The organism is Nonomuraea roseoviolacea subsp. carminata, assembly GCF_024172185.1.
Taxonomy (GTDB): domain Bacteria; phylum Actinomycetota; class Actinomycetes; order Streptosporangiales; family Streptosporangiaceae; genus Nonomuraea; species Nonomuraea roseoviolacea.
Genome location: NZ_JAMZEC010000001.1, coordinates 3,563,512 through 3,788,963 on the forward strand (window position 1 = coordinate 3,563,512; position 225,452 = coordinate 3,788,963).

Annotated in this window: 220 protein-coding genes and 4 tRNA genes (2 of these 224 only partly in view); 103 read left to right on the plus strand and 121 right to left on the minus strand. The window is 71.7% G+C overall.

The features are described 5' to 3' along the window. Positions 1-867, plus strand: the 3' portion of a protein-coding gene (locus HD595_RS16620) for a hemolysin family protein (RefSeq protein WP_253770043.1). It extends 165 nt beyond the left edge of the window; 867 of the gene's 1,032 nt are visible here — the last part of the coding sequence; its start codon lies beyond the left edge, outside the window; the stop codon is at positions 865-867. Positions 868-1,156: 289 nt separating this feature from the next. On the opposite strand, the gene HD595_RS16625 is transcribed toward HD595_RS16620, so the two are convergent. Then, positions 1,157-1,242: transfer RNA gene (locus HD595_RS16625), tRNA-Leu, on the minus strand. Between the two features lie 199 nt (positions 1,243-1,441). On the opposite strand from HD595_RS16625, the gene HD595_RS16630 reads away from it, so the two are divergent. The 7 genes from HD595_RS16630 (at position 1,442) to pknB (ending at position 10,261) form a co-directional block, all read left to right on the plus strand. Then, complete coding sequence (locus HD595_RS16630) at positions 1,442-2,182, plus strand: FhaA domain-containing protein (protein WP_175594526.1); 741 nt, start codon at positions 1,442-1,444, stop codon at positions 2,180-2,182. Between the two features lie 17 nt (positions 2,183-2,199). Further along, positions 2,200-2,670 carry an FHA domain-containing protein FhaB/FipA gene (locus HD595_RS16635; protein ID WP_175594525.1) on the plus strand — a complete coding sequence of 157 codons (471 nt, stop codon included), beginning with the start codon at positions 2,200-2,202 and terminating at the stop codon, positions 2,668-2,670. Beyond that, a complete protein-coding gene (locus HD595_RS16640) occupies positions 2,667-4,001 on the plus strand; it encodes a Stp1/IreP family PP2C-type Ser/Thr phosphatase (RefSeq protein ID WP_253770045.1) in 1,335 nt (444 codons plus the stop codon). Before HD595_RS16635 ends, HD595_RS16640 begins: the two co-directional genes overlap by 4 nt. Continuing rightward, positions 4,002-5,390 (plus strand): FtsW/RodA/SpoVE family cell cycle protein, encoded by a 1,389-nt coding sequence (locus HD595_RS16645; RefSeq protein ID WP_253770047.1) that lies wholly within the window; start codon positions 4,002-4,004, stop codon positions 5,388-5,390. Continuing rightward, a complete protein-coding gene (locus HD595_RS16650; RefSeq protein ID WP_253770049.1) occupies positions 5,387-6,850 on the plus strand; it encodes a peptidoglycan D,D-transpeptidase FtsI family protein in 1,464 nt (487 codons plus the stop codon). Before HD595_RS16645 ends, HD595_RS16650 begins: the two co-directional genes overlap by 4 nt. 21 nt (positions 6,851-6,871) lie before the next feature. Next, entirely contained in the window at positions 6,872-8,320 is a 1,449-nt protein-coding gene (locus tag HD595_RS16655; protein WP_253770051.1) for a serine/threonine-protein kinase, read from the plus strand. An 84-nt stretch (positions 8,321-8,404) separates the two neighbouring features. Beyond that, positions 8,405-10,261, plus strand: a complete 1,857-nt coding sequence (gene pknB, locus HD595_RS16660; RefSeq protein ID WP_253770053.1) for a Stk1 family PASTA domain-containing Ser/Thr kinase — start codon at positions 8,405-8,407, stop codon at positions 10,259-10,261. 214 nt (positions 10,262-10,475) lie between these two features. Here pknB and HD595_RS16665 read toward each other — a convergent pair whose 3' ends face one another. Genes HD595_RS16665 through HD595_RS16675 form a run of 3 tightly spaced genes read right to left on the minus strand, consistent with a single transcriptional unit; the run spans position 10,476 to position 11,870 of the window. Continuing rightward, positions 10,476-11,069, minus strand: coding sequence for an anthranilate synthase component II (locus tag HD595_RS16665; protein WP_253770055.1), 594 nt, complete (start codon positions 11,067-11,069; stop codon positions 10,476-10,478). After that, entirely contained in the window at positions 11,066-11,224 is a 159-nt protein-coding gene (locus tag HD595_RS16670; protein ID WP_175603916.1) for a hypothetical protein, read from the minus strand. Before HD595_RS16670 ends, HD595_RS16665 begins: the two co-directional genes overlap by 4 nt. Before the next feature lie 4 nt (positions 11,225-11,228). Further along, complete coding sequence (locus HD595_RS16675; protein ID WP_253770057.1) at positions 11,229-11,870, minus strand: class E sortase; 642 nt, start codon at positions 11,868-11,870, stop codon at positions 11,229-11,231. Positions 11,871-12,013: 143 nt separating this feature from the next. On the opposite strand from HD595_RS16675, the gene HD595_RS16680 reads away from it, so the two are divergent. Next, positions 12,014-12,262 carry a cell division protein CrgA gene (locus tag HD595_RS16680; protein ID WP_253770059.1) on the plus strand — a complete coding sequence of 83 codons (249 nt, stop codon included), beginning with the start codon at positions 12,014-12,016 and terminating at the stop codon, positions 12,260-12,262. A 50-nt stretch (positions 12,263-12,312) separates the two neighbouring features. Here the strand turns inward: HD595_RS16680 and HD595_RS16685 are convergent, their stop codons facing one another. Continuing rightward, positions 12,313-13,173 (minus strand): rhomboid family intramembrane serine protease, encoded by an 861-nt coding sequence (locus HD595_RS16685; protein ID WP_253770061.1) that lies wholly within the window; start codon positions 13,171-13,173, stop codon positions 12,313-12,315. Positions 13,174-13,277: 104 nt separating this feature from the next. After that, a complete protein-coding gene (locus HD595_RS16690) occupies positions 13,278-13,814 on the minus strand; it encodes a peptidylprolyl isomerase (RefSeq protein WP_253770062.1) in 537 nt (178 codons plus the stop codon). A gap of 157 nt (positions 13,815-13,971) precedes the next feature. Here HD595_RS16690 and HD595_RS16695 point away from each other — a divergent pair, with 157 nt between their 5' ends. Together HD595_RS16695 and HD595_RS16700 are read left to right on the plus strand one after the other, a co-directional pair. Further along, positions 13,972-14,535: a hypothetical protein gene (locus HD595_RS16695; RefSeq protein ID WP_253770064.1), complete on the plus strand. Its 564-nt coding sequence runs from the start codon at positions 13,972-13,974 to the stop codon at positions 14,533-14,535. Positions 14,536-14,636: 101 nt separating this feature from the next. Beyond that, the gene (locus HD595_RS16700; protein WP_253770066.1) at positions 14,637-15,722 is read left to right on the plus strand and encodes an Rv3169 family protein; all 1,086 of its coding nucleotides are present in this window, start codon (positions 14,637-14,639) and stop codon (positions 15,720-15,722) included. Between the two features lie 16 nt (positions 15,723-15,738). Here HD595_RS16700 and HD595_RS16705 read toward each other — a convergent pair whose 3' ends face one another. Beyond that, positions 15,739-16,278, minus strand: coding sequence for a hypothetical protein (locus tag HD595_RS16705; protein WP_253770068.1), 540 nt, complete (start codon positions 16,276-16,278; stop codon positions 15,739-15,741). Between the two features lie 109 nt (positions 16,279-16,387). On the opposite strand from HD595_RS16705, the gene HD595_RS16710 reads away from it, so the two are divergent. Both HD595_RS16710 and HD595_RS16715 read left to right on the plus strand, forming a co-directional pair. Then, positions 16,388-17,083 carry a response regulator transcription factor gene (locus HD595_RS16710; RefSeq protein ID WP_425566602.1) on the plus strand — a complete coding sequence of 232 codons (696 nt, stop codon included), beginning with the start codon at positions 16,388-16,390 and terminating at the stop codon, positions 17,081-17,083. Next, positions 17,080-18,789: a sensor histidine kinase gene (locus HD595_RS16715; protein ID WP_253770070.1), complete on the plus strand. Its 1,710-nt coding sequence runs from the start codon at positions 17,080-17,082 to the stop codon at positions 18,787-18,789. The genes HD595_RS16710 and HD595_RS16715 overlap by 4 nt, the downstream gene beginning before the upstream one ends. 84 nt (positions 18,790-18,873) lie before the next feature. Here the strand turns inward: HD595_RS16715 and HD595_RS16720 are convergent, their stop codons facing one another. From HD595_RS16720 to HD595_RS16740, 5 genes are all read right to left on the minus strand, one after another. Beyond that, a complete protein-coding gene (locus HD595_RS16720; RefSeq protein WP_253770072.1) occupies positions 18,874-19,284 on the minus strand; it encodes a hypothetical protein in 411 nt (136 codons plus the stop codon). Next, the gene (locus HD595_RS16725; RefSeq protein WP_253770074.1) at positions 19,253-19,888 is read right to left on the minus strand and encodes a PadR family transcriptional regulator; all 636 of its coding nucleotides are present in this window, start codon (positions 19,886-19,888) and stop codon (positions 19,253-19,255) included. Before HD595_RS16725 ends, HD595_RS16720 begins: the two co-directional genes overlap by 32 nt. Before the next feature lie 77 nt (positions 19,889-19,965). Further along, positions 19,966-20,772, minus strand: a complete 807-nt coding sequence (locus HD595_RS16730; protein ID WP_253770076.1) for an MBL fold metallo-hydrolase — start codon at positions 20,770-20,772, stop codon at positions 19,966-19,968. 10 nt (positions 20,773-20,782) lie between these two features. Beyond that, positions 20,783-21,427, minus strand: coding sequence for a response regulator (locus tag HD595_RS16735; RefSeq protein ID WP_253770078.1), 645 nt, complete (start codon positions 21,425-21,427; stop codon positions 20,783-20,785). Next, positions 21,415-22,614: a sensor histidine kinase gene (locus HD595_RS16740; protein WP_253770080.1), complete on the minus strand. Its 1,200-nt coding sequence runs from the start codon at positions 22,612-22,614 to the stop codon at positions 21,415-21,417. The genes HD595_RS16735 and HD595_RS16740 overlap by 13 nt, the downstream gene beginning before the upstream one ends. Positions 22,615-22,747: 133 nt before the next feature. Here HD595_RS16740 and HD595_RS16745 point away from each other — a divergent pair, with 133 nt between their 5' ends. Next, positions 22,748-23,068: a hypothetical protein gene (locus HD595_RS16745; RefSeq protein WP_253770082.1), complete on the plus strand. Its 321-nt coding sequence runs from the start codon at positions 22,748-22,750 to the stop codon at positions 23,066-23,068. Positions 23,069-23,084: 16 nt separating this feature from the next. After that, the gene (locus HD595_RS16750; protein ID WP_253770084.1) at positions 23,085-24,320 is read left to right on the plus strand and encodes a hypothetical protein; all 1,236 of its coding nucleotides are present in this window, start codon (positions 23,085-23,087) and stop codon (positions 24,318-24,320) included. On the opposite strand, the gene HD595_RS16755 is transcribed toward HD595_RS16750, so the two are convergent. Then, the gene (locus HD595_RS16755; protein WP_253770086.1) at positions 24,310-24,597 is read right to left on the minus strand and encodes a hypothetical protein; all 288 of its coding nucleotides are present in this window, start codon (positions 24,595-24,597) and stop codon (positions 24,310-24,312) included. The genes HD595_RS16750 and HD595_RS16755 overlap by 11 nt on opposite strands. 207 nt (positions 24,598-24,804) lie before the next feature. Between HD595_RS16755 and HD595_RS16760 the strand changes: the two genes are divergently transcribed. Next, positions 24,805-25,281 (plus strand): hypothetical protein, encoded by a 477-nt coding sequence (locus tag HD595_RS16760; protein WP_253770088.1) that lies wholly within the window; start codon positions 24,805-24,807, stop codon positions 25,279-25,281. A 57-nt stretch (positions 25,282-25,338) separates the two neighbouring features. Here HD595_RS16760 and HD595_RS16765 read toward each other — a convergent pair whose 3' ends face one another. Beyond that, a complete protein-coding gene (locus HD595_RS16765) occupies positions 25,339-25,635 on the minus strand; it encodes a putative quinol monooxygenase (RefSeq protein WP_253770090.1) in 297 nt (98 codons plus the stop codon). A gap of 173 nt (positions 25,636-25,808) precedes the next feature. Between HD595_RS16765 and HD595_RS16770 the strand changes: the two genes are divergently transcribed. Continuing rightward, a complete protein-coding gene (locus HD595_RS16770) occupies positions 25,809-27,212 on the plus strand; it encodes an AlkA N-terminal domain-containing protein (RefSeq protein WP_253770092.1) in 1,404 nt (467 codons plus the stop codon). Between the two features lie 123 nt (positions 27,213-27,335). Here the strand turns inward: HD595_RS16770 and HD595_RS16775 are convergent, their stop codons facing one another. The 4 genes from HD595_RS16775 to HD595_RS16790 are packed head-to-tail and all read right to left on the minus strand — an operon-like array spanning position 27,336 to position 31,285. Then, entirely contained in the window at positions 27,336-28,559 is a 1,224-nt protein-coding gene (locus tag HD595_RS16775) for a cytochrome P450 (RefSeq protein ID WP_253770094.1), read from the minus strand. 46 nt (positions 28,560-28,605) lie between these two features. Next, the gene (locus HD595_RS16780; RefSeq protein ID WP_253770096.1) at positions 28,606-29,481 is read right to left on the minus strand and encodes a DUF72 domain-containing protein; all 876 of its coding nucleotides are present in this window, start codon (positions 29,479-29,481) and stop codon (positions 28,606-28,608) included. Positions 29,482-29,491: 10 nt separating this feature from the next. After that, positions 29,492-30,109: a DUF4291 domain-containing protein gene (locus tag HD595_RS16785; protein WP_253770098.1), complete on the minus strand. Its 618-nt coding sequence runs from the start codon at positions 30,107-30,109 to the stop codon at positions 29,492-29,494. Positions 30,110-30,151: 42 nt separating this feature from the next. Then, positions 30,152-31,285 (minus strand): FAD-dependent oxidoreductase, encoded by a 1,134-nt coding sequence (locus HD595_RS16790; RefSeq protein ID WP_253770100.1) that lies wholly within the window; start codon positions 31,283-31,285, stop codon positions 30,152-30,154. A gap of 111 nt (positions 31,286-31,396) precedes the next feature. Here HD595_RS16790 and HD595_RS16795 point away from each other — a divergent pair, with 111 nt between their 5' ends. Together HD595_RS16795 and HD595_RS16800 are read left to right on the plus strand one after the other, a co-directional pair. Beyond that, entirely contained in the window at positions 31,397-32,137 is a 741-nt protein-coding gene (locus HD595_RS16795) for a TetR/AcrR family transcriptional regulator (protein ID WP_253770102.1), read from the plus strand. Positions 32,138-32,178: 41 nt separating this feature from the next. After that, positions 32,179-32,673, plus strand: a complete 495-nt coding sequence (locus tag HD595_RS16800) for a hypothetical protein (RefSeq protein WP_253770104.1) — start codon at positions 32,179-32,181, stop codon at positions 32,671-32,673. On the opposite strand, the gene HD595_RS16805 is transcribed toward HD595_RS16800, so the two are convergent. The 3 genes from HD595_RS16805 to HD595_RS16815 form a co-directional block, all read right to left on the minus strand. Further along, positions 32,640-33,095 carry a hypothetical protein gene (locus tag HD595_RS16805; protein WP_253770106.1) on the minus strand — a complete coding sequence of 152 codons (456 nt, stop codon included), beginning with the start codon at positions 33,093-33,095 and terminating at the stop codon, positions 32,640-32,642. The two genes, HD595_RS16800 and HD595_RS16805, sit on opposite strands and share 34 nt — an antisense overlap. A 34-nt stretch (positions 33,096-33,129) precedes the next feature. Next, positions 33,130-33,795: an HNH endonuclease family protein gene (locus HD595_RS16810; RefSeq protein ID WP_253770108.1), complete on the minus strand. Its 666-nt coding sequence runs from the start codon at positions 33,793-33,795 to the stop codon at positions 33,130-33,132. Positions 33,796-33,914: 119 nt separating this feature from the next. Beyond that, on the minus strand, positions 33,915-34,430 hold the full coding sequence (locus HD595_RS16815) for an HAD domain-containing protein (protein ID WP_253770110.1): 516 nt from the start codon (positions 34,428-34,430) through the stop codon (positions 33,915-33,917). A 248-nt stretch (positions 34,431-34,678) separates the two neighbouring features. On the opposite strand from HD595_RS16815, the gene HD595_RS16820 reads away from it, so the two are divergent. From HD595_RS16820 to HD595_RS16835, 4 genes are all read left to right on the plus strand, one after another. Further along, positions 34,679-35,602, plus strand: a complete 924-nt coding sequence (locus tag HD595_RS16820) for a M23 family metallopeptidase (RefSeq protein ID WP_253770112.1) — start codon at positions 34,679-34,681, stop codon at positions 35,600-35,602. 161 nt (positions 35,603-35,763) lie between these two features. Beyond that, positions 35,764-36,273, plus strand: coding sequence for an RNA polymerase sigma factor (locus tag HD595_RS16825; RefSeq protein ID WP_253770114.1), 510 nt, complete (start codon positions 35,764-35,766; stop codon positions 36,271-36,273). Continuing rightward, a complete protein-coding gene (locus HD595_RS16830) occupies positions 36,266-37,378 on the plus strand; it encodes a hypothetical protein (protein ID WP_253770116.1) in 1,113 nt (370 codons plus the stop codon). The genes HD595_RS16825 and HD595_RS16830 overlap by 8 nt, the downstream gene beginning before the upstream one ends. Before the next feature lie 115 nt (positions 37,379-37,493). Next, a complete protein-coding gene (locus HD595_RS16835; protein ID WP_253770118.1) occupies positions 37,494-38,333 on the plus strand; it encodes a hypothetical protein in 840 nt (279 codons plus the stop codon). 7 nt (positions 38,334-38,340) lie between these two features. On the opposite strand, the gene HD595_RS16840 is transcribed toward HD595_RS16835, so the two are convergent. Next, a complete protein-coding gene (locus tag HD595_RS16840; RefSeq protein WP_253770120.1) occupies positions 38,341-39,372 on the minus strand; it encodes a DUF8094 domain-containing protein in 1,032 nt (343 codons plus the stop codon). Positions 39,373-39,449: 77 nt separating this feature from the next. After that, on the minus strand, positions 39,450-40,664 hold the full coding sequence (locus HD595_RS16845; RefSeq protein WP_253770129.1) for a cytochrome P450: 1,215 nt from the start codon (positions 40,662-40,664) through the stop codon (positions 39,450-39,452). Between the two features lie 224 nt (positions 40,665-40,888). Here HD595_RS16845 and HD595_RS16850 point away from each other — a divergent pair, with 224 nt between their 5' ends. Continuing rightward, on the plus strand, positions 40,889-42,130 hold the full coding sequence (locus tag HD595_RS16850; RefSeq protein ID WP_253770131.1) for a sensor histidine kinase: 1,242 nt from the start codon (positions 40,889-40,891) through the stop codon (positions 42,128-42,130). Continuing rightward, positions 42,115-42,771 carry a response regulator transcription factor gene (locus tag HD595_RS16855; RefSeq protein WP_253770133.1) on the plus strand — a complete coding sequence of 219 codons (657 nt, stop codon included), beginning with the start codon at positions 42,115-42,117 and terminating at the stop codon, positions 42,769-42,771. The genes HD595_RS16850 and HD595_RS16855 overlap by 16 nt, the downstream gene beginning before the upstream one ends. 14 nt (positions 42,772-42,785) lie before the next feature. On the opposite strand, the gene HD595_RS16860 is transcribed toward HD595_RS16855, so the two are convergent. Genes HD595_RS16860 through HD595_RS16875 form a run of 4 tightly spaced genes read right to left on the minus strand, consistent with a single transcriptional unit; the run spans position 42,786 to position 46,744 of the window. Further along, positions 42,786-43,385 carry a GTP-binding protein gene (locus HD595_RS16860; RefSeq protein ID WP_253770135.1) on the minus strand — a complete coding sequence of 200 codons (600 nt, stop codon included), beginning with the start codon at positions 43,383-43,385 and terminating at the stop codon, positions 42,786-42,788. After that, positions 43,366-43,764 carry a DUF742 domain-containing protein gene (locus HD595_RS16865; protein WP_253770136.1) on the minus strand — a complete coding sequence of 133 codons (399 nt, stop codon included), beginning with the start codon at positions 43,762-43,764 and terminating at the stop codon, positions 43,366-43,368. The genes HD595_RS16860 and HD595_RS16865 overlap by 20 nt, the downstream gene beginning before the upstream one ends. Beyond that, complete coding sequence (locus HD595_RS16870; protein ID WP_376768125.1) at positions 43,761-44,195, minus strand: roadblock/LC7 domain-containing protein; 435 nt, start codon at positions 44,193-44,195, stop codon at positions 43,761-43,763. The genes HD595_RS16865 and HD595_RS16870 overlap by 4 nt, the downstream gene beginning before the upstream one ends. Further along, on the minus strand, positions 44,192-46,744 hold the full coding sequence (locus HD595_RS16875; protein WP_253770138.1) for a sensor histidine kinase: 2,553 nt from the start codon (positions 46,742-46,744) through the stop codon (positions 44,192-44,194). The genes HD595_RS16870 and HD595_RS16875 overlap by 4 nt, the downstream gene beginning before the upstream one ends. A 171-nt stretch (positions 46,745-46,915) precedes the next feature. Between HD595_RS16875 and HD595_RS16880 the strand changes: the two genes are divergently transcribed. From HD595_RS16880 to HD595_RS16905, 6 genes are all read left to right on the plus strand, one after another. Then, complete coding sequence (locus HD595_RS16880; protein WP_253770140.1) at positions 46,916-47,908, plus strand: S66 family peptidase; 993 nt, start codon at positions 46,916-46,918, stop codon at positions 47,906-47,908. 35 nt (positions 47,909-47,943) lie between these two features. Further along, positions 47,944-48,336 carry a hypothetical protein gene (locus tag HD595_RS16885; RefSeq protein ID WP_253770142.1) on the plus strand — a complete coding sequence of 131 codons (393 nt, stop codon included), beginning with the start codon at positions 47,944-47,946 and terminating at the stop codon, positions 48,334-48,336. A gap of 152 nt (positions 48,337-48,488) precedes the next feature. Beyond that, positions 48,489-49,055: an RNA polymerase sigma factor gene (locus HD595_RS16890; protein WP_253770143.1), complete on the plus strand. Its 567-nt coding sequence runs from the start codon at positions 48,489-48,491 to the stop codon at positions 49,053-49,055. After that, positions 49,048-50,127 (plus strand): CU044_5270 family protein, encoded by a 1,080-nt coding sequence (locus HD595_RS16895; protein ID WP_253770145.1) that lies wholly within the window; start codon positions 49,048-49,050, stop codon positions 50,125-50,127. Before HD595_RS16890 ends, HD595_RS16895 begins: the two co-directional genes overlap by 8 nt. 75 nt (positions 50,128-50,202) lie before the next feature. After that, positions 50,203-51,045: a hypothetical protein gene (locus tag HD595_RS16900; protein ID WP_253770147.1), complete on the plus strand. Its 843-nt coding sequence runs from the start codon at positions 50,203-50,205 to the stop codon at positions 51,043-51,045. Positions 51,046-51,148: 103 nt separating this feature from the next. Then, positions 51,149-52,351, plus strand: a complete 1,203-nt coding sequence (locus tag HD595_RS16905) for an erythromycin esterase family protein (RefSeq protein ID WP_253770149.1) — start codon at positions 51,149-51,151, stop codon at positions 52,349-52,351. Here the strand turns inward: HD595_RS16905 and HD595_RS16910 are convergent. Next, positions 52,329-52,628: a putative antibiotic biosynthesis monooxygenase gene (locus tag HD595_RS16910; RefSeq protein ID WP_253770151.1), complete on the minus strand. Its 300-nt coding sequence runs from the start codon at positions 52,626-52,628 to the stop codon at positions 52,329-52,331. The genes HD595_RS16905 and HD595_RS16910 overlap by 23 nt on opposite strands. 127 nt (positions 52,629-52,755) lie before the next feature. Between HD595_RS16910 and HD595_RS16915 the strand changes: the two genes are divergently transcribed. Then, positions 52,756-53,346, plus strand: coding sequence for a TetR/AcrR family transcriptional regulator (locus HD595_RS16915; protein WP_253770153.1), 591 nt, complete (start codon positions 52,756-52,758; stop codon positions 53,344-53,346). 180 nt (positions 53,347-53,526) lie between these two features. Here the strand turns inward: HD595_RS16915 and lanL are convergent, their stop codons facing one another. Both lanL and HD595_RS16925 read right to left on the minus strand, forming a co-directional pair. Then, positions 53,527-56,091: a class IV lanthionine synthetase LanL gene (gene lanL, locus HD595_RS16920; protein WP_253770155.1), complete on the minus strand. Its 2,565-nt coding sequence runs from the start codon at positions 56,089-56,091 to the stop codon at positions 53,527-53,529. Positions 56,092-56,520: 429 nt separating this feature from the next. Next, positions 56,521-57,405, minus strand: coding sequence for a LysR family transcriptional regulator (locus HD595_RS16925; RefSeq protein WP_253770157.1), 885 nt, complete (start codon positions 57,403-57,405; stop codon positions 56,521-56,523). A gap of 72 nt (positions 57,406-57,477) precedes the next feature. Here HD595_RS16925 and HD595_RS16930 point away from each other — a divergent pair, with 72 nt between their 5' ends. Together HD595_RS16930 and HD595_RS16935 are read left to right on the plus strand one after the other, a co-directional pair. After that, on the plus strand, positions 57,478-58,746 hold the full coding sequence (locus HD595_RS16930) for an MFS transporter (RefSeq protein ID WP_253770159.1): 1,269 nt from the start codon (positions 57,478-57,480) through the stop codon (positions 58,744-58,746). Positions 58,747-58,778: 32 nt separating this feature from the next. After that, complete coding sequence (locus HD595_RS16935; RefSeq protein ID WP_253770161.1) at positions 58,779-59,483, plus strand: DUF6348 family protein; 705 nt, start codon at positions 58,779-58,781, stop codon at positions 59,481-59,483. Positions 59,484-59,510: 27 nt separating this feature from the next. On the opposite strand, the gene HD595_RS16940 is transcribed toward HD595_RS16935, so the two are convergent. From HD595_RS16940 to HD595_RS16970, 7 genes are all read right to left on the minus strand, one after another. Beyond that, positions 59,511-60,509, minus strand: a complete 999-nt coding sequence (locus HD595_RS16940) for an ABC transporter permease (protein WP_253770164.1) — start codon at positions 60,507-60,509, stop codon at positions 59,511-59,513. Then, the gene (locus HD595_RS16945) at positions 60,506-61,993 is read right to left on the minus strand and encodes a sugar ABC transporter ATP-binding protein (RefSeq protein ID WP_253770166.1); all 1,488 of its coding nucleotides are present in this window, start codon (positions 61,991-61,993) and stop codon (positions 60,506-60,508) included. The genes HD595_RS16940 and HD595_RS16945 overlap by 4 nt, the downstream gene beginning before the upstream one ends. Beyond that, entirely contained in the window at positions 61,990-62,958 is a 969-nt protein-coding gene (locus HD595_RS16950; protein ID WP_253770168.1) for a sugar ABC transporter substrate-binding protein, read from the minus strand. Before HD595_RS16950 ends, HD595_RS16945 begins: the two co-directional genes overlap by 4 nt. A 12-nt stretch (positions 62,959-62,970) precedes the next feature. Then, the gene (locus tag HD595_RS16955; RefSeq protein WP_253770170.1) at positions 62,971-63,339 is read right to left on the minus strand and encodes an RbsD/FucU domain-containing protein; all 369 of its coding nucleotides are present in this window, start codon (positions 63,337-63,339) and stop codon (positions 62,971-62,973) included. Beyond that, a complete protein-coding gene (locus HD595_RS16960; RefSeq protein WP_253770172.1) occupies positions 63,329-64,330 on the minus strand; it encodes a ribokinase in 1,002 nt (333 codons plus the stop codon). The genes HD595_RS16955 and HD595_RS16960 overlap by 11 nt, the downstream gene beginning before the upstream one ends. Next, positions 64,323-65,348 (minus strand): LacI family DNA-binding transcriptional regulator, encoded by a 1,026-nt coding sequence (locus tag HD595_RS16965; protein ID WP_253770174.1) that lies wholly within the window; start codon positions 65,346-65,348, stop codon positions 64,323-64,325. Before HD595_RS16965 ends, HD595_RS16960 begins: the two co-directional genes overlap by 8 nt. Before the next feature lie 263 nt (positions 65,349-65,611). After that, positions 65,612-65,953: a hypothetical protein gene (locus HD595_RS16970; protein WP_253770176.1), complete on the minus strand. Its 342-nt coding sequence runs from the start codon at positions 65,951-65,953 to the stop codon at positions 65,612-65,614. A 101-nt stretch (positions 65,954-66,054) separates the two neighbouring features. Between HD595_RS16970 and HD595_RS16975 the strand changes: the two genes are divergently transcribed. Beyond that, on the plus strand, positions 66,055-66,495 hold the full coding sequence (locus tag HD595_RS16975) for a hypothetical protein (protein WP_253770178.1): 441 nt from the start codon (positions 66,055-66,057) through the stop codon (positions 66,493-66,495). A gap of 367 nt (positions 66,496-66,862) precedes the next feature. Here HD595_RS16975 and HD595_RS16980 read toward each other — a convergent pair whose 3' ends face one another. Then, positions 66,863-67,396, minus strand: coding sequence for a flavoprotein (locus HD595_RS16980; protein WP_253770180.1), 534 nt, complete (start codon positions 67,394-67,396; stop codon positions 66,863-66,865). A gap of 16 nt (positions 67,397-67,412) precedes the next feature. Then, complete coding sequence (locus HD595_RS16985; RefSeq protein ID WP_253770182.1) at positions 67,413-68,354, minus strand: PhzF family phenazine biosynthesis protein; 942 nt, start codon at positions 68,352-68,354, stop codon at positions 67,413-67,415. A 71-nt stretch (positions 68,355-68,425) separates the two neighbouring features. Here HD595_RS16985 and HD595_RS16990 point away from each other — a divergent pair, with 71 nt between their 5' ends. After that, entirely contained in the window at positions 68,426-69,310 is an 885-nt protein-coding gene (locus HD595_RS16990) for a LysR family transcriptional regulator (protein WP_253770184.1), read from the plus strand. 22 nt (positions 69,311-69,332) lie between these two features. Here the strand turns inward: HD595_RS16990 and HD595_RS16995 are convergent, their stop codons facing one another. Next, positions 69,333-70,112: a L,D-transpeptidase gene (locus tag HD595_RS16995; RefSeq protein WP_253770186.1), complete on the minus strand. Its 780-nt coding sequence runs from the start codon at positions 70,110-70,112 to the stop codon at positions 69,333-69,335. A 190-nt stretch (positions 70,113-70,302) separates the two neighbouring features. On the opposite strand from HD595_RS16995, the gene HD595_RS17000 reads away from it, so the two are divergent. Continuing rightward, positions 70,303-71,049, plus strand: a complete 747-nt coding sequence (locus tag HD595_RS17000; RefSeq protein WP_253770188.1) for a hypothetical protein — start codon at positions 70,303-70,305, stop codon at positions 71,047-71,049. A gap of 71 nt (positions 71,050-71,120) precedes the next feature. Here the strand turns inward: HD595_RS17000 and HD595_RS17005 are convergent, their stop codons facing one another. Then, a complete protein-coding gene (locus HD595_RS17005) occupies positions 71,121-73,889 on the minus strand; it encodes a helix-turn-helix transcriptional regulator (protein WP_308211161.1) in 2,769 nt (922 codons plus the stop codon). Positions 73,890-73,985: 96 nt separating this feature from the next. Here HD595_RS17005 and HD595_RS17010 point away from each other — a divergent pair, with 96 nt between their 5' ends. Genes HD595_RS17010 through HD595_RS17025 form a run of 4 tightly spaced genes read left to right on the plus strand, consistent with a single transcriptional unit; the run spans position 73,986 to position 77,877 of the window. Further along, a complete protein-coding gene (locus HD595_RS17010) occupies positions 73,986-75,230 on the plus strand; it encodes a M24 family metallopeptidase (protein ID WP_253770192.1) in 1,245 nt (414 codons plus the stop codon). Next, positions 75,230-75,826: a hypothetical protein gene (locus tag HD595_RS17015; RefSeq protein ID WP_253770194.1), complete on the plus strand. Its 597-nt coding sequence runs from the start codon at positions 75,230-75,232 to the stop codon at positions 75,824-75,826. The genes HD595_RS17010 and HD595_RS17015 overlap by 1 nt, the downstream gene beginning before the upstream one ends. Positions 75,827-75,875: 49 nt before the next feature. Beyond that, on the plus strand, positions 75,876-76,868 hold the full coding sequence (locus tag HD595_RS17020) for an MBL fold metallo-hydrolase (protein WP_253770196.1): 993 nt from the start codon (positions 75,876-75,878) through the stop codon (positions 76,866-76,868). 49 nt (positions 76,869-76,917) lie between these two features. Then, complete coding sequence (locus tag HD595_RS17025) at positions 76,918-77,877, plus strand: ADP-ribosylglycohydrolase family protein (protein ID WP_253770198.1); 960 nt, start codon at positions 76,918-76,920, stop codon at positions 77,875-77,877. A 41-nt stretch (positions 77,878-77,918) separates the two neighbouring features. Here the strand turns inward: HD595_RS17025 and HD595_RS46760 are convergent, their stop codons facing one another. The 4 genes from HD595_RS46760 to HD595_RS17040 form a co-directional block, all read right to left on the minus strand. After that, positions 77,919-78,101 carry a hypothetical protein gene (locus HD595_RS46760; protein ID WP_308211164.1) on the minus strand — a complete coding sequence of 61 codons (183 nt, stop codon included), beginning with the start codon at positions 78,099-78,101 and terminating at the stop codon, positions 77,919-77,921. After that, positions 78,102-78,308 (minus strand): response regulator, encoded by a 207-nt coding sequence (locus HD595_RS46765; protein WP_308211165.1) that lies wholly within the window; start codon positions 78,306-78,308, stop codon positions 78,102-78,104. It lies immediately after the preceding gene. 35 nt (positions 78,309-78,343) lie between these two features. Further along, positions 78,344-79,333, minus strand: a complete 990-nt coding sequence (locus HD595_RS17035) for a hypothetical protein (RefSeq protein WP_253770200.1) — start codon at positions 79,331-79,333, stop codon at positions 78,344-78,346. A 156-nt stretch (positions 79,334-79,489) separates the two neighbouring features. Further along, positions 79,490-80,830, minus strand: coding sequence for an amidohydrolase family protein (locus tag HD595_RS17040; RefSeq protein WP_253770202.1), 1,341 nt, complete (start codon positions 80,828-80,830; stop codon positions 79,490-79,492). A 118-nt stretch (positions 80,831-80,948) separates the two neighbouring features. Here HD595_RS17040 and HD595_RS17045 point away from each other — a divergent pair, with 118 nt between their 5' ends. From HD595_RS17045 to HD595_RS17055, 3 genes are all read left to right on the plus strand, one after another. Next, positions 80,949-81,974: a LysR family transcriptional regulator gene (locus tag HD595_RS17045; RefSeq protein ID WP_253781200.1), complete on the plus strand. Its 1,026-nt coding sequence runs from the start codon at positions 80,949-80,951 to the stop codon at positions 81,972-81,974. Positions 81,975-82,173: 199 nt separating this feature from the next. Then, entirely contained in the window at positions 82,174-83,481 is a 1,308-nt protein-coding gene (locus HD595_RS17050) for an MFS transporter (protein WP_253770203.1), read from the plus strand. 762 nt (positions 83,482-84,243) lie between these two features. Then, positions 84,244-84,807, plus strand: a complete 564-nt coding sequence (locus HD595_RS17055; protein WP_253770205.1) for a dihydrofolate reductase family protein — start codon at positions 84,244-84,246, stop codon at positions 84,805-84,807. A 421-nt stretch (positions 84,808-85,228) separates the two neighbouring features. Here HD595_RS17055 and HD595_RS17060 read toward each other — a convergent pair whose 3' ends face one another. Further along, positions 85,229-85,702 (minus strand): hypothetical protein, encoded by a 474-nt coding sequence (locus HD595_RS17060; RefSeq protein ID WP_253770207.1) that lies wholly within the window; start codon positions 85,700-85,702, stop codon positions 85,229-85,231. A 1,470-nt stretch (positions 85,703-87,172) separates the two neighbouring features. Between HD595_RS17060 and HD595_RS17065 the strand changes: the two genes are divergently transcribed. Next, entirely contained in the window at positions 87,173-87,445 is a 273-nt protein-coding gene (locus HD595_RS17065; RefSeq protein ID WP_308211366.1) for a tyrosine-type recombinase/integrase, read from the plus strand. 56 nt (positions 87,446-87,501) lie between these two features. On the opposite strand, the gene HD595_RS17070 is transcribed toward HD595_RS17065, so the two are convergent. From HD595_RS17070 to HD595_RS17090, 5 genes are all read right to left on the minus strand, one after another. Continuing rightward, positions 87,502-87,574: transfer RNA gene (locus HD595_RS17070), tRNA-Ala, on the minus strand. A 15-nt stretch (positions 87,575-87,589) separates the two neighbouring features. Beyond that, complete coding sequence (locus HD595_RS17075) at positions 87,590-88,306, minus strand: HAD-IA family hydrolase (protein ID WP_253770209.1); 717 nt, start codon at positions 88,304-88,306, stop codon at positions 87,590-87,592. 16 nt (positions 88,307-88,322) lie between these two features. After that, complete coding sequence (locus HD595_RS17080; protein WP_253770211.1) at positions 88,323-88,442, minus strand: DLW-39 family protein; 120 nt, start codon at positions 88,440-88,442, stop codon at positions 88,323-88,325. Between the two features lie 365 nt (positions 88,443-88,807). Beyond that, positions 88,808-90,046, minus strand: coding sequence for an MFS transporter (locus tag HD595_RS17085; RefSeq protein ID WP_253770213.1), 1,239 nt, complete (start codon positions 90,044-90,046; stop codon positions 88,808-88,810). A 150-nt stretch (positions 90,047-90,196) separates the two neighbouring features. Beyond that, complete coding sequence (locus tag HD595_RS17090; RefSeq protein ID WP_253770214.1) at positions 90,197-90,646, minus strand: carboxymuconolactone decarboxylase family protein; 450 nt, start codon at positions 90,644-90,646, stop codon at positions 90,197-90,199. A gap of 70 nt (positions 90,647-90,716) precedes the next feature. Here HD595_RS17090 and pdxR point away from each other — a divergent pair, with 70 nt between their 5' ends. After that, the gene (gene pdxR / locus HD595_RS17095) at positions 90,717-92,099 is read left to right on the plus strand and encodes a MocR-like pyridoxine biosynthesis transcription factor PdxR (protein ID WP_253770215.1); all 1,383 of its coding nucleotides are present in this window, start codon (positions 90,717-90,719) and stop codon (positions 92,097-92,099) included. Here the strand turns inward: pdxR and HD595_RS17100 are convergent. Beyond that, the gene (locus HD595_RS17100; protein WP_253770216.1) at positions 92,096-92,644 is read right to left on the minus strand and encodes a universal stress protein; all 549 of its coding nucleotides are present in this window, start codon (positions 92,642-92,644) and stop codon (positions 92,096-92,098) included. The genes pdxR and HD595_RS17100 overlap by 4 nt on opposite strands. Positions 92,645-92,727: 83 nt before the next feature. Between HD595_RS17100 and HD595_RS46770 the strand changes: the two genes are divergently transcribed. The 3 genes from HD595_RS46770 (at position 92,728) to HD595_RS45865 (ending at position 99,027) form a co-directional block, all read left to right on the plus strand. Beyond that, a complete protein-coding gene (locus HD595_RS46770; protein WP_308211166.1) occupies positions 92,728-95,967 on the plus strand; it encodes an AfsR/SARP family transcriptional regulator in 3,240 nt (1,079 codons plus the stop codon). An 84-nt stretch (positions 95,968-96,051) separates the two neighbouring features. Next, entirely contained in the window at positions 96,052-96,213 is a 162-nt protein-coding gene (locus HD595_RS17110) for a hypothetical protein (protein WP_175594434.1), read from the plus strand. A gap of 48 nt (positions 96,214-96,261) precedes the next feature. After that, positions 96,262-99,027 carry a LuxR C-terminal-related transcriptional regulator gene (locus HD595_RS45865; RefSeq protein WP_301309526.1) on the plus strand — a complete coding sequence of 922 codons (2,766 nt, stop codon included), beginning with the start codon at positions 96,262-96,264 and terminating at the stop codon, positions 99,025-99,027. Between the two features lie 100 nt (positions 99,028-99,127). On the opposite strand, the gene HD595_RS17125 is transcribed toward HD595_RS45865, so the two are convergent. The 4 genes from HD595_RS17125 to HD595_RS17140 all read right to left on the minus strand — a co-directional run bounded on the left by HD595_RS17125 (position 99,128) and on the right by HD595_RS17140 (position 102,822). Next, positions 99,128-99,829 carry a hypothetical protein gene (locus HD595_RS17125; protein ID WP_253770217.1) on the minus strand — a complete coding sequence of 234 codons (702 nt, stop codon included), beginning with the start codon at positions 99,827-99,829 and terminating at the stop codon, positions 99,128-99,130. A 31-nt stretch (positions 99,830-99,860) separates the two neighbouring features. Further along, positions 99,861-100,541, minus strand: a complete 681-nt coding sequence (locus tag HD595_RS17130; RefSeq protein ID WP_253770218.1) for a restriction endonuclease subunit S — start codon at positions 100,539-100,541, stop codon at positions 99,861-99,863. Continuing rightward, the gene (locus HD595_RS46775; protein ID WP_253770219.1) at positions 100,535-102,112 is read right to left on the minus strand and encodes an N-6 DNA methylase; all 1,578 of its coding nucleotides are present in this window, start codon (positions 102,110-102,112) and stop codon (positions 100,535-100,537) included. The genes HD595_RS17130 and HD595_RS46775 overlap by 7 nt, the downstream gene beginning before the upstream one ends. Before the next feature lie 65 nt (positions 102,113-102,177). Beyond that, a complete protein-coding gene (locus HD595_RS17140; RefSeq protein ID WP_253770220.1) occupies positions 102,178-102,822 on the minus strand; it encodes a hypothetical protein in 645 nt (214 codons plus the stop codon). A gap of 283 nt (positions 102,823-103,105) precedes the next feature. Here HD595_RS17140 and HD595_RS17145 point away from each other — a divergent pair, with 283 nt between their 5' ends. From HD595_RS17145 to HD595_RS17160, 4 genes are all read left to right on the plus strand, one after another. After that, entirely contained in the window at positions 103,106-103,654 is a 549-nt protein-coding gene (locus HD595_RS17145) for an MFS transporter (protein ID WP_253770221.1), read from the plus strand. A 104-nt stretch (positions 103,655-103,758) separates the two neighbouring features. Then, entirely contained in the window at positions 103,759-104,277 is a 519-nt protein-coding gene (locus tag HD595_RS17150) for a copper chaperone PCu(A)C (protein ID WP_253770222.1), read from the plus strand. Then, the gene (locus HD595_RS17155) at positions 104,277-105,473 is read left to right on the plus strand and encodes a Dyp-type peroxidase (protein ID WP_253770223.1); all 1,197 of its coding nucleotides are present in this window, start codon (positions 104,277-104,279) and stop codon (positions 105,471-105,473) included. The genes HD595_RS17150 and HD595_RS17155 overlap by 1 nt, the downstream gene beginning before the upstream one ends. 49 nt (positions 105,474-105,522) lie before the next feature. Further along, the gene (locus HD595_RS17160) at positions 105,523-106,302 is read left to right on the plus strand and encodes a hypothetical protein (protein ID WP_253770224.1); all 780 of its coding nucleotides are present in this window, start codon (positions 105,523-105,525) and stop codon (positions 106,300-106,302) included. Here the strand turns inward: HD595_RS17160 and HD595_RS17165 are convergent. Continuing rightward, a complete protein-coding gene (locus tag HD595_RS17165) occupies positions 106,295-106,768 on the minus strand; it encodes a VOC family protein (RefSeq protein ID WP_253770225.1) in 474 nt (157 codons plus the stop codon). The genes HD595_RS17160 and HD595_RS17165 overlap by 8 nt on opposite strands. A 50-nt stretch (positions 106,769-106,818) precedes the next feature. Here HD595_RS17165 and HD595_RS17170 point away from each other — a divergent pair, with 50 nt between their 5' ends. Continuing rightward, entirely contained in the window at positions 106,819-107,517 is a 699-nt protein-coding gene (locus HD595_RS17170) for a TetR/AcrR family transcriptional regulator (RefSeq protein ID WP_253770226.1), read from the plus strand. Here HD595_RS17170 and HD595_RS17175 read toward each other — a convergent pair. The 7 genes from HD595_RS17175 to HD595_RS17205 form a co-directional block, all read right to left on the minus strand. Then, positions 107,457-107,951, minus strand: coding sequence for an MSMEG_6728 family protein (locus tag HD595_RS17175; RefSeq protein ID WP_253770227.1), 495 nt, complete (start codon positions 107,949-107,951; stop codon positions 107,457-107,459). The two genes, HD595_RS17170 and HD595_RS17175, sit on opposite strands and share 61 nt — an antisense overlap. A gap of 28 nt (positions 107,952-107,979) precedes the next feature. Continuing rightward, positions 107,980-110,781, minus strand: coding sequence for a DUF5682 family protein (locus HD595_RS17180; RefSeq protein ID WP_253770228.1), 2,802 nt, complete (start codon positions 110,779-110,781; stop codon positions 107,980-107,982). After that, positions 110,778-111,893, minus strand: coding sequence for an ATP-binding protein (locus HD595_RS17185; protein ID WP_253770229.1), 1,116 nt, complete (start codon positions 111,891-111,893; stop codon positions 110,778-110,780). The genes HD595_RS17180 and HD595_RS17185 overlap by 4 nt, the downstream gene beginning before the upstream one ends. 14 nt (positions 111,894-111,907) lie before the next feature. Then, on the minus strand, positions 111,908-113,257 hold the full coding sequence (locus HD595_RS17190; RefSeq protein ID WP_345022729.1) for a VWA domain-containing protein: 1,350 nt from the start codon (positions 113,255-113,257) through the stop codon (positions 111,908-111,910). Beyond that, positions 113,254-114,732: a hypothetical protein gene (locus HD595_RS17195; RefSeq protein ID WP_253770231.1), complete on the minus strand. Its 1,479-nt coding sequence runs from the start codon at positions 114,730-114,732 to the stop codon at positions 113,254-113,256. Before HD595_RS17195 ends, HD595_RS17190 begins: the two co-directional genes overlap by 4 nt. Continuing rightward, a complete protein-coding gene (locus HD595_RS17200; RefSeq protein WP_253770233.1) occupies positions 114,732-115,223 on the minus strand; it encodes a hypothetical protein in 492 nt (163 codons plus the stop codon). Before HD595_RS17200 ends, HD595_RS17195 begins: the two co-directional genes overlap by 1 nt. Before the next feature lie 163 nt (positions 115,224-115,386). Continuing rightward, positions 115,387-117,642, minus strand: a complete 2,256-nt coding sequence (locus tag HD595_RS17205) for a S9 family peptidase (protein WP_253770235.1) — start codon at positions 117,640-117,642, stop codon at positions 115,387-115,389. Between the two features lie 296 nt (positions 117,643-117,938). On the opposite strand from HD595_RS17205, the gene HD595_RS17210 reads away from it, so the two are divergent. Genes HD595_RS17210 through HD595_RS17220 form a run of 3 tightly spaced genes read left to right on the plus strand, consistent with a single transcriptional unit; the run spans position 117,939 to position 121,076 of the window. Then, the gene (locus HD595_RS17210) at positions 117,939-118,238 is read left to right on the plus strand and encodes a hypothetical protein (protein ID WP_253770237.1); all 300 of its coding nucleotides are present in this window, start codon (positions 117,939-117,941) and stop codon (positions 118,236-118,238) included. Then, a complete protein-coding gene (locus HD595_RS17215; protein ID WP_253770239.1) occupies positions 118,238-119,347 on the plus strand; it encodes a bifunctional WXG100 family type VII secretion target/C40 family peptidase in 1,110 nt (369 codons plus the stop codon). The genes HD595_RS17210 and HD595_RS17215 overlap by 1 nt, the downstream gene beginning before the upstream one ends. Positions 119,348-119,387: 40 nt before the next feature. After that, positions 119,388-121,076 carry a RecQ family ATP-dependent DNA helicase gene (locus HD595_RS17220; RefSeq protein ID WP_253770241.1) on the plus strand — a complete coding sequence of 563 codons (1,689 nt, stop codon included), beginning with the start codon at positions 119,388-119,390 and terminating at the stop codon, positions 121,074-121,076. 2 nt (positions 121,077-121,078) lie between these two features. Here the strand turns inward: HD595_RS17220 and HD595_RS17225 are convergent, their stop codons facing one another. The 4 genes from HD595_RS17225 to HD595_RS17240 form a co-directional block, all read right to left on the minus strand. Beyond that, complete coding sequence (locus HD595_RS17225) at positions 121,079-123,154, minus strand: prolyl oligopeptidase family serine peptidase (protein WP_253770243.1); 2,076 nt, start codon at positions 123,152-123,154, stop codon at positions 121,079-121,081. After that, positions 123,154-124,953, minus strand: coding sequence for an N-acetylglutaminylglutamine amidotransferase (locus tag HD595_RS17230; RefSeq protein WP_253770245.1), 1,800 nt, complete (start codon positions 124,951-124,953; stop codon positions 123,154-123,156). Before HD595_RS17230 ends, HD595_RS17225 begins: the two co-directional genes overlap by 1 nt. A gap of 99 nt (positions 124,954-125,052) precedes the next feature. Then, positions 125,053-126,189, minus strand: a complete 1,137-nt coding sequence (locus HD595_RS17235; protein WP_253770247.1) for a carboxylate-amine ligase — start codon at positions 126,187-126,189, stop codon at positions 125,053-125,055. Positions 126,190-126,300: 111 nt separating this feature from the next. Further along, entirely contained in the window at positions 126,301-127,056 is a 756-nt protein-coding gene (locus HD595_RS17240) for a ZIP family metal transporter (protein ID WP_253770249.1), read from the minus strand. 91 nt (positions 127,057-127,147) lie between these two features. Here HD595_RS17240 and HD595_RS17245 point away from each other — a divergent pair, with 91 nt between their 5' ends. Beyond that, on the plus strand, positions 127,148-127,891 hold the full coding sequence (locus HD595_RS17245) for a methyltransferase domain-containing protein (protein ID WP_253770251.1): 744 nt from the start codon (positions 127,148-127,150) through the stop codon (positions 127,889-127,891). Positions 127,892-128,101: 210 nt separating this feature from the next. On the opposite strand, the gene HD595_RS17250 is transcribed toward HD595_RS17245, so the two are convergent. Together HD595_RS17250 and HD595_RS17255 are read right to left on the minus strand one after the other, a co-directional pair. After that, entirely contained in the window at positions 128,102-130,417 is a 2,316-nt protein-coding gene (locus HD595_RS17250) for an FtsX-like permease family protein (RefSeq protein ID WP_253781209.1), read from the minus strand. Next, positions 130,417-131,175 (minus strand): ABC transporter ATP-binding protein, encoded by a 759-nt coding sequence (locus HD595_RS17255; RefSeq protein ID WP_253770253.1) that lies wholly within the window; start codon positions 131,173-131,175, stop codon positions 130,417-130,419. Before HD595_RS17255 ends, HD595_RS17250 begins: the two co-directional genes overlap by 1 nt. 91 nt (positions 131,176-131,266) lie before the next feature. On the opposite strand from HD595_RS17255, the gene HD595_RS17260 reads away from it, so the two are divergent. Further along, complete coding sequence (locus HD595_RS17260) at positions 131,267-131,875, plus strand: response regulator transcription factor (RefSeq protein ID WP_253770256.1); 609 nt, start codon at positions 131,267-131,269, stop codon at positions 131,873-131,875. Positions 131,876-131,901: 26 nt separating this feature from the next. Here the strand turns inward: HD595_RS17260 and HD595_RS46780 are convergent, their stop codons facing one another. The 4 genes from HD595_RS46780 to HD595_RS17280 all read right to left on the minus strand — a co-directional run bounded on the left by HD595_RS46780 (position 131,902) and on the right by HD595_RS17280 (position 136,992). Then, on the minus strand, positions 131,902-133,908 hold the full coding sequence (locus tag HD595_RS46780) for a sensor histidine kinase (RefSeq protein WP_253770257.1): 2,007 nt from the start codon (positions 133,906-133,908) through the stop codon (positions 131,902-131,904). A 22-nt stretch (positions 133,909-133,930) separates the two neighbouring features. Next, entirely contained in the window at positions 133,931-134,962 is a 1,032-nt protein-coding gene (locus tag HD595_RS17270; RefSeq protein ID WP_253770260.1) for a hypothetical protein, read from the minus strand. A gap of 89 nt (positions 134,963-135,051) precedes the next feature. Then, entirely contained in the window at positions 135,052-135,954 is a 903-nt protein-coding gene (locus HD595_RS17275; protein ID WP_253770262.1) for a LysR family transcriptional regulator, read from the minus strand. A 162-nt stretch (positions 135,955-136,116) separates the two neighbouring features. Further along, positions 136,117-136,992, minus strand: coding sequence for a helix-turn-helix transcriptional regulator (locus HD595_RS17280; protein ID WP_253770264.1), 876 nt, complete (start codon positions 136,990-136,992; stop codon positions 136,117-136,119). Positions 136,993-137,096: 104 nt separating this feature from the next. Here HD595_RS17280 and HD595_RS17285 point away from each other — a divergent pair, with 104 nt between their 5' ends. After that, positions 137,097-137,873 carry an alpha/beta fold hydrolase gene (locus tag HD595_RS17285; RefSeq protein WP_253770266.1) on the plus strand — a complete coding sequence of 259 codons (777 nt, stop codon included), beginning with the start codon at positions 137,097-137,099 and terminating at the stop codon, positions 137,871-137,873. A gap of 78 nt (positions 137,874-137,951) precedes the next feature. Here HD595_RS17285 and HD595_RS17290 read toward each other — a convergent pair whose 3' ends face one another. Together HD595_RS17290 and HD595_RS17295 are read right to left on the minus strand one after the other, a co-directional pair. Next, positions 137,952-138,161, minus strand: coding sequence for a DUF4287 domain-containing protein (locus HD595_RS17290; protein ID WP_253770268.1), 210 nt, complete (start codon positions 138,159-138,161; stop codon positions 137,952-137,954). 32 nt (positions 138,162-138,193) lie between these two features. Beyond that, positions 138,194-138,847: a DUF998 domain-containing protein gene (locus tag HD595_RS17295; RefSeq protein ID WP_253770270.1), complete on the minus strand. Its 654-nt coding sequence runs from the start codon at positions 138,845-138,847 to the stop codon at positions 138,194-138,196. Positions 138,848-138,969: 122 nt separating this feature from the next. On the opposite strand from HD595_RS17295, the gene HD595_RS17300 reads away from it, so the two are divergent. The 3 genes from HD595_RS17300 (at position 138,970) to HD595_RS17310 (ending at position 140,837) form a co-directional block, all read left to right on the plus strand. Then, positions 138,970-139,590, plus strand: coding sequence for a TetR/AcrR family transcriptional regulator (locus HD595_RS17300; RefSeq protein WP_253770272.1), 621 nt, complete (start codon positions 138,970-138,972; stop codon positions 139,588-139,590). Between the two features lie 84 nt (positions 139,591-139,674). Next, a complete protein-coding gene (locus HD595_RS17305; protein WP_253770274.1) occupies positions 139,675-140,274 on the plus strand; it encodes a TetR/AcrR family transcriptional regulator in 600 nt (199 codons plus the stop codon). Continuing rightward, positions 140,271-140,837: a carboxymuconolactone decarboxylase family protein gene (locus tag HD595_RS17310; RefSeq protein ID WP_253770276.1), complete on the plus strand. Its 567-nt coding sequence runs from the start codon at positions 140,271-140,273 to the stop codon at positions 140,835-140,837. Before HD595_RS17305 ends, HD595_RS17310 begins: the two co-directional genes overlap by 4 nt. 103 nt (positions 140,838-140,940) lie before the next feature. Here HD595_RS17310 and HD595_RS17315 read toward each other — a convergent pair. The 9 genes from HD595_RS17315 to dnaA form a co-directional block, all read right to left on the minus strand. Continuing rightward, a tRNA-Ile gene (locus HD595_RS17315) sits at positions 140,941-141,014 on the minus strand. Between the two features lie 125 nt (positions 141,015-141,139). After that, positions 141,140-141,844, minus strand: coding sequence for a DUF3566 domain-containing protein (locus HD595_RS17320; protein ID WP_253770278.1), 705 nt, complete (start codon positions 141,842-141,844; stop codon positions 141,140-141,142). 3 nt (positions 141,845-141,847) lie between these two features. Continuing rightward, entirely contained in the window at positions 141,848-144,364 is a 2,517-nt protein-coding gene (gyrA, locus tag HD595_RS17325; protein ID WP_308211167.1) for a DNA gyrase subunit A, read from the minus strand. A 21-nt stretch (positions 144,365-144,385) separates the two neighbouring features. After that, complete coding sequence (gyrB, locus tag HD595_RS17330) at positions 144,386-146,308, minus strand: DNA topoisomerase (ATP-hydrolyzing) subunit B (RefSeq protein WP_425566406.1); 1,923 nt, start codon at positions 146,306-146,308, stop codon at positions 144,386-144,388. A gap of 946 nt (positions 146,309-147,254) precedes the next feature. Beyond that, positions 147,255-147,965, minus strand: a complete 711-nt coding sequence (locus HD595_RS46785; protein ID WP_253770282.1) for a DciA family protein — start codon at positions 147,963-147,965, stop codon at positions 147,255-147,257. Next, the gene (gene recF / locus HD595_RS17340) at positions 147,955-149,184 is read right to left on the minus strand and encodes a DNA replication/repair protein RecF (RefSeq protein WP_253770284.1); all 1,230 of its coding nucleotides are present in this window, start codon (positions 149,182-149,184) and stop codon (positions 147,955-147,957) included. The genes HD595_RS46785 and recF overlap by 11 nt, the downstream gene beginning before the upstream one ends. Before the next feature lie 368 nt (positions 149,185-149,552). Next, positions 149,553-150,494 (minus strand): phosphogluconate dehydrogenase (NAD(+)-dependent, decarboxylating), encoded by a 942-nt coding sequence (gene gnd / locus HD595_RS17345; RefSeq protein WP_253770286.1) that lies wholly within the window; start codon positions 150,492-150,494, stop codon positions 149,553-149,555. Between the two features lie 45 nt (positions 150,495-150,539). Continuing rightward, positions 150,540-151,679, minus strand: a complete 1,140-nt coding sequence (gene dnaN, locus HD595_RS17350) for a DNA polymerase III subunit beta (RefSeq protein WP_253770288.1) — start codon at positions 151,677-151,679, stop codon at positions 150,540-150,542. Between the two features lie 524 nt (positions 151,680-152,203). Next, positions 152,204-153,784 carry a chromosomal replication initiator protein DnaA gene (dnaA, locus tag HD595_RS17355; RefSeq protein ID WP_253770290.1) on the minus strand — a complete coding sequence of 527 codons (1,581 nt, stop codon included), beginning with the start codon at positions 153,782-153,784 and terminating at the stop codon, positions 152,204-152,206. 490 nt (positions 153,785-154,274) lie between these two features. Here dnaA and rpmH point away from each other — a divergent pair, with 490 nt between their 5' ends. The 8 genes from rpmH (at position 154,275) to HD595_RS17395 (ending at position 160,344) form a co-directional block, all read left to right on the plus strand. Continuing rightward, entirely contained in the window at positions 154,275-154,412 is a 138-nt protein-coding gene (rpmH, locus tag HD595_RS17360; RefSeq protein ID WP_043614899.1) for a 50S ribosomal protein L34, read from the plus strand. A gap of 72 nt (positions 154,413-154,484) precedes the next feature. Then, entirely contained in the window at positions 154,485-154,847 is a 363-nt protein-coding gene (rnpA, locus tag HD595_RS17365) for a ribonuclease P protein component (protein WP_308211168.1), read from the plus strand. After that, positions 154,844-155,122: a membrane protein insertion efficiency factor YidD gene (gene yidD, locus HD595_RS17370; protein ID WP_253770292.1), complete on the plus strand. Its 279-nt coding sequence runs from the start codon at positions 154,844-154,846 to the stop codon at positions 155,120-155,122. Before rnpA ends, yidD begins: the two co-directional genes overlap by 4 nt. A 4-nt stretch (positions 155,123-155,126) precedes the next feature. Then, a complete protein-coding gene (yidC, locus tag HD595_RS17375; protein ID WP_253770294.1) occupies positions 155,127-156,077 on the plus strand; it encodes a membrane protein insertase YidC in 951 nt (316 codons plus the stop codon). A 20-nt stretch (positions 156,078-156,097) separates the two neighbouring features. Then, positions 156,098-156,586 (plus strand): Jag family protein, encoded by a 489-nt coding sequence (locus HD595_RS17380; RefSeq protein ID WP_253781212.1) that lies wholly within the window; start codon positions 156,098-156,100, stop codon positions 156,584-156,586. A gap of 542 nt (positions 156,587-157,128) precedes the next feature. Further along, positions 157,129-157,770 carry a 16S rRNA (guanine(527)-N(7))-methyltransferase RsmG gene (rsmG, locus tag HD595_RS17385; protein WP_253781214.1) on the plus strand — a complete coding sequence of 214 codons (642 nt, stop codon included), beginning with the start codon at positions 157,129-157,131 and terminating at the stop codon, positions 157,768-157,770. Between the two features lie 137 nt (positions 157,771-157,907). Next, positions 157,908-158,840 carry a ParA family protein gene (locus HD595_RS17390; RefSeq protein ID WP_253770296.1) on the plus strand — a complete coding sequence of 311 codons (933 nt, stop codon included), beginning with the start codon at positions 157,908-157,910 and terminating at the stop codon, positions 158,838-158,840. A gap of 532 nt (positions 158,841-159,372) precedes the next feature. Then, entirely contained in the window at positions 159,373-160,344 is a 972-nt protein-coding gene (locus HD595_RS17395; protein ID WP_253770298.1) for a ParB/RepB/Spo0J family partition protein, read from the plus strand. Positions 160,345-160,505: 161 nt separating this feature from the next. Here HD595_RS17395 and HD595_RS17400 read toward each other — a convergent pair whose 3' ends face one another. From HD595_RS17400 to HD595_RS17410, 3 genes are all read right to left on the minus strand, one after another. Continuing rightward, positions 160,506-161,552 (minus strand): threonine aldolase family protein, encoded by a 1,047-nt coding sequence (locus tag HD595_RS17400; protein ID WP_253770300.1) that lies wholly within the window; start codon positions 161,550-161,552, stop codon positions 160,506-160,508. A 409-nt stretch (positions 161,553-161,961) separates the two neighbouring features. After that, a complete protein-coding gene (locus tag HD595_RS17405) occupies positions 161,962-162,918 on the minus strand; it encodes a D-alanine--D-alanine ligase family protein (RefSeq protein WP_253770302.1) in 957 nt (318 codons plus the stop codon). Between the two features lie 306 nt (positions 162,919-163,224). Further along, positions 163,225-164,457, minus strand: coding sequence for an aminotransferase-like domain-containing protein (locus HD595_RS17410; protein ID WP_253781216.1), 1,233 nt, complete (start codon positions 164,455-164,457; stop codon positions 163,225-163,227). 267 nt (positions 164,458-164,724) lie between these two features. On the opposite strand from HD595_RS17410, the gene HD595_RS17415 reads away from it, so the two are divergent. Then, on the plus strand, positions 164,725-165,342 hold the full coding sequence (locus tag HD595_RS17415) for a GNAT family N-acetyltransferase (RefSeq protein WP_175590214.1): 618 nt from the start codon (positions 164,725-164,727) through the stop codon (positions 165,340-165,342). Positions 165,343-165,485: 143 nt separating this feature from the next. Here HD595_RS17415 and trxA read toward each other — a convergent pair whose 3' ends face one another. The 8 genes from trxA to HD595_RS17455 all read right to left on the minus strand — a co-directional run bounded on the left by trxA (position 165,486) and on the right by HD595_RS17455 (position 174,563). Beyond that, a complete protein-coding gene (gene trxA, locus HD595_RS17420) occupies positions 165,486-165,800 on the minus strand; it encodes a thioredoxin (RefSeq protein ID WP_175590213.1) in 315 nt (104 codons plus the stop codon). A gap of 11 nt (positions 165,801-165,811) precedes the next feature. Then, positions 165,812-166,744 carry a thioredoxin-disulfide reductase gene (gene trxB / locus HD595_RS17425; RefSeq protein ID WP_253770304.1) on the minus strand — a complete coding sequence of 311 codons (933 nt, stop codon included), beginning with the start codon at positions 166,742-166,744 and terminating at the stop codon, positions 165,812-165,814. Positions 166,745-166,887: 143 nt separating this feature from the next. Beyond that, positions 166,888-167,826: an anti-sigma factor gene (locus tag HD595_RS17430; RefSeq protein ID WP_253770306.1), complete on the minus strand. Its 939-nt coding sequence runs from the start codon at positions 167,824-167,826 to the stop codon at positions 166,888-166,890. Then, positions 167,816-168,451 (minus strand): RNA polymerase sigma factor SigM, encoded by a 636-nt coding sequence (gene sigM, locus HD595_RS17435; RefSeq protein WP_253770308.1) that lies wholly within the window; start codon positions 168,449-168,451, stop codon positions 167,816-167,818. Before sigM ends, HD595_RS17430 begins: the two co-directional genes overlap by 11 nt. Positions 168,452-168,466: 15 nt before the next feature. Next, positions 168,467-169,987, minus strand: coding sequence for a protein kinase family protein (locus tag HD595_RS17440; protein WP_253770310.1), 1,521 nt, complete (start codon positions 169,985-169,987; stop codon positions 168,467-168,469). Positions 169,988-170,152: 165 nt separating this feature from the next. Next, positions 170,153-171,760: a murein biosynthesis integral membrane protein MurJ gene (murJ, locus tag HD595_RS17445; RefSeq protein WP_253770312.1), complete on the minus strand. Its 1,608-nt coding sequence runs from the start codon at positions 171,758-171,760 to the stop codon at positions 170,153-170,155. After that, positions 171,757-173,994, minus strand: a complete 2,238-nt coding sequence (locus HD595_RS17450; protein WP_253770314.1) for a DUF6049 family protein — start codon at positions 173,992-173,994, stop codon at positions 171,757-171,759. The genes murJ and HD595_RS17450 overlap by 4 nt, the downstream gene beginning before the upstream one ends. 47 nt (positions 173,995-174,041) lie before the next feature. Then, positions 174,042-174,563, minus strand: coding sequence for a YbaK/EbsC family protein (locus HD595_RS17455; protein ID WP_253770317.1), 522 nt, complete (start codon positions 174,561-174,563; stop codon positions 174,042-174,044). A 145-nt stretch (positions 174,564-174,708) separates the two neighbouring features. Between HD595_RS17455 and HD595_RS17460 the strand changes: the two genes are divergently transcribed. After that, positions 174,709-176,112 (plus strand): CCA tRNA nucleotidyltransferase, encoded by a 1,404-nt coding sequence (locus tag HD595_RS17460; protein ID WP_253781217.1) that lies wholly within the window; start codon positions 174,709-174,711, stop codon positions 176,110-176,112. A gap of 6 nt (positions 176,113-176,118) precedes the next feature. Here the strand turns inward: HD595_RS17460 and HD595_RS17465 are convergent, their stop codons facing one another. Next, positions 176,119-177,408, minus strand: a complete 1,290-nt coding sequence (locus HD595_RS17465; protein WP_253770319.1) for an MFS transporter — start codon at positions 177,406-177,408, stop codon at positions 176,119-176,121. A gap of 105 nt (positions 177,409-177,513) precedes the next feature. Here HD595_RS17465 and idi point away from each other — a divergent pair, with 105 nt between their 5' ends. Then, positions 177,514-178,107 (plus strand): isopentenyl-diphosphate Delta-isomerase, encoded by a 594-nt coding sequence (gene idi / locus HD595_RS17470; protein WP_253770321.1) that lies wholly within the window; start codon positions 177,514-177,516, stop codon positions 178,105-178,107. A gap of 169 nt (positions 178,108-178,276) precedes the next feature. On the opposite strand, the gene HD595_RS17475 is transcribed toward idi, so the two are convergent. Continuing rightward, positions 178,277-179,356, minus strand: a complete 1,080-nt coding sequence (locus HD595_RS17475) for an inositol-3-phosphate synthase (protein WP_253770323.1) — start codon at positions 179,354-179,356, stop codon at positions 178,277-178,279. A gap of 13 nt (positions 179,357-179,369) precedes the next feature. After that, the gene (locus tag HD595_RS17480; protein ID WP_175604061.1) at positions 179,370-179,954 is read right to left on the minus strand and encodes a PadR family transcriptional regulator; all 585 of its coding nucleotides are present in this window, start codon (positions 179,952-179,954) and stop codon (positions 179,370-179,372) included. A 133-nt stretch (positions 179,955-180,087) separates the two neighbouring features. Here HD595_RS17480 and HD595_RS17485 point away from each other — a divergent pair, with 133 nt between their 5' ends. The 4 genes from HD595_RS17485 (at position 180,088) to HD595_RS17500 (ending at position 185,698) form a co-directional block, all read left to right on the plus strand. After that, the gene (locus HD595_RS17485; protein WP_253770326.1) at positions 180,088-180,462 is read left to right on the plus strand and encodes a DUF5318 family protein; all 375 of its coding nucleotides are present in this window, start codon (positions 180,088-180,090) and stop codon (positions 180,460-180,462) included. A 231-nt stretch (positions 180,463-180,693) separates the two neighbouring features. Continuing rightward, positions 180,694-183,240, plus strand: coding sequence for a transglycosylase domain-containing protein (locus HD595_RS17490; RefSeq protein WP_253770328.1), 2,547 nt, complete (start codon positions 180,694-180,696; stop codon positions 183,238-183,240). A gap of 41 nt (positions 183,241-183,281) precedes the next feature. Continuing rightward, complete coding sequence (locus HD595_RS17495) at positions 183,282-184,619, plus strand: glycosyltransferase family 87 protein (protein WP_253770329.1); 1,338 nt, start codon at positions 183,282-183,284, stop codon at positions 184,617-184,619. Beyond that, on the plus strand, positions 184,616-185,698 hold the full coding sequence (locus HD595_RS17500) for a mannosyltransferase family protein (RefSeq protein ID WP_253770331.1): 1,083 nt from the start codon (positions 184,616-184,618) through the stop codon (positions 185,696-185,698). The genes HD595_RS17495 and HD595_RS17500 overlap by 4 nt, the downstream gene beginning before the upstream one ends. A gap of 88 nt (positions 185,699-185,786) precedes the next feature. On the opposite strand, the gene HD595_RS17505 is transcribed toward HD595_RS17500, so the two are convergent. Further along, on the minus strand, positions 185,787-186,530 hold the full coding sequence (locus HD595_RS17505) for a deoxyribonuclease IV (protein WP_253770333.1): 744 nt from the start codon (positions 186,528-186,530) through the stop codon (positions 185,787-185,789). A 119-nt stretch (positions 186,531-186,649) separates the two neighbouring features. On the opposite strand from HD595_RS17505, the gene HD595_RS45885 reads away from it, so the two are divergent. After that, a complete protein-coding gene (locus tag HD595_RS45885; RefSeq protein ID WP_301309528.1) occupies positions 186,650-186,784 on the plus strand; it encodes a hypothetical protein in 135 nt (44 codons plus the stop codon). A 72-nt stretch (positions 186,785-186,856) separates the two neighbouring features. Here HD595_RS45885 and HD595_RS17510 read toward each other — a convergent pair whose 3' ends face one another. After that, a complete protein-coding gene (locus tag HD595_RS17510; protein WP_253770335.1) occupies positions 186,857-187,093 on the minus strand; it encodes a hypothetical protein in 237 nt (78 codons plus the stop codon). A gap of 263 nt (positions 187,094-187,356) precedes the next feature. Between HD595_RS17510 and rpsF the strand changes: the two genes are divergently transcribed. The 7 genes from rpsF (at position 187,357) to HD595_RS17545 (ending at position 191,768) form a co-directional block, all read left to right on the plus strand. Then, positions 187,357-187,647, plus strand: a complete 291-nt coding sequence (rpsF, locus tag HD595_RS17515) for a 30S ribosomal protein S6 (protein WP_026214314.1) — start codon at positions 187,357-187,359, stop codon at positions 187,645-187,647. Between the two features lie 89 nt (positions 187,648-187,736). Beyond that, positions 187,737-188,288 carry a single-stranded DNA-binding protein gene (locus HD595_RS17520; protein ID WP_253770337.1) on the plus strand — a complete coding sequence of 184 codons (552 nt, stop codon included), beginning with the start codon at positions 187,737-187,739 and terminating at the stop codon, positions 188,286-188,288. 63 nt (positions 188,289-188,351) lie between these two features. Further along, the gene (gene rpsR / locus HD595_RS17525; RefSeq protein WP_020543048.1) at positions 188,352-188,588 is read left to right on the plus strand and encodes a 30S ribosomal protein S18; all 237 of its coding nucleotides are present in this window, start codon (positions 188,352-188,354) and stop codon (positions 188,586-188,588) included. 14 nt (positions 188,589-188,602) lie between these two features. After that, complete coding sequence (rplI, locus tag HD595_RS17530; protein WP_175590197.1) at positions 188,603-189,049, plus strand: 50S ribosomal protein L9; 447 nt, start codon at positions 188,603-188,605, stop codon at positions 189,047-189,049. Positions 189,050-189,285: 236 nt separating this feature from the next. After that, complete coding sequence (locus HD595_RS17535; RefSeq protein ID WP_253770339.1) at positions 189,286-190,152, plus strand: ABC transporter substrate-binding protein; 867 nt, start codon at positions 189,286-189,288, stop codon at positions 190,150-190,152. A gap of 18 nt (positions 190,153-190,170) precedes the next feature. Next, on the plus strand, positions 190,171-191,028 hold the full coding sequence (locus HD595_RS17540; RefSeq protein ID WP_253770342.1) for an amino acid ABC transporter permease: 858 nt from the start codon (positions 190,171-190,173) through the stop codon (positions 191,026-191,028). Then, complete coding sequence (locus HD595_RS17545; RefSeq protein WP_253770344.1) at positions 191,025-191,768, plus strand: amino acid ABC transporter ATP-binding protein; 744 nt, start codon at positions 191,025-191,027, stop codon at positions 191,766-191,768. Before HD595_RS17540 ends, HD595_RS17545 begins: the two co-directional genes overlap by 4 nt. 29 nt (positions 191,769-191,797) lie before the next feature. On the opposite strand, the gene HD595_RS17550 is transcribed toward HD595_RS17545, so the two are convergent. Next, complete coding sequence (locus HD595_RS17550; protein ID WP_253770346.1) at positions 191,798-193,273, minus strand: APC family permease; 1,476 nt, start codon at positions 193,271-193,273, stop codon at positions 191,798-191,800. 68 nt (positions 193,274-193,341) lie between these two features. Continuing rightward, positions 193,342-194,643 (minus strand): MATE family efflux transporter, encoded by a 1,302-nt coding sequence (locus HD595_RS17555; RefSeq protein WP_253770347.1) that lies wholly within the window; start codon positions 194,641-194,643, stop codon positions 193,342-193,344. A 293-nt stretch (positions 194,644-194,936) separates the two neighbouring features. Here HD595_RS17555 and dnaB point away from each other — a divergent pair, with 293 nt between their 5' ends. Next, a complete protein-coding gene (gene dnaB / locus HD595_RS17560; protein WP_253770350.1) occupies positions 194,937-196,292 on the plus strand; it encodes a replicative DNA helicase in 1,356 nt (451 codons plus the stop codon). A 9-nt stretch (positions 196,293-196,301) separates the two neighbouring features. Continuing rightward, positions 196,302-197,207, plus strand: a complete 906-nt coding sequence (locus HD595_RS17565; protein ID WP_253770352.1) for a helix-turn-helix domain-containing protein — start codon at positions 196,302-196,304, stop codon at positions 197,205-197,207. Between the two features lie 117 nt (positions 197,208-197,324). Here the strand turns inward: HD595_RS17565 and HD595_RS17570 are convergent, their stop codons facing one another. Then, a complete protein-coding gene (locus HD595_RS17570; protein ID WP_253770354.1) occupies positions 197,325-199,910 on the minus strand; it encodes an ABC transporter permease in 2,586 nt (861 codons plus the stop codon). Positions 199,911-199,938: 28 nt separating this feature from the next. Then, entirely contained in the window at positions 199,939-200,661 is a 723-nt protein-coding gene (locus HD595_RS17575; protein WP_253781218.1) for an ABC transporter ATP-binding protein, read from the minus strand. 76 nt (positions 200,662-200,737) lie between these two features. On the opposite strand from HD595_RS17575, the gene HD595_RS17580 reads away from it, so the two are divergent. Together HD595_RS17580 and HD595_RS17585 are read left to right on the plus strand one after the other, a co-directional pair. Further along, a complete protein-coding gene (locus HD595_RS17580; RefSeq protein ID WP_253781219.1) occupies positions 200,738-203,416 on the plus strand; it encodes a helix-turn-helix transcriptional regulator in 2,679 nt (892 codons plus the stop codon). Positions 203,417-203,521: 105 nt separating this feature from the next. Next, a complete protein-coding gene (locus HD595_RS17585; protein ID WP_253770356.1) occupies positions 203,522-203,974 on the plus strand; it encodes a universal stress protein in 453 nt (150 codons plus the stop codon). A 16-nt stretch (positions 203,975-203,990) separates the two neighbouring features. On the opposite strand, the gene soxR is transcribed toward HD595_RS17585, so the two are convergent. Beyond that, entirely contained in the window at positions 203,991-204,485 is a 495-nt protein-coding gene (soxR, locus tag HD595_RS17590) for a redox-sensitive transcriptional activator SoxR (RefSeq protein ID WP_253770358.1), read from the minus strand. A 7-nt stretch (positions 204,486-204,492) separates the two neighbouring features. Further along, entirely contained in the window at positions 204,493-204,933 is a 441-nt protein-coding gene (locus HD595_RS17595; protein WP_253770360.1) for an Lrp/AsnC family transcriptional regulator, read from the minus strand. 65 nt (positions 204,934-204,998) lie between these two features. On the opposite strand from HD595_RS17595, the gene HD595_RS17600 reads away from it, so the two are divergent. Further along, a complete protein-coding gene (locus tag HD595_RS17600; RefSeq protein WP_253770362.1) occupies positions 204,999-205,907 on the plus strand; it encodes an SMP-30/gluconolactonase/LRE family protein in 909 nt (302 codons plus the stop codon). A gap of 19 nt (positions 205,908-205,926) precedes the next feature. On the opposite strand, the gene HD595_RS17605 is transcribed toward HD595_RS17600, so the two are convergent. Together HD595_RS17605 and HD595_RS17610 are read right to left on the minus strand one after the other, a co-directional pair. Beyond that, on the minus strand, positions 205,927-206,661 hold the full coding sequence (locus HD595_RS17605) for an ABC transporter permease (protein WP_253770364.1): 735 nt from the start codon (positions 206,659-206,661) through the stop codon (positions 205,927-205,929). Next, positions 206,658-207,563 carry an ABC transporter ATP-binding protein gene (locus HD595_RS17610; protein WP_253770366.1) on the minus strand — a complete coding sequence of 302 codons (906 nt, stop codon included), beginning with the start codon at positions 207,561-207,563 and terminating at the stop codon, positions 206,658-206,660. The genes HD595_RS17605 and HD595_RS17610 overlap by 4 nt, the downstream gene beginning before the upstream one ends. A 110-nt stretch (positions 207,564-207,673) precedes the next feature. Between HD595_RS17610 and HD595_RS17615 the strand changes: the two genes are divergently transcribed. The 3 genes from HD595_RS17615 to dnaN (HD595_RS17625) all read left to right on the plus strand — a co-directional run bounded on the left by HD595_RS17615 (position 207,674) and on the right by dnaN (HD595_RS17625) (position 210,946). Then, positions 207,674-209,110, plus strand: a complete 1,437-nt coding sequence (locus HD595_RS17615; protein WP_253770368.1) for a sensor histidine kinase — start codon at positions 207,674-207,676, stop codon at positions 209,108-209,110. After that, positions 209,110-209,763 (plus strand): response regulator, encoded by a 654-nt coding sequence (locus HD595_RS17620; RefSeq protein WP_253770370.1) that lies wholly within the window; start codon positions 209,110-209,112, stop codon positions 209,761-209,763. Before HD595_RS17615 ends, HD595_RS17620 begins: the two co-directional genes overlap by 1 nt. Before the next feature lie 82 nt (positions 209,764-209,845). Next, entirely contained in the window at positions 209,846-210,946 is a 1,101-nt protein-coding gene (gene dnaN, locus HD595_RS17625; protein ID WP_253770372.1) for a DNA polymerase III subunit beta, read from the plus strand. A 7-nt stretch (positions 210,947-210,953) separates the two neighbouring features. On the opposite strand, the gene HD595_RS17630 is transcribed toward dnaN (HD595_RS17625), so the two are convergent. Further along, positions 210,954-211,418 carry a MarR family winged helix-turn-helix transcriptional regulator gene (locus HD595_RS17630; RefSeq protein WP_253770374.1) on the minus strand — a complete coding sequence of 155 codons (465 nt, stop codon included), beginning with the start codon at positions 211,416-211,418 and terminating at the stop codon, positions 210,954-210,956. A 56-nt stretch (positions 211,419-211,474) separates the two neighbouring features. Between HD595_RS17630 and HD595_RS17635 the strand changes: the two genes are divergently transcribed. Further along, the gene (locus HD595_RS17635; protein ID WP_253770376.1) at positions 211,475-211,774 is read left to right on the plus strand and encodes an antibiotic biosynthesis monooxygenase; all 300 of its coding nucleotides are present in this window, start codon (positions 211,475-211,477) and stop codon (positions 211,772-211,774) included. A 2-nt stretch (positions 211,775-211,776) separates the two neighbouring features. Beyond that, positions 211,777-212,619: an SDR family oxidoreductase gene (locus HD595_RS17640; protein ID WP_253770378.1), complete on the plus strand. Its 843-nt coding sequence runs from the start codon at positions 211,777-211,779 to the stop codon at positions 212,617-212,619. 185 nt (positions 212,620-212,804) lie between these two features. Here HD595_RS17640 and HD595_RS17645 read toward each other — a convergent pair whose 3' ends face one another. From HD595_RS17645 to upp, 6 genes are all read right to left on the minus strand, one after another. Then, positions 212,805-213,479 carry a FadR/GntR family transcriptional regulator gene (locus tag HD595_RS17645; RefSeq protein ID WP_175590179.1) on the minus strand — a complete coding sequence of 225 codons (675 nt, stop codon included), beginning with the start codon at positions 213,477-213,479 and terminating at the stop codon, positions 212,805-212,807. 110 nt (positions 213,480-213,589) lie between these two features. Next, a complete protein-coding gene (locus HD595_RS17650; protein ID WP_253770380.1) occupies positions 213,590-214,933 on the minus strand; it encodes a helix-turn-helix domain-containing protein in 1,344 nt (447 codons plus the stop codon). Between the two features lie 96 nt (positions 214,934-215,029). Continuing rightward, entirely contained in the window at positions 215,030-215,560 is a 531-nt protein-coding gene (locus HD595_RS17655) for a PH domain-containing protein (protein ID WP_175590177.1), read from the minus strand. After that, positions 215,557-215,715, minus strand: coding sequence for a hypothetical protein (locus tag HD595_RS17660; protein WP_253770382.1), 159 nt, complete (start codon positions 215,713-215,715; stop codon positions 215,557-215,559). Before HD595_RS17660 ends, HD595_RS17655 begins: the two co-directional genes overlap by 4 nt. A 93-nt stretch (positions 215,716-215,808) precedes the next feature. Next, positions 215,809-216,054 carry a hypothetical protein gene (locus tag HD595_RS17665; protein ID WP_175590175.1) on the minus strand — a complete coding sequence of 82 codons (246 nt, stop codon included), beginning with the start codon at positions 216,052-216,054 and terminating at the stop codon, positions 215,809-215,811. Between the two features lie 169 nt (positions 216,055-216,223). Continuing rightward, positions 216,224-216,862: a uracil phosphoribosyltransferase gene (upp, locus tag HD595_RS17670; RefSeq protein WP_253770384.1), complete on the minus strand. Its 639-nt coding sequence runs from the start codon at positions 216,860-216,862 to the stop codon at positions 216,224-216,226. Positions 216,863-217,003: 141 nt separating this feature from the next. Between upp and HD595_RS17675 the strand changes: the two genes are divergently transcribed. From HD595_RS17675 to HD595_RS17690, 4 genes are all read left to right on the plus strand, one after another. After that, positions 217,004-217,513 (plus strand): tRNA adenosine deaminase-associated protein, encoded by a 510-nt coding sequence (locus HD595_RS17675; RefSeq protein ID WP_253770386.1) that lies wholly within the window; start codon positions 217,004-217,006, stop codon positions 217,511-217,513. A 48-nt stretch (positions 217,514-217,561) separates the two neighbouring features. Then, positions 217,562-218,035, plus strand: coding sequence for a tRNA adenosine deaminase-associated protein (locus HD595_RS17680; RefSeq protein ID WP_253770388.1), 474 nt, complete (start codon positions 217,562-217,564; stop codon positions 218,033-218,035). Positions 218,036-218,067: 32 nt separating this feature from the next. After that, positions 218,068-218,505, plus strand: a complete 438-nt coding sequence (locus HD595_RS17685; protein ID WP_253781220.1) for a nucleoside deaminase — start codon at positions 218,068-218,070, stop codon at positions 218,503-218,505. A 10-nt stretch (positions 218,506-218,515) separates the two neighbouring features. Next, positions 218,516-218,605, plus strand: a tRNA-Ser gene (locus HD595_RS17690). A gap of 50 nt (positions 218,606-218,655) precedes the next feature. On the opposite strand, the gene HD595_RS17695 is transcribed toward HD595_RS17690, so the two are convergent. Both HD595_RS17695 and ypfJ read right to left on the minus strand, forming a co-directional pair. After that, the gene (locus tag HD595_RS17695) at positions 218,656-218,952 is read right to left on the minus strand and encodes a type II toxin-antitoxin system VapB family antitoxin (protein WP_253770390.1); all 297 of its coding nucleotides are present in this window, start codon (positions 218,950-218,952) and stop codon (positions 218,656-218,658) included. A gap of 82 nt (positions 218,953-219,034) precedes the next feature. Next, positions 219,035-219,871 carry a KPN_02809 family neutral zinc metallopeptidase gene (ypfJ, locus tag HD595_RS17700; protein WP_253770393.1) on the minus strand — a complete coding sequence of 279 codons (837 nt, stop codon included), beginning with the start codon at positions 219,869-219,871 and terminating at the stop codon, positions 219,035-219,037. Positions 219,872-220,001: 130 nt separating this feature from the next. Here ypfJ and HD595_RS17705 point away from each other — a divergent pair, with 130 nt between their 5' ends. Beyond that, a complete protein-coding gene (locus HD595_RS17705; protein ID WP_253770395.1) occupies positions 220,002-220,643 on the plus strand; it encodes a LysE family translocator in 642 nt (213 codons plus the stop codon). A 27-nt stretch (positions 220,644-220,670) separates the two neighbouring features. Here HD595_RS17705 and HD595_RS17710 read toward each other — a convergent pair whose 3' ends face one another. From HD595_RS17710 to HD595_RS17720, 3 genes are all read right to left on the minus strand, one after another. Continuing rightward, complete coding sequence (locus tag HD595_RS17710) at positions 220,671-221,870, minus strand: MFS transporter (RefSeq protein ID WP_253770397.1); 1,200 nt, start codon at positions 221,868-221,870, stop codon at positions 220,671-220,673. Between the two features lie 75 nt (positions 221,871-221,945). Then, on the minus strand, positions 221,946-222,545 hold the full coding sequence (locus tag HD595_RS17715) for a TetR/AcrR family transcriptional regulator (protein ID WP_253770399.1): 600 nt from the start codon (positions 222,543-222,545) through the stop codon (positions 221,946-221,948). A gap of 17 nt (positions 222,546-222,562) precedes the next feature. After that, entirely contained in the window at positions 222,563-223,504 is a 942-nt protein-coding gene (locus tag HD595_RS17720) for a LysR family transcriptional regulator (protein ID WP_253770401.1), read from the minus strand. A gap of 121 nt (positions 223,505-223,625) precedes the next feature. On the opposite strand from HD595_RS17720, the gene HD595_RS17725 reads away from it, so the two are divergent. Together HD595_RS17725 and HD595_RS17730 are read left to right on the plus strand one after the other, a co-directional pair. Continuing rightward, complete coding sequence (locus tag HD595_RS17725) at positions 223,626-224,549, plus strand: zinc-binding dehydrogenase (protein ID WP_253770403.1); 924 nt, start codon at positions 223,626-223,628, stop codon at positions 224,547-224,549. Beyond that, positions 224,546-225,452: the 5' portion of an alpha/beta hydrolase family protein gene (locus tag HD595_RS17730; protein ID WP_253770405.1), read on the plus strand. 158 nt of this gene lie beyond the right edge of the window; 907 of the gene's 1,065 nt are visible here — the first part of the coding sequence; it begins with the start codon at positions 224,546-224,548; its stop codon lies beyond the right edge, outside the window. The genes HD595_RS17725 and HD595_RS17730 overlap by 4 nt, the downstream gene beginning before the upstream one ends.

The following is a 225,452-nucleotide window of genomic DNA, read 5'->3' on the forward strand; positions in this document are numbered from 1 at the left end:
CAGCTCTCGATGATGCTGGCGGGCGCCCAGCTCGGCATCACGCTCTGCACGCTGGGCCTCGGTCAGGTCACCGAGCCGGCGATCGAGCACTTCCTGGAGCCGGTCTTCGCGGCCGTCGGGGTTCCGGAGTCGCTGCGCATGCCGATCGCGCTGACCATCGCGCTGGCGCTGGTCACGTTCCTGCACATGGTCATCGGCGAGATGGCGCCCAAGTCGTGGGCGCTGACCGCGCCCGAGCGGGCCGCCATGCTGCTGACGGTGCCCTTCCGCGCGTTCGTGACCGTGACGCGGCCGCTGCTGTCGGCGCTGAACGGCCTGACGAACCTCATCCTGCGGGCCTTCGGCGTCAGCCCCCGCGACGAGCTGGCGACGACCCGCACCCCGCGCCAGCTCGCCATGCTGGTGGGCGAGTCGGGCCGGATGGGGCTGCTCGACAGGGACGAGCACGACCTGCTGACGCGGGCGCTGCGGCTGGAGGCCGAGGGCATCGAGCGGCTCATGGTGCCCATCGGCCGGGCCGTGACCGTGCCCCCGGAGGCGAGCGCCGAGGCCATCAGGCGGGCCGCCGGGGAGAGCGGCCACCTGCGGCTGCTGGTCGGCGTCCCCGGCGCGGTCATGGGCGTGCTGCACGCCCGTGAGGCGCTGCTGCAGCCGGACGCCACCGCCGGGAGCCTGGCGCGTCCGGCGCCGCGCCTGGCGTGCGTCACGCAGGTCCCCGAGGCCGTGACGGCGCTCCAGGAGGCCCGCGCGCACCTGGCGCTGGTCACGGGGCAGGGCGGCGAGGTCATCGGCATGGTGACGCTCTCGGACCTGATCGGGGAGCTGCTGGACACCCGCGCCGCCCTGACGGCCCCCGTGCCCGCCTGACGCGCCCGACCGCATCGGTCCGCTCGCGGCCGGTCCTTCCACGGGCCGGCCGCGGTGCGGCGCCGCGCCCCGGAACTCGCAGGAAAGTCGCAGCTCACCCATGAAATGTGAGCTAAATCACGCAAGCGATCCGAAAGTGATCTGCAAGCGGAGGCTTCTACCGTCGTCCCTCGGGGAGCACACGGAAGCGCGGACGCGCGCACCAGGTCCGGACAAAGAACAAGCCCCGGCTCTTGCGAACCGGGGCTGTCTTCGTCAAGGTGGGTCTGCCGATTCCATCGGCGAACCCTGGTGGGCGAGGAGGGATTTGAACCCTCACGTCCTTTCGGACACACGGACCTGAACCGTGCGCGTCTGCCGTTCCGCCACCCGCCCTTTGTTGGGTGCGGAGAAACAGTAGCACGGAACAGCCGGTGGTACTGAACCCGGATACGATCGCATAAGACACGGGAGCGGATGAGCTGGGCGCGACGGCTGACCAAGCGCCGGGATCGCCGTGACGTGGGACGAGCGGAGCCAGGCGTGCGAGCGCCTGGAGGCCGCGATCATATGCACGGAGGAAGGGAGGTACCCGGTGGGAGTCCTTCAGCGCTTCGAGCGAAGGCTCGAAGGCTTGGTTGAGGGGGCCTTTGCGCGGGCGTTCAAATCTGACCTTCAGCCGGTCGAGGTCGCCAGCGCGGTTCAGCGGGAGATGGACGAGCGTGCGGCGATCGTCGCACAGGGTCGCACACTCGTGCCCAACGACTTCGTGGTGGAGCTGTCCACGACCGACAGTGAGCGGCTCGAGGTCTACGCCGACAGCATCAGCCACGAGCTGGCCAACCTCGCCAGGGAGTACGCCAAGGAGCAGGGCTACTCCTTCGTGGGACCGGTCCGGGTGCGTTTCGAGACCGCGGCGGACCTGGCTGTGGGTCTGTTCCGCATCAGGTCGGGCGTCATCCGCGGCGCCACGGTGGAGCAGGACGAGATCCGCCAGCCCGCCAGCGACCTGCCCCCTTCCCGGCCCAACGCGTTCGGCGGGCGGCCCCGGCTGCTCGTCTCCACCCAGGACGACCCGCAGGGCGACCGCTCCTACGAGCTCACCACCCCGGTGACGCTGCTCGGCCGGGGCACCGACTGCGATCTCCGCCTGGTCGACCCCGGCGTCTCCCGCCACCACGCCGAGCTGCGCGTGGAAGGGCCCCAGGTGCACCTGGTGGACCTGGGATCGACCAACGGCACTTTCGTCAACGGCCAGCCGGTACGCAGAATCGAGCTCCAGAACGGCACGCGAGTGACGTTGGGGCGCACGACTCTGGTGTTCCGGCGCGATTAGGGGTAGACAAACGGTCCATGTCCGAGCTCACGCTGCTGCTGATCCGGCTCGCCTTCCTGGCGGTGCTGTGGTTCTTCGTCATTGCCGCAGTCGGCGTGATCCGGACTGACTTGTTCGGATCACGTACGGCTGCGGCGGGCCCACGGAAGAGCGCGAAACCCACCAAACCCGCTGCCAAGCCGAAGAGCAAGAAGGGCGAGCCACGCCAGCTCGTCGTGACCGGTGGCCCCTTGCAGGGCACCACCATTAACCTCACGGAGACGCCCATCACCATCGGCCGGGCGAACGACGCCACGCTGGTAGTCAGCGATGACTACGCTTCCAGCCGGCATGCCCGGCTCTTTCCTCAGGACGGTCAGTGGATCGTGGAAGATCTCGGTTCGACCAACGGCACGTATCTCGACCGCTCAAAAGTCACCCGTCCGACCCCGGTGCCGCTCGGTGTTCCGATCCGCGTCGGCAAGACAGTCATTGAATTGCGCAAATGACCATCGCACTCCGCTACGCCGCCCGCTCGGACGTCGGCCTCCTCCGCGAGGGGAACGAGGACTCGGCGTACGCCAGCGGCCGCCTGCTCGCCGTCGCCGACGGCATGGGCGGGCACGCACACGGCGAGGTGGCGAGCTCCGTCGCCATCGCCGCAATGGCCTCCCTGGAGGAGGCCCAGCAGGGCGGTGACCTGCTCAACGCCATCGAGGCAGCAGTACGCGACGCCAACCGCAGGCTGCACGAGATGGTGGGGCGGGACCCGAGCCTGAAGGGCATGGGCACCACGCTCACCGCCATGCTCTGGCACGGCACCCAGGTGGCCCTGGTGCACGTCGGCGACTCGCGCGCCTACCTGCTCAGACGCGGGGAGCTGTACCAGATCACGCACGACCACACGCTGGTGCAGCAACTGGTCGACGACGGGCGCATCACCCCCGAGGAGGCGGCGACGCACCCGCAGCGCTCGATCCTGCTGCGGGCGCTCGACGGGAGCGGCGAGGTCGATCCGGACCTCACGCTCCGCGAGGCCCAGGTGGGCGACCGCTACCTGCTGTGCTCCGACGGGCTGTCGGGCGTGGTGAGCGCGGAGACGCTGCACGCGACGCTGACCAACATCGACGACCCCGAAGAGGTCGTCCGGCAGCTCATCGACCTGGCCAACAGGGGCGGCGGGCCCGACAACATCACCTGCGTGCTGGCCGACGTGCTGGAGATCTCCGACGGCCAGCAGGTGCCCGTCGAGGCGGCGGTCGTCGGCGCGGCCGGCATGAACCGGCTGAGACCGGGCCCGCAGGAGACCTCCCCGGGGCGATCGAGCGCGGTGACCGCGCCCCAGCCGGTGATCACTGACGACGAGTTCGACGAGCCGGGCGCGCAGGCGTCCGGCCGGCCGGGCCGCCGCCGTCGGGTGTGGCCCGTGCTGGTCTCCGTGCTCGGCGTCGGGGCCGCGGTCGTCGGTGTCGGCGGCTATTTCGGCTGGCAGTGGACCCAGGACCAGTTCTTCGTCGGAGCCAGGGGCGACGAGGTGGTCGTTTTCCAGGGGATCCAGCAGGAGCTGGGCCCCCTCCAGCTCTTCTCGGTGGCCAAGCACACCGGCAAGCCCCTGTCCCAGCTCTCCCGTCTCGACCAGGAGCTGGTCAAGGACGGCATCGAGGTCGCCAGCCTCGACGAGGGCGTCAACCGCATCAAGGACCTGAAGTTCACCGACGGTCAGACCGATTCCAAGGACAAGGCGGCGCCGAACGCCAGCGCGTCGCCCTCACCCGACTCCGCCAAGGCGTCCCCCAGCGCCACGAAGGCATCTCCGAGCGCCACGAGGACGAAGCCCTAGATGAGCGAAATGGCCGCCACCCCCGTCCCCCTCCCGGCCAAGCGGCGAGGGGCGCAGCTTCTCATGCTGGCGCTCGCCGTCGGCATCACCATGTTCGCCTACGCCAACGTGGGCCTCGCCCTGAACGGCAAGGTCCCGGCGGGCATGCTGACGTACGGGCTGGGCCTGGGCGGCTTCATGCTGGCCGCCTACCTGGTGCTGGCCAAGTGGGCGCCGTGGGCCGACCCGCTGATCCTGCCGCTGGTCACGCTGGTCAACGGCATCGGCCTGGTGATGATCTACCGGATCGAGGAGTCGCACGCGATCGGGACCGGGGGAGCCTCGGCCACCAACCAGCTCATCATGACCGGCATCGGCGTGGTCCTGTTCGCCGTCACGCTGATCGTGCTGCGCGACCAGCGCGCCCTGCAGCGGCTGACCTACACCGCCGGATTCGTCGGCCTGTTCCTGCTGATCTCCCCGCTCATCCCGGGGCTGGGCAAGACCGTCAACGGCTCCCGCATCTGGATCGGCTTCGGCCCCGCCACCATCCAGCCCGCCGAGCTGGCCAAGATCGCACTGGTCGTCTTCTTCGCCGGCTACCTCGTGGCCAAGCGCGACGTGCTGGCCCTGGCCGGGCGGCGGCTGCTCTTCATCGACCTGCCCCGCGCCCGCGACCTCGGCCCGGTCCTCATCACCTGGGCGGTCAGCCTGGGCGTGCTCGTGCTGCAGAAGGACCTCGGCTCGTCGCTGCTGCTGTTCGGCACCTTCATCGCGATGCTCTACATCGCCACGCAGCGCACGTCCTGGGTGCTGATCGGCATCCTGCTCTTCGTCGGCGGCGCGTTCCTGGCCGGACAGATCTTCGACCACGTGCAGGCCCGCTTCGAGGTCTGGCTCGACCCGGGCCGGCAGGAGTTCTTCGACCGCCAGCTGGGCGGCAGCGCCCAGCTCATGCAGGGCCTGTTCGCGATGGGCGCGGGCGGCATCCTCGGCACCGGCCTCGGCCAGGGCCACCCCTACCTGGTGCCGCTGTCGTTCTCCGACTTCATCTTCTCCGCCACCGGCGAGGAGCTCGGCCTGACCGGCCTGATGGCCCTGCTGATGGTCTACGCGCTGATCGTCGAGCGCGGCCTGCGCACCTCGCTGGCGGCCCGCGACCCGTTCACCAAGCTGCTGGCCGGCGGGCTGTCGTTCCTGCTGGCCTGGCAGCTGTTCATCATCGTCGGCGGCGTGACCAACCTCATCCCGCTGACCGGTCTGGTCACCCCGTTCATGTCGCAGGGCGGTTCGGCCCTGCTCGCGAACTGGATCCTCATCGCCCTCCTGGTACGCACCTCTGACGCGGCGCGCCAACCGCCGCCCCAGGCGATCCAGAACGAAGGACTGACACAGGTGTTCCAGCGATGAACAACACCGTCAAGCGCATAGCCGTGGCCTGCCTGGCCATGTTCGCGCTGCTCATGGTCAACGTGAACTACGTCCAGGCGGTCAAGGCCGACAAGTACTCCGAGGACCAGCGCAACCTGCGCAACTTCTACGAGCGCTACGCGGTGCAGCGCGGACGCATCACCGCCGGCGGCAAGGAGATCCTCGCCCAGTCGCGCGACACCGGCAGCTCGGAGTTCCGCTTCGTCCGCCAGTACACCGACGGCAAGCTGTACGCGCACATCACGGGCTTCTTCTCGCCCGAGAGCGCGTCCGGCATCGAGGCGGCCGAGAACAAGCTGCTCGACGGCTCCAGCTCCGACCTGCTGCTGCGGCGCAGCATCGACCTGTTCACCGGCGAGCCCACCAAGGGCGCCAACGTCGACCTGACGATCAACCCGAGGGCGCAGAAGGCGGCCTACGACGCGCTGCGCGCGAGCGGCAAGCGGGGCGCCCTGGTCGCCCTCAACCCCAAGACCGGCGCGATCCTCGCGATGGTGTCGCTGCCCACGTACGACCCGGCCGAGCTGTCGGGCACCAGCAAGAAGCAGGTGTTCACCCGCTACGACGAGCTGGCCAAGGACAAGAGCCAGCCGCTGCTCAACCGCGCCATCGGCCAGACCTACCCGCCCGGCTCCACGTTCAAGGTGGTCACGGCCGCCGCGTACCTGGAGGACGACGACTCGCGCGGGCCGAACACGACCGTGCAGGCGCCGCAGCGGCTGCCCCTGCCCGGCACCACCATCAGCCTGCCCAACTACGGCGGCGCGGCCTGCGGCGCCGGCCAGGTCCCGCTGGTCTTCGCGCTGGAGAAGTCCTGCAACACGCCGTTCGGTTCCATCGGCATGGAGCTCGGCTACGCGAAGATGAAGGAGCAGACCGAGAAGTTCGGCATGGGAGAGCAGATCGGCGTCCCGATGTCGGTGACCCAGAGTGACTTCGGCCCCGAAGAGGACAAGGCGGCCCTGGCCATGGCCTCGATCGGCCAGCGCAGCAACCGGATGACGCCGCTGCAGATGGCGATGATCGCCGCGGGCATCGCCAACAAGGGCACGGTCATGAAGCCGTACCTCGTCAACAAGATCACCGACAGCAAGGGCGACTCGATCGAGGACGCCGACCCGCAGGAGCTCAGCGAGGCGGTCAGCCCCGAGACGGCCGGCAAGCTGCGCGAGATGATGGTCAGCGTCGTCAACAACGGCACCGCCAACCTCGCCCAGATCCCCGGCGTCCAGGTGGCCGGCAAGACCGGCACCGCCGAGACCTCCGACAACCGCCCCCCGCACGCCTGGTTCATCTCCTTCGCCCCGGCCGACGACCCGCAGATCGCGCTCGCGGTCATCGTCGAGTCGGGCGCCGCCAACGTGGGCGCCGAGGCGACGGGCGGCCACACCGCCGCGCCGATCGCCAAGCAGGTCATGGAGGCGGTGCTGAAGAATTGATCGACGGCAACGTGCCGGGCCATGCGGCTCGGTAACCGCTATCTCCTCCTCTCCCGGATCGCCGCGGGCGGCATGGGAGAGGTCTGGCGTGCCCGCGACGAGCTGCTGGGCCGCGAGGTGGCGGTCAAGGTGCTGCGCAGCCACATCCACGGCGACCCCACGTTCCGTGAGCGGTTCCGCAACGAGGCGCGCATCACCGCGGCGCTGTCCGACCCCGGCATCGCGCAGGTCTTCGACTACGGCGAGCAGGACGACCTGGCCTACCTCGTGATGGAGCTGGTCCACGGCGAGCCGCTGTCGGCCATCCTGGCCCGCAACGGCGCCCTGGGCCCCGAGGTGGCGCTGGACGTGCTGCACCAGACGGCCAAGGCGCTGCACGTCGCCCACGCCTCCGGGGTCGTCCACCGCGACGTCAAGCCGGGCAACCTGCTGGTGACGCCCGACGGCCACATCAAGGTGACCGACTTCGGCATCGCCCGGGCGCTGGAGGCCGCCCCGGTGACGCAGACCGGCACCGTGCTCGGCACCGCCCCGTACGTGAGCCCCGAGCAGGCGCAGGGCCTGCCGCTCACGCCCGCCACCGACCTGTACTCGCTCGGCATCGTGGTCTACGAGTGCCTGGCGGGCCGCACGCCGTTCCGGGGCGACACCCAGGTGGCGATCGCGCTCCAGCACCTCAACGAGCAGCCGCCGCCGCTCGGCGTCGACGTGCCGGCCCCGGTGCGCGACCTGGTCATGGCGCTGCTGGCCAAGGACCCGGCCGCGCGACCCGGGTCCGCGCGGGAGCTGGCCGACCGGGCGTACGTGCTGCGCGACTCGCTGGTCGGGCACGAGCGGGGCGTGGAGCTGAGCATGCTCACCGACCCCGACGGCTTCCGCGTCCACGGGCGCGACCCGTACGGGACGGGCGAGGGCACGGGCGGCACCATGCCGGCCGCGACCCCGGTGCGCCCGCACGACAAGGAGTCCACGTACGACCTGATGGGCGGCGCCGCGCCCGCCACGGTGTCGGCGTCCCCGTCGCGGCGCCGGCCCGGCGGGCCCGGACGGCGGCGCGGCCCGGGCGCGCGGGCGCTGGCGGTCGTGGCCACGGCCGGCTGCCTGGCCGCGGTGGGGCTCAGCGCCATGACGATCGTCCAGCAGCGCGACGTGCCCGCAAGGCCGCCGGACATCACGGACCCGTCGCGGGCCGGCTCGGCCACCCCGACGCCGGACAAGACCCGCCCCAAGCCCAAACGCACGCGCAGGCCGCCCGCGATTACGGCGAAGTCCACGCGGCCGGTACCCTCACGGTCGGCTACCGTTGACAAGTCGGCGACTCCTACCCAGAAGCCGACACCCCGACCCACCCCGACCACCCGAACCCCGACCCCCACACCGACCCCGAAGCCCACGACGACGCCAACAAGTCCGGCACAGAGCGCCTCACCTGACCCTGGGGAGACAAACCCGCCGAAGGAAGGGACGTGATGTGCCATGGGGGTCGATGATGGACACCGGCGGCTCCGCGCAGACCGCGGTACCCAAGATGAACGGTAAGGGACAGTGCAGGAAATGACTCAGCCTCGGCTACTCGGAGGTCGCTACGAGCTCGACGGTGTCGTCGGGCGCGGCGGCATGGCCGAGGTGTATCGTGCCCGAGACATCCGGCTGGACCGCATAGTCGCGATCAAGACCCTCCGGTCGGACCTGGCCCGCGATCACACCTTCCAGGCCCGTTTCCGCCGTGAGGCGCAGTCCGCGGCTTCGCTGAACCACCCGGCCGTCGTCGCGGTCTACGACACCGGCGAGGACGTCACCGACGGCACCCCCGTGCCCTACATCGTCATGGAGTACGTCGACGGCCGCACGCTGCGCGACCTGCTCCGCGCCGACCGGCGGCTGATGCCCGAGCGGGCGGCCGAGCTGGTCGACGGCATCCTGCGGGCGCTCGACTACAGCCACCGCGGCGGCATCGTGCACCGCGACATCAAGCCGGCCAACGTCATGATCACCCGGGCCGGCGACGTCAAGGTGATGGACTTCGGCATCGCCCGCGCGATGGCCGACTCGGCCGCGACGATGACGCAGACCGCGCAGGTGATAGGGACCGCCCAGTACCTCTCGCCCGAGCAGGCGCGCGGCGAGCGGGTCGACGCGCGCAGCGACATCTACTCCACCGGCTGCGTCCTGTACGAGCTGCTGACCGGCCAGCCGCCGTTCACCGGCGACTCCCCCGTCGCGATCGCCTACCAGCACGTGCGCGAGGAGCCGATCCCGCCGTCGCAGATCGACCCCGAGATCCCGCAGTGGGCCGACGCGATCGTGCTCAAGGCCATGGCCAAGGACCCGGCGCACCGCTACCAGAGCGCGAGCGAGATGCGCGCCGACATCCAGCGGGCGATGACCGGCATGCCGGTCGACGCGCAGACGATGGCCATGAACAACACCTACGCCCCGTCCACCCGCATGATGACCTCCACGCAGGCCGCCGCGGGTCCGGCCACGCAGCGCACCACCGCTGTCCCGCCGTACGAGTACGACGAGGGCGGCGCGGGCAGGGGCGGCGGCGGACGGCGCCGGGCCAACGGCGGCGGGGGCAACACCGCGCTGAAGACGGCCGCGTGGATCCTCGTGCCGCTGCTCGTCATCGGCGCGTTCATCGGCGTGGGCTACGCGTTCCTCAGCAACAACGAGGGGCCGAAGGCGGAGGCCATCAAGATCCCGTCGCTGCAGACGCAGACCGAGCAGGCCGCGGTGGCCGAGCTCACCGCTCTAGGTCTCAAGCCCGAGGTGGTCAAGGACTACAGCGACGAGTTCGACCCCAAGACCGTGATCAAGACCGATCCGGCCGAGGGCACGGAGGTCAAGAAGGGCGACACGGTCAAGGTCTTCGTCTCCAAGGGCAAGAAGAAGGTGAAGGTCCCCGAGGGGCTCGTCGGGGCCACCAAGGAGGAGGCCACCCAGATCCTCAAGGACGCCGGGCTGACCGCCACGGTCAAGACCAAGTCGTCCGCCAAGAAGCAGGGCACGGTCATCGCCACCGACCCGGTCGCCGGCACGGAGGTCGAGGACGGCGGCAGCGTCACGCTGTACGTCCCCAAGGAGCTGATCACGCTCCAGGACGTCACCGGCATGACGGCCGACGAGGCCAAGGCGGCGCTGGAGTCGGCCGGCTTCGTGGTCAGGATCTCCAAGCAGTTCAGCGACCAGCCCGAGGACACGGTCATCCAGCAGAACCCCGGGCCCAACGCCAAGCTGTCGCCCAACACGACCATCACGCTCGTGGTCTCCAAGGGGCCCGACCAGTCGCAGACGCAGCCGACCGACCAGCCGACGATCACGGACCAGCCCGACCCGACGCAGCCCACCGATGAGCCGACGGACGAGCAGACGACGATCGAGGAGCCCGGCGGCGACGACGGCTTCTGACGCGAAGAGCGTTCTGAGCGGCTGAGGGCCGCCTCCCGGCTCGGGGGGCGGCCCTCACGCTTCCCGGGGCGGCCGGGGACGCTCCGGGCGTCCAGGAACCCTCTGGACGCCCCGGCGGCTCTCCGGGGCCCTCCGGGACAACGAGAAGCGTCCCCGCCGCTCGGGGGCAACGGCGGGGACGCTCATCTGTGAGTCGTACGGGTGGGTCCGCGCGTTACACGATTCGCCGGGCTGTTTGCGGGAGAGTGCGGAGCCAGTTGGCCAGCAGCCGGTGGCCGTGCTCGGACAGCACCGACTCGGGATGGAACTGGATGCCCTCGACGGGGGCCGTGCGGTGGCGCAGGCCCATGATGACGCCGTCCGCGGTGCGGGCCGTCACCTCCAGCTCGTCCGGCACCGTGCCGGGGCGCACGGCGAGGGAGTGGTAGCGGGTCATCCGCACCGGCGAGGGCAGCGAGGCGAACACGCCCCGCCCGTCGTGGGAGATCGCGCTGGTGCGGCCGTGGACGATCTCGGGCGCGCGGTCGACGGTGGCGCCGTAGGCATGGGCGATGGCCTGGTGCCCGAGACAGACGCCGAGCAGCGGCCGGCGCTCCTCGGCGGCCCGCAGCACCAAAGGCACGCTGACGCCCGCGGCCTCGGGCGTGCCGGGCCCGGGACTGATGACGACGCCGTCGAAGCCGGCGGAGTCGGTCACGGCCACCTCGTCGCGCGGGCGCACGTCGCACGTGGCGCCCAGCTCGCGGAGGTACTGCACGATGGTGTGGACGAAACTGTCGTGGTTGTCCACCACCAGCACACGGGTCATTGCGTAACGGTCACCTCGTCCAGCGTCACCAGGGGTTCGAGCAGCGGGAACACCCGGTACCACAGTACGGCCACCACGATGCCGGCCAGCACGGCGGCCATGAGCGCCTTGGCCGGCTTGGGGCCGGGGAGCCTTCGCCAGATCCAGCCGTACACGTGATCAGACCTTCCTGAGCTCGACGCGGTCGAGCACCCCGTGCACGATGTAGCGCTGCGCGGCGGAGTACTCGGGATGACAGGTGGTGAGCGTGATGAACGCCTTGGAGGGCTTGCGGTCGGGTTTGCCGGGGACCGGGGCGATGACGTCCAGGTCGGTCGGCAGCACGACCTCGTGGTAGGTCACGCGGTAGGTGTAGCGGGCCTCGCGCGCGTCGACGACGATCTCGTCGCCCTTCTTCAGCTCGTCGATCTCGTTGAACGGCGCGCCGTAGGTGGTGCGGTGGCCGGAGACGACGAAGTTGCCCTTCTGGCCGGGCATGGCGGTGCCGGGGTAGTGGCCGGGCCCCTTGCGCAGGTGCTCGGTGGTCACGCCCTCGATCACCGCGTACTTGTAGTCGTTGCCCAGACGGGGGATGCGCAGCAGCGCCACCGCCTGGCCGAGCTTGATCTTCTTCAGCCGCTTCGGCCCGTCGTCGCCCTGCGGGCCCGGGTCCGCCTGCTCGCGCGCCAGCTCCTGCTCCAGCAGCGGCTGCTCGCGGTCGGTGTATGCGCCCGTCCCCCAGAGCAGGTAGGCGCAGAACAGCAGGAGTACGAGGCCGGCGGTGATGCACAGATCCCCCGCGGCCCGGAGCGTGGCCCTCACCTCATCAGCGTAAGCGCGCGGCCACCCTCCGTGAGGGATCGCCATCTTCCTCGCGTGGCGACTATCCTGGCCCAGTCTCAACTACGCTTATCGAAGAGCCTGTGGACGATCCGGAAGCCCAGGCGCTCAGCAGGAGTCATCCAGTGCCCAAGTCGAAGACGCGCAAGAAGGCGGTCTACACGCCGCCGCAGAAGTCCCAGCAGGTCAAGGTCAGCCCTCGCTGGCTGGCGCCGACGATGGTGGCATCGTGGATCATCGGCATCCTGTGGATCGCCACCTACTACGTCGCCCCGCAGCAGGCGCCGCTGATCAAGGATCTCCAGGCGTGGAACCTGCTGATCGGGTTCGTCTTCATCATCTTCGGTGTGGTGCTCTCCACCCGCTGGCGTTAGATCTTTCCACAGTCTTTTCCACACCCTGGGGACACCGGGTCACCGATCGTTCACCCCATGGTGCCGGTGAGGGCGGTGGTCCGCAGCGCGACGAGCGCCACCAGCACGACCAGTGCCCCCGCGAGCGCCAGCGCCTGCCACAGGAGCCGGTTGCTCCGGGGCGCGTAGGCGAGCGCGGCGGCGACGGCCGAGCCGGTGATCAGGCCGCCGATGTGGCCGGTCCAGCTGATGCCGGGCACCACGAAGGTGATCACCAGGTTGAGGCCGATGAGCATGGCGATGCCGCGCACGTCCGCGTTGAGCCTGCGGGCGAGCACGAACGTCGCGCCGAACAGGCCGTAGACGGCGCCTGACGCGCCGACCGAAGGCTGGTTCAGCGGGTCGAGCCAGTAGGCGAGCACCGAGCCGCCGAGCGCGCTGAGCAGGTAGAGGCCCAGGTAGCGGGAGTGGCCGAAGGCGCGCTCCAGTTGGGGGCCGACGACGTAGAGCGCCCAGCAGTTGAACAGGACGTGGAACACGCTGCCGTGCACGAACGCGGACGTGATCAGCCGGTGGTACTGGCCGAACTCCGCCACCCCGTGGGGCCACATCATGAGCTGACTGGTGATGCCGTCGCTCGTGAGCTGCTGGATGCCGAAGATCACGATGTTGAGCCCCAGCAGGATCCACGTCACGTACGGCGTGCCGACCACCGCGCCGCCGAACGTGGACCTCGCCTGCCGCAGCCCCTTGTTGCCCTCGGCCACGCACTCGGGGCACTGGAAGCCCACGGCGGCGTCGCGCATGCAGTCGGGGCAGATGGGCCGCTCGCAGCGCTGGCAGCGGACCCACGTCTCGCGCTCGGGGTGCCGGTAACAGGTGGGCACCGCCTCCGCGGGCTGCTCCGGGGGCAGGGGCGGCTGGCTGGTCATGCCCGCAGCCTACGGCCTCGCCGACCCTGCCGCGTGCGCCCGCCCGCCCCGCGGGGCGTGGCGGTGCGCGGCCCCAGCCGGCCCCTGCGTCCCGGGGCCGGGCCTCAGCCCTGGACGCGGTCGATCGTCACCGACTCCAGCACGACGTCCTCGACCGGGCGGTCGTTGCGGCCGGTGCGGGTCTTGGCGATCGCGTCGACGACCTCCTGGCCCTCCACGACCTCGCCGAAGATGGTGTGCCGGCCGTTCAGGTGCGGCGTCGGCACGACGGTGATGAAGAACTGCGAGCCGTTGGTGCCCTTGCCGAAGCGGACGCCGGCGTTGGCCATGGCGAGCAGGTACGGGCGGTTGAAGTAGAGGTCCGGGTGGATCTCGTCGTCGAACTCGTAGCCCGGGCCGCCGATGCCCTGGCCGAGCGGGTCACCGCCCTGGATCATGAAACCGGAGATCACCCGGTGGAAGATCGTGCCGTCGTAGTACTTGCCGGTGCTCTTCTCGCCGGTGCCCGGGTGGGTCCACTCGCGGCCGCCCTCGGCGAGCTCGACGAAGTTGCGGACGGTCTTGGGCGCCTGGTTCGGGAAGAGTTCGACCTTGATGGTGCCGTGATTGGTCTGCAGGTTTGCGATCAGCTTCTCAGCCACGAGACAGCTGCCCCCCTCTATACACAGGGTTGGTTCTGTGATCTTTTGTGGACTATGGCCGTTCGGCCTCCGGGCCATCCTCCCACGGCTCGTCATGATTGAGCCGCCTTCTACCGGGAAGGTCAGGCTCGGGGCCCCAACGACAGGGGAGGTTGTCGTGTCCCTGACACTGAGGAAGCGCCGCGTGGTCATAGAGGTTCCCGCCACGTGGATGGGCCGAGTGAAGGCCCGGGCCGTCCAGACCGGCCAGCGTGTTACACCGATGGCGGATCAGGCCAGGATGATGGCCGATCAGGCGAAGGTCATGGCCGACCAGGCCAGGACGACCGCCGCCCAGCGGATCGAGGACGCCCGTTACTGGGCGGCCCCGGTGCTGGAGGACGCCGCGCATCGGGTGGAGGACCAGCTCGCTCCCAAGGTCAGCTCGATGCTGACCGCGGCGGCCGAGAAGATCGACCCGACGCCCGCCAGATCGCGGCGTTGGCCGATCATGGTCCTGATCACCGGTCTCGCTGTGGGCGCGATGGGCTACATGGCCTATCGTCGCAACGCGCAGCAATGGACGGAGCAGATGAAGGACTCCGCGTCCGACGCGTCGCGTTGGGTGAGCGAGAAGGCGGACAGAACCGCTCAGACCGCGGAGAACGCCGCGTCCACCATCTCGGAGAAGGCGTCCGACGTCTCGGAGAAGGCGGACGAGGCAGCGCACAAGACGCAGTGAACCAGCGCGAAAGTGCGCCCCCGCTCCGAGGGGGGCGCACTTTCGCGTTTCCGGGCCGCTCCTCGTTGACTCTTAACCAAGCGCTTGTTAGAACGAGCGGCATGAGCCTGTCACCGCTCGACGACTACCCCGTCCACCAGGCCGCCCAGGTCATGCGGCACGTGACCACCTCCGACCGCAACTTCTACGACCGCTACTACTTCAACTGCCACGCCGGCACGGACGACCTGATGCTGATCGTCGGCCTGGGCCAGTACCCCAACCTCGGCGTCACCGACGCGTTCGCCTGCGTGCGCCGCCGCGGCGCCGGCGACGACCTGCACCGGGTGGTACGCGCCTCCCGCGAGCTCGGCGCCGACCGGATGGACACCGGGATCGGCCCGTTCCGGGTCGAGGTCATCGAAGGGCTCCAACGGCTCCGCGTGGTGCTGGAGCCGAACGAGCATGGCCTGTCCTTCGACCTGACCTGGACGGGCACGATCCCGGCGACGCTGGAGCCCCGGCACTTCCTGCGCTGGCAGGAGCGGGTCATGTTCGACTCCGTCCGGCTCGCGCAGACCGGGCGCTGGAGCGGGCACATCCGCGTCGGGTCCGAGGAGATCCCCGTCACCCCGGACCACTGGCTGGGCACCCGGGACCGGTCCTGGGGCATCAGGCCCGTCGGCGAGCCCGAGCCCCCGGGCGTCCAGGCGAAGAACCCCGGCACGTTCTACTGGCTGTACGCGCCGATGATGTTCGACGACCACGCCATCCTCTGCATCGTGCAGGAGGACGAGCGGGGCCGCCGGGTGCTGGAGGAGGCCACCCGGGTGTGGTCGGACGGCCGGGAGGAGGAGTATCTCGGCCGGCCCGAATACCGCCCCGTGTACGCGCCCGGCACCCGCGACGTGGTCGAGGCCACCATCACCTTCGCCCCGCCCGGGGGCAAGCCCTTCGACGTCCGCTGCACGCCGCTCCTGCCGGTCCACCTCATGGTCGGCACCGGGTACGGCCTGGAGCCGGACTGGAAGCACGGCATGTACCACGGCGCCGGGCCGGTCGTGCAAGGGGTCACCTACACGCTGCCGGCCGACGCCGCCCGCATGTGGGGCATGGTGGACGCCGTGGGCCGCTTCGAGTACGACGGCCTGGTGGGGCACGGCCTGTTCGAGTACTGGGCGCTCGGCCCGCACCCGTCGTTCGCCTGACCGGGCCCCCGGCCGGCTACTTGTCGCCGGCCTTGCAGGTCACGGTGGCGGCCGGGGCCGTCACGCCCTTGGGCGGCGCGCCGTCGGGGCCGTCGGCCGGGAGCGCGGGCACGGCCGGGACGGCGTCCACGGTCTCGCCCTCCTTGACCTGGCCGCCCACCTTGACCTTGGCTCCCTCCTCGATCCGCACGACGCCGGCCTCGTCGGCGGGCACGGCCCGCTTGACCTCGATCCTCGGCGCGCCCTCGGGGAGGGCCTTGGCCAGCTTCTCCTCCTCCTCGGGCGAGAGCGGCTTGCGCTCGACCCTGGTCAGCTTGCCCGGCTCCGCCGGCGCTCCCTGCTCGTCCGCGGAGATGGCGACCTTGCCGTCCTTCAGCGTCTCGACCTTGACGGCCCTGACGGTCGCGAAGCTCACCACCTGGCCGTCGCTCGTCCGGCAGACGATGGTGGCGTCCGGCGCCGGGGCCGGGGTCTCGTCGGCCAGGGCGGACCCGCTCAGGATCGACAGCGCGAGGACGCCCACCGCGCCCAGGATCCCGACACGCCTCTTGAACATGGATTCTCCCTCTCGTGGAAGCGATCGTGCGTTCCGACGGACCGACAGTGGCCTGTCGTACCTGAAGCGAGCCTGAACGCAGCCGAAATGATCTTCAGGTTGGCTTTAGGTGGTGTACGGCACGCTGGTCGGCGTGCGGGTCTTACTGGTGGAGGACGAGCGGCGGCTGGCCGGCCTCGTCCGGGACGGGCTGTCGGGCGAGGGGTTCGCGGTCGACGTGGCCCACGACGGCCGCGACGGGCTGTGGATGGCCACGGAGAACCCCTACGACGTGATCGTCCTGGACGTGATGCTGCCCCGGATGAACGGCTACACCGTGTGCGCGCGGCTGCGCGAGGCCGGGAACTGGACGCCGATCATGATGCTCACCGCCAAGGACGGCGTCTACGACGAGGCCGAGGCGCTCGACACCGGCGCCGACGACTACCTGTCCAAGCCGTTCTCGTACGTGGTGCTGCTGGCGAGGCTGCGGGCCCTGGTGCGGCGCGGCGGCAGGGAGCGGCCGGTGTCGATCACGGTGGGCGACCTCGTGCTCGACCCGGCGGGGCTGCGCTGCCGCAGGGGCGAGGTGGAGATCGCGCTGACGCCGAAGGAGTTCGCGGTGCTCCACGGGCTGGCGCGGCGGGCGGGCGAGGTGGTCTCCAAGAGCGAGCTGCTGGCCCAGGCGTGGGACTTCACCTACGACGGCGACCCGAACATCGTCGAGGTCTACATCAGCGCGCTCCGCCGCAAGATCGACCAGCCGTTCGGCCGGTCGTCGCTGATCACGGTGCGAGGCGCCGGTTACCGTCTGGAGGCGACATGAGCGGCGCCATGGGCCCCGAGGTGAGCGGGGACGCGGGGGCGGGGCGGGGGTTGTCGCCGGCCCGGCTGCGGGCGAGGATCCTCGCGGCGTTTCGAGGGCGCTTGCCGGCCGGGCTGCCCGCCCGACTGCCTGCCGGGCTGCCGGTGAGGCTGTCGGCCGGGTTGTCGTCGGTGCGGCTGCGGGCCACGGCGGCGGCGACGCTGGTGGTGGCGCTCGCCCTGGGCGCCGCCGCGGCCGTGCTCGTCGTCACGTTGCGCGGCAGCCTGGAGGCCAGCACCGACGCCGAGGCCGCGCGACGCGCGGTGGCGGCCGCGCCGATGCTGATCCAGTCGGTCGAGGGCACCCAGGCGGCGCCCACGACCGGCACCGCGCCCGACGGCGCGACGGGCACCTCTCGCACCACGCCCGACGGCATGACCGGCACCTCTCGCACCGCGCCCGACCCGACCGGCACAGGCCCCGAGGGCACCGCCCATACCGTGGTCGTGCCACCGGCCGCCACCGTGGTCGTGCCATCGGGCGACACCGCGGTCGTGCCACGGGCCGGTCAGGTCGCGCTCGTCGGCCGCATCCAAGGGACCCCGGCCGCCCCCGCTGACACGAGTGCCCTGACCCTCACCAGCAGCCACAAGGCCGCCCCGGCGAACGCCTCCGCCGTGCCCGGCACGGAGGTCAAGCCGGTCGGCGATCCCGACGTCGTCCTCGTCGACGCGGCGGGGAAGGCGGCCGTGGACCAGGGATGGGCGCAGCCCGACCTGTACGCGGTGGCGGCCCTGAAGGTGGACACCAAGCAGGGCACGTCCACGGTGTGGGCCAGGGCCTCCCGGGCGGGGGCCGACGAGGCGTTGCAGACCCTCGACAGCGCCCTGCTGCCCGGCGTGCCCGCGCTGCTGGCCGTGGTGGCCGCGATGACCTGGTTCTCGGTGAGCCGGGCGCTGAAGCCGGTCGCCGCGATCCGCGCCAAGATGGCCGACATCACCGCCCGGGACCTGCACCAGCGTGTGCCCGTGCCGCGCTCGCGCGACGAGATCGCGGCCCTGGCCACGACCGTCAACGGCACGCTCGACCGGCTGGAGACGGCCGTCGGGACCCATCAGCGGTTCGTCGCCGACGCCGCGCACGAGCTGCGCAGCCCGATCGCCACCCTGCGGGCCCGGCTGGAGCTGGCCCCGCCGAGCGAGCTGACCCGCGAGGCGCTGGCCGACGTGGAACGCCTCCAGGCCCTGGCCGGTGACCTGCTCATGCTGGCCAGGCTGGACGCGGGCGAGCCGGTGCGGACGACGTCGCTCGACCTCGGGCAGGTGGCCTTCGAGGAGTCGGTGCGCTACGGGCCGGGTGCGGAGCCGAAGGTCGTCGTGGACATCGAGCCGGACGTGGTGGTCCGGGGCTCGCGCGGCCACCTCGCCCGGCTGGTGACGAACCTGCTCGACAACGCGCGCCGGCACGCCGGGACGACGGTGACGGTCCGGGTGCGGCCGGGCGACGGCGTGGCGGTGCTGGAGGTGCTCGACGACGGACCGGGGATCCCGCCGGAGCACCGGGAGGCGGTGTTCGACCGGTTCACCCGGCTGGACGAGGCCCGCGCCAGGGACGACGGCGGCGCGGGGCTGGGGCTGCCGATCGCCCGGGACATCGCGGGTCTGCACGGGGGCACGCTGGTGGCGATCGACGGCGGCTTCCGCGCCACCCTCCCTGTGCCCCGCTGATCGTCTTCCCAGCACGCGGACGGGAACGCGGGCCGGGGCCAGGGGTTAGGGACCCAGCATGGGCGCGGCCGGGTGGGGATCCGGTTACGGGGTCAGGTGGACCGGGCAGCCGAGGTCGGCGCCGAGGCGGGTGAGGCCGGCCGCGAAGGAGTCGCGCGTGGTCCGGTCGTAGCCCAGGAAGAACCGGTTGGCCAACGGCACCCCCCAGCGCAGGCTCGTGGCCACGTTGTAGACCCGGTGGGTGAGCCGCGTGCCCTCGGCCACCGGAGCGAGCGTCCACTCGCCCCGGTACCACCAGCCGCCCTGCAGGGCGATCATCCGGTCGGTGATCTCGACGGTGCTCCTGTGCCCCGGGAAGTCCTCGACGGTGAAGCGGTCGCCATCGGGCATCAGTTCCGGCAACAGCGTCTTGCGCAGGGCCTCCCGCACCCGCTCCACGGGCGCCTCGACCACGCCCGACACCTCAGTGATCAGTTTCCTGCCCTTGTCGCTCATGCCCGTCTCCTCGGGAAGCCCGCTCCAGCAGTGACTGCTTGACCGCGTCCGGCCAGTCGAGCGCGCCGCTCTCCAGCCGGTCCAGCACCCCACGCACCCATGCCAGCTCGGCCGCCTGGGCGGCCCGCTGGTAGTCGAGCTTCAGCCCCAGCACCTCCGGCAGGCCGTTGTCCGCCATGCCCGCGAGGTGCGCGTCGAGGCCGGCGACCGCCGCCTCCAGCGCCGCGGCCCGGCTGCGCAGCGCGCGCCGCGCCTCGGGCACCGGCAGCGCGCCGATCAGCGAGATCCCCGCGACGAGCACGCGCTGGTCGGGGTCCGGCCGCTCCAGCAGGCGCCGCAGGCGCGTGGCCAGCTCCTCGCGTCCCTCCGCGGTGATCTCGTAGACGGTCCGCTCGGGCCGCCGTCCCTCACGCCCGGTGGCGGACGGGGTGATCAGCTCGTCGCGCGCCAGCCGTTCGACCGCGTGGTAGAGGCTCCTGGGCAGCCCGGTCACGTAGTCCTTGTGCGTGTCGACGACGAGGCGGTGCAGCTCGTACGGGTGACCGGCGCGTACCGAGAGCAGGGCGAGCACGGTCAGCCCGACCAGATCGTGGCGTTGCGCCATAGTGCCTCCTTCTATAGTGCACTTTGCACTATAGAAGGAGCCGCCGAGGCTGTCGAGGGTCCCCGGAGCGGGGTCCGTCAGGCGGGGCTGGCGTCGAGCTGCAGGAAGGCGCGCTCGATGATCTGGCGGCTGACGTCCTCGGGATACGGGAACTGCTTGATCAGGTCGCGCAGCCCCTCGACGTGCGCCCGCCTGGCCAGCTCCGCCACGGCGGCCAGCTCGGCGCCCTGCGCCTCGGCGAACGCGCGGTCCACCACCGCGCCGTGGCCGGGCACGATCACCTCGCCGGGCAGCTCGGCCAGCATGGCGGCCGTCGTCACCGGCCAGTCGAGCGGGTACGAGTCGCCGAACGCGGGCGGCGCCCCCTGCTCGACCAGGTCACCGGCGAACACCACACCGGCGTCGGGCACGTACGTCACGATGTCGTTGCTGCTGTGGCCCAGCCCGAAGTGGCGCAGGTGGACGATCCGCCCGCCGATGTCGAGCGACGCCGTGGTGGTGAACGTGTTGTCCGGCGGCACGATCACCACCTCCTCGAACTCCTCGCGCCGCTCCTCGGGAGACCGCCGGATGACGGCGGCGCGCTGCTCCTCACCGTCCCGCTCCATGTCCTCGACGCATCGCACGTGTCCCCAGATCTCGGCCGGGCGGAACAGCGCGTTGCCCCAGACGTGGTCGAAGTGCGCGTGGCTGTTGACGACCGTCCACGGGCTGCTCGTGATCCGCCGGACCGCGTCGATCAGGTCGGCGGCCTCGCGGTGCGAGGCCCTGGTGTCGAGCACCAGGCAGTGCCCGTCGCCCACGACGAGGCCGACGTTCATGTCGTACGACTTGTGGCGCCGGACGTAGACCCGGTCGCCGACCTCCCGCCATTGCTCCCTCATGGACGAAACCTTACTGACGGCGGAGATACGCGAGCACGGCCAGCACCCGCCGGTTGCCGTCGGCGGCGGGCGGCAGGTCGAGCTTGGTGAAGATGCCGGCGATGTGCTTGGCCACGGCCGCCTCCGTGACGAACAGCGCGCCGGCGATCGAGGCGTTGGAGCGGCCCTCGGCGATCAGCGCCAGCACCTCGCGTTCCCTGGGCGTGAGCCGCAGCAGCGGGTCGCGGGGGCGCCGCAGGAGCTGGCGCACCACCTCGGGGTCGACGACCGTGCCGCCCGCCGCGACCCTGCCGAGCGCGTCCACGAACTCGCGCACGTCGCCGACCCGGTCCTTCAGCAGGTAGCCGACCCCGGCGCCGCCGCCGGAGTCGAGCAGCTCGGCGGCGTACGTCTGCTCCACGTACTGGCTGAGCACGAGCACGGCCGGGGCCGGGCGCGCGCGGCGCAGCTCCAGGGCGGCGCGCAGGCCCTCGTCGGAGAAGCCGGGCGGCATGCGCACGTCGGTGACCACGACGTCGGGCCGGTGCTCCTCGACGGCCTCGACGAGCGACGGCGCGTCGCCGACGGCGGCGGCCACGGTGTGGCCGAAACGTTCGAGGAGACCGATCAGGCCCTCGCGGAGCAGGACGGCGTCCTCGGCGATCACGACGCGCACGGGATCTCCACACGCATCCGGGTCGGGCCGCCGGCCGGGCTCGACAGCGACAGCCTGCCGCCCACGACGGCCAGCCGGTCGGCCAGCCCGGTCAGGCCGGTGCCGCGCGCGGGGTCGGCCCCGCCCCGGCCGTCGTCGTGGATCTCCAGGACGAGCGCGCCGTCCGCCGCGCCGCCGGTGACGCGGGCCGCGCTCGCGCCGCTGTGCCGGGCGACGTTGGCGAGGGCCTCCGTCACGACGTAGTACGCGGTGACCTCGACGGCCGCCGGCAGCCGCTCGTCCAGCGCGAGGTCCACCGCCACCGGGACGGGCGAGCGGCCCGCGACGTCGCGCACCGCCGCGGGCAGGCCCCGGTCGGTGAGCACCTGCGAGTGGACGCCCCTGACGAGCGCGCGCAGCTCGGCCAGCGCCTGCTTGGCCTCGCCGTGCGCCCGCTCGACCGCCCGGGCCGCGGGGCTGTCGTCCGGCAGGTCCAGCCGCGCCATGCCGAGCGTCATCGTCAGCGCCACCAGCCGCTGCTGGGCGCCGTCGTGCAGGTCGCGCTCGATCCGGCGGCGTTCGGTCTCGAACGCGTCGACGAGCCGGGCGCGCGAGCGCAGCACCTCCGCCAGCTCGGCGGCCTGCGGGGCGAGGATCGCGCGGGTCATGGCGCCCCGGGCGCCCGCCCAGGCGGTCAGCGTGTAGGCGGCGACGGGCACCAGCAGCACCCCGGCGGCCGAGGCCGCGACGGCGGCGACCGGCTCGGCCTCGGGCTGCACGACCGGCGACAGGATCAGCAGCACGGGCCCCGCCGCGCCGGACGCGGCCATCACCAGGTCGATCCACCACAGCACGAGCAGCGCGAGCCCGCCGAGCGCCGCCACCCGGACCTCGCGTCCCCGTCGAGGCGGCTCACCGGTGTCCCCGCCCGGCTCCGGGGGCGTGTCGGGCAGCGGCACGCCGTCCACCAGCCGCAGCCGCCACCGCTCGTACCTCCCCGCCACGGGGGTGAGCAGCGCGGCCACCGCCACGCCGGCGACCAGGACGGCCGGTGAGGACGTCACCGCCACGGCGGCCACGACGCCGAGAACGGGCAGGCCCGGCACGGCCCCCGCCAGCAGATAGGCCAGCGAGCGCCACGGCCAGGCCGACCGCAGGAAGGGGATCGGCCGCTGGGCGAGCGCTTCCAGCGCGGTCCTGACGAGCACCCCGCGACACTATCCGCGCTCGGCGGCCCGGGTCAGTAGTGCCAGGTGGAGGTTCCCGCCGTCTCCCCGGACGGCTTCGCCGCGGCCGGGCGTGGAAGGATCTTTCCGCCGTACATGCTCAAAAGGGGGACGGATGGACGGGATCTTGCGCGTGGACCAGCGGTCGCTGCTGGACGCCCGCCTGGGCGCGGAGGACATGGAGGACCGGCTGGAGCGGGTCGCTCGGCGGGCGCTCACCGCGGTCTCCGCCCCGGAGCCGGCGGACCGCGAGCAGCCGGGGGCCGAGTTCGACGCCGCGTACGCCTCGTTCGTCCGCCACGCGGCGACCGCGTTCGACGCGACCCTGCGTGAGGTCAGGGAGCACGCCCGCAAGCTGCGCGAGACCGCGCACACCCACGCCTCGGCCTCGGGGGCCAACGAGGACCTGACTCGCCGCCTCGCCGACGGCCGGTGAAGGGGGCTGACCGGACATGGGATGGGAGCTGCCGGCCCAGCTCAGGCCGATCCACGAGCAGTTCAAGGACGACGCGCCGTGGCCTGACCCCGACGAGGACGACCGCCTGCTGCGCGTACGGGGCTGGCTGGACCTGGCCGACGAGCTGAGGGCCACGGCCGCCCAGCTCGACGCCGGCCACGACGCGGTCGTGCGGGCCAACGCGGGGCGCGACGTCGAGGCGTACAAGGAGAAGTGGGAGTCGGCGCAGGGAGTGCGGCAGCGCCTGCGGGACGGCGCGAAGGCGGCCGACCTGGCCGCGCTGGGGACGCTGATGACGGTGGTTCTCAGGGTCCTGTGGAAGGCGCTGGTCGTCTGGGCGCTCACCATGCTGCTCGCCGGGCTGGTGGGGGCGATCGTGACGACCCCCGCCGGCGGCTTCTGGGTGACCCTGCGGTTCTACCTCACACGGCGGCTCTTCCGTTCGATGCTCATCGAGATCAGGGGGAACATCGGCACGGTCATCGCCCGAACCCTCCGCGACGCCATGGAGTACCTCCTGTTCACCTCGGCCGTCCCCGCCGTGGTGGCCGGTATCGCGGCGTGGGACGCGAGCCGCAGGACCTCGGGCATGGCCTCGGACGACGGCGCGCGGCGCGAGGTGGAGCGGGTGCTCGGCGAGACCCCGATGGGGCGGGCCGCGCTGGCCTGGGCGCGCGAGCACCACGTGACGATCCTCTTCCAGCCTCCCGGGGAGAACGACGGCGGCCTCCTCGGCGTGTACCACGACGACTACAACGTCATCGAGATCTACCTGCGGGACGGTGACACCCCGGAGGCCCGCGCGGCCACGCTGATCCACGAGATCAACCACGCCCGGCACCGGAACACCCCCGACCCGACCGGGATGAGCCGTGAGGACTACGTCGAGGCGGCCATCCGCGAGGAGGCGCAGGGGAACATCCAGGCGTACCGGTTCACGGAGCAGCTGGAGGGGATCCGCGGCCGGGAGATCCAGGACCAGTACGAGGAGCTGTACGAAGGCACCTACAACGCGGCCATCCAGAACGCCCGCAACGAGCGGCGCGAGGCCGGCGGCCCGCCGCTCACCCAGACGGAGGAGCACCGGATCGGCGAGCGGGCCGCCGCGAAGGCGATGTACGACGCGCTGGCCGACCCGAAGCGCGGCAGCAGGTATCCCCAGGGCTACAGCGAGGACTGGGACTACAAGCGAACCCCGGTCCAGCGGGTGTGGCAGCACATCATCGACTGACCCCCGCGCCCAGCGCCGTCAGGACGGGCCTGGAGTCGTCGGGGGGCGGCGGCACCGGGTCCGGGCGGCGGTCCACGGCCTGGAGGGTGAGGGCGCCGGCGGCCAGGACGACCAGGCAGACCACCACGATCAGCACGCGCCGGCGCAGGCGGCTGCCCGGTGCGAAGGCGAGCCGCAGCCGCCAGCCCAGCCCCGGCGGCTTCAGGCGCACGCCGGCCGTCAGGCGGGCGAAGGCCGCGTCGACGTCCAGCTCGGGCTGGTCCTCAGGCGGGTTCACAAGACAGCGATCCTAAAACACGCCAAACGCCATCAACGAGTTTTGCGATCACATATTGGTCACGTCATCCGTTATGTCGCGCCGCACCGCTGATTTCGGCGCCGAATTCGGCGGTGAAGCGTTCATGACGGGATGTACGGCGTGGCGTCCTTTTCCGTGGTGAACGCTCGCCATAATGAGGTGATCAACCCCGGAGGGGAGGAATCCGTGCGTTCCGTGGCAGGAACGGTCGCCGTCGCCGTTCTCCTGGCGGGCCCGGCCACGCTCGCGGTCCTGCCGTGCCGGCCCGCGGCCGCGGCTGCCTCCCGCGGACCCCTGCCCAAGGACTGGAAGAAGCGCACGTCCCTGCGGATCCTGCCGCAGTGGCCGCGCCAGAACGACACCGTGCGCGTCTTCGTCCACTGCCCCACGAAGGCCAACCACGCGCTCATCGGGTCCACCGCGTTCACGCTGAAGGGCTCGTGGCGGATCTACCGCGAGGTGGGGCTGGGGCTGTCCGACCGGGGGCTCGGCCGGCGCGGCGTCGGGATCTCCTACTACGCCTTCCCGGGCGACCACCTGGCGCACCTCAAGTGCGTGAAGGTCACGATCAACGAGCACACGCGCATCAGGAAGGTACGCGTGATCAGCCGGTTCACCGTGCCCCTGGTGGTGCGCCCGTTCCGGCTCGGCCGGTTCTTCTGACCTGGTGCGCGGGGAGGCCCCGGCCGCGGGGGAGGTCACGGCCGGGCCCGCGCCCGGCTAGAGCGCGACCAGCAGCTCGTGGTCGATCTCCACGAACTCCACGACGAGCTCGCCGAACCGGCCGGCGATCAGCTCCTGGTACGCCGCCGAACCGGTGTGGGCGTCGTAGGCCGCCTGGTCCGCGAAGTGCTCCACGAACAGCAGGTGGTCGGGCTTGGCCGGGTCCCGGTACACCCGGAACGACAGCGTGCCGTCCTCGACCGCCGGGCCCTTCGGGGCGAACTCCCGCACGATCTCCTCGGCGGCGGACTGCGTGCCGTCCTTGAGCTTGATGGGGAACACCTTGGCGAGCACGGATCCTCCTGGTTGGTCGGGCGCCCTCGTCGCTCGGGGCGCTCTGGTCACACGACCGCCATGGTGGGCCCGGCGCCCCGCCGCGGTCCGGTCAGATCTGGACACGCCTGGCTCCTCGCGTCATGTCCGGATCTGTCTGGCGTCGGCGGGGACGCTGCCGTTACATCTGACTCATGACCACGTACTCCGCCGTCGTCACCACCGGCATCTACTGCCGGCCGGGGTGCGGCGCGAAGCCGCTGGCGCGGAACACCCGCACGTATGAGCTGGCCGCCGCGGCCGAGGCCGCCGGGTTCCGGGCCTGCCTGCGCTGCCGGCCGTACCGGGTGGCCGGTCCCGTCGCCGCCGACGCCCCCGAGCTGGTGTGCCGGGCGTGGCAGCTCGTCATCGACGGGATCCTGGACGAGGGCACGGAGGCGGCGCTCGCGGAGCGGGTCGGCCTGTCACCGCGCCACCTGCGGCGCCTGTTCCTCAAGCACCTGGGGGCGAGCCCCGACCAGCTCGCCCGCTCCCGCCGGGCGCACTTCGCGCGCCGGCTGCTCGACGACACCGACCTGACGGTGCTGGACATCGCGTTCGCGTCGGGGTTCGGCAGCCTGCGGCAGTTCAACCGGATCATGCGGGAGGTGTTCCGCGCCTCGCCGACCGACCTGCGCGACCGGCGGCACCGCGCGGACCGGCTCGTCGCCGACGGCGGCCTCGCGCTGCGGCTGCCGGTCCTGCCCGGCTACGACTGGGACGCGGTGCGGGACTTCCTCGCCGCGCGGGCGGTGCCCGGCGTCGAGGCCGTGGAGGGCCGCGCGTACCGGCGCACGATCACCGTGGACGGCGCGCCCGGCCTGCTGGAGGTGTCGCCCGGCGACGCCGCGGGCCACCTGCTGCTGGTGGCGCACCTGCCGTACTGGGAGGGGCTCATCCACGTGGTCGACCAGGTGGGCCGCCTGCTCGGCACGGAGACCGACCACACGGCCGGGGTCGCCGCGCTGTCCGCCGACCCGGTGCTCGGGCCGGTGGTGCGGAACCGGCCCGGGCTGCCCGTGCCGGGGGCGTGGAGCGCCTTGGAGGTGGGCGTCCGGGAGATCCTGGCACGGGGCCGGGAGCCGGAGGAGGCGGCCCGGAGGCTGAAAGCGCTGGTGGAGGCGCTCGGGACGCCCGTGCCGGGGCTGCCGGGCGGGCTCACCCACGCGTTCCCGCCGCCGGAGGCGCTGACCCGCGCCCGCCTCGCGGCCCTGGCCCCCGGCCAGGGGCTGCCCGCGGGCGACGTGGCGGCGATCGCGGCTCTGGCCGAAGGGGCGGGGGCGCTCGGGTACGGCACGAGTCCCGACGCGCTCGCGGCGGTGCCGTACCTGGACGACGACCTGCGCCAGATGCTCGGGCTGCGGCTGGGGCAGCGTGGGGCGTTCCCGCTGGCGGACCCCTCGCTGCGGGCGGCGCTGGAGGAGCTGGGCGTGCCCGCGCGGGGCGCGGACTCGTGGACGGCCGGCCGATGGCGTCCCTGGCGGTCCCTCGCGGCCACCCACCTCATGGCGTACGGGGACCGCCGGAGAAAAGCCGCCTTTTCCCTTTCCGCCGAATGAAACCGTTCAGAATTCTTTTATCCGGTGCGGAAGTCGGGCGCTCCCCTTCTTCCATGTCCCGGCTGAATGGCGCCGGCTCATCCGGGCGAATGCGTCACACGGGGGTCGGCTCCGGATTTCACGTCACCAGGTGAGGTGGAGAGACTCCGGGGCGCGGTGGATGAGGGTGGGGGCCATGGTGACGTCCGCGTGCTCCAGGCGCAGGCCCGGCAGCTCGCGGATGAGGATCTCCAGCGTGATCCGCACCTGCTCCCTGGCGAGCTGCGAGCCAGGGCAGCCGTGCGCGCCGTGGCCGAACGACAGGTGGCGCGCGGCCGGCCGGGTGACGTCGAAGGTGTCCGGGCGGGTGGTGGGGTCGGCGTCGCGGCCGGCCGAGGCGTACGAGACGAACACCACGTCGTCCCTGCGCAGCCGCGTGCCGGCGAGCGTCACCTCCTCGGTGACCGTGCGGCGGAAGCCCTGAATCGGCGCGTCGAACCTGACCGCCTCCTCGACCGCCGCCGGAACGAGCTCCGGCCGCTCGCGCAGCAGCTCCCACTGGCTCCGGTCGCGCAGCAGGTTGAGCATGATCGTGCCGAGCAGGGCCGTGGCGGTGAGGTGGCCGGCCAGCAGCAGGTTCTGGACGTTGGAGACGATCTCCCTGCGCTGGTCGTGCGTGAGCTCGCCGGAGCCGGGGGCGAGCGCGCGGACCATCTCCGTGATCAGGTCGTCGCGGGGCTCGGCCCTGCGCGCGCGGGCGTACCGGTCGAGGAGGTGGTGCAGGGCCACGACGTCCCGGGCGGCCTCGACCTGCTCGTCCTCCGTCAGCGGGGCGAACAGCAGCGCCTCGGCCTGGTGGCCGCCGTGGATCGCGCCGGGGGTGTCGGCCGGGTTCAGGCCCATGAGGTGGCCGATCACCTCGGCCGGCAGCGGCCTGGCGTAGGCGTCCATCCACTCGACCCGTCCGGCGCCGGCGAACCCGCCGATCAGCGCCTCGGCCCGCTCGGTGACGAACGGCAGGGCGGCGGCGACCCGCACCGGGGACAGGCCCCGGACGAGCGGCCTGCGCAGGCGCCGGTGCGCCTCGCCGTCGGCCGAGAGCACCGCCTGCGCCCCGCCGTACCCCTTGACCAGCTCGGACAGGGCCCGCCTGCCGGGCAGGACGTCGGGCCGCAGCGCGCCCGCCGACGAGAACAGGTCGGGCCGGCTCAGCACCTCGCGGACGTCCTCACGCCGGCTGACCAGCCAGGCGTCGAGCTCCGGGACGAACGTCAGGCCGCGCGCGCGACGGGCCTCGGCGTACACCGGGTACGGGTCCCGGTAGAACCGGTGCAGCCGCCGCAAGCGCTCTAAGGCGTCAGAGGTCACCCGCCCATCGTGACAGAGGGCGCCCGAGATGTCAGAGATCCGAAGGTCAGAAGAGCGTCAGCGGCTCGTCGTCGGAGGACGGGCCGTCGGACGGCGACACGGGCTCCGGCAGCGGCTCCAGCTCGGGCAGCAGGGCCCGCACGTCCTCGTGGAAGCGCCGGGCCAGCGGCAGGGCCTCGGCGTTGTCCGGGGTGTGCACGAACACCGTCGGGGAGCGGCCCTCGCGCAGCCACCCGGCGACCGTGGCGACCCACGGCCGCCAGCCCTCGACCGTGCGGGTGACGTCGTCGCGGCCGAGGTAGCGGACGATCGGGCGGTCGGTGAGCGCGGTGGCGCGACGCGGCACGCGCGGCTTCTTCAGCCACGCGTCGCGCTCGGCGTCGCTGGTGGGCGGGGTGTCGAAGAACGCGGTGGTGTCGAACGGGACCCACTCGGCCCCGGCCCGGCCGAGGACCCGCTCCAGCAGGCCGGTGGCCCGCGCGTCGGCGAAGAAGGCGCGGTGGCGCACCTCGACGGCGTACCGGTGGTGCGCGGGCAGCCGGTGCAGGAACGCGGCGAGCGCGCCGACGTCGTTCGGCCCGAACGAGGCCGGGAGCTGGATCCACAGGGCGTGGGCGCGCGGCCCGAGCGGCTCGATCGCGTCGAGGAACGCGCGCAGCTCCTCGCCGGCGCCGGCGAGGCGGCGCTCGTGCGTGATCGGCTTGGGCAGCTTGACCACGAACCGGAAGCCGGGGCCGGTCTGCTCCGCCCACGTCTCCACCGTGCTCCGCGACGGGGTCGCGTAGAACGTGGTGTTGCCCTCGACCGCGTCGCACCAGGTGGCGTAGGCTCTCAGGCGCTCGGACGGGGGAAGGGGGTGCGGCAGGTAACGCCCCTGCCACGGGGTGTGGGTCCACATGGCGCATCCGACGTGAAGCCGCATGCCCACGACGCTACACGCCCTCTTCTGCCGGGCGTGGAGCGTCCGGGGTGGCGCCGACGGTCCGGGCCAGTTCGGTGGGCAGTGGGTAGGGGCGCTTGCGCGGCAGCAGGTCCGTCACGTCCCGGCCGGCGCGCAGGGCCCGGTGGACGTCGTGGACCATGCCGGTCACGTCGGTGATCCCCGTGATCCACTCGTCGAGGTAGCGGGTGACGGCCGCGCCGGACAGGCCCACCTGGATCGACCGGTACGGCAGGGCGTGGTGGCGCGGGGTCCGCTCGGGATCCCACTGGACGCGCACCGGGCTGGCCCGCAGCCGCTGCCTCCACTCGGCGGCGTCGGTCCCGGGCTCGGGATGGCTCAGGCAGGAGTGCTCCAGCGCCCACGCGAACCCGGCGCGCGTGATGTCGACGGCCAGGACCCTCGTCTGCCCGGGCTTGGTGGCCCAGCCGCAGCGGTACATCATCCACAGGAAGGACGGCTTGATCCAGGTCATCCGCTCGCGCTTGAACGGCGGCACGAAGCGCCGCGCGGCGACGGCCGGCTCCGCGATGGCGGGGTCGTAGGCCTGGTAGACGGTGATGGTCGTGTCGGTGTAGGCGGCACGGATCTGCCGATAGGGGACGTTCATCCTGGTGAGGATGCGGAACCGGCGGCCCCTCCCGCAACCGGATTACCGGCCGGTGAAGAAGCGGAGCATGGCCTGCGCGCCGTCCGGGGCCGTCATCATCTCCGTGATCCGCAGGCACATCTCGGCGACGGGGGCGGTGCGCTCGAACATCTCCTTCTCGTGGCGCGCGACGGCCGCCGCCGGGTCGCCGGGGTCGGCGGCGAGGGCCAGGGCGAGTTCGAGGGCGTCGAGCATGGCCATGTTGACGCCCTCGCCGACCGGCGGCATCAGGTGGGCGGCGTCCCCGATCAGCGTGACACCCGGCGTGGCCGGCCAGGTCAGGCCGACGGGCAGCATGGTGAGCGGGCGCTGGATGACGGTGTCGTCGCACGCCCGGATCAGGGCTGTCACGTCCGGCGCCCAGCCGGCGAACAGCTCCGCCAGGGCGGGGCGGGCGCGTGCCGGGTCGTCGAAGGGGACGCCGCAGGTGGCGAACCAGTCCGCCGGCGTGTGGAAGCCGAGGTAGAGGCGGACACGGCCGTCGCCGTTGCGCTGCGCGGACAGGGACTGGCCCGGGCCCATGACCCAGTAGGTGCCGCGTCCCACGACGGTGGCCAGCTCCGGATGGGCGCGGTCGATGTCGGGGATGGCCATCTCGACGTAGTTGACGCCGTAGTGGAACGGCCGGGCGTCGGTCACGAGCGGGCGCACCCGGGAGTTGGCGCCGTCCGCGCCGACGAGCAGGTCGCAGACGGCGGTGGAGCCGTCGGCGAAGTGCAGGGTGTGGCCGCCCTCGGGCCGGGGGGTGGCGTTCCGGAACGCGCGCCCCCACACGACGGCGTCCTCCGGCAGCGAGTCGAGCAGGACGTCGCGCAGGTCGGCGCGGTCCACCTCGGGGCGGGCGAGCGGGGCGTCGTCGGGGGTGTCCTCCTGGAGCAGCAGGGCGCCGGTGTGGTCCAGCAGCCGCATGTCCTGGCCCTCGCGGCGGGCGATCGCGTGGAACTCCGCCTCCAGCCCGGCCTCGCGCAGGGCGCGCTGGCCGCTGTCCACATGCAGGTCCAGCATGCCGCCCTGCCCGCGCGCGGCACGGGACGGCTCGCGCTCGTACACGACGGCGTCGACGCCGTGGAGGCGCAGGACGCGGGCCAGGGTGAGGCCGCCGGGGCCGCCTCCGACGATGGCGATGCTCTTGCTCATGGGGTTCTCCCTCATCTCTCGATACGCCGTATCACACCGATACACTGTATCGCAGTGATGTGCCGTATTCTAAGCTCGTACGAAGGGCACCGCGCAAGGGGAGGCGGCACGATGGCGGCGCGACGAGAAGCCGGAGAGGGCGATCCCACGCTCATCTGGGAGCGGCCCGAGCCGCCGAGCCGGCCCGCCCCGAGCCCGCTGAGCAGGGAGCGGATCGTGCGGGCCGCGATCGAGCTGGCCGACGCCGACGGGCTGGAGGCGGTCTCGCTACGCAAGGTCGCCGCCGCGCTCGACGCCGGCCCGATGCGGCTGTACGGCTACCTGTCCACCAAGGAAGAGCTGCTGGACCTCATGGCCGACGCCGTGTACAGCGAGATCCCGCCGCCGGTGCGCGCCGGCGACGACTGGCGCGGCGCCCTCCGCTCCCTCGCCCACGGCACCAGGGATGCCGCGCTGCGGCACGAGTGGTTCGCCGACCTGCTCAGCGGCCGGCCCCATCTCGGCCCGAACGCGCTGGCCCGCGGGGAGGCGTCACTGGCCGCGCTCGACGGCGCGCCGGGGTTCGAGCACATCGACACGATCATGCTCGCCGTCAACACGGTGAACGTCTACGTGATCGGGGCGCTCCAGCGGCAGATCGCCGACCTGCGCGCCGCCCGGACCACCGGCATGGACGAGCGGGAGTGGCAGCACGCCTCCTACCCGTACCTCGCCCGGATGCTGGCCACGGGCCGCTACCCGACGCTGGCCAGGTTCGTCCGCGACGCCAGCCACGCCGACGCGGACAGCACGTTCGAGGCAGGCCTGGACTGCGTCCTCGACGGCATCGCCGCCCGCCTGCCCCGCCCGTGATGCCATCGCCTCGCGCCCTGGGGTGCGCGATCATGTGATGCATGTCGTCCCCCCAGGCCGGGCCGGAGGCCCCGCCGCCCAGAAGGCCCGGACGTTCGCGGATCGGCTGCCTGGCCTTGTCGCTGGTGCCGTTGGTGCCGTTCGTGCTGCTCGGACTGGTCGCCATGGCGCCCGTCTGGATCAGCGACCACCGGCTGGGGCTCATGGTGGACCGCCTGCGGAAGCACCCGCTGCCGGCCGGTGCGGAGTGGGAACCCTCCGACCCGCAGGTCAGCGTCAGCGGCGGCGACTCCGGCGACTGCTGGTACGACATCCGTTTCGAGCTCTCCACCGGCCGGTCCGTCCAGGAGGTGCTGGATCACTATCGCCGGGCGAAGATCGAGGACCCCGACGGAGAGCTCGGCGACTACGAGGTCATGGCCTGGACGATCTTCGACGAGCCCGGCGCCCCGGAGAGCGGGACACCCACGGCGACACCGCTGATCATCGACCTGGGCGGCACCTACAGCGGCGGGTTCGACATGCGCTGCTGGTGAGGCGGGGTGGACGCCTCGGCCCACCGGCAACCGGCCATCGCCATGCCGACGAGAGCGGTGACCGCGCCCGAGAACACGGCCAGCATTCCGACGACCACTTCGCCGTCCGGGTCGCCGATCCCGGGCGGGCGGCTCTCGGCCCAGCTCATCGTCGGCCATCCCTGGGTCACGACGACCAGCCCGAACAGGGTCGTGACGGCCGCCAGGACGTACCCGGGCGGACGCGTCCACGTCCGGGTGGCGACGAGCACGACCCCGGCCACCACCCCGAGCGGGACGGTGATGATCTGCGCCATTTCCATGAGCGTCAGGAAGTCGAGCCGCGCCCACGCGAAACCGTCCCTCCGCTGAGGATCCAGGAACGGGAGCGGCAGCAGACCGCCGCAGAGCAGGCTTATCGCCACAAGCCGGAGTAATGCCACATCCACCATGATCGCGGATGTGGATCTCCGCCGTTCACCCCCGGCAGGTGCGCAGCATGTTGAGCAGGGCCACCCTTTCCCGGCGGGTGACGGAGAGCCGGTAGTGGTGTTTCACCGTGATCCACGAGGTGGCGTAGCGGCACCAGTAGGCGCGGCGCGGCGGACGCCAGCTCTGCGGCCCCTGGCCGCCCTTGGCGATGTTGGCGGAGTGGCTGACCGTGATCAGCTCGGGCCGGGTGAGGTCGTTGGCGAAGGCGCGGCGCCGCGCCTGGCTCCACTTGCGGGCCCCGGAGCGCCAGGCGTACGCCAGCGGCACGACGTGGTCGACGTCCACCTGCTTCTCGCTCTTGAGCCATCTGCCGTCGTACGGGCTGTACCAGCGCCCCTTGACCGGATGGCAGGCGGCGTTCCTGCGCACGCGCCGCCCGTCGCGGGCCAGCACCACCTCGCGCGCGTCGCAGGCGCCCTTGTGGTGCGCCCACCTGGGCTGGAACCGCCGGTGGCTGTAGCCGCGGAGCGACAGGGGCCGGGCGACCTTGAGCTGGACCAGCATGCGCCGGGCCAGCGCCCCGGCCCCGGCCTCGACCTGTGATCGCTTGTGCGGGGTGGCCCCCGCCGGAGGGGCCGCGACGACGGCGGCGATGGGCAGGACCACGAGGGTGAGCACGGCGACTTGGACCGCCCGCCTCAAGAAGATCATGACTCCACCCTTACCAGGAAGTCAGGAGTGGTGGCGGCGACACTGCGCGCACCAAAGGGTGAGCCAAGGGTCCCCCGGTGTCGCCACATCAGGACGCCAACCGGCCCCGACCTGCGGCGTCACAACTCCGCCAGCCATCCGGCGATCACGGCGACGTCGGCTTCGGTGAGGCCGCGGCGGGGGTCGACGCGGTGCGACAGGGCCCGTCCCCGATGGTGTGCCGCCACCCACGCGCGGTCGGCGCCGGTGATCTCGTCATCGACCCACACGAACGGCCGCCCGGCGGCCCAGCCGACCAGGCCCGGGGTCTTCCAGTGCAGCGGCCCCTCCTGCCCGGAGGGGTCCGGCCAGTCCACCACGGGCAGCGCGGGCAGGCCGAGCAGCGGGCTGATGACCTCGTTCGCCTCGCCCATCCACGTCGTCGCCCACACCAGGTCGCACGGCAGCGCCGCCAGCCGCGGCCCGTGCCGGGGGTCGATGCGGGAAAGGAGGGGGTTCGAGCCGGGGGGCAGTGGCACGGCCGGGCGGGGCGCGGCCGCGTCAGGCGGTGTCCCGAACGGGAGGAGTGTCCCGTCCACGTCGAGGAACAGCAGCGGACGATCCGCGGAGCCGGCCGGGGAATCGGTCGGCGACAAAAGCCGGAAATTTTCGTTCAGAAATGATTGATGAAGAGAACTTTCGGCGATACCTTCACGATCAACCCGTCGTTCCCCCCAGGCGGTGAGATGTCGAGACGTTCCCTGACAGCGGCCCTCCCTTCCCGTCGAGTCCATCATCAGATCATCATGGCCGTCGACGCGTTCCCGTCGCCAGAGGGCTCATCGGCATCATCGAGGAACTGGGCGCCGTATCCCCCCATACGCACCTGTTCAGAGAGGTGAACATGCCCGCACCCAGCAGGCTGACCTGGCCGAAATCCCTCACTCTGGCGATCCCCACTCTCCTGGTGACCCTCGCCGCGGCGGTGCTCTCCCAGCCGGCACCCGCGTCCGCGACCGCCGGGGCGCACGACTCCGGGGTCCTCGCCGTGACCCACAAGAGCCCGTTCAACTGCGGAAAGACCTTCTACGCCAACAACTGGACAGGCGGTCACAACCCCGAGGGCTCCATCGACTGGCAGGACTACGGAGGCGACGACGTCAACGGCGAGACCGTGCGCGCCACCGCCGCCGGCACCGCGTACTTCTACGACGCCGGCAGCACGAGCTACGGCAAATGGGTGGAGATCCGCCACAGCGACGGCACCAGGACCCGCTACGCCCACATGTCCAGCATGGTGAAGTCGGCCGGCAGCACCCTGTCCGTCAGCCAGGGCACCGCGATCGGCACCGTCGGCTCGACGGGCAACTCCAGCGCGCCGCACCTGCACTACGAGCAGCGGACCTCCGGCGGCGGGATGGACACCAGCCCGACCGTCGAGGGCGTGACCGTGTCGCTGGGCCAGAAGAAAGCCATCACCAGCAGCAACGCCTGCGGCGGCGGCAGCAACCCGTACACCCCCGAGGGCGTCTGCGGCAGCGGCTACGCCGTCATCGACTCGGCCGCCCTGACCGGCGGTCGCACCTACCTGCTCTACAACTCCGGCAACGGCTACAACTGCGTCGTCACGCTGAAGACGTCGAACCTCGGCACGGCGTCGGCGGTGTCGGCCTTCCTGGAGCCGCAGAACGAGAGCAGGACGACCGACTCGGGTAGCTACGACTACTACGCGGGCCCGGTCAGGCGGGACGCGGCCGGGCAGTGCGTCCGGTGGGGCGGCTCGGTCGGCAGCAGCTCGTACACGAGCGGCTTCGAACACTGCGGCTGAGCCCGCGACTGACGTGACCTCAGAAGGCCGCCGCCCGGCTCCCGGGTGGCGGCCTTCTGCCGTGCCGGCACGCGCCGCGGCGGCGGCGTGAAAGCATTTCCGCCCAGCGGGAAAGAACGGGCGTGATAGGCCACAACACGCGCACCAGAGCCGGATCGGGATTGCCGCCCGACCTTTTCGACGCGCATTTCGCCGAAATCCACCGCTACATCGCGCGGCGGCTGTCCGAGGACGTGGCCGACGACCTGGCCGCCGAGGTTTTCGTGGCGGCCCTGCAGAGCGCCTACGACCCGGCGGTCGGCGCGGTCCGGCCCTGGCTGTACGGCATCGCCACCCACCTCGTCGCACGGCACCGGCGGGCCGAGGTCCGGCGCTGGAAGGCGATCAGCCGGGCGGCCGAGCGCGACAGCGGCGGACACGAGGACGAGGTGCTCGACCGGGTGACGGCCTCCCGCTTCACCGGCCCGCTCGCGGGGGCGCTGGCCGGTCTGAAGCGGCACGACCGGGACGTGGTGCTGCTGGTCGCGCTGGGCGGGCTCAGCCACGCCGAGGTGGGCCAGGCGCTCGGCATCCCGGCCGGCACCGTGGGGTCCCGGCTGAGCCGGGCGCGCAAGCAGCTTCGCCGGGCGCTCGGCGACGTCAACCCGCTGAAGGAGGACTCCGATGGATGAGCTGGACCTGCTCGACCGCGCCCTGCCCGACGCCCGGCCCCCGTCGCCCGAGGTCATCGCCCGGGCCAGGGCCCGCCTGGCCGGTCCGGGTCACTTCCCGGCGAGGCGCCGCACCTGGATGTGGATGGTGACGGCGGCCGCGGCCACGGCGGCGATCGTGACGCTGGTCGCCTCGCTGGTCGCGCAGCTCGCGCCGGCCCCTCCGGCGGCGGTCGCTCCGAAGCGCAACCAGGCGCTGTACGACCTGGCCGACCGGATCGAGAGGCTGCCCGCGACGAGCGGCGCCTACTGGCGGCAGGTCACGATCGACGGCGACTATCTGCGGGCCGACGGCTTCACCTTCCTGCAGACCGGCCGCCTGGAGGTCTGGCAGTCGCGCGATCCCGCCGATCCGATGCTCCTGATGTCGGGCTGGTCCGCCGCCCGTCCGGCCACGCCGGCGGACGAACGCGCCTGGCGGGCGCTCGGGAGCCCGCGCCGCGTCAAGCCGTGCGGGAAGAGCGAACGCTGCGGGTACGTCACGCTCACCGAGCAGCCGGAGCAGTGCACCTACACCTGGGACGCCGCGGCCGGGGGCACGCTCGCCGACCGCTCGGTCGGCCGCATCACGATGGCCGAGCTCGCCGCGTTCCCCACCGACCAGAACGCGTTGATGGCGAAACTCCGCACGTATCACCAGATCTGGTACAAGAACGGCTTCAAGCAGTCCTTCGAGGAGTTCCTGCCCACCGCCGCGAACCTCCTCGCCGAACCGCTCCGCCCGGACCAGCGCGCCGCGCTCATCCGCCTCCTGGCCGGACTGCCGGCCACCAAGGTCGTGGGCACCGTGACCGACCCCCTGCGCCGCCCGGCCCTGTCCGTCGACTTCGGCGGGCCCGGGTACACGGTTCTCAACGTCGGCCAGCGGACCGGGAAGCTTCGGATGGAGCCCAGGACACTTCTCGATCCTGGTACGGGCGCGATGCTCTCCACGGTCAACTACGCGGGCAACACGGTCGACTGGGCCACCAAGGGCGACCCCCTGAGCTTCCGCGCCACAGCTCCGGAGACCAGCTGGACCACACAGCGCCCCGCCCCTCCGAAGGGCTGCGCGAGGAGGAAATGAGGTGTTTGAGCCTGGAGTGACCACCGATGATGCCGAATAAGCCGGTTCGGCTTGACTAGCGATCTTAGATGCACAAGATTGATCGCGTCTTTCCGACCGTTCCCAGGGAAACCCCATGAATCGAGCCATCCTCGGCGCCGTCGCGATCGCAGGCGCGGTGCAGCTCATCGCCCTGCCCGCGCAGGCCGAGACAAAGATCGACCCGGTCAAGGCGCTCAAGGCCGAGCTGACCCGCGGCAAGGCCGTCAACGTCCAGGCCACGGCGACGATGACCTTCACCCCCGCCCTGGTCACCACCTCCAGCCTGGAGGGCACCATCGGGTTCGACCAGCGCGGCGCCGCCGCGTCGGACCTGGCGCAGACCGTGCGCTACAGCAAGGACCTGCTGCGCAGCATGACCAAGCTGGACCGCGCGGAGACCGAGGCCCTGCAGGAGGGCCCGGTCCAGATGATCTCCTCGCGGACCGCGAGCTACGTCGCCGGTCCGGTGGTGGGCAGGGCGTTGCAGACCCAGGGAGCGAGCTGGGTGCGGTACCGGAACACGGAGCTGCCGCCGAGCAACCTGATCCTGGAGGTCCTGGAGCCGGACACGCTCAAGACGCTCCTGGCCAAGCCCGCGTCGGTGCGGGACGGCGTGGTCAAGGGGTCCATCAGGACGAGCAAGCTGGCGGCGGTGTCGCCCGCCTTCGCCTCGCGCTTCGGGGCGCACTCCAAGAAGGGCCGCGACGGCAAGGTCTCCTACACCCTCTGGCTCGGCCCGACCGGCCTGGTGGAGCGGGTGTCGGCCAAGGCCGTCATCCCGTTCTACGACGTGTCCGTCCAGGTCGAGTCGAGCACCCGGTTCGGGGACTGGGGCCGCCAGGCCACCGTCCTGCTGCCCCTGGAGGGCGACGTGATCGACCAGGGGCAGGTCAAGGACTCCGTGCCGAAGGACGTGCCGGGGATCTGGAACTAACCCCTTCTCACCTGCCGCCGCCCGCGACCAGGCCGGAGTAGGACGCGATCACCTTGACCTGGTCCGGGTCGGCCTTCTTCGGGGGGATGCGGGCCACCACCTGGAACAGGTCGGTGATGGTCATGTACGTGTAGTACTTGCCGCGCAGGATGCCGCTGTCCTTCTGGAAGACGTAGTTGCGCTCCGGCCCCGGTCGCACGTCGTAGCGGATGGTGCGCTCGATCGTGGTGAAGGTCAGCGCCCCGCCGTCGGCGGTGCGCAGCGTGTACGACGGGTAGCGGCCGGCCGGGCGGGCGGTCACCGTGCTGTGCGCGTACTGGTTCATCCTGATGCGGGTCGACGCGGCCTGCGTGGTGATCCGGTCGGCGGCGAACAGGCTCCTGTCGGCGGCGCTGCCCTTGCCGGCCAGGTGCGCGGCGTACTTCCCGGCGAAGTCGGCGGGCGACATCAGCAGCCCGGTCGCGTCCGTGGGGGCGACCTCGGCGGCCAGGCCCGAGGCGTCCACGGCGATCTCGGGCAGCTCGCCGGCGGCGGTGCCGGCGAAGGTGTCGGGCGAGTACATCTGCCGCCAGCCGTCGCCCTGCCGCGCGAAGAGCAGGTACGTCGGCTCCTTGTCGGTCGTCGTCCCGCGCTGCCAGTGCGCCGTGGCCAGGAACCAGGGCCTCTGCCCGGCGGCAGGCACGTGGAAGACGGGCTTGGCGTAGCCGAACGGCTGGTAGGTGATGGTCTTGTGCAGCACCCGGCTCGACGCGTAGGACGCCTTGTCGATGGCGTAGCTGGAGCCGCCCTCGTAGCCGGCCAGGAGCTTCTCGCTGCGGGCCTTGTTGGCGGCGTTGTTGCGCTTGACGTAGTCGGCGAGGATCGCGGTGGCCTCCCGGTCGGAGACGGCGCGGACGGCCGCCGGCGTGCCGCTCCGGGCGGGGGTCGCCGTCGTGCTCGCCGGGGGGCTCGCCTTCCCGCCCAGGCCGGGCAGGGCCGAGCACCCCGCGAGCAGGCATCCCGCCATCACGCCGCCGATGGTCCAGCCGTACCGTCGCACTGTCCGTACCTCTGACTACTGAGGGACTAAAGTGCCTAAACGTAGCAGCAGCGGCGATGTCGGGCGCCAGGGACGTCTCACCCTCCCTTGACCGGGAGCCGGAGGGGGCGGTGGATCAGCCCGTCGCTGGTCCAGCGGAGCGACGCCAGGTCCTCCTGGGCGCGGAGCGTGGGCAGCCGCGTCACCAGGGCGCGGAAGGCCTCCTGGAGCTCCATCCGGGCGAGGTTCGCCCCGAGGCAGTAGTGCGGACCGTGACCGAACGCCAGGTGCGGGTTGACGGCCTTCCCGGCGAACCGGTGGATGTCGAACCGCAGCGGGTCGTCGAAGACCGACGGGTCGTGGTTGGCGCCCGAGGGGTTGGGCAGCACGACGCTGCCCTTCGGGATCACGCCGCTGGGCAGCTCGACGTCCTCGGTGATCCTCCGGAGCAGGCCGTTGCCCCCGGGGCCCTCGCAGCGCAGGATCTCCTCCACCGCCGGCTCCAGGAGATCGGGCCGGGCCACCAGCTCCGCGTACTGCTCGGGATGGCACAGCAGGCGGAACGCGCCCCGGATGATGATCGACGCGGTGGTCTCGTGACCGGCCATGATCAGCGTGAAGACCATGTGGGTCAGCTCGGCCTCGCTCAGCCTGTCGCCCTCGTCGCGCGCCTCGATGAGCAGGTCGATGAGGTCGCCGCCGCGCCGGCCCCGGTGCTCCGCGATCAGCTCGCCCGCGTACGCCATGAACGCCGCGAACCCCGCACCCCTCGCCTCGGCGCTGGCCTCCGACGTGGACAGGAACATCTCGGTCCACCCGCGGAACTGCTCGAACCGGTCCATCGGGACGCCGAGCATCTCGCAGATCACCCGCGCGGGCAGCCGCAGCGCGAAGTCGGCGACCAGGTCGAACTCCTGGCCGGCCGTCTCGATCAGCTCGGCGGCGATGGCCGCCGCGCGCGGCCGCCAGCGCTCGATGTGCCGGGGGGTGAACGTGCCCTGCATGATGCGGCGGTAGCGGGTGTGCTCGGGCGGGTCCTGGTTGATCAGCGCCGACGGGTCGTCCTCCAGCGCGGTGCCGCTGACCATCCGGGGAAGGCCGGGCGCGCGCAGGTCGCGGCTGCCGGCCGGCGAGGTGAGAACGGCACGGACGTCCTCGTACCGCACGATCATCGGCACCTGGTCGCCGCTCGGCATGACGGTCGGCTCCATCGGAGCCTCGGCGAGCCTGCGGACCAGTTCGGGAGAGGGGGTGCCGAGCGGACCGGGCGGGAGGTCCGGCCAGGGTGATGTGGTGCTGGACCGTGCTGTCATGATCGCCTCCTGGCGACGCCGGCCAACGAGTCCCCTGGAACGTACGGAACGGTCCGTAGCCGGTCAATGACTCATGGGCCACATCAGCGGGCCCCGCGAACGGGGCGCGAAGATGGGCCTGGACCTCCGGTTGCGTGGGGCTGGACCCACTCCGGCGCCGATCTGGCCGGAGTCGGGCTCCGGCTGCCGCACAGTGGAGACGTCCAGTCGTACCCGGAGGAAGAATGATGCGACAGTGGTGGGCGGACGCCCGCATGGGGTTCGCCCGCGCGTGCGTCGTGGCGGGCGTCGTCATGCTGGTCCCGGCGGTGTGGGCCGTCGCCGTGGCGCTGTGGCTGTGGTGGGGCGGCAGCCCGTGGACGTGGATCGCGCCGTTCGCGTGGGCGGCCATCGGCACGTTCGCCCTGTCGCGCCCGGTGTGCCGGATGACCCGCTCGCTCGTCGAGAAGTGGACGGGCGCCGTCATCCCCCCGGGCTACCGGCAGGCGGCGCCGATCACGCAGATGGCCACCGGCTACTGGTGGAACGGCTTCAGCTACGAGCGCACCAGGCGTGACGCCCTCATGGACCAGAGGATGCGGCTCCGGTGGCGCGATCCCGCCGTCTGGCGCGACCTGCGGTTCACGATGATCGCGCCGCTCACCGCGGGCGTGGCCGCCGCCGTGCCCCCGGCCGGACTCGTGGCGGCGGTCCTCGGGTTCGCCACGTCGTCCCCGCTCGTGGGGGTGCTCGGCCTGGTCGTGGCCGTCGTCGCCGCCCCGTACGCCTGGCGGCCCGCCGTGCCGGTGGCCGTCCGCCTCCTGCGCCCGACGCCCGCGATGGCCCTGGCCGACCGGGTGGACGAGCTGACGAGCCAGCGCGCGGACGCGACGGTCGCGCAGGCCGCCGAGATCCGCCGGATCGAACGGGACCTGCACGACGGGGCGCAGGCGCGCCTGGTCGCGCTCGGGCTCTCCCTGGCGACCGCGGAGAAACTGATGCAGACCGACCCCGACCGGGCCAGGGCGCTGCTGCGGGACGCGCGGGCCGGCGCCGCCACCTCGCTGAACGAGCTGCGCGAGCTGGTCAGGGGCATCAACCCGCCGGTGCTGACCGAGCGGGGGCTCGTCGACGCCGTCCGTGCCTTCGCCCTGGACAGCCCGCTCGAAACGACCGTCAGCGCCGACGGCCGGCTGCGCCTGGAGCCGCCGATCGAGTCCGCCGTGTACTTCGGCGTGGCCGAGCTGATGACCAACGCCGTCAAGCACGCCCACGCGACCCGGGCGCGGATCTCCATCGCCGGGGACGAGACCGGCGTCGTCGTCGAGGTCGAGGACGACGGCCGGGGCGGGGCCGGCGTGCGGGCCGGCGGCGGGCTCGACGGGCTGCGGCGCCGTCTCGCGGTCTTCGACGGCACTCTGGAGGTCACCAGTCCGGAGGGCGGCCCGACACGTGTGAGGATGGTCGTGCCATGCGAATCGTTGTAGCCGAAGACCTCTACCTCCTGCGCGACGGGCTGGTGCGCCTCGTCGAGGCGTACGGTCACGAGGTGGTGGCGACGGCGACCACCGGGCCCGAGACCGTCGAGGCGCTGCTGAAGTGGCGGCCGGACGTCGCCGTCGTCGACGTCCGCATGCCGCCCGGCCAGTCGGACGAGGGCCTGCGCGCGGCCCTGGACGCCCGTCGCGAGGTGCCCGGGCTGCCGGTCCTGATCCTCTCGCAGCACGTCGAGCAGCTCTACGCCCGCGAGCTGCTGGCCGACGGCACGGGCGGCGTCGGCTACCTCCTCAAGGAGAGCGTGTTCGACGCCGACCAGTTCATCGACGCCCTGGAACGCGTCGCCGCGGGCGGGACCGCCATGGACCCGGCCGTCATCGCGAAGCTGCTGTCCAGCGGCTCCTCGACCCGGCGGCTCGGCCGGCTCACCGAACGCGAGCACTCCGTGCTCCGGCTCATGGCCGAGGGACTGTCCAACCAGGCCATCGGCCGGCGGTTGTTCCTCAGCGAGAGCGCCATCAGCAAGTACACCACCTCGCTGTTCGGCAAGCTCGGCATCACCGACGACGACGACAGCAACCGGCGCGTCCTCGCCGTCCTGACCTACCTGAACGCGTCCTCCGCTCCCTAGATCCGGGGGGGCGCCTAGGAGACGGGGTGCGCGGCGGTGCGGGCGTGCGCGGCCATCAGGTGGTCGATGAGCGCCAGCAGGACGTCGCGCCCCGCCGCCCGGTCGCGGGCGTCGCAGAGCACCAGCGGCACCTGCGGGTCCAGGTCGAGCGCCCGGCGGATCTCCTCCTGCGTCCGGTCCCGTACGCCGTGGAAGCAGTTGACGCCGACGACGAAGGGGATGCCGCGGCTCTCGAAGAAGTCGATGGACGCGAAGCTCACCTCCAGCCGGCGGGTGTCGACCAGGACGACCGCGCCCATCGCCCCGTTGACGAGGTCGTTCCACATGAACCAGAAGCGTTCCTGCCCGGGGGTGCCGAACAGGTAGAGCACGAGCTCGCTGTTGATGGTGATGCGCCCGAAGTCCAGCGCCACCGTGGTGGTGGACTTGCCGCTGACGCCTTCGAGGTCGTCCACGCCGATGCTGGCGTGGGTCAGGTACTCCTCGGTACGCAGCGGGGCGACCTCGCTCACCGCTCCGACCAGGGTGGTCTTCCCGACGCCGAAGCCGCCCGCGACCAGGATCTTCACTGCCAGGGGAGCGCGTACCCCGGGCTCAGAGCTTGCGAAGCCCATCCCTCACCGCCTCAAGGATCGACATGCCAGGTAATCCGCCCGCCTGCGCGAAGGCCAGCGGCGGCCGGGAGCGCACGTGCCCGGCCTCGATGAGATCACCGATGAGGATCTTGGTCACCGACACCGGGAGGTTCAGCGCGGAGGCGATCTCGGCGACCGCGAGCGGCTGCTTGCACAGAGCGAGGATGGTGCGGTGCTCCGGTTGCAGCCTTCGCATGCCGGGCCCGTTGTCCGCGGGGGCCTCGGAGATCACCGTCACCAGGGTGATCAGCGTGAGGTCGTCCCGCTCCGGGGTGGTTCGCCCGCCGGTGATCGTGTAGGGACGGACAAGGGGCTCGTCGGCGTCGTCGTCGTCGAAGCCCTCCGTCCAGTGCTTCATCCGCGTCTCCCCGCCTCGTCGGCCGGCGGGGTCCGCGCGTCGGTGCCCAGCTTCTGGCCGACCTGCTGGATCAGGGTGTGCATCGCGACGCTCATCAGCTCGGCGTCGACCTCCTGGGACGCGACCACGGCCAGGTGGGTGCCGCGGCCCGCGGCCGTGATGAACAGCCACAGCTCGGCCATCTCGATGATGACCTGGTGCACCGGCCCGCCGCTGAACAGCTGCCCCACGCCGCGGGCCAGGCTCTGCTGGCCGGTGGCGATCGCGGCGAGGCGTTCGGCGTCCGAGCGTTCGATGGTCCGGGAGCGGCTGATCACCAGGCCGTCGTCGGACAGCACGATGGCGTGCCTGGTGCCCGCGACCTGATCGACCAGGCCGTCCAGGAGCCAGTCCAGGTCTGTGTCGGTGGCGGTGGTTCGCTGCGTCATCATCGATCTTCCGTCGTAGGGGAAGGGGGCTCGGCGGATCCGTCCGGCCCCGGCTGGAGGGCGTCGTCACCGGTCCGGCGCCTGCGGGACTGCCTCTGGAAGGCGCCGATCGTGGCGCTGGACCGGGTGGGCTGGTCGCGTACGGCCCAGAGATCCGGGTCGGTCCGCTCCTCCCGGTCCGCGGGGACCTTGAGCTCGGTGACCAGGTTGGCCTGACGCACCCGCTGGGGCAGCGGCCGGCTGCCGGGCGGCGCGGGCGCGTCGCCGCGGCCCGGTGATCCGGCGCCGGGCGCCGTGACGGAGGCCATCGCGCGGCCCCGGGAGCGGGTCGGCAGCTGCGTGCTGTCGCGCCGCTTCTCGTCGGGCCCCTCGTGGGGCCCGTCCTGGGGCCTCTCGTCGGGCCTCATGTCCGGCCTCTCGTCCGGCCTCGCGTCGGGCCTCTCCCGGGGCGGCCAGGTATCGGCCGCGCCTTCCTGCGGGTACGGGTGCGCGTGCGGGCCCGTGGACTCCTGGGGGACCTCCTCGGGACGCGCGGCGGGGCCGGGCACCACACGGGGACGGTCCACGACCAGCGAGTCCGGCAGCAGCACGATGACCCGGGTGCCGCCGAAGGCCGACTGCCGCAGCTCCACCTGCAGGCCGAGCCCCGCGGAGAGCCGGGCGACCACGTACAGGCCGAGCCGCACGTCGTCGGCCTGGGCCATCACATCGAGCTGCGGCGGCGTCCGCATCAGGGCGTTGAAGGCGGCGTACTGCTCGGGCTCCATGCCGAGACCGCGGTCCTCGATCTCCACGGCGATGCCCCGGCTGACCATGGCGGCCCGCACCTCGACGGGGGTCGGCGGCCGGGAGAAGGCGGTGGCGTTCTCCATGAGCTCCGCCAGGACGTGGACCAGCGCTCCCACCGCGCGCTCGGCGACCCACGGCTCGCCCTCGACGTCGATCGTGATGCGCCGGTAGTCCTGGACCTCGCCCTGCGCGGCGCGCAGCACGTCGAGCAGGCGCACGGGCTTGCGCCAGCGGCGCTGCGGCTGGCCGCCGCCGAGGATCACCAGGTTCTCCTCGTAGCGGCGCAGGCGGGCGGTGAGGTGGTCCAGGTCGAACAGCCCCTCCAGCACCTCGGGGTCCTCGTACCTGCGCTCCAGCTCGTCCAGCTTCTTCAACTGGAGGCCGATGAGGATCTGGGTGCGGCGGGCGATGCGCTGCAGCATGCGCTGGAAGCCGCGGTGCTGCTCGGCCTGCCGCACGGCGGTCGCGACGGCGCTGCGGCTGGCCATGTTGAGGGCCTGCCCGAGCTCGCCGAGCTCGTCGGGCGTGGGGTCGACCATGTGTACTTCCGCCTCCACGTCGACGTCCTCGCCGCGCTCCAGGCGGGTGACCACGTCGGGCAGCCGTTCCTGGAGTTCCAGGGCCTCCTGCCTGAGCTGGAGGATGCGCCGCCGGAGAACGGCGGTGAGACGCCAGCTCGTGATGATCACCAGGGCCAGGGCGAGCACTCCCACGCTGGTGATGCTGATGAAGATCACGAAGAGCTGTTTGGCGTGACTGTAGCCGATCTTGGCGACGTTTTCGAGCCGGAGGGCGAGCAGGTCCAGCAGCTGCGGGCTGATCGCGTCGACCGAGGAGCGCCACGTGGAGCCGACCGGGCGGAGCTTCACCTGGTTGTCGTCCACGCCACCGCCGGAGGTGACCAGCCGCTCCTCCAGAGCGGTCATGGCCTTCCACGGCTTGCCGGTCGTCAGCGTCCGGTAGCGGCTCTCGTTGCCGGTGAGCGTGGGCACCACGCGCGAGCGCATGAGGTGGTTCCTGGTGCCGGCGGCGTCGGTGACGAGCGCGTATTCGTCCCTGGTGAGACGCCCCGCCTTCCAGCCGCGGGCCAGGACGGCGTCCTCACGGCCGATCATGTCGACGACCCAGAAGAGGTCGACCAGCGTCTGCGCGCCGCTGCTGACCTCGCCGTGGTCGGTACGGCTGAGCACGGTCAGCAGGGCGAGGTCCGCCTCGATGACGCTGTTGAAGTAGTCGTAGGCGTTCTGGGCGCTGGACCAGCCGGCGTCCACCGCCCGGCGCTGCTGCTCCAACTGGCCGAGCGCGCGGTCGGTGCGCGCGATGGCGGCCGTGGTGCCCTCCGGCCCCTTGGAGGTGTCCAGGTTCACCACCGGGCGGAAGGCGGCCACGGCCTTGTTGGTCTCCGCGCGCTGCTTGGCGAGCTTGTCGGCGGCGGCCTCACCGGGGTCGGCCTGCGCCTCCGCGGTGAGCCTTCGCTCCAGGTCCACGTTGAAGAACAGGTTGGCCGCGGGCCGGCCCACGGAGAGGGCGGCCAGCTCAAGCTGGGCCACCTCCGCCTGCCACTGGCTGAAGAGCTGGTACATGCCCGAACCGAGCAGCGGCGCGAAGGTCAGGGTCGGCACGACCACGACGATGATCAGCACGGTGCGCAGGCGCAGCCGGCGGCGACCGGGCAGCCGCCGCGGCCCGGCCCCGGCGGACTCCGGTAAGCCGTCGCGGTCGGTTCCCGTTCGTCGTCGCCCGACCCTGCCCAAGCCAGCCACGTGCGGGACACTCTCCTCACCAGGTCGGTGCGTTCATCACGAATATCGCCAAAGTAGGCGATTGGTGCCCGATAGTAGCCACACCACACATGACCCGAAAGCCCCAGGTTCACCGGCGGCACCGTGAGCACCGCCGACGGGCACCGGCGTCGCTCGCGTTAGGCTTCGACGATGACGAACGTGGTCTTTCCTCCCAAGCTGAAGGCGGGCGACGTCGTACGGGTCGTGGCTCCGTCCAGGTCCCGCGCGATGGTCATGGAGCACGACCACACCGGCGTCATCGCGGCACGGTTCGCCGAGCTCGGCCTGACCCTCACCTACGGCGCCCATGTGAACGAGCGGGACGCGTTCGACTCCTCCAGCATCGCCTCCCGGGTCGCCGACCTGCACGACGCCTTCGCCGACCCGTCGGTGGCGGCGATCCTGACCGTCATCGGCGGCTACAACTCCAACGAGCTGCTGCCGTATCTCGACTGGGAGCTGATCCGCGCCAACCCGAAGATCCTGTGCGGGTACTCCGACATCTCCGCCCTGCAGAACGCCATCCTCGCGCGGACCGGGCTGGTCACCTACTCCGGCCCGCACTGGTCGACGTTCGGCATGCGGGACCACTTCGAGCAGACCCTGGGCTGGTTCACGTCGGTCATGTTCGACACCGCCCCGGTCGAGCTGACCCCGGCCGCGCACTGGAGCGACGACCTCTGGTTCCTCGACCAGGACAAGCGCGAGCTGACCCCCAACGACGGATGGTGGCCGATGCGGCCCGGCAGCGGCGAGGGCCGCATCGTCGGCGGCAACCTCTGCACGCTGAACCTGCTGCAGGGCACTCCGTACATGCCGTCGCTCGACGGCGCGCTGCTGATCGTCGAGGACGACCTGGAGTCGCACCCGGCGACGTTCGCCCGCGACCTGACCTCCCTGCTGCAGCTTCCCGGCGCGGCGGGCATCCGGGGGCTGGCGATCGGCCGCTTCCAGAACGCCAGCCGCATGTCCCGCCCGCTGCTGGAACAGATCATCGGCAACCAGCCGCTCCTGGCCCGCGTCCCCGTCCTGGCGAACGTCGACGTCGGCCACACCCACCCCCTGGCGACGTTCCCGATCGGCGGCCAGGGACGGCTCGTCGTCACGGACACCGAGGCGAGTCTGACCCTGTTGCGCCACTGACCTGCCGGGATCCATCCCACCTTTATGGTTGCGCGGTGAAGATCTGGACGGAGCACCCTGCCAAGATCGACGTCGAAGCGGTCGTCTGCCGCTACTTCAGCCTGCTCCGAGCTGGGAAGATCTCTGAGGCCGAACAGCTCGTCGATCAGTCATCGGTCCGACATGTGCTCAAGTCGCTCTGGGCGGGCTCGGTAGGAGCGAGCACCGATGCGGACAGGGCGAGTCGTGCCCTTGCTGCCGACGAGTGGGAGCAGGACCTGTCCTGGCTTCGCGAACTCGATCTCGAAGGCTTCAACTGGGGCCCCACAGGCAGTCACTTCTACGTCGAGGTGACCTACCGCGCGCGGATGATCGAGGTGTCGTTGGGCTTCTGGGTCAAACCTACCGACGCCGGCTGGGTCGTCGCGGGACCGTCCACCCTCTGGTGAGACCTTGACGGACGGCTTGCGTCTTCGGAAGGCGTCCGAGCGGAGCGAGGCCCGCCAGGGGTGGGCGTGAACTCTTCGGCGGAGCAGCGGTAAGTACAGGCGAATCTGCCGCTTGCCGCACCTCGGCACCGCATGAAGGAGCTGACCAGTCCATGGCCCCACCGGCGACAGCCGAGGCCTCCGACGCCGATCTGATCCGCCGGTCGTTCGAGGAGCCGGAGGCGTTCGCCGCCGTGTTCGACCGGCACGCGCCCGTCCTGCACCGCTACGCGGCCCGCAGGCTCGGGCACGACGCGGCCGAGGACGTGGTGTCCGAGACGTTCCTTGCGGCGTTCGAGCACCGCCACCGCTACCAGTCCGGCCAGGCGGACGCCCGGCCCTGGTTGTACGGCATCGCCTCGAACGTGATCGGCAAACGGCGGCGGCGCGAGGTGGCCCGCTACCGGGCGTACGTGCGCGGCGGCGTGGACCCGGCGGAGATCACCGGCGTGCCGGTGGAGGACGGTGTGGGCACGCTCGCGGTCAACAGGCCGCTGGTGGCCGCTCTGGCCGGGTTACGCACCGGCGACCGGGACGTCCTGCTGCTGGTGGCGTGGGCAGAGCTGACGTACGAGGAGGTGGCCGAGGCACTGGACGTCCCGGTCGGGACGGTGCGATCTCGGCTCAACCGGGCGCGCAAGAAGGTCCGCCAGGCGCTGGAAGGAGCGAACCATGGATGAGATGGCGGAGCTGGCTCGACTGTGGGCGGAGATCCCCGAGGCGAGCGAGCGTGACCTGGCGGGCTCCCGTGCCGTCCTGGCGTCCCGGTTCGACCGGCCGCGCCGCGGGTGGCGCGCCGCCCTCGCGTCGCGGATGGACCGTCCGCGCCCCGGGTGGCGTCACGCGTCGCCGGTGCGGCGCGTCGCGCTCGCCGGGGCCATGGCGGTGACGCTCACCGCCGGCGTCCTCGTCGCCGAGGTGGGTCTGGGCGGCTCCGACCCGCACAGCCCCGGAGCCCTGATCGGCGCGCCGCCGGCCGACGCCAAGGCGCTGCTCTCCCTGGCCGCGCGGGCCGCCGCCGACCAGCCCGACATGGTGCCGTCCCGCGGCCAGTACGTCCACACCAGGATGCTGGACCAGCGCAGCCTGTACACCCAGGACGAGGCGGGCAGGACGCAGTACACCAAAGTGCTGGTCAGCGAGGAGCGCTGGGAGAGCGCGGACGTGGGCAAGCCCTGGCTGAGCCGCGAGCAGGGTCTGTCGGCGACGGGACCGGCGCCCCGGTATCGCTGGGACGATGGCCGCGAGGACACCCTGTACGAGCCGGCGACCTGCCCCGGCCAGCCCGCGTACGCCCGGCTGGGCGCCTGGCCGACGGACCCCGCCCAGGTGCGCGCCAGGCTCGTGGCCGAGACGGGCGAGGAGCCGCTGCGCGTCTGGTCCTCGCTCAAGGGCCTGGTCGCCGAGTCGGTGGTACGTCCCAGCCTGAGCGCCGCGCTGTACCAGGTGGCCGCCGGGCTGGACGGCATCGTGCTGGTCCCCGACGCCGTGGACGCGGCCGGACGCCCCGGCCTGGCCGTCGCCATGGACGAGGGCGACGGCACCCGGTCCGAGCTCATCTTCGACCGGCGTACCTATCGCTACCTGGGCGAGCGCACGGTGTACGTCAGGGACAGGAAGGTGAGACTGCCCAACGGCGAGGTCACCGCGAGGAAGGGCGAGGCGACCGGCACCGCCGTGCTCGCCGTCGATCTCGTCCCGGCGCTGCCCGAACTGTCGCCGGACGCCTCCCGCATGAAGATCCCCTGCTGAGACTTCCCCCCGATCCGGCCTTTTCGGCCGGAGGTTCTGTTTCGCATGTCCATTTTCGACAGAAGGAGCACACCCATGTTCATCGCAGCGAAGGCCGTCGCGGTCACCCTGCTCGTCGGCTCGTTCGGCGCCCTCACCTCGCCGGAGACGCAAGCCGCGTACGAGAAGAAGGCCGCCGTCGAGGAGACGCGGGTGGCCTGCATGAAGGAGCAGGGCCTGACCTACCTGGCCCAGCCGGTGGTGAAGCGCACGTGGCAGCCCGGGGAGCGGGAACGGCTCACCGGTGGGTACGAGGCGTTGCGCGCGTACCGGGCCAAGTACGGCTTCGGTGTCTGGTCCCCGCTCGTCTATCCGCGCGACGCGGTGGTCAACCCGGTGTCCGGCGAGAACCCGAACAACGGCAACATGATGGCGATGTCGCAGGACGAGCTGAAGAAGTGGCGCGCGGCCGACGACCGCTGCTTCGCCAAGGCCGCCGAGCAGCACCTGGGCAAGACCGTCACCTCCTACGACGGCTACCTCACCCAGCTCGACGCGGCGCTGGACGCGTCCCTGGCCCCGCTCGACAGGGACGAGCAGCTCACCCGGCTCGGCCGGCGGTTCGCCAAGTGCCTGGGGGTCAGCCAGGCCAAGCCCTCGGTCCTCGCCGAACTCGGCAGGACGCGGTACACGAAGCAGGCCAGTGAGGTCGCCAGGAAGAACTGGAAGGGCGAGCTGCCGAAGGCCCCCGAGGGCCGCACCATCATCCTGAAGCCGCAGCTGAAGCCCGCGGAGGCCAAGCCGTACCTCGACAAGGAGATCACGTCGGCCCTGAAGGACCTGGAGTGCGGGAAGTCCTTCTACGCCGCCTACTCGCCCAAGGCGTGGGCGGCGAAGGAGCGCGTGTACCAGGAGTTCGCCGTGGACTTCGCGCTCTGACCTGAGCCGGGCCCGGTATCCGTAACTTTGAGGGTCATCCCTTCATGTCGCGGCCGGATCGGCGAAAAGCCTCAACAGTCGGTTCAGAGATACCGTTGAGGGCATGGCCATCAGCGTCAAGGACGCCACTTGTGCCGTCGACGCCGCCACCGTCCTGAGGCTGTTCCCGGCCCGGCCGCGCCTGCTCGCCCTGGGTGAGCCCACCCACGGCGAGGACGCCCTGCTGGACCTGCGCAACGAGCTCTTCCGGCAGCTCGTCGAGCAGGAGGGCTACCGGACGATCGGGATCGAGAGCGACTGCGTGAGGGGCCTGCTCGTGGACGACTACGTCACCTCGGGCACGGGCACCCTGGACGAGGTCATGGAGCGCGGCTTCAGCCACGGATGGGGCGCGTCGGCGGCCAACCGGGAGCTCGTGCGCTGGATGCGCGCGTACAACGACGGCCGGTCCCCGTCCGAGCGGCTGCGCTTCGCCGGTTGCGACGGCCCGCTGGAGATGACCCACGCCGCGAGCCCCCGGCAGGCCCTCACCGCGCTCCACGGCCACCTCGCGGCCCATCTGGCGGCGGACCTGCTGCCCTGCACCGCGGACACCCTCGACCGCCTGCTCGGCGCCGACGACCGGTGGGCCGATCCCGCCGCGATCACGGACCCGTCCCGGTCCGTGGGGCGGTCGGCCGAGGCCAGGGAGCTGCTGCTGCTCGCCGACGACCTCGTGGCGCTGCTCGACGCGGAGACGCCGCACCTGATCGCGGCCTCCTCGCGGGACGACTGGGACCGGGCGCGCCTGTACGGGCGCGCCGCCACCGGCCTGCTGCGCTACCACTTCTGGCTGGCCGACACGTCACCGGGCCGCATGGCGCGGCTGCTGGGGCTGCGTAGTTCGATGATCGCGGCCAACCTGCTCGCCGTCGCGGAGCGGGGGCCGGCGCTGGTCCACGCCCACAACCTCCACTTCCAGCGGCACAGGAGCGCGATGCGGCTGGGCGACCTGCCGGTGGAGTGGTGGAGCGCCGGCGCGATCGTGCGGGCCCACCTGGGCCAGGAGTTCGCGTTCCTGGCCACGGCCGTCGGCACGATCTGGCACCAGGGGGTGGACACCCCGCCCGCGGACACCGTCGAAGGGCTCCTGTACGCGCTTCCGGAGGACCGCTGCGTCCTCGACGCCCGCCGGCTGGCCGCCGCCCTCGGCGACGCGCCGCCCCCGCCCCGGGTGTCCCCCTGGTACGGCTACTTCCCGCTCGACCCGGACCACCTGGCGGGAGGCGACGGGATCGTGTTCGTCAAGGACGTCCCCCGGAGCTGAGCCTCCGCCGCCACACCCTGGCGTGGGCCCGCAGCAGCACCGGCATCAGCAGGTACACGACCGTCGGCACGACGACGCCGGTGAGGATCAGCGTCCGCAGGGGCATCGGCAGGGGCGCGATCGCCCATCCGAGGAGTGACTGCACCACCATGATCATCGAGTAGACCGCCAGCCAGGTGAGCAGCGCCCGGTGGTGCACCGACGGCGGGGCGGGCGCGACGGCGGCGGACCTCGCGCGGGCTTCGGAGGTGGCGTTGGCAGCGTGTGCGACCGGCATGGCGATCCCCTCTCTGGGACGGGCGGGAGCTCTGGACGAGCCCCAACTCCAACCCGTTGGTTGGAGTTTGCCACACGCCCGCCCGAAACTCCAACCGCTCAGTTGGAGAATGCCGTATGCTGAGGTCATGGCATGGGACACCGCCCGAACCAGGCAGCTCCTCCTCGACGCCGCCGTCGAGGAGTTCGCCGAGCACGGCCCGCAGGGCGCCCGCGTCGACCGCGTCGCCGCGAAGGCGGGGGTGAACAAGGAACGCATCTACCAGTACTTCGGCAACAAGGACCAGCTCTTCGGCGCCGTCCTCACCCAGGAGCTCGAACGACTGGCCGCCGCCGTCCCCCTGGACGCCGCGCAGGCCGCCGACCTCGGCCAGTACGCCGGGCGGGTCTTCGACTACCACAGCTCCCACCCGCACCTGGTGCGCCTGCTGCACTGGGAGGGCCTGCACTCCGGCGACGCCGAGGTCCCCGCCGAGGCGGCGCGGACCGCCCACTACGCCGGCAAGGTCGCCGCGCTGGCCGCCGCCCAGCAGGAGGGCACCCTCACCCGGGTGCTTCCTCCGGCCGACCTCGTGTACGCGGTGATCGCCCTGGCCGGCTGGTGGTTCTCCACCCCGCAACTCGCCCGCATGATCCGGGCCGGCGCCCCGGACGACGGCCCCGCCGCCCGCCGGGAGGCGCTGATCCGCCTGGTCCGCGCGCTCGTCGCTGGGCGCTGACTGATCAATCGCCCACGATCAGTGCCATCGGTGGACGTGGCACCCCACACCGCCCACCGGTACTTCTCGCCGCAGCGGCGGCTCTTCAGGGGCCGCGCGGCCGCGTCAACGAAGGGCGGACGGGCCCGCCGAGGACCTGGGAGGACGCTCTCCGGAGGAGGAGAGTCTCATCGCCGGAGCTCAACCGACCGGCAGGCAGCCGGGGCCGCCGTACGCCAGCCGGCGGAAGAAGGTCACGACGCCGGTCAGCCCTTGCGCCCACGAGAGCGAGCGGGCGGGCGGGTCGTCGGGCGCGAAGAGGACGGGGTGGGTGGCCGAGCCGGCGCTTCGCAGCAGGAGATGGCCGGCCAGCTCGTACGCCGCCTCCCGATGACGCTCGGACTGGTCCAGATCGGCCAGGTCCAGCAGGTGGTTGCCGACGCCGGCCACGCCGCAGCACTGGCCGAGCGTGCTCAGGCGCGACATCCGGGCGACGCACACGTCGGCTCCCTGACGGGCGAGGTCGGCCAGGGACGGGTCGCCCAGCACCTTGCCCGCGTGCAGCAGGGTCGGCCCGATCCCGGCCAGGCCGCGGCACCACGACATGGTCATCGGTTCGGCCGCCGGGTCCGCCGCCTCGCGTACGAGGACCCGGGTGCGTTCGGCCAGGAGGCGGACCTGCTCCGCGGCGGCTTCGAGCACCCACGACTCGCCGGTCTCCTCGGCGAGGCCGAGCAGCAACGCGGCCGTGCCCGCCAGGCCGTGCGCGCGGCCGGCTGTCACGTCGGCCTCGCCCGGCCCGGAGGTGCGGGGCAGCGGTCGTTCCGCCGCGACGACACGCGCGCAGCGCCGCGCCGCCTCCAGGTCGGCCGGGTCGCCGGTGACCCGGTGGAAGTGCAGGTGCCCGAGGCCGGCGCCCGCCTCTCCGTCGGTCAGGTCGGCGGCCTCGGCCCGCCATTCCGGCGGCGGCAGGCTCCTGCCCGGCCAGCCGGTCGGGCTGATGCCGCAGGCGCCCGCTTCATGGAGGAACAGGTCCGTCCCGGTCACGCCGGTGAACAGGCCGGGCTGCGGGGTCAACGGCGCCGTGACGCGTACGGTGAAGTCCACCAGCTCGCGCAGCTTCCGCTCCGCGGCCGGCCGGTGCCGATGGTGCAGCAGCTCCAGGCCGATGCCCGCGCTGCCGCTGTAGACGCTCGCGTCGTTGGCGGCCTTCGTGTTGGCCGGAGCCTCCAGGACGGCGTCCACCAGACGGAGCAGGTCGCCCACGAGGTTGTCCAGCACCTCGGCGGCCACGTCCGCGGTGACCACGTCCGCGGTGACCACGGGCGGCGGCGACGACGTCAGGGCGACCGTCGGGCGCTCGTCCCCCGCCGCGAGCCGCCGTACCGCGGCACGCGCCCGCTCCTCGTCGCCGAGCAGGTCCACGACGGCGGACATCGTCGCCGACGGTGTCCGGCCGTGGTAGCGCGAGAGCGTCTGCAGCGCCCGCGTCCTCGGCAGCTCCGGATCGTCGCCCAGGGTCACCGGGTGAAGTGCCGTCGCCGCGTACGCCAAGGTCATGCCGAGCGCGTGGAGGTCGTCGGCGGCTCGCGGCGGCTCGCCGCGCACCTGCCGGGCGGGCGCGTAGCCGGGTGTCATACCGGACAGGTGCAGTCCGTCGTAGGAGGCGAGCCCGAAGTCGATGAGGCTGGCGCCGTCACCGATCACGACGTTGGCGGCCGACAGGTCGCGCATCATGACGCCACGTTCGTGGACCGCGCTGAGGATCCGGGCCAGCTCGCCCGCCAGCCGATCGAGGCTCCGCGCGCCCGCGCCCGCACCCGCACTGGGGCCCGTCCGGTAGGGGCCGTTCCGCCGGACGTCCTCGGCCAGGGTCAGCGGACCGCAGTCGGTGGTGACCAGGAACTCGTCGTCGCCGTACCGGAAGTGGTCGAGGAAGCGCGGCACGCCGGCGACCCCGTCGAGGGCTTCCAGGACGCGGCGCTCGTTGCGCAGCCGCAGCCGGCCGTCGTTGCCGTCGCCGTGCTCGGCGACGAAGGCGCGCGCCTGCTTGACGACCACCTGCCGGCCGGTCCGCTCGTCGATCGCGCGGTACACGTTGCCCTGGGCGGCCTCCCTGATCCCGACGACGACGCGATAGCGCCCGCTGAGCAGGAGGTCGTCGCGGGAGCGGGCGGGCTCGGGCCGGTCGGCGGCGGCGAACGGGTCCTCCACCCACGACGGCTGCCGGTAGGTGAGCCCGGCGGCCTCGTCGAACTCCTCGCCGGCGGGCCCGCGCAACCGGGTGATCGACTGCCCGCGCACGTCGGTGCTCCGCCGGGTGACGAACCCCCCGTACCGGTAGTACACCGGGGCGTCCGCCGACACTCTCCGGTCACTGAGGACGCGCGGCCCTTCGTGGCCGCGCAGTGTCCGGGCGAGCCGCAGCCCGATTTCACGGACGAGATTCTGGTCCGGATAGACAGTGAATGCCTTGCCGACGCTCTCCGGAACCGTCCGGCCGTCGTTCAGCTCGTGGAGCACCTGTCGCGAACGGGCCAGTTTGAACACACAGCCCTCGGCCATCAGGAAAGGGACGAGTTTCTCCACCAGCTCCGGAAAATTCGCGGCGCGGGAAGATACGTGTAACTTCCAGCCGTGTTCCGGTAAAACGGCTCCGTCTGGCCTGACAACCAGCCAGACAGAGCCGCCTGTCACCGTGTGTCGATCGCCGACGCAGCGCCTGACGACTTGTTCCACCCAGTCCTGGGAACCCGTCTCGCCCATGTTCTGCCAGCCCCCGTCCGGGTGAATTCCGCTACGTCCGGGCCGCGCCGACCCCGGTGATCAGCAGATTTTCGAGATACCAGGTCGCGTCACCGGGCAACGGTCCTGGTCGACCTGGCTCTCCCACCGCTGCTCGAACTCGACGACCGGCTCCATCACGTCGGTCCCGGCCACTCGGGGTTCCATCCTCAGAAGTGCCGACATTGTGTGTCCCTTCTGCCCATTACAGCCTGTCCGATATCAGCGCAATGCTAACAGTCGGGGGTGTTGTGTCAAGATCCCTTTCCTATGTGCGGCCTGACAGCGGCCGATGACCAAGCGTGGGATCGGAACGTTCCAGGTAGCCTGGAATGGCGATTCCCTAATGCACAAATTCGATATCCGCGACTGTGAGAAATCACATGACGCATGTTTTCTCTGGCCCGTCCCTCAGCGGGCCGGGCTCGCGTCCGAGGCGGGCTCCAGGCCGAGGCGGGCGGCCATGCCGGCGGCGGCGGCCGTCAGCCCGGCCGGCGCCGGACGGCGGGTCACCATGAACAGGGTGAGCCGGCCCGGGATCGCCATCGCCGAGATCTCCTCCCCCGGCTCGGCGTAGGAGACACCCATCCCACGGGGCACGACGACTGGGCAGCCGAGCAGCCGCCCCATCCGTACGGCGGTCTCCGCCGTCGCCGCCCGCCGCGGGCGCCCGCCCAGCTCGGAGACCCGCCGGTGCAGCGTGGCGGTGGAGGTGTCGTAGGTGTACGCGACCACGTCGAGCCCCGCGAACGGCCTGCGCCCCGAGCCGAGGCGCGCGCCCGCCGGGAGGAGGACGGCCAGCCGGTCGCGGGCCACGGGCAGCGCCGTCACCGTGGCGGGCAACCGCATCTGATTGGCGATCGCGACGAACGCCACGTCCAGCGACCCCTCGCCGACCCATTCGACCAGCCGGTCGCCGTGGTCGGCGACCTGGTGCACCGTCACCTCGCCCAGCAGGTCCTCCAGCGCCGGGAACACCCAGGGGGCGAGGCTGCCGAACGTGCCGGCCGTGAGGCTGCCCGCGCGGGCCGCCGCCCGGGTGCGATCGAAGATCGCCTCCAGGTGCTCCAGCACGTGGGCCGCCTCCGCGGCGAGCGCCCGGCCGGCCGGCGTCGGTCGCGCGCCGGTCGTGTCGCGGTCGAAGAGCCGTTCGCCGATCCGCCGCTCCAGCGCGGCCAGCCGGTTGCTGGCGGCGGGCTGGCTGACGAGCAGTTCGCGCCCGGCCGCGCCGAGCGAGCCGTGCCGGGCCAGCGCTTCGACAAGCCGCAGGTCCTCCACCGTGGGCAATGAGCTCATAAGACCACGTTATGAGCTCACGGGACAATCCACGATCTACCTCGAAAAATCGGCAGATTTCAGGATTGCTCCGTGACTCCCCGCCGTGACATCGCCGCCATGCTCCTGACCACGTTCCTCACCTGGATGGGACAGCGCACCACCGCCGTGGCGCTCCCTCTGGTCGCGCTCGCCGAGACCGGGTCTCCCTGGACCACCGGGCTCGTCGGTGGCGCCGTCGGGCTGCCCATGCTCACCTCGGCGTGGTGGGCGCGCGAACTGCGGCAACGGCTGACGACCGGCCGCGCCCTCGCCGGCGTGCTCGCCGTCCAGGTGGCCGGGCTGCTCGTCGTCCCGGTCGCCGCCGTTCTCGGCACCGTCGGCTCCGTCCACCTGGCCGCCACCGGCCTGATCACCGGTTGCGCGACCGCCGTGGGCGCACCCGCCCAGCGGGCGCTGCTCGCCGACATCTGCGACCGGCTGGGCGCGGGCGTCGCCGCCCGGATGCTCGCCTGGCAGGACTTCGCCCACCGGAGCACGATGATCCTGGCGCCGCCCCTGGCCGGCTGGGCGATCACCGCCAGCGGCCCGTTCCACCTGCTCTGGGCGGAGGCGGCGGGCGTCGGCCTCGGGGCGGCGGTCCTGCTGACAGTGGGAGGCGACGCGCCGGCCGCTCCCGGCGAAAGGGAGGTGACGGCCGCTCGCGGCGGTGGGAAGGCGGGCGCACCGACCACTGCGGAGGGCGGGGAGGCGGAGGCGCCGGCGCTCCGGCACGTCCTGGCCCGTCACCCCGAGATACGCCGCGCCGTGACCATGTCGGGCGTCGGCGGGCTCGTCTGGTTCGCCTTCACCCTCGGCCTGGCGATCCTCGGCGCCGAGACCGGCCGGCCCGGGCTGCTCATCTCGGCCGGCATGACCGGTTACGGCGCCGGCTCCCTCGTCGGCGCGCTTCTGGCGCCGGCGCTAGTCCCCCGGCTGCCGGCGCTGGCCACCATGGCCACCGGATGGATCATCCTCGGGACGGCCTTCGTCGCCCTGCCCGCGGTCACCTCGTCCCTGGCGCTGATCGCCTGCCTGGCCGCGGCCGGCGGCTTCGCCATGCCGCTCGGCATCGGGTCGATGAACCGGCTGATCACCGTGCGAATCGACGGCGCGGAACGGCGGGCCGCCTTCGCCGCCGAGAGCCTGGTGCACGACGGGGCGGTGTCCCTCGGCCTGCTCGCCGGAGGGGCGGTCATCGGCCTGGCCGGGGCGGGCCCGACGCTGGTCGTGGCGGGCGCCGCGCAGGTCGCCGTCGGGGTGCTCGCCGGCCCCTGGCTGGTCCGCGTCCCCGCTCGCGAGCCGGTACGGTCTGCTCTGTAACGATCATGATGAACGGCGGGAGAAGAGGCGCGATGAGCGAGGACCGGCTACCGGACGAGATCGTCCTGGGCATGATCGCCCAACAGTTGGCCGCGGCCATGGACCGGCCCTGGCACGTCACGGGAGACCTGGCCAGAGGACCCGGCAGCCTCGCCGTGACGCTCGGCGAGGACCACACCGGCCATCCCGGTCATATTGACATCAACTTCGTGCTCAATGTCGACCGGCCCGGCGACACCACGATCAGCGACTGCGCCACCGGATACGGCACGACGCCGGAGGAGACCGTGGGCCGCGCGATCGAGATCTGGCTCGGCACCACCGGCAGCGCCCTGCTCGAACTCCTCGCCCAGGACGGCTCCTTCGCCGGGCACTACGCCGCCGACGACCCCGACGGGTTCCCCGGCTGGCACATCATCCACGGCGGCATCACCGGCTGGGGCATCGGCGACGACTTCCAGGCCGTCCAGCACTGGGCCGCGGCCAACCCGCTCGCGCCGCATCTGGCCCCGGCGCTGGAGGGCTCGTTCGACCGGGACCATCTGATCGGCGTCAAGGCGTTCTTCGGCAGCGACGGGGACTCCGAGACCGCCGAGATCCGGGTGGACGGCATCCACCACGAGGCGGCCTCCGAGGTGCTGGCCGGCCTGCCGTGGCCCCGGCCGGCCGAGGGCATGTCGTACGCCCGGACGTTCCTCCTCCTCGTGCACCACGAAGGGCGTGACGCGACGGCGTGACGTGACGGCGTGACGACGTGACGGCGGTCAGGAGGCGACCGTCGCCGGCACGGGCTCCTTCGCCGGCTGGGTGACGGCCAGCTTGCGGGCCAGGCGCAGCCGGTACGCGTCCAGCACCACGGCGACCAGGATCACCAGCCCGGTGATGATCTGCCGCTCGAAGTCGGAGACGCCCATGAGCAGCAGCCCGTTGGTGAGCACGCCGAGCAGGCACGCCCCGAGGAACGTGCCGGCCATCGAGCCGCGCCCGCCCATCAGGCTCGCCCCGCCGATGACCACGGCGGCGATCGCGTTGAGCTCGTAGCCCTGACCCAGGATCGGGCTGGCGATGTTGAGCCGGGCCATGTACAGGACGGCCGCGATGCCCACGGTCAGACCGGCGATCATGAACGCGGCGATCTTGATGCGGGACGTCTTGTGGCCGGACAGGCGGACCGCTTCCTCGTTGTTGCCGGTGGCGTAGATCAGCCGTCCGAAGACCGTGCGCGACAGCACGAACCAGCCGATGCCCGCCAGCAGCAGCGCGACCCAGAACACCGCGGGGACGCCGAGCAGCGTGAGGGTGCCGAAGTCGTTGAGCGCGGCGGGCAGGTTGTAGATGGTGGCCGCGTCGGTGTACCGCTCGGCCGCGCCGCGGGCGACGTTGAGCATGGCCAGGGTGACGATGAACGACGGCACCCGCCACTGTTCCGACACGAACCCGTTGATCCAGCCGACCACGCCGCCGACCAGCACGCTCACCAGGATCGCGCCGAGCAGCGTCACGGCGGAGTGGGAGCCGGCCATCATCGTGCCCGACACGACCGCGCACAGCGCCATCGCCGAGCCGACCGACAGGTCGATGCCGCCGACCAGGATCACGAACGTCATGCCCACGGCGAGCACGGTGTTCAGGGTGATCTGGGTCATGATGTTGCGCAGGTTCTGCTCGGTCGCGAAGTTCGGTGCCGCGATGACGAAGAAGCCCGCGAGCACAACCAGGGCGACGCCGATGCCGGCCTCGCCGAGCACGAGCCTTTTGATCATTGTGTTTCACCGTTCTTGAGGTAGCCCGAGTAGGCGAGCGTGAGGATGTGCTCGGCGTCGAAGTCCGGCCTGGCGACCTCGCCGGCGATCCGGCCGCGGGAGAAGACCAGGATGCGGTCGCAGACGCCCATCAGCTCCGGCAGGTCCGAGGAGACGACGATCAGGGCCTTGCCCTCGGCGGCCAGGCCGAGCAGCAGTTCGTGGATCTCGTACTTGGCGCCGACGTCGATGCCGCGGGTGGGCTCGTCCACGATGAGGATGTCGGATCCGGCGTTGAGCCACTTGGCCAGCACGACCTTCTGCTGGTTGCCGCCCGACAGGGTGCGCACGTGCTGGCCGACGCCCGCCGAGCGCAGGTGCAGGCGCCGCCCGAGGTCCTCGGAGAGGGAACGTTCCTGGCCGAAGCGCAGCAGGAACCCGCGCAGCTTGGCGAGGGTGACGTTGGCGCTGATCGGCAGGTCGAGGACCAGGCCCTGCGACTTGCGGTCCTCGGTCAGCAGGCTGATGCCGTGCCGCACCGCGTCCTTGGGGTGCCGGATGTGCACCTTCTCGCCGTAAAGCTCGATATTTCCGGACAAGGCGGGGTCGGCGCCGAAGATCGCGCGCATCGCCTCCGTACGGCCCGAGCCGACCAGCCCGGCCAGCCCCACGACCTCGCCCCGCCGCACCGAGAAGGACAGCGGCCCCTCGAAGCCCGCGACCTTGAGCTCGCGCACCGCGATCGCCACCTCGCCCGGCGCGGTCGGCGGCTTGACCGGGTACTCCTGCGCCAGGTCCCGCCCCACCATCAGCCTGACCAGGTCGGGCGCGGTCACACCGGCCATCTCCCGGGTCTCGATGCTGCGCCCGTTGCGCAGCACGGTGACCCGGTCGGCCAGCTCCAGCACCTCCTGAAGGTGATGCGAGATGTACACGATCGCGACGCCGCGCTCACGCAGCCCGCGCAGGATGCCGAACAGGCGCCCCGCCTCACGCGAGGTGAGCGTGGCGGTCGGCTCGTCCATGATGAGCAGCTTGCAGTCGGTGGAGATCGCCTTGGCGATCTCCACGAGCTGCATCTGCGCGATGCCGAGCCGCTCGACCGGCGTGTCCGGCGCGACGTCCAGACCGACCTCGGCCAGCAGCCGCGCGGCGTCCGCGCGCAGCCGCTTCCGGTCGACGACCCCCGCCGTGCGCGGCAGCCCGCGCAGGAACAGGTTCTCCGCCACCGTGAGGTACGGCAGCAGCGCCAGCTCCTGGTGGACCACCGAGATCCCGGCGGCCAGACCGTCGGCCGCGCCGGCCGGGGTGTACGGCACGCCGTCGAACGTCATCGTGCCCGCGTCCGGCGCGTGGATCCCCGCCAGGGCCTTGACCAGCGTGGACTTGCCCGCGCCGTTCTCCCCCACCAGGGCGTGGATCTCGCCCGCGCGGATGTCGAGATCGACCCCGTCGAGCGCCACCACACCGGGGAAGCGCTTGACGAGGCCGGTGACCGTCATCATCCGAGGTTGTCCTTGGTGATGAGCTTGATCTCGGTCTTCTGCCAGCCGCTGAAGTTCTCGCCGCCGACCATCTTCATGGCGTAGTCGATGCCGTTGGCGGCCTGCTGCGCGCCGTACTGGTCGAGGGTGGCCACGACGCTGCCGTCCTTGACGTACTGCGCGATGGCCGGGATGTTGTCGAACGAGGCGACCTTGATCTGGCCCTTCTTGCCCTGCTCGTCGATCGCCTTCAGCGCGCCGAGCGCCATGTTGTCGTTGCCGGCGAGCACGCCCTTGATGTTCGGGTGGGCGGTGAGCATGTTGCTGAAGACGGTGTGCGCCTCGTTGGTCTCCCAGTGCGCCGTCTTGGAGTCGACGAGCTTGAGCCCGCCCTCCTTGATCGCGTCCTCGAAGCCGGCCTTGCGCTGGGCGGCGTTGGCGGCGCCCGGGTTGCCCTCCAGGATGACCACCTCGGCGTCCTTGCCGACGGCCTTGACCAGCTCCATGCCGGACTGCTTGGCGCCCTCGCGGTTGTCGGGGCCGACGAAGGGCACCTTGTCGCCGATGCCGGCGGCCTTCATCGCGCCTTCTTCGAGCTGGACGTCGATGTTGACCACCTTCACGCCCGCGTCGACGGCCCGCTTGAGCGGCGCCACCAGCGCCCGCGAGTCGGCGGGGGCGATCACGATCGCCTTGGCCTGCTGCGTCACGCACTTCTCGACCGCGGCGACCTGGTTGTCGATGTCGGTCTCGTTCTGGATGCCGACGACGCTGAGCGTGAGGTCGCCGCGCTTGGCCGCGTGCTCCTCCGCGCCCTTCTGCATCTGCTGAAAGAACTCGTTGGCCAGCGACTTCATCACCAGGCAGACGCCTGGCTTCTCACCCGGCTTGGGGGCGGCGGCCGGCTCGGCGGTGGTGCCGCCCTCCTTGCCGCAGGCGGTCAGCGCGAGGGCCAGACCGGCCACGGCGACGATCTTCTTGTTCATTCGGTGTCTCCTTCAGAAGGGAACGCCCGCTTGGAGGACGACGTTCGCGTACGGCGTCGCCTCACCGGTTCGCACGACCGCGCGGGCCCGGCCGGTGAGCTCCTTGAGCCGGGTGTGAGGGATTCGGTGATGGGTGAGCACGTCGTCGAGGAAGCCGGGCGGCGACTCCTCGGCGACGTAGGCGGTCTCGACGACGAGCTCGCCGAGCACCGCTTCCAGTACGGGGAGGAAGGCGGGTTCGCCCCGGCGCCAGACGAGGTCCACCGTCTCGACGCCGGGCGGAACGGGCAGGCCGGGGTCGGCCACCACGATGAGGTCGGTGTGTCCCGCCGCGGACAGGATCTGCAACAGGCGCGGATGCCAGAGGCCGTCATGACGCACGGGCGAGCAGCCTCTCCACCTGGTTGCCGGTCGGCATGGCGGTCTGGGCGCCGTGGGCGGTCGTCGCCAGCGCGCCGGCCGCGCAGGCCCGCCGTACCGCCTCGGCGAGCGGCAGGCCGGCCGCGTGGGCGAGCGCGAGCTGCGCGCAGAACGTGTCACCCGCACCGACCGCGTCGACCACGGGCACCTGGAACGACGGCACCTCGAAACCACCCCACGCGTCCCGGCCCCGCGCGCCGCGCCCGCCCAGCGTCACCACGGCGGCGCGCGGGCCGAGCGCGGTCAGCGCGGCGGGGTCGGCGCCGCCGCCGCACAGGGCGTCCGCTTCGCTCTCGTTGACGATCAGCAGGTCGACCAGGGGGAGCAGGTCGTGCAGGGCTTCCGTGTACGGGGCGGCGTTGAGGATCACCGGCACGCCGTGGGCCTGGGCCTGGCGCGCGGCGGCGAGACAGGTGGCGACCGGGATCTCCAGTTGGAGGAGCAGCGCGTCGGCGGTGGCGAGGCCCAGGCCGATACCGGGAGCTGTGGCGCTGAAGTCTTGGCCGGTGAGGTGGAACAGGCTGTTGGCGCCGGGGGCGACAGTGATCATGTTCTCGCCGCCGTCCTCGACGACGATCATCGCCATGCCCGTGGCGGCGGGCACCTGCCGTACCCCCGAGACGTCCACACCCTCACCCGCCACGGCGGCGAGCAGCTCGCGGCCCAGCGCGTCGTCGCCGACCTGGCCGACGAGACGCACGCGCGCGCCCAGCCGGGCGGCGGCCACCGCCTGGTTGGCGCCCTTGCCCCCGGCGGCCCGCACCACGGCGGCGCCCGCCACCGTCTCGCCCCTGCCCGGCAGGCGCGTCACGGGGACCGTCAGATCCATGTTGAGGCTGCCGACGACGACCAGCTCCAGCCCCCGCGCCGTCCCAGACGTCGCGCGCTCACGGATCGTCCCAGGCACCGGGTTCTCAAGCGCGAGCTCAGGGGACATCTCGATCTCAGGCATCGTCCAGCCCGCCCGCGGGGTCGGGGCAGCCGCAGGAGCCGCGCCTGATCAGCGTGGCCGACAGGACCACCCGCTCGCCGGCCGGCGAGTCACCGATCTGCGCCGCCAGCAGCTCCACCGCGCGCCTGCCCAGCTCCTCGATCGGCTGACGCATGGTGGTGAGCGCGGGCACGGTGTAGGAGGAGGCGGCGATGCCGTCGATCGAGCACAGCGCGACGTCGCCGGGAACGCTCAGCCCCAGCTCGGCCGCGGCGCGCATGACACCGATCGCCTGCTCGTCGCTGGTCACGAAGAGCGCGGTGGGCCGGTCCTCCCGCGACAGGAGCCGCCGGCCGCTGAGGTAGCCCTGCCGTCGTCCGTACGGGCCGTGGGCCGGCGGCATCGCGGCCGGGTCGAGACCGGCCTCGGTCAGCGCCCGCGACCAGCCGGCGACACGGTCGACGGTCGGGTGGATGTCCTTCGGCCCCGCCACGCAGCCGATGCGCCGATGCCCGTGCTCCAGCAGGTGGGTGGTCGCCTCGTACGCGCCGCCCTCGTTGTCGAGCAGCAGGTGGCTGGCCGGGGTGTCGTCGAGCTCACGGTCGAGCACGATGCACGGCACCCCGGAGGCGGCCAGCTGGGACCGCCAGGCGCGCGGGCCGTGGGCGGGAATCAGGATCAGCCCGTCCACCTGGCGGTCGATCAGGGTCCGCACGTAGGCGGCCTCGCGATCGTCGTCGTCCATCGCGTTGCCGAGCAGCACCGTCAGCCCGTGCTTGAACGCGACGTCCTCGATCTCACGGGCCAGCTCGGCGAAGAAGGGGTTGGCGTTGTCGGGGACGACGAGCCCGATCGTGTGCGTGCGGCTGGTGCGCAGCGAGCGCGCGACGGCGTTCGGCCGGTAGCCGAGCTCGTCGATCGCGCGCAGCACCCGTTCGCGGGTGTGCGGGGCGACGTTCCTCGGCCCGTTGTTGAGCACGTAGCTGACGACGGCCTCTGAGGTGCCGGCCAGCCGCGCCACATCGCGGCGTGTGACCACTACGCAAGTCCCATCTACTCGTGTTGACGCAGTATTCGGTCCGGCTTCCGCGAGAAGCAACACGTGTAGATGGGACGTTATGAAGGCGTTACGCAACGTTTCGAGGTGATCACGGATGGCGGGCCACGGCTGTGCGCCTACCCGCCGACGCGACCTGTCGCCTCGCGTTCCGCGTGGAGTCCGACCAGGTCAGGCGGGGATTCACGGGCACTCATGCAGCCTGGCGCCAGTTCTGTCCACAGCCTGTGGACAGAACTGGACCTCTACGCCGCCTTTTCGGGCACCTCTTCCACAAGTAGGGTCGAGATCAGCGCCCAAAGCAGGGCCATGAGCCCGACAACCGGCCAGTGCGGCAACCGCGCCAGCAGAGCCGCCACCGTGCTGAGCGGGATGGGCGCCACCGCGAACGCCATCATCAGCTTGAGCTCGGACGAGGAGCCGGAGGTCGGCCAGTGGAGGAGAAGCAGCAGCAAGGCCGCCACTACGGACCCCGCCACGATCGACCGCAACAAGAGACGCACAGCGTCATTGTGGCGGATCATGACGGACACGACGATGTCCGGGCGAATTGCTTTCCGCGTCCTCCTGATAATGTGACCGGTCACCTCAAATCCTGATGGAATACGGACTTGTTCTGAGGGTCACCGGCATGTGCGCAACCACGGATAATGGAACTATTGTCGGTGCCGCGCACTACGATCACCGCATGTTCGGATTGACCACGGTGGAATTGATTCTCCTCGTCCTCCTGCTGGCCATCCTCGTCATCGGGGCCAGCAGGTGGGTCGGACGGCGCAAGGTGGCGCGCATCTCTGTCGGCCTCGACCATTTGACTCCCGTCGACGTCCAGGTTCGAGCCCACGATCTCATCGAGGCGAACAGGTTCCGTGACGCCGTCGAGCTGATCCGCCAGGAATCCCAGGTATCCCAGCGGACCGCAGTCGAGGTCGCGCGGGTTCTGCGCGACGGCGGAGTCCTGCCGGGCCTCCCGACGATCGAGGAAGATGACCTGCCCACCAGGGTCCGCAAGCTGGTGGAGGATGGCAGGCGGAAAGAGGCTGTCTTCCTTGTACGCAGCACCGAGGACATGAGCCGGCCGGAAGCCGAGGAGTTCGTCGAATCCCTCTCGTCAGGACCGAACGTATAACCCGGAGCGATCGCCGCAGCTGAATTCTTCTCAGCCGCACCATTGTCGAAAGGCCATCTCCCTCGGCCTCTACCATCGCAGGCGTTTGCTCACCAGCCTGCATCCTCCCATGATGATGAGATGCGTCTGGAGGATGTTCCTATCGAGATCGCGACAGGCCGAGACAATGGAACAAGTGGATACCGTTCACCAACGGGGGCAGCAAGGCGTGGTGCTTCCCATCTCGCCCATCCACGACCCCGACAGCCCGTGATCTGAAGGAGCCGGTCCCGGCCCACTGGGCGGCCTGCGTGGTCGTAAGACGTCCGAGCGGAGCGAGGCCCTTTGTTCAGGGGCCGGGAGCAGCTGAGATGAGGGGAAGCAGGGATCAATCCGGCAAGCTTGCCAAGGCCAGCGACCACGGGTAGTCGTCGAAGTGTTCGGCCCCCGAACTCGGCGGGTGCGGCTCGAACTCGCCGGGGCCGAGCAGGACGCGTACGCCTTCGGCTCGAAGCGCCGCGACGCTGTGCCGGAACGGCGCACGCGACGCCAGAGCGGTGTTGACGAAGGGCAGGACGACGACGGGGATGCCGAGCCCGGGCGCCTCGGAGAGCAGGCCGAGGGCGTAGGTGTCGGCGATGCCCTGGGCGAACTTGTTGATGGTGTTGTAGGTCGCCGGAGCGACGATGATGGCGTCGGCGCGGGGCGACTTGGGCTCGTGGGGCTTGCGGTACTGGCTACGGACGGGGCGGCCGGTCTGTTTCTCCAGTTCGGGGACGTCGATGAAGTCGAGGGCCGAGGGGGTGGCGATGATCTGCACGGTCCAGCCGGCGTCCTGGGCGAGGGTGACGAGGCGGCCGGCGGCCGGGGCGGGGCCGGCGGCGCAGACGATGACGTAGAGGACCTTGCCTGGTCGGGTCACGCGATGACTCCCAGGGTCACGAGACGAGGTCGGCGGGGTCGATGAGGACCGCCGTGCCGCTCACCCTGACACCGGTCGTCGCCCCCGCCGCCAGGTCGACCAGCAGCCGGCTCGGACGGCCCATGTCCTCCCCCTGGCGGACCGTGACCCGCACCGGCGGCTCGACCAGGCCGAGCGCCCGCAGGTACGCGCCGAAGGCGGCGGCCGCCGCACCCGTGGCGGGGTCCTCGTACACCCCTCCCGGCGGGAACGGGTCCCGCGCGTGGAACACGGTGGGCGTCTCCCGCCACACCAGATGGACGGTCGTCCAGCCGCGCCGCGCCATGAGCTCGCCCAGCGCCTTCTGGTCGTAGTCCAGGTCCGCGAGCCTCTCCCGGGTGGCGGCGGCCAGGACGAGATGGTCGTTGCCGGCGTTGGCGACGCGCGGCGGCAGGGCGGGGTCGAGCTCGGCCGCCTCCCACCGCAGGGCCCGCAGCGCCTCGGCGAGGTCGTCCTCGTCCGCCGCGCGGACCACCGGCGTGACGCTGGTCAGGGTGGCGACGACCCGGCCGTCCTCGTGGCGGGTCTCGACGGCCACCTCACCGGCGGACGTGCCGAGGAGCAGGTTCCCCACGCCGTCCCGCTCGGCCAGTGCGACCGCGGTCGCGATGGTGGCGTGCCCGCAGAAGGCCACCTCGTCCAGGGGGCTGAAGTAACGGATCCTGAAGCGCCGATCGCCGCCGACCGGCCCCTCGCCGGCGGTCCCCTCCTCGACGAGGAACGCGGTCTCGGAGAAGCCGACCTCGGCGGCGATCTCCTGCATCCGCGCGTCGTCCAGGTGGCGCGCGTCGAGCACCACCCCGGCCGGGTTGCCGCCCTGGCCGTCCACGTCGAAGGCGCTGTAGCGCAGGACGCCGGATCGTTCGGTGTGATCGTCGTGTGCGGTGCCGGAGGCGAGGCCGCGCGGGTGGTTCGTCATGTCGCCCAGTCTGCCCGCCGCACTAGAATCGAGTCCAACGATGACTTCCGATGGTTGGATCGTGATCCCCGATGGACACCCGTCTTCTCCGTAGCTTCCTCGCCGTCGTGCGCACGGGAGGGATGACCTCGGCGGCGGCGGAGCAGGGGTTCGTCCAGTCGACGATCACCGCCCACGTGCAGGCGCTCGAACGGCTGACCGGCGCGCGGCTGCTGGAGCGGCGTACCGGCGGCGTCGTCCCGACCCCTGCCGGGTCGCTCCTGGCCGAGCGCGCCCGGCAGCTCCTCGACCTTGAGGAACGCATGCTGGCCGAACTGACCGCCGAGGCCGACCGCCTCGCCGGCCCCGTACGCCTGTGCGCGCCGGACTCCGTGTGCGCCTACCAGCTTGCCCCGGTCCTGCCGGAGCTGAGAAGGCGGTTCCCGGACGTGCGGGTGTCGCTGTTCCCGGCCACCACCCGGGCGGCCCTGGCCGCGCTCGCCGACCACAGCGCCGACCTCGCCCTCGTCCTGGAGCCGTCGGCCGATCCGCCCGACGCCGACGTCACGGGCCTCGGAGAGCAGGAGCTGGTCCTCGTCGGCACCGCAGCCGCCGATCTGCCGCGCGATCGGGCTCTCACCCCGGCCGACCTGGCGGCGGCCGGGGTCCTGCTGCTGGAGGAGGGCTGCGGCTACAGCGACGAGCTCGCCGGCATGGTCGCCGCCGTCGCCCAGCAGGCCGCACCGTCCCGGTTCGGCAGCATCGAGACCGTGAAGCGCTGCGTCGAAGCCGGACTCGGACTCGCCCTGCTCCCGGCCGTCACGGTCGCCGGCGAACTGGCCGAAGGCCGGCTCGTCGCCCTCCGGCCGCCGGCCGTCGCCCCGCAACGCCTGTGGCTCGTCCGCCGCCGCTCACGATGGCTGTCCCCCGCCGCCGAGGCCGTCCAGGCGGCACTCGAAAAGCTCCTGCGACGGTGATCCGGCGACCATCACGCCCCCCTCAGGGAGCGATCAGCACCGGAGTCCCCAGCGGCAGTCGGGCCAGCACCTTGAGCGCGCCGGCGGGCACCCTGACGCAGCCGTGCGTGACCGCCTTGCCGAAGACCTTCCGGTCCGGCCAGCCGTGGAAGGCGACCGTGCCGGGGCCGCCGCCGAAGGTGTCCAGCGTCTGCGAGTGGGTGCCGAGCGGCAGGATCAGCGGGCTGTAGGTCTTCTTCTTCGGCGACATCAGGGCCAGCAGGAAGGTCCTGCCCACCGGGGTGGGCGTCTCAGGGCCGCCGACCGCCACCGTCCAGGTGCCGAGCTTCTTGCTCGCGTTCATCACGATCAACTGCTTGGTGCCCAGCTTCACGATGGCGCGGTGACGGCTGCGCGCCTTCTTCAGGCCCTTGGCGCTGATCCAGCCGGTCACGTGGTTGGGCTTGCTGGGCAGGAGCACGCGGTACCAGCCCTTGCGCGCCTCCACCACCGGCACCCAGGTCTGGCTGCCGAGCTGCTTCGCCGGGAGGGTGGCCGCGGGCGTGCCGCCGGGCTGGGCGTAGACGGCCACCGTGCGTGCGGGGTGGACGACCAGGCCGCTCAGCTTGCCGTACGTGTCGGTGTCCTGCGGGAGGCCGTTCACCTGCGTGAACGTGGTGGCCGCGGGAAGCGCGGTCGCCGTGACCGAGCCGGCGGCGGCCGGGGTGGCGGGCGACGCGGCAGCGGCGGCGGGGATCGAGGCGGCGAGGCTCATGGCGACGAGCGCGGCGCCGACGAGTTGACGGGGGGCATCAAGCGGCACGATCGGCTCCTGAGGTCCTATGACACATACGACACGAAGGCGTAACCATCCGGCCTGGTAGATAACGGTTTGGAACGTTTGAAGACCACACGCCAGCGGGTGTGACATTTTTACACAGATGAGTCCCTTGAGGCTCTAGCTCTCTCATACCTCCAGAGGTGCTGCCGTGACACCCCCCAGGCTCTCCACCATGCGTCGCTGGATCGCAGCGGCGCTCATGCTCGCCGTCGCAGCGCTCGCGGTGCTCGCCGTCTCCAGTACGGCCTCGGCTGGAGCGGTCCAGAGCAAGCCGCCCGGCGACAACGGCGACGTCAAGGTCCACAAGTGGACGACGCCGGAGGACGACCAGCGCGACGAGCCGCACGTCTGCGTGTTCTACCTGGTCGGGTTCAACTTCGACGCGGCCGAGCGCGTGAGCTGGGAGATCAGGTCCTGGCCGCCCACGGGCGACGGGACCACGGTGAAGAGCGGCGCCCTCGTGCTGGACAAGGACGGGCATGGCCGTTCCGTCGACCTGACCCTGCCCAACGGTCACTACAAGCTGTTCTGGGACTTCGCCGGCAAGAAGGGCGCGCCCAAGCAGAAGGTGTTCTGGGTCGAGTGCGAGCCCACTCCCACCCCCACCCAGACGCCGACCCAGACGCCCACGCCGACCGTGACGCCCACGCAGACGCCCACGCCGACGGTCACCCCCTCCCAGACTCCGACGTCCACGCCCACGGTCACCCAGCCCCCGACGTCCACGCCCACGGCGACGCCCACCTCGACGCCGACGCCCAGCAGCACGCCGACCCGCACCCACCCCGGTGAGAGCGACCACGGGACGGTCACTCACGACTGGATCGAGTGGGACGACACCGTCACAGTGACGCAGGACGAGCCCCAGCCCGCGCCCACCCCGACGCCCGTGAAGACCCACATCCCGGTCACCGGCTGACCCGCCGCACCGAACGAGACGGAGGGCCCGGATCACCGCGATCCGGGCCCTCCGTCGTCTCTCGGCTCGGCTCAGTCGCCGAGGTCCAGCCTGCCGAGTTCGGTCCTGGAGGCGACGCCGAGCTTCGGGAACACCTTGTGGAGGTGGTAGCCCACGGTGCGCGGGCTCAGGAAGAGCCGGGCGGCGATGTCGCGGTTCGTGGCGCCCTGCGCGGCCAGCCGGACGATCTGCAGTTCCTGCGAAGTCAGCAGGCTCGCCACGCCCGTCGTCCGGACGGCGGCGGCCACCTCCCCGGTGGCACGCAGCTCGGAACGGGCGCGGACGGCCCAGGGCTCCGCGCCCGCGCGCTCGAAGGTCTGCAGCGCCTGCCTGAGATGGACCCTGGCGTCGGCCTTGCGCCGGCTTCTGCGCAGCCATTCGCCGAACAGGAGCCTGGTGCGGGCCTCCTCGAACGGCCGTCCTCCGTTCTGGTGCAGGCTGATGGCGGCGGTGTAGTGGGCCTCCGCCTCCTCGTCGCGGGCGGCGAGCAGCGCCTTGCAGCGCAGGGCGACCGCGCGCGCCCACGGCTGCCTGGTGGCGGTGGCCCACTCGTCGAACCTGACGAGCGGCGCGCCGGCCCGTTCCGGCTGCTCGCACCGGACCGCCGCCTCCACCAGGTCCGGTACGAGCAGGGTGGTCGAGAGCTGGTGGCGGACGGCGCCGGTGAGGCCGGCCTCCAGGTGGTCGAGAGCCGCCCGCGCCCTGCCTTGCCCGAGGTCGAGCAGGCCCTGCGCCCACACCGCCCACGACAGGCTCGACACGTTGCCGTGGTCGGTGGCGTGGTCGCGGACGGCGGTGGTGAGCTGTTCGCAGGTCCGGCCGTCGCCGCTGACCGCCGCGATCCAGGCGAGCACGCCCTGCAGGTGATCGACCCGATGGTGCTGGCCGGTGTCGTCGGCGATGCGCACGGCTTCGGTGGCCGACGCCTTGGCCTCCTGGAACCGGCCGAGGTAGAGCTGGCTGCTGGCGAGGTTCTGCAGCGCGTGCGGCAGCCAGCCGATCATCGCCTGGGCTCGGCAGTCGTCGGCCAGACGGGCGGACAGTTCCACGGACGTCTCGTCGTCGCCCACCATGAAGGCCATCGACGCGATGATGAGCCGCTCTCCGGGCCCGGTGGGCTGGGCCCGTCTGGCGTCGGCGAGCGCCGCGTGGATGGACGGCAACCCGCGAACGGGGTCGCCCGCCAGCAGGGCGGCCAGCCCGGTCATCGCGGAGATGACCGGTTGGAGCGGGTGCTCGGCCGGCAGAGCCAGAGCGTGCAGGCGGTCGACGGCCTGCCGGGCCAGGTCGGGCGCGCCGGCGAACCAGGAGTCGCGCACGGCTTCGAGCAGCATGGACGCGGCCATGGTCGGGTCCACGGCCGCGACCGGCGCGGCGGCGGTCATGAGGATGCCGTGCGCGACCCGGGGTGAGCCCTGCTCGAACTCGATGGCCGCGCGTACCCCCGCCATCCTGGCGTGCTCGCGCGGATCGTCGGTGAGCAGGGCCGCGCGGTCGGCCAGCGCCCGGGACTGCAGGAGCTGACCGGCGTCCATCGCGGCCTCGGCGGAGCTGATCAGCCGGCGCACCTGGTCGCGCGGGTCCGGAGTGAGCTGCGCCGCGCGCTGGTAGGCCGCGCTCGTGGCGGCGTGGCCGCTTCTGCGGCGGGCGCGTTCCGCCGCCTGCTCCAGCTCGGCGGCGACCGTCTCGTCGGGCTCGGTGCAGGCGGCGGCGAGGTGCCAGGCCCGGGCGTCGGCGTGCCGGCTGCCGTCGGAGGCGCCCTCCAGAGCGCCGGCCAGCGCCTGATGCGCGGCCAGGCGCCGGGTGAACGGCGCTCCCTGGTAGGCGGCCGCCCTGATCAGCGGGTGGCGGAAGGCGAGCTCCCCGTCGACGCGGACGAGCCCGATCCGCTCCGCCGGTTCGACGGCGTCCGCGCCGACACCCAGCCGCCGCGCGGCGGCCAGGATGACGGCCAGGTCGCCGGTGCTCTCCGCGGCCGCCACCAGCAGCAGGGTTCTGGTGGGTTCGGGGAGGGCCTGGATCTGGGCCTGGAAGGCCTCCTGCACCCGGCCGGTGAGCGGGAGCGGACCCAGATGGTAGGCCAGCGGGGTGACGTGACCGGCCCGCTGTTCCAGGGTGAGCGCCGCGGGCAGCTCGATGAGCGCCAGCGGGTTACCCTCGCTCTCGGCCAGGATGCGGTCCCTGACGTGCGGCGCCAGCGCGCCACCGGCATCGTGCAGCAGGGTCGCCGCGGCCTCCGGGGCGAGGCCGCAGAGCCGGATCTCGGGAAGACCGGCCGGCCGGAACCCGTGGCTGCCGTCCCGTACCGCCAGGATCAGCGCCACCCCCTCCGCCTCCAGGCGCCGCGCGGCGAACAGCAGGGCGTCGGCCGAGGAGCGGTCCAGCCATTGGGCGTCGTCGACCAGGCACAGCAGGGGTCCGTCGCCGGCGAGCTCGGACAGCAGGGTCAGGGCGCCGAGACCGACCAGGAAGCGGTCGGCCGCGGTCGACGGGGCCGGTCCGAGCCCGAAGGCTCCCCTCAGGGCGTCCGCCTGCGGGGCCGGGAGCCGGTCGAGGTGGCCGAGCCCGGGGCGCAGCAACAGGTGGAGCGCGGCGAACACCAGCTCGGTCTCGCTCTCGATGCCCACCCCGCGCAGCGTCCGCATCCGCTCGGCGGCGGCCGTCCGCGCCGCGTGGTCGAGCAGCGCCGACTTGCCGATTCCCGCCGCGCCGCGGAGCACCAGGACGCCGCTTCGGCCCTCCCTGGCCTCAGCCAATAGACGGTCTATTCGCCCGGTTTCGGTCCCACGCCCGTACAGCACGGGATGATTTTATGGACTTCATTACCTATGTCCGCTTTGCGGTGACCGGTCATCTGACAGATTCCGCCCGGCCGGCATCGTCCTAGCGTCGTCGGCATGGATCTTCCGACCTACTCCCTCGCGGAACGGGATCGGCGCTGGGACCTCGCCAGGCGGCTCATGGACGCCGAGGCCGTCGACGCGCTCGTCGTCCACGGCGGGCACGAGGACGGCGGGCCGGCGGAGTGGGCGCCGGACGTGTACTTCACCAACGACCGCCCCGGCGCGATCGTCGTCTTCCCCCGCGGAGACGAGCCGATCGCCCTGGTCCGCTCGCCCGCCCACATCTGCGACCACCTCGACGCGAGCGCGGGCGGCGCCGCGGCCTGGATCAGGCCGGAGAACATGCTCGTCGCCCGGCACGCGCACGGCGTGGTGGAGGTGCTGCGCGCGCACCGGCTCGGGAACGCGGCGATCGGCGTGCTGGGCCTGGAGCCGTGCCCGCCGTTCCACGCCGGTCCGCTCATGCCGTACACGCTGTGGTCCTCGGTGCTCCGGCAACTGCCCAGGCTGACCTGCAAGCCGGTGGAGGCGGGCTTCGTGGCGCGCACGCTGGTCCAGTCCGCCGAGCAGCTCGCCGTCGTCGGCCGGGCGGCCGCCATCGGCGAGGCGACGGCACAGGCCATGCTCCGGGCGGTACGGCCCGGCGTCACGGAGGCGTCGGTGTACGCGGCCGGCATGGCCGAGTGCCTGCGGCAGGGCGCCGTGGCGCCGGGCATGTCGATCGCCTCGGGCAAGGAGTTCGTCGCCTGCGGGCCGCCCGCCTGGTCGTACCGGCCGCAGGCGCCGCGGGTGATCGAGGAGGGCGACCTGGTCCTGGCCGAGATCCGCTGCTCGTACGGCATGCGCGAGAGCCGGCAACGGGTGGCCATCGCGGTCGGCGACATCCATCCCGAGCTGGAGTCGGCGGCCGAGGCGGCCCGCGCCTCCTACGAGGCCGGGCTGGCGGCCCTGCGGCCCGGCCGTACGTTCGGCGAGGTCGTGACCGCGATGCGACGGCCACTTCACGAAACGGGCGCCTGGCACGCGCACCCCCTCGCGTACGCGCTCAACCCCTGCGCAGCGGTGTGCGGGGCCGGCGCCGGACTCGGCGCGCTGCCCGAGACCGCGCGTTACGGGCTGCTCGCCGAGCAGCCCACCATCGGCTCGGACCTGCCGCTCCGTCCGGGCATGACCTTCGCCCTGACGCCCAACTGCGCCTACGGCCGCCGGCCGGCCGGCGTCGGCGGCACCGTCGTGGTCGGCGAGGACACGCCGATCGAGCTCAACACCGTCACCACCCACCTCATGAGGAGCCACTGATGACCCGTCATCGATCCGCTGTCGCCGCCGGCGTCGTCGCCGCCGCCCTGATCGCGTTGTTCGCCTATCTGTCGCCCGGGCTGGCGCTGTGGCTGACCTTCATCCCGGCCATGGTGATCGCCTACGGCTGTCACCTCGCCACCACCAACCGCCGCCTGCCCGACGCCTCACGCGTGCTGCCGATCTACCTCGTCGGCCTCGCCTGGCAGTTCCTGCACTTCGGGGAGGAGTTCATGAACGGCTTCAACCGGCGCTGGCCGACCGAGGTCTTCGGCGCGCAGGCCATGTCGCTCCCCATGTTCGTCTGGATCAACATGATCTCCTACGCGGCCTTCGCCATGGGCGCGCTCGCGATCTACCGGGGGTGGCGGGTGCCGCTGCTCATCGCCTGGTTCTTCGCGATCATGGGGGCGATGGGCAACGCGATCGGCCACCCGATCTACGACCTCGTCTCGGGTGACCTCGGCTTCCCCGGCATCGTCACCTCGCTCGGCTACTGGGTCATCGGCCCGATCCTCGTCCACCGCCTCTGGACGGCCTCTCGCCGCGAGGCGGCCGCCGCTCAGGACGCGCGGCCGGCGCACGCGGCCGTCTGATCAGCCCGCTCCGAAGAGTCCCCACGGAAACACAACAGAAGGAATCACGATGAACATGTCAGACATTCCCGAGCGCGAGATCGCCGAGCGCCCCGAAGGCTACGGCGGGCCGAACCTGTCGCCGGTGGGTCTGGAACTGGTGCCGCACGAGCTGGCGGACGGCGTGTGGGCGCTCATGGCCAACCTTCCGCCGAAGGACAACAACGGTGTGGTCGCGGGACGGGACGCCGCGCTGGTGATCGACGCCGGGATCACCGCCGACGTGTCCGCCACGATCCAGGCGATCACCGCCGACCTCACCGACCGGCCGCTCCGTTACCTGGTCAACACGACATACCACGGCGATCACACCTTCGGCAACGCGGCGTTCCCCGACGAGGTCGTGATCGTCTCGTCCAGGGCCAACAAGGCGAACATGACCGACCTGGCCTACGAGAAGCGCAGCCGGTCGGCCAACATGTACGGCGACGACGCGCTGCTGGACGCGATCACCCACTGGCGCGAACCGGACCTGACGTTCGACGCCTACGCCGAGATCGACCTGGGCGGACGAATCGTCCAGCTCCACCACTTCGGCCCGGGCAACGGCCCGGGCGACACCGTCGTCTACGTCCCCGACGCCCGCACCGCCTGGACCGGCAACTTCGTCTGCCACGCCGGCATAGCCCCCATGCTGCTCCAGGCCGGCCCCGACCCATACCTGGGCTCCTTGCGCCGGATGCGGGAGGCGCTGCCCGAGCTGGAGACCGTCGTCTCGGGCCACGGCCCGATGGGCGACGGACCGGCGGCCGTGGACTGGCTCATCGGCTACCTCGAACGGCTGCGCGAGGAGGTGCTGACGAGCGTGAAGGCGGGGCACAGCCTGGAGGAGACCTTCGCCGCGTGCACCGACCCATGGGCGGAGCACCTCGACCCCAGCCTGTCGGCGGCCCTCGCCGGGTACTCCCTGCCGCAGGGGCCCGCGCAGCAGGGCATGCGCGCCCTCTGCCGCGACCTGCACCGGCTCAACATCCTGGCCACGTACCGCGGCTACGCCGGCTGACAGGGCCGGCCCCGACGACCGGCGGCGCACGGCTGAGTAGCCTGCACGTGTGAATCTTGTGCAACGCGCCGTCGGCGCCGTCGTCGGCTCGGCCGTGGGTGACGCGCTGGGCGCTCCCTTCGAGTTCGGCCCGGCGGGCGCGTTCTCCGCCCGCCATCCGGCGCCGGGCGCCGGCGGCGAGATGCACGGAGGCGGCGGCTGGGACGCCGGAGAGGCCACCGACGACACGCAGATGGCCGTCCATGTGGCCGAGTCGCTGCTGGAGCGCGGCGGCCTGGACCTGCCCGACATCTTCGCCCGCTTCCAGCGGTGGGCCGCCGACCGGCCCAAGGACATCGGACTGCAGACCGAGGACGTACTGAGCCGCGGTCTGCCCTGGGACCAGGCCGCCGCCGCGCACTACCGGAGCAGCCACCGCGCCGCTGGCAACGGCGCCCTGATGCGCGCCACCCCGTCAGCGGTGTACTTCGCCCGCGACGGGCGGCAGGCCACCATGGACGCAGCCCGGCGCATCGCCGCCCTCACCCACGGCGACCCGGCGGCCTGGGAAGGCTCCGCGATCTTCCACGACCTGGTCCGCGTCGCCCTCGACGGCGCGAACCCCTTGGACGAACTCCCCCGGACCCTCACCGCCGTCCACCCCGACCATCGCGAACGCTACGCCACCGTCCTCGCCCCCGGCTGGCACCCCGGCCAGGCCACCGAGGTCAACGGCGCCGTCTGGCCCTGCCTCGGCTCAGCCGTATGGGCGCTGCGCACCACCCGCGGTTACGAGGACGCCGTCCGCGCCGCGATCGACCTGGGCGGCGACACCGACACCGTCGCCGCCGTCACGGGCGGCCTGGCCGGAGCCGTGTACGGACCGGCGTCGATCCCCACCGCCTGGACCGAACCCCTGCATGTCCCGCTCCCCGGGAGCGGCGGCCGGATCCTGCGCCCGCAACACCTGCACGACCTGGCCCGGCGACTCGTGGAACAGCCGAGGACCGCAGAACGGGGCGGGGCGTAGAACCCGGCTGACAATACCAAGCGGTGTTCGCGGAACGCGGCTCAGCGGTTGAGATAGACGAGCACGGCCAGGACGTGGCGATTGTCGTCCTCGGACTCCGGCAGGTGGAGTTCGCCCACCTCGCGTTCGCGGGGGCTCAGTTCGGTCGCGCGGCCACGCGCCTCCCCCCGGGCCAGCAGTTTGGCGACGACCTGCGCGTCCGTCGCCGTGCTGCCCCGGGCCACCTACGCGACCGCGTCGATGAACTGTTGGGTGTCGGACACCCTGTCCTTCAGCAGGTAGCCGACCGCTCCGGTTCCGTCCGCGAGCAGTTCGCGGGCGTGGAGCCGCTCCACGTACTGCGACAGCACCAGCACCGGAAAGCCGGGCCGCTCCTCGGCCGGCGAGCGAGATACGTACCAGCACCGCGCTCTCGGACGACACCTCCACATCTAGGTCGTCTCCATCTCGGGCATGTGGGTGATGCTCACGCTGACCGCTCATCCATATTCACGACCGGCTGGACGTCGCGCCCGCGCCGGGCCAGCAGGGCGAGGGCGGCGAGTTGGGCGAGGGCGGCGGCACAGAGGATGCCGGTGGTGACCTCCTCCCGCCAGCCGGGGACGCTCCAGGAGAAGCCCGACTGCTCGTCCACGTACATCCGCAGGTTGGTCCAAGCCACGAGGAACAGCATCAACAGGTAGACAACGGTGAGAACGCCGACGAACAGCAGGGAGCACGGACGAAGACCGCGCCTGCGCAGGAGGAACCCGAGCAGGACCAGACCGGCGGCCGGCACGACGGCGAAGGCGCACACCTGCACCATGAGCTCCAGCGCGCTGTCGGCCTCCCAGAAGGATCCGGGAGGGGCCGTGGCGCGGGCGATCCGGTCGGACACGAAGTTCGCCAGGGCGAAGGCCGGCAGGAACGCCGACGGAAGCAGGAGAAGCCATGCCCTCCGGGGGGAAGGCGGAAGGGCCGCACCCCGGCGCACGACACCGCGCACCGTGATGAGCTGGGCGATCGCGGCGGCGGCGAGGACGCAGCCGAGCAGCGGCAGGTACCACGGCGGCGACAGCGCGTCCATGTCGAAGGGAACCGTGGAGTATGCGCCCGACGGTTCGGGAAACTCCACGTCGTAGCCGGTGACCGGGTTCAGGACGTAGACGACGGGCATCGCGGCCACATAGACGGCGCTCAGGAAGCCCGTCCCGAGCACAAGACCCGCGGGCCGGCGGCCCAGTCCGAACTCGACGAGGCCGAACAGCAGGGCGGCGGCGATGAACAGGCCCCCGAGCAGGGCGATGCGCCCCTGGGCGAAGGGGATGAAGGCGTCGATCGACTGGAGCACCGCATGCTCGTTCCACGCCTCGGCGGGGGCTCCGGGAAGGCGCCCGTTCACGTCGCGGACGGCGAAGAAGTCGACGAAGACCACGACGAGTCCGAACGGCAGCGGAAACCATGTCAGCTGGCCCATGACCCTTTGATGATCAAATATGGCGATCGGTTCACGCCGACGGACATCATCCGTGTTCTCCGCCCGGCGGCCCACCCGCTGCATCACCGGAACTGTCGCGCTTTTTCGACGTACGGCCGGCCACATCCGGCGATCCTTGAACTACGGGGCCCGCGTTCAGGGCGCTGTCCTCTCGCCGAAGTCGGACCAGCGTTCGCGGTCGGACCAGCGCTCGCGCACGGCCGCCACGGCCCTGGCGACCTGGGCGTCGAAAGCGGCGAGCTGCTCGGCCTCGGCGGCGCTCGCGACGAAGGCGCGTCGATCGCAGGGTGTGCCCGCGCGCCATATCCGCTCGATCGCGCGTGTCGCGGTGATGTCCGTCAACGGGTTGCCGGACACGAGGACCAGGTCCGCGCGTCGCCCGGCCGCGACACGTCCTCGATCGGCGAGGCCGAACACTCGTGCCGGTTCGCTGGTGGCGGTGGCCAGGGCCTGCGCCGGGCTGATGCCGCAGCGGACAAGGAGTTCCAGCTCCCGGTGCAGGCTTGCCCCGAACACGGTCCCCGGGTTCGGGGCGTCGGTGCCCGCCAGCAGAGTGACCCCCGCGTCGGCCAGTCGCCGCACGTTGTCCTCGGCCCTCGAGTACGGCGGCATCTCCCGGCCACGCCATCCAGCGGCACCCGAGGTCGAGGCCAACCGGCGTGCCCAGCCGTCCCCGAGCGCCTCAGCCAGCCGCGGGTCCCCCGCCACCGCCGCGCCACCCGGCTCACCGAGGGTGTTCTCGACGGTGGCCAGCGTCGGACCGACCGCGATCCCGGCCTCCGCCATGCGTTCGACCAGGGCCTGGTCCAGCTTCGCGTCCGCCGGGACGTGGGCCACCACGTCGACACCGGCGGACACGACCTCCTCGACACCGGCCGTCGAGCTCACGTGAGCGACCACCACCAGGCCGCGGGCGTGCGCGGCGGTGACCAGTGCCTTGATGGTCCCGGAGTCCAGCGACGGCCACAGACCCCCGACGCCGGAGAAGACCTTCAGATGGTCGGAGCCCTCCGCGATCCGTTCCGCGACGAACTGCTCGGCCTGGCCGGCGGCGGTCAACGTCGGGAACGGGGCGTACATCATCGACGGGTGCCCGCCGGGAGCGGTGGCACCGACGCCCGAGGAACGCACATCGGCCACATTCGGACAGGCGGCGGCCTGCTCCTTGGCCCTGGCCACCACGTCCGGTTCGCTGAACATGTCGAGAACCGTGGTGACGCCGAAGGTCAGCGCTCGCGCGAGGGCGCCGGGGACGAGGTGCACGTGCGTGTCGATCAGACCGGGGAGCACGGTCCCGCCACCCGCGTCGATCACCTCGTCGCCATCCTGGGCGGCCGAGGCGGCCGAGCACGTGGTGATCAGCCCGTCGGCGAACCGGACCGACGTCCAGTCCTGCAGTCTCGTCCCGTCGAACACCTTCGCGTTCACGATCGTCGTTGCCGCCGCCACGACGCCCTCCTCTGTCCACTCCGCCATCTACTCGCGCGCTCCAGTCCAGCCGGTCTCACCAGGACCGATCAACGACCGACCCGGCAATGGAACAATCACCAAAAGGAATCGATCGAGGCGAGGCGAGGCGAGGAGGACCGTGGCGATGGAGGTCCGGCAGTTGCGCTATTTCGTCGCCGTCGCCGAGCACGAGCACTTCGGCCGGGCCGCGGAAGCCCTGCACATCGTTCAATCCGCGGTGAGCAAGCAGGTCGCCCGGCTGGAACGCGAGCTCGGGCTGACCCTGTTCGACCGGTCCCACCGTCGGGCCCGGCTCACCCCCGACGGCCAAGCATTCCTGGCCCACGCGCGCCGCGCGCTACGCGGCATCGACCGCGCCGCCGCCGCGGCCGCCGACATCGCCGCCGGTGACAACGGTCTCCTGCGCATCGGCAGCAGCATCGTCTTCGGCCCTCGTGTCGAAGCCGCTCTCGCCGCCGTCCGCGACGCCCACCCCGGCATCACGCTCCAGGTGACCAGCTCCGCCTCGACGACCGGTCAACTCGCCGCCCTCGTCGCCGACGACCTCGATGCCGCGTTCGTGGCGGCGCCACCGGACACCCCCGGCGTCCGGGTTCATCACCTCTGGGACGAGCCGCTCCTCCTGGCCGTCCCCGCCGCATACGCCCGCACCGCCGGCGACCTCGCCACGCTCGCCGACCTCCCCCTGGCCCGATCCGCCCGCGCGGACAACCCCGGCGTCCACGACCTGATCACGGCCGCCTGCCGAGCGGCCGGCTTCACGCCTCGCGTGGGGCCGACGCTGACCCGAGTCCAGGACCTCCTCGCCGGACCTGTCGCCTCCGGAGGGTGCTGGACCCTGCTCCCCGCCGGCGTCGTCTCGCAGAACTCCACCGCCGTCACCCTCGTGCAGCCCGACCCACCGATCCACGTCCCCGCCGCACTCGCGCTACCCGACCGCACACGCCGCGCCTCCGCGCTGAGCCTTCTCACCGCCGCACAGACCAGCCCAGCAAGCAAGGGGCCTTCGGGACAGTTCGCCGCGCGGGCCAAGAGCGCTCGGTCGGCTCGGTCTCATTCACCGCAGTCCACGATCGTCCAATCGGGCGACTCCCAAGATGGCTCTGATGAAGAATCCCATGAGGGGCTGCGCGACATGTCGCCGGGCTGACTGGCGAACGTCTTCACCGGCTCCGCTCCAGGCACATGGCCCGCCCGCGATATTCGGTGGACAACGCCATGTCTTATGGCTACCTTTTTGAGTTCCGTTTCGCGCCTGTCCGGAGCCTCAATCGGGGCAGCAGTTCTGCCTCGTTCCGAAACGGCACCTCAAGCCAGGAGCCGAACCCCCAGCGCAAGGAAGATGGCCCGTGACCGACATCGCCCCGCTGCGCAGAAACGTGCGTTTTCAATTGTTGTGGATCGGCAGCGCGGTTTCTCGGTTGGGGTCGGAGTTCACCAGACTGGCCATGCCGCTGCTGGTGCTCGCGCTCACCGGCTCGCCGGGGCTGGCGGGCATCGTCGCCGGGGCCCGCACTGTCACGTCCCTTCTGATCCAGATCCCGGCCGGCGTCTGGGTGGATCGGTGGGACCGCCGCCGTACGCTGATAACCGCCCAGGGACTCCAGACAGTTGTCTCAGCGCTGCTGGCAGCACTGATCCTCACCGGCCACGTACAGATATGGCACTTCGTCACGCTGGCGGTACTCGACGCGTTGTGCACCGCATTCATCGAACCCGTCCATGAGACAGCCATTCGCGGGATCGTCCCCGCAAGCCAACTGCACAGTGCCTACGCCCAAGAGGAATCCCGCACACATGCCGCCGGGCTGATCGGCCCTCCGCTCGGTGGCCTGCTGTACAGCCTCGGGCGTGCGGTGCCCTTCGTCGTCGACACCATCACCTTCCTTGCCGCCACGCTCTTCTACACCCTGGCGAAGGTGCCGCGCCGCCCGGCGAACCAGTCGCGCGCCTCCGCGCAAGAGGACGGCGAGGAGCAGCACCCCATCCGGCGTAGCATGCGCCGAGAAGCAGCTGAGGCCATCACTTGGCTGTGTCGCCGGCGGGGCCTGCGGGAGGTCACTGCGGCGCTGATGGTCCTCAACCTGCTGGGTGGGGCATTCCAGATACCGCTGATCGTGCTTGTCGGCGAACGCGGCGGTGATGCGGTCACCACCGGCACGGTCCTGGCCGGCCTCGGCATCGGCGGGCTGGCCGGGGCGCTGCTGTCGGGCCGCATCAGCCAACTCCTGCCGCCCGGCAGACTGCTGTTGGTCGTCTTGACGGTCTTCGGGGCCGCGCTGGCGGCCACGGCGCTGCCATGGGGAGCGTGGTGGCCCATGGCTCCTCTGGTGCTCATCACCCTGTCCACACCCTCGCTGAACGTGGTGCTGAACGTGGTGATCGCACGGATGGTGCCAGAAGAGATGCTCGGCCGGATGGGCGCGGTCCTGAGCATGGGCGGAATGGCGCTCAAACCCTTCGGCCCGGTTCTCGGTGGAGCACTGGCCGCGGCATGGAGCGGCGCGGGAGCACTCGTCGTACTGGGTGGGCTACTTGTCGCGACCGCTGCTGTGGCGGCACTCAGCCGAGAGTTGCGCCGCTTCACCGGGGACGTCCCCCCGGCGGGAGGCGACGCCGTAGAGCCGGGGGCGAATCCGGGGCTGGTGCCTGAATAGGCGCTGATGGCGCTCGAATGCGCCAGTGCGAGGTGGCCTGTGAGCTCGACGCCCTGCCACGCGGAACGCTGCCCTTTGACTCGGGACGGGTGGATGTTCCTGCGAACCTACGTGCGCCGAGGAGATCGAGATCCGAACTCCTGACATCCTGCTTGCAGAGACGCACGCCAAGCTCGCTCCGCCAGTGCAATCACAGCTCAGCGCACTGGTCGGTTCCCCCGTGAACCTCCGCTGTTTCTCCTGGCTCCCCGTCTGTTTCTCCTGGCTTCCCGTCGCATCGGGCACGCTGCGGGCATGCAACCCGCGAGTCCGGTGGACCGGAGCCGAGGAACGAAACACTGGACCTTCGATCGCTCAGCCAAGCACAGCGACCAGCCGCACACCGGCGATCACGAGGCCCTTCCTGTGCGACGCCTTGCGCGACCAAACCGCATCAGCAACTCGGGAAGTCGCCGTGCAGGGCCGTCCTATCTGAACCAGCGTCCCCCCTCGATCCGCCTGGAGCGCACTGGTACGGCTCGAACTGCAATCCGCGCGGGCTCCGGACCCGCGCGGACGCGCGCACGGTTCCAGGACACCCTGATGCCCGACCGCGCAACCAGCCGGAAGACCGGGCACCGATGACTTTCGGGCGGCAGTGATGTCTAAGGCATCAGCGACAGACCACGGACGCCGCGGCCACACGCGCGCCGCAGCCCCGAGACGCGCACAGTCCCCAGCAGGCACGGTCCCCGGACGACCTGAGACCACGGAGTTCTGATCATGCGGAAGCTGATAGCCACAGTGTTCAACTACTCCCTCGACGGCCTCCTCGCCGACGAGGGCACCGAATTCTGGAAGTTCTGCTTCGACCTGCCCGAAAACCGTGAACCCGACGCCCCGGCGCACCTCGACTTCCTCCAGAGCGCCTATGCGCACGTCATGGGCCGCACCACCTACGAGAGCATCGCCGGGGCCATGACCACGTCCACCGACCACCCGTTCGCCGACATCCTGAACACCGGGCGCAAGGTCGTCTTCTCCCGGACCTTGGAGACGGCCGACTGGGCCAACACCGCTGTCGCCGCCGGCGACACGACAGAAGGGATCGACAAGCTCAGGCTGGGCGGCGACGGCCACATCATCGTCTGGGGCGGCGTCCGTCTCTGGCGGTCGCTCATGCGACTCGACCTGATCGACGAGCTCCAGGTGAGCATGTTCCCCTACGTTGCGGGCGAGGGCACCCGGCTGTTCGACGGCGTCCCCAAGTCCTACCAGCTCGACCTGGTCTCCAGCACCGCCTCCCGAAACGGGATCGTCTATCTGCAGTACCGGCGACACCGCTAGGAGCTGTTTCTCAGAGCTGCTGACGGTGTGCTCTGGCGTGTCACTCCTGGCGTATGGGTTGTCAACTGCCGGCGGATTTACAGAACTTGTCGCGAACAGATGAGCCATGGCGCTTACTGCAACGGCAACGCTCCGTTGAATATCATGCAGCACCCGACGACACGCAGCGCTCCATGCCCCACTGGCAGGGCATGGAGCGCTGCGTCATCACGAAATCGCCCGCCGCATCGCCGCTACGCCGTTGACTTCCCCCTCCTACGCCCGAACACCTGCGCTGCGCCCTCACAGCCCTCGTCTCTGGCGTCGGCCCGGCTTGCGCGACGTCCGAGATGGCATGGGAACGCCGGCCCGTACCGCACGCATACGAGCACATCAGCATCGGCGTCATCACCGAAGCCGGCGGAGCCGACTTCGCACGCGATCACTTCAGCAACGCGAGACGAGTCTTTATCTCCTCAGCTTCGCCGAGATTTTCGCTTATTACAATCTCCCATCGAGTGCTGTCCAAGGCTTCAATCGCTACAAGAAGCTTCGAACACGAGTCCTTCTCGATGAGCTGACGTGATAGGTCTTGGGGAGAATTCGCGGCCACAATCAGACAGTCATGGACTTGATTCAGCCCAGAAGCGAAACCAACCAGCTCGCGCCAACTCAGCTGGTATCCTGAATCCGAGGCTGCGATGGAGTCTTCAAAAGACGGCATCGCCATCCCATTGGGCGCGATTCCGACACCCCAGAGCTCTAGCATGCTCCATGCCCACGCATTCTCGGGGAGCGCATTCAGGACATGACTGAGCTCGACAACGCCTCCGGTTGTCCTGTGCATAGGAATCACAACAGTGGACATTTCACCATTCCCAAGGATTTGGACAGCGCGCTCTTTGGTCCCGACCATCGAGATTTCCTTGTATCGATGTGGCAGGTGCACGGTTCGAACTTGCGTAGGTTGGGCCGACGGTTTTACTGCTTGTGACTGCTTCCGAATTCGCATAGCTGCGTTGTCGGCCGTCGTGCCGCTCCCAGTAGCACCGTCTACGAACTCCAGAACGCGCGGCTAGCAACCCGGAGCCGGAGCCCCCGGCCGGAGACATATCTCGAAGAGCTGCCTTGGACGCGGCAGCGGCGTTCCGCGCTGATCGCGAGCAAAAGGGCCGTCCGTGGGGCGTTGAGAGATTTCGCCACTAGGCCCTCCCGTTTCGCCACAGATGCCGTTCATCGAGAGTACCGAATCTCACTTTCCCACTGTCGAGGTCGACGAGGATGGGCCAGCAATCCAGGAGTCGCTGCCTCTCGTCGCGTGAGACGAGGTACTGAACAGAGTTGTACGGGGCGATGAGGAGGTTGTTACTTTCTCGGACTCGTCCCACATCTATGGCAAGAGGCGGTTCGCCGTCACGTCGGCTGCGTTCCAGGAAGGCAACCGCGAGTCGCAGGGCGTCCGTTCGCTCCAGCATGTGTCTCCCATGGGTCCAGCTGATCCGAGGCGACCTTATGACGTGGGGGACTGCACTGCATCCCGCGCCTGTATCGATGTGACGGCCGATGAAGGGTTGGAGTCCGGCCAACACGATCACCAGCGGCGGCCCGAGTGACGGGGCGCGCGAGAACGGCCTACGGGCCGCACGCGCAGCGTGCGGCCTGCACGCTCGGGCCGCGCGGCGGCGCGTGTGCCGCCACCTTGATCTCTGCGAGAACAATTCGGCAATGCGGCGCCGCGGCCGGGAAGTGGATCATTCGAGCAGTTCTGGCCGGCGGCTCGCGAGGGCTCTGCGGGCCGCTACGAGTCGTTCGTGGAACTCTTCGGCAAGTGCTTCGCGGCGGTATCGCCGGCGTAGCACGCGGTCGAGGTCCGCGGCGCGGTTGAGGAGATCGGTCTAGGATCGGTGGTCGATGTCGAATGCGGCCATGCCGTCTGCTGCTGCGACGTCGAAGTCGCCGCGTCTGGCGTGGACAATGCCGAGATCTATGTGAGCGTCCGTAACCCGCGTCTTCCGGCCTCGGTTCACTGGCTCTTCTGCTCTGGCCTCGGCCTACCGGGCGGCCTGCGTGCTTGTGGGAAGGCGTCCGAGCGGAGCGAGGTCCTTCAGGGGTCGGGCCTGTGGCCCGACTGGAAGCAACGCCTGAGCCGGATGGCGCAAACGCCCCAAAGCGAAGCCCTATGCGCGAAGCGCCCCAAGGCGAAGCCGGCTCGCGCGATAGCGCCCCGAACGCGAAGCCCCGGGCGCGAAGCGCCCCCAGGAAGGACAGTCCGAGCGGAGCGAGGGCCTTTGGCCAGGGGCGGGAAGCAGACGGGCACCCACTCGGCGGGCCGGGGCCGAGGAACATGTAAGCGGTCATCTAAAACTCCAGGTCCAGGGACGGCTGCATCCACCGCGTCTGGGCCAAGGCACTCCGAGACGCCGATCTACCGAAGATCCACTTCCACGACCTCCGCCACACCGGCAACACCCTCACCGCCAGCGCCGGCGCCTCGATCCGCGAACTGATGGCCCGCATGGGCCACTCCAACACCCGGGCCGCCCTCATCTACCAACACTCCACCGACGAGAGACAACGCGAGGTCGCCCGCAAGCTCGACGCCCTGGCACGCGGAGCCGGTGACAAGGACCCATCGGGCACGCAACGGGCACGGCCCTGAAAACAGCCCCTACAAAGATCGAAAGCCCAGGCCATTGACCTGGGCTTTCGTATGGGTGGAGCCTAGGAGATTCGAACTCCTGACATCCTGCTTGCAAAGCAGGCGCTCTGCCAGCTGAGCTAAGGCCCCTTCGACGAAGATAGCTTACCGGCCCGGCGTCCCTATGTGGTGCGTGGTCACGTCCGAGCTGAGGACGAGGCTGGGGAAGTCGGCGATCGTGTCGAGGATGTGGGTGGCGCCGCCCTTGAGGAGGCGTTCGCGGCTGTGGACGCCCGCCACGATCGAGGCGCCCGCGCGGCGGCCGGAGAGCATGTCGCTCTCGGAGTCGCCGATGACGGCGACCTGGCGGACGTCCTCGATGCCGAGCCGGAGCACGGCGTGCAGGATCATGTCGGGCCAGGGGCGGCCGCGGCCGCCGGCGTCCTCGGGGGAGATGGCGAGGTCGATCTTGTCGTCCCAGCCGAGCACGCTGAGGATGCGGCTCAGGGTGGTACGGCTGAAGCCCGTGACGAGGGCGAGGCGGAGACCGGAGCCGCGGAGTTTGTCGAGGACCTCGACGACTCCGGGCATGGGTACGAGGCCGGCCCGCTCCAGGGCGCCCTCGTAGGAGCGCTCGAAGGTCAGGTTGGCGGCCTGTGCCTGGGCTTCGTTGTCGGGGAAGATCCCTCGGAAGACATCGATCTTGGGGCAGCCCCGGGACCGGTGTACGTGCACCATGGCGCGCGCGTACGCTCCGGTCCCGGGGACGATGCCCTGGGTGGCGATCGCCTCAGCGAAGGCGCGCTCCACCATGGCGATGTCACCTACTGTTGTGCCCGCCAGGTCGAGGCACGCCAGTCTGATGGGGACGACGTCGCTCATCGCCTCGCCAGGTCGGTTAGTTCTCGCTGCCGGTGGCCTCGGTCCACAGATCGAGCTCGGCGCGGTCAGCCTGCACCTTGCGCCAGATCAGCAATCCCCCAAGGGCGACCAGCGCCAGAACAACCAGCTTCTTCACGGTGTGACCCCACTTCTTCGACGGCCTCACCTGCCGGGGTGAGACCCAACGGTTGACATGCAGCCTAGCAAGGGATCGCCGCGGTCCCTGTGTTGCGCACGAACCAGATGTACGGATTGTGCGAGGCGGGGCCGACCCGGCGCAGGTGAGACCCGCCTTACCCCTCCCATCTTGGACAATGATCGGATCTGGCGGGGGCATGGCGCGCGGGTTTTCCCATGTTCTCCGTCACATCGTTTCCCACACCGTTTCTCCCAGGGTCCCCCCTGATCCTCCCGTGGTCCCCGCTGAACGCCGTCTCACCGCCGGCGCCTCCGGCCACGCGCCGTCACACCGTTCCTCCCGGCGCCCCCGGCCACGCGCCGTCACTCCGGCAGCGCCGCTCCGTCCGCCGGTACCGCTCCGTCCGTCAGTGCCGTCCGTCGTCGAGCCCACCGTACGGCCGGCGGCATCGCCGCCCCCGCCCCCACGAACACCAGCCCGAGGACGATCCACCCCGAAGTACCCCACCCCATCACCAGCGTCGTCAGCAGCGCCGGTCCGAGCATGCGGGCCACCGCCGTGCCGCTGCCGAAGAACCCCTGGTACTGCCCCTGCTTGTCCTCCGGGGCCAGCGAGAAGCTGATCTCCCAGGAGCCCGAGGCCAGCAGCAGCTCGGCCGTCACCTGGAGCGCCACCCCGGCCAGCAACACCGCCACGGCCGTCCAGGGGGACGAGCCGAAGGCCGACAGCGCGAACACCGCGCAGGCCCCGAGCATGACCAGTCCGGCCAGCCGTACCGCGGAGGAGGCGTCGGCCAGGCCGCGGATCCGCCCGGCGACGCGTACCTGGAACAGCACCACCCCGGCCGTGTTGACCAGCAGCAGCGCGGACACCGACCAGGTCGGGGCGGCGGTGCGCTGCGCGATCCACAGCGGGACGATCAGGCTGAGCATCGGCATGTACAACAGCATGACCGTGTTGATCAGCGTGACCAGCGCGTACGGCCGGTCGCGCAGCACCGCCAGCCGAGGGCCGGCCACCACCGGTGCGGGAGGCACGGCAGGCAGCCGGAGCAGTACCAGGGCGGCGGCCACGAAGCAGGCGGCGTCCACCAGCAGCACCGTCAGGTACGCCTCCCGGACGTTCAGGTGCAGGGCGAGCCCGCCGAGCGCGGCCCCGATCGCGAGCCCGGCGTTGTGCGCGGACTGGAGCGCCGCGCGGGTCCGGGTCCGGCTCGTCGCCTCGACGAGGCCGGCGAGCAGGGCCTGGCGGGCGGCCGACAGGCCGGTCTGCGCCGCCCCGTACGCGCAGGCGACCACCACGAACGGCGCGAACGACCGGACCAGGACGAACGAGGCGACCGCCACGGCGGTGGCGAGGGCCAGGAGCACGGCGACGCCGCGCGGGCCGCGCCGGTCGGCCAGGTGGCCGAGCGGGACCCCGGCCACCGCGCCGACCGCCCAGCCGAGCGTGAGCCCCACGCCGACCTGCGCGGGCGACATGCCGACGACGCCGGTGAAGTACAGGGCCGAGGTGACGATGTACGCGCCGTCGCCGGTCGAGGCGATGAGCTGGGCGGCGGTGAGAACCCTGAGGTCGGGTCGTGGTCGCACCAAGGTCACGGCTCCAGGGTGGGCGGAGGTCGGGAGGTCCCTGCGGGCGGAGGTCCGAAGGTCCCACCGGGCGGAGGACCCGACTTTCCGGCGGGCGAAGGAGCGGGCGGACGTCGGGAGGTCCCTGCGGGCGGAGGTCCGGGGGGCCGGGCGCACGGGTCAGCCCTTGTACGACTCGGGGGTCATGCGGGTGGCCACGCCCATGCGGTTCCAGGCGTTGATCGTGGCCACGGCGACCACCAGCGCCGCGAGCTCCTGCTCGTCGAAGTGCCGGGCGGCCTCGTCCCAGATCTCGTCGGTGACGTCGTGCGTGGACAGGCGGGTGGCGGCCTCGGTGAAGGCGAGCGCGGCGCGTTCGCGGTCGTCGAAGAAGGGCGCCTCGCGCCACACGGCGACGGCGTGCAGGCGGGTGTGGCTCTCGCCGGCCTGCAGGGCGTCGGAGCTGTGCATGTCCACGCAGTACACGCATCCGTTGATCTGGCTGGCGCGCAGCCGGACGAGCTCCAGCAGCGGCGCGGGCAGGGTGCTCTGCGTGACGAAGCGGTCGAGGCCGGCCATCGCGCGGTACGCCTCTCCGGCGAGGGCGCCGAGGTTCATGCGTTCGGTCATAACCCCAGACCCTAAAACCCACTTTGTCCTGATATAAGCTCCAATTTTCGGTGATTTGATTGGGCCAAGAGTGGACGTCCACATCACGCTCACCGGCCGGGGCGACCTGGCCGCACAGGTCTACCGGCAGCTCCTGGAGGCCGTGCTCGACGGCCGTCTGCGCTCCGGGGAGCGCCTGCCGCCGACCAGGGAGCTGGCGCGCCGCCTGGAGATCTCCCGCAACACCGTCGCCGTGGCCTACGACCGGCTCGTCGCCGACGGCTTCCTGGTGGGGCGGGCCGGCGCGGGCACGTTCGTGTCGGCGGAGCCCGTGCGCGGCCGGGCCGCGCCCCGCGGCGTGGTGCTGCCGCGCGCCCTGTGGCGCTCCATGCCGCCGGCCGCGACGCCCATGTCCCCCGCACGGTACGACTTCCGGGCCGGGGTGCCGGATCCCCTGCTGTTCCCGATGGAGAGCTGGCGCAGGCTGGTGGCCAGGGAGCTGCGCGTCAGCGCGATCACCCCGGGCTACGGCGACCCGGCGGGCCACGAGGGGCTGCGCGAGGCGATCTCGCGGCACATCGGCGTCAGCCGTTCCGTACGGGCGGGCGCCGAGGACGTGCTGATCACCAACGGCGCGCAGCAGGCGCTCGACCTCGTCGGACGGGTGCTGGTCGAGCCGGGAGCGTGCGTGGCGGTCGAGGAGCCGGGCTACCCGCCGGCCCGGCTGCTGTTCCGCTCGCTCGGCGCCCGGGTCGTCGGCGTGCCGGTGGACGGCGAGGGCATCGACGTCTCGGCCATCCCGAACGGGGTTCGGCTCGTGTACGTGACGCCGTCCCACCAGTTCCCGCTCGGCACACCCATGTCGCTGGCGCGGCGCACGGCGCTGCTGGCGTGGGCCGAACGGCGCCGCGCGGTGGTGATCGAGGACGACTACGACAGCGAGTTCCGCTTCGGCGACCGCCCGCTGGAGCCGTTGCAGAGCCTCGACCGCGCGGGCCGGGTGGTGTACGTGGGCTCGTTCTCCAAGACCCTGCTGCCGGCGCTGCGGCTGGGCTTCCTGGTCGCGCCGGCCTCCCTGGCCGCGGCGCTGCGCGCCGCCAAGCAGCTCACCGACTGGCACGGGTCGCTGCCCACGCAGGCCGCGCTGGCCCGCTTCATCGACGAGGGGCTGCTGGCCCGCCACATCAGGAAGGCGACCCGCGAGTACGCCGCCCGCCATGCGCTCATCAGCGCCGCGCTGGAGCGCGACGAGCGGCTGCGCCCGGTGCCGTCGGTCGCGGGGCTGCACCTCTGCGCCCGGCTCTCCCCCGGCGTGTCGGTACGGCCGGCGCCCGGCCTGGCGGTGGAACGGCTGGAGGCGTACTGCGACGGGACCCCCGCGCTGTCCGGGCTGGTCCTGGGCTACGGCGCGATCCGGCAGCCGGACATCCCCGCCGGCCTGCGCCTGCTCCAAGAGTCGATCGCGAACGGCTAGAGGTGCCTGCGGGTCCAGAAGCGCCTGGCCCGCTCCCCCGACAGCTCCGGCTCGTCCGGCGGCGACGGCTGCTGCACGATGACGACCGTCGTCCTGGCGTGGCGCGCGCAGTACATGCTGGTGGACGGCAGGAGCATGCGGCTGAGCAGCCCGCGCCGGCTGCGCCCGAGGACCAGCAGGTCGCCTTCGCGGGCGAGGTCCACCAGGTGGTAGCCGGGGTCGCCGACGCGGCCGACCACGACGGTGGTGAGGTCCTCCGGCATGCCGCCCGCCACGTCCTCGAACACCCCCGTGACGATCTCCGTGCAGCGCGCCTCCTCCCCCGCGCGCAGCGCCTGCTGCACCGGCAGCGCCTCGGGGAACGGGTGGACCGGCGCGCGACTGACGTGCACCGCCACGAGTGCCATCCGGTGCAGCCGAGCGGCTCCGATGGCCCACGCCAGGGCCCAGCGCGAGGCCGGGGTCTCGTCGACCCCCACGATCAGCCTCGGCCCGCCGGGCAGGTCATGATCCACGGCACCCTCCTCGAAGGGGTACTCGACCATATTGCTCCTTGCCGCCGGTTACCTGAAGGTGGCACTTTGCGAACTCTGGAGTTGCCCGCTACCCCGGGGCGTAGCATGCGGGGGTGGAACGAGGCTGGGTGCAGCCCCGTCCCGCCCTCGACCGGCGGCTCGACGGGGCGCTGACGCACAGGCTCACCACTTTGGTGGCCGCCACGGGCTACGGCAAGTCCCTCGCGTTATCCGGTTGGAGCGAGGCCGTCGGCGGCGTGCTCCACCGCCTCGGCCCCGCCGATCGTGACCTGCCGGTTCTCGCCGGAGCGCTGGCCGGGGCCCTCTCGGCCGCCGTCCCGGGGCTGCCGGCCGAGCTGGCCGCCGCCGCGGGGGCGCCGCTCGGGCCCGACGCCGACGAGCTGTCGCGGGGCGCGGCGCTGGCGGGCGCGCTGGCCGAGGCGCTGTCGGCGCGGCTGCGGCGCGGCCTGGCCCTGGTGCTCGACGGCCTGGACGTGGTCGCGGGCTCCCCCGGCTCGATCAGGTACGTGGAGACGCTGGTGCGGGCCGCTCCGCGCCATCTGCACGTGGTGACGGCCTCGCGCTCTCCCCTGCCGTTCCCGACGGCGCGGCTGCGCCAGGACCACGAGGTGCTGGCCTTCGACGCCTCGGATCTGGCGCTCACGCCGGACGAGACCGCCGCGTGGGCCCGGGCCCGGCTGGGCGAGCCGGGGGCGGCGCTCGCCGGGACGCTGCACGAGGCGTGCGGCGGCTGGCCGGCCGCGGTGCAGGCCGCCCTCGACGCGCTCGCCCGGACCGACCCGGCCGAGTGGCGGCGGACGGCCGCCGGTCTGGCCGCCACCTCGGCCACGCTGGAACGGCTGACGCTCGCGGCGTTCCGCGACCTGCCGTCCGCCATGCGGGAGCTGCTGCGGGCGGCGACGGTCCTGCCCGTGCTGGCCGACGGCCTGGCCACCGCGCTCGGCGCGCCGCCGGACACGCTCGCCGCGCTGGCGGGCCGCGGGCTGTTCCTCGACGCCGGGCCGGACGGCCACCGGCTGACCGCGACGAGCCGGCACGTGCTGGTACGGCACGCGCCGCTGGACCGGCACGAGGCGCACGACGTCGCCGCCGTGGCCGCCCGCTGGTACGCCGAGCACGACCGGCCCGAGGCGGCCCTGCGCGCCGCCGTGGACACCGGGCACGCCACGCTCGTCCTCTCGCTGCTCGGCACGTACGGCCGGCGGCTGGCCGAGCGCGGGGACGACGTGATCGCGGCGCTCGCGCTGCTGCCCGAGGCGACCCGGCGCTCCCCCGAGATGCTGCGGCTGGCGGGTGTCGCCGAGCAGAACCGCGGCGACTGGACCCGGGCCCGCGAGCTGCTGTCGGAGGTGGCGGAGGGGCCGGCGTTCGACGCGTTCGTGGCCCGGCGGCTGGGGCTCGTCGACCACCTGCGCGGTGACCTGGACGCGGCTCTCGCGATGTACGACCGGGGCACGGCGTGGGGCACGCCGCCGGCGGACGCGGCGGCCTGCGCGGCGGCGTCGGCGTCGGTGCTGTGGCTGAAGGGCGACCGGGCGGGCTGCGCGGAGCTGGCGGACCGGGCACTGGAGCAGGCCGGCGCGCTGGGCGACCCCGGGGCGCTGGCCGCCGCCAACACCGTGCTGGCCATGCTCGCCGCGCTCGACGGCGACCGGCGGGCCAACGACGCCCACTACCTGCGGGCGCTGGAGTACGCCGAACGGGCGGGCGACATCGCCCAGCTCATCCGGATCCGGGCCAACCGCGCCTCCCGCCACCTCGACGAGGGCGCGTACGCGGAGGCGCTGGAGGAGACGGAGATCGCCGGGCGGCTGTCGGATCTGGTGGCGTTCGCCCCTTATGCCGCCTTGAACGTGGCGAACCGGGCCAAGGCGCTCATCGCGCTCGGACGGCTGGAGGAGGCGGCCGTGGACGCGGCCGACGCGGTGGCCCGGTGGGAGGCGATGGGGTCGCGCTTCGTCGCGTACGGGCTGGTCCGGCTGGCCGACGTGCACGCGCTGCGCGGCGACCGGGCGTCGGCGATCGCGCTCTACCGCCGGGTGGTGGCCGACGCCGCCGGCTCGGGGGAGGTGCAGGAGCTGTCGCACGCGCTGAACGCGCTGGCCGTGCTGCTCGCGGCGGACGATCCGGAGGAGGCGGCGCGGGTGGCCAAGGAGGCGCTGCGGCTCGCCGAGGGCATGGCCGGGGTGGAGGCCCGCCTGGCCGCGGCGCGCGTGGCGCTCGCGGCCGGACGGCCGGAGGAGGCGCGGGGACTGCTGGACGAGGCGGAGCGGGTGGCGGGCAGCCGCCGCGACCACGCGGCCCTGGCCGAGGCGGCGGAGCTGCGCGCCGAGCTGGACGGCGATCCTGTGCTCGCGGCCGAGGCGGTGCGCCGCTGGTCGGAGCTGCGCGACCCGGTCGGGCTGGCCAGGGCCGAGCTGGTGAGGGCCGAGCTGGTGAGGGCCGAGCTGGTGAGGGCGGAGCCGGCCGGATCGGAGGCCGCCGAAGTGGCCGCGGAGGTGGCCGCGGAGGTCCGGGAGCGCATGCACGCCATCGGCTGCCGCGCGCTCGACGACCGCGTCGACGCCCTGCTCGCCCGGCGCGTCCCCGCCCCGGCGGGGCGGCTGGTGGTGGAGACGATGGGCACCTTCCGGGTGCTGCGCGACTCCGTGCCCGTGCCGCGCTCGGCCTGGCAGTCGCGCAAGGCCCGCGACCTGCTGAAGATCCTGGTCAGCCGGCGCGGCGGTCCGGTCGGCCGGGAACGGCTGGTCGAGCTGCTCTGGCCGGGCCAGGAGGACGACGCCGTCGGGCTGAAGCGGCTGAACGTCATGGTCTCCACGCTGCGGGCGGTCCTCGACCCGGCGCACGAGCGCCCGCCGGACGACGTCGTCGTCTCCGACGAGGGGGCGCTGCGGCTGGACCTGGCTCACGTCGAGGTGGACGTGGAGCGCTTCCTCGGGCTGGTGGCCGCCGCCGCGCGGCTCGACCAGGCGGGCCGGGAGGGGGAGGCGCTGGAGCGCTGGGCCGCCGCCGAGGCCGCGTACGGGGGCGACTTCTGCGAGGAGGACCCGTACGCCGACTGGGCCGTGGGGCTGCGCGAGCAGGCCCGGCACGCGTACGTGCAGGCCGCGGCCCGGCTCGCCGGGGAGCGGACCCGCCGCGGCCGGCACGACGAGGCGGCCCGCTACTGGCTGCGGCTGCTCGAACGCGACCCCTACGACGAGCGGGCCCACCTCGGGCTGGTCCGCGTGCTCGACCGGGCCGGCCGGCGCGGCGACGCGCGCCGGCGCTACCACCTGTACGCGGAGCGGATGCGCGAGCTGGACGTGGAGCCGATGCCGTACCCGGCCTGAGCCGAAGCCGCCTGAACCCTGAGCCGGGCCCCGCCCGAACCCCACCTGAACCTGACCTGAACCGGGCGGCGAGATGGTGCGCCCATGAGGACGGTCATCGTACGGCTGGTCGAGCCGGAGCAGTCCGGCGGCCAGCTCCGCGGGCTGCTCGAAGAGGTCGGGGGCGAACCGGTGCCGTTCCACGGGACCGAGGCCGCCCTCGACCTGCTGTACGCGGCGGCCGGGCTGCGCCGCGATCCGCCCTGAACCTCCCGCGAACCTCCCTCGCGACCCTGGGTCGGGAGAGGAGGCACGATGAGCGAGCAACTGGGGAGCTGCTGGCCGTTCGTCGGGCGAGGGGGACAGCTGGCGCGCGTGCGGGAGGCGCTGCGGGCGCGGGCCGGCGTCATGATCGTGGGCGAGGCCGGGGTCGGCAAGAGCAGGCTGGCGGCGCAGGCGCTGTCGGGGCTCGGCGGGTACGGGGTGGTCCGGGCGCTGGGCACGGCGACGGCGGCGACGATCCCGTTCGGCGCGTTCGCGCACGCGCTGACCGGCCCGCCGGGCGCGGGGGAGAACCTGCTGCGCTGGGCCGCCCGCCACCTGCGGGACCGGGCCGGAGGCGGGCGGCTGCTGGTGAGCGTGGACGACGCGCACCGGCTGGACCCGGCCTCGGCCGCGCTGGTGCACCACCTGGCGTCGAGCGGCGCGGCGGCGGTCGTCGTCACGGTGCGCAGCGGCGCGCGGCAGCCGGCGCCCATCACGGCGCTGTGGAAGGACGAGCTGCTGGACCGCATCGAGCTGCGCCCGCTCGACCGGGACGGGGTCGAGGCGGTGCTGGCCGAGGCGCTGGGAGGGGAGGTGGCCGCGCCGACCGTGCGCCGCCTGGCCGAGGTCAGCGGGGGCAACCTGCTCTACCTGCGTGAGCTCGTCCACGCCGGGCGGACGTCCGGCCGGCTGGCGGTGCGGGACGGCGCGTGGCGGTGGTGCGGCGAGCTGTCCTTGACCGCCCGGCTGCGGGAGCTGGTCGAGGCCCGGATCGGGCGCCTGGAGCCGGACGAGCGGGAGACGCTGGAGCTGGTGGCCTTCGGCGAGCCGGTGGGCGCCGCGCTGGTGGCGGGGCTGACGTCCGCCGAGGCCGTCGAGCGGCTGGAGGAGCGGGGGCTGGTGGCGGCCGTGGCCGACGGGCGGCGCGAGCACCTGCGGCTCGGCCACCCCCTCTACGGCCAGGTGGTCCGGGACGGCTGCGGCACGCTGCGGGCCCGCCGCCGGCTGCGGACGCTGGCCGGGGCGCTGGAGGCGGGCGGCGCGAGGCAGGAGGCCGGCGGAACCGGGGAAGCGGGCGGGGCCGGAGAAGCTGGTAGGGCCGGGGAAGCTGGTGGGCCGCGGCGGCGCGAGGACGTGCTGCGCGCCGCGGTGTGGCGGCTGGACGGCGGCTCGGCGGTCGCGCCGGACACGCTGCTGGACGCGGCCGGCGTGGCCCTGGCCCGGCAGGACCCGCGGCTCGCGGCCCGGCTGGCGCGGGCGGCGCACGAGGCGGGGGCGGGCGTGTCGGCCGTGGCGCTGCTCGGGCAGGCGCTCGTGGTGCTGGGGGAGTCGGAGACGGCGGTGGCGGCGCTGCGGCGGGCGGCGGGCGCGGCGGTCACGGAGGGCGAGCGGGCGCGGCACGCGGCCAGTCTGGGGATCAACCTGGCCTGGGCGGGGGCGGACGCGGAGGCGTGCGCGGTGCTGGACGCGGCGGGGGAGTCGGTGACGGATCCGGCGCTGCGGCGCGAGGTCGGCCTGTACCGGGGGATGGCCGACTTCCTCGCGGGCCGCCTGACGTCGGCGGCCCGCTCACCGGCGCTGCCTCGCACCTCGACCGGGGCTCCCGAGACGACCGGGTCTCCCGCGTCGGCCGGGTCTCCCGCGTCCACCGGCTCTCCCGCGCCGACCCGGGCAGGGGCCTCGCTCGCCGGGTGGGAGGCGCAGGCGGCGGCGCTGGAGGCGTGGGTCGGCGCGTACGCGGGACGGACCGAGCGGAGCCTCGCCGTCGTCCACCGGATCCTGGGGGAGCCGGGCGATGTGATGCCGGACGACGGGTGGACGGTCGGGGCGCCGCACGCGCTGCCGGCCCTGCTCGACGCGGCGTGCGCGGCGCGGGTGTTCTCCGGCCGGCTGGAGGAGGCGGCGCGGACCGCCGAACGCGGCATGGCGCTCGGCGAGGGCGAGCCGCCGGTGACGGGGTTCGGCGCCCACCGGGCCGTGGTCGCCCGGCTCCGGGGCGATGTCGCGGGCGCGGCCCGCTTCGCCGGTGAGGACGCGGCGCGGCTGCCCGCCGGCACGCCGTACCTCGGGCGCTGCCTGGCCGAGCTGGCGCACGCGTCCGCGCTGCTCGGCCGGACCGTACGGGCCGGGGAGGCGCTGGCGCGGGCCGAGCGGCCGGCCGCGCGCTGGGCGTTCACCTGGCAGCCCGCGCTCCAGGCGGCCGTGTGGGTGGCGGCGGCGGACGGCGACCTCGACGGCGCGGTGGCCGCGTGCCGGTCGGCCGCCCGGCACGCGGAGGAAGGGGAGCAGTACGGGTATCTGATGTTCGCGCTGCACGACCTGGTACGGCTGGGCCGGCCCGGTGAGGCGGCCGGGCGGCTGGCCGAGCTGGCGGAGCGGGTGGACGGGCCGCTGGTCCGGCTGTTCGCCCGCCACGCGGGGGCCGCCGGCGATCCGGGGGAGCTGCGGGCGGTGGCGGAGGAGTTCGAGCGGCTCGGCATGGTGCTGTACGCGGCGGAGGCCGCCGCCCACGAGGCCGCCGCGTACCTCCGGATGGGACGCGGCACGCAGGCCAGGGGAGCGCGGACCCGGGCGTGGGCGCTGGCCAGGCGCTGCCCCGGGGTGACCACTCCGGCGCTGGTCGAGCTGGCCACGCCCGAGCTCACCCCGCGCCAGCGGGAGATCGTCCGGCTCGCGGCGGCCGGGCTGACGAACCGGCAGATCGCCGCCCGCCTCGCCGTCTCCACGCGGACGGCCGCGAACCACCTCCAGGCCGTCTACGACAAGCTGGGCGTCAACGACCGGACGCAGGTGGGCCGCCTGCTCGGCGCGCCGTGAGCGTCGCTGAACGCCGGGTCGGACGTGGGCGTCCCGGACACCGGGTCGGACGCGCGCATCCGCGGATGCCGGCTCGGACGTGGGCATCCCGGGCGCCGGGTCAGATGAGCGCGAGGAGCCCTTCGAACAGGGTCTCGCGCTCGCCGCCGGTGAGCGCCGCGTACGGCTGGGCGGCGCGCCGGTTGGTGTCCTCCTCGATCCGGTCGCGCAGCGGGCCGCACCCCAGCTCGACCACGGTGTCCGCGGTCAGCCCGGCCTCGCGCCAGGCGGCGGCGTGCGCGTCGGCCCGGTGGTAGCGCAGCGCGGCGACCCGGTTGAACAGCAGCACGCCCGGCGGCGTCCCCTCCGGCTCGTACGGGGGCGCCATCACCGCGAACGCGCCGCCCGGCTCGGCCACGGCCGCCTCCAGGACCTCGCCGAGCAGGGCGGCCAGACCCGGCACGTCGTACGCGGCCCACAGCCGGCCGACGGCCTTCGCGTGGATCTCGTACAGCCCGTGGATGTAGGACAGCCCGGCGGCGGTGAGCCGCAGGACGCCGTCGCCGTCCTCGGCGAGCGTGCCCTGGCGGAGGTGGTCGCCGATCTCGGCGTCCAGGTCGGCGGCGCTGCCGTAGCGGTGGACGACGGACAGGTCGTCGCGGGTGACCGGGCGCGCGGGCAGCGCGTACCGCAGGTCGCCGAGGAAGCCGGGCGTCAGACCGCACGCCTCGGCGTGGTCGTCGCGTTCCCGACGGGCCGAGGCGTGGACGTTGACGTGGACCGCGTTGATGACGGGGGCGATGGTCGCGGCGTAGGACGCCAAGTCATGATTTATCGACGCTTGGGGTGTCGACTCAGGATTTATCGGCATCGGCCGCCATTATGCCTGCGGAGCCCGGCCTGTGGTCAGACCCAGTTTCATCGACGCGCGGAACCAGTTGCCCTGAGAAGGTCAGAGGAAGCAGCGCATCACGCAGCTCAGCCGTGGCCTCGCAGATCCGCTCATGTGCGGCGATCTTCTCGGTCAACGCGTGGAAGACCAGTCCTATGGACCTCTGGACGTCGAGAGGAGCAAGAGCCACCGGCAAGGTTCCCAGCACCAGGGTGCTGACACTGGGCACAGCGCTGCCCACAGCGTTGCGGCGGAGCCAGTCCTGGACCGCGGCATGGCTGAGGTAGTGGTTGAGGTAGTGGGCATCGACTTCCTCTCCGGGTCGGATCCTGATGATTCCTGTCCCGAACAGCCACCCTTCCTGCTCCGCCCCCACCAGCGCGTGCCGGCCCAGGCCCCCCGTCCGTACACACACGACGTCGCCTGCCCGAAGGCGATATCTGGACAACCGGGCGGCCTCGGCGTCGCCGACGCGATCAGGGATTCCTCGAAGGCGGCCATCGGCGAGATTCTTGGGCTTGACCACGGCCACCGGCCCGTCCGAGCCCATGGAGGTCGTCACACCGGCCCGAAGATCCGCCACGTCCTCAAGCCGGACCTCACGCCAGCCGTTGGGCAGCTCACCCACCAGGGACGTCACCATCCGAGCCTCCGCAGTTCCCGCTCCGCCCTGGTGTCGGCGTCCAGGGCCTCAGCGTGCAGCCGCTCCAGCCTCGTCCGCAGTCTGAGAACGGCTTCTCGTGATCCCGAGGGGACGGCCGATGCGGACGTCACGTATCTCCTGGGATTGAGGTTGTAGTCCTGGGCGCTCACTTCCTCTACGGGCACCACCACGGCTCGCGAAGCCGGGCCCGGGGGAAGCACTCCAGCACGCCATGCCGTCAGGATGCCGTCGAGCTCCGTGTGATCCTCCCGGGACAGCTCCCGCCGGGTGCGGTCCACCATCCGTCCCATGTCCCAGGCGTCCACGAAGAGGATCTCCGAACGTGACTCTTCCCGGCCGAGGATCCACACGGTGGTACCGATGGACGTGGCAGGAAAGAGCCGGTCGGGCAGTGCGATCAGAGCCCTCACCTGGCCGTCCTCCACCATGCCGCGGCGTATCGCCCGCTCTTTCGGGTGGGTGGAGAACATCGCGTTGTTGGGCATGAGGACTGCGGCACGGCCGTCTGGAGACAGGCGCTCCAAGATGTACTGGATCCAGGCGAAGTTCGCGTTGTGCCGAGGAGGCGGGCCATAACGCCAGGCCCTGCAGGACGCGGGATCGTCGTCGCACCACCCGCCCATGCTGAAGGGGGGGTTCGCCACGATGTACGGGTACAGCGTGCCGGGCTTCGCGTCCCGGCAGAGCGCGTGCTTATCGTGCGTCTCGAAATGTGCGTCCATGCCGTGCAGCCGCACGTTCATACGGGCCAGCGCCGAGGACTCCTCGCTCAAGGTGGCACCGTGGAGCGAGAGCGTCTCCTTCTCCGCTCCTCTCTCCAGGAGATCGGAAGCCGCGGCGACAAGCAGTTCGCCGGCGCGAGAGCTGGCGTCGTAGATCTCCGCCGGCTGTTCTGGCCGAACCGCGTCGATGAGCACGTGTGCCACCGATTCAGGGGTGTAGAACCCTTCGCCCCCGCCACCCTCCACCGCCGCGAATCGGTCCAGCAGCATGCGGAACGCCTGGGCTCCGCCGATGTCCCGAACAGCCTCGTCGGCGAGGGCAACGACATAACGCAGCATCTCGCGGCCAGGACGGGACGTCGTGATGGTTCTACCGCCCACGGGTGAGAGCCGCTCCAAGGCTCGCTCGGCCCAGTCGAGCGGGTCGACCGAACCGGCGGCCACCGCCGCCCACCCCGAGTCCCGGGCACGGGCGTAGACGAGGGCCAGGAGGGCGCCCGGATGACGTGCCAGATCGTGCGCGACATCCAGACGGTCGAGCACCTTCCTCCATTTCTCCGTGCCATGAGGCCCGCTGAGAAGTGCCTCCATGTCGGCCGGGGCCTGTCCGGCTTCGGACGGCAGTTCGCCTGGGTCTCCTGAGCGGGCGAGATTCATCCGGAAGCGAGCCCCGTAGGTCGTCCCTGGTCGCTCGTCCTCCAAGAGCGCGTTGCGAGGGATGAGCCGGCCATCGAGCCATGCGGCGATGGCCTGGACCGGGAAGACTTCGTCGGCGCCGAGCCGTATCGGCCTGGGATAGTCAGCGTGCCGGCGCTCCCAGTTGCTCACGGCGGGCCGCCGCACCCCGGCCAGCTGTGCGATGGCCGAGCGGGACAGGTACTCGTCAGGAGAGCTCATGGCGGGGTCGGCTGGGGGCGCCGGGTCAGCACTTCGGGCACCTGGTCGGACGCTCGCGCCCACACGATCACCTCTGGTTCGATGTAGCCCAGTAAACGATAGATCTTGTCGTGGTCGGCGGTGAGATGCCGGTGGTGGATGGGCTCGTGGTGCATGATCCGGTTCCGGAGCAGCACCACGGAACGGAAGTTGTCACGCAACGTCTCCCTGTCGCCCCTGTAGCCCGGAAACGCCCGATGCAGGACCGGGACCCAGAGGTACCGGTCGTGCGCCCGGTTCAACAGGGAGGCCCAGAAGCCGAAAGGCAGCTCCGCCACGATGTCGTCGGGGCTCGCCCGCCGGTCGCCCTTGCGGCATGCGTCGTTCTCCGCCTTGGCGACCTTGCCCAGTTGGTCACGGCCGAGAGGCGCGCTCCGCCACCAGTCGTCATGGCCGTAGTGTGCGCGGAGGCGATCATGCTCCGCGTTGCGGAGGCTGATCTCCAGGCACTGCAGGGGGATGTAGAAAGCCGCTGAAACCTCCATGTTCCAGCGGTACAAATTCCACGCGGTCAGCCAGTCCCCGGGGAAGGCGTTCAGGTACGGACCGAAACGCGGCGCGGAGAACGTTCGCTCGACCCACATCGGCAAACCGGAAAGCATGAAGCACCTCCGAGAAAGGGGAAGGTCGGCGGCCGCTCGCCGGGGTACACTCGTCGATGTACGCCCCGGGTCCGCCTCTGCTCTGCATGCCGCCCGGGGCACGGCTTTGCGTGCCGATCCCGTACGGCTGTCTCATCCAGGTGATTCTGGGCCTCGAAGCGTCCTTCGCTGCGCGTTCGAAGGTAATGCCTGCGTGCTCAACGATCAAGCGTATTGCAATACAAAAATCTGTTAACCCCCATGCTCGCCGGAACCGTGGGGCGCCCGTGGGATGATCCAGGCTGTGTCCCTGCCCGCGTCGGTTCCCTTCAGGTTCGCGCGTGCCGCGGTGTTCGCCGTGGTGTGCGTCAGCCTGGGCTGGGCCGCGCACGTGTTCGGCGGGGGCAGCGTGGCGCCGGGCGTGCTGGCGGGGGCGCTGGGTGGGGTGTTCGCGGCGGCGTACGCGTTGGCCGGGCGCGAGCGCGGCTCCCTCGTGGTCCTGCCGGTTCTCGGCGGGGCGCAGGCCGTTCTGCACCTGGTGTTCTCGCTGGCCCACGAGGCTTCGCCGGTCGTCGCGCTGGCGCACGCCCACGCGGGGCTCGTGCCCGGGCTCGGCATGCTGGTCGCCCACGGGTGGGCGACGCTGCTGACCGGGCTGTGGCTGACCAGGGGCGAGGCGCTGTTCTGGGCGCTGCTGCGCCGGCTGGCCGTGCGGCTGCTGCTCGTGCGGCTGCCCGCGTTCTGGACGTCGTTCCGTCCCGCCTGTACGGCCCGGCCCACGGTGCTGCGGCCGGCCGTGCTGCGGTACGCGGTGACCCGGCGTGGGCCGCCGATGGTTGTCGACTTCTTCTGACATCTCCCCTCTTGTCGACAACCACACCTGGGACGTGCCGCGTGTCCGGCGTGCCGGTGCCCGGGTGGAGAAAGGCGTTACCCGTGTTCTCTCGTCATGTTCTGGTGCTGGCTGCCGCTCTCGTCACGGTCACCGCGTGCGGCGCCCAGCAGGCCGAGCAGCCCTCGCAGGCCGTCTCGTCCGCCTCGCCCGCCCAGGCCGGCGCCCCCGCCTCCGGCCGGGCGGGCGTGCTGTCCATCACCGACCCGTGGGTCAAGACCACGAAGAAGGGGATGACCGCCGCGTTCGGCACCCTGGTCAACCCGACCGACTCCGACATCACGATCGTCTCCGGCAGCACGCCGCTGTCGTCGCGGGTGGAGCTGCACGAGGTCGTGGACTCCGGCGGCAAGATGATCATGCGGCCGAAGGAGGGCGGCATCGTGGTGCCCGCGCGCGGCACCCACGAGCTGCGGCCCGGCGGCGACCACATCATGCTCATGGACGTCACCGAGGAGGTGAAGCCGGGGGTCCGGGTGCCGTTCACGCTGACGGTGAAGGGCGGCTCGCCGCTGGAGTTCACCGCGGTCGGCAAGGACTTCGCGGGCGGCCGGGAGGACTACCAGCCGGGAATGAAGCACTGATGGGCGCCGCGATCAGCCGCCGGAGCCTGTTGGCGGGGGGCGCGGCGCTGCCCGTGGCGGCGGCCGTCCCCGGGCGGCAGGCCGTCGCCGACGCCGTCGCGGGGCAGGCCGCCACCGGAAAGGTCGCCGCGGCGGCCGGGACGGGTGACGCGGTCGAGCCGTTCCACGGCCCGCACCAGGCCGGCATCGCGACGGTGCCGCAGGCCCACGCCGTCTTCCTCGGCCTGGACCTGCTGCCGGGCACCGGCAAGGAGGCCGTCGTCCGGCTGATGCAGCTCCTCACCGACGACGCCCGGCGCCTCACCCAGGGACGTCCGGCGCTCGCCGACACCGAGCCCGAGCTGGCGGTCTCGCCCGCCCGGCTGACCGTCACCTTCGGGTTCGGGCCGGGGCTGTTCGCGGCGGCGGGCGTGACCTCGCCGGTACGGGCCCTGCCCGCGTTCGAGACGGACCGGCTGCAGGACCGGTGGAGCGGCGGCGACCTGCTCGTCCAGCTCTGCGCCGACGACCCGATGACCGTGGCGCACGCGCTGCGCATGGTCGTCAAGGACGCGCGGGCGTTCGCCAAGGTGCGCTGGAGCCAGCGCGGCTTCCGGCGCGCCGCCGGCACGCAGGCGCCCGGCACGACGCAGCGCAACCTCATGGGCCAGCTCGACGGCACGGTCAACCCCTCGAACCTCGACCGTTCCGTGTGGCTGAGCGACGGGCCCGAGGGGATGCGGGGCGGCACGACGATGGTGCTGCGCCGGATCCGGATGAAGCTGGAGCAGTGGGACGCGGCGGACCGGTCGGCGCGGGAGTTCACGATCGGCCGGCGCCTGGACACGGGCGCCCCGCTCACGGGCCGGAACGAGCATGATGAGCCGGACCTCAACCGTCTCAACCAGCTCGGCTTCCCCGTCATCGCGGAGTTCGCGCACATCAGGCGGGCCCGGGCCGCGGACGTGGGGCAGCGCATCCTGCGGCGGCCGTACAACTACGACGAGCCGGTGGGGGCCGACGGGACCGCGGACTCGGGGCTGATCTTCGTGTCCTACCAGGCCGACATCGACCGGCAGTTCGTGCCCGTGCAGCGGCGGCTGGCCGAGGGCGACCTGCTGAACGAGTGGATCACGCCGATCGGCTCGGCGGTCTTCGCGATCCCGCCCGGGTGCGCGCCGGAGGGCTGGATCGGCGACCGCCTCCTGACGGCCTGATCCTGGGGCGACCCGGTGTGGGGGACGGGTGGCCGGGCAGGGGTGCGGCATGTCGTCCGGATCTCTGTCGGAACGTGCCGCCTCCGTCGTCGCCCGGCTCGTCGCCGCGCTGCGGCGGGGCCGGGCCCTGCATCGCGACGGCCTGACCGTCGCCGCCACGCTCGTGCTGGAGAGGGGCCCGGCTCCGGGGCTGCCGGCGCTCGCGGAGCCGGGGTCATACGAGGTGGTGGCCCGCCTGTCCAGGGGCGGGTCGCTGCCCGGCCCGCTGCCCGACGTGCTGGGACTGGCGGTGCGGGTGCCCGGTGGGGGGCCGGCGCACGGCGACGTGGACCTGCTGCTGTCGACATGCGTCCCGGGCGTGCCGTGGCTGCCGGGGCCTCGGTGGGACTTCACCGCCGGGCCGTACTCCAGTCTGGCCTCGTACCGGCACGGGTCGATGCCGGTCCGGCTCTTCGCGTACCCGGAGAAGTTCGCGTACCCGGAGCAGGACGCTTACCCGGAGCAGGACGCGGGGACCGGTGGCGTGCCGGCGCGGATCGACGCGCTGCGGCGGGCGCTGGAGCGGGGCCCGCTGGTGTTCCGCCTGCTCGCCGCGCCGGCGGGCCGGCGGCCGGTGCGGATCGCGACGCTCCGGGTGCGCGCGCCGCTGCCCGGCGCGGACGTCTCCTTCGACCCCGTGCTCAACAGCCACCCGGCCCTGCGCCCGGCGGGCCGGCTGGCGCGCCTGCGCCGGGGCGCCTACCGGGGGTCCCGGAGGGGCCGCGGCGAGCCGGACGAGGCGGTCGTACCACCTCACCCCGCCCGGGCCGCAGGACGCTCGGTCAGGTGAGTTCGCGCTCGCGGCGCTCGGCGCTCTCGCGGGCGTCGTCCACGGTGAGCCCGTCCGGGCCCGGCTCGGTGTGGTGGCTCGTCGTGTAGAAGCGCACCTCGTGGCCGTCCGGGTCGTGCAGTTCGGGGAGGATCCAGCCGATCGTGGCGAAGTGGACGCCGGCGTGGGTCTCGCCCAGCGCGACGAGCCGCTCGGCGAGGTCGTCGATCTCCTCCTTGCCGGGCACGCCGATGGCGAAGTAGTCGAACCCCGCGGCGGCCTCGGCCCGCGCCGGGTCGAGGCGCAGGGCCAGCATGGGGCCGCCGTTGGGGTGCCGGAGGGCGCAGCCCATGAGGACGCCCTTCTCACGGAACTCGATCTCCACCTCGTAGCCGAGCCGGGTGTTGTACCACGCCAGGGAACGTTCCAGGTCCCTGACGGGGAGCTTGACGTGGTGGATACCGTCGAGCCGTGGAGCGTCCGTCATGGCGAGCCTCCTTGCAGTTGCACTGCATTGTTGCAGTTATACTGCAATGTATGTCGGACCCCGTCAAGCGCGACCTGCGCGCCGCCCGCGTCGCCGAGACCGAGACCAGGATCCTGCGCGCCGCCGTGGAGCTGTTCCTGGAGAACGGCTACGCCGGCACGACCCTCACCGCGGTCGCCGAGCGGGCCGGGGTCGGCCACCGCACGCTGTACGTCCGCTTCGGCACCAAGGCCGCGCTGCTCAAGCGCGCCGTGGACGTCGCGTTCGCCGGCGACACCGCGCCGGTCGACGTGCGCGGCAGGCCGTGGTTCACGCTCGCGCTCACCGCGCCCACCGCCGCCGAGCGGATCCAGGCGCTGGCCGTGGGCGGGCGGCTGATGATGGAGCGGGCCGGCGACATCCTGGCCGTCGCCCTGGAGGCCGGCGCCGTCGAGCCGGACCTGGCCGCCGCCGCGCAGGCCGCCCGCGAGGCGACCCGCGAGAACATCGGCGCGTTCTGGTCCCGGATGCGCGAGGACGGCCTCGTCCCGTCCGGCAGCGATCTCGCCTGGCTGACCGACACCACGACGATCCTCGTCCACGCCGAGACGTACCTGCTGTCCAGGAAGATGATCGGCTGGGACGCGGACGGCTACGAGCGCTGGCTCGTCACCACGCTCACCCGCCTGCTCGCCGCCACGCGCCCGGATCAGGAGAACGCGTTGCCCGGCAGGCACGACGGCGGCCGGTCGGAGGTCGGCCAGACGTAGGGCAGGTCGTCCGGCTCGGCCCCGAAGAGCGGCGCGTAGAAGGCCGGGTCCTTGCGCAGCAGGGCCGAGCGGTGGCTGAGGTGCAGGGCGGCGTCGCCGAGCCACGGCGGCAGCTCGCCCTCCGCCGCCAGGTCCGGCTGGGCGCGGACCGTGCGGTGGCCGCAGTGCTCGGCCACCTCGCGGCTGATCGTGCCGGCGCAGGTGTCCTGGAGCCCGGCCGCGCACCACCGGCGGCACACCTCCAGGCCGTACCGGGCCAGCGCCTCCTCGTAGCCGGCCCACATGCGCACCGCCGGGTGGTGCCGCCAGCCGTAGCCGGGGACGGTGAGGGCGCGCATGACCTGCAGCGCCTCCACCCGCTGCTTGCCGAGGCGCCGGAGATCCAGCACCTCGGCACAGCGCGCGAAGTCGGGATAGGGGAGGAACGTCTGCACAGGTCACCCCTCCTCTCTCCCGGCATTCCTACCCCGTGGGCGCCACCAGAGCGGCGACCGCGAGCGCCGTCTCCGGATGACGGGCCAGCAGCGCGACGGCCTCCGCGTACGCGGGCGGCTCGTCCGCCTGCCAGCCGCCCGCGCAGCCGAGGAGCGCGGCAACGGCGTCACAGGTGTCCGGGTGGGCGCGCAGCAGCTCCGCCACCGGCCCGCTCGCCGCGGCCCCCGGGCCGCCCGCCGCCGCGGGCGCGGCGGCGCGCCGCTCCCAGGGCGGCACCCAGGCGTCCAGTTCCACCAGCCCGGCCGGGAACGTGCGGCCCGCCTCCCGCACCAGCACCGGGACGAGCTCGCGCGCCTGGTCCCGCAACGTCGTGATCAGCTTGGGCAGCCAGGGCAGCAGCACCGCGTCCGGCAGCCGGCCGAACGCCTTGGAGATCACCTCCACCACGAACGGCGTGAGCGCCGGCACCGACTCCAGCGCCTGGACGAACCCGCTGATGTAGAGCGGGAACGACGGCACCACGAGCGGGTTGGCCAGCAGCTCGTCGCACCGCTCCCGCAGCGCGGCGAGCGGCAGCAGCCCGAGCTGCGACTGCGCCGCCCACAGCAGCGCCACCTTGGCCGGCGCCTGCGGATGCGACTGCTGGACGGCCAGTTCGAGCTGGGCCCGGTCGCAGCCGAGCGACAGCGCCAGCCCCTCCATCGAGAACAGGAAGCCCAGCATGGCGCCCACCTGCCGGACCCCGGTGTCCTCGGCCACGAACGCCGTGGGCAGCAGCGTGCAGTAGTGCGCGTAGCCGGTGGTGACGAACGCCTCGCACCAGGCCGGCAGCTCCGGCTCGGCCGCCCGGAAGTGGGCCAGCAGCCGGCGCATGCGGCGCAGCACCTCGGGCGCGTCGTCCACGGTGCGCTCGGCCGACAGCAGCTCGACGGCCCGCGCGCCCAGCTCGTCGGTGAACCGCCGGCTGCCGAGGAACACGATCGAGTCCTCGACCGCCTCCAGCGCGGTCGCGGCCGTGGCCCGCGGGTGCCAGACCGCGCGGCGCAGCCGCCGCTCCAGCACCTGCTCGACCGTGACGCCCTCGTAGCCCAGCTCGATGAGCGAGCGCTGGTGCTGCCCGAGGGACAGGTCCCAGCTCTCCTGGATGGACCGCTCGCCGAGCCGCCGCGTGCCCATGATGGGGCGCACCGCGCCGTCGGGCAGCAGGTAGCGCAGCATCCACAGCAGGTGGGAGCAGGGCGCGAGATGGGGGTCGGCGTCCAGGTTCATCAGCGCCCGCTGGACCGTGCGCTTGTGCAGGTCGAGCCCGAGCGGCTCCAGCCGGTCGTAGACGTCGCGGGCCAGCGGCGGCATCGACGCGTAGCCGACCTGGCCGATCCGGTCGCCGCCGAGCAGGATCTCGCACAGGTGCCGGACGTCGCGCCGGCCGGGCACCACGTCCTTCTCGATGCAGGTGACCGCCGCGTCCTGGAAGTCGTACGGCGTCGGCCGGGCGCGGTCGCGCATGCCCGCGAGCAGGATCGACGTCTCGTACACGGCGATGGCGTCGGCGGTGCTCGACAGGTAGCCGTTGCGGCGGGCCAGCCGGACCAGGTCGACGCACCAGCCGAGCAGCTCGTCCTCGTCGAGACCGCCCAGCTCGGGCGGCTTCGACAGGAACCCGCTGAGCCGGTCCGCCACCGGGCCCGGCGCCGCGAGCCCCGGACCCGCCGCCTTCTTCGGCTTCGCCTTGGACTGCTGCCCCTCCAGCCGGTACGGCCTGGCGCCACCGCGCGAGACGGCCTTGGCCCAGGTCGCCGCCGCGATCGACACCGAGCCCGAGGCCAGGCCGAACTGCGCCTCGATGGCCGAGTGACTCGACGGGATGAGCCCGTACAGCCAGCGCGTGCCCGTGCGCGGCGTGACGGCGTAGGTGTCGGAGCCCGCGAGCCCGAACTCCTCGACGCGGCTGGCCGCGTGGAAGGCGCCGCACACGTACATGCAGCGCCCCGGGTCGGCGCCGGAGGTGGACAGGTGCTCGCGGATGCGCGTCCACATGTGGCGCTCGCGCTCCTCGTCCCGCGCGAGCCGGTCGCCCCGCTCCGGCGCCAGCCGCCTGAACAGGCTGCCGATCAGCACCATCACCTGCCGGTAGGTGTCGTGGTCGGCGTCGAGGAGGGGTCGTTCGACGTACTGGTCCCACCACTCGGACCAGTGGCGCACCTTGCCGTGGTGCAGCAGATGCGCCTCCAGCTCGGCGAAGCGGGGGCGCAGGTCGCCGATCTCGATGCCCACGGCGTCGCCGTGCAGCGCCGCGTCCTCACCGTGCTCGGAATCGGCCTGGATGACAGGCTGCTCATCCTTGTCCAGCCACTGGAAGACGTGGTCGGCCGAGCGGTCCACCAGGACCAGCTCGACGCCGGGCGTCTCCAGCGCGTACGCGATGACCTGGTACTCGGCCGACGCCTCCGTGATGGGCGCGACCACGCTGAGCGGCCCGGAGCCAGCAGGGAAGCCGTCGAGCTCCGTCGCGAACGCCTGCAACGCCACCGGCAGGCGGCAGTTGCGCAGCTCGTCCAGCAGCGGGCGCAGGTCCTCGCACAGCTCCAGGTAGACGACCTCGGGCCGCTTCTCCCGCAGCCGCCGCGCCATCGCCAGCGCCGAGGCCGGCGAGTGATGGCACACCGGGAAGATCTCCAGCTGCTCGCGCAGCGCCCGGTCGACGTCGTCCACCAGGCCCGCGAGGATCTCCGACAGGGAGGCCGGGGCGCCGGCGAAGGCCGCGGCGGCGTCCAGCAACTGCTCGCGCAGGGCTGCGAACGGGCCCTCGACGGCCCCGGGCGAGCTCATGACAGGGTGGCGATCGCCTGGCGGCCGCCTTCGAGGAAGTCCGGCCACTGCCCGCCGTCCTTCTTGCTGCGGGGCTCGACGACGCCGTGCCAGTACTTGTTGAGGATGGCCAGGTCCTCCGGGCTGCGGCGGGCCAGCGAGCCGACCAGCGAGCCGGCGAGGGTCTGCGCGCGCAGGGTCCGGTCGCCGAAGAAGTGGCTGTGCAGGATCGCGTCCTCCAGCACGCCGATCTGCTCGGCCGTGGACAGCGCCGACTCCAGCCGCTCGTCGTCGCTGGAGGCCGACTCGGAGGCGGCCCGCAGGTCGGCGAAGCTCTGCAGCAGGATGTCGAGCAGCGTGGGCGGCACGTCCAGCTCGATGCGGTGGCGGCGCAGCAGCTCGGTCGTGCGGAAGCGGACGATCTCCGCCTCGCTCTTCTTGTTCGTCACCACCGGGATCCGGACGAAGTTGAAGCGCCGCTTCAGGGCCGACGACAGGTCGTTGACGCCCCGGTCGCGGCTGTTGGCGGTGGCGATGATGGAGAAGCCGGGCTTGGCGAAGACCACGTTGTCGTCGTCGAGCTCGGGGATCGACACGTACTTCTCGGACAGGATCGAGATGAGCGCGTCCTGGACGTCGCTGGTGGAGCGGGTCAGCTCCTCGAACCGGCCGATCACGCCCTGCTCCATCGCCGTCATGATCGGCGAGGGGATCATCGACTCGCGGGACTGCCCCTTGGCGATCACCATGGAGACGTTCCACGAGTACTTGATGTGGTCTTCGGTGGTGCCGGCCGTGCCCTGGACGACCAGTGTCGAGTTACGGGAGATCGCAGCGGACAGCAGCTCGGCCAGCCAGCTCTTGCCGGTGCCCGGGTCGCCGATCAGCAGCAGGCCCCGGTCGGAGGCGAGCGTCACGATGGCCCGCTCGACGAAGCTCCGGTCGCCGAACCACTTCTGCTTGATCTCGCGGTCGAGCCCGTCGGAGCGCTCGGAGCCGAGCACGAACAGCCGCACCATGCGGGGGCTCAGCCGCCACGAGAACGGCTTGGGCCCGTCGTCCACGGACTCCAGCCAGTCCAGCTCGTCGGCGTACTTCACCTCAGCGGGGGCACGCAGCATCTCGTCGGTCATGGGCGGGGACTCTCCTAGGTGAGGAAGCTCTTGAGCTCGAACACGAGTTTGCGGATGTGGCCGGAGATCACCGGGGTGCCGAGGTCCTTGAACTTCTGGCGGAACCACGGGTTGACGCTCTGCTGGCCGGAGCTGTTCACGGACCCGACGGGGATGAAGCGCACCCCGGAACGGTGGACGGCCTGGATCCCGTCGAACAGCGGCTGCGACCTGTCGAACTCGTAGAAGTCGGAGATCCACACCATCACGGTGTTGCGCGGCTCGGCGATCTTCGGCCGGGCCATCGCCATCGCGACGGGCCCGTCGTTGCCGCCGCCGAGGTTGGTCCGCAGCAGCACCTCGAACGGGTCGCTGACCCACGGCGTCAGGTCGATCGCCCGGGTGTCGTACGCGATGAGGTGGACGTCCACCTTCGGCAGCCCGGCGAAGATCGACGCGAGGATGGTGCAGTTGACCATCGAGTCGACCATGGACCCCGACTGGTCGACCACCACGATCAGCCGCGAGGGCGTGTTCTTGCGGGCGGTCTGCCGGTAGAACAGGCGGTCGACGTAGAGGCGCTGGTCCTCGGGGCTCCAGTTGGTGAGGTTCTTCCAGATCGTCCGGTCGAGGTCGAGGTTGCGGAACACCCGCTTGGGCGGCACCGACCGGTCGATCTTGCCGACGCTGGTCTGCTCGACCTGGGTGCGCAGGACCTGGGCGACCTCGTCGACGAACCGGCGGATCAGCGCCTTGGCGTTGGCCAGCGCGATGCCCGACAGGTTGGCCTTGTCGCGCAGGAGCTGCTCGATGAGCGACATGCTCGGGGTGAGCTGCCGGGCCAGCGCGGGGTCGGCCAGCACCTCGCGCAGGCGCATCCGGTTGACCAGGTCGCCTTCGAGACCGGCCAGGACGCCGCCCAGCTCGTGGCCGGCGGGGTGGCCCCGCAGGCCGCCGGGCTCGTGGCCGAGGGCGCGCTCGAACCAGCCGGCGTCCTGCTGCCAGCGGTTCAGGTCGCCGGCGGAGACGGCGCCCGAGCCGGTCGCGAACACGTTGAGCAGCAGCTTCGACACGAGCGCGGCCCGGCGCACCTCGTCGGCGCCGATCTCCTCCGACTCGGGCAGGCCGGGCGCCATCAGGCCGTCGAACTCGGCGGCCAGGTCGGGGAAGCGCTGGACGACGTTGTCGACCGAGACGGCCGGGTCGAGCAGGGCGGCGGGCAGACCGAGGTCGCCGACGACGGCCATGCTGCCGTTCTCCAGGGCGGGCTGCTCGTCGGCCTCGAAGACGCGGGACAGCAGTCGCCAGTAGAGGAGCTGCCGCCGGTTGGCGTCGGCGGAGCTCACGCCGGGCTCAGTGGGGGGCTCGGTGGGGGCTTCGCTCATCGCCGCAGCAACCGTCCCGCCCGCTCCTTGAGCACGGCAACGACGTCGCCGGCCTTCGCCTCGGCCTTGACCGCCTTGGGGTCGGTGGGGCCGAGCGCCCAGTCGCCGTTGCCGGCCTCGACCGGCTTGCGCTTGACCGTCGCCTGCACCGCCAGCGGCTGGAGGAGCCACCGGCCGGCGTCCCACCGGACCAGGCCCACGCAGGCGCTGGACGCCGCCACGAGCTGGGGCGTCAGCGGGCCGCAGGAGGGCAGCCGGTCCATGTCGAACGTGAGGGTCCCGCCGTCGAGGGTGAGCGTGCCGTCGTCGCTGGCCGTGTAGCCCTCCACCAGGACCGGCTCGGCGATCCGTACGGGATGCCGGTCGAGGGGCGGCACCGGCGCGGCCGGCGCGCCGGCGAGCTGGAGGCGGGCCACCGCGAACGGGTCGGCCGGCTCGCCCGCACGGGCCCGGTCGTCGTGCCAGACGAGGTCGCCGCCGGGCAGCAGGGGCATACCGGTCAGGTCGAGGGCGCGGTGCTCGGCCAGCGCGGCCAGGAGCACCGGGTGGCCCGTCAGCAGCCGCCACACGGACGGGCCGGTGATGGTGTCCACCTTCATGGCGCCGACGCTCGCGCGCACCAGCCGTTTCGGCTCGCCGCCCGCGGGCTCCAGCACGCCGTGGACCTGCACCTGTACGGCGGTGCCGTGCTCGTGGACGTCCACGCCGAGGACCAGCAGCCGCCCGGACACGGGGACCGCCCCATGCCCTCCGGCCGGCGCGCCCGGCTGGGCCAGCAGCACGGCCCGCGTCCACAGGTCGCCCCACCGGCGGGCGGGCAGGCTCGCCATCAGGCCGATCGGGACGGAGGCGGCCAGCTCGGCCGCGAGCCCGTCGAGCAGCACCGCGAGCCGGCGCGCGCCCGGCTCGGCGAGCAGCGCCTCGATCGTCTGGCTGGAAGCGGAGACGAGGTCGTGGTCGACGCCGCGCCAGCCGGTGATGGCCACCTCGTGCAGCCAGGACCGGCAGGCGGCGAGCAAATTTGCGGGCACGCCGCCCGGCCCTCCGGGCGCGTCCCGCCCACCGGCCGTTTCCGAGGCCGGGGTCGTGTCCGAGACCGGGGTCGCTGGTGGGGCTCCGGATGCGGGACGCGCGGCCGGCCAGGGGTCGCGGTCGCGGCCGAGGGCCGTGTCGAGCCGGTCGAGCAGGCCGTCGTGGACCGCGCCGAGCAGCGCGGCGCGGGCCGCGGCGAGCGCCGCCAGGTGCTCCTCGCCGACCGACCCAGCGGCGATCTTGGCCGCCGCCTCGGCCGCCCGCTCGCCCAGCGGGGTCCCGGCCATGGCCCCGGCCAGCGCCGTCAGCGCGCCGGCCCGCTCCTCGCCGAGCCGGGCGAACCCGCCCGCCAGCGCCTCGTCGAACCCCGCCACCAGCTCCAGCGCCTGCCCGGCCCCGGGGACGTCGCCGTCGAGCAGCGCGGCGATCTGCACTCCCAGCATCAGGCACCAGCTCCCGTCGCCGGGAACCAGTGCAGCTCGGTCACGGCCTGACCCGTGCCCGGCAGCTCCAGGTAGGCGAGGTGGCGCAGGAACCGGCTGAACACCATGGACGCCTGCGTCCGCTCGATCTCGCCGTCCAGGGCGCGGATCAGATTGCCGTCCTCGCCGACCTCGACGCGCAGGTAGCCGGCCACCCGGTCGAGGCCGTACTGGATGACGGCCTCGGCGACCAGCGCCTCCAGGTGCTTGCACGGCCCGCCGTACAGGCCGCCGCAGGGGCGGTTGTTGTTGGTGCTGCAACTCAAGGCGTGGGTGCCGGCGGCGATCGACGAGACGTACACCCGCTCGATGTCGGAGCCGCTCGACACGACGCCCTGCAGGCGCCCGTCGGCCAGCTCGACGAACGGCACCTTGGCCAGCTTGCGCGGCCGGACGGGCGGCACCACCGGCACCACGCTGCGCTGCTCCCACGCGGTCATGTCCGCGCTCACGAACCCTCGACCTCCCAGCACGTACGGCTCGCGGACGCCTGATCGTGCTGCGGCACTACGCGAACGGCCGATTTGATGATCCGAGAATGTACCGGAACCCACCGACAGTCCGGGACCGAACAAGATCACCCCAGTTCGGGGCCTCCGGAGAGGCCCCGGAGCGTCAGGAGGGCAGGGCGCGGCGCAGGAAGCCGAGCTGGTGCAGCAGCAGGTTCTCGGCCACGGACTCCTCGGCGGGCAGGTGGGTGGTGCCCGGCAGCGGCAGCACCTCGTGCGGCCTCCCGGCCGCGAGCAGGGCCGCCGACATGCGCAGCGTGTGGGCGGGCGCCACGTTGTCGTCGGCCAGGCCGTGGATGAGCAGCAGCGGCCGGGTGAGCGACGCGGCCTCCAGGACGGGGGAGCAGCGGTCGTACGCCTCGGGATGCTCGTCCGGGTGACCGAGGTGGCGCTCGCGCCAGTGGGTGTCGTACAGCCGCTGGTCGGTGACGGGCGCGCCCGCGATGGCGGCGTGGAAGACGTCGGGCCTGCGCAGCACCGCCAGGGCGGCCAGGTACCCGCCGAACGACCAGCCCCGGATCGCCACCCGCGACAGGTCCAGCGCGGACCGCCGGGCCGCCGCCTCGCGCAGCCCCTCCACCTGGTCGTCGAGCACCGGGCCGGCGAGGTCGAGGTGGATCTCCCGCTCCCAGGCCGGTCCGCGTCCCGGGGTGCCCCGGCCGTCGATCGCGAGCACCGCGAAGCCCTGCTCGGCGAACCACTGCGACACGTACGTCCACCACGCCTGCTCGGCGGTCACCTTGCGCAGCGCCGGACCGCCGTACGGGTCCATGAGGACGGGCAGCGGGGCGTCGCCCGGCCGGTGCCAGGACGGCAGGAACAGGGCGGCGCGCAGCTCGCGGGGGCCGAGCGTGAGCAGCTCGGTCCGGGGCTCCAGCACGGAGCGTTGGGCGTACGAGACGATCTCCACCGGCGCGCTCCCGGACGCCGGTGAGGAGGCGGTGTGGACGGTGACCCGGGTGCCGGGGCGGTCCAGGGTGCGGGAGAGGAGCACGGTGGTGCCGCCGCTCCGCACCGCGCCGTGGACGCCCGGCTCGGCGCTCAGAAGGCCCGCGCCGCTCCCTTGGGGGTGGGGGGCGGCGGTCAGGGGGTGGGCGCCGGTGTCCGGGTGGTACGACCAGACGTCGGTCCGCGTCGGCTCGTCCGTCGCCGCGAACAGCACGGTACGGCCGTCCACCGCCAGCACGCCGAGGAGCTGGAGGCCGGGCGGCGTCACGGGCACGCCGTCGGCCAGCAGCCGGCGCGTGCCCCCGATGTCGGCGGCGGTGAACAGCACCCCGGCCGCGTCCCTGACGGGCAGGCCGGGCAGGAGCTCCACCCAGGCGTCGTCGCGCTGCTCTGCCAGCACCCGCGTGGCCCCGGTGTCCGGGTCGAGGCCGAGCACCTGGACGTGCCGCTGGTCGCGGGTCTGCACGGACGCGTACGGCCCGGCGGCGTCCCAGCCCGCCTCGGTCAGGTACTCGAACCCCTCGGCGTCCCAGGAGACCGGGGTGGGCGCGGCCTCGCCCACGGCGTCCGCGATCCACAGGCTCACCTCGGCGTTGGCCGTGCCGGCCGACGGGTAGGGGTGGCTGACGGCCGGCCGGGAGGGCTCTGCGGGGTCGGCCAGGTACCGCCGTCGCACCGGCGAGGTGTCCACCCGGGCGACGAGCAGCCGGGCGCCGTCGGGCGACCACCAGTAGCCGCGGTGCCGGCCCATCGACTCGCTCGCGACGTGCTCGGGGAGCCCGAAGGTGACCTCCGGCCCGTCCGGCACGGCCACCGCCCGGTCCTCGCCACCGGCCACGGTGCCCCCGCTCGCCACGGCGCCCCCGCCCTCCGGGGTGACCGCGCCATCCGGAACGCGCCCGCCCTCGTGGGTGACCGCCTCGTCCAGAGAGCGCTCATCCCCCAGGGTGACCACGCGGAGGGCGCCGCCGCTCACGTACGCGACGCGGCGCCCCGCCGGGTCCGGGCGCGGGTCGAGGACCGGCTCGGCCGCGGCGACCGGCCGTACCTCACCGTTGCTCACCCGGACCGTCCACAACCGGCCGGACAGCGCGAAGGCCAGCAGCTCGCAGGCCGCGTCGGCGGCGTACGCGACGATCCCGGACGACAGCTCGCCGGCGCGCTGCCTGCGGGTGAGCTCCTCGGGCGAGAGCCGCTCGTCCGCGCCCATGACCAGCGCGCGGGGGTCGGCGAGGAGGCGTTCGCGGCCGGTGGCGACGTCGAGCGCCCACAGGCAGCTCACCGGATCGTCGCCGGCGCGGCTGCGCAGGAAGACCACGGTGGCGCCGTCGGGCGAGACGGTGATCTTGGCGGGCGCGCCGAGCGTGAACCGCCGGGTGCGGGCGAGCTGGCGAGGCAGGGAGGGGCCGGACATGCTGCTCCTTCGGGTAGCGCGGGACGGCGGGGCGGGGCCCCGGCGCACGCGACGGACATCCGAAAAGCAGCGTGGCCGCCCCGATGGAACAGGAGCGGCCGTATCAGTCCGGGTGACTCTAGCAGAGAGGGGCCGCGACCCGGGCCGCCCACGCCCGCGCGGGCCGGGCCTCCGGACTCGGCGATCTTCTCGTGCGCGTCCAGGTCCTTCGGCTAAAGTGACGGAAGCGCTTATTGATCGCATCCGTTGCAGATGCGGTCATGAGGGGCATCATGGCGATCCGGTGGGCGGTGTAGATGGCGGGTCTCGATCTCCAGTACAAGGCGCTCGACGACGGTCAGGTCGTCGTGCGTGAGCTGGTCAAGGACTACAGCGCGACGGCGGGCGGCTATCCGGCCGCGGCGGCCGACTCCACGATGTTCGGCAAGCTCGACGGCGCCTCGGCCCTCGCGGGCCTGATCGACAGCGTCGAGCGGATCGCCAGCGACGACCTCGAGTACGCCCACCGCCGGCTCTCCGGCGTCGAGTCGGGCCTCGAAGAGGTCGAGACCAACAGCCGCAAGGCCACCAAGGCCGGCACCGTGGCGGCCGTCTGATGGGCGCGACCGAGACCGTTGACGGACTGCCCGGCGGCGGCGCCACCCTGGCCGGCCTGTTGGCGAAGGTCAACGGCAACCCGGCCGGCATCCGCGACGTCGCCAAGCGCTGGCGCGGCACGGCGAGCAAGGTCAGCACCGGCACCGGCAAGCTCGGCACCGCCGTCAAGAACATCGACGCCGGCTGGCAGGGCGGCTCCGCCGAGGACTTCGTCAAGTACATGCGCAACTACCAGGTCGCGGGCGACGCCCTGCATGACACCCTCAGCGGCTGCGCGGGAAGCCTCGACACCGTGGCCGACGCGCTGGAGACGGCCCATTCGAAGGTCAACGGCATCTGCGAGAACGTGCTCGCCCAGGTTCGCTCGTACAAGAAGTCGAACCCCGACGCGACCCAGGAGGAGTTCGACAAGGCCATCGCTCCGCTGGTCCGCCAGGCGATCGGCGAGGCCGAGCCGCACGTCTCGACCGCCAACAAGGCCGTCGGCGACGCCGAGAAGGCCATCCGGGAGTCGATCAAGGCCAAGCAGGTGACGTTCAGGGGCATCAAGCAGGTGAGCGACGACCCGTTCGGGACGACCGGCTGGCAGCCGACCCCCGTGCCCAAGTTCGGCACCACCTCGCTGGCCGGCTACGACGGCGGCGGCGGGAACGGCGGCGCGCCGCCCGGCGGCTACCCCGGCGGGACCGGCGCCGTCGCCACGTCCTTCTCGGGCGGTGGCGGGACGCCCGTGCCGATCGTGGTGGGCAACGGCACCGGGGCCGACATCGTCAACGCCGCGCGCCAGCACCTCGGCCGGCCGTACATCTGGGGCGCCAACGGTCCCACGGCGTTCGACTGCAGCGGCCTGGTCTACTACTCCATGAACCAGGCCGGCATCAAGGTCGGCGACGCGACCGCCGAATCCTACCGGCTCAGCGGCAAGCCCGTGATCGGCCCGCCGCAGCCCGGCGACCTCGTCTTCTTCGGCCAGCCGGCCACTCACGTCGGCATCTACATCGGCGACGGCCAGATGATCCACGCCCCCAAGCCCGGCGACGTGGTCAAGCAGTCGTCGGTCGCCAGCAACGCGGGCATCGGCACCGTCTCCTACCGCCGCTTCACCTGACGCCCGGCATACCGCCGCCCACGGGGGTAGGGGCCGGGCCATGCCAACGCGTACCTCCGGTGACGGCTCGGCCTCCGGTGACGGCTCGGGCGGCGTGCGGGACAGGTGCGAGCGCGCGGCCCGCCGCCTGCTCGGCCTGGACGAGCTGCGGCCCGGCCAGCTCGACGCCATGACGTCGCTGGCCGAGGGCCGCGACACGCTGGTCGTGATGCCCACCGGCAGCGGCAAGTCGGCCGTCTACCAGGTGCCCGCGCTGGTGCTGCCCGGCCCGACCCTGATCGTGTCGCCGCTGATCGCCCTCCAGCGCGACCAGGTGGAGGCGCTGCGCCGGCAACGGCACGACGAGAAGGCGACCAGCGTGGACGCGAGCACGCCGGCGGGCCGGCGGGCGGCCACGTTCGAGGCGCTGCGCGCGGGCGAGACGGAGTTCCTGTTCTGCGCGCCCGAGCAGCTCGCCCGCCCCGACGTGGTGCGCGAGCTGGCCGAGGCGGGCATCTCGCTCATGGTCGTCGACGAGGCCCACTGCGTGTCGGCCTGGGGGCACGACTTCCGCCCCGACTACCTGCGGCTCGGCGCGGCGGCCGAGGCGATCGGCCGGCCGGTGATCGCGGCGCTCACCGCCACGGCCGCCCCTCCGGTACGCGAGGAGATCGTCGAACGGCTCGGCATGCGCGACCCGCTGCAGATCGTGCGCGGGTTCGACCGTCCCAACATCACGCTGTCGGTGCGCCGGGAGCTGTCCGACCCCGCCGACGCGCTCGTCGCGGCGGTCCTGGAGCAGCCGTCGCCGGGCATCGTCTACACGGCGACGCGGCGGCGGACCACCGAACTGGCCGGGCGGCTGGCGGAGGCGGGGTTGCGCGCCGAGGCGTACCACGCGGGGCTGCGGCGGGCCGAGCGCGACGCGGCGCACGGCAGGTTCATGGCGGGCGAGCTGGACGTCGTGGTCGCGACGAGCGCGTTCGGGATGGGGATCGACAAGCCGGACGTCCGGTACGTCTTCCACAGCGAGATCCCCGGCTCGCTGGACGCCTACTACCAGGAGATCGGCCGCGCGGGCAGGGACGGCGACCCGGCCGAGGCGCTGCTGTTCTACCGGCCCGAGGACCTGGCGCTCCAGCGGTTCTTCACCGGCGCCCTGCCCGACGCCGAGACCCTGGAACAGGTGGCCCGGGCGGTCGCGGACGCCGGGGGCGGGAAGGGGAAGGGCGGCGTCGAGCGGAAGGTGCTGTGCGAGCGCGTCGGGTTGTCGGCGCGGCGCCTGACCACGCTGCTAGACCTGCTGCAACGCAGCGGAGCCGTGTGCCTGGAGGCACGCCGCGTCACGCCGGTCGCCGGCGGCCCCGGCCCGGCCGAGGCCGCGGCGCGGGCGCGGGAGCTGGCCGAGCGGCACCGCGAGATCGAGCGCACCCGGCACGAGATGATGCGCCGCTACGCCGAGACCCTCGACTGCCGGCGGCGGTTCCTGCTCGCGTACTTCGGCGAGGACCTCGGGGAGCCGTGCGGCCACTGCGACACCTGCCGGGCGGGGACGGCGCGCGAGCCCGCCCGGGGCGAGGGGCCGTTCCCGGTCCACGCCCAGGTGGAGCACGCGACGTGGGGGCCGGGTGAGGTCATCCGGCGCGACGAGGACCGGCTGACGGTGCTGTTCGAGGAGGCGGGCTACCGGGAGCTGCTGCTGGAGACCGTCGTGGACCAGCGCATCCTCCGCGAGACCGGGAGCCGGTGAGATCAGGGCTTGAGCAGGTGGCGGGTGAGCCAGTCGACGACCCTGCCGACGAAGACCACCCGGTTGGCCGGGCGCCTGATCTCGTGCCCCTCGTCGGGGAACAGCAGTTCCTCGCACACCACCCCGCGCGCCCGCGCCGCCCGGACCGCCTGCTCGGCCTCGTACACGGGCACGTTCGTGTCGTGGACTCCGTGGACGACGAGCAGCGGGGCCTCCAGCCGGTCGAAGTGCCGCAGCGGCGACAGCGCGCGCAGCAGGTCGCGGTCCCGCTCCGGGTGCCCGTACTCGCCGACCGCCGCGGCGGCGATCCACGGCTCGGTACGGGCATAGAAGCTCTCGAAATCCGACATGCCGCACACGTCGATGCCCGTCCGGAAGAGCCGGGGGTGGGTGACCAGGGCGGCCAGGGTCAGGTAGCCGCCGTACGACCAGCCCATGCACGCGAGCCGGCCCGGGTCGGCGACGCCCAGCCGTACCAGCTCGGTGGCGCAGTCGGCGACGTCCTCGATGGCGTGGAAGCGCAGCTCGCGGTCGTCGGCCTCGCGGAAGGCCCGGCCGTGGCCGGACGAGCCGCGCACGTTGGGTGCCAGCACGCCGATGCCCGCGGCGAGCAGGTTGTGGTAGAGCGGGTTGAAGGTCGGCCGCTCCTGGTCCTCGGGGCCGCCGTGCAGGAACACCAGGTACGGCGCGGGCCCCTGGGCGGCCGGGGGCCGGTAGAGCCAGGCGGTCAGGCCGAGGCCGTCGTGCGCCTCGAACTCGATCAGCTCGGCCCGGGGCGCGTGGGCCAGCTGTCCCAGGCCGGCCACCTCCTCGTAGCGTCCGGTGGCGAGGTCGCAGAGCAGCACGTGGGAGGGCTGGTCCGGGCTCTCGGCGGCCATGACCGCCGTGGCGCCGTCGAGGCTCATCCGGATCGAGGTCACGACGTCGGCCGGCAGGGGAGGCAGCGGGGTCACGGCTCCCGTGCCGGTGTCGAGGACTCCCAGGGCGGAGCGGCCGTGCTCGTTCCAGACGAGGACCGCCCACCGGCCGTCGGGGGTCAGGGCGAACTGGTCGAGCTCGGCGTCGTCCCGCCCGGCCAGAACGACGTACTCGCGCCCGGCCCGCACGGCGTCGTCCCACCCGACTCCCTGCATGGCGTGCTCCCGCCCGACCGGCATGGCGTGCTCCCGCCCGGCCTGAACGGCGCGCGACCGCGACACCGTCAGGAGGGCCGGACGGTCGCGGCCCGCGTCCGACAGCAGGTAGGCCGTCTCCCCGTCCGGCGACAGGATGCCGTAGTCGGTCGAGCCGGGCAGGCCGGCCAGCAGCGGCCGCTCGCCGTCCGCGCCCGGCCCGCGTCCGATCAGCGACATGCGCCTGGCGCCCCGCGGCCCCCGGCGCAGCAGCAGCGTGCCGTGGTCGCGGCTCACGGCCGCCGGCCGCAGCAGCGCCCCCGCCGCGACGACCTCGCGGCCTCCGGTCGCGGCGTCCACCAGGACGGCCTCCGTCACCCCCTCGGCCGACGTCTCCGCGACCAGCAGATCCTCACCCCGCCCCGTCCACCGGACGAACGACGCCGACCCGCCGGGCGGCGCGGCGAGCGGGCGCAGGTCGCCCCCGTCCGGCCGTACCGTCCACACCTGGGTGTGCTCGCCGCCGCCGGGCGCGACGAGGACGGCGAGCCGCGCGCCGGTCGGCGCCCACGAGACGTCGCAGACCGGCTCCGGACCGGTCTCGACCGGCCACGCGGACACGCCGCCCAGCAGGTCGGGCTCCGCCCCTGCCCCCGGCGCCTCGAAGCCCGCGCCCGTCAGGCCATGGACCGGGCCGGGCCGGTGGTCCCTGCCGGTCCCGGCCCTGCCGAACGCGCCGGCTCCGTCGCCGGCCTGTGGGGCGCGCCCGGCCGGAGCCCCCACGTGAGCCGCGGACGCGTGGTAGCCGGGCAGCGGCTGGATCCACAACCGAGGACACCCGTCACGGTCGCTGACGTACGCCACCGCGTCGCGGTCGGGCGCCGGCGACGGGTTCCAGCAGGCCCAGGCGTCCAGGCTCGCGGGGGAGGGCAGCGCGGGGAGGGGCAGCGCGGGGAACGGCGCCATCAGACTCCTTGGGCCTGCAACCACAGCTCCAGCAGCCCGAGCTGCCACAGGGTGTTGACGCCGGTGGTGGCGCGGTCGCGGCCGGGGTCGTCGAGCAGCGCCTTCACGTACTCCGGCCGGAACAGCCCGCGCGAGCGGGCCGCCCGGGCGGTGAGCGCGTCGCGGACCAGGTCGAGCACGGGCCCGTCGAGGTGGCGCACGGCGGGGACGGGGAAGTAGCCCTTGGGCCGGTCGATGATCTCGGCGGGCAGCAGCCGGCGGGCGGCGTCCTTGAGCACGCCCTTGCCGCCGTCGGCGAGCTTGAGGCCGTCGGGGCAGGCCGCGGCCAGTTCGACCAGCTCGTGGTCGAGGAACGGGGTGCGGGCCTCCAGGCCGTGGGCCATGGTCATGTTGTCCACGCGCTTGACGGGGTCGTCGATCAGCATGGCGGTGGTCTCCAGCCGCAGGACGGCGTCCAGCGCGGTGTCGGCGCCCGGCCGGGCGGTGTGGGCGCGCACGTACGCGCCGCTGACGTCGTCGTCGAGCAGGTACTCGGGGCTCACGATACCGGCCAGCTCCTCGTGCGGCCGGTCGGCGAACGCGGCCAGGTACGCGTCGCCGGCCTGCTCGCGCGGCACACCGGCCAGCGGCTGGAACCAGCTGTAGCCGCCGAACACCTCGTCGGCGCCCTGCCCGGACTGCACCACCTTGACGTGCCGCGCCACCTCCCGCGACAGCAGGTGGAAGGCGACGCAGTCGTGGCTGGCCATCGGCTCGCTCATGGACCGCACGGCCTCCTCCAGCCCGGCCACGAGACGGCTGTCCGGAATGCGGATGCGATGGTGGTCCGTGCCGTAGCGCCGCGCCATGAGGTCGGAGTAGTGGAACTCGTCGCCGCGCTCGCCGCCCGCCGACTCGAAGCCGATGCTGAACGTGGCCAGCCCCTCCTGCCCCTCCTCGGCCAGCAGCGCGAGGATCAGGCTGGAGTCCAGGCCGCCCGACAGCAGGACGCCGACCGGCACGTCCGCCACCATCCGGCGGCGCACGGCCGCGCGCAGCGCCTCCAGCACGGCGTGCCGCCACTCGTCGTCGCCGAGGCCGGCGTGCTCGGGCAGGGCGGAGCGGGTGTAGGCGGGGTCCCAGTAGCGGCGGTCGGTGCTGGTGCCGTCGGGTTCGACGGTCCGTACGGTGGCGGCGGGCAGCCTGCTGACGCCGTTGAGGATGGTCCGCTCGCCGGGCACCAGGGAGTGGAAGGTCATGTAGTGGTGCAGGGCGACCCGGTCGATCGTGGTGTCCACGTCGCCGGCCGCCAGCAGCGCGGGCAGGGTGGAGGCGAAGCGCAGCCGGTCGCCGTCGCCGGACAGGTACATCGGCTTGATGCCGAGCCGGTCGCGGCCCAACGTCAGCCGGCCGGTGTCGCGCTCGGCCACCGCGAAGGCGAACATGCCCTTGAACCGGTCGACGCACTCGCCGCCCCACCGGTGGAACGCCTTCACCAGCACCTCGGTGTCGGAGGTGGAGAAGAACCGGTAACCGGCGGAGCGCAGCTCCTCGCGCAGCTCGCGATAGTTGTACAGGCAGCCGTTGAACACCGCGGCGAGACCCAGCTCGCCGTCCACCATGGGCTGCGCCGCCTTGTCGGACAGATCGATGATCTTCAGGCGCCGGTGTCCCAGGGCGACCGGCCCCATCGACCACAGGCCGGAGCCGTCGGGTCCCCGTTCGCGCATCGCCTCGGTCATCCGGTCCACGGCGCCCATGTCCGCCGGTTTCCCGTCGAAGCGCATCTCACCGGTCAGGCCGCACATCCGTCCGTCCACCTTCCGTCATCTCACACCGGTTCTCGGGCATCGCTTGCCGTGACCGAATGCTCCACGTGGAACCACCCTCTGGGCGGCTGGATACCTCGGGCCGTCGCCTCAGGCGGCCGGCCGGTACGACGAGGTGTCGCCGCCCAGCGGCTCCCACCCGGAGCGCGTCTCCGCGAGGAGCATGTCGACCACGTCGCCCAGCAGCCCGCGCCGGGCGAACGCCGCGCGCTGCCGCGCCGCCGAGCTGCCCCTGGCCAGCGCCTCGCGGGCCAGCCCCGAGACCAGCTCCCAGTCGCCGGCCTCCTCCAGGTACGGCCGCAGGCCCCCCACCATCCCGGTGACCACCTCGGCCGCCGGCCTGGGCACGCCCTCCACCGGGTCGACCAGCTCCCCTTCGAGCCCGGAGCGCGCCGCCTGCCACGTCGCGGCCCGTACGCCCTCCAGCGACACCTCCACCCCGGGGGAGCGCCGCACCTCCTCCAGGCCGCGGGCGACCAGCGCCCGGAACAGCCCGGCGACCAGCACGATGTCCTCCACGCGCGGGATGGAGTCGCAGATCCGCAACTCCACGGTCGGCACGTGGGCCGACGGCCGGATGTCGAAGTAGATCATCCCGGGATCGGTGATCACACCCGACTGGATGAGGCCGCCGATCATGCGTTCGTAGTCGGCCACGGAGTCGTAGCGGGCCATCGGCCCGGCCGTGGGCCAGCGCTGCCACACCATGGTCCGGTAGCTGCCGTACCCGGTGTCGGCCCCGAGCCAGTACGGCGAGCTGGAGCTGAGCGCGAGAAGCGGCGGCGCCCACGGCGACAGCCGGTGCGCGAGGGCGAGCGCCAGCTCGCGGTCGGTCACCTCGGCGTGGACCTGGGTGCCGCAGATGAGCTGCTCACGCGTGAGGAGCTGGTAGTCGTCGAGCATCTGCTCGTAGCGCGGGTCGGGCGACACCTTCATGCGGTCGATGTCGGCCAGCGGCACGCTGCCGGCCGCCACGATGCCGAGCCCCAGGCTCTCGGCCCTGCTCACCACCATGGCCCGCATGCCGCCGAGGTCGCGGGCCAGGTCCTCCAGGCCGCGGGACGGCTTGCTGTTGGCCTCCAGCGTGGAGCACTGGAGCTCCTTGGTGAAGCAGTCCTCCGGCAGCATGTCGAGAAGGATCCCCGCCCGCGGAACCAGGTGCCGGGTCCGCGTGTCGACGACGTGGAACTCCTCCTCGACGCCCAGCGAGATCACAGAGCCGGTCATGACGACCACCTCCGACCTTCATCAGTTGTCCGCATAGCGGTCACCTGCCCTAAAAAAGCGCTTTAGCACCTCATGGGGCGAATGTGATCTTTCATGCGGTTCGGCAGCGCCTCAGCCACCGGCCTTCGACACGGCGAAAGCCAGCAGGAATCCGGCCAGCGTGATGAGCCCGGTCATCAGATGGGCGTTCTCGAACGCCTCGGGGATCATGGTGTCGGCGACCATGGTCAGGATCGCGCCGCCGGCCAGCGCGATGATGCCCGCCAGCACGGCCGCCGGAGCCCCGCCGAGCAGCGCGTACCCCGCCAGCGACGACAGGCCGCTGATCACGGCGATCCCGCTCCACAGCCCGAACACGTACGCCTTCGACCGCCCGGCCGCGCGCATCCCGGCCGCGCTGGACAGTCCCTCGGGCACGTTGCTGATGAACACCGCCGCCACCGTCACCGCGCTCACCGCGCCCCCGCCGAGCAGGCTCGCGCCGATCACCACCGACTCGGGCACCCCGTCGAGCACCGCCCCGAGCGCGATCGCCGTGCCCGAGCCGCTCTGCTCCTGCTCGGACGGCTGCTGCCCGCCCGAGCGCTTGCGATGCCGCGCGCCGCGGCGGGCCAGCAGGATGTTGCAGACGGTGTAGAGGACCGCGCCGGTCACGGCGCCGGCGACCGTGGGCGCCAGCCCCGCCCGCTCGTGCGCCTCGTCGATCAGCTCGAACGACACCGCGGACATGAGCACCCCGGCGCCGAACGCCATCACCGACGCGATCACCCGCTGCGGCAACCGCACCGCGTACCCGACCAGCGCGCCGATCACCAGCGCTAACCCCGCCAGCAGACCCCAGCCGCCCGCCTGCAACCACTCCGGCATGACCAAGCGGTTTCCCGCTCGGCGCCCCTCGCAAACCCGGCGCCGGTCCGGCCTTGACCTCATGTCGACATGAGGATCCATGCTGAACCGCATGCCGAACACCAGCGAACTCGTCGCCCTCCTCGACGCCGCCGACACCCTGCCGGGCGCCACCGCCCTGCGCGAGCGCTCGTACGAACTGCTCCGTCTGGCGCCGGGGACCCCGGCGGTGGACGTCGGCTGCGGCACGGGGCGCGCCGTCGCCGAGCTCCGCGAGCGCGGGGCCGGGCCGATCGGCGTGGACCTCAGCGCCGACATGATCGGCATCGCCCGCGACAGGTGGCCCGGAGCGGACTTCCGGGTGGGCGACGCCTACGACCTGCCGCTCGGCGACGGCGAGGTCGCCGCGTACCGGGCGGACAAGGTGTTCCACGAGCTGGGTGACGCGGGGCGGGCCCTGCGCGAGGCCGTCCGCGTGCTGGCGCCGGGAGGCCGGATCGCGCTCGCCGGCCAGGACTGGGACGCGATCGTCGTCGACTCGGGCCACCCGCTGGTCACCCGTACGATCGTGCACGCCCGCGCCGACCAGCTCCCGGACCCGCGCGCCGCCCGCCGCTACCGCGACCTGCTCCTGACGGCCGGCTTCACGGAGGTCCACGTCGAGGTCCACACGGCGGTCCTCACGGACGCGACCCTGCTGCCGATGGTCACGAACCAGGCGCGCGGGGCCCTCGCCGCCGGGGCGATCACCCAGGACGAGCACGACGCCTGGCTCGCCGACCAGCACGACCGGGCGCGACGTGGACGACTGCTCCTGGCCGTCCCGATGTTCCTCGCCACCGCGACCCGCCCCTGACACCCGGCTTCGCAGGCGGTGTCCGGGGCTACCGCGGCCACGCGTTGTGGCGGAAGGCGAGGTCCACGAAGTCGGCGACCGCGCCGTCCGCGCACGCCGCGACCTCGACGTGGACACCGGCGGCTGGAACCCGCGCGGCTGAGCCCGCGCCCGCCTGACGAAGGGCCGTGCGGCACCGGCTGCCGCACGGCCTCAACGCTCTTCCCAGGATCACTCGCGGGCGCCGAGCGCGTCGGCCGGGCGGACGCGCAGGGCGAACCTGGCGGGGACCGCCGTGGCGGTCAGCGCGAGGGCGACCACGGCGGCGACCACCCCGGCGTACGTCAGCGGCGGCACGTACGGCGACGCCGACCCCGTCATCCCCAAGCTGAACGCCGCCAGCGTGACCAGCGAGATGACCGTGCCGAGGACCACGGCGACGAGCAGCGCGGTCAGCGTCTCCGTGCGCAGCATCCGGGCCGCCTGCCGGCGCGTCGTGCCGACCACGCGCAGCAGGGCCAGCTCGCGGGAGCGGGCGAGCGTGGACATCGCCAGGGTGTTGACCACGGCGATCGCGCAGAAGGCGATGACCAGCCCCATCGCCACGTACGCCACCGCCGCGTCGGCGGAGCCCGCGGGTTCGTGGCCGGGAGCGGTCACCGCGGGAAGCGCCTCGCTCGCGCCGCCGGCCACCAGGACGGTGCCGCGGGGGTCGTCCACGTGGCCCGCGACGAGCCCGTACGAGAGAGTCAGGTCGCCGAAGCCCAGGCCGCGGGAGTAGACGGCCGCGACCTTCACGTCGGCGGGCGTGCCGTCGCCGAGCACCAGGGAGATCCGGTCGCCGACGCCGACCTCCAGCCTCGACGCGGCGGTGGTGCTGACCGCCGCCGACGAGTCGCCGAAGCCGTCCAGCGACCCGGCCACCACGCCCAGGTCCAGCGTCCGGTCCAGGCCGCCGGGCGTGACCGCCTGGACGGCGTACTTCTCCAGGTCGATCCGGACCGAGGTGCGCAGCACCTCGGTGACCGCCCGCACGCCCGGCACGCGGCGCGCGGCGGCCGGGGACGCGCCCGGGGCGAGCACGTGGTCGGCCTTGACGCCCGCGGCCACCTCGCTCTGGGCGGCGTGCCCGATCGTGGTGGGCACGAACAGGATCGTGCAGGTCATCGCCGTCATCAGGGTCAGCGGCGCGATCACCGAGGCCAGCCGGACGGGCCCGGCCAGCAGGCTCTTGCGTGCCAGGTACCCGGCCACGCCGGGCGCCCGCAGCGGCAGCGCCGTCACGGCCCGCGCGACGAGCGGCCCGAGCAGGGCGACCGCGACCGTCCACACCAGCGCGGTCAGCATGGTGACCGGGCTGGACGCCGCCTCGGTGTTCAGCCCGGACAGCACGATCGTCAGCACCACCCCGCCGGCGACGGCGAGCAGGCCCGCGGCCAGCCGCACCACCGGGAGCCGCGCGGCGGGCATCGCCGTCTCGCCGAGCGCCTCCACCGGCCTGATCCGCGCGATCCGGCGGGCCGAGACCCGCGCCGCGACCCAGGCGGCCGCCAGCGTGGTCAGCACCGCGACGATCGCGGGGAACGGGCTGACCACCAGCCGCAGGTTCGCGGGCATGGCGCCCAGCGCCACGAACTCGGAGCGCAGCCAGAACCCCAGCAGGATCCCCGCGCCCGAGCCGAGCAGCCCGGCGGCCACGCTGACGATCAGGGCCTCGCCGCCGACGAGCTTCCTGACCTGCCGCGGCAGCGCGCCGACGGCCCGTAGCAGGGCGATCTCGCGGCGGCGCTCCTGCATGGACAGGGCGAACGTGCCCACCACGACGAGGATCGCCACCAGCAGCGAGGTGCCGCCGAGGGCGCCGCCCAGGCTGACGAGCTTGACCCTGGAGCCTTCGGCCTCGGGGAACTCGACCGCGCCCCGCTCGTCGCCTGTGTAGACCACGGCGTTCTTGACGGGGACGTCCACCGCGGGCCAGACGCCGATCGCCGTCACCAGCCCGTCGCGCCCGGCCAGGCGGCGGGCCTCGGCGGTGGAGAAGAAGATCGTGTTCTGGCCGGGCAGCGCCTGCGCGGTCACCCCCACCACGCGGTGGCCGGGGATCGTGGCGCCGGAGTGGCGCGCGTCCACGACGACCTCGCCCGCCGCCCTGGGCGCACGGCCCTTCACCAGCGTGAACGGGGTCAGCGCGGCCGACTCCCAGCCGTGGGCGGTGTAGCCGGCGTACGGGAAGGTGACCTCGGCGACCACCTTCGTGACGCCGGGGACGCGCCGGATCTCCTCGGCGAGCGCCGCCGGGATCCACCGGCGCTCGGACAGCAGCTTGGCCTTCTCCTTGCCGCTCTCCTTGGTCTGCCGGACGTACTGGTCGCCCGCCACGACGACCGGGGCTCCGGCGTACCGCTCGGGCGCCACCGAGCCGCGCAGTCCCGTATCCAGCAGCATGCCGCAGGCGGTGACCAGCGCGGCCGCGCAGAGCAGCGCCACGAACGCGCCGGCGAACCCGGCCTTGCGCCGGCCGATCGTCTTCAACGCGAAGGAGATCATCACTTCCACGCCCCCAGCCGGGTCATGCGCTCGGCGACCTTCTCGGCGGCCGGAGCGGTCATCGCGTCCACGATCCGGCCGTCGGCCAGGAAGAGCACGGTGTCGGCGTACGCTGCGGCCACCGGGTCGTGCGTCACCATCACCACGGTCTGGCCGAGCGTCGAGACCACCTCCCGCAGCAGGGTCAGGACGTCACGAGCGGTCATGGTGTCCAGCGCGCCGGTCGGCTCGTCACCGAACACCACCTCCGGCCTGGTCACCAGCGCCCTGGCGATCGCCACCCGCTGCTGCTGGCCACCGGACAGCTCGGCCGGGCGGTGCCCGGTGCGCCCACCGAGGCCCACCCTGTGCACGACCTCGTCCAGCCAGGCCCGGTCCACCCGGGCGCCGGCCAGCATCAGCGGCAACGTGATGTTCTCGGTCACGGTCAGCGCGGAGACCAGGTTGAACGCCTGGAACACGAAGCCGACCCGGCGCCGCCGCAGCTCGGTCAGCGCGTTCTCGTCCATGCCGGTCAGGTCGGTGCCGCCCAGCCGGACCGACCCCGAGCTGGGGACGTCCAGGCCGGCCGCGCAATGCAGGAACGTGCTCTTGCCGGAGCCGGAGGGGCCCATGACGGCGGTGAAGGTGCCCCGGGGGATGCCGACCGACACCTCGCGCAGGGCCGCGACCGCGCCCCGGCCCTTCCCGTACACCTTGCTCACCGTGTCCAACCGCACCGCTTCGCTCACCGTGTCCAACCGCACTGCCTCTGTCATGGCTCCAAGCCTGCCGACCTGCGGTTTCGGCCACCAGAGAGCCACTCACGACCCCGCCATGACGTCATCATGATCCGGACATAATGGTCAGGTGATTCGTATGCTCCTGGCCGAGGACCAGCACGTCATCAGGGAGGCGCTGGTGACCCTGCTCAGCCTCGAACCCGACATCGAGGTCGTCGAGGCGGTCGAGTCGGGCGACGCGGCCGTGGCCGCCGCGATGACGCACCGGCCGGACGTCGTCGTCCTCGACATCGACATGCCCGGCACGATCGACGGCCTCGACGCCGCCGCGCAGGTGCGCACCAGGCTGCCGGGCTGCCGCGCGCTCATGCTCACCGGCCACGGCAAGCCCGGCCACCTCCGGCGGGCGCTCAGCTCACAGGTGGACGGCTTCATGCTGAAGACCGCCTCGCCGGAGGAGCTGGCGTCCGCGATCAGGAAGGTGGCGCGGGGCGAACGGGTCCTCGACCCCTCGCTCGCCGTCACCGCGTGGAACCTGGCCGACAATCCGCTCACCCCGCGCGAGGCCGACGTCCTGCGGCTGGTCGCGGAGGGGTCGGAGCCGCCCGAGATCGCCGGGCGCCTCTTCCTCAGCGCCGGGACCGTGCGCAACTACATCACCACGATCGTGACCAAGCTCAACGCCCGCAACCGCACCGACGCCGTGCGCATCGCCTCCGAGGCGGGCTGGATCTAGCGTGCCTGGATCTGGCCGGCCTGGATCTAGCCGGCCTGGACCTGGCCGGCCGGGGCCCAGGTGAGCGTCGGGGCCTCGGCGGTCAGCTCGAACCAGCCGTCCTCGTGGGTGACGTCCAGCCGCCCGTCGAGCGCGGCCAGCCGGGTGGTGAGGTTGCCGATCCCGGCCGAGCCGTGGCGGCCCTTCGTCGCGCGGGCCCCGTCGTTGCGCACGCTCAGCCGTACGGTGCCGTCCCGCACGGAGGTCGTGATCACGCAGCGGCGGGCCGAGCTGTGCCGCAGCACGTTGGTGACCGCCTCCCTGAGCACGATGCCGAGCGTGGTCTCCACGTCCCGGCCGAGGGCGTCGTGGCCCAGGTCCAGCTCCACCTCGACGCCCGCGGTGGACAGCAGCGCGCGGGCCGACTCCGCCTCCGCGCCCAGCGACAGCTCGCCGTCCCGGCCCGAGACCGTCCGCAGGTCCTCCATCGCCCGCTCGGTCATCGTCAGGACGTCCTGGAGCTCCTTGCGCGCGCGGTCGGCGTCGAGCCTGCGGGCGAGCTCGCACTTGAGCAGGATCGCCGCCAGGGTGTGCCCGAGCAGGTCGTGCAGGTCGCGGGCGGCCCGCAGCCGCTCCTCGACGACGGCCGCCCGGGCCAGGCCGTCCCTCGACTCGCGCAGCTCCCCGGCCATCCGGGCCAGCCTGAGCAGCCCGTACACGACCAGACCGGTCACCACCGTGCTGATCGCGTAGTTCACGGTGAGCGCGACCGGCAGGGCGAGCAGCACGCCCGAGACCGCGACGACCGCCACGACCGCCGCCACCAGCGGTAGCGCCACCGCCCACGGGAAGGCCAGCAGGACCGGCCCCGCCAGGAATCCCGCCACCCCCAGCCATGCCTGGCCGAACAGCGGGAGCGGGGCGAACGTCAGCACCCCCATGATCGACAGCGCCACGTGGTGGCGACCCTCGACCGAGCGCACCTGCATGACGACGATGACGGCCAGCAGCGGCGCCGGCCACAGCGAGCCGGCCGCGAGCAGCGCCTTCACCGAGAACCCCACCAGCACGGCCGCCAGCAGCGCGATCGCCAGCGCGCTGTCGCGCTCCGGCCGGCCGGCCGGTCGCGTGACGGGCAGCCGCGCCTCCACGCTCATCCGGGCGTCCCCCGTGAGCCCGACCGTGAGCGTGCCGCCCGCCGCCTCGACCTGCTCCGGCAGGTCGCCGAGGTCCGCGTCGCCGGCCGTGCGGGCGCCGTCGTCGGAGACGCGCAGCCACACCGCGGCGCCCTCCGTGTACGTCTCGATGCGGCAGACCGTCCGGCTGCCGGCCGCGGAGCGCCGGACGATGTCCGTCACGGCCTCCCTGAGCACGGCCGCCAGCAGCGCGCCCGCCGGGCCGAGCGGCTCGGCGTGGCTCACCCGCACGTCCACGGTGACGCCCGCCGCGGTCAGCATGGCCTTGGCGGTGGTGATCTCGGGGGTCAGCGACATGGCCCGGTAGCTCGCCGCCGCCGACCGGGCCTCCGCCAGCGAGCGGCGCGCCGTCTCCACGTCGGGCGTTCCGGTACGCGCGCCCTCGGCGATCGCGGACAGCGCCCGTCCCAGGCCCGCGCTCAGCTCGGCGGCGATGCGCAGGCGCTCCTCGGCCGCCGCCGTCACCGCCAGCGACAGCCGGGCCGCGTTCACCTCGTCGATCCGGTCGATCATCCGGGTCAGGCCGTACACGACCAGCGAGATCAGCACCATGCTGATCACCGGGTCGGGCGGCCCGAGCAGCGCGGCGCTCCCCGCCACGGCCAGGGCCAGCGGCCAGAGCCTGGTCAGCAGCAGCGAGCCGCCCACGAAGCCCAGGATCCCCACCGAGGAGCCGAACAGCAGCACGGACCCGTACGCCAGCACGGCCTGCACCGGCAGGAGCCACCACGAACGCCGCAGGGTGAACAGCACCTGCACCGCGAACACGGCCACCGCCGTGGGCGCCCCGGCCACCACGTAGACGCTCGCGAAGCCGGCGAAGACGACGGCGACGATCAGTTTCGCCTGCTTGTGCACCCGTGCAGCCTAGAAGAAACCCTTACGCGACAGAGCTGGGGGTCGCCGCCCCGGCCCCGGACACCCGCCCGGCGGACGCCGCCCGCGCGGACACCCGGCGCGCCGACACGGCCAGGACCAGCACCGCGCACGCGGCCACCAGCCCGCCCAGCCCGAGCGCGGCCTGCAGCGTCAGGGCGTCGGGGGCGAGGAGCGCCTGCCCGCGCCGCGCCTGCCACAGCACCAGCCCGGTGAGCCCGGCGTACCCGAACGCCGCGACGACCACCAGGGCCGTACGGGTGGCGGCGCCCGACAGGACGGAGAAGCGGCGGGCCAGCAGCCGCAGCCCGATCGCGACCAGCGGGATCACCTGCAGCGCGTGCAGGCCGACGAAGTGCGCCACCCGGAGGTCGCCCGAATCGGTCTCCCACCCGGTGAGCGCCATGCCGGCCCCGCCGTCGGGGGCGCCGACGCTGTGCGCGCCGATCGTGGTCAGGCTCAGCCCCCTGGCCAGCCCCGCCGCCTGGTCGGGCGTGGGGGAGGTCATGAGGTAGCCGACTGACATGCCGGCCAGCGAGATCACCAGCCCGAGCGGGACGGCCCACGCCATCGCCCGGTCCACCCGCCGCTGCACCACCAGGAAGATCCCCATCGCGAAGGTCATCAGCCAGCCCAGGTACGCGGCCCCACCCATGATCATGAACACGGTGGTGTCGAGGCCGGTGGAGAAGTTGAAGTGGCTGGGCACGCCGCGGGCCGCCTGGAAGGTGATGGCCGCGATCTCCGGGGTGACGAACCCGGCCACGGCCACGGTTCCCAGCCACCACAGCGTCCGCCGCCACCGCCCCGCCTGATCGATCATCCAGGCCAGCGTGATCGCGTACATGCCGAACGAGACCGCGAACTTGAACGGCTTCAGCCACACGCTCTGCCCCATGAGCGTCCGCCCGTCCACCACCAGGCCCAGCCCGCAGACCAGGGCCAGCACCGCCATGGCCGCGGCGCAGTAGGTGAGCGGCCCGTGCCACGAGGACGTGACCTTCCGAAGTTCCCGGCGCTGAAGCAGGGCACCCATGACGACTCCTTCTCATCGACTGGGTACAACTCTGCTGGTCAGCGGCCCCCACCGACCAGAGACCCGATCATCGACCCGGCATGACGTCGTCACGAACCAGACATGTGCGTACCGGCCTGCCGCGAATCGGTGACGGCTTGCGCGAAGGCGCGGATGAGCGGGCTCTCATGGCCGCTTCGCCACACGTACGCCCACTGCACCGGCTCGGCGTCGTCGATGGGCAGGTAGACCAGGCTGGGCCAGGGATAGAACTCGGTGATCTCGGCGGTGACCCCGGCGACCGCCTGGCCGGAAGCGACGACGTTGAGCGCCTCCTGCCAGGTGGAGACCGCGGGACCGCGCGCGACGAGCCGGCCGGACGGTGTGCGGTAGGGGTTGAAGACCTCCTCCATGTAGGCCGGGATGGACTTGCCCTGGACCACGGCGCAGTCGCCGAAGTCCTCCAGGCACACCGAGTCGCGCCGGGCGTAGGGGTGGCTGGCGGACACCATGAGCAGCACCTGGGAGGTGTGCGTGAGCGGGCCGATCGTCAGGTCCGGTTCGCGTACCGGCAGCCACAGATGCGCCACGTCCACCTCGCCGGAGCGCAGCAGGTCGAGCGGAGAGGGCGGCTGCACCTCACGGTGCTGCAGCCGGGCGCCGGGGTGGCGGGCGTGGAACAGGTCGAAGGCGTCCTTCATCAGCAACGAGTGCGGGCCGATGGTGCCCACGTTGAGGGTCCCGGTCACGCCGTTGACCGTGCCCTTCACCTCCTCGATCCCGTCCATGATCTGCAGGTAGCCGGCGCTCAGGCGGTGGTAGAGCTGCTCGCCCACGGGAGTGAGGCGGACGGTGCGCGAGGTGCGGTCGAAGAGCGGCGCGCCGATCCGGCGTTCCTGCTTCTTGATCGCCTGACTCACGCGGGAGGTCGTGATGTGCAGCCGCTCGGCGGTGCGGCCGAAGTGCAGCTCCTGGGCGAGCGTCAGGAAGATCTCGATGTCGCGGAGCTCCATGGCCTCTTCCCGATCGTGAACATACGGGTCAACGAACCGTTGACCTCCGGCTCAAGAAGAATCTACCGCCCGACGACGCGCCGCCGAGGCGGTTGTCCGGAGATCCGATCACGAGCGGCGCAGGCCGACGTCGCCTCCGCCGGCCACCGCCAGGACCTGCGGTCAGATGCCGGCGGGCCGGCCTGCCGCCGGTCGGTGGCTGCGGTGGGCGGTCTCCGGGCCGACCACCCGCAGCAGCTCCAGCGCCTCGAACGTCCTCGACCCCGGCGGCGGCGTGTAGATGACCAGGCGCTGGTCCTCGGCGGGGGCGAGCAGCGCCTCGCAGTCGAACTCCATGTCGCCGATCGCCGGGTGCCGCACGCGCTTGCGGCTGCTGCGCCGTACCGCCACCTCGTGCAGCTCCCACAGCCGCACGAACTCCTCGCTCGCCGCGCGCAGCCGCTCGACCAGCTCGGTCGCGGCCACGTCGTTGCCGCGCCTGGCCACGGCCGCGCGCAGGTCGGCCACGTGCATCCGGGAGTACGCGGGATGCTCCTCCTCCGGGTACGACTCGCGCACGAACGGGTCGGTGAACCAGCGCCAGGGGATGTTGCGGTCGGGCTCCTCGACCGTGCAGTGGCAGCCGAACAGCGCCTCGGACATCGCGTTCTGCGCCAGCACGTCGCCCAGGTCGCTCACCAGTTGCGCGGGCGTCTCCACGAGCCGGTCCAGCATGTACAGCAGGCCGGGCTTGACGTGCCCGCCCGCGCGCGGCCCGGCCGGAGGGCGGTGCCCGGCCAGCAGGTAGAGGTGGTCGCGTTCGTCGCGGGTCAGCCGCAGCGCCCGCGCCAGCGCGGCCAGCAGTTGCGTCGACGGCTGCGGGCTGCGCGCCTGCTCCAGCCGCATCAGGTAGTCGGCGGACATGCCCGCGAGCTGGGACACCTCCTCCCGCCGCAGTCCGGGAGTACGGCGGCGCGGGCCGGAAGGCAGGCCCACCTCTCCGGGCAGCAGCCGCTCTCGCGAGCGGCGCAGGAAGTCGGCGAGCTCCTCACGATCCATGCCCCCCATCCTGCAATATCCCGAAATATCGCTGCCTAGGATCCCTTGTCCTAGGGAGTCCGGTCCGCTCCACAACGGCCGTCCCCCTTGGCACGGTGAACGGCATGACGACGAAGAACCTGACCGTTGACGGAGCCCGCATCACCTACCGCACCCTCGGCAGCGGACCCGCGCTCGTGCTCGTGCACGGCACCGGGCCCGGCTCCGTGACCTGGGACAAGATCGCCGACCGCTTCGCCGACCGCAACACCGTGATCCTGCCCGACCTCGCCGGCAGCGACGTGGCGGAGGACGACGGCAGACCGCTGACCCTGGAGGCCCTGACGCGGCAGCTCGCCGCGGTGATCGAGGACTGCGGGCAGGCACCGGTGCACCTGGTCGGCCACTCCCTGGGCGCCGTGATCGTCCTGTCGCTGGCGGCCACCCGGCCGGAGCTGGTGCGCACGCTCCTCCCGCTGTCGGGGCTGGCGCACACGGAGGACGAGTACGTGCGCAACACGTTGCGGCTCTGGCTGGAGCTGGGCGACGAACCGGAGATCTTCTCCCGCTTCGCGATGCTCGCGGCGTTCAGCCGCCGCCACCTCAACGAGATCGGCCGGGACGCCGTCGAGGAGCTCGCCCAGGGGTTCCGCCCCCACCCCAACCGGATGCGGCAGATCGACCTCGTCCTCCGGGTGGACATCCGCCGCCTGCTGCCCCGGATCCAGGCGCCCACGCTGGTCGTCGGCGCCACCCGCGACGCGCTGGTCCCGGTGGAGAACGCCCTCGAGATCCACGCCGCCATCCCCGGCAGCTCCTACGCCGAGGTGGACACCGGCCACGTCTCCCGGGCCGAACGCCCCGACGACCTCGTCAGGCTCATCCGGGACTTCACCGCCTAGACGGGCGGGGTAGTGCCTTCCATCGCCGCTCCGGCGATCGCGGCCCGTGCCAGGGCCGCCGCCTGGGTGGCACCCGGCCTATTTCCTGCCGGCGAGGGTGTGGGCGACGAGGGCGTTGGCGTGGCCGTGGCCGAGGCCGTGTTCGCTCTTGAGCCAGGCGACCAGTTCCATGTGCTTGGTGAGGGCGGAGGCGTTGATGAGGTCGATCCATTCCTGGACCGGGCGGCCGTACTTCTGCTCGATGGAGGGGAAGTAGCTGGCGGGGTTGCCTTTGGCGGGCTGGGTCATGTCGGTTCTCCTTCGTGTTCGGAGGTGGATGTTCAGGCGGTGGCCAGCCGGGCGGTGACCGCGGTGAGCCAGAGCAGGCCGAGGGCGGCCCCGAGGGTGAAGGCCGGCACGAAGGCCGACGAGGCGGCGAACCCGGCGAGGACACCGATGGGGACCACGCGCGAGGCGATGGCCCATCCACGCCGGCCCCCTGCGGTGAAGTGACGGGCCAGCACCAAGAATGCCAGACACAGGGCGAGGAAGCCGACCATGGCGCTGAGCATGTGCAGGGCGCCGTGGGTGCTCAGTGCGGTGGCCGGGGCTTCCGGGGTGCCGGCCGGGAATCCGGCTCCCGGGTCGGCGGGGAACACCGCGGCGAGAAGGAACGACGCGCCGAACACGCCGACCAGGCGTGGCGCCCAGGTACCGCCGGGGGCGTTGCGGAGCGCCTGCCGGATCCCGATCGCGCCGGTGATGGCCAGCAGCCCGGTGAGGACGAAGGTGACGGTCTGGATCCAGCCCAGGTCGCCGAGGCTGAGCTGGCTGAGGGCGTTGCGGGTGAAGTCGAAGCCCTCGCGGGTGAGTCCCTGAACCAGGCCCGCGCTCAGGAAGAGCGGGCCCGCCCCGATGGCGCCGGCCAGCAGGAATCGCGTCGCGGGACGGGCCGGGGCGGACACGGCGATGGGAGCGCTGATGGTGTGAGTCATGTCGTGACTTCCTCGGTCGAGACAGGCGACGCGAGAACTAGACGGTGTAGTACTCGCTGGGACTGGACGGTACAGTACCCACATAAGAACTAGACTGTCCAGTACTCATCAAGGGAGGCGGCATGGAGACGACCGAACAGGGCCGGTCCGCGCGCAAACACCAGGCGATCCTGGAGGCCGGGACCAAGGCGTTCATGAGCAGGGGCTACTCGGGCACCAGCATGGACGACATCGCCAAGCTGGCCGCGGTGTCGAAGCAGACCGTCTACAAGCACTTCGCCGACAAGGAGAAGCTGTTCGCCGAGATCGTCCTCGCCACCACCGACCGGGTCGACGGCATGGTGGAGCTGGTGGCCGGCATCCCCTCCGATCCCGGCGCCCTGGAAGACAACCTGACCCGCCTCGCCCGGCAGCTCCTGGCCGCCCTCACCCAGCCCGAGGTCCTTCAGCTGCGGCGCCTGGTCATCGCCAACGCCGACGCCTTCCCCGACCTGGGCGCGAGCTGGTACGACCAGGGCTTCGAGCGGGTCCTGGCCACCCTGGCGGCCACCTTCGAGCGCCTGACCGGCGACGGACTGCTCCGATGCGACGAACCGGTCCTGGCCGCCAACCATTTCTCCGGCCTGCTGCTGTGGATCCCGGTGAACAAGGCCATGTTCCACGGCGATCACCGGCTCACTGAGGCCGACCTCGACCACCACTCCGCCGCCGCCGTCCGCGCCTTCCTCGCCGCCTACCGCTGACAGCTATCTGTAGCGACGGGGGATTGCGCCGACCTTCGCCACCTTCTATCTTGGACTGGTCGTTCCAAGATAGAAGGTGGGCAGATGCCGGACGTCAAACACTTCGATCCCGACGTGGTCCTGGACCGGGTGGTACGCCTCTTCTGGCAGCGCGGGGCCGACACCACCGGCATCACCGACATCGTCGAGACGACCGGACTCAGCCGCTCCAGCCTGTACGCGACCTTCGGCGACAAGGCGCGGCTGCACGCGGCCGCGCTGGGCCGCTATCTGGAACAGCAGTCGCGGCCGGTGTTCGACGCCCTGGCCGCCGACACCCGTGGCCTGCCGGCCATCGCCGCGTTCTTCGAACGACTGGTGACGGCGCGCTGCTCGGGAGAGCACGCCCGCTGGGGCTGCCTGGTGACCAACACGCACGCCACGGCGGGCGGCGACCTTCCCGAGATCCGCGACATCCTGGACCGCCATCACGACGCGCTCCATGCCGCGATGCGCGCCGCTCTGGAGGCAGCCCGCGCAGCGGGCCAGCTACGGGCGGGCCTCGACCTGGAGGCGGCTGCCGAGGCGCTGGCCCTGCAGGCCTACGCGGTCAACCTGCGTTCGCGAGCCGGCGCCGAGGCGGCCGGGCTGCTGGCGGGCGTGCGCGCCGTACTGGACGGTTTCACCACTACCGAGGAGAGATGATGAGCGGTTTCCGCGTGTACGACGAGAACGACGCCCCCGAGGCGGCCCGCCCGATGCTCGAAGCGGCCAGGAAGCGGATGGGCTTCGTGACCACGCTGAACGGGGTGATGGCCGAGTCGCCGGAACTGCTGGCGGGCTACAACGCGCTGGCCGAGCAGTTCGGCAAGTCGTCGCTGTCCCTCACGGCCAAGCAGGTGGTGCTGATCACGGCCAGCGTGGAGAACGGCTGCGAGTACTGCGTGGCCGCGCATTCCACCCTCGCCCTGCGCGCCCGGGTGCCGGCCGAGGTGGTCGAGGCCCTGCGCGCCGGCCGGCCGCTCGCCGACGAGAAGCTGGAGGCGGTACGCCGGCTCACCCGTGCGGTGGTCACCCAACGCGGCTGGGTGGACGAAGCCGAGGTGGAGGCGTTCCTGGCCGCCGGTCACACCCGCCGCAACGTGCTGGACATCGTGCTCGGCGTCGGCATGAAGACGCTTTCCAACTACACCAACCACCTCGCCGACACCCCGCTCGACCCCGCCTGGCAGGACCAGGAGTGGACCAGGGAGCAGGCCGCCGTGTGAGCGTGCCCCGCCTCAGCGGGGCCGTCACGGTCGCATGACCGCCGAACGACAAAAGGCTAGATCCACGATCACGGGATCTAGCCTTTGAACTGCTCGAACTGGGTGGGGCTACCAGGACTTGAACCTGGGACCTCTTCCTTATCAGGGAAGCGCTCTAACCGACTGAGCTATAGCCCCGCGCACACCGCACCGTATCGCATCGGCTTCACCGACGCGAACCGGTTGCGCGGACGAGGAAAAGCTTACCGTGTCCGCGCCGGTGCTCGCGCCGCCCTCAAGCCGGGCGGCGCGAGATCGCCCGGCTACTCGGCCTCGCTGAAGGTCACCTCGACGCCGCCCACCAGGTCGGAGGCCACGTTGTAGATGACGGCCCCCAGCGTGGAGAGGGCGGTGATGAGGACCACGTTCACCGCGCCGATCAGGGCGGTGTAGCCCAGGATGCGGACCGGCTCGAACCACGAGGCGATGTCGATGGGCAGCGCCGTCTGGCCCTGCTCGCCCTGGCCGAGCTGGTTGACCAGGTCGACGATCGAGTCGAAGACGCCCAGCGCGTTCAGCACGCCGTACAGGACGGCCACCGCCACGAACAGCACCACGAAGCAGACGAGCGAGACCACGAAGCTGAACTTCATGGCCGACCACGGCTCGATGCGGCGCAGCACCAGGTGGGCCTTGCGGGGGAGCCGGGCCCCCGACGAGGACTTCTTCTTCGAAGACGACGACGACAGCTCAAGCTGCGGCGGCGCCTCGGACGTCAGGGACGGCCTGATGCCGGAGCCCTTGCCGTCCTGCTCCGCCTGCCCAGGCTTGGCGCCCGCGGGAGCCGGCTTGGGCCCGGCTTGCGGGGTCGAGGAGGACTGCGGCGCGGTCGGCATCGGGTGCACGGCCGTGGCGTTGTCCTCCTCGGGCTTGTCGAAGGTCTCGGTTTCGACGGACTTCTTAGGCTTCTGCCCGTTATCCCGAGCCGCCTTCGTCCTCGCGCTGGGGCTACCACCCTGGGCGCTCATGACTTACTCTCCTCCCCCGTCTTCCTCGTTGTCCACCACAGCGTCCACGGAGGCGGCAGCCTCGATGGACTCGGCGTTGCGGGCGAGGGCCACCACACTGTCGCCTTCGGCGAGGTTCATCAAACGCACTCCCATGGTCTGGCGGCCGGACTGCTTGATCTCGCCGGCACTCGTCCGGATCACCCCACCGGCGGACGTGATCGCGAAGACCTCGTCCTCTGGGTTGACCATGACGGCTCCGACCAGCTTGCCACGGGAGCTCACGATTTTCGCAGTCAGCACACCCTTACCGCCACGACCTTGAACCGGATACTGCTCAACTGGCGTCCGCTTGGCGTACCCAGCCTTGGTCGCGATAAGCACGTGCTGTCCGTCGGCGATGCGATTCATGGCGAGCAGCTCGTCGCCTTCGAGGAAGCGCATGCCGATGACGCCGCTGGTCGCGCGGCCCATCGGGCGCAGCGCGTCGTCCGAGGCGGTGAACCTGATCGACTGCGCGCCCTTGGACACGAGCAGCAGGTCGTCCTCCTCCGACACCAGGCGGGCACCGATGACCTCGTCGTCCTCGCGCAGGTTGATGGCGATGAGACCGCCGGACCTGGGGGAGTCGTACTCGGACAGACGGGTCTTCTTGACCAGGCCGCTGCGGGTGGCCAGCACGAGGTACGGGGCGACGTCGTAGTCACGCAGGTCGAGGACCTCCATGACCGTCTCGTCGGGCTGCATGGCCAGCAGGTTGGCCAGGTGCATGCCCCGCGCGTCGCGCCCGGAGTCGGGCAGTTCGTACGCCTTGACCCGGTAGACGCGGCCCTTGTTGGTGAAGAACAGCAGCCAGTGGTGGGTCGTGGTGACGAAGAAGTGGTCGACGATGTCGTCCTGCCGCAGCTGCGCGCCGCGCACGCCCTTGCCGCCGCGCTTCTGGGCGCGGTAGAGGTCGGTGCGGGTGCGCTTGGCGTAGCCGCCGCGGGTGATGGTGACGACGATGTCCTCTTCGGCGATGAGGTCCTCGATCGACATGTCGCCGTCGTAGGCGGTGATCTCGGTCTTCCGGTCGTCGCCGTAGCGGCCGACGATCTCGGCGAGCTCCTCGTTGATGATCTCCCGCTGGCGGGTCTCGCTGGCCAGGATCGCGTTGTACTCGGCGATCTGCGCCATCAGGGCGTCGTACTCGTCCTGGATGGCCTGGCGCTCCAGGGCGGCCAGCTTGCGCAGCTGCATGTCGAGGATGGCCTGCGCCTGCACCTCGTCGATCTCCAGCAGCCCCATGAGGCCCTGCTGCGCGTGCGCGGCGGACTCCGACGCGCGGATCAGGGCGATGACCTCGTCGAGCCGCTCCAGGGCCTTGAGCAGGCCGCGCAGGATGTGCGCGCGCTCCTCGGCCTTGCGCAGGAGGTAGCGCGTCCGGCGGACGATGACCTCGATCTGGTGCGTCACGTAGTGCCGGATGAACTGGTCGAGCCGCAGCGTGCGCGGCACCCCGTCGACCAGCGCCAGCATGTTGGCGCCGAAGGTGTCCTGGAGCTGGGTGTGCTTGTACAGGTTGTTGAGCACGACCTTGGCGACCGCGTCGCGCTTGAGCACGATCACCAGGCGCTGCCCGACCCGCGAGGAGCTCTCGTCGCGGACGTCGGCGATGCCGGTCAGCTTGCCCTCGCGCACCAGCTCAGCGATCTTGAGGGCGAGGTTGTCGGGGTTGACCTGGTACGGCAGCTCCGTGACGACGAGCGCCTGCCGGCCCTTGTCCTCCTCGACCTCGACCACGGCCCGCATGGTGATCGAGCCGCGCCCGGTGCGGTAGGCGTCCTCGATGCCCCGCCGTCCGACGATCAGCGCCTTGGTGGGGAAGTCGGGGCCCTTGACCAGCTTCATCGCCGCTTCGAGCAGCTCTTCCTCGCTGGCCTCCGGGTGCTCCAGAGCCCACTTGACCGCGGCGGCGACCTCGCGCAGGTTGTGCGGCGGGATGTTGGTGGCCATGCCGACCGCGATGCCGCCTGAGCCGTTGACCAGCAGCTGCGGGAAGCGCGCGGGCAGGACGTCGGGCTCCTGCGACTTGCCGTCGTAGTTGGGGCGGAAGTCGACGGTGTCCTTGTCGATGTCGCGCAGCATCTCCATGGCGATGGGCGCGAGCTTGCACTCGGTGTACCGCATCGCCGCCGCCGGGTCGTTGCCCGGCGAGCCGAAGTTGCCCTGGCCGTCGACCAGCGGGTAGCGCAGCGACCACGGCTGCGCCAGCCGCACCAGCGCGTCGTAGATCGAGGTGTCGCCGTGCGGGTGGTAGGTGCCCATCACGTCACCGACGACGCGGGCGCACTTGAAGTAGCCGCGGTCGGGACGGTAGCCACCGTCGTACATCGCGTAGAGCACGCGCCGGTGCACCGGCTTGAGACCGTCGCGGACGTCCGGCAGCGCCCTGGACACGATGACCGACATCGCGTAGTCCATGTAGCTGCGCTGCATCTCGGACTGGATGTCCACCGGCTCGATGCGGTCAGCCGGGGGAGTGGTGTTCACGTCCGTCACAGGTGATGATCCTTTTTCTGGCTAAACGTCGAGGAAACGGACGTCGCGCGCGTTGCGGATGATGAAGTCGCGCCGAGCTTCCACGTCCTCGCCCATGAGCACACTGAACAGGTCGTCGGCCTGCGCCGCGTCGTCGAGCGTGACCAGGCGGAGCAGCCTGGTCTCCGGGTTCATCGTGGTCTCCCACAGCTGGCCCGCGTTCATCTCGCCGAGTCCCTTGAAGCGCTGCACGTTGTCCCGCGGCCGCGGGTCGGCCTTGCCGTTGGCGATCCCTTCGGCGATGACCGCGTCGCGCTCGGAGTCGGAGTACGCGTAGGAGGCGTCCTCACCCTTGCGGTCCCACTTGATCTTGTAGAGCGGCGGGCACGACAGGTAGACGTGACCGGCCTCGATCAGCGGCCTCATGAACCGGAACAGCAGCGTCAGCAGCAGCGTGTTGATGTGCTGGCCGTCGACGTCGGCGTCGGCCATGAGGATGACCTTGTGGTAGCGCAGCTTGGCGATGTCGAACTCGTCGTGCACACCGGTGCCCAGAGCCGTGATCAGCGCCTGGACCTCGTTGTTCTTCAGGACCTTGTCGATCCGCGCCTTCTCGACGTTGAGGATCTTGCCGCGGATGGGCAGGATCGCCTGGAAGCGCGAGTCGCGGCCGCCCTTGGCCGAGCCGCCGGCCGAGTCGCCCTCGACGATGAACAGCTCGCACTTCTCCGGGTCGTTCCACTGGCAGTCGGCCAGCTTGCCCGGCAGGCCGCTGCCCGACTCCAGCAGCGACTTGCGCCTGGTCAGGTCGCGGGCCTGACGGGCGGCGAGGCGGGCGCGCGAGGCTTGCAGCGACTTGTTGATGATGTCCTTGGCCTCGCCGGGGTTGCGCTCGAACCAGTCGCGCAGGTGGTCGTTGCAGGCCTTCTGCACGAACGACTTGGCCTCGGTGTTGCCCAGCTTGGTCTTCGTCTGGCCCTCGAACTGCGGGTCGGACAGCTTGACCGAGATGATCGCGGTCAGGCCCTCGCGGACGTCCTCACCGGAGAGGTTGTCGTCCTTGCCCTCCTTGAGGAACTTCTGCTCGCGCGCGTAGCGGTTGACGATCGTGGTCAGCGCCGCGCGGAAGCCCTCCTCGTGGGTGCCGCCCTCCGCCGTGTTGATCGTGTTGGCGAAGGTGTAGACCGACTCGGAGTAGGAGTTGTTCCACTGCATGGCGATCTCGACCGCTATGCCGTCGCCCTCCTCCTCGAAGGAGATGATCGACGCGTGCGCCGGCTCCTTCTTGGTGTTGAGGTGCTGGACGAAGTCGGCCAGGCCGCCCTCGTAGTGGTAGGTGACCGTGTGCGGCTCGCCGTTGACGTGGTCGGGGCGCTCGTCGGTGAAGGTGATCATCAGGCCCTTGTTGAGGAAGGCCATCTCCTGGAAGCGGCGCGAGAGCGTCTCGTAGTTCCAGGTGGTGGTCTCGAACACCTCAGGGTCCGGCCAGAACGTGATCGTGGTGCCGGTCTCGTCGGTCTCCTCGTCCGTGGACAGAGGAGCGACGGGCTTGGCGTTGACGAGACTCAGCCGGTGAACGCGCCCGTTCTGCTTGACCTCGACGTCCATGGCGGTGGACAGCGCGTTGACGACGGCCGAGCCGACCCCGTGCAGACCGCCCGAGACCGCGTAGGACTGGCTGTCGAACTTGCCGCCGGCGTGCAGCGTGGTGAGCACGACCTCGACGGCGGAGCGCTTCTCCACCGGGTGGATGCCGGTGGGGATGCCACGACCGTTGTCGATCACGCGCACGCCGTTGTCGGCCAGCAGCGTGACGTCGATGCGGTCCGCGTGACCGGCCAGCGCCTCGTCCACCGCGTTGTCCACGATCTCGTAGACGAGGTGGTGCAGACCGCGCTCTCCGGTCGAACCGATATACATACCCGGGCGCTTGCGAACCGCCTCAAGCCCTTCGAGTACGGTGATTGAGCTAGCGTCGTAGGACAAGTGCCAAATCCTCCTGCCGCGGACACGCGGCAGGGAGGCGCTCTCTTGCCCAGCTGCCCCTGCCGTGCCCGTCACCGTCGTGAGTGCCCCGTTGCGCTGGTCACCCAGGGGAGTCGACGTCGCCGTCGCGCGCCGGGGGTGACACGCAAGCGGACGTGTCCGGAATCCGTATTCATTCTACCGGGTCCGAGTGCCCAAGGTGGCATTGAACGCCCCTGTAATGCTCTGTCGCTCGTTGACCCCCCGGGCGAGCCTTCCCCCCCACGGGCGTGGGGTCATCGCTCCTGCGGGCTTCTGATCGGTTTTCGGCCGCTGTCGGCTCTCCGTTCATGATCGCGTACGGCCCGCGACTCCTGCTGTGGACGAGGCTCCCGGCTGTGCTGGGGGCTTGGGGCATGTGCAGCGCCTGGTCTCAGGTGTCGCCCGTGGATGTGCGGCCGGTGGGGGACGCTGTGGTGCGGGGATACGCCTTGTGGGACGCCCACGCGCCCGCCTGGCGAGACCGGCCCCGTGACTCCGACGCCTTGTGATGCCCGCTCCGGCGCCCTGTGATGCCCGCATCTTGCGAGACCCGCCTAGTGACTCCGGGACCTTGTGGCGCCCGCACCGAGGGAGACCCGCCCTGTGGCACCCACACCTTGTGGGAGCCCTCCTGTGGCGAGAGCTCGCCCCGAGCACGGCGCGCTCTTCGCGATTCCGACCTGTGGACGGCGCTCTGTGAGACCTCTGCTGGTGTGACCACGCGCCGCGGGGCGTCGTGTGAGCCCTGTGGATGGCGACTTGTGGGAGCGCCCATGAGAGCTCGGCTTGTGACCTCGTCCATTGATCCCCGCCCTGTGGACGACGCCCCGCGTGACCGTTGCTTCGCGTGCCCCCGCCCTGTGAGTTCACACCCTGTGGAAACTCGTACGTCCCGGCTGACCGCTCAGCCGTACGTGTCGCCCGGTCCCCGGCTCCCGGTGACCCGCAGCCCTCCGGTACGCGGGCCGTGCTGCGGTCCCCTGACCTTGACCCGCGTCACCGTGCCTTCGCCCAGTTCCTCGTTGAGCCGGCGCACCAGCGTGCGCGCGAGCAGCCGCACCTGGGTCGCCCAGGCCGTGGAGTCGGCCGCGATCAGCACCTCGCCGTCCTCGAACCCCTCCGGCTTGGTGTGGGCGGCCAGGTCGGGACCCACGATGTCGGACCACCGGCCGAACACGCCCCCGACGGCCGCCGGACGCTCCCAGCCCCGGTCGGCCAGCAGGTCGCGGATGGCGCGGCCGAAGAGCTGGGGGTCGCCGCCCTCACGGCGCGGACCGGCTGCCCGGCGCCGCGGCTCGCGACGGGGGAGCTGGCCCCGCTTGGCGGCGTCGGCCTTGGCCTGGGCCAGCTTCTCCCGCGCCATCGCGGCGCCGCGCGCGGTGGGGTTGTCGCCGCCCCCGGTCCCCGGGCCGACAGCCGGGCCGGCCGCGGCGCCACCGGTGACCGCGCCGCCGTCAACCGGGATGCCGCGCGCCGACTTGCCCTCGACAGGGACGCCACGCACAGGCTTTCCCCCGGTGGGGATGCCGCGCACCGGCTTCCCCTCGGCAGGGACGACGCGGGCCGGCTTGCCGTCGGCGGGGATGCCGCGGGTCGGTTTGCGGTCAGCGGACACGGGTGACGCTCCCCTCTGCGACGTCGAAACGGGCGCCGGCCAGCTCGGACGGCACGTCGTCGGGCACGGCGGCGGTGATCAGGACCTGCTCGGCGGGCGCGACGATCTCGGCCAGGCGGCGCCGGCGCTGGCCGTCGAGCTCGGCGAACACGTCGTCGAGGATCAGCACCGGGTCGCCGCCGTCGGCGCGCAGCAGATCGTACGCGGCCAGACGCAGTGCCAGCGCGAACGACCACGACTCGCCATGACTGGCGTAGCCGCGGGCGGGCAGGTCGCCGAGGCCCAGGACGAGGTCGTCGCGGTGGGGGCCGACGAGCGTCACGCCGCGTTCGAGCTCGGCCGCGCGCACCTCCAATAGCCGCTCGCGCATCCGCTCTTCAAGGGTTTTCCCCAAGTCTGTGGATAACGTCTGTGCATCGGAAGATCCCCGCTCACCGGCGACTTCGTCCTCCGCGTCGTCCCCACCTGTGGACAACGTGCTGCGGTAGGCGAGGGTCGCGGGGGCGCTCGTGGGGGCCAGCGCGGCGTACGCCCCGGCGACGAGCGGGCGCAGCGCCTCCACGAGTTCGAGCCGGGCCCGCAGGAGCTCCGCCCCGTGCCGCGCGAGATGGGCGTCCCAGACCTCCAGAGTGGCCGTCGGGTCACCGGCGCCCGCCGCCGCGAACCCGGAGTCGCTTTCGACCCTCCGGGCGCTCCTGGAGCCTCTACGGGCCTGCGCGGCCGTGCGCAGGAGCGCGCCCCGCTGCTTCAGCACCCGCTCGTAGTCGGCGCGCACCCCCGCGAACCGGGGGGCCCGCGCCACCAGCAGGTCGTCGAGGAACCGGCGGCGCTCCGAGGGGTCGCCCTTGGCCAGCGCGAGGTCCTCGGGGGCGAACAGCACCGTGCGCAGCAGCCCGATGACGTCGCGCGGGCGGACGGGCGAGCGGTTGAGCCGGGCGCGGTTGGCCTTGCCCGGGTTGATCTCCAGCTCGACCAGCGCCCGCCGGTCGTCCCTGTGGACGGCGCAGCGCACGATCGCCCGGCTCGCCCCCTGCCGCACGAGGGGCGCGTCGGTGGCCACCCGGTGGCTGGAGTGCGTCGCGACGTAGCCGAGGGCCTCGACCAGGTTGGTCTTGCCCTGGCCGTTGGGCCCCACGAACGCCGTGACGCCCGGCTCCAGGCCGAGCTCCACGGACGCGTAGGACCGGAAGTCGGTCAGCGACAGGTGGGCGACATGCACCCCACGAAGGGTAGTGGGCCACGCCGGTCACATGGGCAACCGGCTTGCCCGCCTGTGGAAAACTCCGCGGGGCGCGCCGCGACGTCGCCGCCCTCAGCGCGTCGCCAAGCCCCATCGCCACGCCTCGGGACGTCGGCCACCGCGCCTCAGGACGCGGCCGTCGTGCCGCACGGCGCCGGTCGCGCATGGTCGGTGCTGCCGCCGCGTCCGGGCGGCGGCCTCCGCGCCCCCAAGGCGCCGGTCGCGCTTGGTGGCGGCGGTCGCCGCACCTCAGGGCGCCGGTCGTCGCGCCCCAAGACGCCGGTCGCCGCGCCTCAGGGCACAGTGCCAAGCCCCTCGGCGAACGGCGAGCCGGGAGCCTCAGGACGTCACTGGGCCTCGCGTGGCGGGGTGACGTCGGCGCCCGGCGCGTCGGCGCCCTTGCCCGTGGAGCCCTCCGCCGAGGTGACCGCGTGCCCGCCGAACTGGTTGCGCAGCGCCGCGACGACCTTCATCGCCGGGGAGTCCTCCTGCCGCGAGGCGAACCGCGCGAACAGCGCCGCGGTGATCACCGGCAGCGGCACGGCGTGGTCCACGGCCGCCTGGACGGTCCACCGGCCCTCGCCGGAGTCCTGGGCGTAGCCGCGCAGGTTGGCCAGGTTCTCGTCGTCGTCCAGGGCGCGTACGAGCAGGTCGAGCAGCCACGAGCGGATGACCGTGCCGTCGCGCCAGCTCGCGAACGAGCCGCGCACGTCCTTGACGACGTCGGACGCCTCCAGCAGCTCCCAGCCCTCGGCGAAGGCCTGCATCATGCCGTACTCGATGCCGTTGTGGACCATCTTCGCGAAGTGGCCCGCGCCGACGTCGCCCGCGTGGACGAAGCCGTTCTCGCCCTCCGGCTTCAGCGTCTCGAACACGGGCATCAGGTGCTCGACGGTGGCCTTGTCGCCGCCGCACATGAGCGCGTAGCCGTTCTGCAGGCCCCAGACGCCACCGCTGACGCCGCAGTCGACGAACGAGATGCCCTTCTCGGCCAGCTCCGCCGCGTGCTTCTGGTCGTCGATGTAGTGGGAGTTGCCGCCGTCGACGACGATGTCGCCCTCGCTGAGCAGGCGTCCGAGCTCGTCGATGGTCTGCTGGGTGGGTTTGCCCGCCGGGACCATCACCCAGACGGCGCGCGGCGCCTCCAGCCGTTCGACCAGTTCCTTCAGGCTGCCCACATCGCTGACCTCGCGGTGGTGGTCGTAACCCACGACGTCATGGCCGCCGCGCCGGAGGCGCTCGGCCATGTTGCCGCCCATCTTGCCGAGCCCGATCATGCCGATCTGCATCTTCTCTACCCCCTTGTCAGGCTTCCATCATCCCTGATGTCAGCTTCAGCCTGACAGGCGGATCGGCATGATCAGGTAACGGTAGTCGGGCGCGCCGTCGCCGTCCACAGGCTTGCCCCCGGTGAGGATGGCGGGCTTGGTGGACGTGGTCATCTGCAGCCGGGCCACGTCGGAGTCGATCGCACCCAGCCCTTCCAGCAGGAACTGGTGGTTGAAGGCGATGTTCATCTCCTCGCCCTCGTAGTCCACGGGCAGCACCTCGACGGCCTGCGCCTCGTCGCCGCTGCCGGCCTCCAGCACGACCTCGCCGCTTCTGAACGCGAGGCGTACGGGGGTGTTGCGCTCGGCGACCAGAGCCACGCGCTTGACCGCCTCGACGAACGGGCCTGTGGACAGGTCGGCGCGCGCGGAGAACTCGGTCGGCAGCAGCGAGCGGTACTTGGGGAACTCGGGGTCGAGCAGGCGCGTGGTGGTGCGCCGGCCGCCGCTGGAGAAGCCGATCATGCCCTCGCCGGTGCCGCCGGCGGAGCTGAGCGCGATCTCGACCTCGGCGCCGGACGAGCCGAGCGCCTTGGCCGTGTCGGCGAGCGTCTTGCCGGGGATCATCGCGACGGCCGAGAAGTCGGGCTGGCCGGGCTGCCACTTCAGCTCGCGCACGGCCAGGCGGTAGCGGTCGGTCGCGGCGAGCGTGACCACGTCGCCCTCGATCTCCATGCGCACGCCGGTGAGCATGGGCAGCGTGTCGTCGCGGCCGGCGGCGACGGCGACCTGGGCGACGGCCGAGGCGAACACGTCGCTGCCGACCCGGCCCGCCGCCGGCGGCATGGCCGGGAGCGACGGGTAGTCCTCCACAGGCATGGTGAGGAGGGTGAATCGCGCGCTGCCGCACGTGACGACCGCCTTGGCCCCGTCCACGACGAAGTCCACAGGCTGTGCGGGAAGCGCGCGGGTGATCTCGGCGAGGAGCTTGCCGGAGACCAGGACGACGCCCGGCTCACCGGTCTGGAGCTCGAGGGTCACCTGGGCGGACACCTCGTAGTCGAAGCCGGAGAGTTTGAGGCGCTGCTCCTCGGTCACCTCCATGCGCATGCCGGCGAGCACGGGCACCGACGGGCGGGCGGGGAGGCTGCGCGCCGTCCACGCCACCGCCTCAGCGAGGACGTCTCGCTCGATTCGGAACATCACCGTGATCAGCCTCCTGGGTCCGTCGTTGATTTCAAGTGTCCCGCCTCCCGCACCTCCGGTCCGGGAGAACCCTTCTATGGGTCTTGAGTTCTTTGTAGGAGAGATAAGTGGTCATCACACTAGGGGGTGTGGATACTGTGGACAACCGGCGTTTCCGCTGCTCAGCCCGGCTGTTTTCATCCACTGCCCTTGTGGGTGAAGCCTGGGGGTAACTTCGCCGCCTGGGGATGACGAAACGTTGTGCACACGCTGTCCCCAGGCGAGGGGGTCTTCATCCACCGGTCATCCACAAGGTTTCCACCGGTTATCCACGGGGTAAGCGACCCCTTTTGGGAGCCCCAGATCGACTGTGCACAGGGCGTCCACAAGTCATCCCCAGGTTGTCCCCAGGTTTTCCGCAGGATGTCCCCACCTTTATCCCCAGCCCTTGTGGGCGAAATTTCCGGGCATTGTGGGGCGGTTGACGGCCGTCCGCGCGCGTTTTCCCTGGTCCACAGTGTTATCCACAGGGTGTGCATAACTGCTCAGGGCCCACTGGTGGTCTGTTTGATGCGCATTGTCAGCTCGTTGACCTGGTTGTACATCGACCTGCGCTCCGCGATGAGCGAGCGGATCTTGCGCTCCGCGTGCATCACGGTCGTGTGGTCGCGGCCGCCGAACTGCTGGCCGATCTTCGGCAGCGACAGCTCCGTCAGCTCGCGGGCGAGGTACATCGCGATCTGACGGGCGTTCACCAGCGCCCTGCTGCGCGAGCTGCCGCACAGGTCGTCGATGCTGATGCCGAAGTACTCCGCGGTCTTGGCCATGATCGTCGCGATCGTGATCTCCGGGCCGGACTCGGAGGTGATGAGGTCCTTCAGGACCACCTCGGCGAGCTGCAGGTCGACGCCCTGCCGGTTGAGGCTGGCGAACGCGGTCACCCGGATGAGGGCGCCCTCCAGTTCGCGGATGTTCGTGGAGATGCGGCTGGCGATGTACTCCAGCACCTCGGGCGGCGCGGCCAGGCCCTCCTGAATCGCCTTCTTGCGCAGGATCGCGATGCGCGTCTCCAGCTCCGGCGGCTGGACGTCGGTGATCAGGCCCCACTCGAACCGGTTGCGCAGCCGGTCCTCCAGCGTGATGAGCTGCTTGGGCGCCCGGTCGCTGGAGATGACGATCTGCTTGTTGGCGTTGTGGAGGGTGTTGAAGGTGTGGAAGAACTCCTCCTGCGTCTGCTCCTTGCCCTCCAGGAACTGGATGTCGTCCACGAGCAGGATGTCGATCGCGCGGTAGCGGCCGCGGAAGCCGTCGGCCTTGTGGTCGCGGATGCTGTTGATGAAGTCGTTGGTGAACTCCTCCGAGCTCACGTACCTCACCCGGGCGCCGTCGTACAGGCTCTGCGCGTAATGACCGATCGCGTGCAGGAGATGCGTCTTGCCGAGGCCGGAGTCGCCGTAAATGAAGAGGGGGTTGTACGCCTTCGCGGGGGATTCGGCCACGGCCACGGCCGCGGCGTGCGCGAACCGGTTGCTGGCGCCGATGACGAATGTCTCGAATGTGTACTTTTGGTTGAGTCGAGCTGGTTCGCTCGGTTTCGTGCTCTTCGCTTCCCACCGGTTCGGCGCCGGCTCCGGCGCCTTTTCCACAGGGGATGTGTACGGCTGGGCCTGTTCAAAAGTGAAGCCCTGCTGTGGATATTCGGTGGATGACTGGGCCGGCTCGGCCTGTGGAGAATAGAACTGCGGAGGCTCGGAAACCGGGTAGAGCTGGGAAGACGCGGGTTGTGCGAAACGCAGCTGAGGATCCACACCCTGGGGATAACCGCCGCCCACAGGCTGTTGATGAGACTCGGCGGCGGGCGGTTCGGGAGCCGTCGTGTCGATCATCACGGCCAGCCGCATCGCCTTGCCCAGCTCCTGCGACAGCGCCGTCGTCACCGGCTGGCGCAGCTTGCCCTCGATGAGGTCCTTGAGGAAGTCGTTGGGGACGCCGAGCACGATCGTGTCGCCGGCCAGGGCGATCGGACGGACCATGGACAGCCACGTGCGCTGCTGGATGGGCACGTTCTCGTTGAGGAAGTTGCCCAGAGCCCTGGACCAGACTGCGGCGAGCTCGGCAGCGTTCATGACGCGGCTCCCCTCCTTCCTTTCCGCGGCCCCCCGCGATTGTTTTCCACACCTGCGTGCCGTCCGTGCGACGATCGACCCCGTCCGTCCACAGCCCTTGATCCGGGCGCCGTACCCAGGATCTCCACAGGTGATCCACAGGCTGTCCACAGCCTCACAGGGCGTTGGAGTGGCCGACAGTATCTTTGTGCACAGCCGTGTTCAAGACGTTGTCCACAGCCTAGTGGCACCTGGGTGCACATACTGTGGACGCGGCCGGGGCGGTGGAAAACCCGCATGTGGATACGTGGATAACCTCGCGGGGACGCCTCCGGACACGCGGGCGCCGGGCCTCCGGGAGCCTGTCAGTTTGACCTCGGGCGCACTTGGCCCGTAACGTACGACGGTCGGCTTGCCACGCGACGGCTATTTCGCGTGCCCTCGCTTCCTCGGCAGGCCATCCATGTGTGTAAAGCGCCCCTGGGCGCACCATCAAGCCTGGAGCCCACCCGTGAGCAAGCGTACTTTCCAGCCGAACAACCGTCGTCGCGCGAAGACCCACGGCTTCCGGCTGCGGATGCGCACCCGGGCCGGTCGCGCCATCCTCGCCGCCCGTCGTCGCAAGGGCCGCGAGAAGCTGTCGGCCTGATCGCCCCGCGCCCGATAGTCCGCCCGCCGGTGATCCTCGCCGGCGGGCGATAGGCGTATACGGTCCTTTCACGTGCTTTCCCGAGAATCCCGCATGCGGCGCGGGGAGGAATTCCAGGCGGCGATCAAGCGCGGCAAACGCGCCGGTCGCCCCACTCTGGTGGTGCATCTCGTCATTTCGGGGGATGAGACACCGCGGGTGGGTTTCGTGGTGAGCAAGGCGGTCGGTGGTGCCGTCATCCGCAACAAGGTCAAGCGTCGGCTTCGACACCTGATGCGGGAACGTCTCGAACGGCTGCCGGGAGGTAGCCTGCTTGTGGTACGCGCCAATCCACCGGCCGCGTCAGCGCGATCCGAGCAGCTAGCCGCCGAGCTCGACCTCGCGTTGGATCGACTCCTGAGGCGGCGCGAGTCCTCGATGGATGGACAGAGATGACGGAGCAGCCGCAGGGGGTGCCGAGCCTCGCCGCTCGGGCACTGATCATCCCCATCCGGTTCTATCGGGCCTTCATCGGCCCGATGCTCGGTCCACACTGCCGGTTCCACCCGTCGTGCAGCGCCTACGGGCTTGAGGCGATCACCGTACACGGAGCATTGCGGGGTACATGGCTGACCGTCCGGCGCATCGGACGGTGCCACCCGTTTCACCCCGGAGGTATAGACCCGGTGCCCCCACGCCCGGTCCGGTCCCACGAATTGCAAGGGAGATAGCTCGGTGGAGCTGTCCTGGCTGAGCTGGCTCTATGAAGCCGTAGCCCACGTCATCACCTGGATCCATACGGGATACAGCACTTTCCTCAACCCGGACGGCGGGCTGACATGGGCGCTGACCATCATCACGCTCACCGTGTGCATGAGGATCCTGATCTTTCCGCTGTTCCTGAAGCAGATGCGCTCGTCGCGGAAGATGCAGGAACTGGCCCCCAAGGTCGCGGAGATCCGTAAGCGCTACAAGAACGACAAGCAGCGCATGAACCAGGAGGTCATGGCGCTGTACCAGGGTGCGGGCGCCAACCCCCTCGGCGGCTGCCTGCCCGTCGTCGCGCAGTTCCCGATCTTCATCTCCATGTTCACGGTGCTGCGGGCCATGGCCGACGGCCGCGCGGTCTACGGCATGACGCAGGAACTCGTCGACAGCGCCCGGTCCGCGCACATCTTCGGCGCGCCGCTGCCGGCGAGCTTCTTCATGTCCGAGGCGCAGATCCACAGCTTCGACGCGACGGTCATCCAGACCAAGATCGTCCTGGGTGTCTTCGTGGCGATCAGCTCGCTGACCACGTTCCTCACCGTCCGGCAGAGCGTCGGCCGCTCCATGGCCCAGATGCCGGACAACCCCATGGCGCAGCAGCAGAAGATCCTGATGTACATCTCGCCGCTGTTCGCCTTCTTCAGCCTGAACTTCCCCCTCGGCCTGATCCTCTACTGGGTCACCACCAACCTGTGGACGCTCGGCCAGCAGCACTGGTTCTACAGCCGGCACCCCATGCCGCAGTACGACGCCAAGGGAAACGTCATCCCCGTCGAGCCGAAGCCGGGACTGTTCTCGAAGATCCGTGGCACCACTCCCGAGGAGCAGGCGCCCCCCGCCCCGCCCGAGCCTAAGATCGTCAGGCAGCAGCCCACCCGCCAGCCCCGCAGCAAGCGCACCGGCAGCAAGAAGTCGTGAACACGAAGGAGAGGGCGGCCATGACCGAGGCCGAGCAGGAGAAGGCTCCTGATGTCAACGCGCTCGAGCAGGAGGGCGAGATCGCGGCCGACTACGTCGAGGGCCTTCTCGACATCGCCGACATCGACGGCGACATCGACATGGACGTCGAGGGCGACCGCGCCCTCGTCTCCGTCGTCGGGGTGAAGGGCAACGAGCTCGTCGGGCCCGACGGTGAGGTGCTGGAGGCGCTCCAGGAGCTCACCCGCCTGGCCGTCCACCGGCAGACGGGGGAGCGGTCGCGGCTCATGCTGGACATCGCCGGCTACCGCGAGCGCCGCCGCGCCGAGCTGACCAAGCTGGGCAGCGAGGTCGCCAGCCAGGTCAAGGAGAAGGGCGAGCCCAAGTCGCTGCGCCCCATGACCCCCTTCGAGCGCAAGATCGTCCACGACGCCGTGGCCGCCGCCGGGCTCCGCAGCGAGTCCGAGGGCGAGGAGCCTCAGCGGTACGTGGTGGTCTTCCCCGCCTGACGCGGCCCCCGCGTGCACCTGTCCGGCCGCCAGCCCCGACACGCGCGGGCTGGCGGCCGTTCGCATGTCCGCCCCTGGGCCCTCGCCGTCCCCGGCCGTTGGCAAGTCCGCCCCCGTGCCCTCGCCGTCCCCGGCGGCCGGCAAGTCCGCCCCCATGCCCTCGCCGTCCCCGGCGGCCGGCAAGTCCGCCTACGCCCGCCCCATCCCGGGCGGCTGGCATGTCCGTCCCTACGCCCGCCCCGTCCCCGGCGCTGGCATGTCGCTACGTCTGCCCCATCCCGGGCCGTTGGCATGTCCGCGCCTACGTGCCCTCCCGGCCGTTCGCCTGTCCGGCCGGTCCACGACCCTCAGCCGTACGCCCGTCCGGCCCGCCGCATCCCCGGCCGTTCGGTTGTCCGCCCTTGTCGCGGTCCGCGCCCGTGAAGGTGGCTAGCCTTGACTCGACACGGATCGCGGCGCGCGAGGCGACGCCATCCAGTCGGTCACCCATCCCGAGAAAGGTCCACCCACCAGTGAGCGATGAGCTGCCCGCTCCGCCCGGCATGGCACGGGACGTCTTCACCGGCGAGGCATGGGATCGGGCGAACATGTTCGCCGAGCTCCTGGCCGGGCCGGGGGTCGTGCGCGGCCTGCTCGGGCCGCGCGAGGTGTCGCGCATCTGGGACCGCCACCTGCTCAACTGCGCCGTCGTGGCCGAGGCCGTGCCCGAGAACGTCAGCCTGGTGGACATCGGCTCCGGCGCCGGACTGCCCGGCCTGGTGCTCGCGATCGTCCGCCAGGACATCCAGGTCACGCTGCTGGAGCCGTTGCTGCGCCGCACCGTCTTCCTGGAGGAGTGCGTCGAGGCGCTGAAGCTGCGCAACGTCGAGGTGCTGCGCGGCAGGGCGGAGGAACTGGCGGGCAAGCGGGTGTTCGACGTGGCCAGCGCCCGCGCCGTCGCGCCGCTGGACCGGTTGCTCAAGTGGGCCATGCCGCTCCTGCGCGAGGGCGGCGAGCTCATCGCCATGAAGGGGGAGCGCGCCGCCGAGGAACTCGCCGAGGCCGAGCCGCAACTCCGAGCCGTCGGAGCGAGGACGGCTGAGCTTGTCACGGTCGGGCGCGGTAAGGTCGAGCCGCCTGCGACACTGGTCCGGGTGGTAGCGGGTCGCGCGCCGGAAAGCACCAGGCGGCGACGGAGGAGGTGACAGTGGTGCCAGTCGCGCCAAGCGGTCTTGGCTGGCCCGACGGTCCTCTGGCCACGAGTCCCACCGGCGTGGGATGGCCCGAATTGGGCGTGTCGCCGCAGCGAATTCCCGACACCGGCCTATCACGGGTTGAAAGGATGGCCAACGTGACCCAGACCCCACTGAACCCCGGCGATTCCCCATTGGTACGAGAGGCGCTCAGCTCTGTGGTTTCACGTGAAACATCTGCGACCCAGGCGGCCACCCAGGCCGGTGACACTCCCGGCGGCGCTGAGAGCACCTGGCCCCGCCCGCCCAAGTGCAGAGTGATCGCGGTTGCCAACCAGAAGGGCGGTGTGGGCAAGACGACCACGTCCGTCAACATCGCGGCGGCGCTGTCCATGAACGGCCAGCGCGTCCTGGTCGTCGACCTCGACCCTCAGGGCAACGCCTCCACGGCGCTGGCCACCGAGCACCGCGGCGACGTCCCCGACGTCTACCAGGTGCTGGTCGACGACCTGCCGATGGCCGACATCGTGAAGCAGGTGCCCGACATGCCGGGCCTCTACTGCGCCCCCGCCACCATCGACCTGGCCGGCGCGGAGATCGAGCTGGTCTCGCTGGTGGCCCGCGAGGCGCGGCTGCGCCGCGCGCTCTCCGCGTACGAGGCGGAGCTGGACTACATCATCATCGACTGCCCGCCGTCGCTCGGCCTGCTCACGGTCAACGCCCTGGTGGCCGCGGAAGAGGTCATGATCCCGATCCAGTGCGAGTACTACGCGCTGGAGGGGCTCGGGCAGCTCCTGCGCAACGTCGATCTGATCAAGGCGCATCTCAACCCCACGCTGCGGCTGTCCACGATCGTCCTCACCATGTACGACGGGCGGACGCGGCTGGCGTCGCAGGTGGCGGAGGAGGTCCGGGCGCACTTCGGCGACACGGTGCTCAACACCGTGATCCCGCGCAGCGTCCGCCTCTCCGAGGCGCCGAGCTACGGTCAGTCGGTCATGACGTACGACCCGGGGTCGAGCGGCGCGATGGCGTACATGGACGCCGCCAGAGAGATCGCCCACCGCGCCGCCACGGTGTAGCCCCGTCCATGTAGTCAGCCCGCGCTCGGGGGCATGGGTGACGTGTCGGGTGATTCTCGCGCTGTGGCTGGAGCGGGCGGCTGCGGCTGGAGTTGGCGCTGTCTGCTCGCTGGCGCGTTCATGGGTCGTTCGCGGGCTCGGGTTGTCATGGGAGGCTCGGGCTTGCCGCGGCACGACGGCTGAGGCTCCGTCGTGGTCGCGGATGGGGCGAGTCGTTCCAGGGGCGAGTGCCTGAGAGGTACCTACCTGCGGGCTCGCGGCCCGGGTGGTGCCTGGAAGCGTGCATGCCTAAGCGCCATGCTTGAGACGCTTCATGGGCCACTGTCGAGACGCTCCGTACATGGGGCCATCCGGCGCCTTCGAGACGGCGAGCCACGCCCGAGATCCGCCATGCCTGAGACTTCTCATCTTCCAGGCCGCGACTGGCGGGTGTAAATCAGGCGCAACGGCGTGTGGCGAGGACACACCGGGTCGCGTCGGCACCGGTAACCTCTCCTGGAGTGACCGGATTCGGCCGGGTGGAGGAGACGCAGTGAGTCAGCAGCGGCGGGGATTGGGCAAGGGGCTCGGGGCGCTCATCCCGACCGGTCCCATCGTTGACGGCACGGGGACGGCGCCGGCCCCCGCCGACGGCGCGCCTCCCGAGACCGGCCCTCTGCCGATCGCGGGGGCGTACTTCAGGGAGATCCCCCTTGAGGCCATCGTGCCGAACCCGCGTCAGCCGCGTGACGTCTTCGACGAGGAGCGGCTGGACGAGCTGGCGGCCTCCATCAAAGAGGTGGGTCTGCTCCAGCCGATCGTCGTCCGTTCGGTCGGCGGCGGCAAATATGAGCTGATCATGGGGGAGCGGCGCTGGCGCGCCAGCAAGCTCGTCGGCCTGGATCCGGTGCCGGCGATCGTGCGCAACACCCAGGACGACGATCTCCTCCGTGACGCCCTCATCGAGAACCTCCAGCGCGAGCAGCTCAACCCCCTCGAAGAGGCGGCCGCCTACCGGCAGCTCCTGGACGACTTCCGGGCCACCCACGAGCAGCTCGCCCAGAAGGTCGGCCGCTCGCGCTCCCACATCACCAACACGCTGCGCCTGCTCAACCTCCCGCCGGAGGTGCAGCTCCGGGTGGCGGCCGGCACGGTGAGCGCCGGACACGCGAAGGCCCTGCTGAGCCTCGAGAGCGCGGAGGAGCAGATCCGGCTGGCCGACCGGATCGTGGCCGAGCTGCTGTCGGTACGGGCGGTCGAGGAGATCGTGTCGTTCGGCGGCGCCACGGCGGCTCCCGCCGCCAAGACGGCCCGGGAACGTCGTCCCGTCAACAAGCCCACCGCTCCCGGCCTCACCCACCTCGCCGACCGCCTCTCCGACCACTTCGAGACGAAGGTGAAGGTGGACCTCGGGCGGCGCAAGGGACGGATCGTGGTGGAGTTCGCGACGATCGACGACCTGGAGCGCATCATCGGCACGATGGCCCCCGAGGCGGTCCGAGCCATGCGAGAAGCTCAATCATGACCACTGTTTCACGTGGAACACTGCTGCCGGTCTGATGTTCCACGTGAAACCAAGGCGCGCTTGGTGACGATGTTCCACGTGGAACGTCGCCGCCACCCGAACCGGTGACGACGTGTTCCACGTGGAACGGTCGATGGTTTCACGTGGAACACCGGCCACCCTCAGGCGCCGACCGCCTTGCGGATGTCGTCCAGGAAGTCGTCCACCTGTTCCGGGGTGGTGTCGAAGGCGGTCATCCAGCGGACCAGGCCCGCATCCTCGTCCCAGTAGTGGAAGAGATAGCGGCTCTGCAACGCGGCGGTCGCGTTCTTCGGCAGTACGACGAAGGCGGCGTTCCCCTGAGCCGGGAAGACCAGCGACACCCCGGGCAGTCCTTCCAGGCCGGCGACGAGGCGGGCGGTCATCGCGTTGGCGTGCGCGGCGTTGCGCCGCCACAGCTCGTCCGTCAGGAGCGCCGAGAGCTGCGCCGAGACGAACCGCATCTTGGACGCGAGCTGGAGCGACTGCTGGCGCAGGAATGGCACGGCATGCGCGAGGGACGGATCCAGGACGACCACCGCCTCAGCCGCCAGCGCACCGTTCTTGGTGCCGCCGAAGCTGAAGACGTCCACCCCGGCGTCCGTCGTGAGCGTGCGAAGATCGCAGTCCAGGTACGCGGCGGCGTTCGCCAGCCGGGCGCCGTCCAGGTGCAGGCGCATCCCCGAGTCGTGCGCGGTCTGCGCGAGGGCGGCCAGTTCCCCGGGGGAGTAGCACGTGCCGAGCTCGGTCACCTGGGAGACGGAGACGACGCGGGGCTGCGGCTCGTAGGTGGTTCCCAGCGCGCCGAGCCGGCTCGTGATGTGGTGGGGACGCAGCTTGCCGTCCTCCGTGGGGACGGTGATGAGCTTGACGCCCAGGAGCCGTTCGGAGGCGCCGGTCTCGTGGGTGGCGATGTGCGCGCTCTCCGGGCAGATGACCGCGTCGTACCGGCCCAGCATGAGCGACAACCCGACGATGTTGGCGCCGGTGCCGTTCAGCACGGCGAAACCCTCGGCCTCGCTCCCGAACGCCTCCTTGATCTGGCACTCGAAAGCGGTGGTCCACCGGTCGCTGCCGTACGCGGGGGCGTCGCCGTGGTTGGCGGCCGTCATGGCGTCGAGGACGTCCGGGTGCACGCCCGCGTGGTTGTCGCTGGCGAAGCTCTTGGGATAGATGGGATCGATCAGCACACGACCCAGGCTACTGACGTGGGCAGAGCGTCCCCGGCTTGCCGGTGCCAGGCGCGCCCGCAGGCGCCGGGGCGAGACGTCGTGCCGCCCTCTCGCCGTTCTCCTGCCGCAGCCGCCATTGACCGCCGCTGGTGAGTGAGCGCGGGAGGCAGCCTCCGGTCGCGGGGGAAGCGCGCCCGTGGGCTTGGTCGGCGGGGGAGTGAGGAGAACGTCCCGGACGGGGCGGCCTGGGCAGGGAGGCGTGAGGAGAACGTCCCGGACGGGGCGGCCTGGGCAGGGAGGCGTGAGGAGAACGTCCCGGACGGGGCGGCCTGGGCAGGGAGGCATGAGGATCTGAACGCGAGTGGCGGAGCGGCACGCGACCCCGGGAGGAAGCCCGGGTGGCGTGGCGCCCCGCCGGGGCCGGTCGTCAGCTTCGGGCGCGGGAGGCCGCCTGGGTGAGGAGGATGCGGCAGAGGTCGCCCAGATCCTGCCCCGCCGCCTCGGCCGCCATCGGCAGCAGGCTCGTCTCCGTCATCCCGGGCGCGACGTTGACCTCCAGGAAGTGCGGCTGTCCCGAGGCGTCCACGATGAGGTCCGTACGGGAGACGTCGCGCAACCCGAGGGCGGTGTGGGCGGTCACGGCGGTCTCGGCGCACGCGGCGGCGATCTCGGGCGCGAGCCGGGCCGGGGCGAAGAACTCGGTGTGTCCGGCCGTGTAGCGGGCGGCGTAGTCGTAGACCCCCTCGTCCGGCACGATCTCGACCGGCGGCAGCGCCACCGGGCCGTGCCCGAGGTCGACGACCGAGACCGCCACCTCCACGCCCTCCACGTACCGCTCGATCAGCGCGGTGTCGCCGTACGCGAAGCAGCCCACCATCGCGGCGGGCAGCTCTTCGGCGGTGCGCACGATCGACGCGCCGAGAGCCGAGCCGCCCTGCGCGGGCTTGACGAACAGGGGCAGGCCGAGCCGGTCCACGATGCGTCCGAGCACGACCGTGGCGCCCAGGTCGTGGAACGTCTCCTTCGGCAGCGTGACGGACTGCGGCGTGCGCACCCCGACCGACCGGACGACCGCCTTGGCGGTGGGCTTGTCGAAGGCCACCCGGCAGGCGTCGGGGTCGGCGCCGACGTACGGCACGCCGAGCAGCTCCAGCACCGAGCGGATCGCGCCGTCCTCGCCGGCGCCCCCGTGCAGGGTGACGAAGACGGCGTCCGGCGGGTCGGCGAGGATGGACGGCACGAGCGACGCGTCGGTGTCGCGGGTCTCCACGTCGATGCCGGCCGCGCGCAGCACCTCGCTCACGCGGCGGCCCGAGCGCAGGGACACCTCACGCTCGTACGAGAGGCCCCCGGCCAGCACCAGCACGTGGCCCAGATCGCTCATCACATCTCCTCCGCTGACGGCACGCTGTCCCACCGTACCGGCGCCCGGCGCCCCTGGCGTACGACGGGCACCGGGCGAGCGCCTGGTGTCGGACGCCTCTCTCGTGGGGTGATCCTGACGGGCATGGGGTCGCGTGCGCGCGGTATGGGCACTCCGGTCCGCCCGGTGGCCGGCGTCGATGAGCGGGTGGCCTGGTCGCCCTGACCGTGGGCACGACGGGCGAGCGCGCACGGGGACCAGTACGGCCGGCGTCCACAGCCAGAGAACGCCGGCCGTACAGAGTCCCCGCGAAGGAACGCGAGACCCTCAGGCCAGGTCGGGCCCGGGTGTGTCGACGCCCGCGTGGCCGCGCGTCGAGCCCGTGCCGAACGTGTCGCGCAGCTGGATCTCCTGCTCGATCACCCCGGCCAGCCGGCGCACGCCCTCCCGGATGCGGTCGGGCTCCGGGTAGCAGTACGACAGCCGCATGTTGCGCGCCCCGCTCCCGTCCGTGAAGAACCCGGTGCCGGGCACGAACGCCACCCGTTCGGCCACCGCGCGCGGCAGGATCGCCTTGGAGTCGAGGCCCTCGGGCAGCGACGCCCACACGAAGAAGCCGCCGGCGGGCCGGGTCCAGGTCACCTCCGGCGGCATGAGGACCTCCAGCGCGTCGAGCAGCGCGTCGCGGCGCTCGCGGTAGAGCTCGCGGAACGACTTGATCTGCTCGCGCCACGGCTGCGTGGCGAGGTACTGGCCGACGGCGAGCTGCGTGAACGACGAGTGCGACAGCACGGCCGACTCCATGGCCAGGACGAGCTTGTCGCGGATGGCGTGCGGCGCGAGGGCCCAGCCCACGCGGAACCCGGGAGCGAGCGTCTTGGAGAACGACCCGAGATAGACCACCCCGTCGGGGTTGTCCGCGCGCAGGGCGCGCATCGGCTCGCCGTCGAAGCCGAGCAGCCCGTACGGGTTGTCCTCGACGATGAGCACGCCGGCCCGCTGGCAGATGTCGAGCACCTGCTGGCGGCGCGCCACGTTGAGGGTGACGCCGCCGGGGTTGTGGAACGTCGGGATCGTGTAGAGGAACTTGATCGGCGCCCCGGCGGTCTCCAGGGCGTAGATGGTCTGCGCCAGCGACTCGGGCACGATGCCCTGGTCGTCCATGGCGATGTGCACGACCTTGGCCTCGTACGCGGCGAACGTGCCCAGGGCGCCCACGTAGGACGGGCCCTCGGCGAGCACCACGTCGCCCGGGTCGATGAAGATGCGGGTGATCAGGTCGAGCGCCTGCTGCGACCCCACGGTGACGACGACGTCGTCCGCCCCGGCGTTGATCCCCTCCAGCCGCATGACCTCGCAGATCTGCTCGCGCAGGTGCGGGTCACCCTGGCCGGAGCCGTACTGCAGGGCCACCGGGCCACGCCTGGTGACCAGGTCGGAGACGAGCTCGCCGACCATGTCGAGGGGAAGGGCCGTGACGTACGGCATGCCGCCGGCGAGCGAGACCACCTCGGGTCTCGACGCGACGGCGAAGAGAGCTCGGATCTCGGAGGCGACCATCCCGGTAGCTCGCGCGGCGTACCGGTCGACGTAGGCGTCGATGCGCGATCCATGAATCGCGGGTGTCTGACCGTGATTGAGCTCTTCTGTCACGGTCCACCTCCTCGGTGTCAGATAGACCTGGAACAACAGGTTACGCCAACCGGGCATGTCGCCCGTGACTGGCCTGGACGCCTTGGTCCCCGCCGACGGCGTCCCACTGGGCTACGATGCCAGCTGGGGACGCGGTTTTCGCGGGCTTTTCCGGGTCAACGATTGGGGCCGTAGTTGTCGCGCCGGCTGGTCAATATCACCCTGGACAATCTGGACGATCTGCCGCGCCGTTGCAGGCGGTGCGTGTTCTGGGAGCTCGACCCCCTCAGCGGAGAGCGCGCGGTCGACTCGGGTGATCCCGGGCTGGAGAAGGAAGCCTGGATCTCCGCCACCCTGCTCGAATGGGGCAGCTGCGGGAAGATCGTCTATGTCGACGGGGTGCCCGCCGGATTCGTCCTGTACAGCCCGCCGCTCTACACCCCGCGTTCCGTGGCGTTCCCGACCTCGCCGGTCAGCGCCGACGCGGTGCTGCTCATGACGGCGCACATCATCCCCGAGTTCTCGGGCGGCGGCCTGGGGCGGATGCTCATCCAGGGGATGGCGAAGGACCTCACCCGCCGGGGCGTCAAGGCGATCGAGGCGTTCGGCGACCTGAAGTGGGAGGAGCCGAGCTGCGTCGTGCCCGCCGACTACCTGCTTTCGGTGGGGTTCAAGACGGTACGCCCGCATCTGCGGTTCCCGCGGCTGCGGCTGGAACTCAAGACGGCCGTGTCGTGGCGCGAGGACGTCGAGGTGGCCCTGGAGCGCCTCCTGGGCTCCATGAGCCCGGAACGGGCCCTTCGCCCCGTCTGAGCCCCTCCTGGACCCCCCTGGCCCCGCGTGGGCCGGCTGGGGTCGGTCTGCGCCCGCCTGGGCCCGTGACGGCGAAAGCCCTCCGCGCGGTGCGGAGGGCTTTCGCATGAGAAACCTGGACGAACCCAGGAGCGGGCCGGAGCTCAGATGATGCCGTCGAGCTCCCGCAGCAGCATCGCCTTGGGCTTGGCGCCGATGATCTGCTTGACCACCTCGCCGCCCTTGAAGACGTTCATGGTCGGGATCTGCAGCACGCCGTACTCGCGCGGCACGTTGGGGTTCTCGTCGATGTTGAGCTTGACGATCTCCAGCTTGTCGCCGTGCTCCTTGGCGATCTCCTCGAGGATGGGCGCGACCTGACGGCACGGGCCGCACCACTCGGCCCAGAAGTCGACCAGAACGGGCTTGTCGCTCTTGAGGACCTCGGCCGCGAACGTGGCGTCGGTTACTGCCTTCACGATGGCGCTCCTTAACTTTCGTGTGCGGCCAGCCAGCGCTCGGAGTCCAGGGACGCCGAGCAGCCGGTGCCGGCCGCGGTGATGGCCTGACGGTAGGTGTGGTCGACGACGTCGCCGGCGGCGAACACGCCGTCGATGTTCGTCGCGGTGCTGGGGGCGGCGACCTTGATGTAGCCCTCGTCGTCGAGGTCGATCTGGCCCTTGACCAGCTCGGTGCGCGGGTCGTGGCCGATCGCGAGGAAGAGCGCGTCGGTCGCGAGCTCGCACTCCTCGCCGGTCTTGACGTTGCGCAGCTTCACGGCCTCGACCCGGGACTCGCCGAGGACGTCGACGACCTCGCTGTCCCAGACGAAGCGGATCTTGTCGTTGGCGAACGCCCGCTCCTGCATGATCTTGCTGGCGCGGAGCTGGTCGCGGCGGTGGACGACCGTGACCATGCGGCCGAACCGGGTCAGGAACGTGGCCTCCTCCATCGCGGTGTCACCACCGCCGACGACCACGATGTCCTTGTTGCGGAAGAAGAAGCCGTCACAGGTGGCGCACCAGGAGACGCCGCGGCCGGACAGCCGCTTCTCGTTCTCCAGGCCCAGCTCGCGGTAGCCCGAGCCCATCGCCAGGATGACGGACTTGGCGTAGTAGGTGTCGGTGTAGGTCTTGACCACCTTGGGGTTGGCTTCCAGGTCGACCTCGACGACGTCGTCGGCGACAAGCTCGGCGCCGAACCGCTCGGCCTGCTTGCGCAGGTTGTCCATCAGGTCGGGACCCATGATGCCGTCGGGGAACCCGGGGAAGTTCTCCACGTCGGTGGTGTTCATCAGGGCGCCACCGGCGGTGACGGAGCCCTCGAAGACCAGCGGCTTGAGCTCGGCGCGCGCGGAGTAGACGGCCGCGGTGTAGCCAGCGGGCCCGGACCCGATGATGATCACGTTACGAACGTCGCTCAACGCTCCCACGCCTTCCTCGTCTGTTTTTGCCAGTGGCGTCAACAGATCCTAGGCCGCGGAGATTCCCGCCCCTACCCGCGACGCCGGGTCCAAACGAAAGAGCCCGCCGAGGCGGGCTCTGACGCGTTCTCATGGTCGAAAGGTCACCAGCGGCCGAGCCTCGGCTTGCGCAGGTTCTTGCAGTGGTACGGGTCCACGACGTCGAGGCGGATGCGCTTGGTCGCCTCGTCCTTCCAGGACGCCACGATCACGGCCTCCTGGCCGTTGTACTGCCCCTGGTCGACGGCGAAGATCTTCAGCTTGGTCCGGTCGGCGACCCGGTCGACGCACGAGGCGACGTTGTTGGTGTCGGCCGTCACCCCGGCCACTATCGGCGCCGGGCCGAGGAAGCGCTCCAGGGGCTGCCGCAGCTCGCCGTCGCTGTAGTTGTGGCCGCTGTCGGTCAGCGCGTACGGCCTGGGCTTCGCCGTCGCCCTGGCCGGCGAGGGCTGCGGCTGGGCAACCACCTGGCCGCTGACGCCCGTTCCGCCGTCCCCGCTCGCCAGCAGGAGGTTGCCGGAGACCACGACGCCGCCCACGACGGCGGCGGCCGCCGCGGCGACCGCGGGCAGGGCCCACCGGCGCCGGCGGGCGACGCGGCGCCGGGCCGGGACGATCGTCCCGTCGTCGGCCACCACACCGAGCCGCACGGTCTCTTCCTCCGAGGAGTCCGAGGAGACAGGCTCCGGCTGCGGAGTCAGCCGGGCGGCGGGCACGAGGCGGGCCGGCTCGGCCGGTCGCTGCCACGGGGCGTCCCGCATCAGCTCGTCCCAGTCGGGGGCCTCCGCGAGGTCCACCCCTCCGCGTCGCTGCTCGGCCTCGGCGGCGAGCGCCTTGTCGATGCGCAGTGCGACACCCATCGGCATGGCCGGTGTCGGTGTCGCCGCGAGCACCTCGCGAACCGCCGCCAGGTCGGCCAGGAGCTCCCCACAGGGGTCGCATACCGCGAGATGGTCGCGGACCTGGCAGGCCGTGCCGGCGTCCAGGAGACCCTCGGCCAGCTCGGCGAGGACCTCCAGATCGTAGTGCGTATCACCCGTCACGAAGTTCTGCTCCCTTCCCGGATGAGACGCGACTGAGGTTCGATCGGTTCCGCAGATGCGAAAGAATCGGGGCAAGTTTCGCCCGGCCGCGCGCGCATCGGCTCTTGACCGTGCCGCTGGGCACACCAAGCACCTGAGCTGCGTCTTCGACCGAATAACCCATCATGTCGACGAGCACGAGGGCCGCCCGCTGGTCGGGCGGCAGCAGTTTCAGCGCGGCCGAAACCTCCATGGACACCTCCCGCTCGACCGTCTGGTCGGGCATGGGCGTCTCACGTTCGGCGGCCTCGATCAGCTCGTCGTCGGCCACCGGGCGGATGGACTTGCGGCGCATCCGGTCGAGGCAGGCGTTGACGACGATGCGGTGGAGCCAGGTGGTGACGGCCGCCTCGCCGCGGAACGAGCCCGCCTTGCGATAGGCGGACACGAACGCGTCCTGCACGGCGTCGGCCGCCTCGTCGGGGTCGCCCAGCGTGCGCAGGGCGACCGCCCACATGCGGTCACGGTGCCTCTTGACGATCTCGCTGAACGCGTGTGGATCCCCGTCGATGTGCGCGGTCAGCAGCTCGGCGTCGCTGATCGCCGGCCGCTCCGCTGATGAAGGTGTCTCGGGTGGGGAGTTCACAAGAGGGATTCCTGGTTATGCCGATCCGGGGGAATGGACCACTACCTCATAGATGGTGCCATGAAAGCCGCCCGCGTCTGCCGGAAGCCGAGTAAACCAGATCAAAACGTACTGACCGGTGGCGGCCTGATCGGGCTTGAGGGTGACCTTCCCGGAGACGCCCTTCTGCTTGGTGACCGTCTTGAGCGCCGAGAGCTCGGGCGCGTCGCCCACCTTGAGCTCCACGCTCGCGCCGCCCGCGCCGGACAGCGTGGCCACCACGTCGCTGATCTGGACCGGCTTGCCCATGTCGAGCAGCAGGCCGACGCCCTCCTTGAGGTTGCCCAGGTCAGCGGTGTTGTAGTTGTCGGTCTTCCAGAACGTGCTCGGCTTGCCGTCGAGCGTCAGCTCGGCGCCGGTGTTCTCCTCCTTGTCGCCCAAGGGGTCGAACGCGATCGCCTTCTTCGGCTTGACCGCCTGGGGCGCCGCCGTGGCGGACGGCGCGGTCGCCGTCGGGGTGCCCTGCGCCTCCGAGCCGCCCTTGCCGCTGCCCAGGCTGCGGCCGATCGTCCACGCGCCGACGCCGACCGCGACGATGACGAGCAGCACCACGACGGTCATGAGCGCCCGGTTGACCACGCCGCCGCCCTGCCGGCCGCCGTGCTGCGGGACGGTCAGGTGCTGGATCGGGGGCTGGGGCCGCGGGGGCCGCACCTCGGTGCCGAGCCCCTCGGACGGCGAGGTGGCCGTCACCGAGGGCGGGGAGGACGCGTAGTCGATCGGGATCGGCATCGGCCGGGCGACGCCGGCCAGCGCCTCGGCCACGTCGGCGGGGCTGGTCAGCGCGCCGTGGCCCTTGCGCGACTCGGGCAGGCACGCCTTGACCGTGACCGTGTCGAGGTAGCTCGGCACGCCCGCGGTCACCTGGCGGGGCGTGCAGAAGTGGCCGTCGGTCATGGGGGCGGGCGGCAGGCCGCCCTCCTCCTCGTCGCCGGGCCAGTGGCCGGTCAGCCCGGCGTACAGCAGCCGGCCGAGTCCCTCGGCGTCATCCAGGGCGGGCTGGTCGGTGGTGAGCCCGGACAGGGCCGCGTCGACCGCGACGCCGAGCACCTTGACGGTGTTGCCGGTCGTCCACACCAGGTGGGACGGGCGCAGGCACAGGTGGTGCAGGCCGGCCTCGTGGGCGTGCGCGAGGGCCTCGGCCGCCTCGGCCACCAGCCCGGCCGCCCGCTCCGGGTCGAGCGGGCCGCCCGACACCAGGTCGGCCAGGGTCTCGCCGGTCACCCACTCGCTGACGACGTAGGAGTAGTCCTCCTCCTCGGCGGCGTCGAACACCTGGGTCAGCCGCGGGTCGGTGAGCCGGCTGGCGGCCCGGGCGGCGGTGACGACCTCGTGGACGCGCGGGAAGTCGGGGGAGAAGGTGTGGACGGCGACGGGGCGGGCGAGGATCTCGTCGATCGCCTTCCACAGGGTGGCGCCGTCGGCTTCGCTCACCCGGTCCTCTAGCCGGAAGCGCTCGGCGAGACGGGTGCCGGGTTCGACCGCCGACGTGCTCACTGACTCACTCCGCTCGGCTGATCGTGCGCGTTCATGACTCGACTGGCCCGCGTGGTCGTGTCCCACGTAGGCACGCTATGCCGGGTGGATCCGCCCACGCCCCTCCTGCTTCCATTCGCGCGTGTGGGCACCATGGTAGTGCCGCGCCGGTTCCGCCCGTGTTCCTTACCGTCCCAGCCGTCCGGCAACCATACCGACGATCGAGTTGACCTCCGGGATGCGCATCCGGTGGGCCACGGCGAGGTACAGCAGCATGCCCACACCGCCGCCGACCACCAGGATGATCACCGAGGTCAGGAAGGTCAACCCGCCGAAGGCGATCTGGACCAGCCACACCACGGCCAGGGCGAGCACGGCCGTGGGCAGGGCGGCGAGATACATCCGGGTCATCGACATGCCGATCTGCCAGCCGCCGAGCCCCTGGACCCGCCGGGAGGCCAGCCACCAGGCGGCGACCGCCCCGAGAGCGTACGCGACGGCGTAGGCGAAGGCCAGTCCCATCACCGTGTAGGCATAGGGCAGCACCTGGTAGAGGATCCACATGAACAGCGCGTTGAGGGCGGTCGTGGCCGCGCCGACGTAGACCGGGGTGCGGGTGTCGCCGAAGCTGTAGAAGACGCGCAGCAGGAGCTGGAAGACCGCGAACGGCACCAGGCCCAGGCCGTACACCTGCAGGACGTTGCCGATGTAGACGGCGTGCTCCACCGGCGTGGCGCCGTGGGCGTAGATCGGCACGGTGATCGCCGGGCCGAGCACCATGAGCAGCAGCGACACCGGCACCATGATCGAGCCGATGAGCCGCACGCTCGACCCGAACTCGGCGCGCACGTCGCCGAAGCGGCCCTCGCTCACCGCGCGGCTCATCCGCGGCAGGGCCGCGGTGATCACCGAGACGCCGATGACGCCGTACGGGAGCTGGAAGAGCTGGAAGGCGAAGGTGTAGGGGGTGATGCCGTGGCCGGTCACGGCGTCGCCGGCCTGGCTGGACAGGTTGGTGGTCAGCATGAAGCCGAGCTGGGTGACCACCACGTAGCCGATGGTCCAGATCCCCGCCCGGCCCATCTCGCCGAGCCGGGCGTTGCGCACGTCGAAGCGCGGCGTGAAGGTGAAACCGACCCGGCGCAGCGCCAGGATCAGCACGATCGCCTGGGCCACGATGCCCGCGGTGGTGCCGAGGCCGAGCAGGGCGAGCTGCCCGTCGGTGACCTGGGCGAGGTCCTTGCCCGCGTCGCCGAACACCACCAGGTAGACGACCAGCACGCCGATGACGACGACGTTGTTGAGCACCGGGGCCCACATGGGCGCGGCGAACCGGTCGCGGGTGTTGAGGATGGCGCCCGCCACCGCGCCGACGCCGAAGAAGGCGAGCTGCGGCAGGATCAACCGCGCCAGCGTGACGGCGACGTCGAACTTGTGGCCGGTCCAGCCCGTCGTGTAGAGGTCGATGAGCAGCGGCGCGGCCAGCACGGCGAGTAAGGCGACGACGGCCAGCGCGACCGTGGCGATGGTCAGCAGGCGCTGCTCGTAGGCCCGCCCGCCGTCGGGGTCCTCCTTCTGCGCCCGCACGATCATCGGCACGACCACGCTGCTGAGCACGCCGAGCAGCAGCAGGTCGAGGATGCTGTACGGGATGGCGTAGGCCGCGTTGTAGGCGTCGCCCATGGCGGCGGTGCCGATCGCCGTGGCCAGCGCCATGGTGCGCACGAAGCCCGTGACCCTCGACACCATGGTGCCCGCGGCCATGACGGCGCTGGCCCGCAGCATGCGGCTCATACGGCCTCACTCTCCCGACTCTTGGCGGCCCGTTCGAGCCGTCGCTGCGATCTGCGCCTGAGAACCCGCGTCACGACCGCGGCGAGCATGACCGTCAGCGCCGCGCCGACGATCACCAGGGCGATGCCGGTGTAGCCGGTGGTCCGGATGATCAGCTTCACCGGCTTGCCGTACGGCTGCCCGTCGGAGGTGCGGAGCTGGACGGTCACGGCGGAGTCGCCGCTGACGCCGGACACCGCCGTCATCTTGACCGGCAGGGTGCCGCTCTGGCCGTTGCCGCCGATCACGAGCCTGCGGGTCGGCTGGGGGACGATCCGCAGCACCTTGGGGTTGTTGGAGGTCACCTCGACGTCGACCGTGATCCCGACCGGCAGCGAGTTCTTGACGCTGACGGGCACGACGCCGTCGGAGCCGGCCAGCGTGCGCGGCCGGTCGGGATCGGCGCCGGTGATCGCGATCATGCCCATCCGGGCGTCCACGGCGTCCCTGACGAGCTGGGTCGCCGCCCGCCCGGCGCGGGTCTGGTTGCGCCACGCGGAGGACGTCAGCCGCAGCACGGCCGCGTCGAAGGCGGACGGCGGCTTGTCGGTGGTGATGAGCGAGGTGAGCTCGGCGTTGCGCGCGATGTCCTTGACCGGGGTCAGGTACTTGCGGCCGAGCTCCTCCTTGCGGTTGTCGTCGGTGTAGGTGAGGCCGGCGCGCTGGGTCTGCGCCGTGCGGGCGGCCGCGCCCTTCGGGGGCTTGACGGAGTCGAGCGGGGTGAGCGACAGCCACGGCAGGTCGTCCGCGGTCTTGAGGAGGGCGGAGACGAGCGTGGGGTTGGGGTCCCACCGGCGGGAGGGGGCGACGACGATCGACCTCGGGGTGGTCTGCCCGGGCTCGGCCGCGATCATCGCGGTCTCGGCGATGAAGCGCTGGCGGCTCAGCAGCGTCGAGCCGGCGCCGCCGCCGGGCTCGAAGAGCCGGCTGAGCGTGGGGTCGGCGACGAGCGCCGTGACCGGGCCGGCGACGCTGTAGAGCGTGGCGGTGGCGTCGGGCGTGACCGCGCCGGACGCGAAGGCGGTCTGCTGCGTCGTCTGACCGGTCTGGGTGGTCGGGGTGGTCTGCTGGTCCTGCTGCGGCAGGTTGGCGGAGGTGAGCAGGACCTTGCCCACATGGGCGACGCCCGGCTTGCCGACGGCCAGCAGGTCGAGCGCGTCGGCGTCGAGCAGTCCGGACGCCGGCCAGTTGATCGAGGTCGAGACCTCGGGCCGCAGGAGCTGGGTGGCCTTCTGCCCGCCCAGCTCGATCGCCCGGCCGACCTGCGTGTCGAACCCGTGGTGGGCCAGGGCGGCCACGTCGGGGTCGGCGTACGGGGTGGCGACGACGGGGGAGTCGGCCAGGGCGGTGCGCAGGTCGTTGAGCCACTGGGCCGCCGCGGCGTCGGCCGGCTTCTTGACCGTGGTGTCCTTGCCGGCGACGGTGTACGGCTTGGACATGGCGGTGAGGTCGTCGAGCAGGGCCGGGTCGACGAACCAGGTGACCTTCTTGGGCGCGGCCTGGGCGATGCGCAGCAGGTCGGCGAGGCGGCCCTTGCCGGTCAGCGCGGCGCTCAGCTTGTCGTCGGCGAACGTGGCGTCGTCGGCGTGTCGAGGCTGGTCGATGACGCGGTGCGGCTGGTCGATCAGCGGCAGGGCGAAGGCGAGCTTGTTGCGCACCGGCTTGGGCTGCTGGGGCGCGTACGTGATGAACGTGCGCTGCACGGCCAGGCGCCGCCATCCGGCCTGCTGCACCTCGATCGCGATCGGGTAGACGCCGAAGCGGGGCAGGGCCGGGTGGGTGAGCTGCGCCGGGGTCAGCGTGAACTCCCACGGCGCCGAGGCGCCCGCCGCCACAGCCGCTATGGCCACCTGAGAGGTCTGGGACGCCTGGCCGGGAAGCGTCTGGTCGGTCTGGTCAGCCTGGTACGTCTCCAGGGCGGCCCGGTCGGGCAGCGGCTGCGACGAGTAGCGCAGCCGGACGAGCAGGTTGCTCAGGTCGCTGCCGGTGTCGTTGCGCAGCGTGCCGGAGACCTTGATCACGTCGGCCGCGCCCTTGGCCCAGTTGGGTGTGATGGAGGACACGGTGAGGACCAGCCCCTGCCGGCTGGCGTGGGCGGGGGACGTCTTCGCGGCAGCCGTGCCCGGCGTCGCCACGCCCACGGGGGCGAGCAACGCAGCGGAGACGACGGCGAGCAGCGTGGCCTTACGGATCACGCGTCCGCCCGGGCTGGAGTACGGCGCACGCCCGCAATGGTACGGGCTCAGTGCCGCAGCGCGATCGCCTCACGTGATCCCCTGGGCCGGGGAATCCTGAGGTCCACGGTCTTGCCGGACAGGAGGGACAGCAGGTCGAGGGCACGCATGCCGACGGCGGTGTGTCGTTCGCCGCTGGCCATGAAGATCGGCTCGGCGTCGCCCGCCAGCCGGTCGTCCACCAGCAGCGGGAGCCGGCGCGGCAGCAGCAGCGGGCACACGAGCCCGGAGGCGTAGTCGGTGGCGGAGTTGACCAGGAACGCGGGGGCGGGCCGCACGTCGCGGGCGCCCAGCAGAGCGCCGACGGCCCCCGGGCGCGGCGGCGCGGCGACCGAGGAGACGACGCCGACGACCTCGCGGCCGAGCCTCGCGGTGACCTCGAACACCGTGACCATGACGCACCTCTCGGGCGCGGCGGAGATCGTCGCGGGCAGCTCCTCCACGCGAGTGATGGGACGCGGAAGGCGTACGATCTCATGATGGACCTGGTGCGCGAGGAGCCAGCGGTGGATCGCGAGGGCGTCCTTCATGAACACGCTCCTTCGGCCTTGGCCCCCGACGGTCCTCTTGACCGACGGTAACCCGGACCTCATGTGGCCCGGGGGATATGTTCCGGAATCGAAGGACCTACCCAGCTTGTCCGACTCAAATCTGACCGACAACCAGCAGCGGGCCATGAGCGACCTGTTCCGTAAGATCTCCCCGGTGGCCGACGACCTGGGCCGCCTGTTCGCCGACCAGGGCCACGAACTCGCCCTCGTGGGCGGCCCCGTGCGCGACATGCTGCTCGGCCGCACCGGCAACGACCTCGACCTCACCACCGACGCCCATCCCGAACGCGTGCTGTCCATCGTGCGCGACTGGGCCGACTCGGTGTGGACGATCGGCATCGACTTCGGCACGGTCGGCGTGCGCAAGGGCGGCTGGCTGATCGAGATCACCACGTACCGGAGCGAGTCCTACGACCCCAAGTCGCGCAAGCCCGAGGTCATGTACGGCGACACGCTGGAGGCCGACCTGGAGCGGCGCGACTTCGCGGTCAACGCGATGGCCGTGCGCCTGCCCGGCCACGAGTTCGTCGACCCGTACGGCGGCCTGACCGACCTGGCGGCGCGGCGGCTGCGCACGCCGGGCCCGGCCGAGCGGTCCTTCGACGACGACCCGCTGCGCATGCTGCGCGCCGCCCGCTTCGCCTCCCAGCTCGGCTTCACCGTGGACGACGCCGCCGTCGAGGCGATGACGTCGATGGCCGAGCGCATCGAGATCGTCTCGGCCGAGCGCATCCGCGAGGAGCTGGACAAGCTGGTCTGCGGCGCCCACCCCCGCGAGGGCCTGCGGCTGCTGGTCGAGACCGGCCTGGCCCAGCACGTGCTGCCCGAGCTGCCCAGGCTCCGCCTGGAGATCGACGAGCACCACCGGCACAAGGACGTCTACGAGCACACGCTGACCGTGCTCGACCAGGCGATCGCGCAGGAGGAGGACGGCCGGCCCGACGCCATCCTGCGCTGGGCGGCGCTCATGCACGACGTCGGCAAGCCCAAGACGCGCCGTCACGAGCCCGGCGGCCGGGTCTCCTTCCACCACCACGAGGTGGTCGGCGCCCAGCTCACCAAGAAGCGCATGACCGAGCTGAGGTTCCCCAAGGACGTCGTGGCCGACGTGTCGCGGCTGGTGGAGCTGCACCTGCGCTTCCACGGCTACGGCACGGGCGAGTGGACCGACAGCGCCGTGCGCCGCTATGTGCGCGACGCCGGCCACCTGCTCACCCGCCTGCACAAGCTCACCCGGGCCGACTGCACGACCCGCAACAAGCGCAAGGCGGCGGCCCTGTCGCGCACCTACGACCAGCTCGAGGAGCGCATCGCCCGGCTGGCCGACGAGGAGGAGCTGGCCAAGATCCGGCCGGAGCTCGACGGCAACGACATCCAGCGCGTCCTCGGCGTCGGGCCCGGCCCGGTGGTGGGCCGGGCCTACAAGTTCCTGCTGGAGCTGCGCCTGGACAAGGGCGTCATCGGCGCCGAGGCGGCCACCGAGGCGCTGCTGGAGTGGGCCCGCGACAACGGCCTGACCTCCTCCTGACGGGGGTCAGGGCGACGGCGTGGGCACCGGGGGCCGCACGATCAGGCGGTAGACCAGCGCGGCCACCGGGTAGCCCAGCGCGATGATCGCCACGGCGAGGTAGGACCTGCCGTCGGGCGGCAGGATGGCCGCCGACAGCGCGGCGGCGAGCACGTACATGCCGTTGAAGAGCATGTCGTAGATCGAGAACGACCGCCCCAGGTAGGCGTCCTCGACGTCGCGCTGCACGGCCGTGTCGGCGCAGATCTTGACGCTCTGCCCCGCGATGCCCAGCACGAAGCCGGCCACCGGCAGCCCCCACTCCTGGAAGGGCAGGATCAGCGCCCCCGAGACCAGGCCCGCCGCGGCCAGGGCCATCGGCACCCACCGCTCCAGCGTGAACCGCTCGGTGGCCCACGGCGTGAGGACGATGGCGAGGGTGTAGCCGACGCCGGAGGTGGCGACCACCACGCCGATGCCGCGCAGGGCCGCCTCGGCGTCGCCGTCGGTGAAGTAGTAGCGGTACAGGATGATGCCGAGCGCGGTCGCCATGCCGTACAGGAACCGGTGGGCGGCCATCGCGCCCATCGTGGCGGCGGCCCTGCGGTGGCCCACCAGGTGCCGCGCGCCGTCCACGAGGCCCTTGACCACGTTGCGGACCGCCTCGCGCGCCTGCGGCCGGTCGGGGTCGTAGGAGGGGCCGAGCAGCGAGCGCTCCATCGTGCGCGCGATCAGCGCGCTCAGCCCGAACACCACGCCCGAGATGACGAACAGCAGCGCCGTGCCGTACACGCCGCCGCCGAACACCTCGCGCAGCAGGAAGCCCACGCCGGCGCCCACGAACGTCAGGGCGGTGCCGGAGGTGGGGGTGACGGCGTTGGCCGCCATCAGCCGCTCGGGCGGCACCACGTGCGGCAGGGAGGCGCCGAGCGCGGCCATGAAGAACCGGTTGACGCCGAGCACGCCGAGCGCCGCCGCGTAGAACAGCCACTCGGGCACGCCGGCCACCAGGAGCGCCGCGGCGACGAGCAGCAGCGTGCCGCGCACCATCGGCGCGATCACCAGGATCTGCCGCCGCGACCAGCGGTCGATGAAGACGCCCACGAACGGTCCCAGCACGCTGTAGGGCAGGAACAGCACGGCCATGCCGGCGGCCACGGCCAGCGCGGTGGTCTGCTTCTCGGGGCTGAAGAAGGCGAATCCCGTCACCGCGAACTGGAAGATCCCGTCGGAGAACTGGGAGACCAGCCGGGTGCCGAACAGCCGGCGGAAGTCCCGGCCCTTCAGGACTATCCGCAGATCGGCGACGAACGACACGCAGTCAGCCTAGTCCCGATCCGGACGCGCCCGGGCGCGGGAGTTGGCGCCGCAGGTGGAGGAACCCGTCCCGGACCACACACATGATCACGTACGCTTCGTAGCGTGACGACTGATGAACTGGTGGTGCTGGTCGACGACGAGGGCCGCGCCGTCGGCACCGCGCCCAAGCTGTCGGTGCACGGCCGGCAGACCCCGCTCCACCTGGCCTTCTCCAGCTACGTCTTCGACGGCGCCGGCCGTGTGCTGCTGACCAGGCGCGCCGACCACAAGCTGACCTGGCCCGGCGTGTGGACCAACAGCTGCTGCGGCCACCCGCTGCCGGGCGAGCCGCTCGACCGCGCCGTCACCCGCCGGCTCTCCTACGAGCTGGGCCTGGCCGTCGAGCGCGCCGACCTGGTGCTGCCCACGTTCGCCTACCGGGCCGTCATGGGCAACGGCATCGTCGAGCACGAGCTGTGCCCCGTCTACCGCGTCACGGCGGAGGCGCCGGCGGTGCTCAACCCGGAGGAGGTGGGGGAGACGCGGTGGATGCCGTGGCAGGAGTTCGCCGCGCGCGTGCTGAAGGGGGAGCTGGCCATCTCGCCCTGGTGCGCCGAGCAGGTGCCGTTGCTGGTCGAGCTCGGCCCCGACCCGATGGCCTGGCCCACGGCGGCCGAGACCGAGCTGCCTCCGGCGGCCCGGGTCGCCGGAGGCTGACGTCCTGGCACCGGCCGGCGTCCTAGCACCGGCCGGCGTCCTGGCACCGGCCGGAGTCCTGGCACCGGCCGGAGTCCTGGCCTCGGCCGGCGTGCCGGCCTCGGCGGCGGCCCACAGGATGCCGTGACGGCGGCCGACCCCGTGCGGGATCAGCCGCCGCCTGGCCGGCTTACCTGTCGACCTCGCCGCGGATGAACTTCTCGACGTACTCGCGAGCCTCGTCGTCGGAGTACTGCTCGGGCGGCGACTTCATGAAGTACGACGACGCGCTGAGGATCGGGCCGGCGATGCCCCGGTCGAGGGCGATCTTGGCCGCGCGCACCGCGTCGATGATGATGCCGGCCGAGTTGGGCGAGTCCCACACCTCCAGCTTGTACTCCAGGTTGAGCGGAGTGTCGCCGAACGAGCGGCCCTCCAGGCGGATGTAGGCCCACTTGCGGTCGTCCAGCCACGGCACGTGGTCCGACGGGCCGATGTGCACGTCGGCCTTGCGCATCTCGTGCGGGATCTGCGAGGTGACCGACTGGGTCTTGGAGATCTTCTTCGACTGGAGCCGCTTGCGCTCCAGCATGTTCATGAAGTCCATGTTGCCGCCGAAGTTGAGCTGGTACGTGCGCAGCAGCTCGACCCCGCGGTCCTCGAACAGCTTGGCCAGGACGCGGTGCGTGATGGTGGCGCCGACCTGCGACTTGATGTCGTCGCCGACGATCGGCACACCGGCCTGCGTGAACTTCTCGGCCCACTCGGGGTCGGAGGCGATGAAGACCGGCAGCGCGTTGACGAAGGCGACCTTGGCGTCGATCGCGCACTGCGCGTAGAACCGGTCGGCCTCCTCGGAGCCCACGGGCAGGTAGGAGACCAGGACGTCGACCTGGTTGTCGCGGAGCACCTGGACGACGTCCACGGGCTCCTCGTCCGACTCCTCGATGATCTCCCGGTAGTACTCGCCCAGGCCGTCGAAGGTGTGGCCGCGCTGGACGACCACCCCCGTCGGGGGCACGTCCGTGATCTTGATCGTGTTGTTCTCGCTGGCGACGATCGCCTCGGACAGGTCGCGGCCGACCTTCTTGGCGTCCACGTCGAAGGCGGCGACGAACTCGACGTCGCCCACGTGGTAGTCGCCGAACTTCACGTGCATCAGGCCAGGCACCCGGACGGCCGGGTCGGCGTCCTTGTAGTAGTGGACGCCCTGGACCAGTGACGCAGCGCAGTTGCCGACACCGACAATGGCCACGCGAACCGAACCCATCGCACTCGCTCCCTTACTCATCAGTTGACGTGGTATCTCTCTCGGGCTCTTGCGATGCCCGTCTCTCCGTCGCGATCAGCTCGTTCAGCCAACGCACCTCGCGTTCGACCGATTCGAGACCATGACGCTGCAGCTCCAGCGTGTAGCTGTCGAGGCGCTCCCTGGTGCGGGCCAGGGCGGTGCGCACGCTGTCCAGCCGCTCCTCCAGGCGGCTGCGGCGGCCTTCGAGGATGCGCAGGCGCACCTCGGCCTCCGTGTGCCTGAAGAAGGCGAAATGGACGCCGAAGCTCTCGTCCTCCCAGGCCGACGGACCGGCCTGGGTGAGCAGCTCGTGCAGCCGCTCCTTCCCCTCGGCCGTCAGCTTGTAGACGATCTTCGATCGGCCGCCCACGATCGTGGCCGGAGCCGGCTGCTCCTCGGCGATGAGGCCTTGGGCGAGCAGCGATCGCAGGCAGGGGTAGAGCGACCCGTAGGAGAACGCACGGAACATCCCCAGCAGAGCGTTGAGCCGTTTGCGCAGCTCGTAGCCGTGGAGCGGGGTCTCGTGCAGCGACCCGAGCACGGCCAGCTCCAGCACTCTGCCTTGTCCGCCGGCCACCGGAACCGCCTCCTCTCGCGTCGATGTATCTAGCCGATACATCATGAGGATACGTCGGTTCGCTATATCGCGGCAATGAGCGAGTTTGCCAAGTCGTTGGGAGCAATCACCAAAAAGCCGTAGTCTGGCGCTCATGTGGTCACAGAGAAGGGTGGTGGACGACGGCCTCTCGGCGAGAGGAGTGGTCCGCGACCCGCGCTCGCCCGGCGAGGTCTGTGACGCACAACCGTTCCTCCTTCACGCGGCCGGGCATCTCGGTGAGCCGACCGAACGCCTATGCCCTGTGTGTGGCAGGCGGAACGTCACCAACGTGACCTATGTCGACGGGGATCGCCTGGGACGGCATACGGGTCAGGCAAAGGCGACGTCAGATCTCGTCGAAATGGACCATGATGACGACGAGATCCGTGAGTACGTCGTCGAGGTCTGTCAAGGTTGCTCCAGGAACCACATGACGGTCTCGTTAGTCCTCGGCAACGGACCGCCGGATCTCGTCGGCCGAGAGTAGAGACCGAAGGCGGTCAAGGCGCCCACGCCCACCCGCCGTGCTATCCGACGACGATGCGAGGACGTGTTGAGTTACAGCCATGACGAGGGGACGGCCCGCCCGGGGAGGCGCCGTCGCTCCGGCTCATCCCGTTCCGTTCCCCAGCGCCAGACGCCGCAAACCGGCGACTCCGGCTGGGAGGACGCGCAGCCTCCACGTCGTCCGGAGGCCGCCTACGAGGACACCGGCGCCATGGCGGCGCACTCGTACGAGCAGCCGTACGAGCCCGTCAGGCGCGCGCCCGAGCGGCGCGGCCCCGCCGGTCCCGGCGGCCCCCCGCCCGCGACCGCCGCCGGTATGCCCGCCGAGCCCGGCCCGCGCGCGGCGGGGCGCCGTGAGGGACGGCGGCGCAGCGAGCAGGAGACGATGGTCAGCGAGGCCCCGCGCCGCGCCCGCGGCCGTGGCCCGGGCGGTCCCGGCGGCCCCGGCGGTCCTGGCGGCGACGGTCCCGGCGGCCCCGGTGGTCCCGGCGAGCCCCCGCGCAAGGGCCGTGGCGACAAGCCGGCCTGGCGCAGGTTCCTGCCGAGCTGGAAGATCGTGCTGGCCGGCTTCGCGGTCGTCACCGCGGGCGTCTTCGGCATGATCGCGGTGGCCTACGCCAACATGCCCATGCCGACCCAGGACCAGGTCCAGGACACGGTCGACGACATGGGCAGCGTCATCTACTACGCCAACGGCAAGGACGTCCTGGCCAAGCTGGGCACCAAGCGCGTCCCGGTCGACATCAAGCAGATCCCGCGGCACGTCCAGGACGCGGTCATCGCCGCCGAGAACAGCTCCTTCCGCGAGGACTCCGGCATCTCCTTCTCCGGCATGGTCCGCTCGGTGTACAGCACGCTCTCCGGCGCGCAGGTGCAGGGCGCCTCCACCATCACCCAGCAGATGGCCCGCAACTACTACGACGGCCTCTCGCAGGAGCGCAGCGTCCAGCGCAAGATCAAGGAGATCTTCGTCGCGGTCAAGCTGAACAAGGAGCTCAGCAAGGACCAGATCCTCTCGCAGTACCTCAACACCATCTACTTCGGGCGCGGCGCGTACGGCATCGGCGCGGCGGCCCAGCAGTTCTTCGGCAAGTCGGTCACGAATCTGACGCCCGAGCAGGGCGCCTACCTGGCCGGCCGCATCCAGAACCCGGACGCGTTCGACCGGGCCGAGCTCGCGGGCAACATGAAGCCCACCGAGGAGCGCTACGTCTACGTGATCGGGCAGATGGCCAAGCTCGACCCCAAGGCGTACGGCAGCCTGCCGTCCAAGTCGCCGGCCTCGCCCAAGCGCAAGAAGCCCAGCAACAAGGACTACTACAAGGGCCTGACCGGCTACATGGTCGAGGCCGTCATGAACGAGCTCAGGAACAAGTACAAGATCACCGAAGAAGACGTGAAGACCGGTGGCTACCGGATCACCTCGACGTTCGACAAGCGCCTGATGTACGCCGCCAGGGACGCCGTCAACAAGCACACCGCCGGTCTGCCCGGCGAGATCAACGCGACCATGGCGGCCGTCGACCCGACCAACGGCCGGATCGTGGCCTTCTACGGCGGCGACGACTACGAGAAGGACTCCTGGGACGACGCCTTCCTGTCGCAGAAGCAGGCCGCCTCGGCGTTCAAGCCGTACGTGCTCGCGGCGTGGCTCGACTCGGGCTACAGCCTCAACAGCTACCTGCCGGCCAAGGGTCCGCTCAAGCTCGAGGGCACCACGCCCATCAACAACGACCACGCCTCCGGCGCCTCGTCGATCGACGTGGTCAACGCCACGGCCCACTCGGTCAACACGGCCTTCGCCAAGATGGGGGAGAAGGTCAGCCTCGACAAGGTCATCGAGATCGCCAGCCGCGCCGGCCTCAGCAAGGAGCGGCTGGAGGACGCCAGGAACCGCCACCACTACCTGATCACGATCGGCTCCGGCCAGGTGACCGCCGTCGAGCAGGCCGGCGGATACTCGATCTTCGCCAACGCCGGCAAGCACTACGACAACCACGTCATCATCGAGGTGAGGGACCGCGAGAAGCGGGTGAAGTACCGGGAGAAGAGGACCTTCGCCCAGGTCATCGCCCCCGACTCCGCCGCCGACGCCACCGTCGCCCTCCAGGCCGTGGTCAAGCAGGGCACCGGCCGCAACGCCGCCCTCTACGACCGGCCCGTCGCCGGCAAGACCGGTACCAACAACGAGAACAAGGAAGCCTGGTTCGTCGGCTTCACCCCGCAGCTGTCCACGGCGGTCGGCATGTTCCGGCAGGAGTGCCGTACCAAGGGCGGCAAGGTCATCCCGCCGGTCAACGACAACTGCCCGTGGTGGCGGGGCAAGAACAAGGCCAAGGAGAAGAAGTACACGCAGCAGAAGCCGTACACCACCGCGTACGAGGTGCCCCTGGGCAGTGGCTTCCAGGGCGCCACGTACCCCGCGGCCATCTGGAAGGCGTTCATGACCGAGGCCATGAAGGGCCAGAAGGTCGAGCAGTTCCCGGCCCGCGTCAACACCGGCGTCCCCGAGAACCTCGCGCCCAAGCCCGTGCCGACGCCCACGGCCACCAAGGAGCCGGACGAGGAGCAGCCGGACGACGTGACCTGCGTCATGGACCCGTGCAACGACGATGACACCGGCCGCATCATCACCATCGACCCGAACCAGAACGACGGCCTCGATGAGGACAACGGTCTGCTCGGCGGTGGGCAGGATCCCGGTATGCCGCCGTACTACGAGCCCGAGCCGATGCCCACCGGGCGCGAGCAGTGGTGAAGACGGAGCCGGTGGGTGACGGCCCGGCAGGTGACGGCCCAGTGAACGACGGCCCGGTGGACGAGCCGGTCCACCGGCCGCCGCTCTTCGCGCGCGCCGTGCCGTACCTTCCCCTGGCGCTGTTCGCGGCGCTGGGGGCCAGCCTGGCGTACGTCTTCAGGCTGCCGTGCCGCACCGGCGGGTGGAACGACCAGGTCTCCACCTACACCCAGTTCTGCTACACCGACATCTACCCCCTGTACTTCGACCGGCAGCTCGCCACGCAGAGCCCGTACTTCGCCGACGTGCCGTTCGACAAGCAGGTCGAGTACCCCGTCGTGCTCGGCGAGGTCATGCAGGTCTTCAGCCGGATCGCCCGCTGGCTGGAGCCCGACCCCGTGCAGCAGGCCGTCCGCTTCTACGACGGCACGGTCGTCTTCCTCGGCCTCTGCCTGGTCGCCGGGGTGCTGCTGATGGCCGCCGTCGCCGGGCCCACGCGCCGCTGGGACGCCCTGTGGTACGCGCTCGCGCCCTCGGTGATCCTCGCCGCGTACATCAACTGGGACCTCGTCGCCGGCGCGCTGTCGATGGGCATGCTGCTGGCCTGGGCGAGGCACCGGCAGGTGGCGGCCGGAGTGCTGCTCGGGCTGGCGATCGCGACGAAGTTCTACCCGCTGATGTTCGCCGGGGCGCTGTTCCTGCTCACGCTGCGCACCGGGCGCTGGCGGCCGTTCCTGGTCACGGCGGGCTCCGCCGCGGGCGCGTGGCTGGTCGTCAACGTGCCGTTCATGGTGTTCGCCTGGGACGGCTGGCGGCGCTTCTACGTCTTCTCGCAGGAACGCGGGGTGGACTGGGGCTCGCCGTGGCTGTTCTTCCAGAACAAGGGCTGGCCGATCCTGGGCGAGGCCGACGTCAGCACGCTCGGCATGGCGTCGCTGGCCCTGCTGTGCCTGGGCATCGCGGTGCTGACCCTGGCCGCGCCGCGGCGGCCCCGGCTGGCGCAGATCTGCTTCCTCGCCCTGGCCGCGTTCATGATGACGAACAAGGTGTGGTCGCCGCAGTTCGTGCTCTGGCTGGTGCCGTTCGCGGTGCTGGCCCGGCCGAACTGGAAGCCGCTCGTCCTCTGGCAGCTCGCCGAGATGTGGTATTTCTTCGCGATCTGGCTCTACCTGCTCTCCCAGCCGCCGCTCAGCCGCGACGACCTGGGCATCGGCGACGACACGTACTTCACCGCGGTCTGGGGCCGGGTGATCACCATCGTGGTGATGATGGCGTTCGTGGTGCGCGACATCCTGCGCCCGCACAAGGACGTCGTCCGGCAGGCGGGCGTCGACGACCAGACCGGCGGCGTGTTCGACGGCGCCCCCGACCGGTTCACGCTCGTCCCGTCGTACCGGTGATCACCCGTTCGGCGGCGCGCGACGCGCTGCTGATCTGGTTCGGCTCCCGGGCCGGGCTGCTGGTCGCGACGCTGCTCGGCTCGGCGCTGAACGCCTACGTGGCGCGCTGGAAGCAGTGGGACGCGGGGTTGTTCGTCGTCATCGCCCGTCACGGCTACGACGGCGACCCCGCCGCGCCGCCCGACGCGGGGCTGCCCGCGTTCTTCCCCGGCCTGCCGGCGGTGTTACGCCTGGTCCACCTCGTGGTGCCCGACTGGACGGCGTGCGGGCTGATCGTGTCGCTGGTCGCCGGGGCGGTGGCCATGGTCGCGCTGGCGCGGCTGGCCGAGCTGGAGGGCGCGCCGGGCTGGATGGCGGTGCTCGCGCTGCTGCTGTTCCCCACGGCCGTGTTCCTGGCGGCGGGCTACAGCGAGACGCTGTTCCTCGCGTTCGCGATCCCGGCGTGGCTGGCCGCCCGGCGCGGGCAGTGGGCGGGAGCCGCCGTGCTCGCCGCCGGCGCGTCGTGCGTGCGCATCACCGGCCTGTTCCTGGCGGTCGCCCTGGTCGTCGAGTACGTCCTCCAGCGGCGCGCCCGTGAGCTGCCGTCACGGCCGGCCCCGTGGCCGCTGCTGGCCGTGCCGTTCCTGCCGCTGGCGTTCTACTCGTTCTTCCACTACCGCCGCTCCGGCGACTGGCTGGCCTGGAAGCACGCGCAGGAGGCCGGCTGGGGCAGGCAGACGGTCTGGCCGTGGGAGTCGTGGATGACGACGTGGCACGCGGCGCTCGGCCGCGACGACTTCGCGGTGGCGTTCCGCATGGAGCTCGCCGGAGCGGTGCTGGCGGTGGCCGCGCTGGTCTGGCTGGCCGCGCGGCGCCGGTGGAGCGAGGTCGTCTACACCGGGCTCCAGGCGGCGGCCCTCATGACGTCGGCGTACTACCTGTCGATCCCGCGCTCGCTGCTGCTGTGGTTCCCCCTGTGGACGGCTGTCGCGGCGCTGGGGGCGCGGCGGCCGTGGACGCTCGTGGCGTACGGGCTGGTCGCGGGGCCGCTCATGGTGCTGAACGCGGTGCGTTTCCTCAGCGGCGCGTGGGCGGGCTGAGCCCCTTACCCACTTTCGCGGCCCGGTAATCCAGGGAAGTTATCCACAGGCTGTGTGTTTCCGATCTCCAGAGCTCCGCCTGGGGGTTCTAGAGGTTCTCGCGCAGGAAGGCGATGTCGGCCGCCTGCCCCTCGGCGGGGGTCTCCACCACGATCGGCGCGCCGGCCGCCCGGCACACCGCGAGGATCAGCTCCGGGTCGATCTGCCCCTTGCCCAGGTTGGCGTGGCGGTCGGCGCCCGAGTCGAACGCGTCGCGCGAGTCGTTGCAGTGGACCAGGTCGATCCGGCCGGTGATCGCCTTGACCCGGTCGACCAGGTCCACGAGCTCCTCGCCGCCCGCGTGCGCGTGGCACGTGTCGAGGCAGAAGCCCACGTCGAACCCGTCGAGAGCGTCCCACAGCCGCGCGATGCGCTCCAGCTTGCGCGCCATCGCGTTGCCGCCGCCCGCGGTGTTCTCGATGAGCACCGGGATCGGGCACTCCAGCCGTTCGAACACCTTGCGCCAGTTGTCGAAGCCCGCCTGCGGGTCGTCGCTCTTGTCGACGTGGCCGCCGTGGACGATCAGGCCCTTGGCGCCCAGGCCGGCCGCCGCCTCCAGGTGCTGGGCGAGCAGCTTGCGGCTGGGGATGCGGATCCGGTTGTTGGTCGTCGCCACGTTGACGAGGTACGGGGCGTGGATGAAGACGTCGACGCCCTCCACCGGCTTGTCGGGCAGCACGGGCTTGGCGTAGCCCTGGGGATCGCCGAGGAAGAACTGCACCACCTCGGCGCCGACCGCGGCGGCGTGAGCGGCGGGATCGTCCTGGCCGACGTGAGCTCCGATGCGCACCATGTCACCGAGCCTATCCGTTTGCCGTACCCGGGCCGGGGAAGTCGCCAGGCACCCCCTACCCGAGGAGAACGCATATGGCCCGATGGCGATGGCGCTCGTTAATCATCCTGATCTACGTCGTGATAGGCCTCTACGTGGCCTGGGTGTACCACTACATCACCCCGGGGATCCTCAAGGACATCGCCGAGGCGTTGCTCGCGGTCTTCCTCTGGTTCCTCGTCCTGCTCGGGGTGGACCTGCACATCGGAGGATGACCTCGTATCGGAAGGACGGTCCCGGTGGTGGATCCCGGGGCCGTCCTCACGTGTTCGGATCCGGTCGGGGACTCAGGGAAGGAAGCCGCCGCGGGCGATGCCGAGCGCCACGCCCACGAACGACGCGACGATGCCGACGATGTTGAGGGCTCGCTGGGGAGTCGTCGCGGAGACGTACTGGGAGTAGAGGCCCGTCCCGAAGCCGAGGGTGCCCGCCCACGAGGCGACGACGTGACCGCCGGGGACGAACGCCGCGACGAAGGCCGTCAGACCGCACACGACGGTGACGATCGCCAGGATGTTCTCCACCGGATGAGCTTGTCCGTCGCTGTTGAGCGAGAGCCTGAACCGCTGGTTTTCGGAAGGTTGGAGGATGTGTGGCACAACTATCACCCCCTGGTTTCCTACAGGCCTTCCCACAGGGGCTCGGCTGGTAACCTGGTCAGGCTGCGTTGTGATGGGTGACCCGTCACGCCCGGGTGCCGAAAGGGGCGCCGGGGCCCCGCGTCAGCGTCCTCCTGTCACGGCAGAGTGTCGTGACCGCAAGAGTCCAGAGGAGGTTGGAGTCCCGCATGCGTCGTTACGAAGTAATGGTCATTCTGGACCCTTCGCTCGATGAGCGCACCGTCGCGCCGTCCCTCGACCAGTTCCTCACCGTGGTCCGCAACGACGGCGGCACCGTGGAGAAGGTCGACGTCTGGGGCCGTCGCCGTCTCGCCTACGACATCGACAAGAAGTCGGAAGGCATCTACGCCGTCATCGACCTGTCCGCGGAGCCCGCGACGGTCAAGGAGCTCGACCGCCAGATGAACCTCAACGAGGGCATCCTGCGCACCAAGGTTCTCCGCCCCGACGTGCACTAAGCAGCTCGTCGCCCGGCTTTTTGTCGGGCGTCGGCCGTACTCTGAGCCGTAACCCAAAGCGAAGGCGTGCAGGAAGGCGAGCGCTGGCCATGGCAGCAGGCGACACCGTAATCACCATCGTCGGCAATCTTGTCGACGACCCCGAGCTGCGCTTCACCCCGACGGGGCAAGCAGTGGCCCGGTTCCGCATCGCGTCCACTCCGCGGTTCATGGATCGCCAGACCAACGAGTGGAAGGACGGCGAAAGCCTCTTCCTGACCTGCAACGTGTGGCGGCAGGCGGCGGAGAACGCCGCCGAGAGCCTCCAGCGCGGCATGCGGGTCATCGTGCAGGGGCGGCTCAAGCAGCGGTCCTACGAGACCAAGGAAGGCGAGAAGCGCACCGTCTACGAGGTCGAGGTCGACGAGGTCGGCCCGTCTCTGCGCAACGCCACGGCCAAGGTCAACCGCACCTCCCGTCAGGGCGGCGGCGGTGGCGGCGGCTTCGGTGGCGGCCCGGCCGACGACCCGTGGGCCTCCGCGTCGCCCGCCCCGCCCCAGGGCGGCGGCTTCGGCGGCGGTGGCGGCGGCTTCCAGGGCGGCGGCCAGCAGAGCGGCGGCTTCGGCGGCGGCGGCGACTTCAGCGACGAACCGCCTTTCTAATCCCAGTCCACAAGCCCGAGACCATTCCCGCTTCACCGGCGGGGCTCTGAAAGGAGCACCACGATGGCCAAGCCGGCACTGCGCAAGCCCAAGAAGAAGGTTTGCCTGTTCTGCCACGACAAGATCTCCTACGTCGACTACAAGGACACGGCGCTGCTGCGGAAGTTCATCTCCGACCGCGGCAAGATCCGTGCGCGCCGGGTGACGGGCAACTGCACCCAGCACCAGCGCGACGTGGCGACCGCGATCAAGAACGCCCGTGAGGTGGCCCTGCTGCCTTACACGAGCACCGCGCGCTAAGGAGGTCTGACGACATGAAGCTCATCCTCACCAACGAGGTCTCCGGCCTCGGCGCCCCCGGCGACGTCGTCGAGGTCAAGGACGGCTACGGCCGTAACTACCTCATCCCGCGGGGCTACGCCATGCGCTGGACGCGTGGCGCGGAGAAGCAGATCGAGTCCATCAAGAAGGCTCGTGACGCCCGTGAGATCCGCGACCTGGGCACCGCCAAGGAGGTCGCCGGCCAGCTCGGCGCCCTGCGCGTGCGCCTGACGACCCGCGCGGGCGACTCCGGCCGCCTGTTCGGCTCGATCACCACGGGCGACGTCGCCGACGCGGTCAAGGCCGCAGGCGGCCCGCTCCTCGACCGCCGTCGCATCGAGATCGTCAACCCGATCAAGAGCGTCGGCAGCCACAAGGTCAGCGTCAAGCTGCACCCCGAGGTGTCGGCCTCGCTCGACGTCGAGGTCGTCGCCGGCTGACGCCGGACACGCCTGCCGTACGGCCCTCTCTCCCTCCGTGGAGCGGGGGCCGTACGCGTCTCAGGGCGCCGGCTCACCCGCTCCCGGGCGTCAGCCCGCCCCGCCCTGCCCTGCCCTCGCTCCGCGCCTGCGGGGGCCCGGTATGGGGCGGTATGAGCCCAGGTGGCGGCGTATTTCCTAGCGGGGCAGCGTACAATCGGCTCGTTCTTCCCCGCGTTCCCCTGGAGGCACCACCCATGGTCCGTCCCTCGACGCTGCTCGCGCTGGGCGCCCTCGCCGCGGCCGTCGCGTGCGCTCCCGTCGACAACACGGCGACCAGCAGCGGCCCGAGCGCCGCCCCCGCTGCCACGGCGTGCACCAAGGACCAGCTCAAGCTCGTCAACGCGGGCAAGCTGACCATCGGCACCGACAAGCCCGCCTACGAGCCCTGGTTCAAGGGCGACGATCCCAGCAACGGCCAGGGCTTCGAGAGCGCGGTGGCGTTCGCGGTCGCCGGTGAGCTCGGCTTCGACCGCGACCAGGTGCAGTGGAACACGGTCAAGTTCGACACGGCCTTCGCGCCGGGCGCCAAGCAGTTCGACTTCGACGTCAACCAGGTGTCGATCACCCCGGACCGGGCCAAGGCCGTCGACTTCAGCCACGGCTACTACACGGTCAAGCAGGCCGTGGTGGCGCTGGGCGACGGCAAGTTCGCGGGGGCGAAGACGCTGGCCGAGCTCAAGGACGCCAAGATCGGCGTGCAGGTCGGCACCACCTCGCTCGACGCGGTCAAGAGCGTCGTGAAGCCCGCCGACGACCCCAACGTCTACAACGACCAGGTCGACGCCATCAACGCGCTGAAGAACAAGCAGGTCGACGCCATCGTCGTGGACCTGCCGACGGCGTTCTACGTCACGGCCGCGCAGGTCGAGGGCTCCAAGATCGTCGGCCAGTTCGGCGCGACGGGCGGCACGCCCGAGGAATTCGGCCTGGTCATGGAGAAGGGCACCCAGCTCAAGACCTGCGTGGACAAGGCCGTGGACGCGCTGAAGTCCAAGGGCGAGCTGGCCAAGATCGAGCAGCAGTGGCTCGGCTCGGCCGCGGGCGCGCCCGAGCTGAGCTGACGACCCTCGCGTACGTCCATGACTGACATGCCAGCGGGCCCGGTCTGGGTCAAGAGCGATCGGCAGGTGGAGCGGGAGCGGGTCCGCAGAGCGCGGGCCCGCCGCTCCGCGTCCATCGCCACGGCCTCCACGGTCGTCTTCGTCGTCCTCGTCGGGTGGGTGGTCACCAGCTCGCCCGGCTGGCCGCGCGTCCAGGACACCTTCTTCAACCCCGAGCACTTCGCCCGGGCGTTGCCCGACGTCCTCAGCGGCTTCTGGCTGAACGTCAAGATCTTCCTGTTCGCCGAGCCGCTCATCCTGGTCGTGGGCCTCCTGGTGGCCCTGGTCAGGTCGACCAGGACGGCCGCGCTGTTCCCGGTGCGGGCCCTCGCCACGCTGTACGTCGACACCTTCCGCGGCGTGCCGACGCTGCTCGTCATCTACATGGTCGGCTTCGGCCTGCCGGCGCTGCGCCTGCAGGGCATCCCGACCGACCTGACCACGCTCGGCGTCATCGCGCTGACGCTCTCGTACGGCGCGTACGTCGCCGAGGTGTTCCGCTCGGGCATCGAGTCGGTCCACCCGAGCCAGGTGGCCGCCGCCCGCTCCCTCGGGCTCAGCCACGGCAAGACCATGCGGTTCGTGGTGCTGCCGCAGGCCACCCGCCGGGTCGTGCCGCCGCTGCTCAACGACTTCATCTCGCTGCAGAAGGACACCGCGCTGGTGTCCACGCTGGGCGTGCTGGAGGCGCTGCGGCAGGCGCAGATCTACGCCTCCGGCAAGTTCAACTACACGGCCTACCTGGTGGCCGCCCTGCTGTTCATCCTGCTGACGATCCCGATGGCCCGGTTCACCGACTACCTGGCCGCGCGCACGCGGAGGAGGCGCGGGGCATGACCCTGCTGACCATCGAGGGCGTGTGGAAGAACTTCCACGGCCACAGCGTGCTGCGCGGCATCGACCTGGAGGTGCGCCCGCACGAGGTGGTCAGCCTCATCGGCGCGTCCGGTTCGGGCAAGTCCACGCTGCTGCGCTGCGTCAACCTGCTGGAGACCGTGGACGACGGCACGATCACGCTGGAGGGCCGCGACGTCACCGACCCGCGGGTCGACGTGGACGAGGTGCGCCAGCGGCTCGGCATCGTCTTCCAGGCGTTCAACCTGTTCCCGCACATGACCGTGCTCGACAACATCACGCTGGCGCCGCGCCAGGTGCACAAGGTGCCGAGGGAACGGGCCGAGGAGGAGGCGCACGCGCTGCTCAGCCGGTTCGGGCTGGCGCACAAGGCCACGTCGTACCCCGACCAGCTCTCCGGCGGCCAGCAGCAGCGGGTGGCCATCATCCGGGCGCTGGCGACCCAGCCGCGGCTGATGCTGCTCGACGAGGTGACCTCCGCGCTCGACCCGGTGCTGGTCGTGGAGGTGCTGGAGATCATCCGCGAGCTCAAGCAGACGGGGATGACGATGATCCTCACCACGCACGAGATGGGGTTCTGCCGCGACATCTCCGACACGGTGTGCTTCCTCGACGGGGGCGTGCTGCTGGAGAAGGGGCCGCCGGAGAAGATCTTCAGCGACCCGGACGAGGCGCGCACCCGCGACTTCCTGCGCAGCGTCCTGGAGGCCCGGCGCCTGTAGGACGACGAGGCGGCGCCCGGGGATGGGGCTCAGCGGCGGTGACGGCCCCGTGGGGCGTCCTGCGGCTCGTCCCGGGGCGGTGCCAGCAGGCTGTGCCGCCGGCCGTACCCGAGGTAGACCAGCATCCCGAACGCCATCCACAGCGCGAACCAGACCCACGTCAGCACGTGCAGGTTGACCATCAGCCAGAGCGTCGCCGCCAGCGACAGGGCGGGCACCAGCGGCGACAGCGGCACCCGGAACCCCCGGTCGAGGTGCGGCATCCGGCGGCGCATCACGATCACGCCCGCCGACACGAACAGGAACGCGAACAGCGCGCCCATCACGACGAGCTGCTGCAATGTGAACACGGGCGCGAACGTGGCCAGCAGGACGGCCACGACGCCGATGACCAGCGTCATCCGCGACGGCGTGTGGTACCTCCGGCTGATCGCCGACAGGCGGCGCGGGATGAGGCCGTCGCGGGCCATCGAGAACAGCACCCGCGTCTGCCCCACGATCAGCACCAGGATCACGGTGGTCAGGCCGAGGACCGCGCCGATGTCGATGACGTGCACCATCCAGTCCACGCCGGCGCCGCGGAACGCGCTGGACAGCGGCGCGTCGGCCGAGATGCGGGAGTACGGGATCATGCCGACCATGACCACGGCCACGGCGATGTAGAGGACGGTGGCCACGACGAGGCTGCGGATCATGCCCTTGGGCACGGCGCGGGGCGCGTTGACGGTCTCCTCGGCGGCGGTCGCGACGATGTCGAAGCCGATGTAGGCGAACGCGATGGCGGGCGCCGCCGCGAAGATGCCGGCCCAGCCGAAGGCGTGGCTCTGGCCGATGACGACGTCCAGCACGGTCGAGGGCGGCACGTCCAGCGGCCGGGGCGGGGCGTACAGGTCGCCGAAGTTGCTCGCCCGGACGTGCGGGGCGCCCACCACGATGACGGCGCCGATGGCGAGCAGCTTGGCCGCCACCATGATCCACAGCGCGCGCAGGCCGATCCGCGCGTTGACCGCGACGACGCTCGTCAGGACGACCAGGATGAACACCGTGAGCGCGACGCTCACCAGGTCGTGCCGGGGCAGGGCGATCCCGAAGTCGGCGAAGGCGAGCACGGTCAGCTCCGCCCACGCCTTGGCGACCACGGCGGCGGCGAGCTGCAGCTCCAGGATCAGCGCCCAGCCGATGATCCACGCCCACACCTCACCGAAGATCACGTAGGTGAAGGTGTACGCGCTGCCCGAGGCCGGGATCGTGGACGACAGCTCGGCGTAGCACAGGCAGGCCAGCAGGCAGGCGATGCCCGCGATCATGAAGGACAGGATCACCCCTGGTCCGGCCATGGTCGCGGCCTGCCGCCCGGCGATGCTGAAGATGCCCGCGCCGATCATCACGCCGAGCCCCAGCACGACCAGATCGGCCGGACGGTAGAGCTCGGCGAGGCTGTGGCGCGCGCCCGTGCGCAGACCGGTCGCCTCGGACGGCGGCAGGCGTCGGAGAATCGTGGACAAAGCACACTCCGCTCGGGGAACTCGCCCACAGTGCCCCCACCACCCGCACCACAGCAAGCACAGGACGATTACGCCCCGGTCACCAGCCAGGCAGTGCCCGCGGCCCGCCGGCCGAGCGTGATCAAACGTGCCACCATCCACACCCCGAGCGCGCACCAAAGAGCAACGATGCCGAAATCCGCCGCGACGAAGGCCGCCGGGAGGTACGCGAGCGTCGTCCACACCCCCGCCCACGCGAGGTAGCGCTGGTCGCCCGCCCCGATCAGCACCCCGTCGAGCACGAACACCACGCCGCAGATGGGCTGGAAGAGCGCCACGGGCCACAGCACGGCCAGGAGCTGCTCGGTGACCTGCGGATCGGCGTCGAACAGGCCGGGCAGCAACGGCCGGCCCGCGAGCACCAGCACGCCGAGCAGCACGCCCGACCACACACCCCAGCGCACCATGCGCCCGGTGGCCTCCCTGGTCGCGACCGCGTCACCGGCGCCGAGGGTGCAGCCGGTGATCGCCTGCCCGGCGATGGCGATCGCGTCGAGCGCGAAGGCCAGCAGCGTCCACACCTGGGTGGCGATGGCGTACGCGGCGAGCTGCGCCTCGCCCATCCGCGTGGCGATCACCACGGCCACAAGCAGCACGATCCGCAGGCACACCGTACGGACCAGCAGCGCGAACCCGGCCGTGCCCGCCCGCCGCACCCCCGCCACGTCCGGGGACAGCGGCGTGCCGAGCCGCCGGGCGCCCCTGACGACCACGGCCACGTACACGATCGCGCCGAGCGTCTGGGCCAGCACCGTGCCCCAGGCGGAGCCGGCGATGCCCCATCCCAGCACGAGCACGAACCACGCGTTCAGCGCCGCGTTGAGCGCGAACGAGCCCACGGCGACGACGAGCGGGGTCACCGTGTCCTGGAGCCCGCGCAGCACGCCGGTGCCGGCCAGCACGACCAGCATGCCGGGGGCCCCGATCAGGCTGACCCGCAGGTACGTGACGGCCTCGCCGGCCTGCTCCGGGCTCGCGCCGAACAGGTCCACGACGGCCGGCGCGAGGGGCCAGCCGAGGGCGACGAGGGCGAGGCCGATGGCCAGCGCCAGCCAGATGCCGTCCACGCCGTCGCGCATGGCCCGCGCGTGGTCGCCCGCCCCGGTGCGCCGCGCCACCGACGCCGTGGTGCCGTACGCGAGGAAGACGCACAGGTTCACCAACGTCGTCAGGACGGTCCCGGCGACGCCGAGCGCGCCCACGGCGACGGTCCCGAGGCCGTGGCCCACGATCGCGTAGTCGGCCAGCAGGAACAGGGGCTCGGCCACCAGCGCGCCGAACGCCGGTATGGCAAGGCGGAGAATCTCCCTGTCTTGGCGTGTAATGGGCATTTGCCTATTATGGACCTTACCCGGCATGTCGGGCCAACTTTCTTTTCTCCACAGCCGGTGGACAACGTTTCCGCTGGTCAGCTTCATGGTCGTGGAGATGTGAACAAGTTATCCCCAGGCTCGTCCACAGAGCTTTCACATGTTCGGCGCGGTCATACACAGCTTGCCCACAGGGTTATCCACAGGCTGTCCACAGGTCGCGTTGCTCCCTGCCCGGGAAGCGGCCAAACTGTCAGACCGGTCGGCTACAAGTGGGGGTGGTGCGACCTAGGCGAGGCTGTTGAGGGGGCGCCGTGAGCGTTGACGAGGAAACCGGCGCAGGTCCAGGCTTCGAGCGCACACCGCCCAACAACATCGAGGCCGAGCAGTCCGTCCTCGGCGGCATGCTGCTGTCCAAGGACGCGATCGCCGACGTCGTCGAGATCATCCGCTCCGACGACTTCTACCGGCCCGCCCACCAGATGGTCTACGACGTCATCACCGACCTGTACGGCCGCGGCGAGCCCGCCGACGCGGTCACCGTCTTCGACGAGCTGCAGAAGCGCGGCGAGATGGCCAGGGTCGGCGGCGCCGCCTACCTCCACACGCTGACCGCGGTCGTCCCCACGGCGGCCAACGCCGGCTTCTACGCCAAGATCGTCCGCGAGCAGGCCATCCTGCGCCGCCTCATCGAGGCCGGCACCCGCATCGTCTCCTTCGGCTACGGCGGCAACAACGAGGAGGTCGACGACCTCGTCGACCGCGCCCAGGCCGAGATCTACAAGGTCACGGAGCGCCGCACCTCCGAGGACTACGCCCCGCTGGCCGACATCATGCCGGGTGCCCTGGACGAGCTGGAGGCCATCGGCAGCCGCGGCGGCCAGATGGTCGGCGTCCCCACCGGCTTCCAGGACCTCGACCAGCTCACCAACGGCCTCCACCCGGGGCAGATGATCGTCGTGGCCGCCCGTCCGGCCATCGGTAAAAGCACCCTTGGTCTGGATTTCGCCCGCTCCGCCGCGATCAAGCACGGCATGACGACCGTCATCTTCTCCCTGGAGATGTCGCGCAACGAGATCACGATGCGTCTGCTCTCGGCGGAGGCGCGGGTGGCGCTGCACGCGATGCGCTCCGGCATGATGAGCGACGACGACTGGACCCGCCTGGCGCGCCGCATGAGCGAGGTGGCCGAGGCGCCGCTGTTCATCGACGACTCGCCCAACATGTCGATGATGGAGATCCGGGCCAAGTGCCGCCGCCTCAAGCAGCGCAACGACCTGCGGTTCGTGGTCATCGACTACCTCCAGCTGATGAGCTCGCCCAAGAAGACCGAGAGCCGCCAGAACGAGGTCTCGGAGATCTCCCGTGCCATCAAGCTGCTGGCCAAGGAGCTGGAGGTCCCGGTCATCGCGATCTCCCAGCTCAACCGAGGCCCCGAGCAGCGCACCGACAAACGTCCACAGGTGAGCGACCTTCGTGAATCGGGCAGCATCGAGCAGGACGCCGACATGGTCATCCTGCTGCACCGGGAGGACGCCTACGAGCGGGAGTCGCCACGGGCGGGCGAGGCCGACCTCATAGTCGCTAAACATCGTAACGGACCGACTGCCACCGTGACAGTCGCCTTCCAAGGGCATTACTCCCGCTTCGTCGACATGGCTCAACATTAGGATTGATCCATGGTGATGAGAGGCAGGCTATCTGATGAGCAGAAGGTTGAAGTCGTTCAACGTTATGCTGCGGGTGAAAGTGCCTCGCGACTGGCGAAGGTTTTCGGGGTATCTCGTCAAGCCGTTGTCGGTATCCTACGCCGGCGTGGCGTCGAGATACGCACCAGTGCCAAGTTGACCTCGGAGCAGAAAGCTGCGGCCGCCGAGCGTTACATGGCGGGGGAAAGCTCTACGCGAATCGCAGCGGCATTTGGGGTATCAGATATGTCTCTCCGGGGTGTGCTCCGTAGACGCGGCGTCACCATACGCGGCGAACACTCTCTCCGGGAGGACGCTTTTGATGATCTGTCGGCGGACGCCGCCTACTGGATCGGGTTCTTGTTCGCGGACGGGACCGTGCACTTCCGGGATGGTCTGAAACCTCAGATCGGCGTCAGTCTGTCGGAGCGTGATCGCGAACATCTTGTGAAGTTGCGGGACTTCCTCGGTTCGACTCACGCCATCTCGGATGTGTCTTCGGGCCGCGCCTGCATCTTCTCGGTGCGATCCGAGAAGTTAGCGCATCGCCTTCTTGCTCTTGGTCGTTACAACGGCTCCGTAGATCGTGCTCTTGTCGAGTCGCATCATTTTTGGCGTGGCGTCGTGGACGGGGACGGGTCGATAGGCGAGTACAGCGGAAAGGCGCAGGCGAGACTGTTCGGCAATTATCCACTATTGACAGCATTCAACGGGTTTCTTGCTTCTCATGGCGTAACGGGTCTTTCGGTGAGGCCGCACAAGAGCATCTATATCGTCGGGACGACCGGCAGGCCGGCCAGAAGAATCGTCGGCCTGCTGTACGACGATGCTCCCACCGCGCTGCACCGCAAAGCAGCCATCGCTCATCGCATTGTGGCCGTGGGAGCCTTGTCGTGACGTCATGGACCACATGTTCCGGCTCGCCCTACGGGAGCGTGCAGTCGAGCGGGCACGAACGTGCGGTCCGGCCCATTGTCCGCATGGCTTCGCCGCGCACAGCCTCTCGTTGTTGTGTCAGGCCGTCGTGGGTCTGATGTCCTTCGAGGCCAGCGCCGGGATCACCGCCGCCAGCACGGCCAGCACCGCGCACCCGCCCGTCACCGCGGCGATCGTCCCCCACGGCAGCGTCCCCGGGATCAGCCCCGTGAGCTGGACCAGCGCCGTCCACAGCCCGAGCAGGCTGAGCGCCGTGGCCAGCGCGGCGAGGACCGTGCCGACCGCCACCACCAGCAGTGCCTCGCCCATCACGTACCTCAGGACCTGCCCTCGGGTCGCCCCCAGCAGGCGCAGCGCCCCGCGCTCCGCCGAGCGGTCGGAGGCGGCCATCAACAGGGTGTTGACCAGGGCGATCGCCGTGTAAGCCAGCATGATGCCGAGCACCACCAGCAGGCCCAGGCGGCTGGCCGAGGCGCGGCCCGTGCCGAGCTGCCGCTCCCACGCGGCCTTGGTGAGGGCGCGGGCGTTGTGGCCCCGGGTGGCCCGCTGGAGCGCCGCCGCGACCTGGTCCGCCGCCGCGCCCGGTCGCAGCTTCACGTACGCCCGGTACGGCAGGGCGGAGAAGGCGTGTGCCGGGGTGACGTAGGAGTCGGCGGCGGAGCGGGAGCCGAGCACGGCGGTGACCGTGAAGGTGGCCTCGCTGCCGTCGGCGCGCCACATGGTGACGCTCTGGCCGACGCCCAGGTCCCACGTCTCGGACACCGCGATCGTGTCGTCGCGGAGCCCGGCCAGCGACCCGGCGACGACCGGCACGTCCACGCTCTGGCGCAGGGCGCCGGGGTCGACGGCCTCGGCCGGCCGGCGGATCAGCGCGGTCCGGCCTTCGAGGGTGTAGACGCTGGTCGGGGTGACGGTGGTGACGTCCGCGCCGGGGAGGTCACGCAGGCGCCGTACGAGCTGCCTGTCGAGCCCGGCCGGGCCGGTGGGCAGCACGACGTGGTCGGCGCGGATCGGCCCGGCCTCCATCGCGGTCTTGGCGGCGTCGCTCATGGCGGCGGCGCCGAGCAGCGAGGCGGCGAGGCCCACCGTGACGAGGACGGGCGCGGCGGTCGCGGCGGTCTGCCGGGCGGAGGCCACCGCGCCGGCCGCGACGACGGTGCCGCCGGCGCCGCGCAGCCGCTCGACGGGCCAGGTGAGCAGCCGGGTGACCGGCCGTACCACGACGGGCGCGAGCAGGCCGACCGCGGCGATGAGCAGCATCAGGACCGGCATGTACGACTTGTTGCCGGTCGCGGACGACGGGTCGCCCACGGCCGTCATGGTCATGCTCACGAGGGCGGTGGCCAGGACGGCGAGGCCGGCGACCCACCGGCCGGGAGTCATGGCGCCCTGCTCCACGCCGGACTCGCGCAGCGCCTCCGCGGGCGGCACCCGGCCGGCCCGCCGCGCCGACAGGACCACGCCGAGCACCGCGACGACCACCCCGGTGCCGAAGGCGATCCACGACGGCGCCGAGGAGGTGCTGGGCACCAGCCAGGCGGGCGCCATCCCCAGGCTGACCAGCCAGTCCTGGATCGGGCGGGCGCCGAGGGGGCCGAGCAGCGCGCCGGTCGCGGAGGCGGTGACGGCGACCAGCAGGGCCTCGCCGTACACCATGCGCCTGACCTGCGGGGTGGTCGCGCCGATGGTGCGCAGCAGGGCGAACTCGCGCCGCCGCTGTCCCACCGCGAACGCGAACGTGGACGAGACCACGAAGACCGCAATGAAACCGGCGAACCCGGCGGCAATGCCGACGATGGTGTTGGCGTTGTCGCGCGCGTTCTCGTCGGCCGCGCGTGAGGGGTCGGCGAGCGCCCTGTTCTGGCCGGTGAGGATCCGCGCCTTGCCGCCGGCCGCCTTGACCGCCGCCTCGACCTCCGCGGCGTCCTTCCAGACGGCCAGCGCGGTGATCCGCGGGGAGAGGCGTGCGGCCTGCGCGTCGGAGAAGAAGACGGTGGCCTCCGGTCCGGGGGAGGTGATGCCCACGACGGTGTACGGCCGGGCGCCGGCGGCGGTGACGACCGACACCTGCTCGCCGATCCGCGGCCCGGGGACGGCCGCCGCCGCCACCCGCTCGCCGCCGCCGGCGGTCACGGTGGCTTCGTGTGTCGCTGCGGGGATCTCGCCGGCCGCAGCGCCGTCGCGCGTCGTAGCGGGCGCGCCGCCGGTCACCGCGATCCCGTGTGCCGTCGTGGGGGCGCCGCCGGTCACGGCGATCTCGTGTGCCGTCGCGGGGGCGCGGCCGGACACCAGCCGGTGCGGCGCCGTCCGGGCGGCCGACCAGGGACGGCCCACGGCGGGCGGCCCTCCGGCGAGCTGGGCGGGGAAGGCCCGGTCCTCGACCGCTCCCGGGAGCCGGCCGGCCAGGCCGGCGGGGACGCCGCGGGGTTCGGCGAGCGGCGCGCTGCTGCCGCCCTGCCAGGTGGGCACGGTGAGCCGGTCGTCCGGCACGACGACGACGGGCGCGGCGGCGTAGCGCTGCGGGCCGCGGTCGGGGGAGCCGGTGGTGGTGGCGAGCACCTGGCCGAGCGCGGCGATCAGCGCCGCGCCGAGCGCGAGCGCGGCGAAGGTCCCGACGAAGGACATCCACCGGGTCCGCAGGGTGGCGAGCGCGATCGTCAGCACGACGCCGCCTCCTTCCTCAGCAGAACGTTCAGCACGACGCGGCCTCCAGTTGCAGCATGCGGGTGGCGACGAGTTCGGCGGTGGGGTCGGCCAGCTCGCCGTACACGCGCCCGTCGGCCAGGAAGACCACCCGGTCGGCGTACGAGGCGGCGACCGGGTCGTGCGTGACCATGACGATGGTCTGGGCGTGCTTGTCCACCAGCGCGCGCAGGAGCTGGAGCACCTCCCTGCTGGTGTTGGCGTCGAGGGCGCCGGTCGGCTCGTCGGCGAACAGCACCGCGGGCCGCGTGACCAGCGCCCGCGCGATCGCCACGCGCTGCTGCTGCCCGCCGGACATCTCCGCGGGCCGGTGCCCGGCGCGGCCGGCCAGCCCCACGGCGGCCAGGCTCTGCCGGACCAGCTCGGGGTCGGGTCGGCGGCCGGCCAGGCGCAGCGGCAGGCCGACGTTCTGGGTGGCGGTGAGCGACGGCAGCAGGTTGAACGCCTGGAAGACGAACCCGATCCGGTCGCGGCGCAGCAGCGTGAGCTGCTTGTCGGTGAGCCCGGACAGGTCGCGCCCGTCGACCGTCACCTGTCCGGACGTGGGCCGGTCCAGCCCGGCGGCGCACTGCAGCAGCGTCGACTTGCCCGAGCCGGACGGTCCCATGACGGCGGTGAACGTGCCGGTCCTGAAGGCGATCGTCACGTCGTCGAGCGCGGTGACGCCGTGCGCGTACTGCTTGGTCACGGAGGTCAGCTCGACCCCTTGCATGAGATCCACGGGCAGAACGCTAGGGACGCCGGATTCGGCCGGGTACCGGACGAGTGACTAGGATTCCCCGGTGCTCATGGGACGCGCCGACGACCAGGCGGCACTGGACGCCCTGCTGGACGCCGCCCGCGAGGGCCGCAGCGCGGCGCTGGTGATCCGCGGCGAGCCCGGGATCGGCAAGACCTCCCTGCTGGCGTACGCGGGGGAGCGGGCCGAGGGCATGACCGTGCTGCGCGGCACCGGCATCGAGACCGAGGCGGAGATCCCGTTCTCCTCGCTGCACCTGCTGCTGCGCCCGGTGCTCGCCCGCGTGGACGCGCTGCCCGAGCGGCAGGCGGCGGCGCTCAGGGGCGCGCTCGGCATCGGCCCGGCGGGCCGGGACGACGAGCTGCTCGTGGGCCTGGCGGTGCTGTCGCTGCTGTCGGACCTGGCCGAGGAACGGCCCCTGCTGTGTCTCGTGGACGACGCGCACTGGCTGGACAGGGCGTCGGCGGGGGCGCTGCGGTTCGCGGCCCACCGCCTCCACGCCGAGGGGGTCGTGCTGCTGTTCGGCGCCCGGGACGGCTTCGACGCCGCGGGCCTGCCGGAGCGCGCGCTGGCCGGGATCGACCGGGAGAGCGCCACGCGGCTGCTCGCCGAACGCGCGCCCGGCCTCGACGGGGCGCTGCGCGAGCGGGTGATCGAGGAGAGCGGCGGCAACCCGCTCGCGCTGCTCGAACTGCCCGAGAGCGCGCCGGTCCAGGGCCCGCTGCCGCTGCCGCGCCGCATCCAGGAGGCGTACGCCGCGCGCATCGCCGCCCTGCCGGAGGCGGTGCGGACCGTGCTGGTGCTGGCCGCGGTCGAGGACGGCGGCGAACTGCCGGTGATCATGCGGGCGGCCGAGGAGCTCGGCGTCGCCCCCATGGCCCTGGGCACGGCGGAGCGGTCGGGGCTGATCCGGGTCGAGGGGGCGCGGGTGACGTTCGCGCACCCGCTGATGCGGGCCGCCGCGTTCCGGCACGGCACGTTCGCCGAGCGGCTGGCGATGCACCGCGTGCTCGCCGGGCTGCTGGACGGGCGGCCGGACCGGCGGGCGTGGCACCTGGCCGCGGCGGCGACGGGCCCGGACGAGACGGCCGCGACGGCGCTGGAGCAGGCCGCGGAGCGGGCCAGGGAGCGTGGCGGCGACGCGGGGGCGTCCGCAGCCCTGGAGCGCGCCGCCGAGCTGACGGAGGAGACGGCCGTGCGGGCGCGCCGCCTGACCTCCGCCGCGGTGGCCGCGGCCGACGCCGGCCAGCCCGTACGGGCCAAGGACCTGGCCGAACGCGCCGGCCGGCTGGAGACGGACCCCCGCTCGCTCGCGCGGCTCTCGGAGCTGCGCGCCCGGCTCGCCTTCGACGAGGGCGCGCCCCACCTCGCCCACGACCTGCTCGTGTCGGGCGCGGAGGCGGTGAGCGGGGTGGACCGCGTCATGGCCGGGGCGATGCTCGTCGACGCGGCCCGCAACGCCTGGCAGCTCAGCGACCCCGGCCGGGTCGCGGAGGCGTCCGACCGGCTCCACGCGCTCGGGCTGCGGCCGGGCGACGGGCTCGGCCCGGCCGTGGACGCGGTGACGGGCGCGGCCGAGTTCCTGGCCAAGGGCCCGGCCGGGGCGCTGGCGACCATGCGCGGCCTGGTCGCCGACGGCGCCCGGGTCCGCGAAGGCGCGCACGCGCTACGGATCAACGCCGCCTTCGTCGCCGGGCTGGTCGGCGACTTCCGGGCCGGGCGCGACATCTCGGCGGCCGTCGTGGCGGAGTGCCGGGCGCGCGGCGAGATCGGCAGGATCCCCCTGGCGCTGCTGACGCTCACGGCCTCGGACCTCTACCTGGGCCGGTTCAACGACGCCGTGGCCGGCGCCGCCGAGGGGCTGCGGCTGGCCGCCGACACGGGCCAGCCGAACCGGGCCGGCTACCTCGAAGGCATGCTCGCCTGGATCGCCGCCGTGCGCGGCGACGCGGCCGGGTGCTCCCGGCTGGCGGCCCGCTGCCGTGACCGGTTCGACGCCAACCGGATCGTCAACGGGCTTGCCTGGGCCGAATGGGCGCTGGCCCTGCTGGACCTCGGACACGGCCGGTTCGCCGAGGCGCTGGACCGCCTCGACGCCGCCGTGGAGGGTCCGGTGCGCCACCAGATCCAGGCGGTGTACTTCGCGCCCGACCAGATCGAGGCGGCCGTACGGCTGGGGGCCCCGGCCGGCGAGCCGCTGCGGCGCTTCGAGGAGTGGGCCCTCGCCTCCGGCCTCGACTGGGCCGGGGCGGTTCTGCACCGGTGCCGGGCCCTGCTCGAACCCGACTGGGACACCGCCCACGAGCACTTCCGCGCCGCCGTACGGCTGCACGCCGACAGCGGCCGGCCGTGGGAGGCCGCGCGGACCCGGCTCGCCTTCGGCGAGCGGCTGCGCCGGGAGCGGCACAAGGGCAGCGCCCGGCCGCATCTGCGCGCGGCGCTGGAGACGTTCGAGAGGCTGGACGCCCGGCCGTGGGCCGAGCGCGCCCGCACGGAGTTGCGGGCGGCGGGCGACACCAGTGCTCCGGCCGGGCGCGACGAGACGGTCTCGGCGCTGTCGCCCCAGGAGCTGCAGATCGTCCGGCTGGCGGCGGCCGGGCTGACGAACCGGGAGATCGGGGCGCAGCTCTTCCTCAGCCCGAAGACGGTCAGCTACCACCTCTACCGGGCCTTCCCCAAGCTCAACGTGGTGAGCCGGGCCCAGCTCGCCGGCCTCGACCTGTCCTGACCGTCCACGCGGATGGTCCGGTGTGACACACCAGACAGGCCGCTGCGGAATCCCGGTCGATCATCCCGGTGCTGCACCTGACGAGAGCAGTGAAGGGAGCAGGCCATGTCCATCCTCATCGCCTATGACGGTTCGGCCGACTCGCGCGCCGCGATCGAGTTCGCGGCCAAGCACCTGGCGGCGGAGCCCGTGGTCGTCGTGACCGTCTGGGAGCCGCTGCTGGTGCAGCTCAGGAGATATCCGCTGGCCGACGTCGCGGCGATCAAGGACGGCGCGGACGAGTGGCGCGAGCTGGCCGAGGAGCACGCCAAGGAGGGGGCCGACCTGGCGCGGGCCTCGGGGATCGCCGAGGTGACCCACCGGGCCGTGGCCGACCGGGAGTCGATCTGGAAGACGATCGTGGACGTGGCCGACGAGCTGGACGCCTCGCTGATCGTCACCGGCTCGCGCGGTCTGTCGGAGGCGCGGTCGGTGCTGCTGGGCAGCGTCTCGAACCACGTGCTGCACCACGCGCGCCGCCCGACGCTGATCGTCCCGCCGCAGCCCAGGACCTCGTAGTCGAAGAAGTCGAGGCTCAGGCGGTGCGACAGGCTTCGGGGGAGCAGGCCCGGGTGATCTGGGTGTCGATGCGCCTGGCCCCCGGCCCCTCGTCACCCAGCCGGTCGTACTGGTTGGCCAGCGCGCACCGGTCGAGCGACAGGCATCCGCAGCCGATGCAGTCGGTCAGGTCGTCGCGCAGCCGCTGGAGCTGCTCGATGCGGTCGTCGAGCTCCCCGCGCCAGGCGGCCGAGAGCCGGGCCCAGTCGGCGCGCGTGGGGGTGCGCTCCTCGGGAAGCGTCTCCAGCGCCTCCTTGATGGTCTTCAGCGGGATGCCGATGCGCTGGGCCAGCCGGATGAAGGCGACCCGGCGCAGCGTGTCACGGGAGTAGCGGCGCTGGTTGCCCGCCGTGCGGCGGCTGCCGATGAGCCCCTTGGCCTCGTAGAAGTGCAGCGCCGACACGGCGACGCCGCTGCGCTCGGCGAGCTGCCCGACGGTCAGCTCCTTGGTGTTCCACGGGGCCCTGGTCATACCTCGACTATAGTTCAGGATCGCTCGGTCGCTCGAAGAAGGTCTCCAGCACCACGACGGTCTGCGTGCTGGTCACCCCGTCCACCTCGAACACCTGCCGCAGGACGCGCTGCAGGTCGCGGGTCGTCGCCGTGCGCACCTTGAGCAGGAGCGAGGCGGGGCCGGCGATCACGTGTGCCTCCTCGACCGCGGGGATCCCGCGCAGCCGCTCGGCGGTGTCGCCCATCCACATGCCGCCGTCCACGAGCACGTACGCCGTCACTGGCCGGCCGAGCTCGGCCGGGTCGACGTCGACGGTCGTGCGCCTGATGACGCCGCGCTCGCGCAGCTTGCGCACCCGCTCGTGCGCCGCCGCGCCGGACAGCCCCACGGCCTGCCCCAGCGAGGCGTACGAGCGGCCGGCGTCGTCCTGGAGCAGCCCGACCAGCTTCCTGTCGATCTCATCCACGACCAGATCATATCCGGATAAATCGGGATTTGACCAAACACCATCAGGTGCGCTTGGCTTCCAGCATGATGGATGTGATCCCCACGCAGTTCGAGGTGCTGGACGAGCGCTTCGCCCGCGTCGCCGGCGACGACGTCGTCGAGCGGCTGTACACCGGCACCCGCTGGGCCGAGGGCCCCGTCTACTTCCCCGCCGGCCGCTTCCTCGTCTGGAGCGACATCCCGAACGACCGCATGCTGCGCTGGGACGAGTTCACCGGCACCGTCGGCCCGTTCCGCACGCCCGCCGGCTACACCAACGGCAACACCCTCGACCGCGAGGGCCGGCTGATCTCCTGCGAGCAGGGCAATCGCCGCGTCACCCGCACCGAGCACAACGGCTCGATCACCGTCCTCGCCGACCGCTGGGAGGGCAGGCGCCTCAACAGCCCCAACGACGCGGTCGTGCGCTCCGACGGCTCCGTCTGGTTCACCGACCCGTCGTACGGGATCACCAGCGACTACGAAGGGCAGCGCGCCGAGCAGGAGATCGACGGCTGCCACGTCTACCGGATCGACCCGGTGACCGGCGAGACGCGCATCGTCGCCGACGACTTCGAGCGGCCGAACGGCCTGGCGTTCTCCCTGGACGAGCGGCTGCTGTACGTGGCCGACACCCGGCGCCGCCACATTCGCGTCTTCGAGGTGACCGAGGACGGCACCCTGGAGAAGGGCCGGATCTTCGCGGAGGGGGCGGCCGGCGACGCGTACGACGGGATGCGGCTCGACGACACCGGCCGCGTGTGGGCGGCGGCGGGCAAGTCCGTGCACTGCTACGACCCCGACGGCACCCTGATCGGCCGGCTGCTCCTGCCCGACAACGTCGCCAACCTGGTGTTCGGCGGGCTCAAGCGCAACCGGCTGTTCGTCGCCGCCTCCACCTCGCTCTACTCGATCATGCTGAACGTCACGGGCGCCCGCCCCGTCTGGGCCTGACGCCCCCGACGCGCGGCGCTCATTCCCAGCGGAAGAGACGCACGGCCAGCCAGCCGAAGACCAGCAGCCCGGCCGCCATGATCACCAGGTGCAGCGGCTGCGGCCAGTCGCCCGCCCAGGTGGCGCGCATGGCCTGGGCGAACGGCCCGGCCACCGAGTAGTCGCTGAAGACGCGCAGCGCCTGCGGCATGATCTCGCGTGGGATCCACATGCCCGCCACGAACATCAGCGGGAACATCACCACCGACCCGATCCCGGAGGCGGCCTTCCCGGACGGCGCCAGCGAGGCGATCACCAGCCCCATGGCCATCAGCGCAGCCGTGCCCAGCAGGAACACCAGCACGAACCCGACCGGCTGCCGCGGCATGGCCGTCCCCAGCACGAGCCGGCCGAGCACGACGACCAGCACGGTGGACACCGCGCCGACGGCCACGTTGATGACGAGCTGCCCCACGAGCATCCGCCCGGGGTGGACGGGCGTGGTCGACATCCGTCGCAGCACGCCCCGTTCGCGGTACGTGGTCAGCACGGTCGGCAGCACCGTGAACGCCAGCGTGAGCATCGCCAGCAGCGTCATCATGGCCGGCAGCTGGGTGTCGGTGACGCGCTGACCGCCCAGCGCCGGGTCGGGCTTGCCCATGTCGGGGATGCTGCCCAGCACCAGCAGCAGCCCGACCGGCAGCACGATCGTGTACAGCATGACGGGCCACTCGCGCAGGTAGAGCTTGGTCTCGACAGCGAGGACTTTCCTCATGACAGTGTCCTTCCGGTGAGGGCGAGGAAGGCGTCGTCGAGCGTGGCCTGCTCGACGCGCAGGTCGGTGGGCACGATGCGGTGCTCGGCGAGCGCGAGCGTGACGGCGGGCGCCAGGTCGCCGACGCCGGTGACCTCCAGGTGCTCGCCGCTGCCGGTGACCGAGCGCACCTCGGGCAGCGCCAGCAGCAGCGCGTGGTCCACCGGCGCCGACGGCCGGAACCTGAGCCGCTGCTCCCCGCCCGCCTGCGCGACGAGCGCGGCCGGGGTGCCGGTGGCGACGACGCGGCCCCGGTCGATGAGGGTGAGCCGGTCGCAGAGCCGTTCGGCCTCCTCCATGAAGTGGGTGACCAGCACGATCGTGACGCCCGAGTCGCGCACCTGCTCCACCAGCTCCCACGTGTCGCGGCGGGCCTGCGGGTCGAGGCCGGTGGTCAGCTCGTCGAGCACCGCCACACGCGGCCGGCCCACCAGGGCCAGGGCGACCGACAGCCGCTGGCGCTGGCCGCCGGACAGCTTGGCGAACGCCGTGTCGCGCTTCTCGTGCAGCCCGACCCGGCGCATCAGCTCCTCCCAGTCGGCGGGGTGCGGGTAGAAGGAGGCGTACAGGTCCAGGGCCTCCCAGACCTTGATCTTCTCCGGCAGCGCGGCGCTCTGGAGCTGCACCCCGAGCACGCGGCGCAGCTCGTCGCGGTCGTCGTGCGGGTCGAGCCCGGCCACCCGTACGGTGCCGCTGTCGGGCACGCGCAGGCCGGCGACGCACTCGACGGTGGTCGTCTTGCCGGCGCCGTTGGGCCCGAGGATGCCGAAGATCTCTCCCTCGGCCACCTCGAACGACACGTCCTCCACCGCCACGTGATGGGGGTAGCTCTTGCGGAGGTTCCTCACCTCGATCACCTTCATGGTCACGACGCTAGGAACCGGGAGCCGCGCCGGGAATCGGGCTGGATGCCCGGCAAAGGTGTACCTAGGTACAGTGCCGGTGACGCCGCATGTTCGCGCACACTGGTGGCATGCTCCGACGACTGACCGGGACGGCCCAGGTGGCCGCGCTGCTCGGGATGACCCTCGTCCAGGTCGGCATACTGCTGTTCGCGCTGCCGGCGATGATCCTGACGTTCACCCTGGGGCTGGTCTTCCTCTACCCGCCGGCCGTGCGCCTGGTGCGGGGGACGGCCGAGGAGACCCGGAGCCGGGTCGGCGCCTGGTCCGGGGTCCGGATCGCCTCGCCGTACCTGCCGGAGCCGGCGCCGCCGCGGCCGATGACGGACGGGCTGTACCGCTACGAGCGGACGCTGTACAAGTCGCCGCGCATCCCCGCCTGGAACGCGCGGTGGAAGTGGCTGAGCACCGATCCGGCGACCTGGCGCGACCTGCTGTGGCTGGTGCTGGACCCACCGGTCAAGCTCGCCCTGCTGCCGGTGCTGCTCGTCACGCCGGCCAGGGGGCTGCGGGTGTACGGCCAGTGGTGCGCCCTGCTGCTGTCGGCCACCCGTACGAGCGTGCTGCGCGGCCAGCTCACCCACCTGCACCAGTCGCGCAGCATCGCCGCGGACTCCCAGGCGGCCGAGATGCGGCGCATCGAGCGCGACCTGCACGACGGCACCCAGGCCCGGCTCATCGCGATCGGCATGACGCTGGGCGCGGCCGAGGAGCTGGTGGACTCCGACCCGGCCGCGGCGAAGACGCTGATGAGCAAGGCTCGCGACACCTCCGCCGAGACGCTGACCGAGCTGCGGCGGCTCATCCGCGGCATCCACCCCCCGGTGCTGGCGGAGCGGGGGCTCGCCGACGCCGTGCGCGCCCTCGCGATCGACACGGCGCTGCGGGTGGAGGTCGAGGTGGACCTGCCGCACCGGCCGGAGCCTCCGGTGGAGGCCGCGGCCTACTTCGCGGTCAGCGAGCTGCTCGCCAACGCCGCCCGGCACGGTGACGCCCGGTCGGCGAGCGTCGACATCAGCTCCGACGGCCCGAGCCTGCGCATCACGGTCACGGACGACGGCCTGGGCGGCGCGGACCCGGCCAAGGGCAGCGGGCTGCGCGGCATCGAGCGGCGGCTGGCCGCCTTCGACGGCGTGATGGCGGTCAACAGCCCGCCGGGCGGCCCGACGACCGTCATGATGGTGCTGCCCAAGGTGCTGCCCGAGCACTGGGCGGGCACGCTGCCCACGCTGCCGCGCTGGAAGGCCGTCGTGGTCGCCCTCTGCTGGTCGCTGGCCTGGTGCCCGACGTTCCCGCAGGGGGTGGTCGCCGCCGTGTTCAAGACCTTCGCGATCCCCGAGAAGTCGTGGTTCCTCGCCCTGTACGCCCCCGAGCCCTTCCAGTGGCCGATCATCCTCCTCATGATCGCCCTCGGGCTGGGCATGTACGCGACCGCCATCGCGATCCCCGCCAAGCACAACCGCGACCGCTGGATGGCCGAGGTGCCGCGCCGGCTGGGGCTGGGCTGATGGGCGAGCGCGTGCTGATCGCCGAGGACCTCTACCTGCTCAGGGACGGCCTGGTGCACCTGCTCCAGGCCCACGGGTTCTCGGTCGTGGCGGCCGTGGAGAGCGGTCCCGACCTGCTGAAGGGGCTGGTCGAGCTGCGGCCCGACGTGTCGGTCGTGGACGTGCGGCTGCCGCCCACGTTCACCGACGAGGGGCTCCAGGCGGCGCTGGAGGCCCGCCGTCAGGTGCCCGGCCTGCCGATCCTCGTGCTGTCGCAGCACGTCGAGCAGCTCTACGCCCGCGAACTGCTGGCCGACGGCTCCGGCGCGATCGGCTACCTGCTGAAGGACCGCGTGCTCAACGCCGGGCAGTTCGTGGACGCGGTGCGCCGGGTGGCCGAGGGCGGCACGGCCATGGACCCCGAGGTCATCGCCAAGCTGCTGGCCAGCAACGCCCGGCACGAGCCGCTGGCCGCGCTGACGCCGCGCGAGCGGCAGGTGCTGGAGGCCATGGCCGAGGGCCGCTCCAACGCCGCGATCTCGCAGCGGCTCCACCTGAGCGAGAGCGCGGTGGCCAAGCACACCGCGAGCATCTTCGCCAAGCTCGACCTGGCGCCGTCGGAGGACGACAACCGCAGGGTGCTGGCGGTGCTCGCCTACCTCAACAGCCGCTGACCGCGCGGGCGGCCGCCGGGTCGGATTGTCGGTCCGACCGGCTACCTTTCATAGGAGGCAGGCGAGCGAAGGGGTCGTTCACGTGAAAATCCGGGTCAACCGCGATGTTCTGGCAGATGCCGTGGCATGGGCTGCCCGGGTCCTCCCCAGCCGTCCCGTGATGCCCGTGCTCTCCGGCCTGTTGCTGGTGGCCGGCGAGGAGCTGAGCCTGTCCGCGTTCGACTACGACGTCTCCGCGCAGGCGCGCATCGACGCCGACGTGGCCGAGACCGGCGGCGTCCTGATCCCGGGCCGGCTGCTGGCCGAGATCAGCCGCAGCCTGCCCGGCGACGAGGTGCAGATCGTCACCGAGGGCCAGGAGGCGGTCCTGACCTGCGGCAGCGCCGAGTTCGGCCTGATCACGATGCCCGTCGAGGACTTCCCGACCATGCCCACGATGCCGCCGGCCGTCGGCGCCGTCGGCGGCGGCGTGTTCGCCTCGGCGGTGGGCCAGGTCGCGCCCGCCTCCAGCCGCGACGACACGCTGCCCATGCTCACCGGCATCCGGGTCGACATCGAGGGTGAGACGGTCACGATGGCCGCGACCGACCGCTACCGCATCGCCGCCCGGACGTTCACCTGGCGGCCGGTGCGGCCCGACGTCGCCGTCTCGGCCATGGTGCCCGCGCGCGTGCTCGTCGAGGTGGCCAGGTCGCTGCGCGGCGGCGAGGTGCAGGTCGCGATGGGCGACGCGGTGGCCGGGTTCGAGAGCGTCGGGCGCAGCACCACGGTGCGGCTGCTCGACGAGCAGTTCATCGACTACCAGCGCCGGCTGACCTCCGACTGGTCGGTCCGGGCCGACGTGCGGGTGGGGCCGTTCGTCGACGCCATCAAGCGGGTCGCGCTGGTGGCCGAGCGCAACACCGCGATCCGGCTGACGTTCACCCAGGGGCAGGTGCTGCTCAGGGCGGGCGGCGGCGACATCGGCCGCGGCACCGAGGTGCTGGAGTGCGACCTGAGGGGCGACGACATCGAGATCGCGTTCCAGTCGCAGTTCCTGCTCGACGGCCTGACCGGCATCGAGACGGAGTTCGCCCGGATCAACATGGAGTCGCCGACGCGCCCCGCGCTGATCCAGGACGTCCCCGGCGACGCCGACCCGGCCTTCCGTTACCTCGTGATGTCCCTGCGCGTCGGCTCCTGACCCCGCGTCATTCGGGGCGGCGGGCCGACAACCCGTCGGCGACCAGCTTGAAGACGCGCTTGAACTCCCCGTACGCCTCCTCGCCCACGGTCGCGGCCAGCTCGGCCTCGATCGCGGCCATGGCGGCGTCCGACTTGGCCATCTCGTCCAGACCCTTGGCCGTGGGCACGATCAGTTTGGCCCGGCGGTCGGCCGGGTCGGGCTGCCGCTCGACGTAACCGAGGGCGACCAGCTCGTCCACCAGCGTGCCGATCACCTGCTTGTGCTGGCCCGACTGGGCGGCCAGGTCGGTGGCCCGGCTGCCCTCCTCGTCGAGGTACGCGAGCACCGCGCCGTGCCGCGGCCGCAGCTCGGCATGCCCCTGCTCGGCGACGGCTCCGAACAACTCCCGCTGCACCCCGAACAGGGTCCGCCCGGACAGGATGCCGAGATCCGGATGCTCCCGCTTGCGCTGGCTCCTGCGCACGGCCACGCCTCCTCTTAGTCATCAATCTTGATAGTCACTGATTCTTACTATATAGTCTTCTCATGACCAGAACGGTGGAACTCACCCGGTTCCGCGTGTCTCCGGAGAACGCCGAACGGCTGCTCGCCGCCCGCCCCGGAATGCTCGCGGACTTCCGCGCGGACCGCGCGGGCTTCCTGGGCGCGCGCCTGGTGCGCCTGCCCGGCGACGAGTGGCTCGACATCGTCGAGTGGCGCACGCCCCAGGACCGCGCCGCCTCGGCTGCCAAGGGCGGCAACCTGCCCGGCATCCGGGCCTTCTTCGAGCTGATCGACGAACTGGTGTCCGCGGAAGACGGCACCACGGAAGAGAACGAGGGCTGACCATGACCATGCTCATCACCGGAGCCACCGGCACCGTCTCCAGCGCCGTGCTCGACGCGCTGCCCGGCAAGGACGGCGTGCGGGTGCTGGTGCGCGACCCCGCCAAGGCGCCCGCCGGATACGAGGTGGCCGTCGGCGACCTCGACGACCCGGCGACGCTCACCGACGCCTTCGACGGCGTCGAGACGCTGTGGCTGCTCACCGCGATGGGCCCGCAGGCGCCCCACGCCAGCATGAACGCGGTCTGGGCGGCCCGCCAGGCGGGCGTGCGGCACGTGGTGCGCATGTCGGCCATCGGCGCCGCGTACGACGCGCCCACCCGCAACGGCCGCCTGCACGCCCTGTCGGACGCCGAGCTCCAGGCGTCCGGGCTCGCCTGGACCGTCATCCGCCCGGCCTTCTTCATGCAGAACTTGTTCGGCTCGGTCGCCGGCGACACGTTGTACGGCGGCACGGGGCAGGGCCGGCTCGGCCTCATCGACACGCGGGACATCGGCGAGTTCGCCGCCACCGTCCTCACCGACCCCCGACCGCACACAGGCAAGGTCTACACCCTGACCGGCCCGGCCAGCATCTCGCTGGGCGAGGCGGCCGGGCAGCTCGCCGAGGTGTACGGCCGGGAGATCGCCTACCACTCCCTGAAGCCGGAGCAGGTCGAGGCCGGCATGAAGGAGGCGGGCCTGCCCGACTGGATCGCCGCGGTCACCGCGGAGTACATGCGCGCCTACGCGAGGGGCTGGGGCGACTACACGACGAAGGACTACGAAGAGGTGACGGGCAAGCAGCCGACGCCGTTCCTGGACTTCGCCAGGGCCCACGCGGACCGCCTCACCGGCCAGGCATGACGGAGGCCACGGTCAGGCGTGAGGAGCCCGGGCGTCGTAGGGCCCCCTTGTCGGAAGCTACGGCCAAGAAGGCGCACGTAACGGCGGCCGGCCCCGTGCGGGCTCAGCGGCCGTATCCCTGGAGGCCCTCAGCGCCGTACGGCGACTGGGGCCTGCCAGGCTGTGCCGTAACAGAGAGAAGGAAACTACGCGTCGGTCAGAGCGATGAGGATGTGCTCCATGCACGCGTGGCTGGCGCGCTCGGCGGCGGTCGCGTCGCCGGCGGCGATGGCGCGGGCGATCGCGTCATGCGGGATGTAGCTCTTGTTGAGCGAGGTGCCCGCGGCCGTGATGCTGGCCCGCAGCGCGGCCGAGAAGTCCTCGAACAGGTCGATCAGCACGAGGTTGTGGGTGGCGTGCGCGACGGCCATGTGGAAGGCCAGGTCGGCCTCCACGAAGAAGTCGGGGTCGTCGAGCTCCCAGGCGCGCTCGCGCTCGGCGAGCGCCGCCTCGATGCGCAGGATGTCCTCGTCGGTGCGCCTGGTGGCGGCCAGCCGGGCCGACTCCACCTCCAGGGCGCGCCGTACCTCCAGGATCTCCAGCTGCTCCGCCTGCCGCAGGCGGCGGAGCATGGCGCCGGAGAGCTCGCTCGTCGCGCGGACGTACGTGCCGTCGCCCTGACGGCACTCCAGCAGCCCCGCGTGAGTCAGCGCGCGTACGGCCTCGCGAACGGTGTTGCGCCCCACCCCGAGCTGCTCGGCGAGCACCGTCTCGGTCGGGATCTTGCCGTTCATCTGCCACGACCCTGATGTGATCTGCTCCTTGAGCTGATCGATCACCTGGTCCACGAGCGAAGCCCGCTGCGCCGTACGCAGACTCACAGTCCGCCTCCTCCGGGGAAACCAATCATCCTATGAGTCAATGACTGGTAGACCCTAATTATTCCAGACCGAAGAACACAAATCTGGAACTCCCAGGAGGAGTTTTCCGATCAACCGGAGACCGCGGCGTTCACCGGCAGGCCCGCCAGCGCGGAGTGGACCCCAGCGGCTTCCAGCGCCTTACGATACGCGGCGGTCTGCTGCGCCCTGCCCCCGTCCCGGCCGTACAGGTCGCCGAGCTCGCGCCAGCAACGGGCCGCCGGACGGTCGGTGCCGTACAGCGGCCGGCCGAGCGCCTGCAGCAGCTCGAACGCCCCGGCCAGGTGCGCCGACGCGTCACCGCCCAGGTCGAGCGCCACGGTCGCGAGCACCAGCCGGGCCTCGGCCGCGGTGGTGCGCGACGCGTCGGCCGCCGTCTCCAGGACCGCGCTCGCCAGCTCGCCCGCCCGCGCCGGGTCGCCGGCGCGCAGCCGGACCCGCGCGTGCGCGATCAGCGCCTCGCCGCGCTCGGCACCGGCGCCGGGAGCCAGGGTGAACGTCCGGGCCGCGGCCTCCACCAGGCGCTCGGCCTCGGCGACGGGCGTCGTCGTGAGCCGCGCCCAGTGCACGGCCACCCGCGCGAGCTGCAGCGCGATCCGCGCCGGGCGGCCCGCCGTGATGGCGTCGTCGGCCAGCCGGACGGCCAGCGCCGAGTCGTCGCCCGCCGCGGCGGCGACGCTCGCCTGCCACAGGGCGTGGATCTCTCCGGAACGGTCCACAACGCCAGGTACGCCGTTGACCTCCAGCACCCGCCGCACGTAGGCGAGCTCGGTGGAGTCGCTGTCCATCTCCTCGCGCGCCTCGACGATCGCCGCAGCCAGGTCGACGGCGATCTCACCCTGCGTGAGCGCCAGCCGCTCGGCCTGCTCCAGCGCGTGGGCGGCGAGGTCGCGAGCCCGCAGCCGGTCGCCGGCGTGCTGGTAGCAGCGGCTCAGCGCGACGGCGAGCGGCAGGTCGGCCAGCCGCTCCGGGTGAGCCGACGCCTCCCTGCGCAGCCGCTCGAACGCCTCGACGGCCTGCCCCAGCCGGCCCTGCGCCTCCAGCGCGCGCGCCCGGCCGAACCGGGCGTGCGCCGTGAGCATGGCGTTCTCCTCGTCGGCGGCCTTCACGATCTCCGTGAAGCGCTCGGCCGCGAGGACCGGGTCACCGTGGCGCAGCTCCAGCTCGGCGTGGCGCAGCCCCAGCTCGGTGTCGATCCGCTGGCGCGGCTCGATGCCGTGCAGGAGGAACTCGGTGGTGCACCCCAGCCGCTCCGCCAGGAGCCGGGCGACCACCGGAGTCGGAGTTCGCTTACCCGACTCGATGAGCGAGACATAACTGTCAGACAGGTCGGGCCCGGCCAGCTGGGCCTGGGACATCCGCCTGTTCAGCCGCAGTCCGCGGACGCGGTCACCGATGGTTCCCTGACTCGGCATCTCATCTCTCAAGGCGGGGAAGGGTCAACAACACGCAATGATTGCATGAAGTGGCCGAATCTGGTATCCCCAGGTGAAGAATTCCGCTACGCAGGATTAATCGTCGCCGCTGTCCTTGCTGGGGAAAAGCATCTGACAGACCTCGAGGTAGAGGGTCTCAGGGTAGGGAATGTACTGCACGGTCGAGAGTGCCTGGTCCTGACCGGCGGATTCCAGGATGAACTCACCGTAGCCGAGCATGCGCCCAAGGAGAGATCGCTTGAAACTCATGTCGGTGACCTTGGACAGCGGCATCATCGCGACCTTGCGGGTGATCAATCCCGTGGTGGACAACATCCGCTTGGACGTCACCACAAAGTAATCGACCGACCACTCCGCGACTTTCCACACGAAACGGATCAACAGCAACAGCCAGAGCCACCAGACGACCACGAGGGCCGTGCCGCCTCCGGAGTCGCCGAAGAACTTGCTGAGCAGTCCAGCGATGATCAGGCCGCCGAAGACCTCGGCGACCGGACGGAGCAGCACGGCCGGGTGGCGCCGCACCATGATGACCTGTTGTTCGTCGGGGAGCAGGTAACGGTTGACCGATGACGGGGCGGAGTCCCCGTGGGTCACAAGTCTCATGTCAGGTGATTCACGAATTGCGCCAGAGAGTCGGCCGCGTTGACCACCGAGTCGAACGTCCCTTTGACTGTGGTGGCCGCGTCGGTCGGCCGAGCCAACAGGTAGTACGCCGCAAAACCGAGCCCGCCCCATGAGAGGACTTTTTTGACCTGCACCGTGGCCTCCGTACCCTTACCTGCACCCGCCGTCTACATTACCCACCCGGCGGCCCGGGTAAAGGTCTGTTCACGGCTTAGTTGAGATCTTGCCTAGCCTCGCTCGCTCGCCACGAGCGCGAGGACGTGAAGGTGCTTGCGCGCGATCCGCTCGACGAGGCTCGGATGCGCGTAGCCGGTGACTTCCAGCGCGCCGTAGTGCGCCGCCTCCACGCAGCGGGTTACGGTGGTCGCCGAGTGAACGCCGGCGAACTCGTCACGCAGCGTGGTCTCGACGTCCGCGTACGGCGTCGGGACGTCCGCGTACGGACTCGGATCCGCCTCGGTGTGCTCGCTCACGAGAACACCCCGGCTGCCGCCAGCTCGTTCATCTCGCGCCCCCCTCGCGCCCATGCGGAAGTTGCCTTCCCCTCGCTACGTACCCATGCAACCACATTATGTAACGAGTGAACCACTCGGCGTGACGGAAAGGTGATTTCTCAGGCGAGCATCTCGTCGGAGAGAGGGGTCAGACGACGCCGTACAGCCGGTCGCCCGCGTCGCCCAGGCCCGGCACGATGTAGCCGTTCTCGTTGAGCCGCTCGTCCAGCGCCGCGGTGACCACGCGGATCGGCTTGCCGGAGCCGGCGAAGAACTCGTCCATGTGCGCCAGGCCCTCCGGCGCCGCGAGCAGGCAGATCGCCGTGACGTCGTCGGCGCCCCGGTCGAAGAGGAACTGCACGGCCGCCGCCAGCGTGCCGCCGGTGGCCAGCATCGGGTCCACCACGTAGCACTGCCGCCCGGACAGGTCGTCGGGCAGCCGGGTGGCGTACGTCTCGGCCTGGAGCGTCGACTCGTTGCGGATCATGCCGAGGAACCCCACCTCGGCCGTGGGCAGCAGCCGGGTCATGCCGTCGAGCATGCCGAGCCCGGCCCGCAGGATCGGCACCACGAGCGGGTACGGCCGCGCCATCCGCACGCCGTGCGCCTCGGCCACCGGGGTCCGCACGCTCACGTCGGCGACGCGGACGTCGCGGGTCGCCTCGTACGCCAGCAGCGTCACCAACTCGTCCGCGAGCCTACGGAACGTGGGCGAATCGGTACGGACATCGCGCAGCGTGGTGAGCTTGTGGGCCACGAGCGGATGGTCGACGACGAGGGTTTCCATAAGGGATAACGCTATCTTGTGTGGGACGTACCGGCACGTCGTGCCCCGGTTTTGATCACAATTTGGTCAGACCGGCACGCGTGCATCGGTGCTCTCTGGAACGATTGGGAGCCCGTAGGGGCCACATGGGTGGGGTGGACGATGACAGACGAGGACGCGTTCGACTTCGCCATCGTGGTTTATCGCGAAGACGAATGCTGGGACGCCGAGATGCTGCCGGTGGCGCTCACGTCGGATCTGCACGGCCTGATCAAGGCCCTGCGCCAGCAGCCGAGCGAGAGCGGCACCATCGGCCTGGTCGCGGTGGGTGACGAGTTCTTCGTGGCGCTGCGGGTGCTCGGGGAGCGCGTCGACGTGTTCCTGTCCGACATCGCCGCCTCCTGGGACTTCCCGCTGGCCCAGCAGGTGCTCGAATACCTCGACGTGCCGATCCCCGACGAGGACGAGCTGGAGGAGATCCTCCAGGACGAGGAGGTCGCGCTCCCCGCGGGAGACCTGTCGATCTTCGCCGATCTGGGTCTGGACGAGATGGAGCTGGGCATCCTGTCGGGTGACATGGACCTTCTGCCCGAGGACGTGCTGTCCAGCATCGCCGCGCGGCTCGGCTTCTCCGAGCCGTTCGAGCGCGCCATCGAGTCGGTCTTCGGCTGAGCCTCGGACCTTGCACGCCCGGAGCCTGGACACCTGGAGCTTGGAGACATGCCGAACACGTTCGCCGCGGCTTTCGTCAGGACCCCGGACGGCTGGAGCGGCGCCGAGGTCGACCTGAGCGGGGCCGAGATCGTCGACGACCTCGGCGACGCGGTGACCGAGGCGCTCGGCCTGTCCGGTGACGAGCTGGCGCTGCTCTGCGTCGAGGCCGAGGACGAGTGGTTCGCCATCGTGCGTTACGTCGACGACGTGGAGCCCCGCGTGTTCCTCTCCGACGCCCACGCCATCGCGCCGGGCAGCCTCGGCGAGCTGTTCGCCGAGTTCGCGGGCGTGAGCGCGGACAAGGAGGGCAACGCGCTCGGCGTCCGCCCGGCGGGCGACTTCGACCTGCTGAGCGACCTCGGCCTCAGCTCGGAGGAGCTGCTGGAGCTGAGCATGGAGGAGGGCGTGCTGCCGGCCGACGTCCTGTCCGTGATCGCCGAGCGGCTGTCGTTCGCCGACGAGCTCGACCGGTTGCGGTGACCTCGGCGCCCGACATCCCGTACGGCGAGGCGATGCGGCTGGCGCTGGCGGAGGCCGTGGCCGCGGGTGAGCGCGGCGAGGTGCCCGTCGGCGCGGTCGTGCTCGACGCGGCCGGTGAGGTGCTGGCGGCCGCGGGCAACGACCGCGAGTCCGCGGCCGACCCGACCGGGCACGCCGAGGTGCTCGCGCTGCGCGCGGCCGCGCGCTCCAGGGGCTCGTGGCGGCTGGACGGCTGCACGCTCGTGGTGACGCTGGAGCCGTGCACGATGTGCGCGGGCGCGGCGGTGCTGGCCCGGGTGGACCGGATCGTGTACGGCGCGGTCGACGTGAAGGGCGGCGCCGTGGGGTCGCTGTGGGACGTCGTCAGGGACCGCCGGCTCAACCACCGGCCGGAGGTCGTCATGGGCGTGATGGCCGAAGAATGCGCCGCGATCCTCACGACGTTCTTCGCCACTCGCCGGATCCGGTAAGCTCGTCGGCGGTGGTGTCGCCTAGTGGCCGAGGGCGCACGCCTCGAAAGCGTGTGATGGGGCAACTCATCCGTGGGTTCAAATCCCACCACCACCGCCACGGAAAAGGGCCTCCGACCTGTCAGCCAGGTCGGAGGCCCTTTTCGCGTGTCAGGAGGGCAGGTCCAGCACCCGGGCGTGCAGGATGGAGCGCTGGTGCAGGGCGGCCCGCAGCGCCCGGTGCAGGCCGTCCTCCAGGTAGAGCTCGCCCTGCCACTGCACCACGTGCGGGAAGAGGTCGCCGTAGAAGGTGGAGTCCGCGGCGAGCAGCGAGTGCAGGTCCAGCATCGCCTTCGTGGTGATCAGCGAGTCGAGTCGGACCTGACGCGGCGGGATCTGGGCCCACTCTCGGATGGTCAGACCGTGTTCGGGATAAGGCCGTCCGTCGCCGACCAGCTTGAAGATCACCCCATAGAGTTTAGGAGAGATTCAGCCTGGATGTGCTGTTCGCGAGAATTCTCGGAGCCGGTGATGGACAGGTTCGGCCCGGTCACCTGGTCGCGCACGACGACGGCTTGCCGGAACCGTACCCCTGCTTGAAGGCGTTCACCCGCTGCTCCGACGAGCCGTGCGTGAACGAGTCGGGATCGACCCGCCCCTGGGTGCGCTGCTGGATCCGATCGTCGCCCACGGCCGCCGCCGCGTCCAGTGCCTCGGCGATGTCGGTGTCGGTGAAGGGCTTGTCGTAGAAGCCGGTGTCGATGGCGTTCTTGGCCCACACGCCCGCGTAGCAGTCGGCCTGCAGCTCCGTGGCCACCGAGCCGCCGCCCTCCAGCGCGCCGGTGAGGTTCTGCACGTGGTGCCCGTACTCGTGGGCGATCACGTACGCCTGGGCGAACGGGCCGCCCTTGGCGCCGAACCGGCTGTGCAGGTCGTCGAAGAAGCTCAGGTCGAGGTAGACGCGCTGGTCGCCGGGGCAGTAGAAGGGGCCGACCGAGGAGTCGGCCGCGCCGCAGGCCGTGCGGACGCCGCCCGAGTACAGGATGGTCTTGGCGGGCCGGTATCCCGAGACCTCGTCCTTCCAGTAGTCCTGGATGCTGTTGACCACGCCGATCACCCGGCACTTCTCCGACTGGTCGGCGTCCTTGCCGGTCTTGCACTCCTGCGACAGGTTGGTGGCCGGCTGCCGCTGGGCGGGCTGCTTGTCGCCGCCACCGCCGCCGACGTTGTTCAGCAGGAACACCACGACCATGACGATCAGGGTGACGATGCCGCCGCCTCCCAGGACCATGCCGCCGGGGAAGCCGCCCCCACCGCCGCCTCCGCCGCTGCCGCCGACGTCCTCCACCTGGGAGGAGTCGAGGTTGACGTCGTCTCGGAAGTCCATCGCCAACGTCCCTTCTCGTGTGCCCGCATCCCAGCTTCCCGAAAGTGGGCTGGAGATTCCATGGCGGTGCGGACGGGCCGGTCGGGAGGGGTCCCTGCACAATTTCGGATATGTCCGATAATCTGCGGAAATGACCGCTGGCTTGATCGGGATCGCGCTCGTGTCCCTCGGCATGGTTCTCACGCCCGGGCCGAACATGATCTACCTCGTGTCGCGCTCCATCACCCAGGGCCGGCGGGCGGGGCTGATCTCGCTCACCGGCGTCGCGCTGGGCTTCAGCATCTACCTGACCGCCACCTGCCTGGGGCTGACCGCGATCTTCGCCTACGTGCCCGCCGCGTACACCGCGCTCAAGCTGGCCGGCGCCGCGTACCTGCTCTGGCTGGCCTGGAACGCCGTCAGGCCCGGCGGCACCTCCGCCTTCGAGCCGCGCGAGCTGTCCGTGGAACCGCCGCGCAAACTGTTCGCCATGGGCCTGTTCACCTGCCTGCTCAACCCCAAGATCGCCATCCTGTACCTGTCGCTGCTGCCGCAGTTCATCGACCAGCAGATGGGGCACGTGCTGCTCCAGAGCCTGGCGCTCGGCTCGGTCCAGATCGCGATCGGCACGCTGGTCAACGGGATCATCGCGGTCAGCGCCGGCAGCCTGGCCGCCTTCCTGGCCCGCCGCCCGCTGTGGCTGCGCGTGCAGCGGTACTTCATGGGCGCCGTCCTCGGCGGCATCGCCATCCGCCTGGCCACCGACCGGTCCAAGGCTCTGCTGGCGGCCTGACGCCGGGCCGGGCTCGGCGGGGTCGCGTCAGGCCGACGGGACGGACTCCTTCGCCGTGCCGGGCTCGGTCGCGGCGGTCCGGCTCCGGCCGCGTTCCGGAAGCAGCGTGAGCAGCCCCAGTACGGCCAGCGCCGCGCCGAGCCAGAGCGGCGCCCGCAGCCCGTACGCGTCGACGGCCAGTCCGCCCACCGACGAGCCCACCATCACCCCCAGCGTGATGAACGACGAGTGGACCGTGTTCACGAGCGGGCCCGCGTTGCCGGCCCGCTGGACGCGGGTGGCCATGGCCGGGTTCATGGTGACGCCGACCAGGCCGACCCCCAGCATGAACGCCACCGCCGCCACGCTCACGTGGGCCAGCAGCGCGAACCCGGCCAGGAACACCGCGTTCAGGGTCAGGCCGGTCACCAGCACCGCGATGGTGTGCCGGTCGGCGAGGCGGCCCACGACGTGGTTGCCGATGACGGTCGCGGCGCCGTAGGCGACCAGCAGGTAGGGGACGGCTCCGGTGGCGAAGCCGGCCAGGCCGGTGAGGATCGGGTTGAGGTAGCTGAACGCGGAGAACGTCGCGCCGATGATGAGCGTGCTGGTGAGGAACGCCGACAGCAGGCGTACGTCACGGAACACCGCGAGCTGTCCGCGCAGGTCCGCGCCCTCGGCGCCGCCCCCGCCGTCGGCTCGGGTGAGGCGCGGAACGCCCCGGAGGGTGGCCGGCGCGGCGACCAGGGTGAGCGCGCCGACCGCCCAGAACGCCGCCCGCCAGCCGAACCGCTCGCCGATCATCGTGGACAGCGGCAGGCCGAGCAGGGTGCCGACCATCAGCCCGTTCATGACCACGGCGATGGCCCGGCCGCGCACCTCCGGCCGGGCGAGCCGCACGGCCAGCGAGACCGTCACGCCGAAGAACGCCTGGGAGGCGACGCCGGTGATGATCCGCGCCACCACCATGACCGGATAGGACGGGGCCGCGGCCGCCAGCACGTTGCCGGCCAGGAAGACGGCGAACAGCGTCATCAGGGCGTCCCTGGGGCGCAGCCGTGACAGGGCCACGGTCATGACCGGCCCGCCGAGGGCCATCGCCGCGGCGAAGGCGGTGATGAGGTACCCGATCTGCGGGACGGTGGCGCCGAGCCCCCGGGCCATCTGGGGCATCAGCCCGGCGACGGCGAACTCGCTGGTGACCATGGCGAAGATGCCGAAGGCCAGGACGTACACGGATCTGGGCAAGAGAGGCTCCTCCAGTTTTGCACTGATCGATGCAGAATGCGGGCATGGTCGTGGCCCCGGCGAGAGAGCCGGGGTTCAGGAGGCGGTGAGGGCGTCCAGCGCCGTCGCGGCGATGGACTCCAGCGTGGCCCGGTCGGCCCCGCCCTGGGCGGCGACGCGGATGCCGGCCGTCACGGCGTTGAGGTAGCGGGCCAGCGAGGCCGCGTCGCGGGACGACCGGACGTCGCCGTCGCGGCGCCCTTCCTCGACGGCCGCGCGCAGGCTTTCCAGGCGGCGCGCCGCGTCGTGGTCGAGCAGCCGGGCGATCTCCGGGTCGCGCCCGCCGAACTCCACGGTCGTGTTCACGCCCAGGCATCCGATGCTGGGCGCGTCGCCCCGGAACGTGAACTCGTCTTCGATGATCTTGGCGAACAGCGCCCGGATCCGCTCGACGGCGGGCCGGTCGCCGTCCTCCAGGATCGCCGCCTGCGCGGCCGTCATGGTCTCGGTGTAGCGGATCAGCGCCCGCCGGAACAGCTCGTGCTTGCTGGTGAACGCGTTGTAGACGCTGCTGCGGTCGAGGCCGGTGGCCTCGCACAGGTCGCGCGTGGAGGTGCCCTCGTAGCCGTGCAGCCAGAAGGCCCGCATCGCCTGTTCGAGCACCCGGTCCTCGTCGAACGTCCGCGGTCGTGCCATGAGGGGCACGTTACCCGTTATGCATCGGTTGGTGCAAAACCTCGGTCGTTCTCGGGCAGCCAGTCGCGGGCGGGGTCGTACTCCAGCCACCGGTTGCGCTCGGCCTCTGCCGCGAACGCGCTCACCAGGGCGTCCAGCATCGGATGGGCGCCGTTGCCACGCCAGAGCAGCGACCAGGCGTACAGGGGGGTCGGGCCGACCAGGGGGACCGAACGGATCTCCGGGCGCCCCGGGAGCGGCACGTCCGCCGGCAGCAGGCCGAAGCGGCGCGGATCGGCGGCCAGGTCGGACAGGAAGTGCTCCAGCCCGAGGTTCGTGCCCTCGGCGCGGTCGCGGATGCCGAACGACTCGGCGAACCGGTGCAGGAAGTCCAGCCGGTGCAGCGGCCCGGGAGCCCAGAGCACGCTGTCGCGCAACCGCGACGGCCGGATCTCCGGCGCGTGCGCCAGCGGGTGGTCCGCGCTGAGGACCACGTCCACCGGCTCCAGCCGTACCAGGCGATGCGTCAGCCCCGCGTGCAGCGGCTCGTGGACGCGGCCGAAGGCGGCGTCGATGTCACCGTGCGCGAGAGCGGCGACCACCGAGGGCAGGTCACGGCCGTGCCCGAGTTCCAGCCGTGGTCCGGGGGCCGTCACCTGCGCCAGCGTGCGCATGGGGGCGTACAGGTGGCCCCACACGTCGATCCGCAGCGGACGGTGCTCGTCCGCGAGCGCCGCCACCGCCAGGTCCGCGGCGGCCAGCGCCTGCCGGGCCGGCTCCAGGAAACGCCGCCCGGCCTCGGTGAGCCGCACTCCCTGGCCGCCCCGGTCGAGCAGGCGCCTGCCCAGCGCGGACTCCAGGCGGGCGATCCGCTTGGACAGCGCCTGCTGGGAGATCGAGAGCTCGTCGGCCGCGTGGCCGAAGTGCAGCTCCTCGGCCGCCAGCACGAACGCGCGCACCTGCGCCAGGTCCAGGTCCACGCCCGTCACCTTAGGCGACCCGGCCGAGTCACCGGCTCCCACCTCCGCCGACAACCGATGGTTGTCGGCCTGTCGCGTCCGTTGTTGGAGCGCGCGACTCGGATGCCGTTTTCATGGCCGCATGCGCAGATTGATCCCTACAGGAGACGCGGCGCGACCGGTGGACTTCGCCGAGGACGCGCAGCCCGTGCCCGCCCCGGACGAGGCGGTGGTCAAGGTGGAGGCGTTCTCACCGAACCGCGGCGAGACGTTCCTGCTCGAAGCGCCCCGGCCCGGCCTGAAACCGGGCAAGGACGTCGCCGGCCTGGTCGTGCGGGCCGCCGCGGACGGCTCGGGCCCCCCGGCCGGCACCCGGGTGGTGGGCCACCCGCCGGCGGGCGGCTGGGCCGAGTACGCGGCCGTGCCCGCCCACTCGCTCGCCGTCCTGCCCGACGAGATCACCACCGTCCAGGCCGCCGCCCTGCCGCTGGCCGGGATCACCGCGCTCCGGCTGCTGCGCGCGGCGGGCGCCCTGACGGGCAGGCGGGTGCTGCTGACCGGCGCCTCCGGCGGAGTGGGGCATTACGTGACGGAGATCGCCGCGGCGGCCGGTGCCGAGGTGACCGCCGTGACGGCCACGGCGGAGCGCGGCGCTCGCCTGCGCGAGCTGGGCGCCGCCGCGATCGTGCACGACGTGGCGGAGGCGGAGGGCCCGTTCGACGTGGTGCTGGAGTCCACGGGTGGCGACGCGACGGCGACCGCGCTGGCCAGGCTCGTCCCGGGCGGCACGCTGGTCTGGTTCGGTCAGGCGGGCCGTAAGCCGGCGACGGTCGATTTCTTCGACCTGCTGGCCGGGCCGGAGAACTGCGTGATCCGGCACTTCCACTACGCGGGCGCGCCGTACGGAGCCGACCTGGCCACCCTGGTCCGCCTGGTGGCCGCCGGCCGGCTGCACCCGGAGCTCGGCCGTACCGCCGACTGGAGCCGCACCGCCGAGGTCCTGGTCGACCTGCGGGAACGCCGCATCCGCGGCAAGGCCGTACTGACGATCGGAGCCACCCGATGAGCACCCCCGAAGGCCGCCCGGCGGACACGCCGCCGAGCGTCGCGGACTTCGCCGCCGCGAACCTGTCGCGCGCGACCGGAGCCGGTCTCGACCTTCACGAGTACCAGCGCGTCACGGGCGAACTGGCCGCCGCCCAGACCGAACGAGGAGAAATCGTGGGCCTGGACTCGTGGGGCGCCGCCTTCATGCGCGCCGCGCGCGGCCATCTGGCGCGCGCCGAGCGGGCGACCACCGCGATCTCGGCAGGCGAGCACTTCCGGACGGCGGCACGCTGGTTCCACTTCGCCACCCTGGGACCCAACCCCGAGAGCGCCCTGGCCGCCACCGAGGCGGACACCGCCATGGGCCGCGCGCTGGACCTGCTGGAGCCGGGTGCGCGCCGGATCGAGGGACCCGACTTCACCGGCTGGCTGCGCGGCCCCGCCGACGCCCCCGCCACCGTGGTGGTGGTCCCGGGCCTGGACTCCGGCAAGGAGGAGTTCCACGACGTGATCGACGCCCTGCTGCGCCGGGGCATGGCCGTGTTCGCCATGGACGGGCCGGGACAGGGCGCGCTCGCGGCCACCACCACTGTCCGCGCCGACTACCACCAGGTCATCGGCCAGGTCGCCGACGCGCTGGGCACGGCGAGAGTGGGACTCGTCGGGCTCAGCCTCGGCGGCTACTACGTCGCGGAAAGCGCCGCCCGCGAACCCCGCGTCGCCGCCGCCGTCACCGTCAGCGGCCCCTTCCGCCTGCACTGGGACGCCCTGCCGCAGCCCGTACGGGACCTGCTCAGCCGGCGCGCCGGCGGACAGGAGGCGGCCCGGCGCTTCGCCGGCCAGGTGGACCTGTCCACCCTCGCCCCGCGGATCACCTGCCCGCTGCTGGTGGTGGACGGCGGCGAGGACGTGATCCCCGGCG

What these genes read in the sequence shown, in the direction of transcription:
- HD595_RS16635 (WP_175594525.1), top strand. Translation starts at nt 2,200, where the DNA reads ATGTCCGAGCTCACGCTGCTGCTGATCCGGCTCGCCTTCCTGGCGGTG.
- HD595_RS16640 (WP_253770045.1), top strand. Translation starts at nt 2,667, where the DNA reads ATGACCATCGCACTCCGCTACGCCGCCCGCTCGGACGTCGGCCTCCTC.
- HD595_RS16645 (WP_253770047.1), top strand. Translation starts at nt 4,002, where the DNA reads ATGAGCGAAATGGCCGCCACCCCCGTCCCCCTCCCGGCCAAGCGGCGA.
- HD595_RS16650 (WP_253770049.1), top strand. Translation starts at nt 5,387, where the DNA reads ATGAACAACACCGTCAAGCGCATAGCCGTGGCCTGCCTGGCCATGTTC.
- HD595_RS16655 (WP_253770051.1), top strand. Translation starts at nt 6,872, where the DNA reads ATGCGGCTCGGTAACCGCTATCTCCTCCTCTCCCGGATCGCCGCGGGC.
- pknB (WP_253770053.1), top strand. Translation starts at nt 8,405, where the DNA reads ATGACTCAGCCTCGGCTACTCGGAGGTCGCTACGAGCTCGACGGTGTC.
- HD595_RS16665 (WP_253770055.1), bottom strand. Translation starts at nt 11,069, where the DNA reads ATGACCCGTGTGCTGGTGGTGGACAACCACGACAGTTTCGTCCACACC.
- HD595_RS16685 (WP_253770061.1), bottom strand. Translation starts at nt 13,173, where the DNA reads ATGACCAGCCAGCCGCCCCTGCCCCCGGAGCAGCCCGCGGAGGCGGTG.
- HD595_RS16700 (WP_253770066.1), top strand. Translation starts at nt 14,637, where the DNA reads ATGAGCCTGTCACCGCTCGACGACTACCCCGTCCACCAGGCCGCCCAG.
- HD595_RS16705 (WP_253770068.1), bottom strand. Translation starts at nt 16,278, where the DNA reads ATGTTCAAGAGGCGTGTCGGGATCCTGGGCGCGGTGGGCGTCCTCGCG.
- HD595_RS16715 (WP_253770070.1), top strand. Translation starts at nt 17,080, where the DNA reads ATGAGCGGCGCCATGGGCCCCGAGGTGAGCGGGGACGCGGGGGCGGGG.
- HD595_RS16720 (WP_253770072.1), bottom strand. Translation starts at nt 19,284, where the DNA reads ATGAGCGACAAGGGCAGGAAACTGATCACTGAGGTGTCGGGCGTGGTC.
- HD595_RS16725 (WP_253770074.1), bottom strand. Translation starts at nt 19,888, where the DNA reads ATGGCGCAACGCCACGATCTGGTCGGGCTGACCGTGCTCGCCCTGCTC.
- HD595_RS16730 (WP_253770076.1), bottom strand. Translation starts at nt 20,772, where the DNA reads ATGAGGGAGCAATGGCGGGAGGTCGGCGACCGGGTCTACGTCCGGCGC.
- HD595_RS16745 (WP_253770082.1), top strand. Translation starts at nt 22,748, where the DNA reads ATGGACGGGATCTTGCGCGTGGACCAGCGGTCGCTGCTGGACGCCCGC.
- HD595_RS16750 (WP_253770084.1), top strand. Translation starts at nt 23,085, where the DNA reads ATGGGATGGGAGCTGCCGGCCCAGCTCAGGCCGATCCACGAGCAGTTC.
- HD595_RS16770 (WP_253770092.1), top strand. Translation starts at nt 25,809, where the DNA reads ATGACCACGTACTCCGCCGTCGTCACCACCGGCATCTACTGCCGGCCG.
- HD595_RS16780 (WP_253770096.1), bottom strand. Translation starts at nt 29,481, where the DNA reads ATGCGGCTTCACGTCGGATGCGCCATGTGGACCCACACCCCGTGGCAG.
- HD595_RS16785 (WP_253770098.1), bottom strand. Translation starts at nt 30,109, where the DNA reads ATGAACGTCCCCTATCGGCAGATCCGTGCCGCCTACACCGACACGACC.
- HD595_RS16790 (WP_253770100.1), bottom strand. Translation starts at nt 31,285, where the DNA reads ATGAGCAAGAGCATCGCCATCGTCGGAGGCGGCCCCGGCGGCCTCACC.
- HD595_RS16795 (WP_253770102.1), top strand. Translation starts at nt 31,397, where the DNA reads ATGGCGGCGCGACGAGAAGCCGGAGAGGGCGATCCCACGCTCATCTGG.
- HD595_RS16800 (WP_253770104.1), top strand. Translation starts at nt 32,179, where the DNA reads ATGTCGTCCCCCCAGGCCGGGCCGGAGGCCCCGCCGCCCAGAAGGCCC.
- HD595_RS16810 (WP_253770108.1), bottom strand. Translation starts at nt 33,795, where the DNA reads ATGATCTTCTTGAGGCGGGCGGTCCAAGTCGCCGTGCTCACCCTCGTG.
- HD595_RS16820 (WP_253770112.1), top strand. Translation starts at nt 34,679, where the DNA reads ATGCCCGCACCCAGCAGGCTGACCTGGCCGAAATCCCTCACTCTGGCG.
- HD595_RS16830 (WP_253770116.1), top strand. Translation starts at nt 36,266, where the DNA reads ATGGATGAGCTGGACCTGCTCGACCGCGCCCTGCCCGACGCCCGGCCC.
- HD595_RS16835 (WP_253770118.1), top strand. Translation starts at nt 37,494, where the DNA reads ATGAATCGAGCCATCCTCGGCGCCGTCGCGATCGCAGGCGCGGTGCAG.
- HD595_RS16845 (WP_253770129.1), bottom strand. Translation starts at nt 40,664, where the DNA reads ATGACAGCACGGTCCAGCACCACATCACCCTGGCCGGACCTCCCGCCC.
- HD595_RS16850 (WP_253770131.1), top strand. Translation starts at nt 40,889, where the DNA reads ATGATGCGACAGTGGTGGGCGGACGCCCGCATGGGGTTCGCCCGCGCG.
- HD595_RS16855 (WP_253770133.1), top strand. Translation starts at nt 42,115, where the DNA reads ATGCGAATCGTTGTAGCCGAAGACCTCTACCTCCTGCGCGACGGGCTG.
- HD595_RS16860 (WP_253770135.1), bottom strand. Translation starts at nt 43,385, where the DNA reads ATGGGCTTCGCAAGCTCTGAGCCCGGGGTACGCGCTCCCCTGGCAGTG.
- HD595_RS16865 (WP_253770136.1), bottom strand. Translation starts at nt 43,764, where the DNA reads ATGAAGCACTGGACGGAGGGCTTCGACGACGACGACGCCGACGAGCCC.
- HD595_RS16870 (WP_376768125.1), bottom strand. Translation starts at nt 44,195, where the DNA reads ATGATGACGCAGCGAACCACCGCCACCGACACAGACCTGGACTGGCTC.
- HD595_RS16880 (WP_253770140.1), top strand. Translation starts at nt 46,916, where the DNA reads ATGACGAACGTGGTCTTTCCTCCCAAGCTGAAGGCGGGCGACGTCGTA.
- HD595_RS16890 (WP_253770143.1), top strand. Translation starts at nt 48,489, where the DNA reads ATGGCCCCACCGGCGACAGCCGAGGCCTCCGACGCCGATCTGATCCGC.
- HD595_RS16895 (WP_253770145.1), top strand. Translation starts at nt 49,048, where the DNA reads ATGGATGAGATGGCGGAGCTGGCTCGACTGTGGGCGGAGATCCCCGAG.
- HD595_RS16900 (WP_253770147.1), top strand. Translation starts at nt 50,203, where the DNA reads ATGTTCATCGCAGCGAAGGCCGTCGCGGTCACCCTGCTCGTCGGCTCG.
- HD595_RS16905 (WP_253770149.1), top strand. Translation starts at nt 51,149, where the DNA reads ATGGCCATCAGCGTCAAGGACGCCACTTGTGCCGTCGACGCCGCCACC.
- HD595_RS16910 (WP_253770151.1), bottom strand. Translation starts at nt 52,628, where the DNA reads ATGCCGGTCGCACACGCTGCCAACGCCACCTCCGAAGCCCGCGCGAGG.
- HD595_RS16915 (WP_253770153.1), top strand. Translation starts at nt 52,756, where the DNA reads ATGGCATGGGACACCGCCCGAACCAGGCAGCTCCTCCTCGACGCCGCC.
- lanL (WP_253770155.1), bottom strand. Translation starts at nt 56,091, where the DNA reads ATGGGCGAGACGGGTTCCCAGGACTGGGTGGAACAAGTCGTCAGGCGC.
- HD595_RS16925 (WP_253770157.1), bottom strand. Translation starts at nt 57,405, where the DNA reads ATGAGCTCATTGCCCACGGTGGAGGACCTGCGGCTTGTCGAAGCGCTG.
- HD595_RS16935 (WP_253770161.1), top strand. Translation starts at nt 58,779, where the DNA reads ATGAGCGAGGACCGGCTACCGGACGAGATCGTCCTGGGCATGATCGCC.
- HD595_RS16940 (WP_253770164.1), bottom strand. Translation starts at nt 60,509, where the DNA reads ATGATCAAAAGGCTCGTGCTCGGCGAGGCCGGCATCGGCGTCGCCCTG.
- HD595_RS16945 (WP_253770166.1), bottom strand. Translation starts at nt 61,993, where the DNA reads ATGATGACGGTCACCGGCCTCGTCAAGCGCTTCCCCGGTGTGGTGGCG.
- HD595_RS16950 (WP_253770168.1), bottom strand. Translation starts at nt 62,958, where the DNA reads ATGAACAAGAAGATCGTCGCCGTGGCCGGTCTGGCCCTCGCGCTGACC.
- HD595_RS16960 (WP_253770172.1), bottom strand. Translation starts at nt 64,330, where the DNA reads ATGCCTGAGATCGAGATGTCCCCTGAGCTCGCGCTTGAGAACCCGGTG.
- HD595_RS16975 (WP_253770178.1), top strand. Translation starts at nt 66,055, where the DNA reads ATGTTCGGATTGACCACGGTGGAATTGATTCTCCTCGTCCTCCTGCTG.
- HD595_RS16985 (WP_253770182.1), bottom strand. Translation starts at nt 68,354, where the DNA reads ATGACGAACCACCCGCGCGGCCTCGCCTCCGGCACCGCACACGACGAT.
- HD595_RS16990 (WP_253770184.1), top strand. Translation starts at nt 68,426, where the DNA reads ATGGACACCCGTCTTCTCCGTAGCTTCCTCGCCGTCGTGCGCACGGGA.
- HD595_RS17000 (WP_253770188.1), top strand. Translation starts at nt 70,303, where the DNA reads ATGCGTCGCTGGATCGCAGCGGCGCTCATGCTCGCCGTCGCAGCGCTC.
- HD595_RS17010 (WP_253770192.1), top strand. Translation starts at nt 73,986, where the DNA reads ATGGATCTTCCGACCTACTCCCTCGCGGAACGGGATCGGCGCTGGGAC.
- HD595_RS17015 (WP_253770194.1), top strand. Translation starts at nt 75,230, where the DNA reads ATGACCCGTCATCGATCCGCTGTCGCCGCCGGCGTCGTCGCCGCCGCC.
- HD595_RS17020 (WP_253770196.1), top strand. Translation starts at nt 75,876, where the DNA reads ATGAACATGTCAGACATTCCCGAGCGCGAGATCGCCGAGCGCCCCGAA.
- HD595_RS46765 (WP_308211165.1), bottom strand. Translation starts at nt 78,308, where the DNA reads ATGTGGAGGTGTCGTCCGAGAGCGCGGTGCTGGTACGTATCTCGCTCG.
- HD595_RS17035 (WP_253770200.1), bottom strand. Translation starts at nt 79,333, where the DNA reads ATGGGCCAGCTGACATGGTTTCCGCTGCCGTTCGGACTCGTCGTGGTC.
- HD595_RS17040 (WP_253770202.1), bottom strand. Translation starts at nt 80,830, where the DNA reads ATGGCGGAGTGGACAGAGGAGGGCGTCGTGGCGGCGGCAACGACGATC.
- HD595_RS17045 (WP_253781200.1), top strand. Translation starts at nt 80,949, where the DNA reads ATGGAGGTCCGGCAGTTGCGCTATTTCGTCGCCGTCGCCGAGCACGAG.
- HD595_RS17055 (WP_253770205.1), top strand. Translation starts at nt 84,244, where the DNA reads ATGCGGAAGCTGATAGCCACAGTGTTCAACTACTCCCTCGACGGCCTC.
- HD595_RS17060 (WP_253770207.1), bottom strand. Translation starts at nt 85,702, where the DNA reads ATGGTCGGGACCAAAGAGCGCGCTGTCCAAATCCTTGGGAATGGTGAA.
- HD595_RS17075 (WP_253770209.1), bottom strand. Translation starts at nt 88,306, where the DNA reads ATGAGCGACGTCGTCCCCATCAGACTGGCGTGCCTCGACCTGGCGGGC.
- HD595_RS17090 (WP_253770214.1), bottom strand. Translation starts at nt 90,646, where the DNA reads ATGACCGAACGCATGAACCTCGGCGCCCTCGCCGGAGAGGCGTACCGC.
- HD595_RS17100 (WP_253770216.1), bottom strand. Translation starts at nt 92,644, where the DNA reads ATGGTCGAGTACCCCTTCGAGGAGGGTGCCGTGGATCATGACCTGCCC.
- HD595_RS17110 (WP_175594434.1), top strand. Translation starts at nt 96,052, where the DNA reads ATGAGGACGGTCATCGTACGGCTGGTCGAGCCGGAGCAGTCCGGCGGC.
- HD595_RS45865 (WP_301309526.1), top strand. Translation starts at nt 96,262, where the DNA reads ATGAGCGAGCAACTGGGGAGCTGCTGGCCGTTCGTCGGGCGAGGGGGA.
- HD595_RS17130 (WP_253770218.1), bottom strand. Translation starts at nt 100,541, where the DNA reads ATGGTGACGTCCCTGGTGGGTGAGCTGCCCAACGGCTGGCGTGAGGTC.
- HD595_RS17140 (WP_253770220.1), bottom strand. Translation starts at nt 102,822, where the DNA reads ATGCTTTCCGGTTTGCCGATGTGGGTCGAGCGAACGTTCTCCGCGCCG.
- HD595_RS17155 (WP_253770223.1), top strand. Translation starts at nt 104,277, where the DNA reads ATGGGCGCCGCGATCAGCCGCCGGAGCCTGTTGGCGGGGGGCGCGGCG.
- HD595_RS17160 (WP_253770224.1), top strand. Translation starts at nt 105,523, where the DNA reads ATGTCGTCCGGATCTCTGTCGGAACGTGCCGCCTCCGTCGTCGCCCGG.
- HD595_RS17165 (WP_253770225.1), bottom strand. Translation starts at nt 106,768, where the DNA reads ATGACGGACGCTCCACGGCTCGACGGTATCCACCACGTCAAGCTCCCC.
- HD595_RS17170 (WP_253770226.1), top strand. Translation starts at nt 106,819, where the DNA reads ATGTCGGACCCCGTCAAGCGCGACCTGCGCGCCGCCCGCGTCGCCGAG.
- HD595_RS17180 (WP_253770228.1), bottom strand. Translation starts at nt 110,781, where the DNA reads ATGAGCTCGCCCGGGGCCGTCGAGGGCCCGTTCGCAGCCCTGCGCGAG.
- HD595_RS17185 (WP_253770229.1), bottom strand. Translation starts at nt 111,893, where the DNA reads ATGACCGACGAGATGCTGCGTGCCCCCGCTGAGGTGAAGTACGCCGAC.
- HD595_RS17190 (WP_345022729.1), bottom strand. Translation starts at nt 113,257, where the DNA reads ATGAGCGAAGCCCCCACCGAGCCCCCCACTGAGCCCGGCGTGAGCTCC.
- HD595_RS17195 (WP_253770231.1), bottom strand. Translation starts at nt 114,732, where the DNA reads ATGCTGGGAGTGCAGATCGCCGCGCTGCTCGACGGCGACGTCCCCGGG.
- HD595_RS17205 (WP_253770235.1), bottom strand. Translation starts at nt 117,642, where the DNA reads ATGTCCGGCCCCTCCCTGCCTCGCCAGCTCGCCCGCACCCGGCGGTTC.
- HD595_RS17210 (WP_253770237.1), top strand. Translation starts at nt 117,939, where the DNA reads ATGGCGGGTCTCGATCTCCAGTACAAGGCGCTCGACGACGGTCAGGTC.
- HD595_RS17215 (WP_253770239.1), top strand. Translation starts at nt 118,238, where the DNA reads ATGGGCGCGACCGAGACCGTTGACGGACTGCCCGGCGGCGGCGCCACC.
- HD595_RS17220 (WP_253770241.1), top strand. Translation starts at nt 119,388, where the DNA reads ATGCCAACGCGTACCTCCGGTGACGGCTCGGCCTCCGGTGACGGCTCG.
- HD595_RS17225 (WP_253770243.1), bottom strand. Translation starts at nt 123,154, where the DNA reads ATGGCGCCGTTCCCCGCGCTGCCCCTCCCCGCGCTGCCCTCCCCCGCG.
- HD595_RS17235 (WP_253770247.1), bottom strand. Translation starts at nt 126,189, where the DNA reads ATGACCGGCTCTGTGATCTCGCTGGGCGTCGAGGAGGAGTTCCACGTC.
- HD595_RS17240 (WP_253770249.1), bottom strand. Translation starts at nt 127,056, where the DNA reads ATGCCGGAGTGGTTGCAGGCGGGCGGCTGGGGTCTGCTGGCGGGGTTA.
- HD595_RS17245 (WP_253770251.1), top strand. Translation starts at nt 127,148, where the DNA reads ATGCCGAACACCAGCGAACTCGTCGCCCTCCTCGACGCCGCCGACACC.
- HD595_RS17250 (WP_253781209.1), bottom strand. Translation starts at nt 130,417, where the DNA reads ATGATCTCCTTCGCGTTGAAGACGATCGGCCGGCGCAAGGCCGGGTTC.
- HD595_RS17255 (WP_253770253.1), bottom strand. Translation starts at nt 131,175, where the DNA reads ATGACAGAGGCAGTGCGGTTGGACACGGTGAGCGAAGCGGTGCGGTTG.
- HD595_RS17270 (WP_253770260.1), bottom strand. Translation starts at nt 134,962, where the DNA reads ATGGGTGCCCTGCTTCAGCGCCGGGAACTTCGGAAGGTCACGTCCTCG.
- HD595_RS17275 (WP_253770262.1), bottom strand. Translation starts at nt 135,954, where the DNA reads ATGGAGCTCCGCGACATCGAGATCTTCCTGACGCTCGCCCAGGAGCTG.
- HD595_RS17280 (WP_253770264.1), bottom strand. Translation starts at nt 136,992, where the DNA reads ATGGATCGTGAGGAGCTCGCCGACTTCCTGCGCCGCTCGCGAGAGCGG.
- HD595_RS17285 (WP_253770266.1), top strand. Translation starts at nt 137,097, where the DNA reads ATGACGACGAAGAACCTGACCGTTGACGGAGCCCGCATCACCTACCGC.
- HD595_RS17290 (WP_253770268.1), bottom strand. Translation starts at nt 138,161, where the DNA reads ATGACCCAGCCCGCCAAAGGCAACCCCGCCAGCTACTTCCCCTCCATC.
- HD595_RS17295 (WP_253770270.1), bottom strand. Translation starts at nt 138,847, where the DNA reads ATGACTCACACCATCAGCGCTCCCATCGCCGTGTCCGCCCCGGCCCGT.
- HD595_RS17300 (WP_253770272.1), top strand. Translation starts at nt 138,970, where the DNA reads ATGGAGACGACCGAACAGGGCCGGTCCGCGCGCAAACACCAGGCGATC.
- HD595_RS17305 (WP_253770274.1), top strand. Translation starts at nt 139,675, where the DNA reads ATGCCGGACGTCAAACACTTCGATCCCGACGTGGTCCTGGACCGGGTG.
- HD595_RS17310 (WP_253770276.1), top strand. Translation starts at nt 140,271, where the DNA reads ATGATGAGCGGTTTCCGCGTGTACGACGAGAACGACGCCCCCGAGGCG.
- HD595_RS17320 (WP_253770278.1), bottom strand. Translation starts at nt 141,844, where the DNA reads ATGAGCGCCCAGGGTGGTAGCCCCAGCGCGAGGACGAAGGCGGCTCGG.
- gnd (WP_253770286.1), bottom strand. Translation starts at nt 150,494, where the DNA reads ATGCAGATCGGCATGATCGGGCTCGGCAAGATGGGCGGCAACATGGCC.
- dnaA (WP_253770290.1), bottom strand. Translation starts at nt 153,784, where the DNA reads ATGAACGCTGCCGAGCTCGCCGCAGTCTGGTCCAGGGCTCTGGGCAAC.
- yidD (WP_253770292.1), top strand. Translation starts at nt 154,844, where the DNA reads ATGACGGAGCAGCCGCAGGGGGTGCCGAGCCTCGCCGCTCGGGCACTG.
- HD595_RS17380 (WP_253781212.1), top strand. Translation starts at nt 156,098, where the DNA reads ATGACCGAGGCCGAGCAGGAGAAGGCTCCTGATGTCAACGCGCTCGAG.
- rsmG (WP_253781214.1), top strand. Translation starts at nt 157,129, where the DNA reads ATGGCACGGGACGTCTTCACCGGCGAGGCATGGGATCGGGCGAACATG.
- HD595_RS17390 (WP_253770296.1), top strand. Translation starts at nt 157,908, where the DNA reads ATGGCCAACGTGACCCAGACCCCACTGAACCCCGGCGATTCCCCATTG.
- HD595_RS17405 (WP_253770302.1), bottom strand. Translation starts at nt 162,918, where the DNA reads ATGAGCGATCTGGGCCACGTGCTGGTGCTGGCCGGGGGCCTCTCGTAC.
- HD595_RS17410 (WP_253781216.1), bottom strand. Translation starts at nt 164,457, where the DNA reads ATGGTCGCCTCCGAGATCCGAGCTCTCTTCGCCGTCGCGTCGAGACCC.
- murJ (WP_253770312.1), bottom strand. Translation starts at nt 171,760, where the DNA reads ATGAGCCGCATGCTGCGGGCCAGCGCCGTCATGGCCGCGGGCACCATG.
- HD595_RS17455 (WP_253770317.1), bottom strand. Translation starts at nt 174,563, where the DNA reads ATGAAGGACGCCCTCGCGATCCACCGCTGGCTCCTCGCGCACCAGGTC.
- HD595_RS17460 (WP_253781217.1), top strand. Translation starts at nt 174,709, where the DNA reads ATGAGCGACCTGTTCCGTAAGATCTCCCCGGTGGCCGACGACCTGGGC.
- HD595_RS17475 (WP_253770323.1), bottom strand. Translation starts at nt 179,356, where the DNA reads ATGGGTTCGGTTCGCGTGGCCATTGTCGGTGTCGGCAACTGCGCTGCG.
- HD595_RS17485 (WP_253770326.1), top strand. Translation starts at nt 180,088, where the DNA reads ATGTGGTCACAGAGAAGGGTGGTGGACGACGGCCTCTCGGCGAGAGGA.
- HD595_RS17490 (WP_253770328.1), top strand. Translation starts at nt 180,694, where the DNA reads ATGGCGGCGCACTCGTACGAGCAGCCGTACGAGCCCGTCAGGCGCGCG.
- HD595_RS17505 (WP_253770333.1), bottom strand. Translation starts at nt 186,530, where the DNA reads ATGGTGCGCATCGGAGCTCACGTCGGCCAGGACGATCCCGCCGCTCAC.
- rpsF (WP_026214314.1), top strand. Translation starts at nt 187,357, where the DNA reads ATGCGTCGTTACGAAGTAATGGTCATTCTGGACCCTTCGCTCGATGAG.
- HD595_RS17520 (WP_253770337.1), top strand. Translation starts at nt 187,737, where the DNA reads ATGGCAGCAGGCGACACCGTAATCACCATCGTCGGCAATCTTGTCGAC.
- rpsR (WP_020543048.1), top strand. Translation starts at nt 188,352, where the DNA reads ATGGCCAAGCCGGCACTGCGCAAGCCCAAGAAGAAGGTTTGCCTGTTC.
- rplI (WP_175590197.1), top strand. Translation starts at nt 188,603, where the DNA reads ATGAAGCTCATCCTCACCAACGAGGTCTCCGGCCTCGGCGCCCCCGGC.
- HD595_RS17535 (WP_253770339.1), top strand. Translation starts at nt 189,286, where the DNA reads ATGGTCCGTCCCTCGACGCTGCTCGCGCTGGGCGCCCTCGCCGCGGCC.
- HD595_RS17540 (WP_253770342.1), top strand. Translation starts at nt 190,171, where the DNA reads ATGACTGACATGCCAGCGGGCCCGGTCTGGGTCAAGAGCGATCGGCAG.
- HD595_RS17545 (WP_253770344.1), top strand. Translation starts at nt 191,025, where the DNA reads ATGACCCTGCTGACCATCGAGGGCGTGTGGAAGAACTTCCACGGCCAC.
- HD595_RS17555 (WP_253770347.1), bottom strand. Translation starts at nt 194,643, where the DNA reads ATGCCCATTACACGCCAAGACAGGGAGATTCTCCGCCTTGCCATACCG.
- HD595_RS17565 (WP_253770352.1), top strand. Translation starts at nt 196,302, where the DNA reads ATGGTGATGAGAGGCAGGCTATCTGATGAGCAGAAGGTTGAAGTCGTT.
- HD595_RS17575 (WP_253781218.1), bottom strand. Translation starts at nt 200,661, where the DNA reads ATGCAAGGGGTCGAGCTGACCTCCGTGACCAAGCAGTACGCGCACGGC.
- HD595_RS17580 (WP_253781219.1), top strand. Translation starts at nt 200,738, where the DNA reads ATGGGACGCGCCGACGACCAGGCGGCACTGGACGCCCTGCTGGACGCC.
- HD595_RS17585 (WP_253770356.1), top strand. Translation starts at nt 203,522, where the DNA reads ATGTCCATCCTCATCGCCTATGACGGTTCGGCCGACTCGCGCGCCGCG.
- soxR (WP_253770358.1), bottom strand. Translation starts at nt 204,485, where the DNA reads ATGACCAGGGCCCCGTGGAACACCAAGGAGCTGACCGTCGGGCAGCTC.
- HD595_RS17600 (WP_253770362.1), top strand. Translation starts at nt 204,999, where the DNA reads ATGATGGATGTGATCCCCACGCAGTTCGAGGTGCTGGACGAGCGCTTC.
- HD595_RS17605 (WP_253770364.1), bottom strand. Translation starts at nt 206,661, where the DNA reads ATGAGGAAAGTCCTCGCTGTCGAGACCAAGCTCTACCTGCGCGAGTGG.
- HD595_RS17610 (WP_253770366.1), bottom strand. Translation starts at nt 207,563, where the DNA reads ATGAAGGTGATCGAGGTGAGGAACCTCCGCAAGAGCTACCCCCATCAC.
- HD595_RS17615 (WP_253770368.1), top strand. Translation starts at nt 207,674, where the DNA reads ATGCTCCGACGACTGACCGGGACGGCCCAGGTGGCCGCGCTGCTCGGG.
- HD595_RS17620 (WP_253770370.1), top strand. Translation starts at nt 209,110, where the DNA reads ATGGGCGAGCGCGTGCTGATCGCCGAGGACCTCTACCTGCTCAGGGAC.
- HD595_RS17635 (WP_253770376.1), top strand. Translation starts at nt 211,475, where the DNA reads ATGACCAGAACGGTGGAACTCACCCGGTTCCGCGTGTCTCCGGAGAAC.
- HD595_RS17640 (WP_253770378.1), top strand. Translation starts at nt 211,777, where the DNA reads ATGACCATGCTCATCACCGGAGCCACCGGCACCGTCTCCAGCGCCGTG.
- HD595_RS17650 (WP_253770380.1), bottom strand. Translation starts at nt 214,933, where the DNA reads ATGCCGAGTCAGGGAACCATCGGTGACCGCGTCCGCGGACTGCGGCTG.
- HD595_RS17655 (WP_175590177.1), bottom strand. Translation starts at nt 215,560, where the DNA reads ATGAGACTTGTGACCCACGGGGACTCCGCCCCGTCATCGGTCAACCGT.
- upp (WP_253770384.1), bottom strand. Translation starts at nt 216,862, where the DNA reads ATGGAAACCCTCGTCGTCGACCATCCGCTCGTGGCCCACAAGCTCACC.
- HD595_RS17675 (WP_253770386.1), top strand. Translation starts at nt 217,004, where the DNA reads ATGACAGACGAGGACGCGTTCGACTTCGCCATCGTGGTTTATCGCGAA.
- HD595_RS17680 (WP_253770388.1), top strand. Translation starts at nt 217,562, where the DNA reads ATGCCGAACACGTTCGCCGCGGCTTTCGTCAGGACCCCGGACGGCTGG.
- HD595_RS17685 (WP_253781220.1), top strand. Translation starts at nt 218,068, where the DNA reads ATGCGGCTGGCGCTGGCGGAGGCCGTGGCCGCGGGTGAGCGCGGCGAG.
- ypfJ (WP_253770393.1), bottom strand. Translation starts at nt 219,871, where the DNA reads ATGGACTTCCGAGACGACGTCAACCTCGACTCCTCCCAGGTGGAGGAC.
- HD595_RS17705 (WP_253770395.1), top strand. Translation starts at nt 220,002, where the DNA reads ATGACCGCTGGCTTGATCGGGATCGCGCTCGTGTCCCTCGGCATGGTT.
- HD595_RS17715 (WP_253770399.1), bottom strand. Translation starts at nt 222,545, where the DNA reads ATGGCACGACCGCGGACGTTCGACGAGGACCGGGTGCTCGAACAGGCG.
- HD595_RS17725 (WP_253770403.1), top strand. Translation starts at nt 223,626, where the DNA reads ATGCGCAGATTGATCCCTACAGGAGACGCGGCGCGACCGGTGGACTTC.